Raw genomic sequence first — 223,284 nt, 5'->3', positions numbered from 1 at the left:
GGGATCCCCTCGTCTGATGTCTGGAATGGCGGCTCTTTAGCACGTCGCCGATTCATATGCTGTGTTGTCGGCCCCTAAAATTGGGCCGGGACGGCCGAATTTCAATCCGGGGCGGCCGATTCGGCGGTTCCAGGACGTTTTCGGGCGATTTGGTCGCATTCGGGGTCAATATAGGGCCTCAAGAAGCGAATCTATCCCTCCGGTAGCTGTTGCATTCGCCGCCCGCTTTTGGCATACGACAGCCGTTGCCGGCGCGTCACGCGACCGACACAGGATGCGGGTGTAGCTCAGTGGTAGAGCACGACCTTGCCAAGGTCGGGGTCGAGGGTTCGAGCCCCTTCGCCCGCTCCAATTTTTCCCAGAGCATCCAGCCAAACCAGACCGGGCCGCGGTTTTCCGCGCCGGTGGCGGCTGTATGGGGTTTGCGATGACAATTCTGGTTACGGGCAGCGCCGGCCATCTCGGTGAGGCCACCCTGCGGACGCTCCGCGGCCGCGGCTCGCCTGCGCGCGGCATCGATCTCAAGCCTTCGCCCTTCACCGATGCCGTCGGCTCGATCGTCGACCCAGGCTTCGTGCGGGAGCAGATGGACGGCGTCACCGCCTTGATCCACTCAGCGACGCTGCACAAGCCGCATGTGGCGACGCACTCCAAGCAGGACTTCGTCGACACCAACGTCACCGGCACGCTCAATCTGCTCGAGGCGGCGGTGGCCGCCGGCGTGAAGAGCTTCGTCTTCACCAGCACGACCAGCGCGTTCGGCTCGCAGCTTCGCCCCGAAGCCGGGCAGGCCGCGGTGTGGGTCACCGAAGATCTGACGTCGGTGCCGAAGAACATCTATGGCACCACGAAGCTGATGGCGGAGAGTCTGTGCGAGCTGTTCTTCCGCGAGCGCGGCCTTCCGGTCGTTGTGTTGCGGACGTCGCGCTTCTTTCCGGAGGACGATGACGATCCGGCGATGCGGTCGGACTATGCACTGGACAATGCGCAGGCCAACGAGCTGCTCTATCGCCGGCTGGACATCGCGGACGCGGTGAGCGCGCATCTGCTGGCGGTCGAGCGCGCGCCCAAGATCGGCTTTGGGCGCTACATCGTCTCGGCGACGAGCCCGTTCGAGCAACGCCACCTCGCCTCGCTTGCGTTTGATGCGGCCGGTGTCGTGCGCGAGCTCCATCCCGACTGCGAGGCGCTTTATGTGGCGCGCGGCTGGCGCCTGTTTCCGCAGATCGACCGCGTCTATGTCAACGAGCGTGCGCGGCGCGAGCTCGGTTGGCGGCCGGAATTCGACTTTGCCCATGTGCTGCGCAGCCTTCGCGACGGCCGCGATTTCCGCAGCGCGCTGGCGCGCGAGGTCGGCGCGAAAGGCTATCACGATACGCTGTTCGACGACGGTCCCTACCCCGTCGCCCCGTAAGCGCCGCATTCGTCATTTTGCCCGATGCATCAAGTGTCTGCGCGGCGTCACCGGGCGCAAGCCGGCCGGCGCCGCTCTACTGTGCATGGGGTTGTTTTCGAAGTTTTGTTTTGATGCCCTTCGCGCTGCGTGAAAATTGGCCGCGCGCGAAGTTGATTCCGCGCTGCAGCGAGAGCCTTGTTGCCGCCGGCGCGCGCCGAAAGCAAATCAGTCTCAATTTTTACTGAGCGCAATCGCAGCGCTCGCGACTCGCTTCTCACCGCCCGCAGATGTGCTAACCTTTTTGCGTCTGCCTCTCGACAGACTCCGAACTTCGCCTACTCAAACCAGCAAAACAAAGAACGTGCAGCCCTGACGGCTGCCTTAGGGGAGTGACGCGATGACATCGATGTTCCATCGATCCGTGTTGGCGCTTGCAGCGGTTGCCCTTCTTGCCGGGACCAGCGTTGTCAATGCGCAGCAACAGGACAAAAACCGGGCACTGAAGAAATACGAATCCGGCACCAAGGAATTCTGGACCCATCCGCCGGATGACTGGTTCCTCGGCGACGAGACCGAGGCGCAGAAGGGCCTCGCGCCGCCCTCGGGTCCGCCGACCGGCGCGTCGGAGGCCGAGCTGGCGACGATGATGAAGAAGATCAAGCTGCCGCCAGGCTTCAAGATCGAGGTCTATGCGCCCGGCGTTCTCGCCGCGCGGCAGATGGCCTGGGGCAGCAAGGGCACGCTGTTCGTCGGCTCGTTCGGCCTCGGCAACGTCTATGCCATCAAGGACAACAACGGTAAGAAGGAGGTCAAGACCATCCTCAAGGGGCTGAACATGCCCACGGGTCTCGCCGTCAAGGATGGTGCGCTCTATGTCATCGCGGTCGACAAGCTGATCCGCTACGACGACATCGAGAACAAGCTCGACAATCCCGGCGAGGGCAAGGTCGTCTATGACGACATGCCGTCCTATGCTGCGCATGGATGGAAGTACATTGCGGTCGACAAGGACGGCTGGTTCTTCCTGCCGTTCGGCCCGCCCTTCAATGTCGGCATCCCCCCGACCAGCGTGTCGCAGATCCGTCGTGTCGATCCCAAGACCGGCAACGCCGAAATCTGGGCGCTCGGCGTCCGCAATTCGGTCGGCGGCGACGTCGACCCGCGGACCGGCAAGTTCTGGTTCACCGAGAATGCCCGCGACTGGATCAGCGATGATCTGCCCAGCGACAAGCTGAACATGATCAACAAGATCGGCGAGCACTTCGGCTATCCCTATTGTCACCAGGGCAACCTGCCCGACGACAAGTTCGCGATGGGCCACAAATGCTCCGAGTTCACGCCGCCCGTGCTGAACCTCGGCGCACACGTCGCTCCGCTCGGCATGAAGTTCTACACCGGCGACCAATTCCCCGCCGAGTACAAGAACAACATCCTGATCGCCGAGCATGGCTCCTGGAACAGGCACAAGTACCAGGGCGCCCGCATCATGCGCGTGATCGTCGGGCCCGACGGCAAGAACGCCAAGCAGGAGGTGTTCGCCTCCGGCTGGCTCGAAGGCGACCAGGGCTATCTCGGCCGTCCCAACGACATCATCCTCGCCAAGGATGGATCGATCCTCGTTGCCGACGACTGGGCCGGCGCGATCTACCGCATCAGCTACAGCAAGAAGTAGCGTAAGACGAAACGGAGGCTGCGACCGCGCGACGGCCGCAGCCTCTTTCATTTCAACGCCCTCGCTGTCGCTTCCGGATTGCGCGCCAGCGCAAGTCCGGAACCCATGACCCCGGCTCGCGGTTATGGACTCGGGTGTCGTGCTGTGCACGCTCCGGAATGACGCGTTCGACAGATCGGAATCCTCACCATGCGCCGACAGTTTTCTTCGTATGCCATCGGCGCACTCTCGCTCGCGGTGCTCGCATTCGTGCCCGCAAATGCCGCCGACAACGCTGCGATCAAGGAGAAGGCGGCCGTCTGCTCCGGCTGTCACGGCGAGAACGGCATTTCGCAGACGGAGAACATTCCCTCGCTGGCCGGCCAGCCCGATCAGTTCATCCAGTGGCAGCTCGTGTTCTTCCGCGCCGGCTCGCGCAAGAACGACCAGATGCAGCCGATCGTGGAAGAGATCACCAACGAGGACATCCGCAATTTCGGCGCCTATTTCTCGCAGATGACGCCGCCGAAGGCAGCGGAAGACAGCGATCCGGATCTGTCGAAGAAGGGTGCGCAGGTTGCCGTCGGCCGCCGCTGCGCCTCATGCCACACCGACAGCTTCGCCGGCACCAAGGCGGTGGCGCGGCTCGCCGGCCAGCGTGAGGAATATCTCGTCAAGGCGCTGCGCGACTACAAGGCCGGCGTCCGCGTCGGCGGCGGCGTCGCCGCGATGGCCGACGTCGCCTATCACATGAGCGACGAGGAGATCACGGCGGTCTCGCACTATCTGGCGTATTTCAAGTAGCGCGCGGCTGTGGCCGCAAACTCCACTGTCGTCCCGGCGAAGGCCGGGACGACATCGAGTGTTTGGTGGACTACCTACCCCGCCCGCTGCTTCTCATACGCCTTCAGATGCGTGTAGGCGATGCGCAGCTTCGGCACCGGCACCTTGGCGGCATCGGCGCGGGCGATGAGGTCGCCGATGACGTGATCGGCTTCGACCGGCAGGCCGGCCTTGATGTCGCGGAACATCGAGGCGGTCATCGGCGAGCCCTCGGCGGTGATGTTGCCCTTCACCCGCTCGAAGAACGGCCCGCCCGGCGGATAGCCGGAGGCGGTTGCAATGGAGCTGGTCTCATCGAGCATGCCGAGCAGGAAGTCCCGGCCACCGGGCGCGGCGAGGATGTTGCCGACGGAGGTGCGCATCAGGCTGGTGCTTGCGGCGAGCGAGGACAGGAACACCCACTTCTCCCACATGTCCTGCATGATGTTCTGGCTGGCGGTGGCGCCATTGATGCCGCTCTTGAAGGCCTCGTCGATCGCCTTGACGCGATCCGAAAGCTTGCCGTCGCGTTCGCCGTAATTGAGCGACTGCATCGGCTGGAGCTGCACCACCTCGCGCTTCTCGTTCAGCGTCGCGGCGATGGCGCAGAGGCCGCCGAGCACGCGGTCCTTGCCGAACTTGGCATCGAGGATGTCGAGATGCTTCATGCCGTTGAGCATCGGGATGATCGCCGTGTTCGGCCCGACCGCGGGTGCGAATGACTTGATGGCGTCGTCGAGGTCGAACGCCTTGCAGCTCAGCAGCACGACGTCGAATTTGTCCTTGAGCGCGTCGGCCTGAACGGTCGGCGGATTTTTCAAGGTCACGTCGCCGTTCGGGCTCTTGATGACGAGACCGGCGCTCGCCAGCTCGCCGGCGCGCTTGGGGCGGACCAGGAAGGTAACGTCGCGGCCGGCCTGCAACAGCCTGCCACCAAAATAGCCGCCGATGGCGCCGGCGCCGACCACGAGGATACGCATGGGGATGTCCTTGTTGTTTCTTACCGTCGTCCTGGCCTGGTGCGCACTTGCGCACGGGAGCCAGGACCCATTACCCCGAATGCCCGTTGCCGGACAAGTTAGAGCACCAGCTCGCCTACCAACAGCCCGCGGTGGCTATGGGTCCTGGCTCCCGTGCGCAAGTGCGCACTAGGCCAGGACGAGACTACTCGCTTTCAGGGAGATGCGGGATCACTTCTCCAGCACCATCTCCTCGACCTCGCGCAGCTGCTCCTTGCCAAAGAACATCTCGTTGCCGACGAAGAAGGTCGGCGAGCCGAACGCGCCGCGGGCGACCGCCTCCTCGGTGTTCTTGATCAGTGCGGCCTTCACCTCCGGCTCCTGCGCGCGGGCGAACAGCTTCTGCGCATCGAGCCCGGACGACGCCAGCGCCTTCGCCGCAATCTCGGGATCGTCCATCTTTTTCGGCTCGCGCCACATGTGGTGGAAGGCGGCCTCGACGTATTTTTCGAACACGCCTTCGCGCTGTGCCGCGATCGCGGTGCGCATCAGGTTCAGCGTGTTGACCGGGAAATTCGGATTGAAGACATAGGGCTGGACCTTGAAGCGCTTGATGAAGCGCTCGGTCTCGACCTGCTGGAATTCACGCTTGTTCTTGATGCCGGCGAGCGTCTCGGCTGGCGACTTGTTGTTGGTCGATTTGAAGATGCCGCCGAGCAGGATCGGCACGTATTCGAACTTGACGCCGATCCGCTGTTCGATCGCCGGGATCGCCAGATGGCTGAGATAGGCGTTCGGGCTGCCGAAATCGAACAGGAATTGCGGGGCTGTGCGGGTCAAATTCATTCTCCCTGATCTGGCTTTCTAAGCTGACCTTTGCTCCATTGTGGCGCAGGCTGCGCCACAGGTCCATTGTTTAATGATGGTCATAATACTTTGACGGTCAGACCAGACGCCGGATCGCCCGCCTGCGCCACACCAGCAGGTAATACCCCATCTGCAAAACGAACATGGCGCAGAACACGATCGGATAGGCGGCCCACACGCCCTCGAGCCCGATGGTGCGGCTGAGGATGATCGCGGCCGGCAGTTCGATCGCGACGATTGCGAAGATCGACAGCAGCATCGGCGTGAAGGCGACGCCGGCGGCACGCATCGCACCTGAGAACACGGTGGCGAGACCGAACGGCACCGAGCTCCACAGGGCGATATCGAGCAATCGCTTCGCCAGATCGAGCACGGCGCCGTCGGTGATGAAGATGCCGAGCACGGCGCGCGGCGCAAGGTAGATCAGCGCGACAAGCCCGCCGGTCAGGACGATGTTGAACGCAAGACCGGTGCGCACGATGGCGTCGAGCCGCGCCCTGTCGCCGCCGCCGATCGCCTGCGCACCGAGGATCGAGACCGCGATCGAAATCGACATCGCCGTGAACTGCGTATAACCCATCACCTGGTTGACGGCGCCATAGGCCGCGGTGGCGTTCGAGCCGAAGCCGTTGACGAGGCCGAGCAGCACCAGCTCGGCGATCGCCATCACCACCATGCCGATCGCGCTCGGCAATCCGATGCCGAGGATCTTTGCGAGCATCTCGCGATCGAGCCTGAGATGGCGCAGCAAGGCGGCGTCCGGCGCCAGCGCATGCTTCTTCCGCTTGAGATAAGCGGCCAGCGCCATCAGCGTCAGTACGTTGGCGATGGCTGCCGCCCATGCCGGGCTGGTGATGCCGGCGGGCGGCAATCCGAACAGGCCGCGGATCAATATCGGCGTCAGGATCAGGCCGATCGCCGTCGAGAACGCAAGCGCCAGCAGCGGCGTGAGCGCGTCGCCGACGCCGCGGATCATCGCGGTCATCAGCAGGAAGACGAAGCCGAGCGGCATCGTGAGCAGCATGATGCGCGCATAGGCGCCGGCCTGGTCGAGGATGTCAGTGGGTGTCGCGAGCGCCGACATCAATTGCCGGCTGAAGATTCCGCCGGCCAGCGCGACCGAGACCGACAGCAGGAGACCGATTGCGAGCGTGGTCCCCACTACGCTCTTGATCTTGCCGTGCTCGCCCGCGCCAAACGCCTGGCCGATCAGCACGGTCGCGCCGGTGCTCAGGCCCATGACGAAGGCGAACAGGAAGAACATCACCGGGAAGAACGCCGACACCGCGGCGAGGGCGTCGACGCCGATCATCTGGCCGAGATAGACATTGCTGACGGTGCCGAACAGCGATTGCAGCGCATTGCTCAGCATCAACGGTGCCAGGAAGCGGAGGAACGTCGTCCAGAGCGGTTTTGGAGCGGACATGGATTGGCCTTTCATCAGGGCGTGCGAAGCCGTTGCCGCGCAATGCGCGGCTCGGCCGTCGATGGGGTTGAAGAAGAGAGCGCGCCCTTAGGCGCGGTCGCTGTAGGCGAGCTTGACGATGTGGTCGCGGATATCGGCGGGCCAGTCGGCGATCAGTCCGGTGAAGCGGCGCCGGTCATCGGCGAACAGCGCGCGCGAGGCCTCCTCGAACTGCGGCAGATTGCCGGCCATGGTCGACATGAAGTGATAGGCCGCATCGCGCGCCTGCCGCTCGCGGTCCTTGTCGCCGCTCGCGCGCCGTGCCTCGTCGACGAGCTTTCGCAAGGCGACCGAGGCGCCGCCCGGCTGCGCGCCGAGCCACTCCCAATGCCGCGGCAGCAGCGTCACCTCGCGCGCGACCACGCCGAGTTTCGGCCGGCCGCGGCCGCGCGGTTCGCTCGGCGATGCGGCCTCCTCGACCGGGGGCGGGAGAAGCTTCGCCAGGCGCGCCAGCACCTCGCGGTCTCCGCCGCGCAGATCGAAATCGATCGACCGGCCCGTGGCGTCCTCGAAGATGATGATGGGCTCGTCCGGCCGTGACGCCACCCGCTTGACGACCAGCGCGACCTCGCCTGCCGGCCCGGACACCAGGCGCCGCTGGCCCTGGAAGGCGGTGAAAATCTTCTGCATTGGAATCATTGCCATATTTCGTGATGTTGGGCCATTTAATACCCGGGTAAATTCCACGCGTCAATATATCCGGGTGAAAATATCCTTACCGCCCGCTCGACATTGTGTTCCCGGGCTGGCACGAACGGCGCGGCCGATCGACTATGCCTAGCCCCGGGGATCCACGATGCTGACCGTTCACCACCTCAACAACTCCCGCTCGCAGCGCGTGCTGTGGCTGCTCGAAGAGTTGGGCGTGCCCTACGAGATCGTGCGGTATCAGCGTCAGCCCGACATGCGTGCGCCGAAGGAGCTGCGCGCGATCCACCCGCTCGGCAAGTCGCCCGTCATCACCGACAACGGCAACACCATCGCCGAGTCAGGCGCGATCATCGAATATCTCATCGCCACCTACGGCAACGGCCGGCTGATTCCGCCGCCGAACACGCCGGAGCGGCTGCGCTTCACCTACTGGCTGCATTATGCCGAAGGCTCGGCGATGCAGCCGCTGCTGCTGAAGCTGCTGTTCACGCTGATGCCGAAGCGCGCGCCGGCGCTGCTGCGTCCCCTGGTGCGCAAGGTCTGCAATCAGGCGCTGACCGCACTGGTCAATCCGCAGCTCAAGCAGCACATGGACTATTGGGAAGGCGAGCTTGCGAAGAGCGAGTGGTTCGCCGGCAACGAGTTCACCGCCGCCGACATCCAGATGAGCTTCCCGCTGGAAGCAGCACAGGCGCGCGGCGGACTGGAGCAGGGCCATCCCAGGGCGATGGCGTTCCTGGAGCGCATCCATGCGCGGCCGGCCTATGCGCGCGCGCTGGAGAAGGGCGGGCCGTATCAGGTCGGGCGGTAGTTACTTCTTCCCGTCATTCCGGGGCACGCGAAGCGTGAGCCCGGAATCTCGAGATCCTCAGGTGCGCAATTGCGCACCATAGTTCGGCTCTTCGAGCCGCCCCGGGATGACGATAGCGATCAGTCCGCGTGCAACACGCGGCCGCGCGTCTCCGGCAGCGCGAACGCGGCGATGAAGAACACCACGTAGGCCACGACCGCAAAAATCGCGATCGCGTTGGCGAGCGATGTCGACGCCGATAGCGCGCCGACGAGGAACGGAAACAGCGCGCCGATGCCGCGGCCGAAATTGTAGCAGAAGCCCTGGCCCGAACCGCGCAGCCGCGTGGGATAGAGTTCGGTCAGGAACGCGCCGATCCCTGAGAAATAGCCCGAAGCGAAGAAGCCGAGCGGGAATCCAAGCACCCACAGGATCTCGTTGGTGAGCGGAAGCTGCGTGTACAGCAGCACCACCGCCATGGCGCCGATCGAGAAGATCAGGAACAAATTGCGCCGCCCGATCCGGTCGGCGAGCCAGGCACCGACGAGATAGCCGATGAAGGAGCCGATGATCAGCGTCGACAGATAGCCGGTCGAGCCGACGATCGACAGGTGGCGTTCCTTGGTGAGGAATTGCGGCACCCAGAACGTGATGGCGTAGTAGCCGCCCTGGCAGCCTGTCGCCATCAGCGACGCCAGCACGGTGGTCTTCAGGATCGGGCCGGAGAAGATTTCCCAGAGCGCCGGACGATCGCCGCTTGCGGCCTGTTTGGCTCGGGCTTCGGCCGCGACCTCGGGCTCGGTGACGGAGCGGCGGATGTAGAACACCAGCAGCGCCGGCAGCGCGCCGATCACGAACATCCAGCGCCATGCGATTTCCGGCGGCAGCAGCGAGAACAGGATCGCCTGCGACAGCACCGCGAGGCCCCAGCCGACCGCCCAGCCCGACTGCACCGAGCCGACCGCGCGGCCGCGATATTGCGGCCGGATCGCCTCGCCCATCAGCACGGCACCGGCGGCCCATTCGCCGCCGAAGCCGAGGCCGAGCACGGCGCGCGCGATCAGGAGCTGGTCGAAATTCTGTACGACGGCACAGACCAGCGAGAAGAACGAGAACCAGATGATGGTGATCTGCAGCGTCCTGACCCGGCCGATATGGTCGGAGAGGTAGCCGCCGAGCCAGCCGCCGATGGCGGAGGCCAGCAGCGTCACGGTGCCCGCAAGACCTGCCGAGGCGGCATCGACCTTCCACAGCGCGATGATGGTGCCGATCACCAGCGGGTAGATCATGAAGTCCATGCCGTCGAGCGCCCAGCCTGCGGCGCAGGCCCAGAACGTCCGCCGCTCCGGCGCGTTCATGTCGCGATAGAAGGCGAGAAGGCTGGTGTCCTCGATCTCGGCGCGTTCGATGCGCTGGTTCGGATCGGCTGTGGTCATGTGCATTTCCTCGGCAATTTCTTCAAAGCCGCGCGGTGGTAGCATGGGCGCCGGCCGGCGCAAGCAGGCCGGCGCTGTCGTGCCATGCACAGACGGGGCTACTGCCCCGCAGCCTCCGCGCCGCGCGTGCGCGGATCGGGCGCGCCGAGGGGACCGTTCGCCGTCACGAGGATCGAATTGGCGGAGGTCTGTCCCATCGGCTCGACGATGACGTGGTCCATGGCCTTCAGCTCGGACAGGACGTCGCCGGAGAAGCCGCGCTCGACGCGCACCTCGTCCGGCATCCATTGATGGTGCAGCCGCGGCGCGGCCACGGCGGCGGCGACGTCCATCCTGTAGTCGAGGACGTTGACGATCACCTGAAGCACGGTGGAGATGATACGGCTGCCGCCGGGCGAACCGGTGACCAGCACCGGCTTGCCGTCCTTCAGCACGATGGTGGGCGACATCGACGAGAGCGGCCGCTTGCCCGGGCCGGGCAGGTTGGGCTCGAAGCCGACGAGGCCGTAGGCGTTGGAGGCACCGACCGCTGCGGTGAAATCGTCGAGCTCGTTGTTGAGCAGCACGCCGGTGCCTTCGGCGACGAGGCCGACGCCGTAGCTGAAGTTCAGCGTATAGGTGTTGCTGACCGCATTGCCGCGGCTGTCGACGACGGAGAAATGCGTCGTGTTGCTGCCCTCGCGCGGCGCGTCGACGGCGGACACGAGCTGCCGCGATGGCGTGGCGCGATCGATGGCGATGCCCGCGCGCAGCTTTGCGGCGTAGTCCTTCGACGTGAGCGTCTCGATCGGCGCCTTGACGAAAGCGGGATCACCGAGATAGCGCGCGCGATCTGCATAGGCGCGCTTCATGGTCTCGACGAGGAGATGCAGCGATGCGGGCGTTCCCTGCTTCAGGTCGGCGAGCTGGAAGCCCTCGAGGATGTTGAGCGTTTCCACCAGCACCACGCCGCCGGAGGACGGCAGCGGCATCGAGACGATGTCGTAGCCGCGATAGGTGCCGCGCACCGGCGTGCGGATCACCGGCTGATAGGTCTTCAGGTCGTCCGTCGTCATGATGCCGCCGGCATCCGACAGCGCCTTGGCGAGCTTGTCCGCGACCGGGCCCTCGTAGAAGCCGCGCGCGCCCTGTGCGGCGACGGCCGACAGCGTCTCGGCAAGGTCGCTCTGCACCAGCCGATCGCCTTCGCCGAGCGAGCTGCCGTCAGGCCTCGAAAAGATCCTCGCCGAGGACGGCCAGCGTGCGAGGCGCCGGTGCCAGCCCGGCAGGCTGTCGGCGATGTCGTCGCTGACGACGAAGCCGTCGCGGGCGAGTGCGATCGCAGGCTCAAGCAGTTGCGCCAGCGTGAACCGGCCCGAGCCGTATTTCTCCAAGGCCAGCGCCAGGCCGGCGACGGTGCCGGGCACGCCGACGCCGAGCGCGGAATCGCGCGACTTCGCGGCATCGGGCTTGCCATCGGGACCGAGGAAGATCTGCGGCGTGGTCGCGGACGGCGCGGTCTCGCGATAGTCGATCGCGATGTCTTCGTTGCGTTCGGCGGAATGGATCACCATGAAGCCGCCGCCGCCGATATTGCCGGCGCGCGGATAGGTCACCGCCATGGCGAACCCGGTTGCGACCGCGGCATCGACCGCATTGCCGCCACGCCGCAGGATGTCGGCGCCGACCTGCGCGGAGATCTTCTCCTGCGCCACCACCATGCCGTGCTCGGCGGCAACGGCGCGCACCGAATCCAGCGGCGGCGGCATGTAGGCCCGCCGCGCATCCTGTGCGGTTGCGGGCGCAAGTTCAAACGCCAGAGTGGCGAGGAACGCAAAAAAAGTCCGCCGGGTCCAGTTTGACGACATTATCAAGATTCCGCCGTGGCCGCGGGCCAGTTCACACGCCTCTCCTTAATGCTATACCGTCTGCGCCAAGAGAGACAAAACTGTTCGTGATGAGGACTTCGGAATGACGACGATCGCCCACGATGCGCGCATCGCCGGGGCGCAGCGGACCTATCCGCCGCGCGCGGCTGTCGTCAGCTGGATCTTCTTCGACTGGGCCGCACAGCCCTATTTCACGTTGATCACGACCTTTGTGTTCGCGCCCTATTTCGCCACCAGCATCGCGCCGAATCCGGCCGCGGGCCAATCGCTGTGGGGCTTTGCCATGGCGGCTGCGGGCCTCGCCATCGCGCTGCTGTCGCCGGTGCTCGGCGCCATCGCGGATGCGTCCGGCCGCAGGAAGCCCTGGATCGCGGGGTTCGGCACCCTGCTGGTGCTGGCCTCCTGCGCGCTGTGGATCGGCAAGCCCGGCGATCCCTCAGTGATCCCGCCGCTGCTCACGGCGGTCGCGCTCGCCAGCGTCGGTGCGGAATTCGCCACCGTGTTCAACAACGCGATGATGCCGACCCTGGTGCCGCCGGAGCGGATCGGCCGGCTCTCCGGCACCGGCTGGGCCACGGGCTACATCGGCGGCATCGTCAGCCTGATCATCGTGCTCGGCTTCCTCGCCGCCAATCCCGAGACCGGACGCACGCTGCTCGGCTTCACGCCGCTGTTCGGGCTTGATCCCGCCACGCATCAGGGCGACCGCGCCGCGGGTCCGCTGACCGGGCTGTGGTTCATCGTCTTCGTGACGCCGATGTTCCTGTTCACGCCCGACTATCCGGCGAAGCGCCCGGTGCGCGAGGCGCTGCGCGAAGGCCTGCTGGAGCTCAAGCAATCGATCAGAAGCCTGCCGCAGCAGAAATCGCTCGCGGCGTTCCTGCTCGCCAACATGATCTACACCGACGGCCTGGTGTCGCTGTTCGCGTTCGGCGGCATCTATGCGGCCGGCACCTTCGGCTGGCACACGATCCAGATCGGCACCTTCGGCATCATGCTCGCGATCGCCGGCACCTTCGGCGCATGGCTCGGCGGCAAGCTGGACGACCGTCTCGGGCCGAAGCGCGTCATCGCCGGCAGCCTGCTGGTCCTGCTGCTCGCCGTGGCGGCGATCCTGCTGGTCGACAAGGACAGCGTGCTGTTCGTCAAGGTGGCGCCGCCGCTGCCGGGCGCTCCGCTATTCTCGAGCGCGGCCGAGCGCGCCTATCTCGTGCTGGGCTGTCTCATCGGTGCCGCCGGTGGACCATTGCAGGCCGCCTCACGCACGCTGCTGATCCGCCTCGCGCCGAAGGATCGTATCGCGCAGTATTTTGGCTTGTTCGCACTGACCGGGAAGGTGACGTCCTTCATCGGCCCGCTGCTGATCGGCGTACTCACGGCGACCACGGCGAGCCAGAAGGCCGGCATGGCCGTGCTGGTGGTGTTCTTCGTCGCCGGGCTGGGGCTGTTGATGCGGGTGAGGGATTAACAATTCTATCGTCGTCCCGGCGAAGGCCGGGACCCATAACCCCGAAGCGTGGTTTGGCGAAGGCTGGTCGTTCCGCGGTACGAAGACCGCGCGCCATCGATACATCACGCGATATGGGTCCCGGCCTTCGCCGGGACGACCCGTGGAGAGTTGGCGCCTAGTGCCGGAAGTGCCGCGTGCCCGTGAACACCATGGCGATGCCGTGCTCGTCGGCGGCCTTGATCACCTCGTCGTCGCGCATGGAGCCGCCGGGCTGCACCACGGCGGTGGCGCCGGCTTCGATGCAGGCGAGCATGCCGTCGGCGAAGGGGAAGAAGGCGTCCGACGCCACGACCGAACCCTTGGTGAGCGGCTCGGCGAGCTTCAGCTCGTTCGCGGCATCCTGCGCCTTCCGTGCCGCGATGCGGGCTGAATCCACGCGGCTCATCTGGCCTGCGCCGATGCCGACGGTGGCAAGATCCTTGGCGTAGATGATGGTGTTGGACTTGACGTGCTTGGCGACCCGGAACGCGAATTTCAAGTCGCGCATTTCGGCGTCGGTCGGCGCACGCTTGGTCATGACCTTGAAGGTCATGTCGTCGACCACGGCGTTGTCGCGGCTCTGCACGAGCAGGCCGCCCGCCACCGTCTTGGCGGTGAGGCCGGGCGCGCGCGGATCGGGCAGGCTGCCGGCGAGCAGCAGACGCAGGTTCTTCTTCCCGCCGATGATGGCGATCGCCTCCTCGCTGGCGTCGGGCGCGATGATCACCTCGGTGAAGATCTTGGTGATCTCGCGCGCGGTATCAGCATCGAGCGCGCGGTTCATCGCGATGATGCCGCCGAACGCCGAGGTGGAATCGCAGGCCAGCGCCTTGCGGTAGGCGTCGACGAGGCTCGTGCCTTCCGCGACGCCGCAGGGGTTGGCATGCTTGACGATCACGCAGGCCGCGGTGCGCTTGGCGTCGAACTCGCCGATGCACTCATAGGCCGCATCGGTGTCGTTGATGTTGTTGTAGGAGAGCTCCTTGCCCTGGAGCTGGCGCGCGGTGGAGACGCCGGGGCGCTTGTCGGGCGTCGCATAGAAGGCTGCGGTCTGGTGCGGGTTCTCGCCGTAGCGCAGCGACTGGATCAGCTTGCCGCCGAAGGCGCGGAAGTCGGGCGCGTCGATCTCGAGCTGCCGGTTGAACCAGTTCGAGATCGCGGCGTCATAGGCCGCGGTGCGCGCATAGGCCTTTGCCGCAAGCCTGCGGCGCAGCTTCAGCGTGGTCGCACCCTTGTTGGCGGCGAGCTCGTCGAGCACGGCCTTGTAGTCGTCGGCCTCGACCACGACGGCGACGTCGTCATGGTTCTTGGCGGCGGCGCGGATCATCGCGGGACCGCCGATGTCGATGTTCTCGATGCAATCCTCGAAGCCCGCGCCTTTGTCGACGGTCGCCTCGAACGGATAGAGATTGACGACAAGCAGGTCGATCGGCGCGATGCCGTGCGCCTTCATTGCCTCCGCGTGCTCCTTGTTGTCGCGGATCGCGAGCAGGCCGCCATGCACCTTCGGATGCAGCGTCTTGACGCGCCCGTCCATCATCTCGGGGAAGCCGGTGAGGTCGGAGACGTCCTTCACCTTGAGGCCGGCCGCGGCGATCGCTTTCGCGGTGCCGCCGGTCGAGACCAGCTCGACGTCGTGCGCGGCAAGCGCTTTCGCGAACTCGATGAGGCCGGTCTTGTCGGAAACGGAGAGAAGGGCGCGGGTGACGCGGCGGGGATGGTCAGTCATGAGCAAGATCCTCTGTTCAGGGAGTGTCTATGCCCAGGCGCGCGGCGGATATGGCCCGCGCTTCCCGATGGTGCTCCATCCAAGGTCGCCAGTCGCGCGAACGAGCGCTCGATAGCAGCTTTTGGCGCTCGTCTCAACGGGTAGATAGGTCCGGATCGCGCCTGTTTAGAGCGGAAGTTCCGGCTCCCGGCGGGCGTTGCGGCGCGCATTGGTGACCGCCGGCGAGGCCGTGGAGCGGACAAAACTCCAGCGGATCGAGGGCGCCTGCCGCGCGTCCTGCCGGATCACGATCTGCGCGGTGCGGCGCGGGCCGTCATTGCCGGCGAGGAACACGCTGTCCTCGAGGTCCACCTTGTCGTCGAGGGCCTCGAAGGTCCAGACATCGCGGTTCGGCAGCACCAGCATGACGCCGCGGGCGTCCGACAGCCGGCTCGCCTTCACCGCCGGATGCAGATGGAAGCGCAGCGCGAAATCGGCATCCGCGCCCTTGAAGCGTCCGCCCTGCGGCGGCGACAGCGTATCCTCGCCGTCGATGCGCGCGCCGTCATTGGCGATCATCAGCACACGGCGGTGGATCGCGCCGAACTTGGAGAGATAGCCGTCATGCGACGTCGTCAGCAGCGTGCCGTTCTGCACGACCTCGCGATAGCTCTCGACCTCCACCGGCCCGCTGGTGACGGGCGCACCGTGCAGCAGCCGCTTCATCGCCGACATCTCGACGAACTGGCACGAGGACGTCTCGTGATAGGTCAGCGTCGAATGCGCAACGGTGCCGCGCGCGAACGGCCGCCAATTGTCGCGGCCCGTGGTCGGCATGCCGCAATTGGTGACGATGCGGCTGATGCCGGAGGACAGTTCGAACGACAGGCAGCCGGCATGGGCGTCGTGGCTGACGCCGGCTGGCGGCGGCGGGCCGGTGTCGATGATCAGCGTGGTCTGGCCGGCATCGAGGCGCTGGAAGCCGGTATGCGGCATGTTCGCCATCGGCGCGCCGTGAGTGTCGTCGTAGGCGAGCAGCGTGGCGAGCAGGTCGGAGGGCGTCGCGCTCATGCCGTTGAACAGCGCGAAATTGCCGTCGCCATGGCGGAAGAAGCGCAGCATCGGCATCATGCGGTCGATGGCATTGAGCAGCGCAGGCGGCGGCGCGATGTTGCGCGCGGCAAAGGTCTGCCGCAGCGGCAGCAAGTCGATCAGCAATTCGATCAGCGCGCCCGGATTGCGCGAGATGTGGCCGCCGTCGGGCAGGATCTGCCGCTGCAATTCGTCCGACAGTTTCTTCGACGCGCTGCGGATGTGGCGCGCCTGGTTGGCGAGGCACAGCGCGGAATAGCACAGCGCGATCAGCACCTGCAGCTTCGGCACGCCGTCCGGAATGTCGACCATGGTGTAGCGCAGAAAGCGTATCTCGCGGGCGAGCGCGCGCAAGTAACGGCGGTAGAACTTGTTGTCGGTGTCGTTGAGCACCAGCGGCGCCTGCGACAGCAGCGAGATCACGCGTCGCGCCAGCACGTCGGCGCGGCGCGCGACGGGGCGGCGCTTGTTGGCGGGGTTGGCAATCCAGTCCTCGACCAGCGCGCGGGCATTGGCCCGCGTCAGCGCGGTGTCGGCGGCGCGCAGATGGCGCAGCCAGCCGAAGCCGAGCAGCGCGACCTCCCAATCCTCCGACGGCGGCTCGAGATCGAAGATCGAGCGGCCGTGGCAATTGACGATCTTGCCGGCGAAGACGAAGCGGCCGGCATAGATCTCGGCGGCGCGCGTCGCATCCGCGGTGCGTAAGTCATGCGGCGCGATGATCAGCCGGTCGGTGCGTCCGGGCCAGACCCGCGAGAGCGCAACCGAGCCGCCGCTCGCGCGCGCGAGCACGTTCCGCGCGAAGCGGTTCATGACCAGCGTCGAGATACGTCTGCGTTGAGCGACCGACACGCCTTGCCTTGAAGGGGAGGATTCCGACGAATCCTTATTAATCCCAAAATCGGTCGCCTGACACCACCTTGAACGGGACGAATCAGTGTCGGAGTTGCAAAAACCGGTGCAAAATCAGGATTTAACGAGCCGGCTTGCGTAGAATCCGTCGAGCCCGCCGAGCTTGGGATCGGCGTTCGGCAGATGGCTGGGCAGGGTGCGCAGGTCGCCGTCGGCGGTGATTATTTCGGCGAGCCCGGCGACCTCTGACGCTTCGATCGGGACGCGGCGAAGCGCGGGCTCGGAGGCCAGCAGCGCGGCCACGGCCTGCTCGCCCTCCTCGGGTTCCAGCGAACAGGTGCAGTAGACCAGCGTGCCGCCCGGCTTGAGCAGCGAGACGGATTTCTTCAACAGCCGTTGCTGTAGCGCGGTCAGCGCGGCGATGTCGGATTCCTGGCGGAGCCAGGCGACATCAGGGTGACGGCGGATCGTGCCGGTCGAGGTGCAGGGCGCATCGATCAGGATACCGTCGAAGCCCTCAGGCGGGCCGGCCCACTCCACGGCGTCAGCAACGACGGTCTCGGCCTGGAGCGACAGCCGCGTCAGGTTCTCGCGCAGCCGCGCCACCCGGGCGGGGGAGCGGTCGATCGCGGTGACCTGCGCGCCGGCCTGCGCCAGCTGGGCGGTCTTGCCGCCGGGCGCGGCGCAGAGATCGGCGATGGACTTGCCCTTGATGTCGCCGAACAGCCGGGCCGGCAGTGCGGCGGCGGCGTCCTGCACCCACCATTGTCCTTCGGCGAAGCCGGGCAGCATGGTCACCGAGCCGTGCAGCAGCATCCGCACCGTCCCGGTCGGCAGCGTCTCGCCGTGCAGGCGGCTCGCCCATTGCGCCGGGTCTGACTTCACCGTGAGATCGAGCGACGGCTCATGGCCGAGGGCCAGCGCCATGTCGCGCGCGGTCGCCTCGCCGTAATGCGTGCTCCAGCGCGCCAGCATCCATGGCGGCAGGTCCAGCGATTGATTGGCGACTTCCTCAACCAGCGCCTTGCCCTCGCGCGCGCAGCGGCGCAGCACGGCATTGACGAGGCCGGCATAGCGCGCGGCGCGCCGGTCGGATTGCACGAGGCGGACGGAGAGGTCGACCGCGGCGTGATCGGGCACGTCCATCCAGAGAATTTGGGCGGCGCCGATCAAGAGCGCGCTCTGCGCGCGCGGCGCCTCGGAGGGAATGCCCTTGTCGAGCAGGCGGGACATCACATGGCCGAGCGTGCCGAGCCGGCGCAGCACGGTGGCGACCAGGCGGCGCATCAGCGCGCGGTCGCGGTCGGCCAGGGTCTTCAGTCCGGGATGGGCGCCGCCGCCGTCAAGCTGATCGTCGAGCGTGCGGTGCTTGTGCAGCACGCCATCGACGATATCGGCGGCAATCCGCCGCGCCGCAAGACCAGGCACTTCGGACGGAGGGGCAAAACGTTGAGAGGGCATGCGGAAACAAGGTTCTGAGCGAGCGGCAGTTCCGCCGATATGGGCGCATGCCTAGAGGAGTCGATGTGTGGCACGCGAATATGCCAAATGTAAGAATGGCCTCTCGCGTTTACAGCCCACTATCGCCATCTCAGCAATGCGATATTTGACCTCGCACGCACCGTGATCCTGCGCTAGGAACCGCTTGATGAGTAACCAGCCCTCCGTTCCCGATCGCAAGCAGCTCACGCCGGCCGCCCAGCGTGCGCTGGCCGAGGCCGAGGCGCGCCGGCAGGCTGCTGCTGCGCATGCGGAAGCCGCGCCCAAGGAATTGCAGGGACCAAAGGGGCCCGAGCCCACCCGCTACGGCGATTGGGAACGTAAAGGTATCGCCTCGGACTTCTGAGGTGCCGGTCCACTCGCTCTTGCCGGTTCTGCCGACTCAGCCCTAGCGTGCGCGGATGCCGCGCTTCGATCCCAGCCATCCCTACCAGTCCTCCTACCGCGGCTCGCCGTTTGGCCGCCGCTTCTCCGGATTGCTGCCGTGGATGTTCGTGGTCGGCATCGCGGTCGCGATCGTGCTCACGTTCCGGCACGGGACAAACTGGCCCATTCCGCATGCAGACGACGGACAATCGCGCGATGCCGAGATTGTGCTTCAGCGCGCCGGTCATCCCGATAGCCGCGAGGCGGTGGACGTCATCCGCACCATCGACGGCGACACCTTTCTCGCGCGCGTTCGTCCGCGCGACGGCCGCGACCTCGTCGTCCGCGTTCGCCTGCGCGGCATCGATGCGCCCGAAATGAAAGCGTCCTGTCAGGACGAGCTCGACAAGGCCGAGGCCGCCAGCGATGCGCTGCGCAATCTGCTTGGCCAGGGAGGCGTGACGATCTTCAATCTCGGCCAGGACAAATACGGGCGCGTGCTCGCCGACGTCGCGACCAAGCGCACCCCCAACGTCTCGGCCGCGCTGCTCGCGGGCGGTTACGTGCGCAGCTACAATGGCGGCCATCGCGACGGCTGGTGCGCGCGCGGCTGGCGCGTCTGGCAATAAAAAAGCCGCGTCGATCGGCGCGGCTCTTTCAACTCTTTGGGATTTGCGGCGATCAGCGCGTCACGACCACCGTCGTGCCGACGGAGACGCGGCCATAGAGATCGGTGATGTCGTCGTTGAGCATGCGGATGCAGCCATAGGAGACGAAGCCACCGACCGAGCCCGGGACGTTGGTGCCGTGGATGGCGTATTCGCCGCCGGAGAGCGTCATCGCCGCGACGCCCATCGGGTTGCGCGGCGAGCCGCCGGGAATGACGTCGGGAAGCTGCGGCTTGTCGCGCTTCACCTCGGCGGGCGGCGACCAGGCCGGGTTGCGGTACTTGCCGTCGATGCGGGTGGTGCCGGCCCATTGCTTGCCGGACTTGCCGACGCCGACCGGATAGCGCACGGCATGGCCGCTATCGAGGATCAGATAGAGTTTGCGCTCGCTGGTTTTGACCACGATGGTGCCCGGCGAATAGTCGGCGAGGCGGGTTCCCACCATCTCCGGCCGCGCCTCGGCGGCGGTCGACATCAAGGCCCCTGCCCCGATGGTGGCGGCCAGCGCCACAGCAATCCTCATCGACATCAATGCTTCCCTTCCGTTGCCCCGAACGGGTCGTCCAAATCTACGCAAACCCGGAAATTGCCCGTTGGCCCACACAGTATTAACCGCGCCCGTTAACCGGATGGTTTCCACGCGCGGCCGCCAGGGGCCAGCCAGCAGGGGGAACAAAGGAAATGTTCGAAATAAAGTAAATGACTTGAAAACAACACTCGGCGGGAAAGATACCGGCGCGCCGTCACGCGCGCTGACAAGCGCGTGAGGATGTGAACCGCGGTTGTTTCTAGGGAGAGTGCCGAAGCGAAAAACAGTCTCGTGTCCCGGACGCGGCGCGGCGTGCAATGACGCGACGCAGAGCCGAGACCCAGCTCCTTCTTTGCGCGGATCGGTGGGCCCCGGCTCAGCAGCGCACCGCCAAGCGGCGCTGCGCTGCGTCCGGGGCACGAGAGTTTTCCTACGCCGACTTCTTGTTCTGCCGGTTCTTGACGAGGTCGTCGACCACGGCGGGATCGGCAAGCGTCGAGGTGTCGCCAAGGCTGCCCGGTTCGTCCTCGGCGATCTTGCGCAGGATGCGGCGCATGATCTTGCCGGAGCGGGTCTTGGGCAGGCCCGGCGCGAACTGGATCTGGTCGGGCGAGGCGATCGGGCCGATCTCCTTGCGCACCCAGGTCACGAGCTCCTTGCGCAGCTCGTCGGTCGGCTGCACGCCGGCCATCAGGGTGACATAGGCGTAGATGCCCTGGCCCTTGATGTCGTGCGGGAAGCCGACGACGGCGGCCTCCGAGACCTTCTCATGCGCGACCAGCGCGCTCTCGACTTCCGCGGTGCCCATGCGGTGGCCGGAGACGTTGATGACGTCGTCGACGCGGCCGGTGATCCAGTAATAACCGTCGGCGTCGCGCCGGCAGCCGTCGCCGGTGAAGTACTTGCCCTTGTAGGTCGAGAAGTAGGTCTGCTCGAAGCGGGCGTGGTCGCCATAGACCGTGCGCATCTGGCCCGGCCACGAGCGCGTCAGGCAGAGGTTGCCCGTGGTCTCGCCTTCCAGCACCTTGCCGTCGGCGTCGACGATCTCCGGCGCGACGCCGAAGAACGGCTGCGTCGCCGAGCCCGGCTTCAGCTTGGTCGCGCCCGGCAGCGGCGTGATCAGGATGCCGCCGGTCTCGGTCTGCCACCAGGTGTCGACGATCGGGCAGCGGTCGTCGCCGACGACGCGGTGATACCATTCCCAGGCTTCGGGATTGATGGGTTCGCCGACCGAGCCGAGCAGGCGCAGCGAGGCGCGCGAGGTCTTCTTCACGGGATCGTCGCCCGACTGCATCAGCGCGCGGATCGCGGTCGGCGCGGTGTAGAAGATGTTGACCTTGTGCTTGTCGATGACGTTCCAGAACCTGGAATTATCCGGGTAATTCGGCACACCTTCGAACATCAGCGTGGTCGCGCCGTTGGCGAGCGGCCCGTAGAGGATGTAGCTGTGGCCGGTGACCCAGCCGACGTCGGCGGTGCACCAGTAGATGTCGCCGTCGTGATAGTCGAAGACGTATTGATGCGTCATCGAGGCGAACACGAGATAGCCGCCCGAGGTGTGCAGCACGCCCTTGGGCTGGCCGGTCGAGCCCGAGGTGTAGAGGATGAACAGCGGATCCTCGGCATGCATGTGCTCGACCGGGCATTCGGTCGTCACCATCTTGGCGGCGTCGTGATACCAGAGATCGCGCGACGGATTCATCTCGACCTGACCGCCGGTGCGCTTGACCACGACGACCCAGTCGACGCCGTCGGCCTTGGCGAGCGCGGCGTCGACATTGGCCTTCAGCGGAACCTTCTTGCCGCCGCGCAGGCCTTCATCCGCGGTGATGATCACCTTGGACTGGCAGTCGTTGATGCGCTGGGCAAGGCTGTCGGGCGAGAAGCCGGCGAACACCACGGAGTGGATCGCGCCGATCCGCGCGCAGGCCAGCATCGCATAGGCGGCCTCGGGGATCATCGGAAGGTAGATCGTGACTCGGTCACCCTTCTTGACGTTACGGGTGCGCAGGATGTTGGCCATCCGGCAGACCTCGTCGTGCAGCTCCTGGTAGGTGATGTGCCTGGACTGCGAGGGATCGTCGCCTTCCCAGATGATCGCGGTCTGGTTGGCGCGCTTGGCGAGGTGCCGGTCGATGCAGTTGTAGGCGACGTTGAGGATACCGTCCTCGAACCATTTGATCGAGATGTTGCCGGGCGCGAAGGAAACATTCTCGATCTTGGTCGGCGCGTGCATCCAGTCGACGCGCTTGGCCTGTTCGGCCCAGAACGCGTTCGGGTCCGAGATCGAGCGAGCGTACATGTCCTTGTATTTGGCCTGATCGACCCAGGCGCGCTTGGCCCATTCCGCGGGGACGTCGTAGATCTTCTCGGACATGCTTCCCTCCAGATACGGCAAGCCGAGCACAGGTAACTGGCGCGCCGATTTCATCGTTGAACCGATTATGCGTCGGGCTAACCGGGCCCGACAAGGAGCACAAGCTGAACCTTCGGCGGGCTGCCGGCCATGCGGAAGATCAAGCCGTGGCGGCCGGCTGTCGCAAATCTGAAACAGGCCGGGAGGCGGCTTTCGGCTCTTTACCCAGTTCGCGGGAATAGGCCCGTGCAGGGCGCCCATGCGTCGCAGGAGGTATTTAGAAACCGCTTCTCACTGATTCGGGACTCGCAATGCGGTTCGGAACACCCTAAGTGGCTAACCCGGGTCCAACGAGACCCGCAGGGAACAAACAACAGAACAGCGGCATTGAACGGTAACAGACAGGGCCAAGGCGTAACACTATGATGGATCAGCAGAATCTCGGGACGATGCGGCCCGCTTCGGCCGATCCTGCTGCCATTGCGCTGGCTAAAGCCCTCGGACAATGGCCGAAACCGGCCGGTTCCACCCGTTCCAGCCCGAAAAAGGTGTTCGACTCGGCCTCCCCAGCGGCGGTCGAGGCACTCGCCAAGGAGCTGGGCCTGCGGCTCGGCGACCAGAACGAGCTGACAATCCGCCGTATCCGGCGCGGCAAGGGCTATTCCTTCGTCCGCCCCAACGGCGCCCATATCCGCGACGCCCGCACCATCCGCCGCCTGCACGCCATGGCGGTGCCGCCGGCCTATCGCGAGGTGCGCTACTCCGCCGATCCGAGCTCGCATCTCCAGGCGGTGGGGCGCGATGCCGCGGGCCGGCTGCAATATCGCTATCACGCCGACTGGGAGAAGGTCCGCGAGCACCGCAAGGCGCATCGCCTGGAAAAGCTCGTCGGTGCGCTGCCGAAAATCCGGCGCAAGGTCTCGGCGTTCCTGTCGGGTGACGAGCCGACCCGCGAGTTCGCGCTTTCGGCCGTGATCGAGCTGATCGCGCGCACCGCGATCCGTCCCGGCAATGAATCCTACGCCCGTCTCAACGGCACCCGCGGCGCCACCACGCTGCTGAAGGCCAATGTCACGCTGGAAGAGGACAGCTTCGTGCTGACCTTCAAGGCCAAGGGCGGCAAGGCGGTGCGCAAGGAGTGCGACGCGGCCAAGCTGGTGCGCGCCATCGGCATTCTGCAGGGCGTTCCCGGTAAGCGCATGTTCCAGTATCGCGATGCCTACGGCATCGTGCGTGCGGTCAGCACCACGCAGGTGAATGCGTTCCTGCGCGAGATCGCCGGTATCAAGATCTCGCTGAAGGATTTCCGTACGCTGATGGCGTCCGCCGTCGTGGTGGAATCGCTGTCGCGGATCACGCCGGCGACCAGCCAGCGCGGTCGCAAGAAGCAGGTGCTGGAGGCGATCCGCGCCGCCGCCGACAAGCTCTCGAACACGCCGGCGATCTGCCGCAAGAGCTACGTACACGACACCATCGTCACGGCCTTCGAGGACGGCATCCTCGAGCGTTTTGCGGCGACGATGAAGGGCCAGCGTTCCCAGGCGCGGCGTGAGCAGTTGCTGGCGCAGGTGGTGGCGACCGCGGCGGTCTAGCGGCGCGCTGCCGTAGCAGCTCCGATCTCGTAGGGTGGGCAAAGGCGCGAAGCGCCGTGCCCGCGGTCAATCTCCAGGGCTTCATTGTGAGTGGTGGGCACGCTTCGCTTTGCCCACCCTACGAGAGCTACGACTTGGTCGTGACACCCCTGTCCGGGCCGGGATCCTTGCCGCTGGCCGCGATCGTGAGCCGCTCCAGGTAATGCGCCCACCCCGTCGCATGCGCGGCCGCCTGCGCTTCGCTCGGCAGCCCGCTATGGGTCATGCGCAGCAGCGTGCCACCGTCGCGTTCGATCAGGTCGATCTCGATCAGGCTCGAGCCGGGCGGCACTTCCTGGCCGCCCTCCCAGCCGAACGTGTAGGCGAGGCGATGCACCGGCACGACTTCGCGGAACGCGCCGCGGGCGACGCCGTCGCGCGGACCGATCCCTTTCAGCAGATAGAGACCGCCGGGATGCGGCTCGGTGGTCGCGTCGGATCCCATCCAGCTCAGGATCTTTTCGGGGTCGGTGAGATAGGCGAAGACGGTGGCACGCGGGGCCGCGATCTGGGTCTCGCGTCGTATGACGAACGGTTCGGTCATCGGCGATCATCCCTGGTCCTGCCTTGAGCAGACCATGGCACATGGCGGCGGCGCGGCGCTCCGTCAAGGATTGCCCGTGACAAACACCGCCCTGCTTGGCCATCATCGGGCCATGCAGCTTGCTCCGACCCTCGCCTGGCTCGTCGATGCCGCCCAAGATTGTTCCGGGGCCGACCGCTTGCTCGCGGAACTCGGCGCGCATCTGGTCGGCGATGGCGTGCCGCTGGCGGCGGGCGCTCTGACGCTGGACGTGCCGCATCCGCTGATCGCGAAGCGAACCTGGCTGTGGCGCGCCGAAAGCGGCGAGGTGATCGAAGCGCTCGGCTTCGCGCCGGGCGGCCTTGCGCCTGATCCGCCCAACGACGCCGGCCGCCGCTGGCTGCGCGACATCGCGGGCGGCGAAGTGCACGAAGATGCCGTCGGACGATCCGATGGGCCGCTGCTCGGCTGGATCGGACCGCGTCCGTTCACGGCGGATGAGATCGAACGATTACGCCAGGCCGCGCGCTTCGCCGCGACGCCGCTTGCCGTGCTTGCCGGGCGCGCCACGTTGCGGGCGACGCTCGATGCTTACCTTGGCAAGCGCAGCGCGGAGCGGGTGCTGGCGGCGCCGCTGCGGCGCGATCTCGGCGAGACCATTCAGGCCGCGCTGCTCTATGCGGATCTGCGCAATTTCACGATCCTCTCTGAGGCCACGCCGCCGGCCCAGGTCATCGCGGCGCTCGATGCCTGGTTCGACCGCATCGCCGGCGCGGTTCACGCCTTCGGCGGCGAGGTGTTGAAATTCATCGGCGATGGCGTGCTCGCGATCTTTCCGGTGCTCGAGGCCTCACCGCGCCGCGCCTGTGACGCCGCGCTGCGTGCCGCCGGCGCAGCCGAAGCGGGGATGGCCTATCTCAACGCCGAGCGCCGCGCGCAAGGCTTACCACCACTCGCGTTCGGCGCGGCGCTTCACCTCGGCGAGATGCTCTGGGGTAATATCGGCGCCGCCAACCGGCTCGACTTCACCGCGATCGGTCCCGCGGTCAATCTCGCCAGCCGGCTTGAAGGATTGTGCAAGCAGCTCGGCCGGACCGTGCTGGTGTCGGGCGCACTCGCAGCCGAGACGGATATGCCGCTGATCGCGCTTGGATCGCATTCGCTGCGCGGCATTGCAATGCCATGCGAGGTGTTTGCGTTGGCGAAGGCGGAAGCGCCGACATCGTAGCCCGCATGAGCGGACGATATGCGGGACCGGACCATCCCGGATGTCGCTGCGCTCATCCGGGCTACGACAGCGGTGATTTACATCCCGCCCATCTTGCAGACGAGCTTCCACTCCTCGGCCGTCACCGGCTGCACCGACAGGCGCGAATATTTCACCAGGGCCATGTCTTTCAGCTTCGTCTCGGCCTTGACCGCGGCCATCGTCACCGGCGTCTTCAAGGGCTTGTCGGCCTTGATGTCGACGCAGACGAACTTTTCCGTTTTGTCGGTCGGATCAAGGTAGGCTTCCTTGATGATCTCGACGATGCCGACGATCTCCTTGCCCTCGTTGGAATGATAGAAGAACGCCTTATCGCCCTTCTTCATGTTCACGAGGTTCTGGCGGGCGGTGTAATTGCGCACGCCGGTCCAGGCTTCGCCCTTGGCGCCCTTCGCGACCTGCTGGTCCCACGACCACACCGACGGTTCGGATTTCACCAGCCAGTAGTTCATCGCAATCTGTCCCGTTCATGGATACGCCGCCGCGATGTTTAGGGCACGCGGATGCCCGCGACAAGCGCGGGCATCCGATATCCATCGCAGCGCTCACTCCTTCAAATGGCGATCGAAGAATTTTGCGATATCGGTGAAGGCTTCCTTCGTCTCCGGCGCGCTGATGTTGAACTGGTACTGCGCGTGAGACTGGCCCTCATAGACATTGAGGTCCGCGGTGACGCCGGCGCGCCGCAATTTGCGATGGGGGCGAACCGTGTTGCTGAGGAACAGGTCGCGCGTGCCTGAGGTCAGGATCGTCGGCGGGAAGCCCTTGAAGTCGCCATAGATCGGCGAGATGTAGGGGTTCTTCAGGTCGGTGCCGTTGGCATAGAGCTTCGCGGCGCGGCCGAGCCAGCCGTCCCAGGTCACCAGCACGTTGTCGACCCACTCATTGCTGGCATAGGTGTCGCCGACCTTGTCGATATCGGACCACGGTGTGCCCGGCGCGATCGCGGCCGGCTTCGGCAGCTTCTCGTCCTTGGCCCGCAGCACCATCGCCAGCGTCATCGCCCCGCCTGTCGACGTGCCGAAGATCGCCATCCGTCGTGCGTCGTGCGTTCTGGTGACCTCCTTCCAGACCGCCATCGCGTCGTCCATCGCCGCGGGATAGGGGAAGTCCGGCGGCATGCGGTAGTCGACCGAGATCACCTTGAAGCCGCCGAAGCCGGCCATCATGATCGCTTCCGGCAGCGCGGCTTCGCCCGGCCCGAACACGTAGCCGCCGCCATGGACGTGGACCAGGAGGCGCCGACGGTTCTCCGGCAGAATCCTGTTCGGCGTCACGATGAAGCAATGCACGCCGGCAATCCTGGTCTCCTCGACCTTGACGCCGAGCTTCTCCTTCATGGTCGGAACGTTCGCGATCGACAGCTTTGCGCGGCGCTCGATCAGTTCTTTCCATTCGCTCGCGGATTTTGGATCCGCATTGAAATGCGGCGGAAACGGCGCGCCGATCATGGCCTGCATGTCGGAGCTGACGTCGTTGGAGGGATTGACGATCGACTTGACGGGTGCGACCCGCTTGCCGTTTTCGGCGTTGGCGGCCGCCTCGTTCTTGGCGAGCTCGTCATAGGAAACCGCGGCCTGAGAGTACGCGGCGGTCGGCAGTGCAATGGCAGTGAGTGCGGCGATGGCGATCGAAACGATCGCATGATGCGGTTTGCGCATGCGTTCTTCCCCTGGATCCGTTTCGTTGTTGTTGGACCGGGATCCTGCGGTGTGGCGCTAGGCTAGACCAGCGTGCAGAGGCCGTGAAGCGCTACCTGCGAGGCGAGGGTGCGCCTCACTCCTCGGCCTTGAACGGCCGCGTCAGCAGCCCCTCGATCGCCGCGTCGATCGTCAATCTGTTGTCGAGGATGGCGGCGACGGCCTGTGAGACGGGCATGTCGACATTTGCGGCGGCCGCGAGCTCGACCAGCACCGGCGCGGTGAAGGCGCCTTCCGCGAGCTTGCCGGCCGGCGCCGCCTCGCCGCGCCCGAGCGCAATGCCAAGCGCGAAATTGCGCGATTGTGCGGTCGAGCAGCTCAGCAGGAGGTCGCCGAGGCCGGAGAGACCCGAAAGCGTTTCCGCCCGCGCACCGCAGGCACGGCCGAGCCGCGCCAGCTCGCTGAAGCCGCGCGTGGTCAGCGCGGCATGGGCGGATGCCCCGAGCTTGCGGCCGACCACGATGCCGGCCGCGATCGCCAGCACGTTCTTGGCCGCGCCGCCGATCTCGACGCCGCGGATGTCGGTGGAGTGATAGGGGCGGAATGTCGGTGAGCCCAGCGCCAGCACCAGGCTGCTTGCCAGCGCGTCATCCCGCGCTGCCAGCGTCACCGCCGTCGGCAGGCCGCGTGCGACGTCGTCGGCGAAGCTCGGGCCCGACAGGATCGCCGGCTGCGCATGCGGCGCGGCTTCCGCGATCACGTCGGTCATGAATTTATGGGTGCCGTGCTCGATGCCCTTGGCGCAGGCGACGACCGGGACAGGCTTTGCGAGATGCGAGGCCAGCATGTTGACCGTGCCGCGCAGGTGCTGCGCAGGCGTTGCGATCAGCAGCATCTCCGCGCGCGATGCTTCCGCGAGATCGCTCGTCACCACGATCTCCGGAGCGATCCGTATGCCGGGCAGGCGGGGATTGTCGCGGGTCGATGCGATCCGTGCGGCGTGCTCGGCATTGCGGGCCCAGAGCGTGACGCTCCGCCCTGCCCGCGCCGCCACCAGCGCGAGCGCCGTGCCCCAGGCGCCTGCTCCGATCACCGCAACGGATTGGAACGCGGTCATCTAATATCCTGCCCGCGTCTTGCCGTAGCCCGCGGGTGCCGTGGCATTGGCGTCGAGCAGCCAGCGCGCGCGCGGCTGCGCTTCCATCGTATCGGTCAAGCCGAGCGCGAGACGCTCGGCGCCGGCCCACGCGATCATCGCGCCGTTGTCGGTGCAGAGTGCTGGCGGCGGCATGATCAACTGCGTGCCGGCCTGCCGCGCGACGTCATGCAGCGCGCCGCGGATCGCCTGATTGGCGGCGACGCCGCCCGCGGCCACGAGCGCGCGGGCTGCGCCAAACCGTTCGCGGAAAAGCCTGAGGCCGACGCCGAGCCGGTCGGCTGTCGAATCCAGCACCGCGGCCTGGAAGCTCGCGCAGAGATCGCTGATGTCCTGCGGCGTGATCTCGGGCAGTCGGCTCGCTTCGGTGCGCACCGCCGTCTTCAATCCCGACAGCGAGAAATTGGCGTCGGGGCGTCCCTGCATCGGCCGCGGGAACGCAAAGCGCGTGGCATCGCCGCTCGCGGCGGCGCGCTCGACCTGCGGGCCGCCGGGATAAGGCAGGCCTAGCATCTTCGCGACCTTGTCGAAGGCTTCGCCGATGGCATCGTCGACGGTGGTGCCGAGCCGCATATATTGGCCGACGCCGGTGACCGCGACGATCTGGGTGTGGCCGCCCGAGGCGAGGAAGAGGCAGTAGGGGAAATCGATCCCGTCGGTGAGGCGCGGCGTCAGCGCATGCGCCTCCAGATGGTTCACAGCGACCAGCGGGGTGTCATGCACCATCGCGATCGCCTTCGCGGTGGTGAGCCCGACGATCACGCCGCCGATCAGCCCCGGCCCCGCGGCCGCCGCGACGCCGTCGAGCTGGGCATAGTCGATGCCGGCGTCGTGCATGGCGCGGTCGATGATCCCGTCGAGCACGTCGACATGGGCGCGGGCGGCGATCTCCGGCACCACGCCGCCGAAGCGGGCATGCTCCTCGACCTGCGACCGCACGATGTTGGACAGGATCTTGCCGCGGCCGCCAGGCGCGCGTTCGATCACCGCCGCGGCGGTCTCGTCGCAGGTGGTTTCGATGCCCAATACCAGCATTGGCGAATCGTTATCCAATTTGCGCCCTTGCACTGATCCGCAAAGCGGAGTTCTGGTAAATCCGGTAGCATTCCGGGGTCGGCTTGCGCAATCGTCACGAAGCAAGCCTCCCGCGAATGCGTCACCGTCACGCGGTTCGGGAACACGAGCGATGTCCATTCTTGTCACACGGCCGCATCCCGACAACGAGGCGACGGCGGGAAATCTGCGCGCGCGGGGACATGTGGTGCTACTCGCGCCGGTACTCAAGTTCGAGCCGGTCGCTTTTCACGACGACAGTGAAGCGGGCTATGGCGCCGTCATCGTTACGTCGGCCAATGCGATCCGCGCCATCGCGCCGCAATTGCGGGAGCTCGGCCTTCTGGAGCTGCCGCTGTTCGCGGTCGGCGAGCACACCGCTTCTGCCGCGCGCGACGCCGGCTTTGGCGAGGTCATCGTTGCCGGCGGCGATGCGGCTTCCTTGCGCGAGAAAATCATTCGAAGCGCGCGCGACAAGGTGCTGAAGAAGAAAAGCACGCTGCTCTATCTTGCCGGCGCGGATCTGTCGCGCGATCTCGGCGGTGAGCTCGGTGCGGAAGGATTCGACGTGGTCACGCAGACCACCTATCGCATGGCGCCGGTCAAGCATCTGCCGCGCGAGGTCTGCGAGGGCTTTGCGGCCCACGGGGTCGAGGCGGTGCTGCACTACTCCCGCCGCAGTGCACGGGCGTTTCTGGATGCCGCGCGGGTTGAAGGCGTCGAAATCTCGGCGCTGGCGATCCCGCAATGCTGCCTGTCCGAGACGGTCGCGGGCGTGCTGCGCGATGCCGGTGCCTCGCAGGTTCTGGTGGCCGCGACGCCGGACGAAAATGCCTTATTTGACACCTTGGAGCGTGCTTTGCGGACCCGTTTGGCGTAAGAGGTCGGGCCGAATCCGGCGCGATTTAGGTCCACCCGGGATCTGTGTAAGGTATGGAAGTGTGAGGAACCGTCACGATGGCCGACGACAAGCCTGAAGACGCAGGATTGGCTCCCGACACCGGTCGTGCCAAGCGCACCCCGCCCACCATCGATCTGGAGGCAACCGAAGTCTCGACCCAGCCGCAGGACGTTGCGGGTGAGCCCGAGGCTCAGCCGGCGGCCAAGCAGGCCGCGCATGACGAGGTCAAGGCCGAGGAGCCCACGTCGGAGGCGGAGTCAGAGGCCAAGCCGGAGCCTCAACCCGAGCCAACGCCCGAGTCGGCCGAAGAGCAGCCGTCGATTGCGCCCGCCGCCGCCTCGCGGCCGGTTTCCCCCTGGATCATCGCACCGTTCTCCGGTGCCGCGGCCGCAGCGGTCGTGATCGGCGTCGGCTGGATGCTGGGCTGGCCCGCCGTGCAGGCGCCGCCGGCCGCGCCGCAAGTGACCAGCGCGACGGTCGATGCGCTGAGCGGTCGCATCGCTGCGGTCGAGGCCAAGGCCGGTAAGCCCGTCGCCGATCCCGCCATGGTGACGCGGATCGACGCGCTGGAAAAATCGGCGAGCGCCCTGCGCAGCGACATCGCCAATCTGCGCGCGCAGTCCGACAAGACCGCGGGTGCGCTGAATGACGCAAAGTCCGCGGCGCCCGCCACGTCGCCTGATCTTGCCGCACTCGCCGACCGCGTCGCGCAGCTCGAGCGCGCCAGCAAGACCGAACGCGCCGAGCTCGCGCAGCAGGGCGAGAAGATCGCCGAGACAAAGAAGTTGGACGACAAGCCGCTGCGCTTCGTGGTCGCAGCCACCTTGCTCGACGTCGCCGTGCGCCATGGCGATCCCTATCAGTCTCAGCTGTCCGCGGCGCGGTCGCTCGCCGCCAAGCCCGAGATGCTGAAGCCGCTCGATGTGTTCGCATCGTCGGGCATCCCGACGCCGGTCGCGCTGAGCCGCGAGCTGCTCACCATCGTGCCGAAATTGTCGCCGCCTCCGGAGGCTTCGGCCGCGAATGCCGGCCTCGTGGAGCGTCTGCAGGCGGGCGCATCGAAGCTCGTCCGCATCGAACGCACCGACGGGGTCGGCAACGATCGCGGCGCCATCGTCGCGCGGGTGACGTCCGCAGCGTTGCGCAACGATTTCGTCGAGGCGCGGCGCGAGCTGAAGACGCTGCCCGAGGCCGATCGCGTGCCGGCGCAGGGCTGGCTCGAGAAGGCCGACGCCCGCGACGCCGCGCTCGCCGCGTCCCGCAAATTCGCCGACGATGCCATGGCGGATCTCGCCAAGTCTACGCAGTAAGATTCGCGCAACAATCCGCGCGTAATTAGGGATCGCCATGCTTCGCATCGTCCTTTTCCTTGTCTTGATTGCGCTCGCAGGCGCGGGCTCGGCCTGGGTTGCCGACCAGCCCGGCGAGGTCGTGCTGACCTGGGGCGGCTGGCGGGCTTCGCCGACCATTCCGGTGTTCGTGCTTCTTCTCGGCGTGTTTGCCGTGGCGATCGTCTTGCTCTGGAGCATCCTGACTACGATCTGGCGCACGCCCGGCCGCATGCGCCAGCGTCGTCACGAGAAGCGCCACGCGCGCGGCCGCCAGGCCATCACCCACGGCCTGCTCGCGATCGGTCACGGCGACACCGCGCTCGCCCGCCGCCACGCCGAAGCGGCGCGGCGGCACGCGCCGAACGATCCGCTTGCGCTGCTGCTGCATGCGCAATCGGCCCAGCTCGAAGGCAATCGCGACGAGGCCCAGCGCGTCTTCCGCGCCATGGCCGAGCGCGAGGACACGCGCCTGCTCGGCCTGCGCGGCCTGTTCATCGAGGCGCAGCGTGCCGACGATGCCGTCGGCGCCGTGATGATCGCGGAGGAAGCGATCAAGCTGTCGCCGTCCTCGACCTGGGCCTCGCATGCGGTGCTCGGCTTCCGCTGCGCGCGCGGTGACTGGAGCGGCGCGCTCGCGATCCTCGAGTCGAACCTGTCCACCGGCCTGATCGACAAGCCGACCTATCGCCGCCAGCGCGGCGTGCTGCTCACGGCGCGCGCGCTGGAATTGGAGAGCATGGACCGCGACGTCGCGCGCGAGAGCGTGATGGAGGCGATCAAGCTGGCGCCGACCCTGGTGCCGGCCGCCGTGCTCGCCGCGAAATTCGAGAGCGAGGCGCATCAGGTGCGCCGTGCCATGAAGCTGGTCGAGGCCGCCTGGCTCGCCAATCCGCATCCCGATCTCGCGGACGCCTATGCGCATGTGAAGCTCGGCGATTCCGCGCGGCAGCGCCTGCAGCGGGTGGAGACGCTCGCGGCCAAGACGTCGGCGGACAAGCCCGGTCATGTCGAGGGCCAGCTCGCGATTGCGCGCGCGGCGATCGACGCTTCGGAGTTCGCCCGCGCGCGCGCGGTGCTGGCGCCCTATATCAACGATCCGACCCAGCGCGTGGCGATGCTGATGGCCGAGATCGAGCGCGCCGAGCATGGCGATAGCGGCCGTGCCCGCGCCTGGACCTTGCGCGCCGTGCGCGCCCGCCACGATCCGGCCTGGACCGCGGACGGCTATGTCAGCGACCGCTGGCGCCCGGTCTCGCCGGTCACCGGCCGCCTCGACGCATTCCAATGGCAGACGCCGGTCGCGAGCCTTCCCTCCGACAAGGGCCCCACGATCGAATCCTCGGCCTTCGAGGAGGCCATGCTGGCTGCCCCGCCGCCGAAGCGGGTGACGGCGGCTCCGAGCGAGAGCCCGGTGGAACCGGCTGCGACGGCTCCGGCCCCCGCGCCCGCCGCTCAGGACAATTCTCCTCGTGCTGAGGCCGCCAAGGAAGTCGTCCCGGAAGCGCCTAAGGACGTCGCCAAGGAGACAGTCAAGGACGAGCCGGTCCTGGCGCCCGCCGAGCCGGCCAAACCGGGCCCCGAGCCCGCCGAATCAACGCCGGTCGCGGCCACCCCGGTATTCCGGACCCGCGCCGACCTCGGCAAGCCCGCCCCTGCCCCGATCCCCGCCGTCATCCCGATCGTCCGCGCGCCCGACGATCCCGGGATCGATGACGAGGGGCCGAGCGATGAATTTACGGAACAAATCGGCACGCCAAAGGCGCAGGCCGGCGGCTGGCGCGGATTCTGGTCCCGCTGGGGGGCGTGAGGCCGATTTCGAACCCTGCTTGTTCTTGCCAATTCGGGCCATGCCCGATATCAGGAGCGCGCGTATCGGGGCCGGCATTGCTTTGGTCCCGGCAAGGTTGCCGCAATAGCTCAGTCGGTAGAGCACGTCATTCGTAATGACGGGGTCGGGGGTTCGAATCCCTCTTGCGGCACCAGCCTTCGCTGCCTTTGCCAGCTTCGGCCCGGCAAGCCCGACACTCTCTCACTGCCGATCCTGCTCGACCACAGCCTCGGTGAGGTCTGTCACATAATCCTGCGCCCCGACTCCCGTAGTGTCCGCATCACGCAAACACGGGGAGATTTCACATGCGCAAGATCGTTCTGGTCGCCGCCATGGTCCTGGCTTCTGCATCCGCCCATGCAGGCGACCGCAGCCTGTCGCTGTCCGGGATGGCCGGGCAGTCCGCCGCTCCGCAAGCCGCGCCGATCGCCACGCCCGCCTCGCAGGTGAGCGAAGTCGCACCCGTGGCCGAGGCGCCGAAATATGCCGACCGTCCGCCGGCGGTGTCGTTACCTCCCGTGCCCGCTGCGGCGGCCGCTCCTGCTGCAACCGCGACCACGGCCACGACCACGACGGCATCGGCGCCGGCGCCGGTCGCGACCACCAGGCCTGCGAAGACGGCAAGGGCGGAGAAGCCGAAGCGCAAGCGCGAATGGACCGAGCGCCGCATCATCAGCGAGCTGCATCGCCACGGCATCTACTGGTGAGCGGTCGCGTCGTCCGCTCTTGCCGTCGTGCCCGGGCTTGACCCGGGCATTCACGTCTTCGCCCTTGATCCAAAAACGTGAATGGCCGGGACAAGCCCGGCCATCACGCAAGAGTTTTGGATCTGGTCGCGCTTACTGCGAAACCGTCTGCACCACGCTCGAGATCGGACGCGTGGTCGTGCTCGCTGTCGGTACCTTCATTTCCTTCAGCAGCGCTTCGTCATATTCCGGCAGCGACTCGAACGTCGTCTTGGCCTTGATCTGCACGACCTTGTAGCCGCCCGCCTTCAGCCGTGCGAGCAGCGACGGCAGCGCTTCGCCCGTGTTCTTCTGGAAGTCGTGCATCAGGATGATGCCCTTGCCGAGCTTGTCGAGCTTGGTCATCACCGTGTTGACGATCTTCTCCGGGGTGGCGCCCTTCCTGAAGTCGAAGGAGTCGAGATCGGTCGACCACATCGCGACGTTGCGGGTGCCGAGATAGGTCACCATCGCCGGATTGTGCTGGAGCTGCGGGAAGCGGAAGAACGGCGCAGGATTGGTGCCGAGCGCGAACTTCACGGCGCTGAAGCCCTTCTCGATCTCGTCCTTGGCCTGCTGCTCCGTCATCTTCTTGCTGTTGAGATTGAGGTGCGACCAGGTGTGGGTGCCGACCGTGTGGCCCTGGGCCAGCACCTGGCGCAGGATCTCCGGATGATAGGTCGCGTGCTTGCCGACCGAGAAGAACAGGCCCTTGGTGCATTCCTCTGCGAGCGCCTTCAGCACCGCCGGCGTGTTCACCGGCCACGGACTGTCGTCGAAGGTCAGCACGACTTCCTTGTCGGTGAGGAAATCGAACTGCTTGAACGTTTCGAAGCCGAAGCCGGGGCCGCCGGTGGTGTCGATCTCGACCACGCGGGAGACGCCCAGCGCATTCGGATTGGCGCAGGCCTGCTTCGGTTGAACCGGCGCGACCGGAGCGGGCGCAGGCGCGGCTGCCTGGGCCATCGTCGCCGGCTTGGCCGCGATCGTTGCGGTCGTCGTGACGTCATCCTTGGCCGCAAGCTTCGCCGGTGCCGGCAACGGGTCGGCGGCACGGGCGGCAACTGTCTTGGGGGCACCATGGTCGGCGCTGTAGGAATAATAAAACCAACCGCCGGCGGCGATCACGACCGCCGCAACTACACTGGCCAGCATCAGGCCCAACGCATTACGCATCGCTACTCTTTCCAATTACGCAACCAAACCTGCGGAATCTCCCGCGCGACGAGCCATTAATGCGAAGGAACAGTTAACGTGACACCAACACGACGGCGGTTGCGGAGGAATTTCAGCAGGGTGCGCCAAAGTGACCAACCTCACAGAAGGTGGGGCGCCCGTGACCGTCATCACAGTGGAAACTGTTTTGCTGGAGCATCGTAGTTCCCATTAACAACGGGCCCGCCAAGGCGGTGCCAATGGGAGCTTCAAATGACCACCTCGTTCACGACCAAGTCCCTGAGTAGCAAGATCCGCGACACCAGCCTGGCGCTGGGCTTCGCCGCGATCGTCTCGATCATCTCGACCACCTCGAGCTTCGCCTTCTCGGCCGAGGCGCAGCAGCAGTGCACCGGCGATGCCTTCCGCCTCTGCTCGGCGGACATCCCCAACATCCCGAAGATCACCGCGTGCATGATGAAGCATCGTTCGGATCTGAGCGCCGGCTGCCGCGCGGTGATGGACAAGGACCTCGCCAAGGGCGCCTCACGCAAGGTCGCTGACGCGCAAGACAAGCAGTAAGAGACAAGCAGTAACAGAACGCGCAACGCTGCAAGCGTTGCGATCTGACGAGCTCCCCCTCGCGATGCGCCCCGGCGTCAGGTCGGGGCCACGCGGCGGTGCCATGTAGCCGGCAATAAAGCCGTTGCGGCCAAGGGATCGTCGCACTAGCTTCGCCCGCACTTTCTTCCGGGTAAGAGGCATTATGCGATGACCAGATTTCTTTTCATTATTTCGCTGCTCCTGTGCGCATCCGCTGCGTCGGCGCAACAGCAGCCCGGACACGACGCGTGTGCGCGCGATGTCAGCCGCTTCTGCCGCGCCGTGATGAACAATGGCGATGGCGCCGTGCTGGCGTGCCTGAAGCAGAACCGCACCCGTCTCAGCAAGGGCTGCGACAAGGTGCTGACCGATCACGGGCAGTAGCCTGTCGTCCCGGCGTAGGCCGGGACCCATAACCACAGGCGGAAGTTTGACGAAGACTGGAAGTTGATGCCGCCCCGGCCTGCGCCGGGACGGCGGAGGAGAAACCCTACGTGCTGCTTCCCGCCGCGGTCGCGACCACCGGCAGCACCTCCTCGCTGGCGCGGTCCGGCGTCTCCTCCTTCCAGCGCACCGAGCCGAACGGACGCTCCAGCATGCGGCGGACGCGCACCGGCTCGGGGCCGATGTGGAAGTCGATCGCCTGCTGATGCAGCGCGCGTTCGGACAGCGTCGAACGGTTGCGCTGGCGCAAGTAGTCGAGCCAGGTCGGGCAGTGATAGCGCTCGGTCCATAATTCGGGGTCGGCGATATCGCGCGCGATCGACCAGCCATAGGCGCCATTGCGCTGCCGCGAGAGCTGCACGTCCTGCATCACATTGTGGAAGGCGCGCGCGTTCTCCTGGGAGACGCGATACTCGATCTCGACCACCAGCGGCCCGCTGCGGCCGGTGAGCGACAACCTGACTTCAGGGTCGGCAAGCACCTCGGCATCCTCGTTGCGGGCGCCGACGCGCGGCATGGTGAGCCAGACTCCGAGCAGCGGCGAGATCAGCATCAGGCCGGCCGCCGTCAGCAGAGCGACCTCCACCCCGGCATAGTCGGTGAGATGGCCCCAGCCCCAGGCGCCGATGGCGATGCCGCCGGAAATCGAGGCCTGGAACGCCGCGAGCGAGCGGCCGGCGACCCAGCGCGGCGCCGAGAGCTGCACGCCGATGTTGAACAGCGCGACCGCCGCCATCCACACCGCGCCGGCGAGCACCAGCGCAGCGGCCGTCAGCACCGGCTCCGTGCTCACGGCAAGCGCCGCCATCGCGAACGCCATCGAGATGGTGCAGGCGCGGATCGCGGCCTCGCCGCTCATGCGCTTGCGGAGTTCGTGGATGTTGAGCGCGCCGACGACTGCGCCCATGCCGAAGGCGCCGAGCATGATGCCGTAGGTCTGTGCGCCGCCATGCAGGAGGTCGCGCGCGACCAGCGGCATCAGCGCCATGATGGCGCCGCCGATCAGGCCCATCACCAGCGTGCGCAACAGCACGATCTTGATCGGCGGCGAATTGGTGATGTAGCGGAAGCCCGAGACCATGGCGCGGTTGAGCTTTTCGCGCGGCAGGCGCGACGGCTCCACCGAGCGGCGCCAGATCAGCAGCACCACCAGCAGCGGCAGATAGAGGATCGCGTTGCAGGCAAACGCCGCCACCGCGCCGAGGGCTGCGACGATGACGCCGCCGACCGCGGGACCGAAGCTGCGCGCGATGTTGTAGCTGATGCCGTTCAGCGCGACGGCCGACGGCAGCGCTTCCGGCGGCACCTGCTCGCTGACCGAGGATTGCCAGGCCGGCCCGAACAGCGCGTTGCCGCTGCCGACGACGAAGCAGAAGGCCAGCAGCGTTTCCGGCGTGATCAGCTTGAGCCCGGCCAGCACCGTCAGCGCGCTCGCGCCGGTCAGCGCGATCGCGAGCGAGACCAGGGTGACGATGCGGCGGTCATACATGTCGGCGATGGCGCCGGCCGGCATCGAGATCAGCATGATCGGCAGCATCAGGGCCGTCTGCACCAGCGCCACCTGGTCGGCGGACGCCGACATCTGCGTCATCGCCCAGGCCGCGCCCACGCCCTGGATCAGGAGGCCGAGATTGGAGAGCAGGCTGGCGAGCCAGATGCGCCGGAATACGGTGAACCGCAACGGGGCGGTGATGCCGTCGCCGGCGAGTGTCTGACGGTTCGGCTGCTCGGTCATATCCCCTTCCAAATGGGCTGGCAGAAGTGGTCTTGGAGTGGTGTTTGGGTGATTCCGGCAAAGTCAGTGATGCCCGCGAAAGTCCTTCGCTGTCCAGTGGTTAGGCCGCTATAAGCGGTGCAAAGAGATGGTTTTGCCGGGGAGGAACAAATGAGGCTGTCGCGACGGACGATCCTGCTGGGGGCGGGCAGCCTGCCTTTCGCGGTTGCGAGCTTGCGGACGGGGGCGCTGGCCCAGACGGCGCCTGCCGCGCAAAACGGGCCGGTCCCTCCGATCCTGTTCGTCCACGGCAATGGCGACTACGATGCGCTCTGGATGACGACGCTGTGGCGGATGGAATCCAACGGCATCGCGCGCGATCGCATGATGGCGATCAACTTCACCGATCCGCTGGCCCGCAGCGACGACAAGGTCGAACAGGCGAACCGCTCCTCGGCCGAGGACCAGCGCCGCGAGCTTGCCGCCGCCATCGCTGAACTGAAGCGCCGGACCGGTGCGGCGCGCGTGGCCCTGGTCGGCAGCTCGCGCGGCGGCAACGCGATCCGCAACGTCATCAGGAGTGGCGGCGCCGGCGATGTCAGCCACGCCATCTTGTGTGGCACGCCCAATCACGGCGTGTTCGCGACCGACGACCAACCCAACAACGAGTTCAACGGCCGCGGCCCGTTCCTGCGCGGCCTGAACGAGGGCGAGAGCGAGGTGACGCCGGGTGTTGCCTTCCTCACGCTGCGCAGCGACGGCATGGACAAATACGCACAGGCCGACGGCCGCTTCATCGGCAAGCCCGGGACGCCGACCGGCGTCACCAATGAAGGGCCCGAGCTGAAGGGTGCCACCAATCTCGTGCTCGGTGCGCTCGATCATCGCGAGGTGGCGTTCCACCCGCGCGCCTTTCGCGAGATCTACAAGTTCATCGCCGGCAGCGAGCCCGCGCGCATCGCGATCGTGCCGGAGCAAGTCGTCCGGCTGAACGGCCTCGTCACGGGTACGCCGGGCGGCGTGCAGACCAATCGTCCGGTGGCGGGCGCAACCGTCGATATCTTCCGCGTCGATCCCGATACCGGCGAGCGCAAGGGAAGTGCGGTGCACAGCGCGAAGACCGGCGCCGACGGCCGCTGGGGGCCGGCGCAGGTCGAATCCGGCTGGTCGCTCGAATTCGTCCTGACCTCCCCGGACGCGCCGACCACGCATATCTATCGCTCGCCCTTCCCGCGCTCGTCCGATGTCGTGCATCTGCGTGCGGCGCGCCCGCTCGGGCCGGCGGACAAGGACGCCGGTGCGGTCGTCATCATGTCACGTCCGCGCGGCTATTTCGGGCTGCCGCGCGACGTGGTGCTGTTCGACGGCAAGGAGCCCGCCGACGTCAAGCCGGGCGTGCCCACGGATGCGGCAGCGACACTGCGCCTTCCCGCGACAGAGATCGGGCGTAACATCGTGGCCCAGTTCGACGAAGAACGGATTGTGGCACGTGCCTGGCCGGCCGCAGAGAACAGGATTGCGATTGCCGAACTGACTTACTAGCTATTTGCGTGCGTCACATCGGGAGAGAGCCATGAATATCGCCAGTGTGCGTCGGCCCATCGTCCCCCCGGCCCCGCCGCGCGCGCCCGACGACATGTCGTTCTTCGGCCGCCTGGCGGTGATCCGCCGGAACATGATCGCGACCTGGGGCCAGCGCGCCTATGAGGAAGAGGTCATCAAGGGACGCTTCTTTCTCCGCAACAGCTTCATCCTGAACCAGCCGGATGCGATCCGGCATGTCCTGCTCACCAATTACGAGAACTACACGCGCACGCCGGCCGGCATCCGCATGCTGCGCCCCGTGCTCGGCGACGGCCTTCTGATCGCGGAGGGGCACTCCTGGACGTTTCAGCGCCGCACGCTCGCCCCGGCGTTCACGCCGCGCGCGACCGCGAACCTCGTTCCGCACATGACGGCGGTGCTCGACGAGACCATCGCCAAGCTCGACACGCGCACGGGCGAGCCGGTCGATCTGCGCGAGATCATGCAGCGCATGACGCTCGAGATCGCCGGGCGCACGATGTTCTCGTTCGGCATGGACCGGCACGGCGCAACCTTGCGCAACTTCGTCATGGAATATGGCGAGCGGCTCGGACGACCATATTTCCTCGACATGCTGCTGCCGGTGTCCTGGCCGACCCCGATGGATCGGGCGCGCGCCCGTTTCCGCGAGCGCTGGACCGAATTCGTTTCGATGCTGATCGCCGAGCGGCGCGCGATGGGCAAGAAGGACGGCGCGCCGCCGCGCGACCTGTTCGACCTCATGGACGCCGCGCGTGACCCTGAGACCGGCAAGGGCTTTTCCGACGAGCAGCTCGTCGACGAGGTCGCGACCATGATCCTCGCCGGCCACGAGACCACGGCGACCGCGCTGTTCTGGGCGCTCTATCTGCTCGCGCTCGACCCGGAGACGCAGGAGGAAGTCGCCTCCGAGACGCGCGGCGAGCATCTCGACAGCATGGCCGACATTGATCGCCAGAAGTTCACCCGCGCGGTGACCGAGGAGACGATGCGGCTGTATCCGCCGGCGTTCCTGGTCGCGCGGGCCGCGCGCGAGAAGGACAACGCCGCCGGAATCGAGATCGGCAAGGGCGACATCATCATGATCGCGCCCTGGCTGCTGCACCGGCACGAGAAGCTGTGGGATCAGCCGAACGCGTTCATTCCAAAGCGCTTCATGTCGAAAGAGGCGCCCGACCGCTTCGCCTATCTGCCGTTCGGCGCGGGCCCGCGCGTCTGCGTCGGCGCGCCGTTCGCGCAGGCCGAATCCGTGCTGGCGCTGGCCCGGCTGATCGGCGCCTTCCGCGTCGAGCTCGCCGACGCGACCGATCCCGTGATCCCGCTCGGCGTCGTCACGACCCAGCCGGACCACTCACCCATGTTCCGCATCACGCGTCGATGACAGGCACTTGCCTGGCCGATGGCGTGATTCAAACGAGATAGAGCCCGTCATGAGCGACATCCAGGCCCAGTTTTCCGTTCTGAAGCAGACCGCCGACGCGAAGGTGGTCGACGAGATCGCGCGCCTCATCGAGGACGGCGAGGATCACGAGCTCAACCGCGTCAATGTCCTTGATTTCTCCAGGCAGCATGGCGTCGACGAAGAGCACGCGATCTCGGCGTTCCTGCATGCGGCGCGGCTGGGGCTGTTCGACCTCGGCTGGAACGTGCTCTGCCCGGGCTGCGGTGGCGTGCTCGGTGCCCACACGACGCTGAAGGCGCTCAAGCCCGACGACTATCACTGCGCGCTGTGCGCCTGCGGCTACAAGGCTTCCGTCGACGACCAGGTCGAGGTCTCCTTCACCGTGAACCCGCGCGTCCGGCGCATCGCGGCGCACGATCCTGATACGCTTCCGGTGTGGGAGTATTTCAAGCAGGTGTTCTGGAGCTCGGGCGTCGACTTCAACAAGGAATCGTTTGCGACGCTCGCCAACGAGGTCACGCTCGACACGATGGAGCTTCCGGCCGGCGAGAAGGCGACGATGTCGCTACAATTGCCGAACGATTTCGTCATCATCTTCGAGCCGGTGACGCACGCCGCCCATTTCATCGACGTCCAGGGCGAGCCGACCAAGGACCGCCAGCAGCTCGCCATCATGTACAACAAGGTGCAGGCCCCGACGGGGACGACGGTGATGCGGCCGGGCCCGTTGCGGCTGTCGATGGAGAACCAGGCCGGCGTGCGCGTGCTGCCGTCGGTGTTCATCGCGGCCGAGGCGCTTCATCACCTCATCGGCAAGCGCAAGCCGTTCCTCACGGCGAAGCGGATGCTGTCGAACCAGACGTTTCGCGACGTGTTCAAGGCGGACAATCTCAGTCTCGACCAGCGGCTCCAGATCACCTCGCTCACCTTCCTGTTCACCGATCTGAAGGGCTCGACCGCGCTCTACGAGCGTGTCGGCGATCTCGCCGCCTTCGATCTCGTGCGCGCGCATTTCCATGCGCTGCTCGAGATCATCTCCTCCGAGAAGGGCGCGGTGGTGAAGACCATCGGCGATGCCGTGATGGCGACCTTCATCCGTCCCGAGCACGCGATCGGCGCAGGCCTGCGCATGCGCGCGGCGATGGACGAGCTCAACAAGCAGCGCGGCACCACCGACCTCATCGTCAAGATCGGCATCCATGAAGGGCCGTGCCTCGCCGTGATGCTCAACGAGCGGCAGGATTATTTCGGCCAGACCGTCAACATCGCCGCCCGCGTGCAGAGCCTGTCGACCGCGCAGGAGATCCACATCACCGGTCCCGTGCTCGACGCGCCCGCGGTCGCCGAGGTGCTGGAGCGGCGCGCGATCAAGCCGATCCAGAAACAGGCGGCGCTACGCGGCATCGCCGACAAGATGGTGGTGTACGAGATTCCGTGAAGGGCTCGCTACGCTCGCAATGACGATGGGAGGCGGAGGAGCACTGCATTCTCCGCCGTCATGGCCGGGACAGGCCCGGCCATGACGGCACCCAGGATTGCCGAAACGTAATGCGCGTGCGGAACTGACGCACGTTGCGCCGGTTGAGTTTCCCTCTCATATAATGCCTGTAGCTGCCGCACCCCCGCGGCAGCATCGATTTCGGTAGGACCTTATGCTCGACGGCCTGCGCCAGTTCATCGCCGACATTGTCGCCCCCCAGGCGCAGGACCGCGCATTCGGCGACAGCGATTATCGGCTCGCGGCGACCGCGTTGCTGGTCCACGTGGTATCGCTGGACGGCCAGCCGAGCGCGGCCGAGCAGCGCAAGCTGCACAGCCTGATCGAGAGCCATTTCGGGCTGGATCGCGGCACCGCCGACCGGCTGATCGCCGATGCAACCCAGGTCGAGGGCGATGCGGTCGATCTGTATCATTTCACCAGCGTCATCATGCGCTCGCTCGACGAAGCCGGCCGCAAGCGCATCGTGCAGATGATGTGGGAGCTGGTCTATGCCGACGGCCAGGTCTCCGAGTTCGAGGACAACGTCGTCTGGCGTGCGTCCGACCTGCTCGGGATTTCCCAGCGCGACCGGATCGAGCTCAAGCACGCCGTTGCGGAGCGTGCCGGCGGCCAGGTCAAGGACGGCGCCGTCGGCGGCTGACCCGCGCGCAAACCTGCCTAGCAGCGGTTGTGCGGATCACATGACGAAACTTTAATGTAGCCGGTCGCGGTCCGGATTCGCCCGTAAAATCCCGGGTTTTCTGCTTTCCCTGATATTCGCTCAAGCGGCCATGCGGCTGGTGCCGCTTGCCTGTCGCGCACGGCCTATGCTCTCGTTCCGCCATTGCGGGGCCAAAAATCTTCAATTCAAGAGACATCGATCGTGACTGAGCGGGTAACGTTGATCACCGGTGCCTCGGCTGGCATAGGCGCGGAGCTGGCGCGCGTGTTTGCCGCCAATGGACACCGTCTCGCGCTGACGGCGCGCCGGGCAGACCGGCTGGAGGCGCTCGCGAACGAGCTCGCCGCCAAGGGCGGCAAGAAGCCGATCGTGATCGCCTGCGATCTCCAGGACGCGAATGCCGGCGAGAAGATCGCCGCGGCACTCGCCGCCGAAGGCGTCGAGCTCGATCATCTCGTCAACAATGCCGGCTTCGGCGTGTTCGGCGATGCCATCGAGCGCGACCGTGTCGAGCAGGTCGGCATCGTCGATGTCAACGTGCGGGCGCTGACCGATCTGTCGCTGCGTTTTGCCGATCATCTCATCAGGAACAAGGGCGGGCTTTTGAATGTCGGATCGGTCGCCGGCTTCCTGCCGGGCCCCGGCATGGCCGTCTATTACGCCTCCAAGGCCTATGTGATCTCGCTCACCGAAGCGCTGCGGGCGGAGCTCGCGCCGCGCGGCGTTCGTGTCACCGTACTTTGCCCCGGGCCGGTGCCCACCGAATTCCAGGCGCGCGCCGGCGTCGGGGCCGGACACGACACCGCCCTTCTCAATGTCTCGGCCGCCGTCGTTGCACAGCAGGCCTATCGCGGCCTGATGGCCAATAAACGGGCAGTCCTGCCTGGACTTGGCATCAAGATTGTGCCGTTCGCGCTGCGGTTCTTCCCGCGCGACTTCATCCTGTCGGCCACCAGCCGGTTCCAGCGGCAGCGGCACTGAAGGCAGCCCCAGGCGTCCGTAGTGGCCCGGAGCTTGCTTCAGTTGTGCAGCATGTGTGCGCAAACTCACACGATGTTAACCTTCGCTTAGCTATGCTGGCGATGTGAACCGATAGCACTCGCAGAGGCCATGTCGTTCCGGACGAACAGGTTTGGTGGCGCAGAGGTGGTGCCCTTCCCAGGAAGGACGCCGGGCGCGGCCGCCTCCGGAACGAAGTTGCCGGTTCTCATCATCCTGCACCAGGAATCCTCGACACCCGGCCGCGTCGGCAATGCGCTGCGTGCGCTCGGCCATCGCCTCGACATCCGCCGTCCCCGCTTCGGCGATCCCCTGCCCGAAACGCTCGACCGGCATGCCGGCGCGGTGTTCTTCGGCGGTCCGATGAGCGCCAACGATCCCGACGATTACATCCGGCGCGAGATCGACTGGATCGAAATTCCGCTCCGCGAACAGCGGCCGTTCCTCGGCATCTGCCTCGGCGCGCAAATGCTCGCGATGCAGTTGGGTGCTCGCGTCACACCGCATGCGCAGGCGCTGACGCAGATCGGCTATTATCCGATCCGCCCCACAGCTGCGGGACGTGCGCTCTGCCCGAACTGGCCGGCGCAGGTCTATCACTGGCATCGCGAGGGCTTCGAGTTGCCTGCCGGCGCCGAGCTGCTGGCGGAAGGCGATGATTTTCCGATCCAGGCCTATCGCTCCGGCAATGCCTTCGGCGTTCAGTTCCACCCTGATGTGACCTACGCGATGATGCATTGCTGGACCACGCGCGGCTATGACGGCCTCAGCGCGCCCGGCGCGCGCGAGCGGCATCATCATTTTGCGGACCGTGCCGTGTATGACGCGGCCGAGCGTGCTTGGCTCGATCATTTCATCGGCGACTGGCTGGCGCGGCGGCCGGTGCTGGCGCAAGCCGCCGAGTGATCGCGACTTCGCGCAAGTCCTTGCCTCACTCCTGGATATGCTAGGCTCGTTCCTAACGAGCGCGCGCAAACGCGTGCCGGCAGCACAGGGAGAGCGTCATGGCCTACGAACACATCCTCTATGAGGTGAGCGACAAGATCGCGACCATCACGCTCAATCGCCCGGATCGCATGAACGCGTGGACGCCGGTCATGGAGCGCGATGTGCGCCATGCGATGGAAGCGTCAAGCGCGGACGATGATGTCCGTGTCATCGTGCTGACGGGCGCGGGCCGCGCCTTCTGCGCCGGCGCCGACATGGACGCGCTGAAGGGACTCGATCCCGATGACGTGAGGCGCGCATCGAACCTGCCGCCGTTCGACATGAACCGCCGGCCCGACTGGCAGACACGCTACGGCTTCTATCCTGCGATCAGGAAGCCCGTCATCGCCATGCTCAACGGCGCGACCGCGGGCATCGGCCTCGTCCATGCGCTCTACTGCGACCTGCGCTTTGCCGCGGACAATACGGTGTTCACCACGGCCTTCGCCCGGCGCGGGCTGATCGCCGAGCACGGCATCAGCTGGATGCTGCCCCGCATCGTCGGCCACGCCAATGCGATGGATCTCCTGCTGTCGGCACGGCGCGTGACCAGCGCGGAAGCCTTGCGGATCGGATTGGTCAACCGGCTCTCCTCGCCCGAGACGCTGCGCGAGGAAACCTATGCCTATGCGCGCGACCTCGCCGATTTCGTCTCGCCGAGCGCGATGGCCGTGATCAAGCGGCAGCTCTACGAAGTCCCGTTCCAGACGCTGGCGGAGGCGACCATCGAGGCCAATCGCGAAATGATGGTGGCGCTGAACGGGAGTGATTTCAGGGAGGGCGTGGCAAGCTTCATGGAGAAGCGGCCGCCGCGGTTTACGGGGAGGTAGGGGGAGATTTTCTTCAATCGGTCCGTCTTCGCCCTTTGGGCTTCGCCGGACACCACGCTTCACCCTTCGGGCTCCGGCGCGGCTGCGCCACGCGTTACCCGAAGGGCGAAGCGTGGTGGAGCCAGGCGGGATCGAACCGCCGACCTCGTCATTGCGAACGACGCGCTCTCCCAGCTGAGCTATGGCCCCTTTGCTGGCCGCTCTGGTGAACGCGGCCGACAACCGGGCGCCATTTAAGTCCCCGGCAGGGTCAAGTCAAGGACGCGTGTAACCCGGTTTTAGCCATCCCGGCACCGACTTCCCTTGTTTGGGCGGGGGGGAACCGATATCTAGCAAAAGGCGTCAATCCCGACCGCGGCCAGCGTTTTCCAGAGCCAGAGTCTTCAAAAGCCAGAGTCCTAGAAAATCATGCGTGCCGTTCTCGACATCGTCATCATCGTGCTCGACCTCTACGTCTGGCTGCTGATCGCCTCCGCGATCCTGTCCTGGCTGATCGCCTTCAATGTGGTGAACACCCGCAACCAGTTCGTGTCGGCCGTGGCCGAGTTCCTGTACCGGATCACCGAGCCGGTGCTGGCACCGATTCGCAATTTCCTGCCGAGCCTCGGCGGCCTCGACATCTCGCCGATCATCCTGATCCTGATCATCATGTTCATCGAGCGGGTGATCCTGTACTACATCTACCCGAACGTGATCTGAGCAGGCTGGAGCGCCTTGGTTGCCAAACCAGCATCTGGGGAACCCTGGCGCTATTCGGCCGCTGGAATCAGCATCGCGCTGCGCGTGACGCCGCGCGGCGGCCGCGACGACATCGACGGGATCGAGCAATTGGCCGATGGCCGCAGCGTGCTCAAGGTGCGGGTGCGGGCGATCGCCGATGGCGGTGAGGCCAACAAGGCCGTTCTGGTCCTGCTGGCGAAATCCCTCGGGGTGCCCAAAGCCAGCGTCAAGCTGCTGTCCGGAGCCACCTCGCGGCTGAAGCAGATCGCCGTTGACGGCGATCCGGCGCGGCTCGGCGCAGCCCTGCGCCAGCTCGTCCAGGCCAGATCGGCAGACGCGAAATCGACAGACTGAGGAACCGACATGACCGCTGAGATCATCGATGGGAAAGTCATCGCCGCCGAGCTCCGTGCGCGCGTGGCCGACGAGGTCGCTCGGGTCAAGCGCGAGCACAATCTAGTGCCGGGCCTGGCGGTGGTGCTGGTCGGCAACGACCCCGCCAGCGAGGTCTATGTCCGCTCCAAGCATACCCAGACCCAGGCCGCCGGTATGGCCTCGTTCGAGCACAAGCTGCCGGCCGACGTCTCGCAGGCCGATCTGCTGGCCGTCGTCGCAAAGCTCAACCGCGATCCGGCCGTGCACGGCATCCTCGTGCAATTGCCGCTGCCCAAGGGGCTGAACACCGAAGCCGTCATCAACGCGATCGATCCGGCCAAGGACGTCGACGGGCTGCATCCGAACAATGCCGGCCGGCTTGCCGGCGGCCTCGAGGCGCTCTCGCCCTGCACGCCGCTCGGCTGCATCATCCTGACCAAGAGCGTGCATGCCTCGCTCGAAGGCATGAATGCGATCGTCATCGGCCGCTCCAACCTGGTCGGCCGCCCGCTGGTGCAATTGCTGCTGAACGAGAACGCCACGGTGACGATCGCGCATTCGCGCTCGCGCGACCTGCCCGGGCTCGTGAAGCAGGCCGATCTGGTCTATGCCGCGGTCGGCAGGCCCGAGATGGTGCGCGGCGACTGGCTGAAGCCGGGCGCGACGGTGATCGACGTCGGCATCAACCGTATCCCGAAGGAGGACGGCAAGACCCGTCTCGTCGGCGATGTCGCCTATCAGGAAGCGCTCGGCGTTGCCGGCGCCATCACGCCGGTGCCCGGCGGCGTCGGCCAGATGACGGTGGCGTGCCTGCTGGTGAATACGCTGCGCGCGGCGTGCGCGATCGCGGGGTTGCCGAAGCCGGCGGTGTAGTTTCTTTTCACCTCTCCCCGCTTGCGGGGAGAGGTCGAATTCGATCGCAGATCGAATTCGGGTGAGGGGGTACAGGTCCGTCGGCGGCGTAGCGTGCGGAGAGAGACCCCTCACCCCAACCCTCTCCCCGTAAGAACGGGGCGAGGGAGCAAACCTTTGTCCGGGCCGAAGGCCTCAGCCCTTCTTCTTCTTCTCGCGCTCGATGCCTTCGAGGATCAGCTTGTGTGCTTCCTCCGGGCCGCCCCAGCGCAGGATCTTCACCCACTTGCCCTTCTCGAGATCCTTGTAGTGCTCGAAGAAGTGCTGGATCTGCTGCAGCGTGATGTCGGGCAGGTCGGAGTACGACTTCACCTTGTCGTAGCGCTGCGTCAGCTTCGACGACGGCACTGCGAGGATCTTCTCGTCGCCGCCGGCCTCGTCTTCCATGAACAGCACGCCGACCGGGCGCACGCTCATGACGGCGCCGGGGATGATGGCGCGGGTGTTGATGATCAACACGTCGCAGGGATCGCCGTCGTCGGACAGCGTGTGAGGGATGAAGCCGTAGTTACCGGGGTAACGCATCGGCGTGTACAGGAAGCGGTCGACGACGAGCGTGCCGGCCTCTTTGTCCATCTCGTATTTGATCGGTTCGCCGCCCACGGGGACTTCGATGATGACGTTGATGTCGTGGGGTACGTTTTTTCCGATCGAGATCGCATCGATACGCATTCAAGGCTCCGTTGTTGCCGAGGTTAAATCGCGCCCGGCAGCGATTTTCGGCGCTGTCTTACGCGGGCTTGGCGCGCCAATCCATCGTGTTTTTGTGAAAAAATGAATCCAGCGATCACCGGTGCAATGGGCAAACGGTATCGACGGATGGGAAGCGCTGCCGGCTAAGCTTTCAGCAGTTCAATTGGCCAAATTCGAGTTGGTCCAATTCAAATCGGTCCAAATTCTAGTTGGTCCAGGCGAAGGCGACTTTGTCGAGCGACTTCGGCCCGAAACGCTCCGAGGAGCGCGCCACCATGCGACCACCGAGAGCCCGGTAGAACTCGGTCGCGGGATCGTTGTCCGAGAGCGCCCACACCACCATGCTCTTCAGACCGCTCTGCATCAGATCGCGGCGGGCGGCCGCGAACAGGCGACGGCCGAAGCCGAGGCCCTGAAACTCGGGACGCAGATAAAGCTCGTAGATCTCGCCGTCGAAATGCAGGCTGCGGGCGCGGTTGCGGCCGTAATTGGCGTAGCCTGCGATCTTGTCGCCGAACACCAGCACGCTGACGCGGCTGCCCTTGCGGATCGCGCTGTCCCACCACTGCGGACCGCGGCGGTTGATCAGTTTCTCCAGCTCGGCGCCGGGAATGATGCCCTGATAGGCCGAACGCCAGGCTTCGTCATGGGTGGTCGCCACCGCAGTTGCATCTGCAGCTTTGGCCGGCCGGACCTCGATCAGGGTTGTGCTCATGGGCGTAATCAAACCAAGTCGCCGGGCCGGCGGCAAGACCTATCGTTAATTATCGGTTAACGTGTGGACTTTCTGCATCAGTATTTTAACCATGTTGTCCCGAAAGAAGACAGGACGCCAATTCGAATGGCACCGGCGTGCCATGCGTCGGTGCAAAACTCGTGTGCGGCAACGAATGAACGGCAATGGCAACGCAGAAAGTCCGCCCTTGGTGATTCGTTCCTACTAGTGTGGCCATCGCTGTCCGTGTTCGCCTCCGGCAATTCATGCGACTCATCAACACCTTTGCACTCCTGTCACTGCTGGCCTTGCTGACAGCGCCGCCTGTGTGCGCACAGGTCACGTTCGGCGCGTCGGGCGACGAGGGCGCACCGTTTCGCCGGCAACAGTGGCGTGTGCCCTCGCCCGATGCCGACATGGCCGCGCAAGCCCTGCTGTTTCGTCCCGCCGGTGCCGGCCCGTTCCGGCTTGCGGTCATCGCGCATGCCTCGACGCAGAACGGCTTGCGTCGTGCGCAAATGCCGCAACCGGAGTACCGCGCGCTCGCTGCGTTTCTCGTTGCGCGCGGTTTTGCCGTGCTGGTGCCGGAACGGCTCGGCCATGGTGCGACCGGTGGCCGCTATGTCGAGGATCAGGGCGGCTGCGACGAAGCAGACTATGCGCGCTCCGGCCGCGCGACCGCGGACGAAATCTCGCGCGCGCTGGAGTTTCTGCGCAAGCAGGACTTCATCCGCAAGGATGCCGCGATCGTGATCGGCCATTCCGCCGGCGGCTGGGGTGCGCTTGCGCTTGTGAATGCCGATCCAAAGGCGATCTCCACCATCATCGCGTTCGCGCCGGGACGAGGTGGCCACGCCAATGACGAACCGAACCGGATCTGCGCGCCCAACACACTTGTTGCGGCGGCTGCGGAGTTCGGCAGGGCGGCGCGCATTCCCGTGACATGGCTCGTTGCCGCCAATGACAGCTATTTCGCGCCCGCATTCTCGCAGAAGCTCGCCGATGCGTTTCGCGGCGCTGGCGGCAAGACAGACTTTCACGTCCTTCCGGCCGTCGGCGTCGAGGGCCATGCGATGATCGAGACGGAGGCCGGCGTCAAAGCCGCGAGCGGCGAGCTCGCCCGCGCACTGAACCCGCCCAAGCCTGTGGCGACCAAGAAGCCATGACGCTGTATTTCCTAATCAAATTCCTCCACGTGCTCGGCGCCATCGTCATCCTCGGCACCGGGACCGGCATCGCCTTCTTCATGCTGATGGCGCATCGCACTTACGATGCGGAGTTCATCGCGCGGACCGCTTCGGTGGTGGTGATCGCGGATGCGATCTTCACGCTGTCGGCGGTAATCCTTCAGCCGCTCAGCGGCGGCCTGCTGATGATGCTGTCCGCGACGCCGATCACGGAGCGCTGGCTGCTCGCGTCGCTCGGGCTTTATGCCGTCGCGGGCCTGTTCTGGATACCTGTCGTGTTCATGCAGATCGAGATGCGCAATCTCGCGCGCAAGGCCGCCGCTCAGCATGCCGCGTTGCCGGAGCGTTACTTCGTGCTGTTCCGCCGCTGGTTCGCGTTCGGCTTCCCCGGCTTCGGTGCGACGATGGCGATCCTGTGGCTGATGGTCGCGAAACCGTTTTGAGAGGCGTGATGAACCAGCGCACCATTCTCGTGCTCGGCGCCTCCGGCCTGATCGGCCGCTTCGTCACCGACGATTTGCGCATGCGGGGATTCCGTGTCGTCGGCGTCGCGCGCAGCCTCTCGCCCGCGCAGAAGATCAGCGCGCTGGATCTCGAATTGCCGATCCTCTCCCACGATGCGGCCGCGCTGGCGCGCCTGCTCGGCGAGCATGCCGTCGATCTCGTCGTGAACTGCCTCGGCGTGCTCCAGGACGGCCCCGGCAGCGACACCGGTGCTGTGCATCGCGATTTCGTCGCCCGCGTGCTTGCGGCGATCGGCGGCAGCGGTCGCGCGATCCGGCTGGTGCACATCTCGATTCCCGGCACCCATGAGGCGGATCGCACCGCCTTTGCCACGACCAAGCGCGAGGCGGAGCGATTGATCGCGGCATCCGGCATTCCCCACGCCATCCTGCGGCCCGGCTTCGTGGTCGCGCCGTCCGCCTATGGCGGCAGCGCGATGCTGCGCGCACTCGCCGCCTTTCCGGTCGATCTGCCGGACAAGGAGATGGCGACGCCGTTCCAGCCCGTCGCGGTTGAGGACATCGCCGCCACCATCGCCTGGCTCGCCGCGCGCGATATCGACGATGCCTCGGTGAGGGCGGTGAGCTGGGACCTGATGCAAGCCGAGCCTGTCACCATGGCCGGCGTCATCAGGCAGTTTCGGGTCGCGTTCGGCACGGCTGGCTGGCGACGCATCGCGATGCCGAGCTTCATGCTCGGTCTCGGCGCGAAGATCGGCGATCTCTCCAACATGCTCGGCTGGATGCCGCCGATGCGCTCCACGGCCATCGCCGAGCTCCGCCGCGGCGTGCGAGGTGATCCCTCGGCGTGGATCTCCGCCACAAGCATAGCTCCGAAGACGCTGACAGATGCGATCGGGTGCCATCCCGCAACCATCCAGGACAAATGGTTCGCGCGGCTGTTCCTCGTCAAGGCGCTGATATTCGCGAGCCTGGTCGCGTTCTGGCTCGTCTCCGGCTTCATCGCGCTGTTCGTATCCTACCGCGCCGCCGCCGGTATTTTGACCGCGCATCACTTCCCGCCGGCGCTGGTCGATCCCATCACCATCGGCACCAGCCTGATGGACATGAGCATCGGCGTGCTGATCGCCTTCCGCCGCACGGCTGCGGTCGGGCTCGTCGCAGGCATTTTGGCGTCGCTCGGCTACATGATCGGCGCGGCGATCCTGACGCCCGACCTCTGGATCGAGCCGCTCGGTGCCTTGGTGAAGACGGGGCCGGCGATCGTGCTGATGCTCGTGGCGCTCTTGATGCTGGATAACCGCTGATGGCTAAGTGGCCCGACGACGACGTGATCCTGTTCGACGGCGTCTGCATCTTCTGCTCGCGCTGGGTCCGCTTCGTTGCCAAGCGCGACACGGCGAGGCGGTTCCGGTTCACGCCGATCCAGTCGGATTATGGGGCGCGCCTGGCGCGCACGTTCGGCATCGATCCCGATGATCCCGACACCAATGCCGTCGTCCATGGCGGCGAAGTCTTCACGAAGTCCGACGCGGCGCTGACGGTGCTGTCGCAACTTCCGGGTTGGAGTTGGGTGCGCGTGCTGTTCGCCGTGCCGAAGCCGCTGCGCGACCCCGTCTACAGCCTCATCGCACGCAATCGTTATCGCATCTTCGGCAAGTATGACGCCTGCTTCGTGCCGGATGCGGATCTGCGGGCGCGGGTGATTGAGTGATTTGACGGTGATGCGGCAAACTCAGTGTCGTCCCGGCGAAGGCCGGGACCCATAACCACAGGGTGAAGTTTGGCGAAGACTGGAAGTGAAGGGTCAATCCGCGGTACGAGCACCGTAGTTCATTGAGAGATCACGCGGTATGGGTCCCGGCCTTCGCCGGGACGACGCGGGGATAGGCTACCGCTTCCCAATCACCGCCAACACTTCCTTCGCCGCGCGCTCGCCGCTGTCCCTTGCCCCATGCGCCGTCGTGAAAAACTCGGGCGACGTAGCCTCTCCCGCGAAGAACAGCCGTCCATCCGCCGGCGCGGCGAGCACGGCACGATCTCCTGCATGCCCCGGCAGCGCGTGCGAATACGAGCCTCTTGCAAACGGATCATGCGCCCAGCGCGACTCGTAGAGCGGCTTCAGCTTGTGCCTGATGTCGTTGCCGAGGAAGCCCGCGATCTCGTCGATGCTGTGCGCGGCGATGGCGCCTTCGCCGGACTCTTCAAGCCGGCGTGCAAAGCTGCCGCCGAAGAAGCCTTCGATGCAGGGCTGGCCGAACGGGCGGATGTGATAGGTGCCCATCTCCGTGCGCATGGTCGCGCCGCGCAAATTGCCTTCTTTCGGGAAGGCTTCCGCACCCTCGAGCGCCAGCGTCACCTTGTCGTCCACGCCGAGCGGCAGGACGGCTGCGGCATCGACCTTGGCGGGAAGCGGCGGCGAGAAGCGGATGGCTTCGTCGGCGATCAGGTTGGTCGGGACGGTGACGATCACCTTGTTCGCGGCGAGCGTACCCTGCGACGTCTCGATGCGGAGGCGCTTGCCGGAATGATCGATCAGCGTGACCTCGCAGTTCAGCGCCACCGGGCAGGGCGCGCCATAGGCCGCGACCAGCGCGCCGTAGCCGCGGCGGACGCGCCAGTTGAGGTTGGTGTCCTCATAGGCGTCCCAGTCCAGCGTGGACATGTCCTTCAGCTCGCAGCCGTTGATGTAAGTCGAGACGGCGTCGATCATCGGATTCCAGCGATTGCCGGGCTCCAGGCTCAGGCTCGCGGGCTCGTCCTTGCCTTTCTGTGCAACCTGCCAGAGACGCTCATAGAACGCGTCCATCGCGCGCATGAAGTCGTCGCGCTCGCTTTGCGGAAACGCATCGCCATAGGCGCGCTCGCGCCAGGGCGGCAGGTCCTTGTTGAGCTCGAAGCCGAGCTGTCTCGCGATTGCGACGAAGGAATTCTTGTCGGCCGAATGCAGCCAGCCGCAGCCGACGTCGAAGGTGACGTCCGGCGAGGCCTGCACGGTCCAGGCGCGGCCGCCGAGCCGGTCCCGCGCCTCCAGCACGATCACGGAGAGGCCTGAGCCCGCCAACGCATGCGCGGCGCCGAGGCCGGCGGCGCCGGCTCCGATGATCGCGATGTCGACGGAGGAGGGGAGGGAGGTCATGGGCGGGCTCTAGCACGTTCGCTGGGTGTGCTGAAGCCGGGCGGATATGCCGACCTCGTGTCCCGGACGCGGTGTAACGCCGCTCCGCAGAGCCGGGACCCAAGGTGATGTGCAGGAGGAGAGAACGTCTGGGCCCCGGCTCAGCAGCGCACCGCTATCGCGCTGCGCTGCGTCCGGGGCACGAAAGAGCGGCCGCTTACGCCACCGCTTCCTTGGCCTTTTCCGCGCGCTTGCGCTCGTTCGGGTCGAGGTGCTTCTTGCGCAGGCGGATCGACTTCGGGGTGATCTCCACCAGCTCGTCGTCCTCGATATAGGCCAGCGCCTTTTCCAGGGTCATGCGGATCGGCGGGGTCAGGCGCACGGCTTCGTCCTTCGACGTCGTGCGGATGTTGGTGAGCTGCTTGCCCTTGAGAACGTTGATCTCGAGATCGTTGTCGCGGGTATGCTCGCCGACGATCATGCCCTTGTAGACCTTCCAGCCGGGCTCGATCATCATCGGGCCGCGGTCTTCCAGCTTGAACATGGCATAGGCCACCGCCTCGCCCTGGTCGTTCGAGATCAGCACGCCGTTGCGACGGCCCTGGATCGGGCCCTTGTAGGGCAAGTAGTTGTGGAACAGGCGGTTCATGATCGCCGTGCCCTTGGTATCGGTCATCAGCTCGCCCTGATAGCCGATCAGGCCGCGGGTCGGCGCGTAGAACACCAGACGCAGGCGGTTGCCGCCGGACGGCTTCATCTCGATCAGCTCGGACTTGCGCTCGCTCATCTTCTGCACGACGACGCCGGAATGCTCCTCGTCGACGTCGACCACGACCTCCTCGATCGGCTCCAGGGTCTGGCCGGTGGCTTCGTCCTTCTGGAACACGACGCGCGGGCGCGACACGGAGAGCTCAAAGCCCTCGCGGCGCATGGTCTCGATCAGGATCGCGAGCTGCAATTCGCCGCGGCCGGACACTTCCATCGCGTCCTTGTCGGCGGACTCGACGACGCGCAGCGCGACATTGCCTTCGGCCTCGCGCAGCAGGCGGTCGCGGATCAGGCGACTGGTGACCTTGTCGCCTTCGGTACCGGCGAGCGGCGAGTTGTTGACGATGAATGTCATCGACACGGTCGGCGGATCGATCGGCTGCGCCTGCAACGGTTCCTCGACCGCGGGATCGCAGAAGGTGTCGGCGACGGTGCCCTTGGTGAGGCCCGCGATGGCGACGATGTCGCCGGCCTCGGCGAATTCGACCGGCTGGCGCTCGAGGCCGCGGAACGCGAGGATCTTGGTGATGCGGCCGCTCTCGATCAGCTTGCCTTCACGCGACAGAACCTTGACGGCCTGGTTCGGCTTCACAGAACCCGACGCGATGCGGCCGGTGATGATGCGGCCGAGATAGGGATTGGCCTCGATGATGGTGCCGAGCAGCCGGAACGGGCCTTCCTGGACCACGGGGGGCGCCACATGCTTGAGCACGAGCTCGAACAGCGGCTTCATGCCGACATCATGGGAGGCGTCGGGCGAGTTTGCCATCCAGCCGTTCTTGCCCGAGCCGTAGAGGATCGGGAAGTCGAGCTGCTCGTCGGTGGCGTCGAGCGCTGCGAACAGGTCGAACACCTCGTTGACGACTTCGGAGATGCGGGCGTCAGGACGATCGACCTTGTTGATGGCGACGATCGGCTTCAGGCCGAGCTTGAGCGCCTTGCTGACCACGAATTTGGTCTGCGGCATCGGGCCTTCAGCGGCGTCGACCAGCACGATCACGCCGTCGACCATCGACAGGATGCGCTCGACCTCGCCGCCGAAATCGGCGTGGCCGGGGGTGTCGACGATGTTGATCTGGGTGTCTTCCCAATGCACCGAGGTGCACTTGGCCAGAATGGTGATGCCGCGCTCACGCTCCAGATCGTTGGAGTCCATGGCGCGCTCGGCGACCTTCTGGTTCTCGCGATAGGTGCCGGATTGCTGCAGCAGCTTGTCGACCAGGGTGGTTTTGCCGTGGTCGACGTGGGCGATGATGGCGATGTTGCGAAGATTCATGAGTGAGCTTCTTTGCGGTCGGACAATGGGTTAAGCGCGATCTCGCCGGTCAGACCGGGACCTCTTCTCGAAACAACGCTGGAAGACTGGAAACGGGGCGCTTTCCGCCCAAAAAGGAAGCCCGGCCATATCAGACCGGGCGCCCTGTGCGTTGCGGCGCAATATATGCAAAAACCGCCAAAAAACAATGTGTTCTTTGGCCCTTGGTTGACTGAATTTTGTCCGGGAATTCCCGGGGCTTAGGGCTGGGTTCCGGGATGGACGGGGGCCTTTCGCCCCCTAATCGCCGCCCAGATCAGGACGACGCCCCCAATACCGACCACCAGTCCCAGGAAGACCAGCGGGGCGATGTCGGAATCGATCTTGCCCCCGTCGATCACCGAGGCCCCGCCGAACAGCAGCGCGCAGAGGCCCGGCAGCAGCATGACGATGCCCCCGAGCACCATGAGCGCGGTGAGGCAGCCGCTGCGGGCCTCGCTGGGCGTCGGGACGGGTGGCAGAATCGGCGGTGGCGTATCGCTCATCGTTGCATTCCCATGTTAGCGGCGGCGCCTGAGCCCATTGAGTGCAATCACGATGCCCAGAATGGCAAGCACCGCTCCGAGGAGAGCAATGCCGAAAAGGAGAGTTACAAACGGCGGGAGGGTGACGTTCGGTTTCTTGAGTTCAGAGCCAAAAATGATCGCCGTGCACAGCCCAGGGAGGAGCAGCAGGATTCCCGTCGTGACGAGGAATATCGTCAGACAGCCTCTGGGCGAATCTATCGCGGGCGGGGCTCGCGGCTGGGAAGGATCAGGCGGAGGGGGCGCACCGGTATCGCTCACCGCGGCACGTCCTCGCCCTGCCTCGCTTCCCGATAGGTCTGCCCGGCCAGCTCCGCGCGGATGCCGTCGATCTTGCCGTTGCGGTAGAACAGATTGTAGGTGTCGAACGGAATGATCGCGCCCTGCTCGGTCACGAAATGGATGCAGCTGCGCTTGACGTTGCCGACGCAGAAATTGAAGCGGTCGAGAAACTGCACGATGGTGACGCGGAAGACGTTTTCGTAAGAGAGCCCTTCCGGCACCTGAAAGCTCGGCAGGCAGCACAAGAGCTCGCAGACCCGCTCGCTCGTGTTCAAAGGCCCCGACGACAGCGAGAACAGGTCGACGAATTTCTCCCGCAGCATCGGATATTTTTCCGGGCTGATGGTGTTGGGCATCACCGCAACGAGCTGCTCCTGCGGGATCAGCGAGGTCAACGGCAGCACCTTCTCGCCATTGCGCAGGCCGTAGCCGATCGAGATGCTTTCGGGGTTGCAGGGCAGTGGGATCATGTCCTTGTCGCCGAACACGCCGGTCTCGACGACGCGGTTGCGGATCTCCGACAGCATGATGCGGTCGGTGGTCTTGTCGAAATTCTCGTTGCGGCCGGCATCCTGCACCGGCTGCAGCGTGACCCCGCGCACGCACTTCCAGGTGAGGGCGTGGCGGACGATGTCGCCGATCTCGGCATCGTTGATGCCGCGCTTGATGGTCGCGACCAGCGTGGTCGACACGCCGTAATGCTCGAGATTTTCCAGCGCCTGCTGGCGGATCTTGCGCAAATCCGCGCCGCGCAGATTGACCAGCGCATCGCGCTGAAGCGAATCGAACTGGAGATAGACCTCGAGCCCGCGCCTGTTCTCGGCGAGCCGCGCCACGAAATCCTTTTCGCGGGCGATGCGCAGGCCGTTGGTGTTGATCATGACGTGACGGATCGGGCGGGCACGCACGGCGTCCAGGATCTCGAAGAAATCCGGATGCAGCGTCGGCTCGCCGCCGGACAGCTGCACCAGGTCGGGCTCGCCTTCGCTGGCGACCAGCGCGTCGAGCATCTTCTCGACCGTCGCGAGCGGCGTGAATTTCGTTCGTGCCGGCGCGGAATCGGCGAAGCAGACCGGGCAGGTGAGGTTGCAGTGCTCGGTGATCTCGATAAGCGCCAGGCAGGAATGCTGCTCATGGTCGGGACACAGGCCGCAATCATAGGGGCAGCCGAATTCGGTGCGGTGCTGGAATTGCAGCGGCCGGTCGCCGGGCTTGATGAAATCCTTGCACAGGCGCCAATAGGCGGCATCCGTCGACACCAGCGTCGACTGGACGCCGTGCTCCCTGCAGCGCTTTTCGTACCAGACCTCGTTGTCGAGGATCTGGATCTTGGTGGGCACCAGCTTCAGGCAGGTTTCGCAGAGAGATTGAGTCTGGCCCCAGAAGATGTAGGGACGCGACTTACGCAACGGCGCGTTCATGCAAGTAACTCGTTTTGCAAGCGTCTCGCTTTGGGCGCCGTCGCCAGCATGACGGCGGCGTAGAGCAGGATGGACAGCGACAGCAGGTGAAACAGCGTGAAGGGGCCGATCAGCGCGCCATAGGGCTTGAGGAATTCCCACAGGAAGCGCTGCGACCCATAATAGAGGAGAACCAGGTAGAAACCATTGGTGATCGCGAACGCATTCCGGTTCAAGGCCGCCAGCACATAGGCGAGCGCGAACAAGGCCATCGCTGCGCTCTCATAGAGCTGCACGGGATGGCGCAGAACGCCGTCGCCGAAATCATGGCCCCACGGCAGCGTCGTCGGCGTGCCATAGGTGAAATCGTCGAGGCCTGCGAAGTAGCAACCGAGCCGCCCGATCGCGATGCCCAGAGCCAGCGGCAGCGCAAAGCGCGCGCCGGTCCGCACCGTGATCCCGGCGGACCATTTGTAGAGCTCGATCGCCACGATGCCGCCGGCCAGCGCACCTTCGACCGAGCGCGCGATGCCGCTCTGGCCCGACAGCCAGAGATTGGCGGATCCGAACAGATAGGCGCCAAGGCCTGCGCCGAACACCAGCGCGGCGACATAGGGCAGCTCGAAGGATTGCGCCGGAAACCGCAGGCCCTGTCGCGACAGCCAGTAGACGGCGCCAGCCGCCGCCAGCCACGCCGCGATGTCGAAGACAGTGTGAAGGAAGGCCCCGCTCATGCGGGGAGAGTATAGCACGGTCGCGTTCAAAACAGCGCGCCGCGCATTTTTGTGCCCTCTCCCCTTGCGGGAGAGGGCAGCTCCGCTCGCAGACACAGGCTCGCTGGGGTGAGGGGTATCTTTCGGCACGCGAGTCTTGAGCGTTGAATTCGCGGAGAGAACCCCTCATCCGGCGCTCCGCGCCACCTTCTCCCACAAGGGGAGAAGGAAGAAAGACGTAGCCTCTACCCCGCCTGCCGCTCCTCGGTCGGGTACACGCCGCGCAGCACTTCCTCGAAGTGCATCTTCACGGCCTCGTTGCACAGGCAGGCGCGCAGGCGCAGGCCGTCCCGGTTGCGGACCAGGATCGATCCGCGTCGCGTATCGAGCACGCCTTCGGTCCTGAACGACTGCAGCACGCGGCTGGCATAGCTGCGCCCGACCCCGAGCAGCGTCGCGAGCTGCTCATGCGTCAGCGGCACGCTGCTCTCGTCGCCGGTCCGCTCCATCGCGGCCAGGATCCATTTCGCCGTGCGCTGCTCGATCGAGTGGATGGCGTTGCAGGCGGTGGACTGGAAGATCTGCGCCAGCAGGCAGTCGGCGTAGCGGGCAAAGATGTTGCGCAGCGACGCCGAGCGCAGCTTGGCTGCTTCGAGCTTGGCGACATGAATACGCGCGAAGGGGCCGCCGAACTTGACGCAGATGCGGGTGTAGGCGGGCAAGAATCCTTCGCTGACGATGCCGCCGACCGCGCCCTCGCGGCCGACCAGGATTGTCTCGACGTCGCGGCCGTCCTCATTGGGCACCAGAAAGGTCGCCAATGACGGTCCGCAGGGGAAATGGACGACCTGGACGTCGTCACCGGGATTGTAGAGCAAATGGCTTGCGGCGGTGTCTTCGACGGTCACGTGGGGCGCGAGCAGGGCATAGTCCGCCGGGCTCAGGCGCCGCAGCAGATTGTTGGCCGGTCGGCTTTCGACCTCGCTCGTCTTGTCGATCCGCGCATCCATCGTGACCCCCTGTCCTCCTCTCCACATTAGCGAGTTCCTCCCACTTCCTGTGTGCACAAGTGGACAGACGGAAGAACTGCGATGTGGTGGGTTTCGTTCCGGGAACCCTCCGATGCGCTGGGCGCAGGCATCGTGTCGCGGCAGTCCTGATCCGAAAACCCCCACACAAGATGCGATCATGGCACCTGTATTTCCCAATGGCTCAGGCCGCCCGGCCGATGTTCTGATCGTCGAGGACGACCCGATCATCGCGATCGATTTCGAGGATCGTCTCACCGGATTCGGGGTGGCGAGCGTGCGGACCGTCGGCTCGGTGACGCAGGCATTGGACGCGATCGCGAAGCGGGCTCCCGACTTTGCGCTGCTCGATGTCGAGCTGATCCGCGAGAAGAGCTTTGCGGTCGCCGAGCGGCTGGTCGCACTCAACATCCCGTTCGTGTTCGTCACCGGCTACGGTGCCGACGCGCGGATTCCGCCCGAGTTTGCCGGCCAGCCGCGTCTGCAGAAGCCGTGCTCGAGCGACGCGCTGGAGGCGGCGCTCCAGGTCTGAGCCGGCGGCTAGCGGTCAGGCCTGCTTCGGATCGAGCGTGGTGGACCACAGCGCGACATCGGCGCGGTCGCGCAAGGTCACCGTCATCCGGCCGGAGGCGCCGTCGATCTTGACGTGACCGAAGAACTGCATGCCGGCGGAGGGCGCAAGGTTCTGGTTGTCCTTGCCCGGCGCCTTGACGAAGCGGACCTCGGGCCCAAACGTGTTGTCGAGCGCGTTCGGTCCGAACGTGCCGGCGTGCAGCGGGCCGGAGACGAACTCCCAGAACGGCTCGAATTCCTGGAATTGCGCCTTGTTCGGATCGTAGTAATGCGCGGCGGCGTAATGCACATCCGCTGTCAGCCACACCGTGTTGCTGACCGGCGCCGTCTTGATGAAGCGGAGGATGTCGGCGATCTCGAACTCGCGGCCGCGCACCGGGCCATCGCCCTGCGCAACGGCCTCCGAGCCGCCCTGCGGCGTGTCCGCGACGACGAGGCTGATCGGCATGTCCGACGCGATCACCTTCCATGTCGCACGCGAATTCAAAAGGCCGCGCTTGAGCCAGGCGATCTGGTCCGGGCCGAGGAAGTAGCTCGCCGGACCGTAGGCGGTTTCGAGATTGGCGCCGTTGGGACCGCGATAGCTGCGCTCGTCGAGCACGAACACGTCGAGATGCGGACCGTACGAGATCTGGCGATAGACGCGGCCGGGCTCATTGATGCTCTCGCGCATCGGGTACATCTCGTGGAAGGCGCGGCCCGCGCGGGCCGCGAGCAGCTCGATGTCGCGCACCTTGTAGGCCGCCGGCAGATCCTTCGACAGCGACCAGTTGTTGGTCACCTCGTGGTCGTCCCACTGCACGAAGATCGGCACTTCGGCATTGAAGGCGCGGAGATTGTCGTCGGTGAGATTGTATTTGTGCGCGGCGCGATATTCGTCGAGCGTCTCGGCGACCTTGGCCTTCTCCGGAATGGTGACGTTCTTCCAGATCTTGCCGTCGGGGAGCTTCACCTCGGATGCAATGGGCCCGTCGGCATAGATCGTGTCGCCCGAGTGCAGGAAGAAATCCGGGCGGTGCTTGCGCATTGCGGAGAAGGTGAACATGCCGCCGTCATCGGGATTGATGCCCCAGCCCTGGCCTGCGACGTCGCCGCCCCAGACGAAGCTGACGTCGCGGCGGTCGGCGGGCGCGGTGCGGAAGCGGCCAACCACAGCCTCGCCCTCGATCGCGCTGTGGGAGAGATCGCGGAAGCGCACGCGATAGAAGATATCCTGTCCGCCGGGCAGGTTCTCGATCAGCATCTTCGCGGTGAAGTCGCTCTCGGGGAGCGCTGCGATCGGCGGCAGCGCGCGGGCGTCCTTGAAGGAGTCCGTTGTCGCCACTTCGACCAGCATCTGCGAGGGGCGGTCGGCGCGCGCCCAGACCACGCCGCCGTCGACGGTGACGTCGCCCGACTGTACGCCATGGGTGACCGCCGGCCGATCGGCCGCGCGCGACAGATAAGGCATCGCGACAGCGCCGAGCGCGCCGGCCCCGGTGGAGAGGAAGCGGCGGCGGGAGAATTTGATGTTCATGGCTGGCTCGCTGGCTGACTTGTGCCGGTCTCGCACCGTCATTCCGGGATGGTGCGCGAGCACCAGGCCCGGAATTTCGAGATTCCGGGTTAGCGCTCTGCGCACCCCGGAATGACGGCGGAAGCTATATTGAGACAATGTGACGCAGCAATAACGCAGGCCGGCTTACGCGTTGCCGGCGGCCCTGAATTGCGCGCCCGTACGCTGCAGGTTCTGCTGCAGGCTGAACAGCACCGCCTTGCGGTCGGCGACGGCGGCGTGGAACTGGTCGAGCGCGATGTTGAAGGCCGCGAGCGAGCCCTCCTCGATCGCGCCGTGATCGAAGCAGCGCAGCGTGTCCCGCAGGATCTCGTCGGCCTCGGCCTGCATCTGGTCGAGCTCTTCGGTCGTCTCGCTCTTGCGCGCGGCGGCGATCATGTCCAGCAGCCGCTCGCGCAGATGGCTGTTGTTGTCGCGCTCGTCCTTCTTCAGATAGCCGGCGAACCAGGCGCCGAGCGAGCCCATGGCGGACAGCGCCATCAGGCCCCACCAGATGTAATCGCTGTATTTGTCGAGGAAGGTCTTCTCCTCGCCGTCGACGAAGGCGGCGGCGCCAGGATGCACCGGGATCACCGCGTCCTTGTCGGTGTCGGGCGTTTCGATCTTCGCCGCGAGTGGGAATTCGGTCACCAATTGCTGGCGCACGGCGAACAGCTGGCGCGTGAACGCCGCGATGGTGGTTTCGGACACGCCTTTTCGCGCCACGATGTGGTGCGAGAAGCTGATGGTCTTGACCTCGTCCTCGGGGCGGGCGGGCGAGCCACCATAGGTGCCGGCGGGAATCTCGGAGGCTTCATAGACCGGATGGTTCTGCGCGATCGCATCCGCGGAATCGATGGCGAGGAAGGTCGGCGCACCGAAATCCTTGATGGAAGCGGCGATCGCGTCCGCCGTGATCTTGCTGTTGACGGGACCGGCGGCGAGATAGACGTCGGCCTTCTGGGATTTGATCGCCTCGGCAGCCTCGTTGGCCGGAAACTGGATGATGTCGACCTTGGCCGGATCGACGCCGTATTGCTGCAAAATCACCTTGAGCAGATTGACGTTGGCCTGGGTGCGGCCGACCACGCCGACGCGATGGCCGGCGAGCTGCGCGATCTTGGTGATCTTGGGGCCCTTCTTCTTGCCCTTGCCCTGGACCGACCACAGCACCACGACGTTCTTGCGCAGGGTGGCGACCGCCTGTGCGTTCTTCGGCACGTCGACGTCGCCGCGCACGATGGCGAGATCGACCTTGCCCTCGGCGAGCGCCTCGGCGCTTGCTGTGGCGCCGTCGGTCTGGATCGGGCGCAGCCGCACCTGACTCTTGTTCTGGGAGAAGGCCTGCGTCAGCGCCTGCACGACCTTGACGTCGTCGCTGTTGGCGGGGCCGACCGCGATCTTCAGCGTCACGGGGCGCATCGCGAAATAATAGCCGCCGGCGAGCGCGCCGATGATGGCAAGCACCAGCGCCAGAGACACGAGCGCCGTCTTCCGCGCCGCGGATCGCGGCGAAGGCGGAGAGGGCGCTTCGGCCAGGTCCAGACCCCCGGTCATCGATCTCCCAAACAGGCGTTTCAGGCTCAGCTTCATCTCGGCCGGCAATTTAGGCCCACAATTGTAGCAAATTTCCTGTCCGCCGGGGTTACATCTCCGTCATGGTTAGCGGATCGGCGAGAAACCCCGTGAACCGGGACCGTAAGCACTGTGTTAGGGTAAAAGTTCCCCTGAAGCACGGAGACGATCATGGCAGAACGGCTGGCGGCGGACGCACGCAAGCAGGCCCTGGGTGGTATCCCGGGCTGGACCGAAGTCGGGGGGCGCGACGCGATCGCAAAGACCCTTGTCTTCAAGGATTTCAACGAGGCCTTCGGATTCATGACCCGCGCGGCGCTGGTCGCCGAGAAAATGGACCATCACCCCGAATGGCGTAACGTCTACAAGACCGTGGAGGTGGTGCTGTCGACCCATGATGCTGGCGGCGTCACGGCGCTCGACATCGAGCTCGCCAAGGCGATGAACGCCATTGCTAGGTCTACGGCCTAGCTGACACCAGGCTGACATCTTGCAGCGATGGGCCGCATCCCCATCTTGTGATCAGCAGGGCATGCGGCGATCCGCCGCCCCTTGGATGAACGGAGAGTTGGAGCATGGCTGCCGAGCACAGCGTCGGCTTCGAGCCGGCCGATCGGCTCGCGGAAGATCGTGAGAGCGTGCGCCGCCGCTTCTGGCGCAAGCTGAAGCGCGTCGCCGCACAGCTGCCGTTCGCCGAGGATCTTCTCGCGGCTTACTACTGCGCGTTCGACCTGCAGACGCCGCGCCATGTCCAGGCATCGCTGCTGGGCGCCATCGCCTATTTCATCCTGCCGCTCGACTTCGTCCCCGACGTGATGCCGATCCTCGGCTTCACCGATGACGCCGCCGTGCTCGCCACCGCCATCCGCATGGTCGCCACTCACATCACGCCCGAACACCGCGAAGCCGCCCGCGCCGCGCTGAAGCGGGGTGTGGGAGACGCGGAGGTGGATGCGGAAGCGGCTTAGCCGCTGTCGCCCCGCCCTCCACTGTCATTCCCCGCGAAGGCGGGGAATCCAGTACGCCGCGGCCTATCGATCAATCGCAACCATCTCAGAATACTCGATCGCCCGGTCCTGGTGCGCAATTGCGCACTGGCCGGGCGATGACAGCTCGCGTGTGGACGGTGCTTGCGCTGCTTCGCTGCTCGCGACAACCTCTACCTCTTCTCCGCGCGCGCCTTGTCCGCGTCCCAGGCCTGGAACTGCTTGAACAGCGTCTCCCTGTCCGCGTCGGAGACCTGCCCAGCGTTCGGGCTCTGCTTCAGGAACGCCTCGAAGCGCTGCCGCGTCACCGGTTCGACGCCGTGCTTGTCGAGCCATTGCTGCGCCACCGGCAACCTGTTCCAGCCGGATAGCGGCGCCGCGAGCGAGACCTCCTTCCATTTGGGATGGAACGGCGGGTTCTGCAGTGCCGGAAATTTCGTGAAGAACGCGTCCACGAACAGCGCGAGCTTGCGATAACGTTCGGTGTTGGGCGCCCAATTATAGGCCGCGAGCACCGCGGGCACCGCGATCGTGTCCACGCTCTCGCCCTCCTTGATCAGGTTCGGATAGTCCTTGGCCGTCAGCGTCGCCGGCAGATAGTCGCTCTGCAGCGGCTTGGCGTAGTCCACCTTGGCGAGATGGAAGCGGCCGTCATTGCCGAAGGTCGAGACCGATTTGTACGGCTTGCCGCCGACCACGATGACCGCGTCGATCTCGCCGGCCTTCAGCTTCTCCATCGCGATGCGCTGCTCGACATAGACGAACTTCGCCTTGATCCCGAGCCGCTCGAACACGGTGAGCGCGGTGACGAAGGTGCCGCCGTTCGGCAGGTCCACGCTGACGGTCTTGCCTTCGAGATCCCTGAGTGTCGCCACCGATTTCGGCGCGATCACCTGCATCTCCTCGTTGTACAGCTTCGTCACATAGGTGAACTGCCGCTTGATGTCCTTAGCAAAGCCCTTGCGCTCGAGATAGTCGAGCGTGTCGGCGCGCACCACGCCGAGATCGACGCCCTGCAGGAACAGGATGTCGGCGACGCTCTGCACCGAGCCGCGGCCGACGATCGGCAGCACGCGGATTTTGTTGCCGTCGTCGAGCACCGAGGCAAGGTCGGCGCCGAACTGCACATAGGTGCCGCCGATCGTGCCCGTGATCAGCGTGACGGTGTTGGCGTTCAGCGACTGCTTGGTCGAGCTCGACCCGAACTGGAAGATGGCCTTCAGGCTGTCCGAGACCTTGGCCGGATCGTATTCGGTCTGCTCGGCGCGAGCGGCGACGGCACAGATCGTCATGATGGCGGCAAGCGCCACTTTCAAAGCGTTACGCATGATGTCCTCTGACGTGGTCTAGTTCGAGAGCCGGGCGAGGCGCTGGCGCGCCTCCGCCGATCCAAGCGTGGCCGCGCGCTGGTACCAGTCGCGGGCGGCTGCCGCGTCGGCCGTCACGCTTCGCGCATCGCTGGTGCCGAGCACGGCCGGATCATAGGTCTGCGCCAGCAGCAGCGCGGCCGTTGCGTCTTTTGCATTGGCGGCGCGTTCGAGCAGCAGGCGCGCGGCGGCGATGTCGCCGACGCCGATCAGGCTTCTGGCGCGCGTCATCAGCCCTGCCAGCGTGTCGGCGTCGAGCGTCCTGGCCGGCTCGGGCGGTGCCGGCTGCGCCGCCACGGGCACGGGCGCCGGCGTCGGCGCTTGGACCTGCACTGGAGGTTGGCTTTGGGTTTGGGCTTGCAGCGCGGTCTGGTAGGCGGTCGCAATCGCCTCGCGGCTTGGTGTCGAAGGCGCCGGAAGCTCCTGCTTGTCGGCGCTCGCCAGCATCGCGTTGGTCACGCGGGCCGGATCCTTCAGCGGGGTCTGACGTGCAGCGGGCGCATTCACGACCGCCGCCGCCTGCTCGGAAGCTGCATCTGGAGAATTGCCGCCGATGTTGGCGGCGAGGCTGCGCAGATCGGATTGAAACAGCACGGCCGCAATCGCCGCGGCGGATATCGCAAGCCCGGCAGCGGCAACGCGATACGCGATCCAGGTTCTGGAACGCAGTGCCATCGGCGCATATTCCCGCGGGTCGGGCGCTCCGAGCGGGTCGGAGAGGAACAGCGGAATTGGATCGTCCTGCGGAAGATCGGCGCGCCTGGCGCGCGCACGGATGTAGTCCGCGGTGGACGAGTGTGATGCAGATCGATCGGAGTCGAGCGCGCGCGACTCCTTCGACGGACGGTAGGCCGTCGTCTCCATGGTGTGATGCTCCCCATTACTGACGCAACGCAGGGGCAGTCCCGGCTTCAGTCTTCTTGTTTTTGTCCAGAAGCGCCCCGCAAACTGGAACCGGTAAATCGCCGTCCGATTCAGCCCAAAAAACGACGGCCGTTTGCGCGAATCTGGAGATATTTGGGTTTGATTACGGCGAGGCGGCGGAATGCACCGCAATTTTGGCCGCAATGGTTGAGGGGATTTTACCATGCGCGCGAGGGCCGCTGTCGCGCGAGAAGCGTGAGTTGCCCGTGCCGCCCGCGGCGTCTCGGCTAAATCACTGATGTCTCTGGAATACTGGATCGCCCGGTCCTAGTGCGCAATTGCGCACTGGCCGGGCGACGACAGCGAGCGTGTGGCGATGGCGTGCCTCGCATCCTCACGGATGCAGGATCACCTTGCCCATGGCCTGGCGTCCCGCCAGCACCTTCAGCGCATCCGCGGTCTGTGCCAGCGGGAAGGTGCGGTCGACATGCGATGAAATCTTTCCTTCCGCCGTCCACTTCACGAGCTTCTCGAGATTGGCGCGGTTCTTGGCCGGGTTGAGCCTGGTCCAGGCGCCCCAGAACACGCCGCGGATGTCGCAGCCCTTCAAGAGCGCGAGGTTCAGCGGCATCTTCGGGATGTCGCCGGCGGCAAAGCCGATCACCAGGAAGCGGCCTTCCCAGGCGATCGAGCGCAGCGCCTGCTCGGCATAGGCACCGCCCACCGGATCGAAGATGATGTCGACGCCCTTGCCGTCCGTCAGCTTGCGCAGGCCTTCCTTCAGATCTTCCTTGCCGTAGTTCAGCGTCAGCTCGGCGCCATGCTTCTTCGCGAATTCGAGCTTCTCGTCGGAGGAGGCGCAGGCGATCACCTTCAGGCCCATCAGCTTGCCGAGCTCGCAGGCGGCAAGGCCGGTGCCGCCGGCGGCGCCCAGCACCGCGAGCGTCTCGCCCGGCTTCGGGCTGGCGCGATCCTCCAGCGCATGCAGCGCGGTGCCGTAGATGATGATGATGCCGGCCGCGCGGTCATAGTCGAGATTGTCGGGGATCTTGACGATCGAGGCCGCCGGCAGCGCGATCTTCTCGCGCGCGCCGTTGTGGCCGCAGGAGGCGACGACGCGGTCGCCGACCTTGAGGTCGGTCACGCCGGGGCCGATGCTCTCGATCACGCCGGCGACTTCCGCAGCGGGCGAGAACGGGAACGGCGGCTTGATCTGGTACTTGCCCTGGATCATCAGGATGTCGAAGAAGTTCAGCGCCGCCGCCTTGATCGCGATCACGGCCTCGCCGGGACCCGCCACAGGATCCGGCACGTCTGCCAGGACGAGATCGTCGGGCTGGCAATATTGCGAGCAGAGGATGGCTTTCATGGCGGCACCTTGGGGCGTTTCGAGTGGAATTATAGTTGGGTCGGTTTTGCCGGATTTAGCCACGGGCGACAATCCGGATTCTTTGCCCGGAATGATGCGCAGGCCTATTCTCGCGTCATCGCGAGCGCAGCGAAGCGATCCAGAGTCCGTCCTGCGGAAATAGTCTGGATTGCTTCGTCGCTTCGCTCCTCGCAATGACGAAACCCGCGGGAAGAAAGGGATTCAAACGATGTTTGAAACGGGTCTGCTCAGGGACAAGCGCATCCTCGTCACCGGCGGCGGCTCGGGTCTCGGCGCTGCGATGGGGCGCCGCTTCCTCGCGCTCGGCGCCGAGCTCGTGATCTGCGGCCGCAAGCACGAGCGGCTCGAGGCAACTGCGAACGAGATGCGCGAACAGACCGGCGGCAAGGTTACCACCATCGCCTGCGATATCCGCGACGGCGCCGCCGTGGACGGCATGATGGACACGATCTGGCGCGAGGCGGCGCTCGACATTCTCGTCAACAATGCTGCCGCGACCTTCATCGCGCAGAGCGAGCATCTCTCCTTCCGCGCGGCCGACGCGATCCTCGCGCCGACATTGCACGGCGCGATGTACTGCACGCTCGCCGCCGGCAAGCGCTGGATCGAGGGTGGGCATGGCGGCGTCGTGCTCTCGATCCTCTCGACCTCCACCATCACCGGCCGCGCCTTCACCGTGCCATCGGCGATGGCGAAATCGGCGGTGCTGGCGATGACCAAAAGTCTTGCCGTGGAATGGGGCCCGAAGGGCATCCGCACCGTCGCGATCCCGCCGGGTCCGTTCCCGACATCGGGCGCATCGGACCAGCTCCGCCCCGAAGGCCGCGACGAGGGGTGGACCGCGCGCAATCCGCTCGGCCGTACCGGCGAGCACGGCGAGCTCGCCGACCTCGCCAGCTTCCTGGTCTCCGATCGTGCGGGTTACATCAACGGCGAGATGGTGGTGATCGACGGTGGCGCGCATTTGCGCAGTTCCGGCGCCGAGGACCTGCTCGGCTGGACCGACGCGCAATGGGCCGCCCAGCGCGCCGCGCGATCCAAAGGCTGACCCGCTAACTGCCTTCCCAAATTGGACTTTCCCGGCTATCCCTGCACCGGGGACAAAGCGCGGCCGGGCCATCTTCCAGTCACAATATTGAGGGAACCACTCCACCATGTGGCGGGTGCTATCTTTGGCTTTGATGATGGGCGTGGCGGCGTGGGGAATCACTGATTCCGCGCGGGCTCAGACGGCGCAACCAGCGCCCAAGGCTGCAGCACCCAAAGCCGCTGCACCGGCAGCCAACACGGCGGCCAAGACCGCTGCAAAGCCCGAGAGCAAGCCGGCGGGCCCGGCCGTCGCGGTTGCGGGTGGCGCGGAGCCCACGCTGATCGGCCAGTTCGGCACCTGGGGCGCCTATTCGGCGACGCCCAACGGCAAGAAGGTCTGCTTCGCGCTGGCCAAACCCTCGTCCTCGAAGACCAACCCGCCGAATCGGCCGCGCGATCCCGCCTATGCGTTCGTTTCGACCCGGCCGGCGGAAAAGGTGAACAACGAAGTCTCGGTCATGATCGGCTACGCGCTGAAGCCGGGCTCGGAATCATCGGTCGAGGTCGGCGGCGCCGCTTTTGCGATGTACACGCAGGGCGACGGCCTCTGGATCAAGAACGCGGCCGAGGAGGAGCGGATGGTCGAGGCCATGCGCAAATCCGCCGATCTCGTGGTCAAGGGCGTCTCGGCCAAGGGTACGGAGACCACCGACACGTTTTCGCTGAAGGGCCTCGCCCAGGCGCTCGACAAGATCGCCCAGGATTGTAGGCGGTAACGCCTAGGCGTTAAGGCTGAGGGCGATAAGGTCGCAATCGGCGGTTCCGGTTGCTATATAGGGGCGGTTCCAGATTTTTCGCCGTCATGGCCGGGCTTGTCCCGGCCATCCACGCGTTGCCGCGACCGAGGAAAGACGTGGATGCCGGGTCAAGCCCGGGCATGACGAGTTCAGACAGCAGTGATCTTAGGCCCATAAATGCAACCGACGACCGAGCCGCACAACGCAACACTGGTGGAGAAGACTCCGCTCGAAGTCTATGTACCGCCGGCGAAACCGTCGCTGATCGGCCTGTCGCGCAGCGAGCTGGCCGATCGCCTCGGCGAGATCGGCGTTGCGCCCGCGCAGCGCAAGATGCGCGTGCAGCAGCTGTGGCACTGGCTCTATTTCCGCGGCGCCCAGAGCTTCGACGACATGACCTCGATCTCGAAGGGCATTCGCGCCGAGCTCGCGCAGCACTTCACGGTCGATCGGCCCGAAGTCGTCGCCGAGCAGATCTCCAACGACGGCACCCGCAAATGGCTGCTGCGTCTGCCGAGCGGCGACAATGTCGAGAAGGCGCATGAAGTCGAGTGCGTCTACATCCCCGAGACCGACCGCGGCACGCTCTGCGTCTCTTCGCAGGTCGGCTGCACGCTGAATTGCTCGTTCTGCCACACCGGCACGCAGCGCCTGGTGCGCAACCTCACCGCCGGCGAGATCGTCGGCCAGATCATGGTCGCACGCGACCGCCTGAACGATTGGGCCGATCGCGAGGACGGCACGCGCCGCGTCACCAACATCGTGATGATGGGCATGGGCGAGCCGCTCTACAATTTCGACGCGGTGCGCGATGCACTGCTGATCGTCGGCGATAACGAAGGCATCGGCATCTCCCGCCGCCGCATCACGCTGTCGACCTCGGGCGTGGTGCCGAACATCGTGCGTGCAGGCGAGGAGATCGGCGTCATGCTCGCGATCTCGCTGCATGCGGTGCGCGACGAATTGCGCAACGAGCTGGTGCCGCTCAACCGCAAATATCCGATCAAGGAGCTGTTGCAGGCCTGCCGCGACTATCCCGGCGCCTCCAACGCGCGCCGCATCACCTTCGAATATGTGATGCTCAAGGGCGTCAACGATTCGCTCGACGATGCCAAGCTGCTGGTGAAGATGCTCAAGGGCATTCACGCCAAGATCAACCTGATCCCGTTCAATCCCTGGCCCGGCACGGCCTATGAATGCTCGGACTGGGACCAGATCGAAAAATTCTCCGAATACATCTTCAATGCCGGCTATTCCTCGCCGGTGCGCACCCCGCGCGGCCGCGACATCCTCGCCGCCTGCGGCCAGCTCAAGTCGGAGACGGAAAAGCTCAGCGCGCGCGAACGCCAGGCGCTGCGCGCCATGGCGATGACGGATTGAGGATGCGTGCCCGCGCTCTCGCACCCCCGTCATTGCGAGCGAAGCGAAGCAATCCAGCGTCTTTCCGCCGCGGCAATCTGGATTGCTTCGTCGCTACGCTCCTCGCAATGACGGTGAGAGTAGCGCCATGTCCCTGATCGGCCGCCTCATCGTCATATTCATCGGCTTCCTGGCCGCCTGTTTCGTCGGCGGCATGATCGTCGTCGGCGCGCTGCTGTTTCCGGAGTTTGCCGATCTCGGCGCAGGTCCCGTCGACCAGGGCGCGATCGACATCCTGCTCGGCTTCGGCTTCATCTTCGTCTCGGGTTTCGCGCTGGTGCCGGCGGCGGTGATCGTCGCCATCACCGAAGCGCTCTACATCCGCAGCGCGCTCGCCTATGCCGTCGGCGGCGGCCTTGTCGGGCTTGCCTGCTATCTCGGCCTCGTTCCCTTCCACTCCGACACGCTGCAGTTCGAGGGCATCGTGCGGCGGCATCTGGAAATCATGACGGGTGCGGGCATCGTCGCCGGCGTCGTCTACTGGCTGGTCGCCGGCCGCAACGCCGGCGCCTGGCGCAACCCGCCGCCCCCGCGCAAGCCGCCTCCGCCGCTGCCGTCGAATTCAACGCAAGATGCGCGGTGATTGCTGACCTTCCCCTGGAAGGGGAGGGTGGGCGCTTTCCCCGGGGTTTCCATCCCGCTCCCACTCCGCTAAACCGCGCGCCATGAACCGTACCGGACTCTTCATCGGCCTGGCGCTGTGGCTCGTGATCGGCGTTCTTTTCGGCCTCTATCCCGAGCTCGATCTCAAGCTGGCGTCGCTGTTCTTCGACCCCGAGACCAAAACCTTTCCGCTCAAATCGGTGGCCTGGGCGGGCTTTGTGCGCGACGCGGCGATGTGGATCGCCTGGGCCTTCGTGCTGCCTTCGCTGGTGGCGCTCGTGGTCAAGCTGTTTCGGCCGGACCGGCCGCTGATGGTGTCGGGGCGCGCGATGGTGTTCCTGCTGACGACGATCATCCTGTCGGCGGGCATCCTCACCAACCTCACGTTCAAGACCTATTGGGGCCGGCCGCGTCCGGTGGTGGTGACGCAGTTTGCCGGCGACCAGCAATTCGTGCCGTGGTGGGATCCGCGCGGCGGCTGTGCGCGCAACTGCTCGTTCTTCTCCGGCGAGGGCGCGACCGCGTTCTGGACGCTGGCCCCGGCCGCGCTGGCGCCGCCGGCGTGGCGGCCGCTCGCCTATGCCGCGGCGGTGATCTTCGGCGCGGTCACCAGCGGGCTGCGCATGGCCTTCGGCGGGCACTTCTTCACCGACGTCTCGATTGCCGGCCTCGTCACCTTCGTCGTGATCTGGCTGGCCTACGCACTGATCTACCGCTGGCCGCGGACGCGGTTCTCGGACGCGGCGGTGGACGCCGCGCTGACCCGGCTGGCCGCGCCCGGCTACCGCCTCCGCCAGCGCCTGTTCGGCCGCAAGACCGGCCCCGAACCCTCGATTTGAGCCATTAAATGCGTGCCGACCCCCGCGAAATTTGATATTCGCGCGGTCAAGCCCGTACCTTCATCAGCCCCTTGAGACCGATTGGAAGCCCCATGACCACGATCCTGAAAAGCCTGCCCAAGGGTGAGAAAGTCGGCATCGCTTTTTCGGGCGGTCTCGACACCTCTGCGGCGCTGCTCTGGATGAAGCAGAAGGGCGCGCGCTGCTACGCCTACACCGCCAATCTCGGCCAGCCCGACGAGGCCGACTACAACGAGATCCCGCGCAAGGCGGAAGCGTTCGGCGCCGAGAAGGCCGTGCTGGTCGATTGCCGCACGCAGCTCGTGCACGAAGGCATCGCCGCGATCCAGTCGGGTGCCTTCCACATCTCGACCGGCGGCATCACCTATTTCAACACCACGCCGCTCGGGCGCGCCGTCACCGGCACCATGCTGGTCGCGGCGATGAAGGAAGACGGCGTCAACATCTGGGGCGACGGCTCGACCTTCAAGGGCAACGACATCGAGCGCTTCTACCGCTACGGCCTGCTCACCAATCCGAGCTTGAAAATCTACAAGCCCTGGCTCGACCAGCAGTTCATCGACGAGCTCGGCGGCCGCGCCGAGATGTCGGCGTTCATGACCGCGCAGGGTTTTGCCTACAAGATGAGCGCCGAGAAGGCGTATTCGACCGACAGCAATCTGCTCGGCGCCACGCACGAGGCCAAGGATCTCGAGAGCCTCGACAGCGGCATCAAGATCGTCAACCCGATCATGGGCGTGCCGTTCTGGCGCGACGACTGCACTGTGAAGGCCGAGAAGGTCGTGGTGCGTTTCGAGGAAGGCCAGCCGGTCGCGCTGAACGGACAGGCCTTCACCGATCCCGTCGCGCTGTTCCTCGAAGCCAATGCCATCGGCGGCCGTCATGGCCTCGGCATGAGCGACCAGATCGAGAACCGCATCATCGAGGCCAAGAGCCGCGGCATCTACGAGGCGCCCGGCATGGCGTTGCTGCACATCGCCTATGAGCGCCTCGTCACCGGCATCCACAACGAGGACACCATCGAGCAGTACCGCATCAGCGGCATGCGCCTGGGACGTCTGCTCTATCAGGGCCGCTGGTTCGACTCGCAGGCCCTGATGCTGCGCGAGACCGCGCAGCGCTGGGTCGCGCGCGCCGTCACCGGCGAGGTCACGCTGGAGCTGCGCCGCGGCAACGACTATTCGATCCTCAACACCGAGAGCCCCAACCTCACCTATGCGCCCGAGCGGCTCAGCATGGAGAAGGTCGAGGACGCCGCCTTCACGCCGGCCGACCGCATCGGCCAGCTCACCATGCGCAACCTCGACATCGCGGACACGCGCACCAAGCTCGGTCTCTACTCAAAGACCGGCCTGCTGTCGGGCAGCGAGGGCTCGCAGATCTTCAAGCTCGAGAGCGATAAGGGCTGAGATCGTAGGGTGGGTTAGCCCTGCAGATGCGCGAAGCGCATCTGCTCGGCGTAACCCACCACGCTTCCGCATTTGCCGAACGAAGTTGGTGGGTTACGCCTTCGGCTAACCCACCCTACGCGTTCCATCCGTGTCCCGGACGCGATGCAGCGCGCAGCGGTGCGTCGCAGAGCCGGGACCCATGACCCAAATCCAACTGCATCCATAGTGTGTGGGCCCCGGCTCTGCAGCGCATCACTGCGTGCTGCGCTGCGTCCGGGGCATGAGAGCCCAAAACAAAAAAATGGCCGGGATCGCTCCCGGCCATTTGCATTGATGCGTGTCGCCTCAGCGCGGCGGCGGTGCCGCGTTGGCCTGGCCGCCGTTGAGCAGCGGCGTGATGCGGCGGACGGTGACGCGCCGGTTGATCAGGCTCGGCCCCTGCGTCTGCTCCTTCAGGTACTGCTCGCCGTAACCCTGCGACGTCAGGTTCTCCGCCGGCACGTTGAACTGCTGGGTCAGCAGCTCGGCGGCGGCCTGCGCGCGGCGGTCCGACAGCGACAGATTGTCGACGTCGTTGCCGACCGCGTCGGTGTGGCCCTCGATCAGGAACACCTCCTGCGGATTGGCCTGGAGCGCCTGGTTGATGCCGTCGGCGATCACCTGCAGCCGAGCCGCCTGGTCCGGCGGGATGGTCCACGATCCCGTTTCGAAGTTGATCGTGTTGACGTCGATGCTCGGCATCTGCATGCGGACGTTCGGGCTGTAGCGGATCTCGTCGAGCGAGTAGCGCCGATCGATCCGCTGCACCGGCGGTGCCCGCATGGTCTGGTAGATCACGTCCGGCGACGCTTCCTGGGCGTCGACGATGTAGCGATCGTAGGGGATGTTGACCACCGGCGGCGGCACGTCGACATAGAAGCCGCCGACCGCCCGCGGATCGCGATAGCTGTTGTCGATGATCACGATCTCGCGTCCGCGCGGGTCCCTGCGGATTCGCCGCAGCAGCGAACCGTCCGCGGCGACCACGGTGATGACCTCGCTGCCGTCGGGACGCACCACGACCGTCCGCGTTTCGCCGCCGACGGTATCGGTGCGGATGTCGCGGGCGCCGTAGCGGAAGCGATAGAGGTCGTTGCCGCGAACATACGCCTGCCCGCCCGGATCGCGGATGATGATGCGGTCCGGCTCGGTGTAGACGGTGCGGCCGCCTTCGACGACTTCGCGGCGCTGGCTGTGCATGTCGGCGATGGTCGCGCCGATCACTGCACCGGCCACCACGCCCGCACCGATCGCGAGCGGCGTCAGGTCACGCTGCTGCGGACGGGGGGGCGGCGGCAGCGGTGCTGCAACCGTCGGCGCGGCGCGGAAGGCCGGCGCAACCGTCGGCGGCCTGTATTGCGCCCTGTCGGGCGGAGGCGCTGCAGCCGGCGTGCCCGGCACGACTGTCGGCGCCGCAGCACCGGCGGGAGGTGCGGGCGGCCGTGCAGGGAGGTTGCCGGCCTGGGGCGGCGCAGCCGGAGTTCCGGCTGCGGGCGCGCCGGCAGGCGGCGTTCCACCTTGCTGGCCAGGAGCTGGCGTCGCCGCCGGAGCCGGAGGCGCGCCGGGAGCCGGCGCTGCCGATCCCGGACGTCCGGGCAGCGGCGTCGCGGCGCCACCGGGAGCCGGCGTTGCCGTCGGAGCGGGCGCTGCCCCTGCCGGCGGCGGAGGCGAACCGGGACGCACGCCGGGCGGCGGCGGTGGCACGCCGGGGCGGCCAGCCGGCGCCGCGCCCGGAGCGGGCGTCGCGGTCGGCGCAGGTGTTGCGGCCGGAGCCGGCGTTGTGGCCGGGGCAGGCGCGGCAGGTCGCACCGCCGGTGCTGCGGGCGGAGGGGCCGGGGGCGTCGCCGTGGGCGCAGGCGCCGGGCGCGCCGCTGCAGGGGGCGGCGGAGGCGGAGGCGTGTGCTGTGGAGCCGCGGCGGGAGGCGGCGTGGGAGCCGGACGTGCTGCAGGGGGCGGCGGAGGCGGCGGGGTCGGGGCATGCTGCTGCGGAGCCGCGGCCGGAGGCGGCGACGGCTGCTTCGGGGCGGCAGGCGGCGGGGGAGGCGGCGGCGGAGCCGGGCGGGCCGCAGGCGGAGGCGGTGGGGGCGGCGGCGCGGCAGGGCGCGCAGGCGCGGCAGCCGGCGGAGGCGCGGCGGGCGGGTGAGGCGGTGCCGCAGCGGGCGGCGGTGCGGCCGGGCGTGCCGGGGCTGCAGGCGGCGCGGCGCCTGGCGGGCCCTTCGGCGGCTGCTTCGGTTTTCCGTCAGGGCCAGTCTCTTGCTGTGGCTGGGCCTGCGCGACGACGAGCGGCGAGGCGCCCTGCGCATGCGATGCGGTGTTGGCCAATTGCATCGCGGTGAGAGCCGACGTCGCAAGCAGCACGAAACGAAGGTTGGTCATGATGGTGAACTTCCCCGGAAGGTTCTTTGACGAAGTGTTGGGATGAACAGCTACGCGTTAGGCCGCATTGTGGCGGGCGAAGCGGTCGTGGCCCGATTTATTTCTGCACGCAAATCACCTCACTATGGTGACGTTCATTGCGCATTCAGGCGTACGTTGCAATCGCCTCACATGTGATGCTTCGCCTCATATGCGATCCGCGGCGGCATTGCGTCCGTCGCGGGATTGGGAGTGAGCGGTCCGTTCGGCCCGCGCGATGGAATCTCTTCGGGCAAGCGGCCCGGCAATTCGTCGGGCCGCGGTGATTCGCCGGGCTCGCGCACCGGCGGCGTGATCTCGGGCTGCGGATTGCCGGGCGGAATGCCCGGCGGCGGCTCGGTCGGAGTGCCCGGTGTCGACGGTGGAATCTCGGGCGGCTCGATCGGCGTCACATCGAGACCTTGCGGTTCTCGCCGATATCGGGACGCGTGTTCGTCACCGCCGCGGCAGCCATCTTCACATAGGAGATCACCGTGCCCGGCGAGTCCCAGAACTCGGCGTCGTCAGGCGTGATCTTGAGCACGCGGATATTGGGATCCTCCGCGGAGTCCCACCATGCCTTCGCCGGCGTCGTGAACAGCTGCTTGATCTTCGCGCGGTCGTTGGAGACGGCGGCAGTGCCGGTCAGCGAAACATATTTCTGGCTGCCGGCATCGGCGAACGACAGGTTGATGGAGGGATTGCGCGCGATCTCCTCGTCCTTGTGACGGCGCGCGTCGGTGAGGAAGAAGATCGTGTTCGCGTCGCGATCGAGATAGGCGCTCATCGGCCGCGCGCGCAGCTTGTCGCCGTCGCGCGTCACCAGCATCGCGAATCCGATCTTCTTCATCAGATCCCAAACGCGGTCGACGTCGCGGGCATTGTCGTTGGCCATATCGTACTCCTTGCTGCAAGGATCGATAACGGCCCGCGGGATGCGATGTTCCAGCCGGAACCCGTCTATTCCGGCGCGTGACAGACGGCCTCGATGTTGTGGCCGTCAGGGTCGAGCACGAACGCGCCGTAATAGTTCGCGTGATAATGCGCCCGGATACCCGGAGGCCCGTTGTCGCGCCCGCCGGCGGCCATCGCCGCCTTGTAGAAGGCATCAACTGTGGCGCGGTCCTTGGCCGTGATCGCGATGTGCACCGGCTTGTTCATGGCGCCTTCGGCGCCGAACCAGAGATCAGGCTTGCCGCCTGCGCCGAAGCCGGCCGCCGCGGCGTGGCCGGTCTGCTCCGCCGTCACTTCCATGATCAGGCTGTAATCGAGCGGCGCCAGCGCCTTCGCATAAAACGCTTTCGCACGCTCGTAATCGGAGACCGAGAAACCCAGATGGTCGATCATCGCAAACCTCCGTTGCCTGATTCCGTCAGCGCGACAGGAACGTATTGCTCCGCGTCTTGCGCGCGACCGTGAAGCCGCGCGCGACCATGTCGGCAATACAATCCTGCTGCCATTCGTTTTGTGACAGATGCTCGATCACGACCGCGCGCGGCCACAGCGATTGCGGCGCGTCGCGGAAGAAGCCGATCAGCACGCGGTCCTCGAAACCTTCGACGTCGATCTTGAGCGAATCGACTCGGGTAACGCCGGCCTCGTCGAGAATGCGGGTCAGGCGCAGCGACGGCACCTTGATGGCTTCCGCGCTGGCCGTGCCGGTGACGACATGCGTGGCGCCGAGATTGCCGCCGCCGCTCTCGATCATCAGCTCGCCGTCACTGTCGCCCGCCGCGGCCTGAACCAGGCGCACCTGTGTTGCTTTCGATGCGGCATGGTTGAAGGCGAGCCGCCCGAAGGTGAGGGGATGCGGCTCGATCGCGACCACCTTGCCGGTTGCGCCGACCTGCTGCGCCATCACCAGCGCAAAGGTGCCGACATTGGCGCCGACGTCAACGAACACACCGCCCGCTGGCGTGTGCTGGCGCAGGAAATCGAGCTCGTCGAGATTGTAGTCAGGATTGAACAGCGCGCCGCGCTCGGTGGCGCTGCCCTGGTGATAGAAGCGGAACGAGGCGCCCTGATATTGCACGTCGATCGGCCCGCCGCGCAGCAGATTGACCAGCCGCGACATCCACGGCCGGAACGCGCCGCGCTTCAGCCCCGACTGCTGCGCGAGGCGAATGATCGCGGCCTGCGCCGCATTCGGCGCAAACGCGCCGAACGGCGCGGATGGAGGGGCATTGTCGGGCGTCAAGCAGCAGGTCCTCGTTGCAGGCGGCGCATGCATAGCCGGTTTTGGCGGGGACTCCAACGCTCGATGCGAGCCACAATCTCGGTGTCGTCCCGGCGCAGGCCGGGACCCATAACCACGAATGTGAGTGGTGTGCGAAGGCTCCCACTCCGATCTTCGCCAAACTGCTTCCTGGGGGTATGGGTCCCGGCCTGCGCCGGGACGACGAGCGAATCTTGGCTCGCTTGCGAGCGCTACGAAGCCTCAAGCCGCTTTCTTCGGCGCCTTGCGCTGCCGCAGGAATCGCCCGAGCAGCTTGCGCTTGCCCTTGCGCGGGATCAGGTCGATGTCGCTGACGAGCTTGGCGCCGCCCTTGCGGCGCTCCAGCACGATCTTGCGGCTGTGGAAGGCTTCCAGCTCGACGCGATGCGCGACGCTGACGATGGTCGCTTTGGGCAACTCGTCGGTGACCATCTGCATCATCTTGTCCTGGCTCTTCTCGTCGAGCGCCGAGGTCGCTTCGTCCAGCACGACGATGTCGGGGTTGTGCAGCAGCAGCCGCGCGAAGGCGAGGCGCTGCTTCTCGCCGCCGGATAGCGTCTGGTCCCACGGCCCCTCTTCCTCGATCTTCTCCTTGAGATGGTCGAGACCGACCTTGTGCAGGGCTTCGCCGATCTCCTCCTCGGTCCAGTTTTCGGCGGCGCCGGGATAGGCGACCGCGCGGCGCAGCGATCCCGAGGGTACGTAAGGCCGCTGCGGCAGCATGAACAGCCGCCGGTCGGCGTGGAAATTGACGCTGCCGCCGCCCCATGGCCAGAGCCCCGCGATGGCGCGCACCAGCGTGCTCTTGCCGGTGCCGGATTCGCCGGCGACCAGCAGCCGCTCGCCGGGCTCGATCACCACCTCGGTCTCTCCGACCACGGCCGTGCCGTCATCCAGCGTGACCGAGAGGTCGTGCAATTCCAGCATGGCGTCGTTGCTGGTCTCGCCGCGCTTGATGCGGCCGAGGCCGTCGCCCTGCTCGGCGCGCTCGAGGCCGTCGAGCGACATCATCAGCGAGGCGATGCGGCGCGCACAGGCGTTCCAGTCGGCGAGCCGCGGATAATTGTCCACCAGCCAGCCGAACGCGCTCTGCACGATGGTGAAGGCCGACGCCGCCTGCATTACCTGTCCCAGCGTCATGCTGCCGTCGAGGAATTTCGGCGCGCAGAGCAGGAGAGGCACGATGGGGGCAACGAGGCTCGATCCCTGCGAAACCAGCGTGGTGCGCATGTGCTGTCCGGCGAGCCGCGCCCATTGCCGCAGCACGCTCGTGAAGTTGCGGTCGATGCCGCCGCGCTCCTCCTCCTCGCCGCCGAGCAAGGCGATGCTCTCGCCGTTCTCGCGCACGCGCGTCAGCGTGTAGCGGAAGTCGGCCTCGGCCTGGTTCTTGTCCTCGGAGACCTGCACGAAGCGCCGGCCGATCACCACGATCGAGCCGGAGGCGATGGCGGCATAGAGCATCGCGGCGATCACGAGGAAGCCGGGAATGGTGACAGTGGAGCCGCCAAGCGTGACGGTGAGCGCGCCGCCGATGGTCCAGAGCACGACGATGAAGGTCACAGCCGAGAGCAGCGCCGAGGTGACGCCGGCGAGGAAATCCACCGGCGAGTCGGTCGCGATGCGCAAATCCTCCGCGATCCGGTATTCCGGATTCTTGTGGTCGCCGCCGACGAGGTTGAGCTGGTAGTAGCGGCCGTTGGTGAGCCAGCGGGTCAGCACGCTGCTGGTGAGCCAGCCCCGCCAGCGCCGCTGGATGCTCATGCGCGCGAACACCTGCGCGACGCCGAGCACGATGCTGCCGATCGCGAGCGGGAAGAAGACCGCAGTGAGATGGAAGACGGTGCCCGCATCGCGCTTCTCGATGGCGTCGAAGATCGCGCGATTCCAGACATTGATGCCGTACTGAAAGGCGACGGTGAGGACGATCAGCACGCCGAGCCCGAGCGAGAACGGCCAGGCCAGGCGGTCGCCGTTGCGGCTCCAGAAGCCGCGCGCGCTGATCCAGAAGCGCGTCAGCAGGTAATCCTTGCGCGCCTGCTCGGCCTCTTCGGGCGACAGCTCGGGATCGGGCTCGAGCACCTCCGGCGGCGGCGGCGCGACCTCGTCGCCGTTCTCGCCCTTGATTTCGACAATTGGCGTCTTGCCCTGTTCGCGTTGTCTGGCCGGCTTTTGCATGGCCGGGTAACGCCAGGGAACTCAGCCGGTTCCAGCCGGTTCCATGTTACTGCTATTCGGCGGCGCCGTCGCGCACCCGCCGCAGCCGCGCGGCGCGGTGCAGCACCTGCGACAATTCCTCGATCGAATAGGGCTTCTGCACGAGCTCGAAGCCGAGGTTGCCCTCCTGCGACAGCGCCTGGCTGTAGCCGGTGGTCAGCACGACCGGCACGCCGATGCTGCGATCGCGGATCGCCCGCGCAAGGTCGAGCCCGGTCATTCCCGGCATCACCACGTCGGAGAACACGACGTCGAAGCGATCCGCGTCCACGACGAGCTCGGCGAGCGCATCGGCGGCATTGTCGACCAGCGTGATGCTGTAGCCGAGCTCGGTGAGCCCGTCGGCGGCGAAATTGGCGAGCTCGATATTGTCCTCGACCAGCAGCACCGACATGCCGCTACCGGCCGCGGGCGCGGTGTCAGGTGCCTGCCGCCGCGGCAGCAGCTCCGCCGGCACGCGCGGCAGAAACAGCGAGAAGGAGCTGCCCTGTCCGACCTCGCTCGCCACCGTCACCTCGCCGCCGGATTGCCGGGCAAAGCCGAACACCTGCGACAGGCCGAGACCGGTGCCGTGTCCGACCTGCTTGGTGGTGAAGAACGGCTCGAAGACGCGCCCGAGCCGCGCGGCAGGAATGCCGACGCCGGTGTCGGCGACGGTCACGGCGACGAAGCCGAGGTCCCCCGCGATATGGCTGCCCGGAACGCTCGCCGCCGCCTCGACGGTGAAGCTGATCCGGCCCTTGCCCTGCATGGCGTCGCGCGCGTTGGTCGCCATGTTGATCAGCGCCGTCTCGAACTGGCTGGCATCGGCATTGACGAGGCACGGATCCGCCGGCAGCCGCATCTTGATCTCGATCGCGGGGCCCAGCAGCGTGGCGAGCATGTCGTGCAGCGACTGGATCCGCTCGCCGACGTCGAACACTTCCGGCTTCAGCGTCTGGCGCCGTGCGAAGGCCAATAGCTGCGAGGTCAGCCGGGCCGCGCGCGCGACCGCATCCGCGATCGCCGTGATGTAGCGCTGCCGCCGCTCCTCGGTCAGCTGCGGCCGGTTCAGCAGATCGACCGAGGCACGGATCACGGTCAGCAGATTGTTGAAGTCGTGCGCGACGCCGCCGGTGAGCTGCCCGAGCGCCTCCAGCCGCTGGCTGTGCTTGAGCGCCTCCTCGGCCTCCCGCCGCTTGGCGGCTTCGGCCTGGAGATTCTGGGTGCGCCGGAACGCGAAGGCGAGCAGCAGGAACAGCAGCGCGGTGGCGGGGATGCCGAACACCAGATGCTGGCCGATGGTCGCGTACCAGCGTGCCCGGATCGCCGACGTCTCCAGCCCGGCGCTGACATAGATCGGGTATTCGGCGACGCGCCTGTAGCCGATGCGGCGCTCGATCCCGTCCGACGGCCAGGCGATCGTCATGAGCCCCTGCGCGGGGTGCGCGGCGATCTCGCGGCCGACCGGCCCGCTTGGATCGAGCCGGAGGTCGCGGTCGAGCCGGGGGAAATGCGCCAGCATCACGCCGTCGGTGCGCCCCATCGCGAAAAAGCTGCCGGGATCGGAGCCGATCCGGGCATAGAAGCTCTCGAAATATTCCGGCAGCACCGAGGCCTGGATCACGCCGATGAAGCGGCCGTCGTCGGAGTCGCGGCGTCGGCTCACGCCGAAGAAGCGCGCGCCCTGGTAGGGCGGGCGCGGCGTCAGCGGCGTGCCGATGAAGGATCCGATGCTCTGGTCGACATGGACGTAGAAATAGTCGCGGTCGGCAAAGCCCAGTTCCGGCGGCGGCGAGGCGAGGCTGTTGACCAGCGCCTTTCCGTCGGCGTCGAAGATCCAGGCGGATTTGAGCTGCGGCAGCGAATCGGCCAGCCGCTTCAGCCGGGGGTGCAGCGCCGGCTCGCGCGCGCGGATGACCTCGTCGGGAAGTCCGCGCACGACCTCGTTGAGCTCGGACAGGCTGCGGTCGATGGTTTCGAACACCTTGAGCGCGTGCTCATGCGCGACGTCGAGCGTGCGCTGGATCTCGCGGTCGGCGATGTCGCGGGTGGAGTTGTAGGAGATCGTGGAGGCGATCACGAACAGCGCAATCGGCAGCGCCAGGGATGCAGCCATCATCCACTGCAAGAGTCTCAGCGAATTGCGTTGCGCGCCGTGCACGTTCGCTCCGGTCCAGACCGGAGAGCTTAACTGAACTTCCCGCCGGGAAGGAAGCGGCTTATGGCTGTAATCTTTGGTTGTATTGCGGCAAATCGCCCGCCACGCGCGTTGCGGCAAATTCTACTCAAAATGCCGCCGGCCGTGGCATACCCCGGCCGCGATGGCCGGGGGCCGTAGCATGAACGATGCTAGATCTGGCGCTCGACCATCTTGAGCTTGAGCTCGGCGATGGCCTCCGCGGGGTTCAGGCCCTTCGGGCAGGCCTTGGCGCAGTTCATGATGGTGTGGCAGCGATAGAGGCGGAACGGGTCCTCGAGATTGTCGAGGCGCTCGCCGGTCGCCTCGTCCCGCGAATCGGAGACCCAGCGGTTGGCCTGCAGCAGCGCGGCGGGGCCGAGATAGCGCTCGCTGTTCCACCAATAGCTCGGGCAGGAGGTCGAGCAGCAGGCGCACAGGATGCACTCGTAGAGGCCGTCGAGCTTCTCGCGGTCCTCGTGGCTCTGGCGCCATTCCTTCTGCGGTGTCGGCGAGGTCGTCTTCAGCCACGGCTCGACGGAGGCGTACTGCGCGTAGAAATTGGTCAGGTCGGGGACGAGGTCCTTCACGACCGGCTGGTGCGGCAGCGGATTGATCTTCACCGCGCCGTCCTTCACGTCATGCATCGAGCGGGTGCAGGCGAGCGTGTTCTGGCCGTCGATGTTCATGGCGCAGGAGCCGCAGACGCCTTCGCGGCAGGAGCGGCGGAAGGTCAGCGACGGGTCGATGTGGTTCTTGATCCAGATCAGGCCGTCCAGCACCATCGGACCGCAATCATGGGTGTCGACGTAATAAGTGTCGACGCTCGGATTCTTGCCGTCGTCCGGATTCCAGCGATAGACCTTGAACTCGCGCAGCTCGGTCGCGCCCGCGGGCTTCGGCCAGGTCTTGCCGCCGGTGATCTTGGAGTTCTTCGGAAGTGCGAATTCAACCATTTCGATAAGGCCTTCGCTGTTCGATCAGTACACGCGCGCCTTGGGCGGGATGTACTGCACGTCGTTGGTCATGGTGTAGTCGTGAACCGGGCGATACTCGATCTTGACCTTGCCCTTGTCGTCCAGCCAGGCCAGCGTGTGCTTCATCCAGTTCTTGTCGTCGCGCGCGGAGAAGTCCTCGCGGGCATGCGCGCCGCGGCTCTCGGTGCGGTTGGCGGCGGAGTCCATCGTCACCACCGCCTGCGAGATCAGATTGTCGAATTCCAGCGTCTCGATCAGGTCGGAATTCCAAACCAGCGAACGATCGGACACCGCGATGTCGGTGATGCCGCTGTGGACCTTCTCGATCAGGTGCTGGCCTTCGCTCAGGACTTCGCCGGTGCGGAACACCGCGCAATTGGTCTGCATCACGTTCTGCATGCCCTCGCGCAGCTTCGCGGTCGGGGTGCCGCCGGAGGCGTAGCGGTAATGGTCGAGACGGCCGAGCGCGAGGTCCGACGAGTTCGCCGGCAGCTCGGGCTGCTTGGCATTGGGCGTGAGCTTCTCGGCGAGGCGGAGCGCCGCGGCGCGGCCGAACACGACGAGGTCGATCAGCGAGTTGGAGCCGAGGCGGTTGGCGCCGTGCACGGAGACGCAGGCCGCTTCGCCGATCGCCATCAGGCCCGGGATGATCGCGTTGTCGTCGCCGTCCTTCTTGGTCAGCACTTCGCCGTGATAGTTCGTGGGGATGCCGCCCATGTTGTAGTGCACGGTCGGCACGATCGGGATCGGCTCGCGCGTCACGTCGACATTGGCGAAGATTTTTGCGGATTCCGAGATGCCCGGCAGCCGCTCGGCGAGCACCGCGGGATCGAGATGGTCGAGATGCAGGAAGATGTGGTCCTTCTTCTTGCCGACGCCGCGTCCCTCGCGGATCTCGATGGTCATCGCGCGCGAGACGACGTCGCGTGAGGCGAGGTCCTTCGCGGAAGGCGCATAGCGCTCCATGAAGCGCTCGCCTTCGGAGTTGACGAGATAGCCGCCTTCGCCGCGGGCGCCTTCGGTGACGAGACAGCCCGAGCCGTAGATGCCGGTCGGATGGAACTGCACGAACTCCATGTCCTGCATCGGCAGGCCGGCGCGCAGCACCATGCCGCCGCCGTCGCCGGTGCAGGTGTGCGCCGAGGTGCAGGAAGCGTAGGCGCGGCCGTAGCCGCCGGTGGCGAGGATCACGGTCTGGGCGCGGAAGCGGTGCAGCGTGCCGTCGTCGAGCTTGAGCGCGATGACGCCGCGGCAGGTGCCCTGGTCGTCCATGATCAGGTCGATGGCGAAGAACTCGATGAAGAACTCGGCCGCGTGGCGCAGCGACTGGCCGTACATCGTGTGCAGCATGGCGTGGCCGGTGCGGTCGGCGGCGGCGCAGGTGCGCTGCGCCTGCGACTTGCCGAACTCGGTGGTCATACCGCCGAACGGACGCTGGTAGATCTTGCCGTCCTCGGTGCGCGAGAACGGCACGCCCCAATGCTCGAGCTCGTAGACCGCGTCGGGCGCGTTGCGCACCATGTATTCGATCGCGTCCTGGTCGCCGAGCCAGTCCGACCCCTTCACGGTGTCGTACATGTGCCAGCGCCAGTCGTCCTTGTGCATGTTGCCGAGCGAGGCCGAGATGCCGCCCTGCGCCGCGACCGTGTGCGAGCGGGTCGGAAACACCTTGGTGATGCAGGCCGTCTTCAGGCCGGCTTCGCTGCAGCCGACCACGGCGCGCAGACCGGCGCCGCCGGCGCCGACCACGACGACGTCGTAGGTGTGGTCTTCGATCGGATAGGCTTTTCCGTTGGTGGCGGGAGCGCCGTTGCCCTTGCCATTGGTCTCAGCGGCCATGGGTTACACTCCGGAGGAAAGTTTCAGGATCGCGTAGATCGAGGCCAGTGCCACGGCGACCGAGAAGAAGTTGTTGAGCATGACCGAGACGAGCTTCAGCTTCTCGTTATGAATGTAGTCCTCGATCACCACCTGCATGCCGATCTTCATGTGCCAGGCGCTGGCGACGATGAAGAGCAGCATGATGACGGCGATCGGCAGCGAACCGAGCGTCTGCGCCACGAAGGCCTGGTTGCGGCCGAACAGCATCACGATGATCACCAGCACCGGGATCATCAGCAGCGTCATCGCGACGGCGGTGACGCGCTGGCGCCAGAAGTCGGACGTGCCGGAATGGGCGGCGCCGAGATTGCGGACGCGGCCGAGCGGGGTGCGCATGCTGCGCTTGGGCGTATCGGTCGCGCTCATCGTCCGCCTCCGGTCGCATAGGCGATGATCCAGATCAGAACCGTCAGCACGATGCCGCCGATCAGCGCGCCCCAGGTCAGCGCTTCGCGCTCATTGGCCTTGAAGCCGAAGCCGAGATCCCAGACGAAATGCCGGATGCCGCTCAGCATATGATGCATCAGCGCCCAGGTGTAGCCGAACAGAATCAGGCGGCCGATGATGCTGCCGGTGAAGGCCTGGACATGGGCATAGGCGGCGGGGCCGGACGCCGCCGCGATCAGCCACCAGGCCAGCAGCAGGGTTCCGACGTAAAGGGCGATACCGGTGGCGCGGTGAACGATGGACAGCGCCATCGTCAAGGTCCAGCGATAGACTTGCAGGTGTGGTGAAAGCGGTCGTTCGATCCGTGCGGTCATGGGCTTTTGATGTTTTATTGCGGCCCAGCAGAGGGCGCGCGGGGATCGCGAAAGGTCGGCTCTATTTACGGAGTCGGTTTGGCCTGCGCAATCACCAAATCGCCATAAATCGAACCGTCGTTCAGCCCTAGGCCCTTGATGAAACAAGGCCAATCAGGGCCTTGGTATACCAGAGGGGCGGTATGCCGACCAAAGAAAGAATATATATTCATACTTTGCGGCGACGGGTGAGGCGCATTGAAATTGCTATTGGAACGGCTCTAACCAGCCTTCGGCCGTCCGGCGTTCGAACCAGTCAGTTCATGCCGCGAGCGGCCGATCGATCGGCCAAAGCGACGTCGCCAATTTCCGTCGGGCGCACTGATTTTTCGCAGCGTGGACGGATATGCGCGGCCTGCATCCCACCCAAGACAGCGAACGCAGCGGTCGACCGCACAAATCAGATCGCCTAGAGCTTGGCGCGTAGCCAACTCCGAACGCGCGCTTCGGAGACGCTGCGACCAGTCGCCGGGGCAGGTCAGGGGTGATTGCAGGTCTTGATATCAAGGAGATCGTCGAGCTCGCGCTGTTGCTGATCGCAACGGGCGCGCTCTCGGGATTTTTGGCCGGCGTGTTCGGCATCGGCGGCGGCGCGATTCTCGTGCCGGTGTTCTACGAATGCTTCCGTATCGCCGGCGTGCCGCTGGAGGTGCGCATGCCGCTCTGCATCGGCACCTCGCTCGCGGTGATCATCCCGACATCGATTCGGTCGTTCCAGGCGCATTACAAGCGCGGTGCCGTGGACATGACGATCCTGCGCGTGTGGTGGCTGCCGATCGTGATCGGCGTCGTCTGCGGCAGCGTGATCGCGCGCTATGCGCCGGAAAAGCTGTTCAAGATCGTGTTCGTCTGCGTCGCCTATTCGGCCGCAGCGCGCCTGATCCTCGCGCGTGAAGGCTGGAAGTTCGGCGACGACCTGCCGAAGGGGGCCCTGATGCGGTTCTACGGCTTCTGCGTCGGCATCCTCTCGACGCTGATGGGCATCGGCGGCGGCCTGTTCTCGAATCTGCTGATGACGTTCTACGGCCGTCCGATCCACCAGGCGGTGGCGACCTCGTCGGCGCTCGCCGTGCTGATCTCGATTCCCGGCGCGCTCGGCTACATCTACGCCGGCTGGCCGGCGGCGGCGACCTATCCCGCCGTCGCAGCGCTGCAGGTGCCGTTCGCGCTTGGTTACGTCTCGCTGATCGGCGCCGTGCTGGTGATGCCGATGAGCCTCGTCACCGCGCCGCTCGGCGTGCGAGCCGCGCATGCGATGTCGAAGCGCACGCTGGAGGTGGCGTTCGGGTGTTATCTGTTTATCGTCGGCAGCCGCTTTGTGATGAGCTTGGTGGCTGGGCAGTGAAGGCTGGCATCGTAGGGTGGGTTAGCGCAGCGTAACCCACCACTTCTGTCGCCGCGGAAATTAAAGAGGTGGGTTACGCCTTCGGCTAACCCACCCTACGGATCCGCCCCCTCACTTCTTCGCGTAAATATCCTTGTACGTATCGCGCAGCACGTTCTTCTGCACCTTGCCCATCGTATTGCGCGGCAGCTCGTCGACCACGAACACCCGCTTGGGCATCTTGAATTTTGCCAACCGTCCGTCGAGGGCCTTCAGCACGGCGGCTTCGGTGACGTCTGCGCCCTTGTTGCAGACCAGCACGGCCGTGACGCCCTCGCCGAAATCGGCATGCGGCACGCCGATGACCGCCGACTCGACCACGCCCGGCATGGCGTCGATCTCGCTCTCGATCTCCTTCGGATAGACGTTGAAGCCGCCGGAGATGACGAGATCCTTGCCGCGGCCGAGGATGTGGACGTAGCCCTTGTCGTCGATCTTGCCGAGGTCGCCGGTGATGAAGAAGCCGTCTGGCCGGAATTCGGACTTGGTCTTCTCCGGCATCCGCCAGTAGCCCTTGAACACGTTCGGGCCCTTGACCTCGATCATGCCGATCTCGTCGCGCGGCAGCTCCTTGCCGGTTTCGGGCTCGGTCACGCGCACCGAGACGCCGGGAAGCGGGAAGCCGACCGCGCCGGGCACGCGCTCGCCGTCATAGGGGTTGGACGTATTCATGTTGGTTTCGGTCATGCCGTAGCGCTCGAGCACGGCATGCCCGGTGCGCGCCGACCATTCGCGATGGGTTTCGGCCAGCAGCGGCGCCGAGCCAGAGATGAAGAGACGCATGTGCTTCGTGGTGTCGCGCGACAGCGCGGAGTTCTGCAGCAGGCGCGTATAGAAGGTCGGCACGCCCATCAGCACGGTCGCGCGCGCCATCAGCTTGATGATGAGGTCCGGATCGAGCTTGGGCAGGAAGATCATCGACGCCCGCGAGAACAGCGTCACGTTGGTCGCCACGAACAGGCCGTGGGTATGGTAGATCGGCAGCGCGTGGATCAGCACGTCCTTGTCGGTAAAGCGCCAGTAATCGACCAGCGACAGTGAGTTCGACGCGAGATTGTCGTGGGTCAGCATCGCGCCCTTGGAGCGGCCGGTGGTGCCCGACGTGTAGAGGATCGCGGCGAGATCGTCATTGGCCCGCGAGACGGTGGCGAACTCGCTGCTCGCCTTGCCGGCGGCATCCGTCAGCGAGCCCTTGCCGTCAGGCCCGAGCGTCTCGACCTTGGCCTTCACCTTGGCGGCGATCGGACCGAGGCCATCGGCCTTGGAGGGATCGCAGACCACCAGCGACGGCTCGGCATCGCCGATGAAATAGTCGAGTTCGTTGAGCGTATAGGCGGTGTTGAGCGGCAGATAGACCGCGCCGGCGCGCACCGTGCCGAGATACAGCACGATATTGGCGACCGATTTTTCCACCTGCACCGCGACGCGGTCGCCAGGCTTCACGCCGCGCGCCACCAGCACGTTCGCCATCTGGCCTGCCCGCGCGATCAGATCGCCATAGCTGATATGGGCGCCGTCCTGCGTCTCGATCGCGAGGCGCTTGGGGTCGTCGAGGCCGTCGAACAGGCGGGAAAACAGGTTGGCGTTGGCTGCTTGGTTCATGCAAGATTTCCTCGACCGCAAGACTGACAAGGCCGGTCAAAACCGAGGGCTGGATTAGCAAAAACCGCCCCAATGAAGCAACGGAGACAGTTTGCATGACCAAAGGTGGGAAACGCGTGGCCTGGGTGACGGGCGGAGGCAGCGGGATCGGGGAGGCCGGCGCGGAGGCACTGGCTGCCGACGGCTGGATCGTCGTGGTCTCGGGCCGCCGCAAGGATGCCCTGGATACCGTGGTTGCGAAGATCGCCAAGGCCGGCGGAGCGGCCGAGGCCATCGCGCTCGACGTGGTTGACGCGGGAGAGGCCCGGAAGGCGGCCGATCAGATCGTCGCCAAGCACGGCCGCATCGACCTGCTCGTCAACAATGCCGGCATCAATGTTCCCAAGCGCAGCTGGAAGGACATGGAACTGGAAGGCTGGGACAAGCTCGTCCAAGTCAATCTCAACGGCGTGCTCTATTGCATGCAGGCGGTGCTGCCGACGATGCGCAAGCAGCAGGACGGCTCGATCATCAACGTCTCGTCCTGGGCCGGCCGTCACGTCTCGAAGATGCCGGGCCCGGCCTATACCACCACCAAGCACGCGGTGCTGGCGCTGACCCATTCCTTCAACATGGACGAATGCGTCAACGGCCTGCGCGCCTGCTGCCTGATGCCGGGCGAGGTGGCGACGCCGATCCTGAAGCTGCGCCCGGTGGTGCCGAGCGAGGCCGAGCAGGCGAAGATGCTGCAACCCGAAGACCTCGGCCGCACCATCGCCTTCATCGCCTCGATGCCGCCGCGCGTCTGCATCAACGAGCTGCTGATCAGCCCGACGCATAATCGCGGCTTCATCCAGACGCCGAACAACAGGGATTGAGGCGGGTACACTGCCGCAACGGGCATCACTGCCGTAGGGTGGGCAAAGCGCAGCGTGCCCACCACTCGTCAATGCGGAGAGAGATAGTGGGCACGGCGCTGCGCGCCTCCGCCCACCCTACGGCACCGTCCGCTTGGCACGCCCCCCACGAACATCCCCTCGCATAGTTTCACGCATCACAAAGAATTTTTTCCCGAAACCGCATCGCAAACCCTCCCGTAGTTCGGCCAACGACGGCGCTGCTTCACGTCAAACTGCTGCAAGCGCCGTTGTTGCCCCAACTCAAGCACCGGCACGTGCCGGTCTCAATTCAATCGGGAGACTCTCCATGTCGAAGCGCATTGCCTATCTCGCTGCCGCCGCCTTCAGCGCCCTCGCCATCACCGCGACCGTCGTCGCGCCTGTGCGTGCCGAGGAGAAGACCGTGATGGTCGGCGGCGCCGCGATGTTCCCGTCCAAGAACATCGTCCAGAACGCCGTCAACTCGAAGGATCACACCACGCTGGTGGCAGCGGTGAAGGCGGCCGGCCTCGTGCCGACGCTGGAAGGCAAGGGCCCGTTCACGGTGTTCGCGCCGACCAACGCCGCCTTCGGCAAGCTGCCGGCCGGCACCGTCGACACCCTCGTCAAGCCCGAGAACAAGGCGACGCTGACCAAGATCCTCACCTACCATGTCGTGCCCGGCAAGCTCGAGGCCTCCGACCTCACCGACGGCAAGAAGCTGAAGACCGCCGAGGGAGAGGAGCTCACCGTCAAGAAGATGGACGGCAAGACCTGGATCGTCGACGCCAAGGGCGGCACCTCGATGGTGACGATCTCCAACGTCAACCAGTCGAACGGCGTGATCCACGTGGTCGACACCGTGCTGATGCCGGCGACGTAACACCGCGCCATCAGGTTTCATCCCCGAACCGGGTGCGACGAAAACGGCGAGCCGGGGGCACCCGGCTCGCTTTATTGTGACCATGATAGCCTGCGGGCATCGATTCGATGCCGTGCGAAGGCGTAACGAAAGCCGATGCGTCGGCGTATAATCGGTGTCACGCGACGTTCAGGACGGAACCATCATGTCGAGCCTTACAGTCACCGACGAGCAGGTCAGCGCCACCCCGGCCAAAGTGATCCAGCCGGCCTGGGTCCGCGTCATGCACTGGATCAATGCGCTGGCCATGATCCTGATGATCCTGTCGGGCTGGCAGATCTACAACGCCTCGCCGCTGTTCGGCTTCAGCTTCCCGCGCGAGTACACGCTGGGCGGCTGGCTCGGCGGCGGCCTGCTCTGGCACTTTGCCGCGATGTGGCTGCTGATGGTCAACGGCCTCGCCTATCTCATTACCGGCTTTGCCACCGGGCGCTTCCGCAAGAAACTGCTGCCGATCACCCCGTCGGGCGTGCTCCACGACGTCAGGGCGGCCCTGACCTTCAAGCTCGGCCATGACGACCTCACCGTCTACAATTACGTGCAGCGCCTGCTCTATGCCGGCATCATCGCGGTTGGCGTGCTGATCGTGCTCTCCGGCCTCGGCATGTGGAAGCCGGTGCAGTTCTATTATCTCGTGATGCTGTTCGGCGATTATCCGACCGCGCGCTACGTGCACTTCTTCTGCATGGCCGCGATCTGCGCCTTCCTCGTCATTCACGTCCTGCTCGCGCTGCTGGTGCCGAAGAGCCTGCGCGCGATGATCATCGGACGCTAAGGAGCAAGTCATGGCCAAGCGTTCATTCCTGATCCCCGGCGTCGACAAGCGGCTGCTGATCAAGGACGCCATCAAGACGATGCCGGATTTTACCCGCCGCCGCTTCATCGCCGGCGGCGCCAGCCTGGGCGCGCTGACGCTGCTGACCGGCTGCGACGTCGTGGACTCGTCCTCGGCCGATACGCTGCTGGCGCAGGTCTCGAAGTTCAACGACGCGGTGCAGGCCTTCATCTTCAATCCCGATGCGCTGGCGCCGACCTTCCCGGAGAGCGCGATTACAAAACCGTTCCCGTTCAATGCCTATTACGATCTCGACGACGCGCCCGATATCGCGGCTGCGGACTGGAAGCTCGAGGTGCGCGGCCTCGTCGACAACAAGAAGTCCTGGACGCTGGACGAGCTCTACAAGCTGCCGCAGGTCAACCAGATCACCCGGCACATCTGCGTCGAGGGCTGGAGCGCGATCGGCAGCTGGACCGGCACGCCCTTGCGCGATTTCCTCAAGCTGATCGGCGCCGACACCCGCGCGAAATACGTCTGGTTCCAGTGCGCCGACAAGGACGGCTACAACTCGCCACTCGACATGCGCAGCGCGCTGCATCCGCAGACCCAGATGACGTTCAAATACGCCAACGAAATTCTCCCGCGCGCCTACGGCTTCCCGATGAAGATCCGCGTGCCGACCAAGCTCGGCTTCAAGAACCCGAAATACGTGGTCTCGATGGAAGTCACCAACGAGTACAAGGGCGGCTACTGGGAAGACCAGGGCTACAATTCGTTCAGCGGGAGCTAGCTCCGCTGCCGTAGGGTGGATTAGCCGCAGGCGTAATCTACTATGCTTCCGCGTCTGCCGAACGGAGTTGGAGGGTTACGCCTGCGGCTAACCCACGCTACGGTAGTGCGCCACTAGACATGGTCGCTGCAGCGGCCCTATTTTACGGCCGCGTGACACTCAATTCAGCGACCGGAATGAATATCAAGAAGTGGCTTGCAGGTTCGCTGATTTGCGTTTTGGCGGCGTCCGCGCTGTTCGACGGGCTCTTCTTTTGGCGCGGCATATACGACAAGCCCGCGACCACGGCTCTTGCAGATACTCTGTCGGTGATCCTGCTCGCCATGTGGATCGTGGCTGACCAAAGGGATCACCCGCAAGTCCAGCGTTCTTTCGACTACGGCTTTCTCCTGACGATATTCTGGCCGCCGTATCTTCCTTACTATCTCTGGCGAACGCGACGCGTTGCCGGACTATGGATGTGCGCCGGTTTCCTCTGCCTGCTCTCGCTCGGCTTCCTCGTTCAACTCGCGATATGGCTGGTCATGCATATGCGCTAGCTTCCATCGTGGGCGCGGCGCTGCGCGCCTTTGCCCACCCTACGGCACCGTTTGCTTGGCTGGCCCCACCTTCCGCTGGCACAGCGCCGCCACCGCCCCCAGCGCCAGCAACGCCGCCGACACATTGAGCGCGTAGCTCAGGCTCCCCAGCGCATCGGTGATCGCGCCGACCACGATCGGACCGAGCGTCTGGCCGACGCCGAACGAGATCGTCATGGCCGCGATCGCGGTCGGCCACACCTCGGGCGGATAGTTGAAGCGCACGAAGGCGGTGGTCGAGCCGACCACGGCGAAGAAGGCGACGCCGAACACGACGGCCGAGACCGCGAGCCAGGCCGGCGAATGCCCGAGCATCGGCAGGGCAGCTCCTAACGCGTTGGTGCCGAGGATGATCGCGGTGGCGAGCCCGCCGCGGTCGAGCGCCAGCACGCCGCGCCAGACCCAGGGCGTCACGAAGGCGCTAAGGCCGATCAGGCTCCAGAACGCCGCCTGCGCCGCAGCTCCGCCGCCGCCGTCGCGCACATAAGCGATCATGAAGGTCATGTAGGCGATGTAGCCGGCACCGAACAGGAAGTAGCCTGCGAGGTAGATCAGCACGGGCAGGATCGCGAAGGCGGCGTGGCTGTCTTCCGAGAAGCGCGCCCGGCTCTCGATGCGGATCAGGAACAGCGGGATCGTCATCGCGGCCGACAGCAGCGTCAGCGCCCACCACACCATCCACCACGAGCCCGGCCCGAAATATTGCAGCGTGAACGGCGCGATCAGCCCGGAGGCGAGGATGCCGATGCCGGGCCCGGCATAGAACAGGCTGAGCAGGAAATTGGCCCGTTCGGGGCGCGACTGCGCTATCCCTGCGGCCAGTGCGCCGCCGGCGACGAAGCCGGCCGCCGCCCCGAGGCCCAGCACGAGGCGCGCGAGGCTCAGCGCGACGAAATTCCCGGTCAGCGCGCAGGTGGCGAGCGCGGCGACACAGGCCAGGGTTCCCCCGCGGATGGCCGCCGCCCAGCCGACCCGCTGGATCAGCCGGGACGCCACCAGCGCGCCCGCGAGATAGCCGACGGCGTTGATCGTGTTCATGAAACCGGCCGCCGAGTAGGACCAGCCGAGGTCCTCCCGCATGTCGGGCAGCACCAGGGCATAGGCAAAGCGGCCGATGCCGAGCCCGACCGTCGCCGCCAGCGACAGGGTCAGGATCAGCCGCGCGGGGTGCGCGTCGGGCGGGGGGCGATCAGGCGCGTGCAAGGGGTTCTCCGGCCTGACCAGTGTGGCAGGCCCCGCCCGCCTTGCACAGCCGCAGCGCGGCAATGGTGTCTTGCCAAGCGCGCAACGCCGCTCTAGCACTCCGGCCGAAATTCATGAGCGCCGTCATGCCCGGCCTTGTGCCGGGTATCCACGTTCTCTGTGCCGCTCAGGCAAGACGTGGATGGCCGGGGCATAGGCGAGCGGAAGCGACGCCGTCCTTTCGGCCGGCTATGCCGGCCATGACGAAACGGAGGAAGAACGACCATGGCGACCCACAAATTGCTGCTGCTCCCCGGCGACGGTATCGGCCCCGAGGTGATGGGCGAGGTGAAGCGGCTGATCGACTGGCTCAATTCGGCCGGGATCGCCAAGTTCGAGACCGACACCGGCCTCGTCGGCGGCTCCGCCTATGACGCCCACAAGGTGTCGATCTCCGAGGGCGACATGGCCAAGGCGCTGGCCGCCGACGCCATCATCTTCGGCGCGGTCGGCGGCCCGAAGTGGGATGCCGTTCCTTATGAGGTTCGCCCCGAGGCCGGCCTGCTGCGCCTGCGCAAGGATCTGGCGCTGTTCGCCAACCTGCGTCCCGCGGTGTGCTACCCGGCGCTGGCGGATGCCTCGAGCCTGAAGCGCGATGCGATCGAGGGCCTCGACATCGTCATCGTGCGCGAGCTCACCGGCGGCGTCTATTTCGGCGAGCCCAAGACCATCACCGATCTCGGCAACGGCCAGAAGCGCGCCATCGATACCCAGGTCTACGACACCTATGAGATCGAGCGCATCGGCCGCGTCGCCTTCGAGCTTGCCCGGAAGCGCAAGAACAAGGTGACGTCGATGGAGAAGCGCAACGTCATGAAGTCGGGCGTGCTCTGGAACGAGGTCATGACGGCGGTCCACAAGCGTGAATATCCCGACGTCACGCTCGAGCATCAGCTTGCCGACTCCGGCGGCATGATGCTGGTGAAGTGGCCGAAGCAGTTCGACGTCATCGTCACCGACAATCTGTTCGGCGACATGCTCTCCGACATCGCGGCGATGCTGACCGGTTCGCTCGGCATGCTGCCCTCGGCCTCGCTCGGCGAAGTCGACGTCAAGAGCAAGAAGCGCAAGGCGCTGTACGAGCCCGTGCACGGGTCGGCCCCTGATATCGCCGGCAAGGGCCTCGCCAACCCGATCGCGATGATCTCGTCGTTCGGCATGGCGCTGCGCTATTCCTTCGACATGGGCGATCTCGCCGACAAGGTCGACGCCGCGATCGCCGCGGTGCTCGCCAGCGGCCTGCGCACCGCCGACATCAAGTCGGAAGGCACCACGGCCGCCTCGACCACGCAGATGGGCGAAGCGATCCTGAAGGAATTGCAGAAGCTGCACGCCTAGCCACAGGCATCGCACTCGTAGGGTGGGCAAAGCGCAAGCGTGCCCACCATTCGGTTGTGATTAGAGAGAGATGGTGGGCATGGCGCGTTGCGCCTTTGCCCACCCTACGGCACCTGCTCTCGGAGTTAGCTCATGGATGCCTCGCCCCGCCCCAAGATCGCGGAAACATTCATCCATGAGACGGTGCGCCGGCGCGAGGCGCAGATCGGGCGGCGCTGCGAAATCCTCGCCAACACCCGCATCGAATATGCCTCGCTCGGCGACTACTCCTATCTCGGCGAGAATTGCGAGGTCGCCGACGCCGTGATCGGCAAGTTCACCGCCATCGCCAATTCGGTCCGGATCGGCGCGCCCAATCACCCGATGGGCCGCGCCTCGCAGCATCGCTTCACCTACGTCCCTGAATATTACGAGGCGGGTGCGAGCCGCGACCGCGACTTCTTTGCGGACCGCCGCGGCGATCGCGTCATCGTCGGCAATGACGTCTGGATCGGCCACGCCGCGATCCTGCTGCCGGGCGTGAATGTCGGCGACGGCGCGGTGATTGCCGCCGGTGCCGTCGTCAGCCGCGATGTCGCGCCCTATACGATCGTCGGCGGCGTTCCCGCGCGTCCCATCCGCAAGCGCTTCGATGACGCCGTCGCGGCCAGCCTGCGCCGCATCGCCTGGTGGGATTGGCCGGACGAACTCATCTTCGAGCGCCTCGCCGATTTCCGCTCCGAGGCGATCGAGGAGTTTTGCCGGCGCCATGATCCGGCAGCGAATGCGTGAGGCGCACGCATCTCAGCCAGGCAACTGGAATCGTAGGGTGGGCAAAGCGAAGCGTGCCCACGCACCTTTTGTAATCGAGAGAGATCGTGGGCACGGCGCTAACGCGCCTTTGCCCACCCTACGGCACCTCCCGAAACGAAAAAGGCCGGGCGTGAGCCCGGCCTTTTGATTCGGTCGTCGCGCCCGCTCAGTACAGCGGGAAATTCTGCGGATAGCCGCCGATGTCGGCCGGCGTCGAGAGCGGCTGGCGATCAATCGGGCGGTTGAGGTTCTCGCGGGCGAAGGACGGATAGCCCACGGCCGGCGGGAAGGCGTAGTCGGTGAACTTGCGGTCGCCCGGATTGACCTCGGTGCCGCCGTCGAGCCAGGAGCGCTTGCTCACATAGATGCGGGTGCGGCCCTGCTGATACACCGCGTTGGGACCGCTCGGACCGTAGTAAACCCGGCCGCGCTCGTCGTAGCGCTTGGTCTTGGTGTCGGCCGCAGCCGGCGTCGCGAAGGCCATCGCAACCACGGCGCCCGCTGCAAGCCAGGTCGCCAGTTTGTTCGCGGCAGAAAAATTCGAGCTCATCACGTCCCCTTCAGGCGGCGCGCCGCCAGTCGATTTCGCCCCATACTAGCGCGGCCGGGGTGGCCGCAACTAGGTCTATTGGGTCACACCAGCCCGGAATAATCGGGCGCATCGGCAAAAGTTGCATGCAAACCAGCCACTTGAGCTTGATGCCGCTCAAAGCGCTCCGCGCAATTGCGCGTTGGCGGCGCCGAGCAGCCAGTCCGGCGAACCCTGGGCGTCGCAGCCGCGGCGCCTCAGCTCGGCACGGGCGAACAATTCCGCCAGCTTCGGCTCGTTGCCGGAGGTCAGCAGCGTCAGCCGGTTCAGCGTGCAGGCGACCGCCGCGCGCTGGGCCGGCAGCGTATCGCCCTGGCAGGAGAAGCCGGAGATCTGCAGCGCCGGCTCCTCGCTGCGCTTGAGGTAGGCGAGGCAGCTGCCCTTGGCCGTGCCGGCCGGCCGGAACAGGGCGACGGGACCGAATTTGGTGTCGATCAGGCCGGCCTGCTCCAGCGGCGTGGCCGGGCCGAGTCCCATCTGGACGGCGAGGTCGGCGGCCGCGGGGCGGGTGACGTCGAATTCGCCGCCCTCGCGGTAGATCTCGAGCTGTGCCACGGGCCTGTCGGTCTCGCCGGTCCAGCGCATGACGTCCTTCCGGCCGCCTTCCGGATGCCTGAAGATGCTGTAAGAGACTGTTTTATCGGATGAATCCAGCCGACTGAGGGCGAAGGCCGGATGCGAGCGGTCGGCCACGCCCCAGCCCGGCTTTGCAGCCGGCTCGTCGTCGCGCAGCTCGGGGAGCTGGCCGAGGCCCGCCAGGGCCAGGATGGCAAACAGGACCAGCGCCCCCACATAGGCAAACAGACGCGCCACCGTGCCGACCACCTCGTCGGCGAAGGCTGCGAGCGTCAGATGGATCTGGGTAGGGCTAACGGCCGTCCTGGCCTCAGGCGACTGCATCCACGGCCTTCAGGCATGGGTCCAACGTTGTCTTGAGGCCGGTTCTCGCATAGAAGCGCTGCTCTTCCTGTTTAAGCGTCAGCTTCAGGAATGGGCTTTTTCATCGGAGAGTGAACGATGGGTTACAAAGTCGCAGTCGTCGGCGCGACCGGCAATGTCGGACGGGAAATGCTCAACATCCTGGATGAGCGCAAATTCCCCGCGGACGAGGTCGTGGCCCTGGCGTCGCGCCGCAGCGTCGGCGTCGAGGTCTCCTATGGCGATCGTACCCTGAAGTGCAAGGCGCTCGAGCATTACGACTTCTCCGACGTCGACATCTGCCTGATGTCGGCCGGCGGCTCGGTGTCGAAGGAATGGTCGCCGCAGATCGGCGCCGCCGGCGCGGTCGTGATCGACAATTCCTCGGCCTGGCGCATGGACCCGGACGTGCCGCTGATCGTGCCCGAGGTGAACGCGGCCGCGACAGAAGGCTTCAAGAAGAAGAACATCATCGCCAACCCGAACTGCTCGACCGCGCAGCTCGTGGTCGCGCTCAAGCCGCTGCACGACAAGGCGACCATCAAGCGCGTCGTCGTTGCGACCTATCAGTCGGTGTCGGGCGCCGGCAAGGATGCGATGGACGAATTGTTCTCGCAGACCAAGGCCGTCTACACCAACAGCGAGATCGTCAATAAGAAGTTTCCCGCGCGCATCGCCTTCAACGTCATTCCCCAGATCGACGTCTTCATGGAGGACGGCTACACCAAGGAAGAGTGGAAGATGATGGCGGAGACCAAGAAGATTCTTGATCCCAAGATCAAGCTCTCCGCGACCTGCGTGCGCGTGCCGGTGTTCGTCGGCCACTCCGAAGCCGTCAACATCGAGTTCGAGAATCCGATCAGCGCCGACGAAGCGCGCAATATCCTGCGCACGGCGCCGGGCTGCCTCGTCATCGACAAGCATGAGCCCGGCGGCTACGCCACGCCGTATGAGGCGGCCGGCGAGGACGCGACCTACATCAGCCGCATCCGCGAGGACGCGACGGTGGAGAACGGTCTCGAGCTGTGGTGCGTGTCCGACAACCTTCGCAAGGGCGCAGCCCTCAACGCGATCCAGATCGCGGAAGTCCTGATCAACCGCAAGCTGATCACCGCGAAGAAGAAGGCGGCGTAAGCTCCGTCACCGGTCTCGCAGGGTGGGCAAAGCGAAGCGTGCCCACGACCTGCATCTCATCGAGAGAGATGGTGGGCACGGCGCTTCGCGCCTTTGCCCACCCTACGAATTCAAGCCAGGCGGCGAGAGGCTTACACCACGCTCCGCGCGCTCTTGAATTCCTTGCTCGCCTTGTCCAGCACGAAAAGCGTTCCTTCCGCGACGCCGAAATAGGCGCCGTGCAGCTGCATCTGGCCGCTCTCGACAGCCTTGCGCACGAACGGGAAGGTCATCAGGTTTTCCAGGCTGCGGAACACCGCGGCCTTCTCGATGCGCTCGACGAATTGCGCCATGCTCTCATGGTCGCGCTGCTCGACCACTTCGCCCGGCTTGATGAACATCTGCATCCATTTGCCGATGAAGTCGCCGGGTGTGAGCGGCTCGATCTTGTCGACGAAGGCGCGGATGCCGCCGCATTGCGCGTGGCCGAGGATGACGATGTGCTTCACCTTCAGCACCGTCACCGAATATTCCAGCGCCGCCGAGACGCCATGCGCGTTGCCGTCGGGCTGGTACACCGGCACGAGGTTGGCGATGTTGCGGACGACGAACAATTCGCCCGGACCGACGTCGAAGATCGCCTCGGGCGAGACGCGGCTGTCGCAGCAGCCGATCACCATCACTTCGGGCGACTGGCCCTTGACCGACAGCTCGCGATAGCGGCTCTGCTCCGCCGGCAGCCGGTTGGTGGCGAAGGCGTTGTAGCCTTCCAACAGGGACTTCGGGAATGTGATCATGGCCTATGCCTAACCATAGAGCTGAGCGGCGAACAAGCCTTTCGAATAGGCACGCCGAGTGCTATCGGCTCGGGTCAGAACACAGACGAGGAAACCGGAAGGACCATTCGCATGACCCGCCCGCGCCGCAGCCATCTGTTCATGCCCGGCTCCAATCCCCGCGCGCTGGAAAAAGCCAGGAATCTCGCTGCCGACGGCCTGATCCTCGATCTCGAAGACTCCGTCGCCCCCGAAGCCAAGGCGGCGGCGCGCGACGGGATCGCCGCCGCGATCGCGGCCAAGGGGTTCGGCAAGCGCGAGATCCTGATCCGCACCAACGGCCTCGACACGCCCTGGTGGGCCGACGACGTCGCGATGGCCGCCAAGGCCTCGCCGGACGGCATCCTGGTTCCAAAAGTTTCAAGCATCGAAGATCTCGACGCGATCGGCAGCCGTCTCGCCGAGCTTGGCGCCGCGCCGACGGTGAAGGTCTGGGCCATGATCGAGACCGCGCGCGCCGTGTTGCACGCGGAGGAGCTGGCCGCCGCCGGCCGCGATCCGAAGACACGTCTCTCCGGCTTCGTTTTCGGCCCGAACGACATCTCGCGCGAGACGCGCATCCGGATGATGCCCGGCCGCGCCGCGATGATCCCGATGATCACCCACTGCATCCTGGCGACGCGCGCCCACGGCCTCGAGATCCTCGACGGTCCCTACAGCGACATCGCCAACCCCGACGGCTTCGCCACCGAATGCGCGCAGGGCCGCGACCTCGGCTTCGACGGCAAGACGCTGATCCATCCCTCGCAGATCGAGGCCTGCAACGCGATCTTCACCCCGCCCGAAGAGGAGGTCGCGCGCGCACGAAAGATCATCGCGGCATTCGAGCTGCCGGAGAACGCCTCGCGAGGTGCGATCCGCCTGGATGGTGCGATGGTGGAGCGCCTGCACGCCGACATGGCGCGGCGTACGATTGATATCGCAGATGCGATTGCGGCGATGGGGAAGGGCTGAGCCGCAGGAGGCCTTCATGGCGAGCGGTCCGACCGTCGCGGCCATGCTTGCGCCGCTCACGTTCTTTGAGGAACGATGCACGGATAAGGAAACGCTTCGGAGGTTGATCGCGCTTGCGCATGACAGGTCGCGGCGCAAAGAGGCGCACGCCCTTTTCTCCGAGATCAGGCGAAAGACATTGGCGGCGGGGAAGCGCAACGACCAGCTTGCTCTGGCTCAGTACGCATTCGAAGAGATTTGTGCCAAGACGCTCTACAACATCTCGGGTGAACCGGCACCGTTCGATGCCGACTCCCCATTTTGGGTCTTGCCGCTTGCGCTGGAGCTGGGGCGAATGCTCGGCGTCACAGATATCAGCCAGATAAGCCCGTTGCTGACAGTAAGGTAAGACTGAGATCGCCCTGGTGACTTCAGTGCAGACGTCGCGCAGTCTCAGCGCTGCGCGTGGTCGGCGCGGTCGAGCGCTTCCAGCGTCGCGGCGTTTCCACAATAGCCGTGATAGTTCTCCGCGGCGGTGCCGTCGGCGAGATCGCGGTCGCACTGGCCCTTGTTGTTGCAGAGCGAGCAGACCCGCTCCATGTCGCGCAGCAGCAGCGGCTGTGCGCGGCCGAGCGCTTCGGTGCTGATGCCGAGCTGCTCCAGCATCTTCGGCAACTCATTGGCGGCGTGCTTGCCGTGACGGACCAGCTCCTGGAGATCATCGGGCGCGATCCTGAGATCGCTCGCGATCCGGTCGAAATCGGCGCGATCGAGCTGCCGCATCTCGTTCATCTCGCGGCGATGCTTGAGCCAGCTGGCAAAGGACTCAATGAGGTCCTGGACGATGGGATAAGGCCTGCTTGCGGTGCTCATGCGAGGCTCCATTGGGGTCGTGGAATTGGAGCCAGACTAGGCACAATGGTGCAGGAGCGCGTTGCGCTGGATCAAATTGGGAAGGGGTTGAGGAAGCTGCTCGTGTCCCGGACGCGGTTCGGCGGCATCGCAACAACCGCCGTCGTCGTCCCGGCGAAGGCCGGGACCCATACCGCGAGGTCTATCGATTGCGGATGGTATTGATCCCAACGCCAAGTCTTCGCCAAACTGCTTGCTGTGGTTCTGGGTCCCGGCCTTCGCCGGGACGACAGCGGAGAATGACGGCTAGCGAAACCGCTCCGTCGCCCACGCATACAGGCTGCCGGGAATCGGCTTCTCGCGGCCGCGGCCCTTGGGCGAGATGTGCAGGCCGATGATTTCAGGGTTCGTGACGAGGCCGAGATAGCTCGAGGGATCGAAGAACAGTTTTGGCTCGGCATGCACGGCGTAGAACGATTGCTTCGGCAATGCGTTCTCCAGTTCACCGGTGCGGCGCGCGAGCGCGGTGAGGGCCGCGGGTCCATAGATCGCGACGCGAATGTCAGAGAGCCGGTTCGAGCCGCCGCGCAGGCGGCGCATCATGAAGGTGATGCGATGGCGGACCGAGAGCCAGTTCGGCGTCAGCTCCTCCTGCTCCATCAGCTCTTCGAAGGCGGCAACGATGCCATGCTCGGGCGGCAGATAGATCACGGAATTGCCGAGCTGGTGCGGCCGCTCCCAGGCGAAATAGGGTTTTGCCGGATCGATCTCGATGGGCTTGAGCAGCAGCACGTCGGCATCGAGCCAGAGGCCGAGGCCCTTCGCCATCAGCTTCATGCGGAAGAAGTCGCTGAACTGCAGCGTGGTCCAGTCGCGCCAGCTGCCGTCCGGCTGCGGCGGCCGCAACCGCTCTGAGAACGCATGCGGCAGGATCGCTTCGGCCTCGGCATTGTCGACGCCCGCCGGCAGGCCGGGAATGGTGTCGAAGCTGTAGACCGTGACCTTGTGGCCGGCCGCGAGCTGCGAGCGCAGACAGGTCTGGCGCAATGCGTCCATCGGGCCATGCCAGAAGGTGACGATCTCGGGCAGCATCAGGCAAAGTTCTACGGATAATCAGGGCAAAGAAAAAGCCCCGGCGCTTTCGACGCCGGGGCTTCAACGAAAATCTGCGATCAGGCCCAGGCGCGTTCGTGCTTGAGCTTGTCCTCATAGGTATCGATCGAGGCCTTCTTCTCCATCGTGAGGCCGATGTCGTCGAGGCCGTTGATCAGGCAGTGCTTGCGGAACGGGTCGATCTCGAACTTGACCTTGCCGCCGTCGGGGCCGCGGATCTCCTGGTTCGGCAGGTCGATCGTCAGCGTCGCGTTGGCGCCGCGCTCGGCGTCGTCGAACAGCTTGTCGAGGTCTTCCTGGCTGACGCGGATCGGCAGAATGCCGTTCTTGAAGCAGTTGTTGTAGAAGATGTCGCCGAACGAGGTCGAGATCACGCAGCGGATGCCGAAGTCGAGCAGCGCCCAGGGCGCGTGCTCGCGACTTGAGCCGCAGCCGAAATTGTCACCGGCGACCAGCACCTTCGTGTTGCGATAGGCCGGCTGGTTGAGGACGAAATCCGGGTTCTCGCTGCCGTCGTCCTTGTAGCGCTGCTCGGAGAACAGCCCCTTGCCAAGCCCGGTGCGCTTGATGGTCTTGAGGTACTGCTTCGGAATGATCATGTCGGTGTCGACATTGATGATCTTCAGCGGCGCCGCGACGCCTTCCAGCGTGGTGAACTTGTCCATCTTGGGCTTCCCGGTTTGTCGTCAGGGGAGGGCTGTTTAGCCCGGTTAGCAGGTAAATCCTAGGCCGGATTCAGCAATCTTGGTCTGTCAGTCCTGATCTGTCAGTCCTGGGGAGCCATGCTGTCGGGGACAAAGCCGGTCGGCAGGCCGTCGATGCTCTTCATGTTCTTCAGGCCCCAGTATTTTCGCAGGTTGCTGACGCCCTGCGCCGTCCAGTAGCGGACGAGGCTGCCGCGCTCTTGCTTGTAGTCGAACAGGGGCACGCCCATACCGCACGATGTCTGCACGAGGTCGACCGAGAGACGAATGATCTGGCGGGCCCCGGCGACGTCCTCGAACCCTGGGGCGAGATCGGCGTAGTCAGGCGTGCCGCGCATGAGAGAACGCCCCTGGCCGTAGAGCCGCAGGATCATCGGGGGGCCTTCGAAGGCGCAGAACATGACGGTCAACCGCTTGTCGTCCGAGGCCATCAGGTGCGCGCGGGTCTCGCTGCCGCTGCCAGTGCAATCGAGATAGGCGACGTCGGTGTCGCCGAGCACCCGGAACGAGGACAGGCCCTTGGGGGACACGTTGATGCGTCCCTTCGGCGGGGCGCTCGCGACGAAGAAGATCTTCTGCCGCTCGATGAAAGCCCTGTGCTCGGGTTCGATCCGCGCGAATTGCTTGCCCATGTCCGTAGGTCCTTTGCGGAGCGACGCTAGCATGTCGCGGGTACCAGTTTAATATCCTAAAATATGCTGGTATAAAAAACACCATGAAGGAACAGGATCCGACCGCTCCGGCCCTCTCTCTCAGCGCGTTCCTGCGGGCGCTCCGGGAACGCCAGTCTCCGGCAGAATTCGGCCTTGCCGCCGGACCACGACGGCGCACGCCCGGCCTGCGGCGCGAGGAGGTCGCGCAGCTCAGCGGATTGAGCGTCACCTGGTACACCTGGATCGAGCAGGGTCGCGATGTGTCCGTCTCGGCTTCGGCACTTGCGCGCCTCGCCCGCGGATTGCGCCTGTCACCGGCCGAGCGCGGCTATCTGTTCGAAGTCGCGGGCAAGCGCGATCCCGAGCGGCCGGGCCACAGAGATGATCCACCCGAGGAGATACTGGCCTGCGTCGACGCGATCGACGGTCCCGCCTACATCCTCGATCGCACATGGCGCGCACGTCGCTGGAATGCGAAAGCGTCGGCGCTGTTTGCAGGATGGCTCGATGCAGACGGCGAAAAAAATCTGCTGCGCTACATCTTCCTCAGGCCTGAAGCCAAAACCCTGATCCTTGACTGGACCTCCCGTGCGCGTCGCGTCGTGGCAGAGTTCCGCGCCGCGGTGACCGCCTATTCCGACGATCCCGAGATCCGCCGTCTCGTGGAGGAGCTGAGACTGGGAAGCACCGATTTCGAACGATGCTGGGACACCCAGGGCGTTCTCGCCCGCGAAGGCGGCGAGCGTGCGTTCGACCATCCGACGATGGGGCTGCTGCATTATCAGCAGGTGTCGCTGTCTCTCGCGGGCTGGCCCGACTATCGGCTGACGATGCTGCTCTCTGCACACCGCCTTGATCAATCCGCGTCCTATTCTGCCTGAGCCTCGATCGCGGCCATGTCGTCGTCCGAGAGGCCGAAATGGTGGCCGATCTCGTGGATCAGGACGTGGCGGACGATATGGCCGAGGCTTTCGTCGTGCTCGGCCCAGTAATCGAGGATCGGCCGGCGGTAGAGCCAGACCATATTGGGCAGCCGCGCCACGTCGCCAAGACTCTGCTGGGGCAGGCCGACGCCCTGGAACAGGCCGAGCAGGTCGAACTCGCTCTCGCATTCCATCTCGTCCAGCACCTCCTCGGTCGGGAAGTCGTCGACACGGAGAATCACGCCCTCGCAGAGGCCGCGAAATTCCGCCGGCAGGCGCTCGAACACCTCATGGGCCATCGCTTCCATCTCGGCCAGCGAGGGCGCTTTCAATTCCGTCCACATGGCTTTTGTCTTAGCGCGGGTTCCGCGGCGATGCATCCCGCTTTATAAGACCTCGCCAAGAAGGAGCGTTGACGCCGCGCGCGAAAACGAGGAGCGTACGGCGCATCAAGGGGATGGCTCAGGCCAGTGGTGATGTGATGCGGGCGGGAACAGCAGTACCGGTTCTACTGTGCATGGGGTTGTTTTCGACTTTTTTTGTCGGCACCGAGGCCAATGCCCAGAAAGCGGGGCCCGAGATCCGGCTGGCCCAGGCGGTCTTGCCCGACGATGTCCCCCCGCCGCGCAGGCGGCCTCCGGCGCGCTTGCGCGTCACGCCCTACTACACCCCTGATGACGTCCATCCGCGCTACAATCCCGGCCCCGACGCTGTGCGCGAATGCAATGTCGCCTATGTCCAGGAACACCGGCCCAGCGGCACCGTGATCACGCCGCATATGAGCTGCTACTGGCGCCGGGGCTGACGCCCGAGGCCTCGAGGGTCGTCATGGCGAGATGGATTGCACTGGCCGTCGTTGCCGTCGCGCTTGCCGCGGGCCTGCCTCGCGCTTCCGCTGCGCACAGGGCGACGATACCCGAGGCATCGGCGGGCATCGCGGTTTTTGATGCGCGGCGACATCCGCGGGCCCACGTCGTCGTGCAGCCTGCGGTGCGCCGTGATCCCCGCTATTACGCGCGGCCTGTCTATTACCGTCCCTATCCCTACGGCGTGCCCGCACCCTTCGTGTTCGGCTACGGGCCGTTCTGGTGACGCTCTAGCCGCCCGGGGCAAATCCCTTGACCAGCAGCACCGTCGCCTGCGCGCCCGCCTTGCGATCGCGCGAGATGTCTTCGTATTCGGGCGAGTTCGAGAAGGCGAGAAACGAGGCCTCGTCCGGAAACGACATCATGACAAGCTTGTCGTGCGGCCATGCGCCCTCGAGCACGCGCGGATTCTCGTCGGCCGCGAGCAGCCGCCCGTTGTGTTTTTTGAACACGTCGAAGAAGCGCGCCTGATAGCGGTCATAGGCCGCACGGTCAGTCATCTTCAATTGCGCAATCGCGTAGACGGTCATCGCAAAATTCCCTGTGGCACCACGTCGCGGCGGAAACGCATTCATTCATGAGGCATTCACGTCGCTGTCCGTAACTTAATCTCGGGAGCGACTGCAAATGAACAGAGGCGGCGCGCGACGCTGCGCCACAATGCCGCTGTCCAAATTCAGGGAGAAGTCCATGCTGAGGAGTTTGGGTCTCAGAGCGAGCCCGATGCGCTTGCTCGGGATTGCGGCGGCCGCGACGCTGATGCTGTCGGCCGGGAGCGCGCAGCGCGCTGAAGCGCTCACCTTGATCAATCCGGCAACGTCACCCGCGACGAAGGCAGCAACCGACGATCTCGTCACGCAGGTCCGGCACGGCGGCGGCGGGCATGGTGGTGGTGGCGGACATTTTCACGGCGGCGGTGGCTTCCGCGGTGGCGGAGGACATTTCGGCGGATTCCGCGGCGGCGGCTTTCATGGCGGCGGCTTCCGCGCCGCGCCGGCATTTCACGGCGGCGGCATTCGTTACGGCGGGTTTCGTCATTACGGCGGCTATCACCGCCACTGGGGCTATCGCCCCCATTTCGGCTATCGCCACTTCCACCGGCGCTATTACGGCGGCTACTATCCCTACTACCACTATCCGCGCCGCTGCCGGATCATCTGGACCTATTACGGCCCGCGCCGCATCTGCCGCTGGCACCATTGGCACCGCTGGCACAATCCGTACCGCTACTATTGGTGATGTGAGCTGCATCGTCATGCCCGGGCTTGTCCCGGGCATCCACGATCTTTCTATGCGCGCCTAAGAACGTGGATGGCCGGGACAGGCCCGGCCATGACGGAGTCTTTGACCTACAGCCAATCCTTCAGCTTCCACGACGAAGCCTTCCACCGCGTCAGGTTCTCAAGCTTCCACTGCTTGAACATCGCCGGCGGCCAGCGGCTGAGCTTGGAGGTCTCTTCGGGCTCAGGCTTTGCGACGATGCGCAGCGGTGTCGCGCGCCGGCGATGCTGGCGCGTCGCCTCGCTGATCAGATCGACATATTCAGGCTTGTTGGCCATGAGGCATCCTCGCGAACCGTCGCGAGGACGCAGTGTCGTTGCCGGCGATTAACGGCGGTTTGCCGCGATCGCTACAATTGCAGGGAGCGGCTTAGCGCCAGTCCCGGACGTCGACGAAGTGGCCCGCGATCGCCGCGGCTGCCGCCATTGCCGGCGACACCAGATGCGTGCGGCCCTTGAAGCCCTGGCGGCCCTCGAAATTGCGGTTCGAGGTCGAGGCGCAGCGCTCTTCCGGTTTCAGCTTGTCCGGGTTCATGGCAAGGCACATCGAGCAGCCGGGCTCGCGCCATTCGAAGCCGGCCTTGATGAAGATCTTGTCCAGACCCTCAGCTTCCGCCTGCTCCTTCACGATGCCGGAGCCCGGCACCACCATGGCGTTGACGCTCGCCGATACAGTCTTGCCTTCCGCGATCTTCGCCGCCGCGCGCAGATCTTCGATGCGGCCGTTGGTGCAGGAGCCGATGAAGACGCGGTCGAGCTTGATGTCGGTGATCCTCGTCCCTGCGGTCAGGCCCATGTACTTCAGGGCGCGATGCTTGGAGAGACGCTTGGCCTCGTCTGCGATCTTGTCGGGATCGGGCACGATGCCGGTCACGGAGATGACGTCCTCAGGGCTGGTGCCCCAGGTCACGATTGGCGGCAGCTTGGCCGCATCGAGGCGCAGCTCGTGGTCGAAATGCGCGCCTTCGTCGGAGCGCAGCTTCTCCCAGTAGCGCATCGCCGCGTCCCAGGCCGCGCCCTTCGGCGACTTCGGACGGTCGCGCAGGAAGTCGTAGGCCTTCTGGTCGGGCGCGACGAGGCCGGCGCGGGCGCCGCCTTCGATCGACATGTTGCAGACCGTCATGCGGCCTTCCATGCTGAGCGCGCGGATCGCATCGCCGGCGTATTCCAGCACGTAGCCGGTGCCGCCCGCGGTGCCGATCTCGCCGATGATGGCCAGGATGATGTCCTTGCCGGTCACGCCGTCCGGCAATTTGCCGTCGACGGTGACGCGCATGTTCTTGGCCTTCTTCTGGATCAGCGTCTGCGTCGCCAGAACGTGCTCGACCTCGGAGGTGCCGATGCCGTGCGCGAGCGCGCCGAACGCGCCATGCGTCGAGGTGTGGCTGTCACCGCAGACGATGGTGGTGCCGGGCAGCGTAAAACCCTGCTCGGGGCCGATGACGTGGACGATGCCCTGGCGCTTGTCGAACTCGTTGTAATATTCGATGCCGAATTCCTTGGCGTTCTCGGCCAGCGCCTTGATCTGCTCGATGCTCTCGGGGTCGGGATTCGGCTTGGTGCGGTCGGTGGTCGGCACGTTGTGGTCGACGACGGCGAGCGTCTTCTCGGGCGCGTGGACCTTGCGGCCGGTCGCGCGCAGACCTTCGAACGCCTGTGGCGAGGTCACCTCGTGCACCAGGTGACGGTCGATATAGAGCAGGCAGGTGCCGTCCTCGGCTTCGTGCACCAGATGGTCGTTCCAGATCTTGTCGTACAATGTGGTCGGCTTGGACATGAGCGTCAGCTCCGGAGAATGTGTGAAGGCGATGAGCGCGGCTTGCGCGCGGGGCAACAAAATCGTCAGCGCAGCTTTTAGGCTGCGCGCGTAAGCTCTGACGTTGCCGAGGTCGCGAAGCGTCCGAAGAACCGGCCAGGCAGCCGCGAGCGATCGTCGATGACGATGCGCTGAACGGGGGCGAAGCTGGTCAGATCTGGAAACATTCCAAGAATATATAGCAGGCCGAATTGGAATCGCGAGTGGTTTCAATCCGCGGTCCGGGCATGACCCTCATCCTGAGGAGCGCGCTCTTGCGCGCGTCTCGAAGGATGAAGGCCCGGTCCGTGGCCTCGCCCTTCGAGACGCGCGTTCCGCGCTCCTCAGGGTGAGGGACTGGCACCGCATGCACGGCGCGGAGCCAAACAAAAAAGCGCGGAGCCGAGCCCCGCGCTTTCGAAAGACTTAGCCTGGTGGCGAAGCTTACTCGCCGACGGCCGCCTGGCGGTCCTGCTTCTCGACGATGCGGGCCGACTTGCCGCGAAGGTTGCGGAGGTAATAGAGCTTGGCGCGACGCACCTTGCCGCGGCGCACCACCTTGATCGAGTCGATCATCGGGGAGAGCAGCGGGAACACGCGCTCGACGCCCTCGCCATAGGAGATCTTGCGGACGGTGAAGCTCTCGTTGAGGCCACCGCCGGAACGGCCGATGCAGACGCCTTCATAGGCCTGCACGCGGGTGCGGTCGCCTTCGACGACCTTCACGTTCACGATCACGGTGTCGCCGGGGGCGAATTCCGGGATTTCCTTGGTGGCGGAGAGCTTGTCGAACTGCTCTTTTTCAAGCTGTTGGATCAGGTTCATGGGGTAATCTCCATCGGCGCGCCCAGCCGCAGATCGGGGGCTGCGCGAAATTCGTCTATCCAGCTATTGCGGATTTGGCCGCTCCTATAAGGCAAGCCGGAGCGTTTGTCACCCGTCTGTCTTGTTTTTTGGCGTTTTTTGGCGACGGGCCCGATTCGGGGGCTTAGGCGGGATTTGGGCCCATAAATCAGGCCGCCGGGCCGCCGTCAGGGCCTCCGATTGTGCCCGCCGCCAGCTCGCAACCTTGGCGTGGTCGCCCGAGGTCAGGATTTCCGGGATCGGGGCCCCCTCGAACAGCTGCGGGCGGGTGTATTGGGGGTATTCGAGCAGGCCGTCCGAAAAGCTCTCCTCGGTTCCCGAGGCTTCCTTGCCCATCACCCCCGGCAGCAGCCGGACGCAGGCATCGATCAGGGCCAGGGCGGCGATCTCGCCCCCGGACAGCACGTAATCGCCGATCGAAACCTCCTCCAGGCCGCGTCCGTCGATCACCCGCTGGTCGATCCCTTCGAACCGCCCGCAGACGATCAGCGGGCCGGGGCCCTGCGCGAGTTCGCTGACACGGGCCTGGGTCAATGGCCGACCCCTGGGGCTCATGAGCAGGCGGGGGCGCTCCGGGGTGATCCCGGCGGCATCGATGGCGGCGGCCAGAACGTCCGCCCGCAGCACCATGCCCGGACCGCCGCCGGCGGGGGTGTCGTCAACGCTGCGGTGGCGGTCGGTGGCGGAGGCCCGGATGTCGCGGGCCTCGATCTCCCACAGCCCGGAAGCCAGCGCCCGGCCGGCCAAGCTCACGCCGAGCGGCCCCGGAAACATCTCCGGGAATAGCGTCAGCACCGTCGCGCGCCAGGGTGAGGGGTTGGTCATGGCCGCTGGTTAGGGCATTGCGGCCAAGAGGTCGAGGCCCGGATTCTTCAGGCGCGCTGGTCGTCGGCGAGATGCGGTCCCAGCAGCAGCGCGAGCGGGCAGATGGCCAGTGCCGTCACGGCCGTTGCTGCGGTCGCCAGGGTCGGACCAAGCGCATCGCCGAGCAGGCCGTAAAGCACCGGCGCGATTGCGCCCGATCCGATCGTGCCGGTGTAGAACAGCGCGAAGGCACGCTCGGTGCGATCAGACGACGTGAGTTCTGGGACTGTCCCGTAGAGCACCGAGGACGTGCCGTTCAGCATCACGCCGAGCAACGGCAGCACGATGATGGCCGGCGTCAGCGGCAGCACCAGCACCGCTGCGATCAGCACCGCGGTGCCGCCTTCGGTCAGCAGCACGGTGCGGATCGTGCCAACCCGCGCGCCGAGCCAGCCGCAGGTGAATTTGCCGGCGGCGCCGCCGATGAACAGCATCGCGAGCGCAACGCCGCTCGTCGGCAGTGAGGCGCCCTTGTCGCGCAGCAGGAAGGGCAGGAAGGTGAGGAAGCCCATCCGCACCGCACTGTCGAGAATCCCGATCGCGAGGAGCCAGGAGAAACCGCCGCGGCCGGCATGCGTGCCGTGGGCCGTGATCGCGGATTTCTGCGCAAAGCCCTTGCCGACAGGCGGCATCAGCAGCGCGAGGCAAAGCGCGACGAGCAGGCCCATCAGTGCGATCAGCAGCAGCGCGTGCCGCCAGGACATGATCACCAGCAGCGTCGCCGTCAGCGCCGGGAGTGCGGCCTTGCCGAGGTCGCCGCTGAAATTGTAGATGCCGAGCGGCCCGCGTGCCGCGTTGCCATAGGCGCGCGACACTGCGGCCGAGGCGAGCGGATGCTGCGTGCTCGATCCGGCGCCGGATATGAGAAGCGCAAAGCCGAGGCCGACGACGCTGCCGGACAGTCCGGCCAGGACATAGCCGAGCGCTGCGAGCATCGTGCCAAGCGCGAGCAGAATCTTTCCATCGATCCGCTCGGCGAGACGCCCGACCGGGATTTGCAGCCCGGCCATGGTGCCGGAATAGAGCCCGCGCATCACCGCCAGCAGCCCATAGCTCAGCGCGAACTCGGCCTGCCACACCGGCAGCAGCACGTAGATCAGGTCGGTATAGCCATCGTGCAGGGCGTGGTTGAGGCCCGTTGCCGCGAGGGTGCGGCGCGGCTTGCTCAACGTCTCGTCGTCAGACGCGGCGGTTTGCGATTGCGATAGAAAATTTGTAGGAAGAGTTGCCAAGGTCTCGGCCCGAAGCAGTCGAAAGGTCATGCATTGAAAGTGCTTAGGCACGCATTATGGAGCCTTCAAGAAACTGTCACAAACCAGTAATAATCGGATCATGTGCTAGAAATTCTATCGTATGGCTCATGTTCGTTCCTCGCCGCAGCCTGCCACCCCTGAACGCGATCCGTGCCTTCGAGGCCGCCGCCCGGCTCGGCAGCTTCAAGGAAGCGGCGGTCGAACTCGGCGTGACGCATGGCGCGGTCAGCCAGCAAATTCGTCTGCTCGAAAGCTGGCTCGGGCCGCCTGCGCTATTCCGGCGATCGGTGCGGCGGGTGGTGCTGACGCCGGCGGGCGCTGCGCTGCTCGCGGAGTTTGCACCGGCGCTCGATCGCGTCTCCGCCGCCGTGCAACAGCATCGCAGGCGGCGCGGCGAAGCGCCGGCCGCGGTACTGCGTGTCAATGCGCTCGCGACCTTCAGTCTGCGCTGGCTGCTGCCGCGCATGACGAGGTTTCGCACCGAACATCCCGATATCGAGGTGCGGCTGTCGACGTCGAACGATCAGGTCGATGCGTTGCCCGAACTGTTCGACGTGGTGATCCGCGGCGGTCCGGACACCTTTCACGGATTTGCGTCGCGCTTCCTGCTGTCGGAGCAGCGGCTGCCGGTGTGCAGTCCCGCTCTGCTCGCAGAACAGCCGCTGACGGAAGTCGCAGACCTCAGCCGGCACACGCTGCTGCACGTCACCTCGATGCCGCGGCTGTGGCGTGACTGGCTGACCGATGCAGGCGAGTCCGCGCTGGAGGGCGCGGGGGCGCTGACCTTCGATCATTTCTATCTGACGCTTCAGGCTGCGCTCGACGGTCTCGGCGTCGCGATGGGGCCGACGGCGCTGATCGCCGACGATCTCGCGGCCGGGCGCCTGGTGACGCCGTTCCCGGACATCAGCCTGCCGGCCCGCAGTTATTTTGCGTATTTTCCCGAAGGACGCGACGACGTCCCGCATCGCGCGGTGTTTTGTGACTGGCTCGAGCAGCAGGGACGGCAGATGGCGTGAGCGCGATTAACGCGCTTCGTCCTCGTCCCGATCGCCCTCGATCTCCTGCGGCAGCGCGATCACCACGCGTTCGCCTTTGAGGTCGACCTCGGGCACCACCGCATTCGAGAACGGCAGCAGCATCGTCGCGCCCTTGAGAGGTGCGATCTCGATGATGTCGCCGGCGCCGAAATTGTGGATCGCGAGCACGCGGCCGAGCGGCTCGCCATCCGTGGTGACGGCGGCGAGCCCGATCAGGTCGGTGTGGTAGTATTCGTCCTCGTCCGTCGCGGGCAGTCTTTCGCGCGGAACGTAGAGCTCGATGCCGTTGAGGCGCTCGGCGTCATCGCGGGTCGCGACGCCCTTGAACGTCGCGACCAGATGATCCTTGGCCTCGCGCGCCGTCGCGACCTCGAACTGGCGCTTGCCGTCCTTGGACAGCAGCGGACCGTAGCGGCGCACGGCAAACGGGTCCTCCGTGAAGGTCCACAGCTTGACCGCGCCGCGCACACCATGCGCGGCGCCGATCCGCGCGACGCAGACCAGCGCCGACATGTCTTAGCCTTAGCCCTTCGCGGCGGCTTCGGCCTGCGCCTTGCGCTCCTTGCGCGGCACGGCCTTCTCGGGGTTGTTGCGCGCTTCGCGCTTCTTGACGCCGGCGGCATCGAGGAAACGCATCACGCGGTCCGACGGCTGCGCGCCCTTGGCGAGCCAGGACTTCACCTTCTCCATGTCGAGCTTGAGACGGGTCTCGTTGTCCTTCGGCAGCAGCGGGTTGAAATAGCCGAGACGCTCGATGAAGCGGCCATCGCGGGGGAAACGCGAGTCGGCGACGACGACGTGATAGACGGGACGCTTCTTGGTGCCTGCGCGGGCGAGGCGGATAACGACGGACATCTAGTTCTCCTTCAAAGTACGTTTTGTTCGGTTGATTGGTATTCCGCGTCACACAAGACCGGTTGCGATCCCGTGCGACGAATTCCTCATTTCTTCTTGCCGGGGAAACCGCCGAGGCCCGGCAATGTCGGCTTGCCGCTCAGCCCGGTCAGTCCGGGGACGTTCGGCAGGCCGCCGCGAAGACCGGCGGGCAGATCCTTCGGCAGATTCGGCAAGCCTTGTCCGCCGCCGCTCTGCATCTTCTCCTGCAGCGCCTTCATCTCTTCCGGCGAGGGCATCTTCATGCCGCCGCCAAAGCCCATCGCCTGCGCGATGCCGGCGAGCGGGCCGCGCTTGCCCGAGCCCATGGCCTTCATCACGTCGGCCATGTTCCGGTGCATCTTGAGCAGCTTGTTGACGTGCTCGACGCTCTGGCCGCTGCCGGCGGCGATGCGCTTCTTGCGGCTGGCTTTCAGCACATCCGGATGACGGCGCTCGTCGCGCGTCATGGAATCGATGATCGCGACCTGACGCTTCAGGATCTTGTCGTCGATGCCGGCCGCCGCGATCTGGTTCTTCATCTTGGAGATGCCGGGCATCATGCCCATCAGGCCGCTGATGCCGCCCATGTTGGACATCTGCAGCAGCTGCTCGCGCATGTCGTTGAGGTCGAACTGACCCTTGCGCATGCGCTCGGCGGTGCGCGCGGCCTTCTCGGCGTCGATATTGGCAGCGGCGCGCTCGACCAGCGAGACCACGTCGCCCATGCCGAGGATGCGGCCGGCGATACGATCAGGATGGAAATCTTCCAGCGCGTCGGTCTTTTCACCGGTGCCGATCAGCTTGATCGGCTTGCCGGTGACGGCGCGCATCGACAGCGCGGCGCCGCCGCGGCCGTCGCCGTCCACACGAGTGAGCACGATGCCGGTGAGGCCCACGCGCTGATCGAACGCGCGCGCGAGATTCACCGCGTCCTGGCCGGTGAGGCTGTCCGCAACCAGCAGCACTTCATGCGGATTGGCGGCGGCTTTGATCGCCGCGGCTTCGGCCATCATCTCTTCGTCGAGCGTGGTGCGGCCGGCGGTGTCGAGCAGCACGATGTCGTAGCCGCCGAGCTTGCCTGCTTCCAGCGCACGCTTGGCGATCTGCGGCGGCTGCTGGCCGGCCACGATCGGAAGCGTCGGAATGTCGAGGTCGCGGCCGAGCACGGCCAGCTGCTCCATCGCTGCCGGACGATAGACGTCGAGCGAGGCCATCAGCACCTTGCGCTTGTCGCGCTGGACCATGCGGCGGGCGAGCTTTGCGGTGGTGGTGGTCTTACCGGAGCCCTGCAGGCCGACCATCATGATCGGCACCGGCGGCACGGAATTGACGTCGATGGTCTGGCCTTCGGCGCCGAGCGTGTTGATCAGCTCGTCATGGACGATCTTGACCACCATCTGGCCGGGTGTGACCGACTTGACGACGGTGGCGCCGATCGCCTGCTCGCGGACGCGCTCGGTGAAGCTGCGGACCACTTCGAGTGCGACGTCGGCCTCCAGCAGCGCGCGGCGCACCTCGCGCATCGCGGCGTCGACGTCCTTTTCGGTCAGCGCACCGCGCCCCGTCAGACGATCGAGAATGCCACCAAGCCGTTCCGACAGATTGTCGAACAATGCCGTTGTCCTTTTTAACCTCTCCCCGCCTGCGGGGAGAGGTCGGATCGCCCTTGCGATCCGGGTGAGGGGGTACGGGACCATCTACGCGCACCACGCGCGGAGAGAGCCCCTCACCCCGACCCTCTCCCCGCAAGAGCGGGGCGAGGGAGCAGAAAATCCAAACACCTTTGCGCCCGAGGGCGCATCGCGCTGTCGGGCGTTGACCTCCGGCCTCCAGGGCCGGTCGGCGGGTCGAAAAGAAAGCCTTTCCGAGAAAGTGGCGGGGTTAAACGCCGCTCCCGCCCAAAAGTCAAGGAAAGTTAGGGCGCGGGCCGACCCCTGCCAGGGCAACGCGTTGAAAATGCGACTTTTTCTGCGGCGGGTTCCTTTTCGGGCGGCCCAGCCCATATAGACGGTGATGTCTTACCGCCCCCGCTATCCCTAGAAGCCCTGCCCGTGCAGATCACCCGCCGCCGCGTTTTCGGACTGCTTGCCGGAGCCGGGGCTGTGGTCGGTGTCCCCTCCCTCTGGATGTCCAGCATGAAGACCTACGACGGACCCGCCTCCGACCATTTCAACGGCCTGCATTTCTTCGATCCGGATGGGGCGCCGCCGAAATCGCTTCGTCAGGTGCTGCGCTGGCAGCTCGGCGGCAAGCGGCAGCGGGCGGCCTGGCCGGACTGGGTTCCGAACCCGCATGCCGACACCCCGCCGCAACGGGTCGATGGCGGCAAGGTGCGGCTCTCCTTCGTCGGGCACGCCAGCTGGCTGATCCAGGCCGGCGGGCTCAACATCCTCGTCGACCCCGTCTGGTCGTCGCGGGTGTCGCCGGTCAGCTTCGCCGGGCCGAAGCGGCACAACGATCCCGGCATCGCCTTCGAGAAGCTGCCGAAGATCGACGTCGTGCTGGTCTCGCACGGCCACTACGATCACCTCGACATGGCGACGCTGTCGCGACTCGCGAAAAATTTTGCTCCGCGCGTGGTCACCCCGCTCGGCAACGACGTGACGATGCGTGGCGCCGATCCCACCATCAAGGCCGAAGCCTTCGACTGGCACGACCGTGTCGAACTCGGCGGCGGCATCGCCGTAAACCTGGTGCCGACCCGGCACTGGACCGCCCGCGGCATGTTCGATCGCAACAAGGCGCTGTGGGCGAGCTTTGTCTTGGAGACGCCGGCCGGGAAAATCTACGTCGTCTGCGATTCCGGTTACGGCGATGGCCGGCATTTCCGCCGCGTCGCGGAGAAGCACGGGGCCCTGCGCCTCGCGATTCTGCCGATCGGTGCCTACGAGCCGCGCTGGTTCATGCGCGACCAGCACATGAATCCGGAAGACGCAGTGAAGGCTTTGGCGGATTGCGGCGCCGAGGCTGCGCTCGGGCACCACCACGGCACGTTCCAGCTGACGGACGAAGCCATCGACGCGCCGGCGAAAGCGCTGGTCGAAGCGCTCGATGCCGCGAAGATCCCGCAGGAGCGGTTCGTGGCGATGCAGCCGGGGCAGGTGGTGGAGATTTAAGCCAGCGTCATTCTCTGTTGTCGTCCCGGCGAAGGCCGGGACCCATAACCCCAGGGAGTAGTTTGGCGAAGACTAGTAGTTTTTCAGTCTTCCCGAGGTACGCCGACCTGCGCTTATCGAGAGATCACGCGGTATGGGTCCCGGCCTACGCCGGGACGACACCGTTGTTGTTGCGAACAGCGTGCCCTTTGCAGCGCTATTATTCCTTCGCCTTGATCGCCCAGCTCACATTCACCGTCACCGACAGCGTTTCCTCGCCCGGCGCGACCGCTGCGGGCGCGGCCATCGGGGCCGTTGCCATCCGCGCCTTGAACAGCGGCACGGGAGCGCCGCCCTCCGACACGCTGAGCGGCGCGCCCAGCGTCACGCCGGTGGCCTTCGCATAGATCTCCGCCTTGCGGCGCGCATCGACCACCGCCTGCTCGCGCGCATCGTCGAGCAGCTTCGAGGCCTGCGTGACCTCGAACGAGATGTTGCCGATGTCGTTGGCGCCGGCACTGACCAGCGTGTCGATGATGCCGGCCACCTTGCTCACGTCGCGGAGCTTGACGGTGATGCGGTTGGAGGCGCGGAAGCCGACCACGGGCGAGGCGCCGGTGGATTTGTTCTGGCCGTATTGCGGCTGCAGCGACAGGCGCGAGGTCTGGTAATCCTTCTCGGCGATGCCGGCGCCCTTCAGCGCAAGCAGCACCTTGCCCATCGCGGCGTTGTTGGCGTCGGACGCTTCCTTCGCCGTCTTGGCGTCATTGGCGACACCGGCGTCGATCTGCGCAAGGTCGGGCGCGACCGACACGGAGGCTTCGCCGCTCACGGAGATCGCGGAGGGGAAGTCGTCGGCGCGTGCAGGCTGCGCCAGCAGAGCGGTCGCGAAAACGACGGCGAGTACGGCAGGCTTTTTCATCAGTCTCACTTCAGCGGTACGAAAACATTGATCACGAGCTTGTCCTCCGCCGTCTTCAGGGGATCGGTGAGGTACTCCTCGATGAAGGTGTCCTTGGCTTCCAGTCGCTTGTCGTCGAGGTGATTGGTGATCGCCTCATAGGTGTTGTCCATGTTGTCGTAGGAGCCGCGATGGACGAATTTCAGCGCCTTGCCCTCCGGCGATTTGCCGATGCTCATGTCCTTGGGCAGGTTCTTCGGATCCTGGTCGACCGGGATCTCGGCAAGGAAGGTGAAGCCGGTGTCGTCGGTCGAGGTGTAGACGATCATCGAGTTGCCGGCGTGCTTGATGCCCTGCTTGTCCAGCAGGGTGTTCAGCGCCTTGAAGGCGTCGACCAGCGTGTCGAAGGCCGAGTCCCAATTGGCGGTGCCCTTGACCATCACGACCTTCCTTGGCTCGAGCGTGGTCTCGAGGCCAAAGGGATCGGCCGTCTGCACCGGCGCGGGGGTGGCGGCCGCGGCGGGCGGCGGGGCCTGCGGGCTGGGCGAGGCGCTGGCGGCGGGTGAGGGCGAGGCTGCAGGTGCGGGCGAGGCGCTGGCCGCCGGCGACGGTGTCGCGACAGGGGCGGGCGATGCACTCGCGGCCGGGGCGGGCGAGGCCGATGGCGCAGGCGAAGGGCTTGCCGAGGCGGCCGGCGCCGGGCTCGGCGACTGCGCCAGGGCGCCCGACAGCCCAAGCGGCGTCAGGCCAAACGACATGGCCGCTGCCGGGATCAGCGCGGCCAGAGCGAGACGACGAAAACTGGTCATTCTATTCTCCCCGAGGCCCTGCTTCGTCAGGGCCTTAATTCATCAAGACCTTACCCACCAAGGCCTTAACCCGGCCGCGCGTCCCGGTTCGCGCGAACCGCGCCGTTCTAACACGCGAGCGCCGAATTCGTCCCATGACAGATGCGTCATGGCAGGTCCCGGCTGCCGGCGGCAAATCACTGGCCAAGCGGCCAAGGATCGCCATATAAGACGGGCGAAATTCAGGAATTTTCATGAGCGCACTGGCCAACCACGCATTTGCCAAGATGAACGGCATCGGCAACGAGATCGTCGTTGTCGACATGCGCGATTCTGCGGGCAAGGTCACGCCGGACGATGCCCGCGCCGTGGCGTCCGCGCAGGGCGGCGTGGCCTATGACCAGCTCATGGTGCTGCAGAAGCCGCGGCTCGGCGGCACCGAGGCCTTCATCAGCATCTACAACAATGACGGCTCCGAAGCCGGCGCCTGCGGCAACGGCATGCGCTGCGTGGTCCGCCGCATCTTCGAGAAGACCGGGCAGGCCACGGCGACGTTCGAGACGGCCGCCGGGCTGCTCAATGCCTGGCAGGGGCCGGCGCCGGATCTCTACACGGTGGACATGGGCGCGCCGAAGTTCGGCTGGCAGGACATTCCGCTGGCCGAAGAGTTTCGCGACACCCGCTACATCGAATTGCAGATCGGGCCGATCGACAATCCGATCCTGCATTCGCCCGCTGTCGTGAGCATGGGCAATCCGCACGCGGTGTTCTGGGTCGACGACGTCAACGCCTACGATCTCGGGCGTTTCGGTCCGCTGCTCGAAAACCACCCGATCTTCCCCGAGCGCGCCAACATCACGCTGGCCCATATCGTCGACCGCGAGCACATCACGATCCGCACCTGGGAGCGCGGCGCTGGCCTGACCCGGGCCTGCGGTTCGGCTGCCTGCGCGACGGCCGTCGCGGCAGCGCGCCTGAAGCGCGCCGAGCGCAAGGTCGAGATCACGCTGCCCGGCGGCAAGCTCGGCATCGAATGGCGCGAGCGCGACGACCACGTGCTGATGACGGGCACGGCGACCTTCGAATATGAGGGCAATTTCGATCCGGCGCTGTTCGCGCCGGTCGGGTAATGCCTGTCGACATCGTCACCTTCGGCTGCCGCCTCAATGCCTTCGAGGCCGAGGTGATCCGCAGTAAGGCGGAAGACGCAGGCCTTTCCGACACCATCGTCATCAACAGCTGCGCCGTCACCAACGAGGCGGTGGCGCAGGCGCGCCAGTCGATCCGCAAATTGAAGCGCGAGCGCCCCTCGGCGCGCATCGTCGTCACCGGCTGCGCGGCGCAGACGCAAAGCGCGATGTTCGCCGATATGGCCGAGGTCGATCGCGTCGTCGGCAATGACGACAAGATGCGCGGCGAAGCGTGGCGCGAGACGCGCGATGCGTTCGACATCGGCACCAGCGAAAAGATCGCCGTCAGCGACATCATGGCCGTCAAGGAGATGGCGCCGCATCTGATCGACGGCTTTGCGAGCGGCCTGCCGCGGGTGTTCGTGCAGGTGCAGAACGGCTGCGACCATCGCTGCACCTTCTGCATCATTCCCTACGGCCGCGGCAATTCCCGGTCGGTGCCGATGGGCGCGGTGGTCGATCAGGTGCGGGCGCTCACCGAGCGCGGCCATGCCGAGATCGTGCTGACCGGCGTCGATCTCACCAGCTATGGCACGGACCTGCCCGGCGCACCGAAGCTCGGCATGCTGACGAAGCAGATCCTGCGCCATGTGCCGGAGCTCAAGCGCCTGCGCATCTCCTCGATCGATTCGATCGAGGCGGACAGCGACCTGCTCGATGCCATCGCCGACGATGCGCGGCTGATGCCGCATCTGCACCTGTCGCTGCAGTCGGGCGACGACATGATCCTCAAGCGCATGAAGCGGCGGCATTTGCGTAGCGATGCGATCGCATTCTGCGACCAGGTCCGCCGCCTGCGTCCCGATGTTGCGTTCGGCGCCGACATCATCGCGGGTTTTCCGACCGAGACTGAGGAGATGTTTGCGCGCTCGCTCGATCTCGTCGAGGAATGCGGCCTGACCTTCCTGCACGTCTTCCCCTATTCTCCACGCCCCGGCACGCCCGCCGCGCGGATGCCGCAGGTTGCGGGCAACGTCATCAAGGAGCGCGCGAAGCGGCTGCGAGCGACGGGTGAAGCCGCGCTGCGCCGCCGGCTGCAAGCGGAGATCGGTGCAAGGCGCGATGTGCTGATCGAGAGCGAAGGGCAGGGGCGGACGGAGCACTATCTGCCGGTGGCGATTGCGGGCGAGCGGGTGGGGAGTGTCGTGCCGCTGATGATTGCCGGCAGCGATGGCGAGCGGCTGATCACGTAATCGGTTGCGGTGAGTTGCGACGCGCTGCATCTCCAACGTCGTCCCGGCGAAGGCCGGGACCCATAACCACAGGGAGCTGTTTGCCGACGGCTATCAGTTGCTCTGCTTTGTTGGGACAAGCACCGCGCATCGCCGATGGATCACGCGGTATGGGTCCCGGCCTTCGCCGGGACGACACCGAGGGTGTGGATGGTCCGTGCGAAGAAGCGCTCCCCTACGACGCCCGCACCTGCCAGAACCGCAGCGTGCGTCGCGCGTTCTCCGGCGTCATCCTCGCAAAGTGCCCCTGCGCCCTCGCTACGTCCGCGGGCTTCATCGCGCCGGTGGCAAAACGGCATTCGAGTACGGCGACGGTCGTGTCCCAGCTGAGCTGCGCAGCCTTGCATGGCACCAGGAGGCCATCCTCGCGCAGGCTCTGCATCAGCGGACGAATCACTTCGACGGTCGATCCGGAGAGCGCGGCGAGAGCCGCGGCGGTCTCTTCATAGCGCCGCTGTCTGGCGAAGCCGAGCAGCATGGCCTCGTTGAGCTGGCCGGTGGCCTTGAGGCCTGCGATGGCGCGCTTGGCGCCTTCGAAGTCGCGGACGGCGGACATCTCGCGCTCGACGCCGACGGTGACGGCGGCGATCGCGGTCTGGATCTCCTCGAACAGATGCGGCGGCGCGCGCGACAGCAGACGCGTGCGCACCGCGTCGGTTGCCGAGCGCAACAACCGGCGGCGCAGTTCCGACGGCAGGTCGACACGGACGCCGACGCTGACGGCGAGCTCGGGATCGCTTTCGGCCTGCCCGACGATGAGGGAAAATCCATTGCCCGACACGCGTGCGCCGGGATTGGCAGCGAGGCGCCGGCTGACACTGGGATAGCGGCGCGCCAGCAGCGCGTCGGTGACGATCTCCTTCAGCCACCAGCGGCCGGCGACCGCGAGCAGATGCGGCTCGCCTTTGCTGGAGGCGATCTTCACCAGTTCGCCGTCGTCGAGGCGCGCGGATTCCTGCAGCACGGGACCGGCGATGCGGATCTCGTCATTGTTGGCGAGGCGGCGGATCACCGAGGGCGGCGCCTGCGCGATCGGCGCGAGCTGCGCGCTGATCTCGGCCAGTGCCACGCGCGCGCCCATGTCGGCGATCGCGCGCAGCTCGATGGTGCCGATCAGGCGATCGAGCACGTCGTCGAACAGCGCGATCTGCTCGTCGTCAAAACTGCCGGCGGATGAGAGGAACAGGTCGGTGACGCGCCGGGCCGTTTCGAGGCCCTTCTCCGCCGAGCCGAGTCGAATGGCGGATTCGACCTCGTCGATAATCGATAACTCGGCCTTGGACATGACGCGCGGCTCGTCCTGAGCGATTGACGGAAGCTTGTTCTAAGCAACCGCTATCATTAGAGGCGAGCACTGAACGTTTCGTAAACCATCGCACGGTAGCCAGGCACGGCGCTCCCTGCCCGACCACTGCTCCTCATCCTGAGGAGCCCGCAAAGCGGGCGTCTCGAAGGATGGACGCGGGCGAGATGCAACAGCGGGGGCCTTCATGGTTCGAGACGGCGCTGTCGCGCCCCCTCACCATGAGGGTCGATTATTCCCCGTTCCAGCCGCAGGCCCGCAGCTTCTCGTGCATATGCGGCGGCGCCGGCGCCACGACGCGGACCGGCTCCTTGTTCCGGGAGATCGGCACCACGATCTCTCGGGAATGCAAATGCAGCTTCGGCTCGCCGAAGCGCGGGCCGTTGCCGTAAATGTTATCGCCGAAGATCGGCCAGCCGGTCGCCGAGGAATGCACGCGCAATTGATGGGTCCGCCCGGTCACGGGTTCCATGGCGAGCCAGGTGAAACCGTCGCCCCGGCCCATCACCTTCCAGTTGGTGACCGCCTTCTGGCCCTCCGGATCCGGTTTCTGCCACCAGCCGCGCTCGGCATTGAGCCGTCCGAGCGGCATGTCGATGGTGCCCTCGTCCTCGGCAGGCCCGCCTTCGACCACGGTCCAGTAGGTTTTGCCGATCTTGCCGTGCTTGAACAGCAGGCCGAGCGAGGCGGTCGCCTTGCGATGGCGGCCGAGCACGAGGCAACCTGAGGTGTCCTTGTCCAGCCGGTGGGCCAGCACCGGCGGCCGCGGCAGGCCGAAGCGGAGCGCGTCGAAGGAATCCTCCAGATTGGCGCCGCCCTTGGGGCCGCGATGCACCGGCAGGCCGGCCGGCTTGTCGATGATCAGCATCAGCCCGTCGCGATGGAGCACGCGGGCCATGATCTCGTCGGCGGTCAATTGGGGAACATCGAGCAATTGCAAGACTTTCGTTTAAGGGCGGGAACGGCTAACACACCCCCGCCATGAACGATACCACGTCAGATCCCCCCAAGCTGAGCTGGTGGCGCCGCCTGTCCAACGGGTTGAAGCGGACCTCGTCCTCGCTCGGGACCGCGGTCGCCGACCTCGTCACCAAGCGCAAGCTCGACCGCGCCATGCTCGATGACATCGAGGACGTGCTGCTGCGCGCCGACCTCGGCACCTCGGTCGCGGTGCGGATCGCGGACGCCGTCGGCACCGGGCGCTACGACAAGGCGATCTCGGCCGACGAGGTCAAGGACGTCGTCGCCACCGAAGTCGAGAAGGTGCTGGCGCCGGTGGCAAAGCCGCTCGTGATCGATGCAGGCAAGAAGCCGTTCGTGATCCTCGTGGTCGGCGTCAACGGTTCCGGCAAGACCACCACCATCGGCAAGCTCTCGCAGAAATTCGCCGGCGAAGGCCGCAAGGTGATGCTGGCTGCCGGCGACACGTTTCGTGCCGCGGCCATCGAGCAGCTCAAGGTCTGGGGCGAGCGGACGAAGACGCCGGTCATCGCGGGCGCGCAAGGTTCCGATTCGGCCAGTCTCGCCTTCAATGCGCTCACCGCCGCGAAGGAGCAGGGCATCGACGTTCTCCTGGTCGACACCGCCGGCCGCCTGCAGAACAAGGCCGAGCTGATGAACGAGCTCGAGAAGGTCGTGCGCGTGATCCGCAAGGTGGATGACACTGCGCCGCATGCCGTGCTGCTGGTGCTGGATGCTACTGTCGGCCAGAACGCGCTGTCGCAGGTCGAGGCCTTCCATCGCACCGCCGGGGTCACCGGTCTCGTGATGACCAAGCTCGACGGCACGGCGCGCGGCGGCATCCTGGTGGCGCTCGCGGAGAAGTTCAAACTGCCGGTGCACTTCATCGGCGTCGGCGAAGGCGTCGACGATCTCGCGCCGTTCACCGCGCGCGATTTTGCCCGCGCCATCGCCGGAATCGAATAGCGTCATCCTTCGAGACGCCGCTTGCGCGGCTCCTCAGGATGAGGTCGTGCCACAAATGAGGTCCTCATCCTGAGGAGACCGCGAAGCGGTCGTCTCGAAGGATGAGAGAGACGGAAGAGAGAATGGACAAGACCCAGCCGCATCCGCTGTTCAAGCTTGCGACCGAGCTCGGACCGCTGCTCGTGTTCTTCTTCGTCAATGCGAAGTTCAATCTGTTCGCTGCGACCGGCGCCTTCATGGTCGCAATCGTCGCGGCGATGGCCGCCTCCTATGTGGTGACGCGCCACATTCCGATCATGGCGATCGTCACGGGCGTGATCGTGCTGGTGTTCGGCACGCTGACGCTGGTGCTGCACGACGAGACCTTCATCAAGGTCAAGCCGACCATCATCTACGGCCTGTTCGCCGCGATCCTCGGCGGCGGCCTGCTGTTCGGCCGCTCCTTCATCGCCGTGATGTTCGACCAGATGTTCAACCTGACGCCGCAGGGCTGGCGCATCCTGACCCTGCGCTGGGCGCTGTTCTTCGCCGGCATGGCGGTGCTGAACGAGATCGTCTGGCGCACCCAGAGCACGGACTTCTGGGTGAACTTCAAGGTGTTCGGCGTCACCCCGATCACCATGATCTTCGCCATCGCCCAGATGCCGCTGACCAAGCGCTACGGCATCGAGCCCGCGTCGCTGGAGGCGAGCGAGGCCGAGGCGGGGGATGTCAGGAAGGGGTGAGGTAGGTCTCGTGTCCCGGACGTGCGAAGCGCGAGCCGGGACCCAGGCTCTCTCCAGAAGCGCTGTCGTGGTGACGTGGGCCCCGGCTCTGCAGCCCATCACACCGGACGATGCTTCGCATCGCCGGGAGTGCTGCGCAGCGTCCGGGGCACGAGAGAGCCGAGCTAGCTCCCCGCCTTCAACGCCTTCTCGATCTGCGGCAACAACACCGTCCGGTAATTGTCCGGCGTGATCGGCCCGACCAGCTTGTAGACGATGGTGCCCTCGCGTCCGACGACGAACGTCTCCGGCACGCCGTAGACGCCCCATTCGATCGAGGCGCGGCCGTTGGCGTCGACGCCGACGCGGCCGAACGGGTTGCCGTAGCGCCCGAGGAAGCGCCGCGCGTTGTCGGCGGCGTCCTTGTAGTTGATGCCGACGAGCTCGAAGCGCTTGTCCTTCGCCAGCTCCGTCAGGAGCGGCGCTTCGTCATGACAAGGCACGCACCAGGACGCCCAGACATTGACGAGACTGACCTTGCCCTTGAAGGCGGCGGGATCGAGCCCGGGCACCTGCGTGCCGTTGTCCTGCAGGCCCTCGAGCGGCGGCAGCATGGTTTGCGGCGCCGGCCGGCCGATCAGCGCGGAGGGAATCCGCGAGGGATCGCCGCTGCCGAGCCGGAACCAGAACAGCACGGCGAGGCCGATGAAAGCGATCAGCGGCAGCACCATCAGCAAGGTGCGGCGCTGCGCCGGCGCGGAGGTCGATTGATCGCTCATGAGGCGTCCACCGCGCTGCGGCCCGAGCGGCGGGTGACGCCGCTGCGATCGAGCTCGCGCAGGCGCTCCGTCTGGTTGCGATAGTCGAGCGCGATCCAGCCGATCAGGATCGCGACCACCAGCGCCACGGCGGCATAGGACGTCACGATGAAGGACGCGTAGGGACCGAGCGACATCATCACGTGGCCCCGACTTCTTTCGACGCGCCGTCTTCGCGCGCGCCGCTCGAAAACGCGACGCGGCTCGCCTGCATCATCTGCAGCGAGCGGACGCGCCGGCGCAAAATCTCGTTGCGCATCGCGGCGAGGTGCAGCGTCACGAACAGCAGCGTGAATGCGATCGCCATCAGCAGCAGCGGAACCAGAAAGGATTTGTCGAGCGTCGAGCCGCCCATGCGCATCACCGAGGCGGGCTGGTGCAGCGTGTTCCACCAGTCGACGGAGAATTTGATGATCGGCAGATTGATCGCGCCGACCAGCGTCAGCACCGCGGCAGCGCGGGCCGCACGCGAGGGATCGTCGACCGCGCGCCACAACGCCATCAGGCCGAGATACATCAGGAACAGGATCAGCACGGACGTGAGCCGCGCATCCCATTCCCAATAGGTTCCCCACATCGGACGGCCCCACAGCGAGCCCGTCAGCAGCGCGAGGAAGGTGAAGCTGGCGCCGATGGGAGCGGCCGCCTTCGCCGCGACATCGGCGAGCGGATGCCGCCACACCAGCGTGCCGAGCGAGGCGATGCTCATCACGCCCCACACGAACATCGACAGCCAGGCATTGGGTACGTGGATGAACATGATCTTGACGGTCGCGCCCTGCTGGTAGTCGTCGGGCGCCAGCGCCGCTTGATAGAGGCCGATGGCAAGCAGGATCACGGTCGCACCCGCAAGCCACGGCAGCAGGCGCGCCGTCAGCGCGAGGAACCGTGTGGGATTGGCGAGGTCGATCAGCGTCATGGTATCCTGATAATCACCGGTTGATGCTCACGCAATCAGCATAAAAGCGCGCCACGAAAGTTGATCGGGGTCAAGGCAGCCGCGCCCATCTCAGTCGAGACCATGCCGCAGGCTCGCCGCCGCCGCGAAGGGGCCGACCACGAGGCTGACCAGCGACAGCGCGCACAGGATCGAAAACGGCGCGCCGAACGTCATGGGGCCGACGATCACGGCCTGCGAGGCCGCGACCCCGAAGATCAGCACCGGAATCGACAGCGGCAGCACCAGCACGGCCATCAAAAGCCCGCCCCGATGCAGCGTCACCGCCAGCGCCGCGCCGATCATGCCGGTGAAGGTCAGGGCCGGGGTGCCGGCCAGCAGCGTCAGCGCCACCGCGCCGGTCGCGACCATGTCGAGATTGAGCAACAGGCCGAGCACGGGGGTTGCGACAATCAGCGGCAGGCCGGCCGCCAGCCAGTGCGCCAGCGCCTTGGCCGCGCAGGCGAGTTCCAGGGGCGTCCGGCTCATCGTGATCAGGTCGAGCGAGCCGTCCTCATGGTCGGCCATGAACAGCCGGTCGAGCGTCAGCAGGCTCGCCAGCAGCGCCCCGAGCCACAGGATCGCCGGCCCCAGCCGCGACAGCAGCGCCAGATCCGGCCCGACCGCGAACGGCATCAGGACCACCACGGTCAGGAAGAACAGCACGCCGATCAGCGCCCCGCCGCCGACGCGGAGTGCGATCCTTATGTCCCGGCGGATGAGAGCGGCGAGGGCGGTCATGGGGTGGCTCCGGCGGCGAGGCGGCCATGGGAGCCCGGCTCCTGCCCCGCGATCAGTGCGCTCCCTCCCCCCTTGCGGGGGAGGGCGGGGGAGAGGGGTAGCCCCGGGAGAGATGTTCGTTTGGGGCGGGCTTCCCAAGCGCTTGAACCGATAGGCCGCGCCGCGCGGCACCCCCCTCCCTGACCCTCCCACGCAAGGGGGGAGGGAACGGAGAGAGCGGAGCCTGGCCTCAAGCGCCGCCGAAGGGGCGTCGGTTGCACCGCCGAACGCTGCACGCACGAGAAAAGCTGAGGGTCGGAATGCCTCATGCCGTCCCCCCGATCCGCAGCTCCCGCGAATCAATCCCCAGCGGGGCGTGGGTGGCCGCGATGATCATGCCGCCTCGCGAGAGATGCTCCCGCATCAGGCCGCCGAACATCTCCTGTCCCGCCACATCCAGCGCGTTGGTGGGCTCGTCCAGCAGCCAGACCGGCCGGCGGACCGTCAGCAGCCTGGCCAGCGAGAGGCGGCGGCGCTGGCCGGCCGACAGGAAGCCGGCGGGCAGATGGGTGGCATGGTCGAGGCCGACGGTAGCAAGGCTCTCGGCGGCCTCGAAGCGCTCGCCGCCCAGAAAATCAGCCCAGAATGCCAGATTTTCCGCCACGCTCAGCGCCGGCTTCAGGGCGTCGCGATGGCCGAGATAGTGGCACTGCTCGGGCAGCGTCATCTCGGCGTCGCCGCCGTCCAGTACGATTGTGCCGCCGGCCGGAATGAGCAGGCCCGCGATCAGCCGCAGCAGCGAGGTCTTGCCCGCGCCGTTGCGCCCCACGACCGATACGGCCTCGCCGGAGGCCGCCGCGAAATCGAGCCCGGAAAACACCTCGCGCCCGCCGCGCACGCAGGCGACCCCGCGTCCGGACAGCTGCATCTTGGCTCGGTCCAATCCGCTCAAAGCCAGGCCTCAGGAAATCTTGGGGTAGCGCATGGGAATTTTTGGCTCGGCAATTGCTGCGGCACGATTGTGGCTGTGGCGGCGCGGTTAGAAAGCTTCTATAAGCCCGGAACTACTTGATGCAGCAACTCAACCTGCCCCTGCAAGCGACCCAGCCTGCTATGCTGACGGTGTTAAAATACCCTGCCGGGTATAACTAACAATTGGGATTTCCTACATGACCTCGCTCGACAGCTTCAAATGCAAAAAGACCCTCAAGGTCGGCGCCAAGACCTATGTCTATTACAGCCTGCCCACGGCCGAGAAGAATGGTCTGAAGGGAATTTCGAAACTCCCCTATTCGATGAAGGTCCTGCTCGAGAACCTCCTGCGCAACGAGGACGGCCGCTCGGTCAAGAACGAAGACATCGTCGCGGTGTCGAAGTGGCTGCGCAAGAAGTCGCTGGAGCATGAGATCGCCTTCCGCCCGGCGCGCGTGCTGATGCAGGATTTTACGGGCGTTCCCGCGGTGGTCGATCTCGCCGCCATGCGCAACGCCATGCAGAAGCTCGGCGGCGATGCCGAGAAGATCAACCCGCTGGTGCCGGTCGACCTCGTCATCGACCACTCCGTGATCGTGAACTTCTTCGGCGACAACAAGGCTTTCGCCAAGAACGTCACTGAAGAGTACAAGCAGAACCAGGAGCGCTACGAGTTCCTGAAGTGGGGCCAGAAGGCGTTCTCGAACTTCTCCGTCGTGCCGCCCGGCACAGGCATCTGCCACCAGGTCAATCTCGAATATCTCTCCCAGACGGTCTGGACCAAGAAGGAGAAGATGACGGTCGGCAAGAAGACCGGCACCTTCGAGGTCGCCTATCCCGACTCGCTCGTCGGCACCGACTCCCACACCACCATGGTCAACGGTCTCGCCGTGCTCGGCTGGGGCGTCGGCGGCATCGAGGCGGAAGCCTGCATGCTCGGCCAGCCGCTGTCGATGCTGCTGCCCAACGTCGTCGGCTTCAAGCTGAAGGGCGCGATGAAGGAAGGCGTCACCGCCACCGACCTCGTGCTCACGGTCACGCAGATGCTGCGCAAGCTCGGCGTCGTCGGCAAGTTCGTCGAGTTCTTCGGCCCGGGCCTCGACAATCTCTCGGTCGCCGACAAGGCCACCATCGCCAACATGGCGCCGGAATACGGCGCGACCTGCGGCTTCTTCCCCGTTGACGCGGCCGCGATCGACTACCTCAAGACCTCGGGCCGCGCTCCGGCGCGCGTCGCGCTGGTGCAGGCCTATGCGAAGGCACAGGGTCTTTTCCGCACCGCCAAGTCGGCCGATCCGGTGTTCACGGAGACGCTGACGCTCGACCTCGCCGACGTCGTGCCGTCGATGGCCGGTCCGAAGCGTCCCGAAGGCCGCATCGCGCTGCCGTCGGTCGCCGAAGGTTTCTCGCTGGCGCTCGGCACCGAGTACAAGAAGGCCGAGGAGCCCAACAAGCGCTTCGCCGTCGAAGGCAAGAACTACGAGATCGGCCATGGCGACGTCGTCATCGCCGCCATCACCTCCTGCACCAACACCTCGAACCCGAGCGTGCTGATCGGCGCCGGCCTGCTTGCGCGCAACGCCGCCGCCAAGGGCCTCAAGGCCAAGCCGTGGGTGAAGACCTCGCTGGCTCCGGGCAGCCAGGTCGTCGCGGGCTATCTCGCGGACTCCGGCCTGCAGGCCGATCTCGACAAGGTCGGCTTCAACCTGGTCGGCTTCGGCTGCACCACCTGCATCGGCAATTCCGGTCCGCTGCCGGAGGAGATCTCGAAGTCGATCAACGACAACGGCATCGTCGCCGCCGCCGTGCTCTCCGGTAACCGCAACTTCGAAGGCCGCGTCTCGCCGGACGTGCAGGCGAACTATCTGGCCTCGCCGCCGCTGGTCGTCGCGCACGCGCTCGCCGGCAGCGTGACCAAGAACCTCGCCGTCGAGCCGCTCGGCGAAGGCAAGGACGGCAAGCCGGTGTACCTCAAGGACATCTGGCCGACGACGAAGGAGATCAACGCCTTCATGAAGAAGTTCGTGACCGCGTCGATCTTCAAGAAGAAGTATGCCGACGTGTTCAAGGGCGACAACAACTGGCGCAAGATCAAGACCGTCGAGAGCGAGACCTATCGCTGGAACATGTCGTCGACCTACGTGCAGAACCCGCCTTACTTCGACGGCATGAAGAAGGAGCCGGAGCCGGTCACCGACATCGTCGAGGCGCGCATCCTCGCCATGTTCGGCGACAAGATCACCACCGACCACATCTCGCCGGCCGGTTCGATCAAGCTCACCTCGCCCGCCGGAAGGTATCTCAGCGAGCACCAGGTGCGCCCCGCCGACTTCAACCAGTACGGCACGCGCCGCGGCAACCACGAAGTCATGATGCGCGGCACCTTCGCCAACATCCGCATCAAGAACTTCATGCTCAAGGGCGCTGACGGCAACATTCCGGAAGGCGGCCTCACCAAGCACTGGCCCGACGGCGAGCAGATGTCGATCTACGACGCCGCGATGAAGTACCAGCAGGAGCAGGTGCCGCTGGTCGTGTTCGCCGGCGCCGAATACGGCAACGGTTCCTCGCGCGACTGGGCTGCGAAGGGCACGCGTCTGCTCGGCGTTCGCGCCGTGATCTGCCAGAGCTTCGAGCGCATCCATCGCTCGAACCTGGTCGGCATGGGCGTGCTGCCGCTGACCTTCGAAGAGGGCACCTCGTGGTCGTCGCTCGGCCTCAAGGGCGACGAGAAGGTCACGCTGCGTGGCCTGGTCGGCGACCTCAAGCCGCGCCAGAAGCTGACCGCCGAAATCGTCTCCGGCGACGGTTCGTTGCAGCGCGTTTCGCTGCTCTGCCGCATCGATACGCTGGACGAGCTCGACTACTACCGGAACGGCGGCATTCTGCACTACGTGCTGCGCAAGCTCGCGGCCTAAGCGCGAATTTGTGAACGGTGGCTCACTGCGACGTGAGTAGAAGGTTAAACGAAGGCGGCCTATCACAAGGCCGCCTTCGCGCGTTTGCGGCATGATTCAGATGGGCCCGTCCGGCGGAAAATCGCACTGGACGGTTGAGCGTGCCGCGCCCCGTAAGACTACGGTGATGATCAGGCGATAAGATTCCCCCTTCCACGAGCTTTGGTGTGCGGCGTTCGACATGACGACAATGACGGCTTCTCATCTGATTTCACGTTGGTCCGGCGCTCTCTGGTCGGGAGCACTCGGCATCTGCGCAATCGTCGCCGTCATCCGTCCCGCCCACGCCGATCCCCGCGCCGTTGTCGAATTGTTTACCTCGCAGGGCTGCTCGTCCTGCCCGCCCGCCGACAAGATCATCGGCGATCTCTCCAGCGATCCCTCGATCATCGCGCTGAGCATGCCGATCGATTATTGGGACTATCTCGGCTGGAAGGACACGCTGGCGGATTCGCGTTTCTCCGCACGGCAGCGGGCCTATTCGCGCATGCGCGGTGACCGCGAGGTCTACACGCCGCAGGTCGTGGTGAACGGCTCGACGCATGTCATCGGCAGCGATCGCGCCGGCATCGAAAGCGCGATCGGCAAGACCGACAAGGGCACCGGCGTGATGAGCGTGCCGGTGACGATGTCGCTCTCGGGCAAGCAGATCAACGTGTCGGTGGCCGCGAGCAAGGAGCCGGTGGGGGCCTCGCATGGCGAGGTCTGGATCTGCTCCATCGCCAAGTCGGTGCCGATCGCGATCAGCCGCGGCGAAAATCGCGGGCAGCAGATCACCTATCACAATGTGGTACGCAACCTGCTCAAGGTCGGCGACTGGACCGGGCGTCCCGAAAGCTGGACGGTGCCCCTGGAGAACCTCACGCGCGACGGCGTCGACGGCGCGGTGGTCTACATCCAGGACGGCAGCCGCGACAAGCCGGGCCCGATGTTAGGTGCGGCGTACACCTCGCTGCACTGATTCGATTTTCTCTCTCAAGCGTCGTACTCACTTTCACTCCTCATGGTGAGGAGGCGCGTCAGCGCCGTCTCGAACCATGCAGGCCCGTGTGCGCTGACGCAGCTCGGCCTCGATCCTTTGAGACGCCGCTTCGCGGCTCCTCGGGATGAGGGGTGAGAATCTTCGCGCGGATGTTCGGAGAGAGGGGCGTCGCGCCGGAAACACTCCGACACAAACAAAAAAGGACCAACTCGCGTTGGCCCTCCTTGTCGCGCGTACAGACCCGATCCTGTTCGACCCCGGGGGGCTGGGGGCTGAGGAATCCGGAACCGAAAGGACCGGGTCAACGCACACAGGTCTTTTCGCAATGCAGGGCGGCAGGCGCTTGGCGGAAAAGCGGCGAGACTAAGATTCTTGAGCACGATCCCGTGACGCTTCGTCGCGAGGAAGTTCCACCCCTGCGTGTAGGGTGATTCGCATCCGATTCCATGGGTTGAGTGGGCGAGTTCCATCGAGGGGCCTTGCGGCGGGGAACGGTTGGCGCAATCATGCAAGTGTCATGATCCGCCGTTCCGGGGACGGTCTTCGCGGACGCGGGTCGTGCTGTGCGATGAGGAGCGCTTCCCATGAGTCTGACGTCGGAGGATGCTGATCCGAGCGGGCAGCGCGCGGCGGCGCATCCCGCCGCTGCGAGCGCGCAGGCGAACCGGGTGACGTTCAACCGGCTCGAGCTGCACCGCATTCTCAATCTCTACGGCCGCATGGTGGCCGACGGCGAGTGGCGCGACTATGCCATCGACTTCCTGAGGGACCGGGCAGTGTTTTCGGTCTATCGCCGCGCCTCGGAAGTTCCGATCTATCGCATCGAGAAGGACCCGCGCCTCGCGCGCAAGCAGGGCATGTACAGCGTGATCTCGGCGACCGGCCTGATCCTGCGCCGCGGCCACGAGCTCGAGCGCGTGCTGCTGGCGATCGACCGCAAGCTGGCGGTGGTCTAACCGCACGACTGGTGCCGTAGGATGGGTAGAGCGCAGCGAAACCCATCGCCTTCGGACGCTCAGACAAGGCTTGATGGGTTTCGCTGCGCTCTGGCCATCCTACAGGATCCCCTCGCGGGGCCTACTTCGCCGGCACCGTCTTCGCGCCCTCGCCGAGGTCGCGCTGCATCATCACCGTGTCCAGCCAGCGGCCGAATTTCAGCCCGACATTGGGATGCGTGCCGATCATCTTGAAGCCGCCCCTGGTGTGGACGCCGATCGAGCCGGCATTGGCGGAATCGCCGATCACGGCGATCATCTGGCGGAAGCCGCGCGCCTCGCATTCGGTGACCAGCCGGTCCAGCAGCAAGGAGCCGATGCCGCGACGATGGAACGACGGGTCGAGATAGATCGAGTTCTCGACCGTGAAGCGATAGGCGGGCCGCGGCCGGTAGGCGCCGGCATAGGCATAGCCGGCCACGCGCCCGTCGAGGATCGCGACGAAATAGGGATAGCCGCCGTCCACCAGCGCGCGGTAGCGGCGCGTCATTTCGGCGAGGTCGGGTGGATCCAGCTCGAACGTCGCGGTGCCCTCGCGGACGGCCTGCTGGTAGATGGCGGTGATGGCGGGAAGGTCGGCCTCGGTCGTGGGCCTGATGTCAGGTGTGGTCATGGGGGAAGATTAGGGCGTTCCCGCGCTCGCCGGAAGAGGCAACGGTGCTTCCCCATCGTCATTGCGAGCGCAGCGAAGCAATCCAGAAATGCGTCCGCGGAGGGACTATCGAATTGCCCGCGTAGCCCGGATGAAGCGCAGCGAAATCCGGGGGCAGGTGCATCCGCGGGCTCGATTGTCCCGGATTACGCTTCGCGGGCTACGGGAGCACGTCCCCACCGCCCCAAACAAAAACCCCGGCCTCTCGGCCGGGGTTCGTGTCCGTTCTCTCGTCGATCGCTTAATCGCGCTGGCCGAGGAGCTGCAGGAGCAGCGTGAACAGGTTGATGAAGTTCAGGTACAGCGACAGCGCGCCGGTGATGGCTGCACGCTCTGCGATTTCACCGCCGGCCGAAGCGTAGCCGTAGATGTAATCGTTCTTCAGGCGCTGCGTATCCCAGGCGGTGAGGCCCGCGAACACCAGCACGCCGACCACCGACACGATGAACTGCAGCATCGAGCTCGCCAGGAACAGGTTGACCAGGCTCGCGATGATGATGCCGATCAGGCCCATGAACAGGAACGAGCCCATGCCGGTCAGGTCACGCTTGGTGGTGTAGCCGTAGAGGCTCAACGCACCGAACGTCGCCGCGGTGATGAAGAACACCCGCACGATCGAGGTGTGGGTGAACACCAGGAAGATCGACGACAGCGAGATACCCATTAGCGCCGCGAACACCCAGAACAGGATTTGGGCGGTCGAGGGAGCGAGACGGTTGATACCCGCCGAGATCACGAACACCATCGCGAGCGGCGCGAGCATGAACAGCCACTTCAGGGGGCTGACGAACATCGCGTAGCCGAACGGCGTCAGGAAGATCTTGCCGACGCGAACGGCGTCCGCGGTCGGGACGTCAGTCACGGCAGCCATGTAGACACCGAGCGCGGCAAGGCCGGTGATGGCCAGGCCGATGCTCATGTAATTGTAGATGCGCAGCATATAGGCGCGCAGGCCGGCATCGACCGTCGCGGCGTCGACACGCCCGGCGGCCCTGCCGAAAGGAGAAGCGTAGTTACGGTCTAGGTCCGACATGGTCGAAATCCCGTTGGTTGGTCCGGTCCGGCATGAGGGTCGCCACGCCGCCGGTACGTCAAATTCTATCTCGGATACCGATGCCTGCCGACTAAATTTTGGCTAACAATCGGGGCTCCGAACCCATTCGATATGTGGGAAACTAACACATTCGCTGCAACCGTCCACGCGCGGCTGAATGTCGCCCTCGCCCACAATCCAGACGAGCGGTCGTGGTTAATCGCAGGAATCGTGCGATTTCGCTCCTGCGCCGCCCGCCGCTACCTTTTGTCACAAATTGCGCAACACGGTAGCGGGCTTTTTGTTCAATGCCAGCAGCGTTCCCGCGAGCCCGAGCCCGACGGTGACGACCAGGGCGGCCGCCACAACGCCCGCCGCGCTGCCCGCCTGCCAGACGAAGCTGAGCGTCATCAGCCGCGTCACGATCATCCAGGCGGCGACGCTGCCGGCGATCACGCCGAACACCGCGGTGGCAAGCCCGATCAGGAGGTATTCGAGCGCATAGGCGCCGAGCAGCCGCAGCCGCGTCGCGCCCAGAGTCTTGAGGATCACCGCATCGTAGACCCGGTGACGGTGGCCGGCGGCCAGCGCCCCGCCCAGCACCAGGATCGCCGATATCAGGGTCACCGCGCTGGCGCCGCGGATCGCCAGCGCCAGGTTTGTCACGACCGAGCCGACCGTCTCCATCACCTCGCGCACCCGCACGCTGGTCACCATGGGGTAGGCGTCGGCCACCTGCTTGATGATCTTGCCGTCGCCCGCGGCATCGCCGCCGGCCTCGGTCAGCGTCGCGATGTGGGTGTGGGGGGCGCCCTTGAAGGCATTGGGCGAGAACACCAGGACGAAATTGATGCCCATCCCCTGCCAGTCGATGTTGCGCAGATTGCTGATCTTCGCCGGGATGTCGCGGCCGAGCACGTTGACCACGACCTCGTCGCCGAGCTTGAGGCCGAGCCCGTCGGCGATCTTCTTCTCCATCGAGACCAGCGGCGGACCGGAATAGTCCGCGCTCCACCACTCGCCCTCGACCACCTTGGACCCCTTCGGCATCTCGGCCGTGTAGGTCAGGCCGCGGTCGCTCTGCAGCACCCATTCGGAATCCGTAGTGGGCTTGAGCTCCTCGGCGCGGACCCCGCGTGCGGCGACGATGCGGCCGCGCAGCATCGGCACGTCCTCGACCTTGGCGCCGGGCGCGATCTTTTGCAGATAGCCGTCGAACTGCTCGGCCTGGGTGCTTGGGATGTCGATGAAGAAGAACGAGGGGGCGCGGTCGGGCAGGGCGGCGAGGAACTGCCGCCGCAGATTGCCGTCGATCTGGGTGATGGTGACGAGCACGGCGAGCCCGAGACCCAGCGACAGCACCACCGACGGCGTCAGCGCGCCCGGCCGGTGGATGTTGGCGATCGCCAGCCGCAGCATCGGCAGCCGGGTCCGCGGCAGCCGGCGTGCGATCGTCATCAGTAGGGCGGCGATGCCGCGGAGCAGGGCGAACACGACGACGGAGGAGGCCACGAACACCGCGGCGATGCGCTTGTCGAAGGAGAGCCCGATCACGACCGCGATGAGCAGCGCGATCACGACCGCCATGAACACGAGATAGCTCGCGCGCGGCCGGTGCCATTCGGAGCTGATGGTGTCGCGGAACAGCGCGGCCACCGGCACGTCGTGCACGCGGGCGAGCGGCCACAGGCCGAAGGCGAGCGCGGTGAGCAGGCCGTAGACGAAGGACAGCGCGAGCTCGTCGGCATGCACCGCGGGCACCACCGGCAGCGGCAGCAGCTTGCCGAACAGCCCGACGATGGCGAACGGCATGGCGGCGCCGAGCGCAAGGCCGATCACCGAGCCGATCGCCGCGAGCAGGACGACCTGCGCCAGATAGATCCCGAACACGTCGCGCCCCGTTGCGCCGACGGCCTTGAACGCCGCGATCACTTCGAGCTTGCGGTCGATGTGGCTCTTGACGGCATTGGCAACGCCGACGCCGCCGACCAGCAGCGCGGCGAGGCCGACCAGCGTCAGGAACTGCGTGAAGCGATTGATGTTGCGCTCGAGCTGCGGCGAGGCATTGGAGCGGCTGCGGATCTCCCAGCCGGCCTGCGGCGCGGCATTGCGCGCGTCCGCGATGAAGGTCTCGGTGGCGCGCTCGCTGTTGGCGGTATCGGGCAGCTTCACCCGGTACACCCAGCGCACCAGGCTGCCGGGCTGGATCAGCCCGGTGGCCTTCAGGCCGGCCTCGCTGATCAGGAAGCGGGGGCCGAAGCCGATGCCGCCGGCGAGCTTGTCGGGCTCGGCTTCGACAGTGGCGCGGATCTGGAAGGTTGCGCTGCCGATGGTGACGCGGTCGCCGGTCTTGAGCGAGAGCCGTGCGAGCAGCGTCGGATCGGCGGCGGCGCCGAATGCGCCGTCGCGCATCGCGAGCAGATCGGACATCGGCATGGGCGGCGCAAGCGTCAGCTGGCCCAGCATCGGATAGGTGTCGTCGACGGCCTTCATCTCGACCAGCGCGAGCTGGCCGTCGGCCGAACGCGCCATGCCGCGCAGCGTGGCGGCGGTCGAGACCGTGCCGCGCGAGCGCAGGAACGCGACCTCGTCAGGCTTGGCCTCGCGCTGGAACAGCACGAACGAGACGTCGCCGCCGAGCAGCGTGCCGCCCTCGCGGGCGAGGCCGTCGGACAGGCTCGCCGAGACCGAGCCGACGCCGGCGATCGCCATCACGCCGAGCGCGATGCAGGCGATGAAGACATAGAAGCCGCGCAAGCCCCCGCGCAATTCGCGCAAGGCATAGCGCAGCGACAGCGCGACGGCGCTCGGCCTCGCGAAGGGTTCGCTAGCGGCGCTCATGCCGGCGCGGTCTGCGTGTCGATGCGCCCGGAGCGCAGGCGGATGACGCGATCGCAGCGATGCGCGAGCGAGGAATCGTGCGTCACCAGCACCAGCGTCATGCCGCGTTCGGCATGCTTGGTGAAGAGCAGGTCGACGATCTGCTTTCCGGTGGCCTCGTCGAGATTGCCGGTCGGCTCGTCGGCGACGAGGATCGCGGGATCGGGCGCCAGCGCGCGCGCGAGCGCGACGCGCTGCTGCTCGCCGCCGGAGAGCTGCGTCGGATAATGATGCAGGCGATCACCGAGGCCGACGGAGTGCAGCTCCTGCGCCGCGCGCTTTGCGGCGTCGGGATTGCCGGCGAGCTCGAGCGGCACGGCGACGTTCTCCAGCGCCGTCATGGTCGGGATCAGATGGAAGGACTGGAAGACGATGCCGACCTGGCGGCCGCGGAAGCGCGCGAGCGCATCCTCGTCGAGGGCATTGAAAGGCGTGCCCGATACCACCACCTCTCCGCTATCAGGACGCTCCAGCCCCGCCATCACCATCAGCAGCGTGGATTTGCCCGAGCCTGACGGGCCGATCAGGCCGATCGTCTCGCCCGAGGCGACGCGCAGGCTGATATCCTTGAGGATGTGAACGCGTGCCGCACCCGTGCCCAATGAGAGATTGACGTTGGAGATGGCAATGGTGTCCGCGGCAGCGGCGAGGGAAGAGGGTTCGATGCGAGTGTCCATGGTCCGGTCATATGGCAAGTCCGATGGCGCGGTCGAGAGGCGTTACGGAATGTTCATGCACATAGCCGTGTTGATGCTCGCTTTGATGACGCTTGCGAACCCGGCTTGGGCGGAAGCGACAAAACCGCTGAAGCTTGTCGTCCTCGGCGATTCCTTGAGCGCCGGCCTTGGCCTCCCGGCCCAGGATGCGTTCCCCACAAAGCTCCAAAAAGCCTTGCAAGCCAAAGGCATAGCGGTCGACATGACCAACGCCGGGGTGTCCGGCGACACCTCCTCCGGCGGCCGCGACCGGCTCGACTGGTCGGTGCCCGACGGAACCGGTGGCGTCATCGTCGAGCTCGGCGCCAACGACGCGCTGCGCGGCATCGATCCCGCCCTGACGCGCACCGCGCTCACCGACATCGTCCAGCGTCTCAAGGCGCGCAAGATTCCGGTGATGCTGTGCGGCATGGTGGCGCCGCCGAATTACGGCGCCGATTACGCGGCGCGCTTCAATTCGATTTATCCGGATCTGGCGAAGACATTTGACGTGCCGCTCTATCCGTTCTTCCTCGAGGGCGTTGCCGCCGACGCCAAGCTCAACCAGGCCGACGGCATCCATCCGACCGCGGCGGGCGTCGACATCATCGTCGGCAACATCATGCCCACGGTGGAGGCATTCCTTGGCACGATAACCGAGCAGCGGCGTTGAAAAGCAGGCAGTGCTAACCCTAATTCCCAGGGTTTTCCCGGGGTAAGGCGCGCGATGCTTCGCAGAGTCACACAACTGCGATAGGAATCAGGGTACCGGTGATTCGTCGCCGGCTCTAATTTGGATATGGTTCTCGCTCGAGGGCCGTGCCCAAGCATCGGGAGTGCGAAACGATGCCGCGTTTGTTCACTGGTCTGGAAATTCCGGCCGAGATCGGCCAGTCGCTTTCCAACTTGCGGGGCGGCCTTCCCGGCGCCCGGTGGATCGATCCCGAAAATTATCACGTCACCCTGCGCTTCATCGGCGATATCGACGGCGTCTCCGCCAACGAGATCGCATCGATGCTGTTTCGCGTCGACCGCAAGCCGTTCGAGGTGAAGGTGCAGGGGCTGACCAGCTTCGGCGGCCGCAAGCCGCGGGCAGTCGTTGCGACGATTGCGCCGAGCAAGCCGCTGATGGAGTTGCAGGCCGAGCTCGAACGCATGATGCAGCGGATCGGTCTCGATCCCGAGGGACGAAAGTTCATCCCGCACGTCACGCTGGCCCGTCTGCACGACGCCTCCGACCGCGACGTCGCCGACTATCTCTCGATCCGCGGCTACTTCCCGAGCAAGGCGTTCATGGCCGAGCGTTTTGTCTTGTTCTCGTCGCGCGCATCGACGGGTGGCGGCCCGTATGTCGTCGAGGACGCCTACGAGCTGTGTGAGTGACGTAACGCGCGTGCCCCGGACGCGGCGCAGCGCGAAGCGGTGCGCTGCTGAGCCGGGGCGCAACGCTCCACGCTCAATGTACGAAACAGTGGGTCCCGGCTCTGCGCAGCGGCGTTACACGCTGTAGCGCGTCCGGGACACGGAACGCATACCCCGCCCACCAATTCACGGCTTGCAATTTCCGCCCATCTCTGGCGGTAAAGGGCCATGCTCTCCACCCCAGATTCCTCATTCCGCGAGGCATACCAGGCCGAAATCGCATCCGGTGCGATCGAGCCGGATGCTGCGCAGGCCGAGGTCGCCGAGGCCTATGCGGCGCTCGACCAGCGGCTCGCGACCTACAAGCCCGCGCGCAAGCAGGGCCTGCTCAGCCGCCTGTTCAGCAGCAGCGACAAGGACGATGCGCCGCACGGGCTCTACATCCATGGCGAGGTCGGCCGCGGCAAGACCATGCTGATGGATCTGTTCTTCCAGCACGCGAGCGTCGAGCACAAGCGCCGCGCGCATTTCCACGAATTCATGGCGGAAGCACATGAGCGCATCTACGATTATCGCCAGGCCATCGCGCGCGGCGAGATCGCGGACAGCGACGTCATCGCGCTGACCGCGACGGCGATCTTCGAGGAAAGCTGGCTGCTCTGCTTCGACGAATTCCACGTCACCGACATCGCCGACGCGATGATCCTGGGACGCCTGTTCGCAAAGCTGTTCGAGCTCGGCACCGTCGTGGTCGCGACCTCCAACGTCGCGCCCGACGATCTCTACAAGGGCGGCCTCAACCGTTCGCTGTTCCTGCCCTTCATCAAGCAGATCACCGATCACATGGACGTCGCGCGGCTCGATGCGCGCACCGACTTCCGGCTGGAAAAGCTGCAGGGCGTGCCGATGTGGCTGACGCCGGCCGACGGCGATGCCGATGCCGCGCTCAACCGCGCCTGGGTGAAGATGACCGGCAATGCCAAGTGCAAGTCGCGCGACATCACGATCAAGGGCCGCATCCTGCACGTGCCGTGCTCGGCCCATGGCGTGGCGCGGTTCGCCTTCGCCGATCTCTGCGAGAAGCCGCTCGGTGCATCCGACTACCTCAGGCTCGCGCACGACTATCACACCATCCTGGTCGACCATATTCCAGTGATGGACTTCTCCCAGCGCAACGCGGCCAAGCGCTTCATCACGCTGATCGATACGCTCTATGACAATGCCGTGAAGCTGATGGCCTCCGCCGACGCCAACCCGATCTCGCTCTACCTCGCCACCGAGGGCAACGAGGCCATGGAGTTCAAGCGGACCGCCTCGCGCCTGATCGAGATGAGCTCGGAATCCTATCTGGCGCTGGCGCACGGCCGCAAGGATTCCACCGCCAGCGGCTCCACCAAGGGCCTGGTGGAGACTTAAGTCCTATTTGCCAGCGCTGTCATTCCGCACCCGTCCGCTGTCGCGGGCGAGGGCGAAATCCGGTGCGTGACTTTCGGGTTAACGGCGCGCAAGCGGGCAGAAATGACAGGGATGCGCTTGTATACGCCCGACAAATGGGCATCCCCCGACTTGAACGGGGGAGGCGAAAGGGATAACCACCCATCAGTTTTTCCCTCCTTGGATGTCTAAAGGACAGGTTCACATGGCGCGCGACAAGATTGCTTTGATTGGCTCCGGTCAGATCGGCGGAACGCTGGCTCACCTCATCGGCCTGAAAGAACTGGGCGACGTCGTGATGTTCGACATCGCCGAGGGCGTTCCCCAGGGCAAGGCGCTCGACATCGCGCAGTCCTCGCCGGTTGACGGCTTCGACGCCCACTACACCGGCGCGAACTCCTACGAGGCGCTCGACAACGCCAAGGTCTGCATCGTCACCGCCGGCGTTCCGCGCAAGCCCGGCATGAGCCGCGACGACCTTCTCTCCATCAACCTCAAGGTCATGGAGCAGGTCGGTGCGGGCATCAAGAAGTACGCCCCCGACGCCTTCGTCATCTGCATCACCAACCCGCTCGACGCGATGGTCTGGGCGCTGCAGAAGGCCTCGGGCCTACCGCACAAGAAGGTCGTCGGCATGGCCGGCGTGCTCGACTCCGCGCGCTTCCGCTACTTCCTGGCCGACGAGTTCAACGTCTCGGTCGAAGACGTCACCGCCTTCGTGCTCGGCGGCCATGGCGACACCATGGTGCCGCTGGTGAAGTACTCCACCGTCGCCGGCATCCCGCTGCCCGACCTCGTGAAGATGGGCTGGACCTCGCAGGCGCGCCTCGACGAGATCGTCGACCGCACCCGCAACGGCGGCGCCGAGATCGTCAACCTGCTCAAGACCGGCTCGGCCTTCTACGCCCCCGCCGCTTCCGCGATCGCGATGGCCGAGAGCTATCTGCGTGACAAGAAGCGCGTGCTGCCGTCGGCGGCGTACCTCAACGGCGAATACGGCGTGAAGGACATGTATGTCGGCGTGCCGGTCGTGATCGGCTCCAAGGGCGTCGAGCGCGTCGTCGAGATCGAGCTCGCCGGCAAGGACCGCGAGGCCTTCGACAAGTCGGTCGGCGCGGTGCAGGGCCTGGTAGACGCCTGCAAGAAGATCGCCCCCGATCTTCTCGGCCGCTAAGGCGCAAGCAACACCCCGCCGAAGATCGAAAACCGGTCTTCGGCGGTTTCACTTCCGGAGCCCTTCTGACCGGGGCGGGCCTCCGGTTCGGTAGTCCAGATTTCCGATGTCAAAGAATCCGGGTTGCAGTTCCTGTGGTATATGGTATGCCAGCCACAAGACTGAGGTGGGCCCAAGAGGTCACCGCCCGCGGGTTCAGGGAGCGACCATATGAATATCCATGAATATCAGGCCAAAGCGCTGCTGGGTGAGTTCGGCGTGCCGATCTCCAAGGGCGTCCCGGTTCTCAAGGCCGCCGACGCGGAAGCCGCTGCCAAGGCGCTGCCCGGTCCGGTCTATGTGGTGAAGAGCCAGATCCATGCCGGCGGCCGCGGCAAGGGCAAGTTCAAGGAAGCCTCGGCCGGCGACAAGGGCGGCGTCCGCATCGCCAAGTCGGCCGCAGAGGTCTCCGAGTTCGCCAAGCAGATGCTCGGCGCAACCCTCGTGACGATCCAGACCGGCCCCGCCGGCAAGCAGGTCAACCGCCTCTACATCGAGGACGGCTCCGACATCGACAAGGAATTCTATCTCTCGCTCCTGGTCGACCGCGAGACCTCGCGCGTCTCGTTCGTCGTCTCGACCGAAGGCGGCGTCAACATCGAGGACGTCGCGCACAACAATCCCGAGAAGATCGTCACCTTCTCCGTCGATCCCGCGACCGGCATCATGGGCCATCACGGCCGCACCGTCGCCAACGCGCTGAAGCTCTCCGGCGACCTCGCCAAGCAGGCCGAGAAGCTCACCGCGCAGCTGTTCACGGCCTTCGTCGCCAAGGACATGGCCATGCTGGAGATCAACCCGCTGGTCGTGACCAAGCAGGGCCAGCTCCGCGTGCTCGACGCCAAGGTGTCGTTCGACGACAACGCGCTGTTCCGTCATCCCGAGGTGCTCGCGCTGCGCGACGAGACCGAGGAAGACGCCAAGGAAATCGAGGCGTCGAAGTACGACCTCAACTACGTCACCCTCGACGGCAACATCGGCTGCATGGTCAACGGCGCCGGTCTTGCCATGGCGACGATGGACATCATCAAGCTCTACGGCATGGCGCCGGCGAACTTCCTCGACGTCGGCGGCAGCGCCAGCAAGGAGAAGGTCGCGGCCGCGTTCAAGATCATCACCGCCGATCCCAACGTGAAGGGCATCCTGGTCAACATCTTCGGCGGCATCATGAAGTGCGACGTGATCGCCGAGGGCGTCACGGCTGCGGTTCGCGAAGTCGGCCTCAGCGTGCCGCTGGTGGTCCGCCTCGAAGGCACCAATGTCGAGCTCGGCAAGAAGATCATCCGTGAATCCGGACTGAACGTGGTGCCCGCCGACAATCTCGACGACGCCGCGCAGAAGATCGTGAAGGCCGTCAAGGGAGGCTAAGGCCATGACCCAGGACCATCTCGCCGCATCATCTCCGCTCACCGAACATGCGCGCCTCGCCGCGTTCGCCGGCGAATGGGATGGTGAGGAGGTGGTCTTCCCGTCGCGCTGGACGGCGGGCGGTTCGGCAACCTCGCACGTCGTCGCGCGCATGGACCTCAACGGATTTTACCTGATCCAGGATGCGGTCCAGATGCGCGACGGCAAGCAGAGCTTCGCCACCCACGGCCTCTTCACCTACGACCGCGACGACCGGACCTACAAATTGTTCTGGTACGACTCGCTCGGTTACACGCCGCCCTCGCCCGCCTCCGGCGGGTGGGTCGGCAAGACCCTGACTCTGGTGCGCGGCTCGCTCCGCGGCAATGCGCGCCACGTCTACGAGATCATCGACGACCAATCCTACTCGTTGAAGATCCAGTTCTCGCCGGACGCGGAAGGCTGGGCTGACGTCCTCACCGGCGTCTACCGCCGCATCCACTGACCCTCTCACTCTGTTAGTTTCGCGAAAGCAGACCTCATGTCCATCCTGATCGACAAGAACACCAAGGTCATCTGCCAGGGCTTCACCGGCAAGAACGGCACCTTCCACTCCGAGGCCGCGATCGCCTACGGCACCAAGATGGTCGGCGGCACCTCGCCGGGCAAAGGCGGCTCGACGCATCTCGGCCTGCCGGTGTTCGACACCGTGCGCGATGCGCGTGAGAAGACCGGCGCCGACGCCTCGGTGATCTACGTGCCGCCGCCGGGCGCAGCCGACGCGATCTGCGAAGCCATCGACGCCGAGATCCCGCTGATCGTCTGCATCACCGAGGGCATTCCCGTCATCGACATGGTCCGCGTGAAGCGCTCTCTGGCCGGCTCCAAGTCGCGCCTGATCGGGCCGAACTGCCCGGGCGTCATGACCGCCGGCGAGTGCAAGATCGGCATCATGCCCGCCAACATCTTCAAGACCGGCTCCGTCGGAATCGTCTCCCGCTCGGGCACGCTGACCTATGAAGCCGTGTTCCAGACCTCCCAGGAAGGCCTCGGCCAGACCACCGCGGTCGGCATCGGCGGCGACCCGGTCAAGGGCACCGAGTTCATCGACGTCCTCGAAATGCTCCTGGCCGACCCCAAGACCGAGTCGATCATCATGATCGGCGAGATCGGCGGTTCCGCCGAGGAGGACGCCGCCCAGTTCCTCAAGGACGAGGCCAAGCGCGGCCGCAAGAAGCCGATGGTCGGCTTCATCGCCGGCGTCACCGCACCTCCCGGCCGCCGCATGGGCCATGCCGGCGCGATCATTTCGGGCGGCAAGGGCGACGCGGGTTCCAAGACCGAGGCGATGAAATCGGCAGGGATTACAGTGTCCCCGTCGCCCGCCCGCCTCGGGCACACGCTTGCCGAAAAATTGAAGGGCTAATTCACTTCTTCGTGCTTTTCCGGGCGAAGTTTCGCAGCAAATAGGGTAAAGGGTGCCTGTCGCGTCGAGCCTCTGCCGGGGAGCTCGACGCCAGCGCCGTTTGTTATGCGCGAACCGAAATCGCCAGGAACTCAAGTATGTCTCGCCAGGACGCGAACGCAGCCTTTGCCCTGTCATCCTTTTTGCAGGGCACCAACGCCACCTACATCGACGAAATCTACGCCCGCTACGAGAAGGACCCGTCCTCGGTCGACGCCGAGTGGCAGGAGTTCTTCAAGAGCCTCAACGACCAGCCCGCCGACGTCCGGAAGAACGCCGAGGGCCCGTCCTGGGAACGCGACAACTGGCCGCTCACCCCGAAGGATGACCTGACCTCCGCCCTCGACGGCAACTGGGCCGAAGTCGAGAAGGCGGTCGGCGCCAAGATCGCCGCCAAGGCGCAGGCCAAGGGCGCCGACATCTCCTCCGCCGACGTGCTCCAGGCGACGCGCGACTCCGTCCGCGCCCTGATGCTGATCCGCTCCTACCGCATGCGCGGTCACTTCCACGCCAAGCTCGATCCGCTCGGCATCGAAGCCCAGCGCAACCGCGAAGAGCTCGACCCGCGCACCTACGGCTTCACCGAAGCCGATTACGACCGCAAGATCTTCCTCGATCACGTGCTCGGCCTCGAATATGGCAGCTTGCGCGAGATCACCGCGATCTGCGAGCGCACCTACTGCCAGACGCTCGGCGTCGAGTTCATGCATATCAGCAACGCCGCGCAGAAGGCCTGGATCCAGGAGCGCATCGAGGGTCCGGACAAGGAGATCTCGTTCACCCGCGAAGGCCGTCGCGCCATCCTGATGAAGCTGGTCGAGACCGAAGGCTTCGAGAAGTTCTGCGACACCAAGTTCACTGGCACCAAGCGCTTCGGCCTCGACGGCGGTGAATCGCTGATCCCCGCGCTCGAGCAGATCATCAAGCGCGGCGGCAATCTCGGCGTGAAGGAGATCGTGCTGGGCATGCCGCATCGCGGCCGCCTCAACGTGCTCACGCAAGTGATGGGCAAGGCGCACCGCGCCCTGTTCCACGAGTTCAAGGGCGGCTCGGCCAATCCCGACGCGGTCGAAGGCTCCGGCGACGTCAAGTATCACCTCGGCGCCTCTTCGGACCGTGAGTTCGACGGCAACCGTATCCATCTGTCGCTGACCGCCAATCCCTCGCATCTCGAGATCGTCGATCCCGTCGTGCTCGGCAAGGTGCGTGCGAAGCAGGACCAGCACGGCGATCCGCCGGACATGCGTATCTCGGTGCTGCCGCTCTTGATGCACGGCGACGCCGCGTTCGCCGGCCAGGGCGTGGTCGCCGAATGCTTCGGCCTGTCCGACCTGAAGGGCTACCGCACCGGCGGCTCCGTGCACTTCATCGTCAACAACCAGATCGGCTTCACCACCTATCCGCGCTATTCTCGTTCTTCGCCTTACCCGTCCGACGTCGCGAAGATGATCGACGCGCCGATCTTCCACGTCAACGGCGACGATCCGGAAGCGGTGGTGTTCGCGGCCAAGGTCGCGATCGAGTTCCGGCAGAAATTCCACAAGCCCGTCGTCATCGACATGTGGTGCTATCGCCGCTACGGCCACAACGAGGGCGACGAGCCGGCGTTCACCCAGCCGGTGATGTACAAGCGGATCGCGGCCCATCCCTCGACCCTCACGCTCTACGCCAAGCGCCTGATCGCCGAAGGCGTGGTCACCGAGGGCGAGGTCGACAAGCTTAAGGCCGACTGGCGCGCCCGGCTCGATGCCGAGTTCGAGGCCGGCACCTCCTACAAGCCGAACAAGGCCGACTGGCTCGACGGCAAGTGGTCCGGCTTCAAGATCGCCGACCAGGAAGAGGACGCGCGCCGGGGCGTCACCGGCGTTGATCTCCCTGTTCTCAAGGACATCGGCCGCAAGATCACCAAGGTGCCGGACGGCTTCCGCGTCCACCGCACCATCCAGCGCTTTCTCGACAATCGCGCCAAGGCAATCGACACCGGCGTCGGCATCGACTGGGCGACCGGCGAGGCGCTGGCGTTCTGCACGCTGCTCAACGAGAACCATCATGTCCGTCTGTCGGGACAGGATTCGGAGCGCGGCACCTTCTCGCAGCGTCACTCCGTCCTGATCGACCAGGAAGACGAGAGCCGCTACACGCCGTTCAATCACCTCGGCCACGAGCAGGGCCATTACGAGGTCATCAACTCGCTGCTGTCGGAAGAAGCGGTGCTCGGCTTCGAATACGGCTATTCGCTCGCCGAGCCGAACACGCTGACCCTGTGGGAAGCCCAGTTCGGCGACTTCGCCAACGGTGCGCAGGTCGTGTTCGACCAGTTCATCTCTTCGGGCGAACGCAAATGGCTGCGCATGTCCGGCCTCGTCTGCCTGCTGCCGCACGGCTATGAGGGCCAGGGACCGGAGCACTCCTCGGCGCGTCTGGAGCGTTATCTCCAGATGTCCGCCGAAGACAACATGCAGGTGGTCTACCCGACCACGCCGGCGAACTACTTCCATGCGCTGCGCCGCCAGCTGCATCGCGAGATCCGCAAGCCGCTGATCATGATGACGCCGAAGTCGCTGCTGCGCCACAAGCGGGCGGTCTCGCGTCTCGAGGAGCTCGCGAAGGGAACGACCTTCCACCGCATCCTGTACGATGACGCCCAGATGCTGCCGAACGAGGCGATCAAGCTCGTCCCCGACGAGAAGGTCCGCCGCATCGTGCTGTGCTCCGGCAAGGTCTATTACGACCTCTACGAGGAGCGCGAGAAGCGCGGCATCGACGACATCTACCTGATGCGCGTCGAGCAGCTCTATCCGGTGCCGCTGAAGGCGCTGGTGGCCGAGCTGTCGCGCTTCAAGAAGGCCGAAGTGGTGTGGTGCCAGGAAGAGCCCCGCAACATGGGTGCCTGGCACTTCATCGAGCCCTATCTGGAGTGGGTGCTGAACCAGGTGAACGGCGTGAGCCGGCGTCCGCGTTATGTCGGCCGCGCCGCTTCCGCCGCGACCGCGACTGGTCTGATGTCCAAGCATCAGGCGCAGCTGAAGGCCTTCCTGGACGAAGCACTGAGCTGAACTTTCTGAACTGCGTCATGCCCCGCCGGAAGGCGGGGCATCCAGTACTTCGCGGCGTTCGTGCTGATCACTGACGTCTCGTCGTACTGGATCGCCCGCTTTGGCGGGCGATGGCATTTGAAATTCATGACCGCACCGGCGATCTCCTTAAGGAAAAGACCATGACTGAAATTCGTGTGCCGACGCTCGGCGAATCCGTCACCGAGGCCACCATCGGCCGCTGGTTCAAGAAGGCTGGCGACCCGGTCGCCGTCGACGAGCCCTTGGTGGAGCTCGAGACCGACAAGGTCACCATCGAAGTCCCCGCGCCGTCGGCGGGCACGCTGAGCGAGATCATCGCCGCCGATGGCGCTACCGTTGCGGTCGGTGCGCTGCTCGGTCAGATCACCGATGGCGTCGGCGCTGCCAAGCCTGCTGCTGCGCCTGCCAAGCCCGCTGCTGCTGCGCCGGCTGCTGCCGCTGCGGCTCCGGCTGCTGCGCCGAAGGCGCCGCCGGCCGATGCGCCGCTTGCCCCGTCCGTCCGCAAGCTCTCCGCCGAAAGCGGTGTCGACGCCTCGACCGTTCCGGGCTCCGGCAAGGATGGCCGCGTCACCAAGGGCGACATGCTCGCCGCGATCGAGCGCGCCGCTTCCGCGCCGACCCCGGTGAACCAGCCCGCCGCCGCCGTGCAGGTCCGCGCGCCGTCGCCGGCCGATGACGCCGCCCGCGAAGAGCGCGTCAAGATGACCCGCCTGCGCCAGACCATCGCGCGCCGCCTCAAGGACGTGCAGAACACCGCGGCCATGCTCACGACCTTCAACGAGGTCGACATGACCAACGTCATGGCCCTGCGCGCGCACTACAAGGATGCATTTGAGAAGAAGCACGGTGCCAAGCTCGGCTTCATGGGCTTCTTCACCAAGGCCGTCGTGCAGGCGCTGAAGGACATCCCGGCCGTCAACGCCGAGATCGACGGCAGCGACCTGATCTACAAGAACTATTATCACATCGGCGTCGCCGTCGGCACCGACAAGGGCCTCGTCGTGCCCGTGGTGCGCGACTGCGACCACAAGTCGATCTCCGACATCGAGAAGGGCATCGCCGATTTCGGCCGCCGCGCCCGTGACGGCCAGCTCAAGATCGACGAGATGCAGGGCGGCACCTTCACCATCACCAACGGCGGCATCTACGGCTCGCTGATGTCGACCCCGATCCTGAACGCGCCGCAGTCCGGCATCCTCGGCATGCACAAGATCCAGGAGCGGCCGATGGTGATCGGCGGCAAGATCGAGGTCCGCCCGATGATGTACCTGGCGCTGTCCTACGATCACCGCGTCATTGATGGCAAGGAAGCCGTCACCTTCCTGGTTCGCGTCAAGGAGAGCCTGGAAGATCCGGCGCGCCTGGTGCTCGATCTCTGAGGGAGGCGACGATGGGGGAGCCGTCGCTTGCGCATGCGCTCATCTCCATGGTGCCGTTCCTGCTGACCACCCTTATCTTGTTCTTCTTCGCGATTCCGATCAGTCGAAGAAAAGGTAAGGGGGTCGGCTTTGCCGCCTGGTGCCTGATTCCGTTTCTCACGCCCTTCATTCTGTTCCATCTGGTGAGCCTCACGGACAAGTCCGTGCTGGATCGATTGGCAGCTCTTGAGGGCAAGACGTCGTAGTGCGCTCGAACTCGTGGGGATTGATGTGACCGATAAAGTCGTTGTCATCACCGGCGGCAGCCGTGGCATTGGCCGCGCGACCGCGATTGCGGCGGCTGCGCGCGGCTATCGCGTCGTGGTCGGCTATGCCAGCAACAAGAAGGCCGCCGACGAGGTTGTCGCCCAGATCGAGGCCGGCAACGGCAAGGCGATCGCGGTGAAATGCGATGTCGCCGAGGAAGGCGACATCCTCGATCTGTTCAAGCAGGCCGACAAGTTCGGCACGTTGGCCGCGCTCGTCAACAATGGCGGTATCGTCGGCACCAGCGGCGTGCGGGTCGACGAGATGTCGGCCGAGCGCATCCAGCGCGTGCTGGCGGTCAACGTCACCGGCTCCATCCTCTGTGCGCGCGAGGCCGTGAAGCGGATGTCCACCAAGCACGGCGGCAAGGGTGGCGTCATCGTCAACCTGTCCTCGGTCGCGGCGCGTCTCGGCGCGCCCAACACCTATGTCGACTATGCCGCGTCCAAGGGCGCGATCGATTCCTTCACCACCGGCCTCGGCTATGAGGTCGCGGGCGAAGGCATTCGTGTCGCAGGCATCCGGCCGGGCCTGATCGATACGGAAATTCACGCCGCCGGCGGCGAGCCCGACCGCGCCCATCGTCTGGCCCATATGGTGCCGATGAAGCGCGTCGGCACCGCCGATGAAATCGCCAATGCCATCGTCTGGCTGATGTCGGACGAGGCTTCCTACATCACCGCAGCAACTCTCGATGTGTCCGGCGGACGCTGACGCGCCGCGCGGACGCTGACACATCCCCATCACGCTAAACCTACGGGACTTTCTCTCATGGCTACCTACGATCTCGTCGTCATCGGCACCGGACCGGGCGGTTATGTCTGCGCAGTGCGCGCTAGCCAGCTCGGCATGAAAGTCGCCGTGGTCGAAAAGAACGCAACGCTCGGCGGCACCTGCCTCAACGTCGGCTGCATGCCGTCCAAGGCACTGCTGCACGCCTCCGAGATGTTCGAGGAAGCCGGGCATTCCTTCGCCAAGATGGGCGTGTCGGTGTCATCGCCGAAGCTCGATCTTCCCGCGATGATGAACTTCAAGCAGCAGGGCATCGACGGCAACGTCAAGGGCGTCGAATTCCTGATGAAGAAGAACAAGGTCGACGTGCTCAAGGGCACCGGCAAGATCCTGGGGACCGGCAAGGTCGAAGTCTCCGCCGACGGTAAGTCGCAGATCGTTGAGACCAAGAACATCGTGATCGCCACCGGCTCCGACATCGCGCGCCTCAAGGGCATCGAGATCGACGAGAAGCGCATCGTGTCCTCGACCGGCGCGCTGTCGCTGGACAAGGTCCCGGGCAAGCTGCTCATCGTGGGCGCCGGCGTGATCGGCCTCGAGCTCGGCTCGGTGTGGAAGCGCCTCGGTGCTGAAGTCGTCGTCGTCGAATTCCTCGACCGCATCCTGCCCGGCATGGACGGCGAAATTGCAAAGCAATTCCAGCGCATCCTCGAGAAGCAGGGCTTTGCGTTCAAGCTCGGCGCCAAGGTCACCGGCGTCGACACCTCCGGCAAGACGCTGAAGGCGACCGTCGAGCCCGCCGCCGGCGGCGCCGCCGAGACGCTGGAAGCCGACGTCGTTCTCGTCTGCATCGGCCGCGTGCCCTACACCGAAAGCCTCGGCCTCAAGGAAGCCGGCGTGGCGCTGGACAATCGCGGCCGCGTCCAGATCGATCCGCATTTCGCCACTAGCCTGAAGGGCGTCTATGCGATCGGCGACGTCGTCGCCGGCCCCATGCTCGCGCACAAGGCCGAGGACGAGGGCGTTGCGGTTGCCGAGATCATCGCCGGCCAGGCCGGCCACGTGAACTACGACGTGATCCCGGGCGTCGTGTATACCACGCCGGAAGTGTCCTCCGTCGGCAAGACCGAGGAAGAACTGAAGCAGGCGGGTGTCGCCTATACCGTCGGGAAGTTTCCCTTTACCGCCAACGGCCGCTCCAAGGTCAACCAGACCACCGATGGTTTCGTGAAGATTCTCGCAGATGCGAAGACCGATCGCGTGCTCGGGGTGCACATAATCGGCATTGAGGCCGGCGAAATGATCCATGAAGCCTGCGTCCTCATGGAATTTGGGGGCAGTGCGGAAGATCTGGCGCGGACCTGCCACGCCCATCCGACCCGCTCGGAGGCCGTCAAGGAGGCCGCGCTTGCAGTCGGCAAGCGGGCCATCCATATGTAGGCTCGCGCCCAACGACGAATCGGGCGGGAAACACATGCTGCGCCGCCTATTGCAACCGGTCTGGGTCCTGCTTGCGATCATCTTCCTGATCGAAGCATGGCTATGGGACCATCTCGAGCCGATCGTCGCGCGGGTTGTCGCAGCCATCCCGCTCGCGCGCTTCAAGCAATGGCTGTCGGACCGCGTCGACGCGCTGTCGCCGTCGATGACGCTCATCATCTTCGCGGTGCCGATCATCCCGCTGTTTCCGCTCAAGCTGATCGGCCTGTGGCTGCTCGCTCACGAATACTGGTTCAGCGGCGTGTCCACGTTCCTGTTTGCGAAGATGCTCGGCGTCGGCGTCACCGCCTTCGTGTTCGACGTCACGCGCGACAAGCTCCTGGAGATGCACTGGTTCGAGCGGACCTACGAGCTCGTGCTGAAGGTGCGCGCCAAGGCGCACGAGATGGTCGACCCGATCAAGCGCCGCATCCGCGAGCTGATCGCCGGCAACGGCGAAGGCTGGTCGTCACGCACGCTGCGCCTGATCCAGCGTTTCAGGAAGAGCGTGCACGAGGCGCGCTAGCTCAGCCAAGTCCTCCGCTGTCGTCCCGGCCTAGTGCGCAATTGCGCACGGGGGGCCGGGACGACGGCGGAGTGTGGTGCGTCAGCCCCTCAATGCAAATGCAGCAGATGCGGCCACCACAGGCCGAGCGCCGTCATGAGCAGGCCGGCGAGGGTCAGGACGCCGCCGACATAGGCGAGCGCGATCATGCCGGTGATGATGGTGGCCGAGGCCAGCACGATGCCGATCTGGAAGGCGGCGGAGGCCAGCTCGAAATGATGGTACTTCGCGGTCGCCTCGTCGCGCTCGTGCTCGGCATGCTTGGCCTTCTCGGCGAGCTGCTCGGTGCCTTCGCCGGTCTCGGGCTCGGAGCGGTAGCGCGCCGCGGTCTTGGTCCAGTCGTCGACCTGCTTCTGCACGAGCGCCTTCTGGGCGTCGTCGGTCGCACTGGCCAGCGTCAGCTTGCCCTGCTCGGAGGCGGTCAGCACCACGGTGCGACGGATGCTCTTGGCCTGGAAGAATGCCCAGAGATTGGCGGCCTCGACGTTCTTGCTGATCGATTCGGTCTGGGCGCCCTTGCCAAGCGTTTCCGAGATCGCCAGGAACAGCGCCAGCACGGCGATCAGGAGCGCGATCTTCTTGTTCGATCCGGACGCGTGCTCGGCGTGCTCGGCATGCTCCATGCTTTCGTGTGCGCTCATAAATCCCTCCTGGCCATTTACCAACGATTGACCGAACCGCGCGACGGGCGCAAGTGCCAAGCGCCATGACGGTTGCAATTAATGGTCTGGCGTTCAGGGCTGCTCTAGTCCTGTCCCATGAGCACCGCGGAATTCATCGCAGCCTGCTTCTGGCCGTTCATTGTCCTCGCGGCCCTTGCGCTATGGAAGGCCCGCAACAGCGCGGCTTTCTCGTTCATCGGCAAGATCGTCTTCGTGGTCTGCGCGGCCTATCTCGGCCTGTTGCTGTTTTATGACAAGAGCTCGATCATCGCCGTCAATGACGTTCATGTCGGCCTCGTCGTTCTCGGCCTCGCGATGATCGGCTCGCAGCTGCGACAGCCGCTTTACGGCTCATGGCGCGACAAGGCGAAGCCGTTGGCCTTCATGATCCTGATCGTGCTGCTCGGCGCCGGCCTTGCCTTGTATGCCGGACGAATGCTGGTGCTCGATCACCTGACGTCGCGGATCGTGATCGAAGGCCGTGTCGATCGTGCGTGGAGGTCGACCGGCAGCAGGCGGGCGGACTATCTCGTCCGCATCGCAGGCCAAACGGTGAAGGTCACGGCGCCGCTCTACGAACGGCTGGAGAGATTCAAACCGGTGGTCAGCGTCGAGGTTGGTCGCGGCTCGAACTACGTCTACGGGATCGAATATCTTGGCAACTGAGCCGCAGCCTCACCGCCGCGGATGCGCGCTTGCATAGACTTCCAGCAGGCGCTCGGAATCGATGCCGGTGTAGATCTGCGTGGTCGAGAGCGAGGAATGGCCGAGCAGTTCCTGGATCGCGCGCAGATCGCCGCCGCGCGAGAGCAGATGCGTGGCGAAGGAGTGGCGGAGCGCGTGCGGCGTGGCGCTGTCGGGCAGCCCGAGCGCGCCGCGCAGCCGCTCCATCGCGAGCTGGATGATGCGCGGCGAGAGCGGGCCGCCGCGCGCGCCGACGAAGATCGGTCCCTCCGCCGGCAGCGGGTAGGGGCACATCGCGACGTATTCCTGCACCAGCTCCAGCACGTTCTGCAGCACCGGCACCATGCGGGTCTTGTTGCCTTTGCCCGTCACGACCAGCACGTCGCCCTCGCCGGGCTTCGGCACTTCGCGGCGCTTCAACCCCAACGCTTCGGAGATGCGCAGGCCCGAGCCGTACAGCAGCGCCATCACCGCGGCATCGCGCGCGAGGATCCAGGTCTCGCGTTCCTCGCCGGCGCGCTCGTCGGCATCGGCAAGACGCTTTGCGGAGGCCATTGGCAGCGGCTTCGGCAGGCTTTTTGCGACCTTCGGTGCGCGGATTGCGGAGAGCGCGCCCACCTTGCCCTTGCCCTCGCGCTCGAGGAAGCGGCCGAAGGAGCGCAGGCCCGCCAACGCGCGCATCAGTGAACGGCCGGCGATGTCGTCGGCGCGGCGCATCGCCATGAAGGCGCGCACATCGGTCGCTTCCAGCGCGGCGAAGCGGTCGAGCGTCACGCGCTCGCCCCAATGGGCACAGAGGAAATCCAGGCACTGCCGCAAATCGCGGCCATAGGCCTCCAGCGTCTTCGGCGACAGCCGCCGTTCGGCGCCGAGATGCGACAGCCAGCGCGCCATCTCCTGCGCGATCGAGGGATCGGCGCTGGCGAGCTCGATCTGGGGGGCGGCCGCTTTGCTCATGCGCTCTGGACGTAATGATTCCGCACAGTATATCGCATCACATCCGTTTACCGTTCGCTAAGGCCGCGCCGCGGCGCTAGCCTGAAGGCCCCAAGGTTCCGATTCTCTCCTCATGGATCATACCTCGCGCAGCAACGCCGCCCCCGCCAACGCGACCCGCATGGTCGACGTGCTGGTGCCGGTCGCGCTCGACCAGACCTATTCCTACAAGATCCCGCGCGGCATGGAGCTGAAGGCGGGCGATCTGGTCGGCGTCCCGCTCGGGCCGCGCGAGGTGCTTGGCGTGGTCTGGGGCGAAAACGCCAATCCCGATCCGCGGCTGCACAACCGCCTGAAGGAGGTCAGCGAGAAGCTCGACCTCGCGCCGCTCAAGCCCGAGCTGCGCTCGGTGGTCGACTGGGTCGCCAATTACACGCTGAGCCCGCGCGGCATGGTGCTGCGCATGTGCCTGCGGATGGGCGAAAATCTCGGCCCGGAGCGGGTGCGCCCCGGCGTGCGGCTGACAGGCGATCCCCCCAAGCGGCTGACGCCCGCGCGGGCGCGCGTGATCGAGGTGCTGTCGGACCGGCTGCTGCACGGCAAGTCCGAGGCGGCGAAGGAGGCGGGCGTCTCCGCCGGCGTGATCGACGGCCTCGTTGATGAAGGCACGCTGACGGTCGAGCCGATGCCGCCACCGGCGCCGCCGCCAGCTCCTGATCCGGAATTCGGCCGTCCGGATTTCTCGCCGCTGCAGCGTGCCGGCGTCGATGCCATGCGCGCGCTCGCGGCCAACGGCACCTTCCACGTCGCGCTGCTCGACGGCGTCACCGGCTCGGGCAAGACCGAGGTCTATTTCGAGGCCGTCGCGGAAGTCATGCGCCGCGGCAAGCAGGCGCTGATCCTGATGCCGGAGATCGCGCTCACCGGCCAGTTCCTCGACCGCTTTGCGCTGCGCTTCGGCGTGCGCCCGATCGAGTGGCACTCCGAGCTCACGCCGCGCACCCGCGCGCGCAACTGGGCTGCGATCGCCGACGGAAGCGCGCCGGTCGTGGTCGGCGCGCGCTCGGCGCTGTTTCTGCCTTACGCCAATCTCGGCCTCATCGTGGTCGATGAAGAGCACGACCAGGCCTACAAGCAGGACGAGGGCGTGCATTACCACGCCCGCGACATGGCGGTGGTGCGCGGGCACATCGCAAAAATCCCGGTCGTGCTGGCCTCCGCCACGCCGTCGGTGGAATCCGAGGTCAATGCGCGCAAGAACCGCTATCAGCGCGTCGCGCTGCCCTCGCGCTTCGGCGGCCAGCACATGCCGCATATCGAGGCCATCGACATGCGCCGCGAGCCGCCTGCGCGCGGCCGCTATATCTCGCCGCGGCTTGCCGGCGAGATCAAGAAGGCGATCGAGAAGCGCGAGCAGGCGCTGCTGTTCCTCAATCGCCGCGGCTATGCGCCGCTGACGCTGTGCCGCGGCTGCGGCCATCGCTTCGCCTGCACCATCTGCGATGCCTGGCTGGTCGATCACCGCTTCCGCCAGCGCCTCGTCTGTCATCACTGCGGCTTCTCGATGCCGCGCCCGCATCTCTGCCCGCATTGCTCGGCCGAGGAATCGCTGGTCGCGGTCGGGCCCGGCGTCGAGCGCCTGCAGGAAGAGGCGGCCGCGCTGTTCCCGGACGCGCGCACCATGGTGCTGTCGAGCGATCTCATCACCTCGATCGAGACGATGCGCTCGGAACTTGCCGAGATCGCCGAAGGGCGCGTCGACATCATCATCGGCACCCAGCTCGTCGCCAAGGGCCACAATTTCCCGCGGCTCAATCTCGTCGGCGTGGTCGATGCGGATCTCGGCCTCAGTAACGGCGATCCGCGCGCGGCGGAGCGCACCTGGCAATTGCTCAACCAGGTGATCGGCCGCGCCGGCCGCGAGCAGGGCCGCGGCGTCGGCTATCTCCAGACGCATCAGCCCGATCATCCCGTCATGAAGGCGCTGATCGCCTGCGACCGCGAGGCCTTCTACGACAGCGAGATCGACCTGCGCGAGCGCACGCTCTATCCGCCGTTCGGCCGCCTCGCGAGCTTGATCATTTCGGCAGGCGACCGCCCGAACGCGGAAGGCTTTGGCCGCAGGCTGGTGGCGCTCGCGCCGCGCGATGAGCGCGTCGTGGTGCTCGGCCCGGCCGAAGCACCGCTCGCGGTGATCAAGGGCCGCTACCGGTTCCGCATCCTGGTGAAATCGGCGCGCGGTTTCGATCTCTCGGACTATTTGCGCAACTGGCTCGCGGTGTGTCCGAAGACGACGGGCAATCTGAAGCTCGAGGTCGACGTCGATCCGCAGAGCTTCTTGTAAACCTCGAGCTCTCGTAGGGTGGGCAAAGCGAAGCGTGCCCACGAATTCTTTCCATCGCGAGAAATCGTGGGCACGGCGCTCCGCGCCTTTGCCCACCCTACGGCACCTCTTGTAGGGTTCCCCGCTCTCTCCCCGTCATTGCGAGCGCAGCGAAGCAATCCAGAGTGTTTCCGCGGAGGCAGTCTGGATTGCTTCGTCGCTGCGCTCCTCGCAATGACGATGTTGATGACGTGGTGCGGAAACCCTCGGTCTCGTGCCCCGGACGCAGCGCGTCCGGGACACGAGATGCGACCACACAAACAAAAAGCCCGCCGTCCCCCAAGACGGCGGGCTTGTTTCACCCGGGCTGATCCCGCCGCTCACAATGTCCGCGGACGATGACGGGAACTGCGCTGGTCGGTAGAGGCGCTTTAGCGCCCCTTAGGAGACGACTTCCGCGGTGACGCGGCCGACGCCGGCACCAGTGAGGCCGATGGCGCGGGCTGCGCCCGTGGAGAGGTCGAGCACGCGGCCGCGGATGAACGGGCCACGGTCATTGATGGTGACGATGACGCTCTGGCCGCCATGGGTGACGCGGAGCTTGGTGCCGAACGGCAGCGAACGGTGCGCCGCGGTCATGGCGTTCTGGTTGAAGCGCTGGCCCGAGGCGGTCCGGCTGCCGGACTCGTTGCCGTAATAGGAGGCCATGCCGGAGAAGCTGCGGCCGGTGCCCTGCGACGGCGTCATCGCGGCGTTGGCATTGCGCCAATCGGAAGTCGCGTTGGTATCGGCCTGGGCGTGGTGGCGGTGATGATGATGACGGTGATGCCGGGATTTGGCGGAAGCCTCGGTGGCAGTTCCACCGACGATGAGAGTTGCAGCAACGAAAGCGATCGCCGTGCGCGGCCGGGTCACAGAGCCCAGCGTCTTCAAAGACAGCATTTAGTGGTCCCTAAGCTAGTATTGCCACATATGTGGCTAGTGGAGCCCCCGTAAGTTTGTGAGCGGTTTGGCGTTTCGATTCCCAATGCGGCGTGAATTGGGCAGTAAATCCGTTACGTGTCGCTATGTAATATCTTGTGACTGGCACCGATATTGCAGCCGATGTTCCGTAATCTTTCTCTTTAAGGATTCTTTAACCAATCGATTACTCATGAATACTGTAGAGCGAAGTCATCACACTTGGCGTTTAGAATTGGGTAAGTATTCGGGAAGAGCTGGCAGCCCGGTCCGAGTCACGGCTCAGCGATCCGTGTTCATGGCCGCTATGCGCTGAGGGCAGGAACGAAACGGCGCGATGCCGCCGTAAGGCTCACGGCAATTCCGTGACGTGGCAGGCCGTCGTCCAGATCATCAAAGAAGTGTCGTGGACTGCGACGAACTGGCGACAGAACCTCATGCCTTTAATTTGGCGTCATGTTGCACGTGCGCGCCTGCTATGTTAGCAAAGCCGCGATTTTAACGGACCCGGCACTTCCCGTGTCGGCCGGAAATCAAAGTCCCGCTTGAATTCCAAGGGCTTGGATCGCTAGGCGCCGCTTTGTGGCGACGGTTTTTCCCTTGCGAATTTGACAGCTAAAAGAGCGCGTCTGTGGCTGCAGAAGATACGTCCGTTTCAGGTGTGTCCGGCCGTTATGCAACGGCCTTGTTTGAACTGGCCCGCGACCAGAAAGTGGTCGACGAGGTCAAAGCCGATCTCGACAAGTTCGAGGGTCTGCTGAACGAAAGCGCTGATCTCAAGCGCCTCGTCCGCAGTCCGGTGTTTGCGGCCGATGCCCAGTCCAAGGCCCTCTCGGCCGTGCTGGCCAAGGCCGGCATCGCCGGGATCTCCGCCAATTTCCTCAAAGTGCTGACCGCCAACCGCCGCCTGTTCGCGGTGGCCGACGTCATCCGCGCCTATCGCGTCCTTGTCGCCAAGTTCAAGGGCGAGACGACGGCCGATGTCACGGTGGCGGAAGCGCTCTCTGACAAGAATCTCGACGCCCTCAAGGTTGCCCTGAAGTCGGTGACCGGCAAGGACGTCGCGCTGAACGTGAAAGTCGATCCCTCGATCATCGGTGGCCTCGTCGTCAAGCTTGGCAGCCGCATGGTGGATGGTTCGCTTCGCACCAAACTCAATTCGATCAAGCACGCGATGAAAGAGGCAGGCTGATGGACATCCGCGCCGCGGAAATTTCCGCGATCCTCAAGGACCAGATCAAGAATTTCGGCCAGGAAGCTGAAGTCTCCGAAGTCGGACAGGTGTTGTCCGTCGGCGACGGCATCGCCCGCGTCTACGGTCTGGACAACGTCCAGGCCGGTGAAATGGTCGAGTTCGAGAACGGCACCCGCGGCATGGCGCTGAACCTCGAAACCGACAACGTCGGTGTCGTTATTTTCGGTGCCGACCGCGAGATCAAGGAAGGCCAGACCGTCAAGCGCACCCGCGCCATCGTGGACGCGCCGGTCGGCAAGGGCCTGCTCGGCCGCGTCGTCGACGCGCTCGGCAACCCGATCGACGGCAAGGGCCCGATCCAGGCCGACAAGCGTATGCGCGTCGACGTCAAGGCGCCCGGCATCATTCCGCGCAAGTCGGTGAACGAGCCGATGGCGACCGGCCTCAAGGCGATCGACGCCCTGATCCCGATCGGCCGCGGCCAGCGCGAGCTGATCATCGGCGACCGTCAGACCGGCAAGACCGCGATCGCGCTCGACACCATCCTGAACCAGAAGCCGCTGAACGCGCAGCCGGACGAGAACATCAAGCTGTACTGCGTCTACGTCGCGGTCGGCCAGAAGCGTTCGACCGTCGCGCAGTTCGTGAAGGTGCTGGAAGAGCAGGGCGCGCTCGAATATTCGATCGTCGTCGCCGCCACCGCGTCCGATCCGGCGCCGATGCAGTACATCGCGCCCTTCACCGGCTGCACCATGGGCGAGTACTTCCGCGACAACGGCATGCACGCGGTCATCATCTATGACGACCTTTCGAAGCAGGCCGTCGCCTACCGCCAGATGTCGCTGCTGCTGCGCCGCCCGCCGGGCCGCGAAGCTTACCCGGGCGACGTCTTCTATCTCCACTCCCGCCTGCTCGAGCGCGCGGCGAAGCTGAACAAGGACCAGGGCTCGGGCTCGCTGACGGCGCTGCCGGTCATCGAAACCCAGGCCAACGACGTGTCGGCCTACATCCCGACCAACGTCATCTCGATCACCGACGGCCAGATCTTCCTGGAAACCGACCTGTTCTTCCAGGGCATCCGTCCCGCGGTGAACGTCGGTCTGTCGGTGTCGCGCGTCGGTTCGTCGGCGCAGACCAAGGCCACCAAGAAGGTCGCCGGCAAGATCAAGGGTGAGCTCGCGCAGTACCGCGAAATGGCGGCGTTCGCGCAGTTCGGCTCCGACCTCGACGCCTCGACCCAGCGCCTGCTCAACCGCGGCTCGCGTCTGACCGAACTCCTGAAGCAGCCGCAGTTCTCGCCGCTGAAGATGGAAGAGCAGGTCTGCGTGATCTGGGCCGGCACCAACGGCTATCTCGATCCGCTGCCGCTCAACAAGGTGCGCGCGTTCGAGGACGGTCTGCTGTCGCTGCTGCGCGGCAAGCACGTCGACATCCTCAACTCGATCCGCGACAGCCGCGACCTCTCCGACGACACCGCTGGCAAGCTGAAGTCGGTGGTCGAAGGCTTCGCGAAGAGCTTCGCGTAAAAAAAGAACGTCATGGCCGGGCTTGTCCCGGCCATCCACGCGTTACCGCGTGGAAGACGAAGACGTGGATGCCCGGGACGAGCCCGGGCATGACGACTGGGACAGGCTAGCGGTCCGACATCGCGTCGAACCGCCGGGGTGAACGAAGAATGGCGTCACTTAAAGACATGCGCGTCCGCATCGCCTCCACCAAGGCGACGCAAAAGATCACCAAGGCCATGCAGATGGTCGCGGCCTCGAAGCTGCGCCGCGCGCAGACCGCCGCGGAAGCTGCACGTCCCTATGCCGACAAGATGAGCGCGGTGATCTCCAACATCGCCAGCGCCGCTGCGGGCTCGCCCGGCGCGCCGGCGCTGCTGGCCGGCACCGGCCGCGATCAGGTTCACCTGCTGCTGGTCTGCACCGGCGAGCGCGGCCTGTCCGGCGCCTTCAACTCCTCGATCGTCCGTCTCGCCCGCGAGCGCGCTCTGGCGCTGATGGCGCAGGGCAAGGACGTGAAGTTCTTCTGCGTCGGCCGCAAGGGTTACGAGCAGCTCCGCCGCCAGTTCGACAAGCAGATCGTCGAGCACCTGGACCTGCGCAGTGTCCGCCAGCTCGGTTTCGTCAACGCCGAGGACATCGCCAAGAAGGTTCTGGCGCGGTTCGAAAACGGCGAGTTCGACGTCTGCACGCTGTTCTACTCCCGCTTCCGCTCGGTGATCGCGCAGATCCCCACCGCCCAGCAGATCATTCCGCTGGTGGTCGAGGAAGGCGCTGCCGCCAACACCACCTCTTACGAGTACGAGCCGGAAGAGGACGAGATTCTCACCCGTCTTCTGCCGCGCAACCTCGCGGTCCAGATCTTCCGCGCGCTGCTCGAGAACAACGCCTCGTTCTACGGCGCGCAGATGAGCGCGATGGACAACGCGACGCGCAACGCCGGTGAGATGATCCGCAAGCAGACGCTGGTCTACAACCGCACGCGTCAGGCGCAGATCACCAAGGAACTGATCGAAATCATCTCGGGCGCCGAAGCCGTCTAGCACAGACGCATCGGTACCCATCAACGCAACATCCCGGTCGGTTGACCGTGGTCTAGAAGTTCGGATCGAAGGAGACATTCAATGGCAGCCCAGCTCGGTCGCGTCACCCAGGTCATCGGCGCCGTCGTCGACGTGCAGTTCGAAGGCCACCTGCCGGCCATTCTCAACGCCCTCGAGACCAAGAACGGCGGCAACCGCCTGGTGCTCGAAGTCGCCCAGCATCTCGGTGAATCGACCGTCCGCACCATCTCGATGGACACCACCGAAGGTCTGGTCCGCGGCCAGGAAGTGACCGACACCGGCGCTCCGATCCGCGTTCCCGTCGGTGAAGGCACGCTCGGCCGCATCATCAACGTCATCGGCGAGCCGATCGATGAAGCAGGTCCCGTCAAGACCGAAGGCCTCCGCGCGATCCACCAGGAAGCGCCGACCTACACCGACCAGTCGACCGAAGCTGAAATTCTCGTCACCGGCATCAAGGTCGTCGACCTCCTGGCGCCCTACGCCAAGGGCGGCAAGATCGGCCTGTTCGGCGGCGCCGGCGTCGGCAAGACCGTGCTGATTCAGGAGCTGATCAACAACGTCGCGAAGGCGCACGGCGGTTACTCCGTGTTCGCCGGCGTCGGCGAGCGTACCCGCGAGGGCAACGACCTCTATCACGAGTTCATCGAGTCCAAGGTCAACGCCGATCCGCACAATCCGGATCCGAGCGTGAAGTCGAAGTGCGCGCTTGTGTTCGGCCAGATGAACGAGCCCCCGGGCGCCCGCGCCCGCGTCGCGCTCACCGGTCTGACCATCGCGGAAGACTTCCGCGACAAGGGCCAGGACGTGCTGTTCTTCGTCGACAACATCTTCCGCTTCACCCAGGCCGGCTCGGAAGTGTCGGCGCTGCTCGGCCGTATTCCTTCGGCGGTGGGTTATCAGCCGACGCTCGCGACCGACATGGGCGCGCTGCAGGAGCGCATCACCACCACGCAGAAGGGCTCGATCACTTCGGTGCAGGCCATCTACGTTCCGGCCGACGACTTGACCGACCCGGCGCCGGCGACCTCGTTCGCCCACTTGGACGCGACCACCACGCTGTCGCGCTCGATCGCTGAAAAGGGCATCTACCCGGCGGTGGATCCGCTCGACTCGACCTCGCGCATGCTCTCCCCGCTGGTCGTCGGCGAGGAGCACTACGCGGTTGCCCGTCAGGTCCAGCAGGTGCTGCAGCGCTACAAGGCGCTCCAGGACATCATCGCCATTCTCGGCATGGACGAGCTTTCGGAAGAGGACAAGCTGACCGTGGCTCGCGCCCGCAAGGTCGAGCGCTTCATGTCGCAGCCGTTCCACGTAGCCGAAATCTTCACGGGCTCGCCGGGCAAGTTCGTCGACCTCGCCGACACCATCAAGGGCTTCAAGGGCCTGGTGGAAGGCAAGTACGACCACCTGCCGGAAGCCGCCTTCTACATGGTCGGCACCATCGAAGAAGCCGTCGAGAAGGGCAAGAAGCTGGCGGCCGAGGCTGCCTAAGTCGCGAATGGCGAATAGGGAGTAGCGAATAGACGCGCTGCTCCCGTCGCCACTCGCTATTCGCTACTCACCATTCGCAGGTTCTCCATGGCCACCTTCCACTTCGATCTCGTCTCGCCGGAAAAGCTCGCCTTCTCGGGTGAGGTCGACCAGGTCGACATCCCCGGCGTCGAGGGTGATTTCGGCGTGCTGGCAGGACATGCCCCGGTCGTGGCCGCAATCCGGCCCGGCATTCTCACCATCACCACCGGCGGCCGTCACGAGAAGGTCATCGTGCTCGGCGGCCTCGCCGAAGTGTCCGAGAGCGGCCTGACCGTGCTTGCCGACGTCGCGACCTCGCTCGACGAGCTCGATCGCGCCCAGTTCGCCGAGACCATCGCCGAGATGGAAGAGGGCCTGAAGGAGCACGAGGGCGGCGAGCTCGATCACGCCATCGAGCGGCTAGACCACTACAAGAGCATCCAGCAGCAGCTCAACTCGACGGCTATGCACTAAGCCCCGGCGCAGCCGCTCCGGGGCTCAAGCTCGAATTCCTGAACAGGTTCAGCGCTCGTCACAGACCCGTGGCGGGCGCTGAAACTTTGTTGCACCGCGCCGGAGATAGCGGCATTCTGCGCCCGCGAATTTGTTCCGGGGCGGGTCACAGATGAAACGCAAGATCGCGGCGATTTTCGCAGCCGATATTGCCGGGTATTCGAGGCTGGTCGCGGAAGACGAAGAGGAGACGCTGCGGCGTCTGGCGTCCTACCGCGAAGTCATCGACGATTTCATCGCCAAGGCGAACGGCCGCATCTTCAACACGGCGGGCGATGCCGTGCTCGCGGAATTTCCAAGCGCGGTCGATGCCGTGCGCTGCGCGATCGACATCCAGGAGAGCCTGCGAACCCGCAACATGGCCTATCCGCCGAGCCGGCAGATGTCGTTCCGCATCGGCATCACCATCGGCGATGTGGTCGAGCGCAACGGCGATCTCCTGGGCGACGGCGTCAACATCGCAGCAAGGCTGGAGGGCCTTGCCGAGGTCGGCGGCATCTGCGTCTCCCGCGCCGTGCACGAGCAGGTCGCCAACAAGCTGTCGGTGCAGTTCGCCGATATCGGCGCGCAGGAGGTGAAGAACATCCCGACGCCGGTGCACGCCTACATGGTGGCGATGCGGCGCGAGGACGGCACCTATTCCAAGCCGCAGGTGAAGAAGGCCGCCTCGAAGGTGGCTGCGGCGCCGGTATGGATGTGGCCGCTGGTGGTTGCGGTCGTCTCGGTCGTCGCCATCGTCGTCTCGGGCTTCCTCTACAACACCAAGCTCAAGCAGACCGTCACCGCAGCAGTCGCGCCGGCACCGAGCGCGTCGCCGAGCCCAACATCGACGGCCGCCGCCATGGCGCCGAGCCCGATGCCGACCCAGATGGCAAAGGCGCCGATGGCCCCGATGGCTCCGTCGAATGCCGGCGCTGCGATGGCGCCGATGCCCACCCCGTCACCGTCCGCCGCGCCGATGACAGGCAAGCTCGCCGCCGACAGCGTTCCCTTCATCAACGAGCGCGTCCGCAACTATCTGGCCGGCGACTATTCCGCGGCCGGCGACTACAAGGCCTTCGCGCTCAATGTCGGCGGCTTCACCGGCTCGGTGTTGAACCAGCCGAGCGAGGAAGCCGCGCGCAACGGCGCGATCGAGCAGTGCCAGAAGCGCGCCGATGCCGCGCAATCGCCGCGGCGCTGCGAGCTCTATGCGGTCGGCAACAACGTCGTCTACACCCACGGCAAGCCGCCGATGCCGCCCGCGCCCTATTTCCGGCACGACACCATGACGGAGCGGGCGTTCGCGTCGAAGGACTTTCCGATCGTGCGCGATCCGCAAAAGGTCCGGCTCGAGAACATGTTCGTGCCGGCGGCGAAATCACGCTCGGTCGCGCTCGGACCGGGCGGACAATATTTCATGGTGCTGGGCGCGTCGTCTGCCGAGGAGGCGGCCCGGCGCTCGCTGGAGTCGTGCGGCGCGATCGCCGGCGTCGCCTGCATGGTCGTCGCGGTCGACGACAATTTCGTCGTGCCGGTCCCGACCTTGCTCAGGATCACCGGCTTCTTCCATGCGGCGAGCAATGCATCGATCATCGCCGACCAGCGCGACGAGGTCGTGCGCAAGCTCGGCGAGGCCATGGGCTGGAACGCCGTCGCCGTCGGCACCGCCGGGCGCCCCGGCCTCGGCCTGAAAGCCGCCGACGAGCAGGCCGCGGTCAACACGGCACTCGCCGACTGCGCCAAACGCGACAGCGACTGCCACGTCATCGCCATCGGCCCGTTCACGGTCGGCCCGATCAATTAGCGTTTGCTTTGATTGAGCCCCACTAACGCTCCAACAAAGGTGCGTTCCCTCCCCCGCAAGGGGAACGAGAGAGCGGCGCTTCCCTCACATGCTCACACGCGAATGCCCGGCTGAAATTCCCCAATGATTTCGGCCGGACCTCTACTGTGCATGGGGTTGTTTTCTTAGTTTCAGTTTGCGAACGCCGCGAACTGCTTCGCCACGCCCTGATAAACCTCGCGCCGGAACGGCACGACGATGTCGGCGACGCGGTCGAGGCGCTCCCAGCGCCAGGCGTCGAACTCCGCGGGCTGGCCGTTGCGCGGCGTCAGCGGATCGATCTCCTCGTCCTTGCCGGTGAAGCGCAGCGCGAACCACTTCTGGCGCTGGCCGCGAAACCTTGCGAGGCGATGCGTCTGCGGTCCGTCGTAGGGCGGAAACTCGTAGGTGAACCAATCGGTCTCGCCGAGATAGTCGGCGCTGACGACGCTGGTCTCTTCCCAGAGCTCGCGCATCGCGGCATCGCGCAGGTTCTCGCCCTCGTCGACGCCGCCCTGCGGCATCTGCCAGTCGAGGCCCGGCAGGATGATCTCGGGCCCGTCACCCTTGAACCGGTGCCCGATCAGCACGCGGCCTTCGGCGTTGAACAGGGCAATGCCCACGTTGGGGCGGTAGGGCTTTTCAGTGGTCACGCGCGGATCTCTCGTTGTCACTCCGGCGATGGCTTAGCACCGAACCCGGGGTGACAATTTGATTTAGTCGTCCGCAAGCGACGAAAATTCCTTCACGACGCGCTCATAGACCGGGCGCTTGAACGGGATGATCAGTTCGGTCAGGTTCTTCATCGGCTCCCAGCGCCAGCTGACGAATTCGGCCTTGTGGCCGCCGCCGCCGGGCTTCTCGACGTTGATCTCGCTGTCCTTGCCGGTGAAGCGGACCGCGAACCATTTCTGGCGCTGGCCGCGGTAGCGGCCCTTCCAGGCGCGGCCGGCGACGGTGCGCGGGATGTCGTAGATCAGCCAGTCCGGGACCTCGCCGAGCCGCTCGACCGAGCGCACGCTGGTCTCCTCATAGAGCTCGCGCTTGGCCGCTTCCCAGGTGTCCTCGCCGGGATCGACGCCGCCTTGCGGCATCTGCCAGACATGGGTGTCGTCGACATGCTCGATGCCGCCGGCACGGCGGCCGATGAACACCAGGCCCTTCGTATTGATCAGCATCACACCGACGCAGGTCCGGTAGGGCAGATCCTCGTAACGCGCCATTCCGCCAGACCTCTTGCGTGCACTTGGTGGGGCATTTTAGGCCCCGCAGGACCCGCGCCGTACCAATCCGTTGATTTAGCTGGATTTTGATTTCAGCATCGCGGTTGTCAATGGCACCAAAAGGATACCTCGGTCGCCCAATGTCTTGGTCCAGGCGCTGACGCGGTCGATCGAGACCGGCAGGGCCGAGGCGGTGCCGACGGCGACGCCGCGCTCGCGGGCCGCCGATTCCAGCTTGGTCAGGGCGCGGTCGATCTCGGCCGGGGTCGGCACCACGTCGATGGCGATGTCGCCCTTGCCGAACGGCACCGACGCATTCGCAGCCGCCTGCGGTGCGATGCTGCGCGGCGAGGAGCCGTCGTCGAAGAAGCCGAGACCGCGCTTGGCCGCCTCGCGGATGATCGGCTGCATCGCCGGCTCGGTCGCGACAAAGCGGGCGCCCATGAAATTGGTCAGGCCGGCATAGCCCTGCATCCGGCTGAGGTGCCAGTACAGGCGGTCCATGTTCTGGTCGGGGCTGAGCGAGGTCAGCAGCGTCTGCGGGCCCGGGTCGTTGTCCGGGAAGTCGTAGGGCTCCATCGGAATCTGCAGGAAGATCTCGTGGCGCTGGGCGCGGGCCCGTTCGGCGAGCTTGCCGGGATCGGCGCCATAGGGCGTGAAGGCCAGTGTCACCGCGGCCGGGAGCTTCATGATCGCGTCGGTGGTCTTGGCGGCGCCGACGCCGAGCCCGCCGATCACGATGGCGACCACCGGCATCTTGGCGGCCTTGGCGCGGTCGGCATCCGCCGCATAGACGTTGAACGGCTTCAGGTCGCCGGAGATTGCGGGGATCATGCCGTAGCGCGACTTCTCCAGCAGCTTCGGGTCGATCCCGGCCATGACGGGCGGCGGTGCGGATGCCGCATCGCCCTTGTCGGCGGCATCGCCGGCGCCGATCACCACGTCGTGGCGCGCGCCGGTGGAGCCGTCGATCATGGTGACGGTCTTCTGCTCGCCCGGCTGCTTGGGCGCCTCCTTGGCCTCGTGCTTGCCCTCCGGCTTGCTCTCGGCGCCATGGCCGGAGGCGGCCGGCTTCTCGTCCGCGGCCTTGCTGGGCTCGCGGATCGCGATCCGCGTCATCGGCTCGCCGCCGAGCGGGTCCTTGTTGAAGATGGCAAAGCCGGCAAAGGTGACCAGGAACAGGCCGAGCAGGACGGCCAGCAGCTGCATGGCCGTGAACGGCAGCCGCAGCCGCCGTTTCCGGCGCGGCTTGTCCTGTCCGAGCGGGGCGCTCAGATCATCGGCCGTTTCAGTCATGCGCGATCCCGAATCACTGATCCCGACGATACCACGCCGAGGTCAAGCGGCGGCAGGCCGGGATAGGCCGGGGATGGCAGGAGTTCCAAGCAAAAAGGGCGGCTCGAGGAGCCGCCCTTTTCGGAAGATCGCGCGTGGCGCCGACTTTAGTTCGCCGACCTTAGTTCGCTGCCTTGGGCTTGTCGGTCGCGGCCTTGTCGGTGCCCGGGGTGGGCGCGGCGGAGGCGCTGTTCTTGATGCCGTGGAGCAGATCGTCGGCGAGCTTGAGCGCCTTGTCGTCCTTGGCGTCCGGCGGGACGTAGGACTGCGAGCCGGTCTTCTCGTCGCCGTCGTTCTTGAGATGGCCGCGCAGCGAAGCTTCGCCCTTGGTGTCGGTGCGCGACTTCAGCTCGTCCGGCACGTCCTGCAGCACTTCGATGTCGGGCACGATGCCCTTGGCCTGGATCGACTTGCCCGACGGCGTGTAGTAGCGCGCGGTGGTCAGGCGCAGCGCGCCGTTGCCGCTGCCCAGCGGGATGATGGTCTGCACCGAGCCCTTGCCGAACGAGCGCGTGCCGACGATGGTCGCGCGCTTGTGGTCCTGCAGCGCGCCGGCGACGATTTCCGACGCCGAGGCCGAACCGCCGTTGACCAGCACGATGACCGGCTTGCCCTTGGTGAGGTCGCCCGCATGCGCGGTGCGGCGCTGGGTCTCCTCGGCATTGCGGCCGCGGGTCGAGACGATCTCGCCCTTCTCCAGGAACGAGTCGGAGACGGTGACCGCTTCCTCGAGCAGGCCGCCCGGGTTGTTGCGCAGGTCGATGATGTAGCCCTTGAGCTTGTCGCCGATCTGATTCGAGAGGTTGGCGACCTCGCGCTTCAGGCCTTCGGTGGTCTGCTCGTTGAAGGTGGTGATGCGGATATAGGCGATGTCGTCGGCTTCGACGCGCGCGCGCACCGAGCGGACGCGGATGTTGTCGCGCACCAGCGTGACGTCGAGCGGATTGTCCTGGCCCTTGCGGATGATCTTGAGCTTGATCTTGGTGTTGACCGGGCCGCGCATCTTCTCGACCGCCTGGTTCAGGGTCAGGCCCTGCACTGCCTCGTCGTCGAGATTGGTGATGATGTCGTTGGCCATGATGCCGGCGCGCGAAGCGGGCGTGTCGTCGATCGGCGAGACCACCTTGATCAGGCCGTCCTCCATCGTGACCTCGATGCCGAGGCCGCCGAACTCACCGCGGGTCTGCACCTGCATGTCGCGGAAGCTCTTGGCGTCCATGTAGCTCGAATGCGGATCGAGGCCGGTGAGCATGCCGCTGATGGCGGATTCGATCAGCTTGGTGTCGTCGGGCTTCTCGACATAGTCGGAGCGCACGCGCTCGAAGACGTCGCCGAACAGATTGAGCTGGCGATAGGTGTCCGCGGTGGCGGCGCGCGCGCTGGAGCCCATGAAGACCGCGCGCGGCTGGGTCAGGAACAGCGTCAGCGCAGCACCGGTGGCCGCGCTGAGGAGGATAACTGAAGTCTTGCGCATCATCCGCGAACCTTCTCGCCTTCATTTGCGGCCCACCATGGGCCTGGATCGATTGGAGTGCCGTCTTTGCGGAACTCGACATACAGCACAGGTTGACTCGCGTTCGTGGCGAGAATGGAGGCGACTTGAGAGGTCGACCCCATGGTCGCGACTGGCTCCCCCGTGAGCACAAACTGACCGATGTTGACCGAAATGCGCTCCATCCCGGCGATCAGGACATGATACCCGCCACCGGCATTGAGGATCAAGAGTTGTCCATAGCTGCGGAACGGACCTGAATAGACCACCCAGCCGTCACACGGCGTCGTGACCTGGGAGCCGGGCTTGGTGGCCAGCGAAATGCCCTTCTGGACCCCGCCGACCCCGTCGGAACCGCCAAAGTCCCTGATCTTGTTACCGTTAACCGGAAGAGGCAGGAGCCCCTTGGCCGAGGCGAAGGCAATCGCCGGGGTGGTCCGGGAGCGGTCCTTGAAAACAGCGGGGCCGGACTTGGCGCTGGCGGCTGCATTTGCCGCTGCCAGCTTGGCTTCCTTGGCCTCGGCCTGCCGTGCCGCCTCGGCCGCCTTCTCGGCCGCCTTGGCCGCGCTTTGCAGGTCCTGCTCCATCTTGGTGATCAGGCCCTGGAGGTCGCCGACCTGCCGCGAGAGCGCGATGGCGCGCGAGCTCTCGGCGTCGAGGTCCTTTTCGCGCGCGGACTGCTGGCGCTGCCGCTCGTCGATCAGGGCGGTGAGTCGGGTCTGGTCGCTCCGGACCTTGTCGCGGTCCGCGGCAAGCTGGTCGCGTTCGCTGGCGATGTTCTTGCGCAACGCCACGAGCTCGCCGAGTTCGCCCGCGATCTTCTCGGCGCGGCCGCGCAGCTCCGGCACCACGGCACCGAGCAGCATCGCCGTGCGCAGCGATTGCAGGGCATCCTCGGGGCGTACGAGAAGGGCAGGCGGCGTGCGCCGGCCGGCACGCTGCAAGGCCGCCAGCACCTCGACGATGTCGGCGCGGCGCGAATCGAGCGACGAGCGCATCTGCTGCTCGCGGCCGTTCAGCGCCTTCAGCCGCGCTTCGGCCTCGTCGATCTTGGTCTCGACGGCGCGCACATTGGCGGCGGTGTCGATCAGCTGTTGATTGAGCTGGGTGCGGTCCTGGCCGAGCGTGGTGATTTCCGCCTTCAGCTTGGCCTGGGCTTCCTCCGCGCTCTTCTGCCTGGCGCGCGCCGCTTCCAGCTCCTGCTCGCGCTGCTTGATCGCATCGGGCGAGACGGCCGCGGTCTGGGGCGCCGGCGCTGGGGTTTGAGCTTGCGCGAGGCTTGCGTAAGCTTGCGCGACGCTTGCGCCTGCGAGGCTCGCAACCAGCAGTTTGAGGACGGGCGCTCGCATCGCGTGAGGCAAAGGTGCTCGTGTGGCGCGCATCATGCGCGATGATAGGGATGGCCGGCCAGAATCGTGGCGGCCCGGTAAAGCTGTTCCAGAAGCATGACGCGGACCATTTGATGCGGCCAGGTCGCAGAGCCGAACGCGATCGCGAGCTTGGCCTTACGGCGCAATTCGGGCGAAAGTCCGTCCGCCCCTCCGATCATGAAGATAGTATGTCCGGCCCCCTCGTCGCGCCAGCGCCCGAGATGCCGTGCGAATACGGTGGACTCCAGGTTCTGCCCGCGCTCGTCCATCGCCACCAGGATCGATTTGTCGGGAATATGCGCCGAGATCGCCGCGGCCTCCTCGGTCATCCTCGTCGCGGTGTCGCGCGCCCGGCTTTCGGGAATCTCGTGGATGCTGAGCTCGCGGAATCCGAGCTTGCGGCCGGCCTCGTCGAACCGCTCGAAATAGCGGTCGGCAAGCTCCCGTTCGGGGCCCTGCTTCAGCCGGCCCACCGCAATGACAGCAACGCGCATGATGTTTCAGGGTCGTGTTTTCGAGGCCGCGCGCAGGTTGCGCGCGCACGACGCTAGCATGCGCGTCAGCCGATTCGAAATCGGCTTCGTCAGCCTCTAGATCGCCTTCGCCGCCCCTGGGCCCTGCGTGTACAATCTCTCGAGATTGTAGAACTCACGGACCTCGGGTCTGAACACGTGCACGATCACGTCGCCGGAATCGATCAGCACCCAGTCGCAATTGGGCAAGCCCTCGACGTGGATGTTCCTGATGCCGGTTTCCTTGAGGCTCTTCGTCACGTTCTCCGCGATCGCGCCGACGTGCCGGTTCACACGGCCGGTGGTGACGATCATGTAGTCGGAGTATGCCGATTTGCCGCGAAGGTCGATGGTGACCGTCTCTTCCGCCTTCATATCCTCGAGGCGGGAGAGGATCAGGCTCAGCGTCTTGTCGGCGTCGGGTTGCGCCTGCAAGGCCGCAGCTTTGGTCGATGTTTTACGCGTAGGCTTAGCAACCTTGGGTAAAACAGACTTGGACAATACAGATGTGGCCAGGGACCATTCCTTTCACTGTATCGCGAGAGCCGAATCCGGCCCTCACGGGTTACACTACATCATGTGGGGTTAAGGGTTTCAATATGCCAGAGAGCCCCAGATCCGCACACGCTGTCTCACGCCGACCCTTTCCAGCTCCCGTCCGGGTTCCGCAGGCCCGTCGAGGAAAGGTTCAGCTTTAATCCGGTCAGGAACACCCAGGCCGGCGCCCGCCTGTCCGCAAGCAGCGCTGCCTTGTTCTCGGGCAGACGGTAACGAGATAGCGCTTGGGCGGCGGGTGAGGCGAGGGCGCGAAAACTCTGCGGCGGCCGATCGATCACTGCCATCGGCACCTGGGCAGCGATTCGCCGCCAGTCCTGCCAACGATGGAATTGAGCGAGGTTATCGGCGCCCATGATCCAGACAAAGCGCAGGCCCGGGAAGCGGCGGCGCAAGGTGTTGATCGTGTCGATAGTATAGCGGGTGCGAATGACGGATTCGAGACAGCTCACCTCGATGCGCGGATCGTCGGCAACCTCGCGCGCCGCCTGCATGCGTTCGCCGAGCTCGTGAAGATTGCCGTTCTCCTTGAGCGGATTGCCCGGCGTCACCAGCCACCAGACGCGATCGAGTTGCAATCGCGTCAAGGCGAACCGGCTGATCGCGCGATGCGCCTGATGCGGCGGATTGAACGAGCCGCCGAGCAGGCCGATGCGCATGCCCTCCGTGTGGGGCGGGACCGCTTGCGCCGGGAAACGCGGCACGACGAAATTGTTGCTCAATGCCCCGCCTTGCAACGTTACTTACGGCCGCGTCTGTCCGGTGCCGTGAACGCGATACTTGAAGCTCGTCAGTTGCTCGGCGCCGACAGGGCCGCGGGCGTGGAAGCGGCCGGTGGCGATGCCGATCTCGGCGCCGAACCCGAACTCGCCGCCATCGGCGAACTGCGTCGAGGCGTTGTGCAGCACGATCGCGGAATCGACCTCGCTCAGGAATCTTTTCGCAGCGGTCTCATCCGTGCTCACGATCGCATCGGTGTGGTGCGAGCCGTGGTTCTGGATGTGCGCGATCGCGCCGTCGACGCCGTCCACCACCTTCGCCGCGATGATCGCGTCGAGATATTCGGTGTCCCAATCCTCTGCGCTGGCAGGTTTTACACGCGCATCTGTCCCTTGCACGGTCTCGTCGCCGCGCACTTCGCACCCCGCCTCCAGCAGCATCTCGACCAGCGGCTTGAGGTTATTCGCGGCAGCCGCGCGATCGACCAGCAGCGTCTCGGCCGCGCCGCAGACGCCGGTGCGGCGCATTTTCGCGTTGAGCACGATCGACTTCGCCATGGCGAGATCGGCGCTGGCATCGACATAGACGTGGTTGACGCCTTCGAGATGCGCGAACACGGGCACGCGCGCTTCCTGCTCGACGCGTGCGACGAGGCTTTTTCCCCCGCGCGGCACGATCACGTCGATGGCGCCGTTCAGGCCCGACAGCATCAGGCCGACGGCCGCGCGGTCGCGCGTCGGCACCAGCGTGATCGCGGCTTCAGGCAGCCCGGCTTCGCGCAGGCCCTGCACCAGGCAGTCATGGATGGCGCGGCACGACCGGAAACTGTCGGAGCCGCCGCGCAGGATCACGGCATTGCCGGACTTCAGGCACAGCACGCCGGCATCCGCTGCAACGTTCGGCCGGCTCTCGAAGATCACGCCGACGACGCCGAGCGGCACGCGCACGCGCTCGATGGTCATGCCGTTCGGCCGCTGCCAGCTCTCGGTGACGATGCCGACGGGATCGGCGATGCCGCGCACGATGCCGATGCCCTCGGCCATGCCCTCGACCCGCGCCGGCGTCAGCGTCAGGCGGTCGATGAAGGACGAGGTCGCATTGCCGCTAGCGCGCGCTTCCGCCACGTCCTCGGCGTTGGCCGCGAGAATCGCCGCAGTGTTGGCACGGATCGCACGCGCCATGGCCTCCAGCGCCCGGTTCTTCTGCTCCGGCGGCGCCAGCGCCAGCACGCGCGCGGCGGCGCGGGCACGGGTTCCGAGATCGGACATCAGCGCCTGGAGATCGGCATTGCCGTCAACGGCTTTGAGGGGGGCGGCCATGGGGTCAACCTTCTGCTAAGGCGGTGTCCTAGCACGGAAATCCCGCTTTTGCGAAGGGCGGGGAGGGTATGGCAGGGCTTCGGCGGGTGAGGTGGGGCTCGGCCACTGACCCAGCCCCCGGCGTCATGGCCGGGCTTGTCCCGGCCATCCACGACCTTCGCGCGGCACCAAGAACGTGGATGCCCGGGACAAGCCAGGGCGTGACGGAAAAAGCCCTACCCGCCCACCACCAGATCGTCGCGATGGATCATCTCGGCCCGGCCGCTGATGCCGAGGATGGCCATCACATCAGGGGAGGAGCGGCCCTTGATGCGTTCGGCGTCCTCGGCGTCGTAGGCGATCAGGCCGCGGCCGATCTCGCTGGTGTCGGGACCGCGCACGACCACGGCATCGCCGCGGGCGAACTGGCCCTCGACCTTGATGACGCCGGCCGGCAGCAGGCTGGCGCCGGCGCGCAGCGCCGTCACGGCGCCGGCGTCGATGGTCAGCGTGCCCTTCGGCTCCAGCGTGCCCGCAATCCAGCGCTTGCGCGAGGTGATGGGATTGGCCGGCGTCAGGAACCAGGTGCAGCGGCCGCCATCGGCGATCGCCTGCAAGGGGTGCTCGATCTTGCCGGAGGCGATCAGCATGTGGGTGCCGCCCGTTGTCGCGATCTTGGCAGCCTCGACCTTGGTGCGCATGCCGCCGCGCGACAGCTCGGACTCGGCATCGCCGGCCACCGCCTCGATCTCCGAGGAGATGCTGTCGACGACGGGAATGAGCTTTGCGTTCGGGTTGTTCTTCGGCGGGGCGTCGTAGAGCCCGTCGATGTCGGACAGCAGCACCAGCAAGTCGGCGCTCGCCATGGTGGCGACGCGCGCGGCGAGGCGGTCGTTGTCGCCGTAGCGAATCTCGGTGGTCGCGACCGTGTCGTTCTCGTTGATCACGGGGATCGCGCGCCACTCCAGAAGCTTGCCGATGGTGGAGCGGGCGTTGAGATAGCGGCGGCGCTCCTCGGTGTCCTGGAGCGTGACCAGGATCTGGCCGGCGTCGATGCCGTGCGCTCCCAGCACCTCCGACCAGATCCGCGCCAGCGCGATCTGGCCGACGGCGGCCGCGGCCTGGCTCTCCTCGAGCTTCAGCGGGCCGCGCGGCAATTTGAGCCGGCTGCGGCCGAGCGCGATCGAGCCGGAGGACACGACGAGCACGTCGCGTCCCTCCTTGTGCAGCTTGGCCATGTCGTCGGCGAGCGCGGCGAGCCAGGACGCCCGCACCTCGCCCCTGTCGGAATCGACCAGCAGCGCGGAGCCAACCTTGACGACGATGCGGCGGAATTGACTGAGTTCGGGGCTGGCCATGGCGCGCTTGGACGATCTGCTCTGCGTTGGAAACGGCGGAGCGAGAGCGCGGCGCCGATAAGGCCTGCTTTTGCAGCAGGACGATGGCCGGCGCAAGGCGGCCGGGATGGCAACAGGAAGGTAAACGGCGAAGGTCGGCCTTGTCCGGGACGCTGCTCTGGTCCTAACTGCGGCCAAGCAAAATGGGGCTGGAGGGAAAGCGCATGGATCGCCGCACATTCATGGCCGGATGCCTGGGACTGCCGCTGCTGACGCAGGCGGGCGGGGCGCAGGCCGGGCTGACGAAGATCATCTTCCCGTTCGCGGCGGGAGCCGGCGGCGACACGCTGTGCCGGCTGATCGCGCAGGAGATGGCCCCGGTGCTGCAACGGACCCTCGTGGTCGAGAACCGCACCGGCGGCGACGGCCTGATCGGCATCAAGGCGGTGAAGGGCGCGAGCCCCGACGGCAGCATGGTGCTGGTGACGACAGGGCCCACCATGTATCTGCTGCCGATGGTGGAGGCGAGCCCGAGCTTCGACACGGCGAAGGATTTCATGCCGGTGTCGCTGCTGGCGCGGTTCGAGTTCGCCCTCGTGCTCGGGCCGGGGACCGATGCTGCCGATTTCAAATCCTTCGTGGCGTGGCTGAAGGCGCATCCGGACAAGACCTCGTTCGGCGTGCCCAGCAACGGCACCATTCCGCATTTCATGGGCTCCAAGCTCGAAAAGGATCTCGGCATCCCCCTGACGCGCGTGCCCTATCGCGGCAGCGCGCCGATCCTCAACGACCTCGTCGGCGGCCATATCTCGTTCGGCATCACGACGCTGGCCGATGCATTGCCGCAGCACCGCGCCAAGGGCGTGAAGATCATCGCGGTCTCGAGCGCGGAACGCTCGCCCTTCGCGCCCGAGGTGCCGACGCTGAAGGAGAGCGGCATCGATCTCGTCGCCGACGCCTGGTACGGCATGTGGCTCCCCGCCGGTAGCCCGCCGGAGTTCGCGAGCAAGCTCGGTGCGGCGGCGAGCGCCGCGCTCGCCAAGCCCGAGGTGAGAGAGAAGCTCACCGCGATCGGCCTGATCCCGGTCGGCAGCGACGCGGAAGGGCTGTCAAAGGAGCTCGCCGCGAACACCGCGTTCTGGCAGCCGATCGTGAAGGCGACGGGATACAAGATCGAGAATTAATCTCTGCTCGAACTCCACGCTCCGCCGTCATGGCCGGGCTTGACCCGGCCATCCACGTATTGTCGCGATTGACGCAAGTCGTGGATGCCCGGGTCAAGCCCGGGCATGACGAGCTGAGAGAGCTTCGGGGCCACACACACTCTCTCCTCATCCTGAGGAGCTTGCGAAGCAAGCGTCTCGAAGGATGAAGGCCGAGGTGCGAGAGTTGGGCCTGCATGGTTCTCGCGGCGATGCGAAGCATCGTCTGCTCGACGGCGCTTCGCGCCTCCTCACCATGAGGGTCGACAATTACATCTTCGCGCGCTGCGCGATGCCGTCCTTGATCGCAGCGAGTTCTTTCTCGTCCCAGATACCGATCAAGACCCCGCCCTTCACCTGCAGCTGATTGTCCGCATAGGCCGCGATCTTCTCGCGCGGCGTGGTGATGTGGTCGTTGGGATGCAGCGCCCAGTCGAACAGCTCGGCCTGCAACCGCGCGATGATGCCAGCGCATTCAGGATCGTCGCCGCGATCCAGATACTCGTCCGGATCGGTTTCGAGATCGTACAGCATCGGACGGAAGCCGGAGGCGTGGATGTATTTCCAGCGGCCGTCGAACACCATGAACAGGCGGCAGCGCTCGATCGGCTGGTTCAGCTTCAGCCGCACGTCCTGCATGGCATAGTCGTATTCGGAGAACGCGACCTTGCGCCAGTCCGCGGGTGTCGGTCCGCGCAGCAGAGGCAGCAGCGAGCGTCCTTCGAGGATGTGGCCCGGCACCTTGCCGCCGAAATAATCGACGAAGGTCGGCGCGAGGTCGATGCCTTCGACCAGCGCGTCGCTGCGCGTGCCGCGCGTCGCATCCGCTTCCCTGGAGGGATCGATGATGATCAGCGGAATCTTGGCCGACTGCTCGTGGAACAGGTCCTTCTCGCCCATCCAGTGATCGCCGAGATAATCGCCGTGATCGGAGGTGAACACGATCATGGTGGTTTCCAAGAGGCCGCGCGCCTCCAGGAACTGCATCAGCACGCCCATCTGGTCGTCGATCTGGGTGATCAGGCCCATATAGGTCGGGATCACCTTCTCGCGGGCATCGTCGCGCGCCATGTTGCGGGAGTAGCGCATGTCCATGTAGGCGCCGAACACCGGATGCGGATTCTGCCGCTCGCGCTCGGAGCGGATCACCGGGATCATGTCATCGGTCGAATACATGCTGGCATAGGGCTCCGGCGCGATATAAGGCCAGTGCGGCTTGATGTAGGACAGATGGAGGCACCACGGCTTGCCATCCGTCTCGGCCTCGCTGATGAAGTCCATCGCGCGCCGCGTCATGTAGGGCGTCTCGGAATGCTCCTCCGGCACGCGCGCGGCCTTGTCGGCATGCACCAGCAGCCAGCCGTTCTGCAAGGAGCCGTCGTCCGCCGCGCCTGAATTGGCCCAGTGCTCCCAGGGATTGGTGGCTTCAAAACCTTGGCTGCGCAGATATTCATCGTATTTCGGACGTGGCCGTCCGGTCGGGTGGAGGCCGTCGTCGCGCTCGTAAGGTTCAAAACCGCATTCGGAGACGTGCACGCCGATGACAGATTCCGGCGGGATGCCGAGCGCCTTCATGCCTTCGAGATCGGGGGCCATGTGGGTCTTGCCGACCAGCACGTTGCGCACGCCGATCTTGTTGAGATGATCGCCGAGCGTGGGCTCGCCGACGCGCAGCGGCCAGCCGTTCCAGTGCGAGCCGTGCGAGCGCATGTAGCGCCCGGTATAGAACGACATCCGCGACGGACCGCAGATCGGGGATTGGACGTAGGCCTTGGTGAACAGCACGCCGCGCTTCGCCATGGCGTCGATGTTCGGGGTCTTCAGCGTGGGATGACCGGTGCAGCCGAGGTAATCATAGCGAAGCTGGTCGCACATGATCCAGAGAACGTTCTTCGCGCGCGCCATGGGTTATCCCTGCCGTTTCTTGATTTTTGATGCTGCGCTATTCGAGCGCCGGTGACAACCTGCCAGTGATGCGCGCGCGTGCGGCCACACATTCAGTGTCGTCCCGGCCTAGTGCGCAATTGCGCACGGGGGCCGGGACCCATAACCACGAATGCTCGTGGTGCGAAGGCTCCCACTCCGAGCCTTCGCCAAACAACTTCCTGGGGGTATGGGTCCCGGCTTTCGCCGGGACGACAATCACGCCGACCACGGCTCCGCTTCGGCCGCGCTCTTCGCCTTGGCGGAGACCGGGCTTTCGCCGATCACGTCGGCGAGCGCGCGCAAGGCTTCCTTCACGCCCTGGCCGGTGACGCCGGAGAGCAGCAGCGGGGTCTTCTTGGCGGCGCGCTTCAGGCGGTCCTTCTGCTTCTTCAGCTCGTCCGGCTCGACCGCGTCGATCTTGTTCAGCGCGACGATTTCGATCTTGTCGGTGAGCTGCCCGCCATAGGCGTCGAGCTCCTTGCGCACCGTCTTGTAGGCCTTGCCGGCATGCTCGCAGGTCGCATCGATCAGATGCAGCAGCACGCGGCAGCGCTCGACATGGCCGAGGAAGCGATCGCCCAGGCCAGTGCCTTCATGCGCGCCTTCGATCAGGCCGGGAATGTCGGCGAGCACGAATTCGCGGCCGTCGGCATTCACGACACCGAGTTGCGGATGCAGCGTGGTGAAGGGATAGTCGGCGATCTTCGGCTTTGCCGCGCTGACCTTGGACAGGAAGGTCGACTTGCCGGCATTGGGCATGCCGACGAGGCCGGCATCGGCGATCAGTTTCAGCCGCAGCCAGATCCAGCGCTCCTCGCCGGGCTGGCCGGGATTGGCGTTGCGCGGCGCGCGGTTGGTCGAGGATTTGAAATGCGCGTTGCCGAAGCCGCCATTGCCGCCTTCGGCCAGCACGAACTTCTCGCCGACCTTGGTGAAGTCGTGGATCAGCGTCTCGCGGTCCTCGTCGAAGATCTGCGTGCCCATGGGCACCTTCAGCACGATGTTCTTGCCGTTGGCGCCGTGGCGGTCCGAGCCCATGCCGTTCTCGCCCTTCTGGGCCTTGAAGTGCTGCTGGTAGCGGTAGTCGATCAGGGTGTTGAGGCCATCCGCGACTTCGAGGATGACATTGCCGCCGCGGCCGCCATTGCCGCCGGAGGGACCGCCGAATTCGATGAACTTCTCGCGGCGGAACGCCACGCAGCCGTTCCCGCCGTCACCGGAGCGGATATAGACCTTTGCTTCGTCGAGGAATTTCATGGGGCATAGGTAGGCCAGCCGGGCACGCCCGGCAACCCGGATTGACCCGCAAATCGGCCGAAATTCCGCGAATTTGACCCCCTTGCTTAACCTGTCGGCGTGACGGCGCCGCGCCGGGGTATGATATACGGAACCGAAACCGGGGCAGGGGTTGTGGATGCGGCGGCGGCAGTTCATCGGGGGCGCGATCTCGGTCGCGGCGCTGTCGCGGGCTCGCGCGCAGCAGGCCATGCCGGTCATCGGTTTCCTGCACGCCGGCTCTGCCGAGGAGAACGTCAAGCGGCTCGCGGCATTTCGCAAGGGGCTTGCCTCGGGCGGCCTTACCGAGGGACAGAACGTCGCGATCGAATATCGCTGGGCGTCGGGCCGGAACGAGGAACTGCCGGCCCTTGCAGCTGATCTGGTCCGGCGCAACGTCGCGCTGATCGCGACGCCCGGAAGCACGGCGGCCGCGGTCGCCGCGCGAAAGGCAACGACGACGATCCCGATCGTGTTCTCGTCCGGCACCGATCCGGTCGCGCTTGGCCTCGTCGACAGCCTCAATCGTCCCGGCGGCAACGCCACCGGCATCACCTCGCTCAATGCGGAGCTTTCGGCCAAGCGGCTCGGCATCTTTCGCGAGCTCGCGCCCGGCTTGTCGCGCTACTTCACGCTGGTGAAGCCGGGTTCGGCACTTGCCGCGCCCTTCGTCGCCGATCTGCAGCGGGCCGCAGGCCCGCTCGGCCTTCGCGTCGAGGTGCTCGAGGCCGATACGGCGGATGAAATCGATACCGCCTTCGCGCAGCTTCCGCCCGAGCCCGGCGCGGGCCTCGTGTTTGGCCCGGAAGGCTTCTTCTACGTCCATCGCGCTCGCATCGCGGAGCTGGCGCTGCGCCGCCGGCTTCCGACCATCTTCGACGTCCGCGACTATGTCGAGGCCGGAGGGCTTGCGAGCTATGGCTCGGATTATTTCAACGTGATTGAGCTCGCCGGGCAATATACCGCACGCGTGCTCAAGGGCGCGCGTCCGGCCGAACTGCCGGTGCAGCAGGCGACCAAGTTCGAGCTCGTGCTCAACCGCAAGACCGCGGCGGCCCTCGGCGTTACGATCTCGCCGACCTTGCTGGCGACCGCCGACGACGTGATCGAATAGCCGGTACCGGGCCGCGTATCCTGCAGGCCTTTCAGGCCGCCGGCGCATCGCCCGCCGGCAGCAGGATGCAGTGGAGTGGATACCGACGGGCGACGGCAAGACTCTGGATCCGGTCGCGAAAGGCGGCAGCCTCCGCTCGCGGAAAGACGCCGCAGGAGCCGCGCTTGCGCGCATGGGTCGCAAACACGATCGCGATCGCGCGCTCCCGGTCCATCCCGAAGACGTGTTCCAGAACGAAGGTCACGAAGTCCGACGGCGTGTAGGGGTCGTTCAGCAGCACGATCTCCAGATGGGACGCCTTGCCGTGATCGGCTTCGATATCAGGCGCTGCGCCCTTGGCGATGCCGTGGCTCAGATAGACCAGGGCGTCGTAGCGGGTCGCTCCCTGCGCGGACAGGAAGCGGCCGGCCGGGTCGGCGAACAGCTCGACGAGCATGTCGGCGCCCGTCACAACCGTCCGTTCCGACAGCTGGGCCTCGTTGAAGGCACTCTGAAGCAGATGACCGAGGCCCGTCGTCGGCTCGCTCGCGCCAGTGGCCTCGATATCCCGCCGCAAGCGCGCCAGGTCGATGCCGCAGGCCTGCATCACCGGCGCTGCGTCCTCGTCCTCGATCAGGGCGATCAGCAAATCCTGCGGGCCGGGATGCGTGCGTCCCTTCGTCCGGGCGGCCGACGTCGCACGCTGGAGCGAACGCTTGAATGTCTCGGAGCAGGGCGGAAGCAGTGTCATTGCGGGCCATCATGATGCGGAGCGTGCACCGGCTTTGTCGGCACTTTCTCCGCCGCGGTTCATGCGGTTCCGCGTGCGCCGCCCGTGCTCCGCGAGACGGCGTCGCTAGGCCGGCCGCCTCCGGATCAGGAATTTCTGCATCCCCTCCAGCACCAGCTCCTTGCGCTGGTTGAAGATCGTGCTCCGCAGCGTCACCGCGCCGGTCGTGCGCCCCGGCACCAGCTCGGTGACCTCGAGCGCGGGATAGATCGTATCGTCGGCGTAGACGGGCTTGAGGAACCGGCTGGACTGCTCGAGGAAGCCGACCAGGGATTCCTCGACCATGAACGGAAACAGGCCGGCGCCGGGCGCGGTGTGGATCAGGGTCTGGAAGCCGTGGGCCAGCAGATGCGGCATGCCGCGGCTGCGGCAATATTCCACGTCGTAATGCACGGGGTGGGTGTCGCCGCTCGCGGTCTGGAATGCCGCGAACACCGCGGTGGTCTGGGTCCGGCTCGGCAGCACGAAGCGCTCGCCGACGACGAAATCCTCAAACCAGCGTTGCGTGGGGATCATGCGGTGCTGGGTCGGATCGAAGTCGGTCATGTCAAAGCTCTTTTCCCGGTGCGGCCTCTATCGCTACCGCGACGCGAGGAGTGCGACAATCCGTTCAATTCGACTTGCGTGGGCTTGTCGCGGTCGCTCACGTCATTAAAACGACCGCAGGCGACTCTACTTGCCGTATTCCGCCGCTCTCTCCCCGTCATTGCGAGGAGCGAAGCGACGAAGCAATCCAGACTGCCGCAGCGGAGACAGTCTGGATTGCTTCGCTTCGCTCGCAATGACGACCCCTGACAGTCCGATTGATGCCCTTGTTCAAGAATCTCTCCGCCTATGACGACCGCTCCGCGCGCCTGGCCGGCATCGCGCTCATGGTGCTGTCGATCTTCATGTTCTCGTTCGGCGACGCCATGGGCAAGTTCCTGGTCGGGACCTACTCGGTGGGGCAGCTGCTGTTCCTGCGCGCCGTTGCGGCGCTGCTCCTGCTGTCGCCGTTGATCTGGACGCAGCGTCACCAGTTCCTGCATCTGGAGCGGCCGGGCCTGCAACTGGTTCGCGTCGTGCTCTCGACGCTGGAGGTCGCGGCCTTCTTCCTCGCGACCGTCTATCTGCCGCTCGCCGACGTCATCACCTATTACCTTGCCGGTCCCATCTTCGTCACCGCGATGTCGGCGATCTTTCTGGGCGAGAAGGTCGGCTGGCGGCGCTGGACGGCGATCCTGATCGGCTTCTGCGGCGTCTTGATCGCGCTGCGGCCGTCGGCGCAGACCGTCAGCCTGCCGGCGCTGATCGCGCTCGGCGGCAGCCTGTCCTTTGCGACGCTGATGCTGATCACGCGCAGCCTGCGCAAGACGCCCGACATCGTGATGGCATCCTCGCAATTCGTCGGCACGTTCTCGCTGGGCGCGGTGCTGTCGGTCTTCAACTGGGTGCCGCCGACACCGGGCAGCCTGGTGTTCTTCGCCCTGGCGGGGCTGATTTCGGTGACCGCGCTGCTCTGCGTCAACCGCTCGCTCAAGCTGGCGCCGGCCAGCGTCGTGGTGCCGTATCAGTATTCGATGATCGTCTGGGCCGTGATCTTCGGCTTCGTCGTGTTCGGCGATGTCCCGTCGATCGCGACCATCGTCGGCGCCGCGATCATCATCGGCGCCGGTTTCTATATTTACTTGCGCGAGCGCGATCTCGGCCGCGCAAGTGAAGAGGTCAATCCGCCGGCTTAGGTGCAACAATATTTGTCGTCCCGGCGAAGGCCGGGACCCATAACCACCAATGTTCGTGCTGCGAAGATTCCCACTCCGAGTCTTCGCCAAATTGCCCCCTGGGGGTATGGGTCCCGGCCTTCGCCGGGACGACAGAGGAGAATGCAGCGGCGCTTAGCGTCCTAACTCACCTCATCCTTCGCGCACTGCTCCAGCTCTTCAGCGAGGCCCAGACGCCGCGCGAGAGGCGGAAGCAGTCGACTGGCGTCGAGGAGCCCAGCGCCAGGAAGCGGTGCAGCTGGACGCCGCTCCACTGGAAGCCGCACTTCTCCAGCACGTTGCGCGAGGCCGGGTTGGTGACGCGCGCGCCGGCATAGAGATGCTCGTCCTCGAACTCCTCGAAGAAGAAGTCGATCGCGCCGCGCGCGGCTTCCGTGGCAAAGCCCCGGCCCCAATGCTCGACGCCGAGCCAGTAGCCGAGCTCGGCATTCCCGGGCGTGGAGCAGTCGATCCCGACCATGCCGACCGGGCCGCTGTCGTGCTCGATCAGGAACACGGTCTCGCTGCCGAGCTCGGAGGTGGCGCGAATGAAGTCGACGGCGTCGTCCTGCGAATAGGGATGGGGGAGGCGGCGCGTGTTCTCGGCGACGCGGCGGTCGTTGGCGAGCTGAGAGATGGTCCTGACGTCGGCGAGGGTCGGCCGCCGCAACGTCAGCCGCTCGGTGGCGACGACGCTCGGTCTCGCCTCCCGCAAGGTCGCGCTCGAGAAATCCTGCAACATGTCCGGCTCCTGAAAGTCACTAAGTCAAAGTGAGCAAGTCAAAGAAAAGGGGAGGCCGGTTTCCCGCCTCCCCTTGGAGCCTTCGATCTCTTGAGATCTTTAGGACTCCGCCGGTTTGGTAGGACCCGGCGGACTCCAATTTGATCCACCGTCTATTCAGCCGCCTCTGCGATCGGGAGTACCGATACGAATGTGCGGCCGTTGGCTTTGGCCTGGAACGCAACACGACCTTCGATCTTGGCGAACAAAGTGTGGTCCGTGCCCATGCCGACATTAAGGCCGGGGTGCCAGGTGGTGCCGCGCTGACGCGCAATGATGTTGCCGGGAGTGACGACTTCCCCGCCGAACGCCTTGATACCGAGGCGCTTACCCTTGGAATCGCGACCGTTGCGCGATGAACCGCCTGCTTTTTTGTGAGCCATGGCTCGTCTCCGAAATCCTGCGTATTTCTAGATCAATTCCTTGACGGAATCATTTCACGATTTCTCACGCATCAATTCGTGAATTGGGCGTGATCAAATCTCGTTATTCGGCGGCTTCCTTCACCACCTTCTCCTTCTTCGGACGCGGGCCCTTGGTGGGCTTGGCGCCGTCGGCCAGGATCTCGGAGATGCGGAGGACCGTGATCTCGTCGCGATAGCCGCGCTTGCGGCGCGAATTCTTGCGGCGGCGCTTCTTGAACGCGATGACCTTGGGGCCACGCTTGTGGTCGAGCACTTCGACCGCAACGGAGGCGCCGGCCACCGTGGGAACGCCGAGCACCGGCGTGTCACCGCCGAGCACCAGAACTTCATTCAACTGCACGATCGAGCCGACTTCGCCTTCGATCTTGCCAACTTCGAGAACATCATCCGGCACGACGCGGTATTGCTTGCCGCCGGTTTTGATGACTGCGAACATCGTTTTTTTCTCCGTGTTCAATCCCGGCCTCGGGACGAATATCGTCCGGGTCGGCTTTTTGTCAGTCGCTATGGGTTAATGCGTTTTGTGCGGGTGGGAGTTATCCCTTTGAAAACCCACGCAAAAACAAGCGGCGCGAGAAACGCCCCGCGCCGGCTGTGGGACTTATAGCCGCCGGGCGCGCCGAGTCAAGGAAAACCGCCGAAAACGGCCCGGATTTGAAGGATTTGGCCAGCCAGGCGGCCCTCCGCCAAATCTCGGCCGGCGCTGCAACCAACGGGTTCCCCCGCCGTTAGTCCGCCGGAACAGGTATGCGGGCAAGGGCTCCCAATGGCAACAGACGAACTGGTCAAGACGACGGGCATCGCCCATCACGGCGCCGGGCGGCTGCCGTCGGTGGACGTGGACAGCTTCAACATCGAGATGAAGGACGAGGACGGTTTTCTCGGCGATCGCGCCAGCAAGGGCGCCTTCCGCGAGATCCTCGATCGCTGGCGCAAGCCGCTGCGCAAGACCGGCGAGGACCCGTTCGGCAAGGAGCCGTCGGAGAACATCAGCAAGAAGACGCTGGATGCGATCCTCGTCGGCGACGACACCGAGGCCTCCGCGGTGGTGCACAGCGCCATCGAGGACTTTGCGCAGGAGCTTGCCTACGTCACGCGCCGCTTCCTGAAGACAAAGGCCTGGGCCAAGACCGAGCGCATCGTGGTCGGCGGTGGCTTTCGCGATTCAAGGCTCGGCGAGCTCGCGATCGCGCGCACCGAGATCATTCTAAAGGCCGAGGATTTCAGGATCGACATGCAGCCGATCCGCCATCACCCCGACGAAGCCGGCCTGATCGGCGCGCTGCATCTGGCGCCGTCGTGGATTTTCGAAGCCTATGACAGCATCCTCGCCGTCGACATCGGCGGCACCAACATCCGCTGCGGCCTGGTCGAGACCAACTGGAAAAAGGCAAAGGACCTGTCGAAGGCCAAGGTCGTGACATCCGATCTGTGGCGTCACGCCGACGACGAGCCGACGCGCGAAGGCGCGGTGAAGCGGCTCACCAAGATGTTGAAGGGGCTGATCACCGAGGCCGGCAACGACGGCTTCAAGCTCGCGCCCTTCATCGGCATCGCCTGTCCCGGCGTGATCAACGAGGACGGGTCGATCGAGAAAGGCGCGCAGAACCTGCCGGGCAATTGGGAGAGCAGCAAGTTCAACCTGCCGGCGAGCCTGATCGAGGGCATCCCCGTCATCGGCGAGCACGACACCGCGATCCTGATGCACAATGACGGCGTGGTTCAGGGCCTCTCCGAGGTGCCGTTCATGCAGGACGTCGATCGCTGGGGCGTGCTGACCATCGGCACCGGGCTCGGCAATGCCCGCTTCACCAACCGCCGCAAGGACCGGGACACTACGGAGAACGGCAAGAAAAAGAGCAAGGAAAACAACAAGGACGGCGGCAAATCCGACTAGAAAGCGTTTTCGAGCGAAGTGGAGACCGGTTCGCGTCAAGAAAACGCGTCAAAACAACAATCCAGAGCCCCCGTTCCGGCTTCGCCGGAACGGAAACGGCTCTGGAGTAACCTTGACTGGTTAGGTTAAGGACCGGATTGCGTTGCGGCGCATCAGGCGCACGCTAGGGTCGAATCGTCGTCTCACCTGGCCGGCGAAGCCGCCCTTCCCAGCCAGTATTTCAATGAGCGGCACCGGGACCGCCAGTGTTTACCGCGTCTGGCGGTCCCACCCGTTTTTCCAGCGCCTCTGACGTCTGACATCTCACCACAAACCCGGACCTCATCCCCGCGCAATGGCGAAGCCATTGTCGCTGAGGGCCCGCCGGAGGCGGGCGTCTCGAAGGATGGCCGCGGGCTCTGCTCAGCTCCAGCCGATGCGCCCAAAAAACGCGGCGATCTCGCTCGCCGCGTGATCCGGATTCTCGCGATGCGGGAAGTGTCCAACCCCCGGAAACATTGCGAGATCGAGATCGGCAAAGGTCTCTCCCAGCCGATCGGTCCACGCATAGGGAAACAGCGGATCGTGCTCGGCCCAGCGCACGCAGGTCGGCACATTGATCGGCGCAAGCTTTGGTGCTTCGCCCTTCATCATCGCGAGCCGCCCTTCATGCGAGGCCCGGTAATGCGCAAAGCCGCCGGCGAGATTGCCCGGCTTGAAGAAATTGTCGGCGAAGGCATCGAGGACGTCGTCGAAGGCGTCTTTCCGATGCGCCCACCCCTTGAGGAAGTGGCCGATATAGAGCCTGCAGCTCTCGCGGCTCGCACCGACCAGCGCGGGCGCCATCTCCATCTGGTGAAAGGACTGGTACCAGATGTGATTGAGCCGATCGGGCGCCGCCATCCGCGGCCCGATGCCGGGATAGACGAAATCGAAGAAGAACAGCCCGGCGAGCCGCCCCGCCGCCTGCCGCGCCAGCGGCTGCATCACGGCGCCGCCGACGTCATGGCCGACCACGCCGAATCGGTCGACACGAAGTGCCTCCATCAGGGCCAGCATGTCCGCGGCATGGCCATCCGGACCAAAGGGGCCATCCGGCTTGTCGCTGTCGCCAAAGCCGCGCAGATCGGGCGCGATCAGGGTGAAACGGTCGGCAAGCCTCGCCATCACCGGCTCCCAGGTCAGCCAGAATTCCGGCCATCCATGCAGCAAAAGCAGCGGTTTGCCCGATCCGGCGCGAACCAGGTGGAATTTGGCGCCATTGGCCGTGACCGTCAGGTGCTCCATGGCAGTTCCTTCCCAAGCGCTTTCAAGCGAAGCGGACGCCCATTCGCGCCAGGAAAACGCGTCAAAACAGGAATCCTCGGAGCCCCATTCCCACGGGAACGGCACCCCAGGCTGGCGCGGGGCTGAAAGAGGCAGCGGATTTTCCCCTTTCGCGCCTTGTCTGGCCCGCCATCCTCGCCTATTAACGCCCCCAACCACAGGGGCCCTGCCTCTATATGGCGCCTTCAGGAGAGGTGGCAGAGTGGTTGAATGCACCGCACTCGAAATGCGGCATAGGTGCAAGCCTATCGGGGGTTCGAATCCCTCCCTCTCCGCCATCTGAACAATGTGTCAGTTATCCATTTTGCCCATGGCTCATCCGTAGCCTTCAACCTACAGTATGGTAGGCGGCCCATATGCGCTCGATTTGCGTGCATCATGTCGGGCCGTGAAAATTTCGGGGCGGACCAAGGAAATTGAGCAGCTTTTACGAACGGCCGATTTTGAATTCGCCGTACCGGGCGCCGGAACTGCACCATCCTCTCGACGACAACGGCCAGCCCCTTGAAGGGGAGCCGAGACGCGGTCGTCGGCCGTCGCGATTCATCGTGCCGGTTCCGGCATCCAGAAAGAAGGCGGCGAGCGATCAGGCGTTGCTTGATCTGGAGACCTATACCGAAAACGCGCTGATCAACCAAATCCGCGGCTATCTGGATAGCTGGCGCCAGCTGCGCAATCCGGCCGACTGGGGCGTGACTGGCGTGACACAGCGGTTGCTCGAACACTGGCGCCATCACAAATTCAATGGCCCCACGCCGTTCTTCTGTCAGATCGAAGCAGTCGAAACGATCATCTGGCTGACGGAGGTCGCGCCGAAACGTGCAGCGACGAAGGGCCTGCTCGATCAGCTTGCCAAGGCCAACGCCGAAGCCAACCCTGAACTCTTCCGTCTGGCCATGAAGATGGCTACGGGCAGCGGCAAGACGACCGTGATGGCCATGCTCATCGCCTGGCAAGCGGTGAACGCGGCGCGCAAGGACTCGAAGGATTTTTCCCGCGCCTTCCTGATCATCACCCCAGGCATCACCATTCGCGACCGCCTGCGCGTTCTGCTGCCGAGCGAGCCCGATAACTACTACGAGACACGCGAAATCGTGCCGCCGGAAATGCTGCCGGAAGTCCGCCGCGCAGAGATCGTGATCACCAACTACCATGCGTTTCAGCATCGTGAGACCTTGGCCTTGCCAAAGGTCGCGCGCAGCTTCCTCCAGGGCAACGCGCCTGAACCGCTTAGGACCACACAGACCGATGCGGAAATGCTCGCGGAAGCCTGCGGCAAGCTGCTTAACTTTGACCGCGTGAATGTGATCAATGACGAGGCGCATCATTGTTACAGGCATAAGGTCGGCGGTGACGTTGAAGGTGCTCTAACGGGGGAGGACAAGAAGGAGGCTGCCGACAACGAGGAGGCCGCCAGACTCTGGATCAATGGCATCGAAGCGTTGGGCCGTAAGCTGTCGAAGGGCGTGCGGGCCGTCTATGACCTGTCGGCCACTCCTTTCTTCTTGCGTGGCTCGGGCTATCCCGAAGGGTATCTGTTCCCCTGGGTCGTGTCTGATTTCAGCCTGATGGACGCGATCGAGAGCGGCATCGTCAAACTCCCCCGCGTACCGGTCACTGATAACCTCGTGCAGACCGATTCGGTCGTCTATCGCCATCTGTGGAAGCACATCGGTAAGGATCTGCCGAAGACCGCGGCGGGCGCCAATAAGTTGAGTCCTTTCGATCTGCCGAATATGCTCAAAACGGCACTGAGCGCACTCTACAGCCACTACGAGGGCGAGTTCGAGAGCTGGGAGCGCGAAGGGATCGAGGTGCCGCCCGTCTTCATCGTGGTGTGCCAGAACACCGCGATCTCCAAACTGGTGTTCGAATGGATCGCCGGCTTCGAGCGTGGCGATGCGGAGGAGGGCGAACGGGCAGCCTTTCATGCCGGGCACCTGGAGTTGTTCCGAAACTATGACGACCAGGGGGGGGCGCCTTGCCCGCCCGCGGACGCTGCTGATTGACTCGCGCCAGATCGAATCCGGCAATGCGTTGGACAAGGGATTCCGCGAGGTTGCCGGACCAGAGATCGAGCTGTTCAAGCAAGAGCGCAACAAACGCGACGGCGCGGGCGCACACGGCCAAGCCAGTGAAGGCGAGTTACTGCGCGAAGTCATGAACACCGTTGGTCGTGTTGGCCGGCTCGGCGAGCAGATCCGCTGCGTCGTGTCGGTGTCGATGCTGACCGAAGGCTGGGACACCAATACGGTCACTCACATCCTGGGCGTTCGCGCGTTCGGCACCCAGCTGTTGTGCGAACAGGTTGTTGGGCGCGGCCTGCGCCGCCAGTCCTATGACCTCAATCCAGAGACTGGGCTGTTCGACGTCGAATATGCCGACATCATGGGCATCCCATTCGACTTTGCCTCTTCTCCGCAGAAGACGAAGCCGACCGCGCCCAAGCCGGTCACCCGTGTCCACGCCATCAAGGAGAGGGCCGAGCTCGAGATCCGCTTTCCGCGCGTTAGCGGCTACCGCCGCGACCTGCCGTCTGAGAAGCTGGAAGCCGCCTTCACTGCTGACAGCCGGCTCGAGATCACCCCCCTGGACATCGGCCCAACCTCCGTCGTGATGGAAGGCATCGTCGGTGCGGGCGTGACCATCACGCCGCAGGTGCTGGAGCGGCTGCGCCCCTCGGAAATTAGCTTCAATCTTGCCAAGCATCTGCTCTACACGCATTTCCGCGACGACGAGGGCTTTCCCAAGCAGCATTTGTTTCCGCAGATTCAACGCATCGCGCGGAAATGGATCGACGATGGCTATCTGGTCACCAAAGGCGTGCCGATCGGCGCGATCCTGTATCAGGACCAGCTCACCCGTGCGGCGGAAAAGATCGATATCGCTCTCACGCGCGGCAGCGAGGGACGGCTGTTGGCGGTGCTCGATCCCTACAATCCCAAGGGCTCGACGCGTTTCGTCAACTTCATCACCTCGAAGCCGGCATGGAAGACGGGCGCGCAGCCGCCCAAGTGCCACGTCAGCCATGTTGTCCTCGACTCAAGCTGGGAGGAGCAACTCGCGTTGACCCTCGAAAACCATCCGTGCGTGCTCGCTTACGCCAAGAACCAGGCAATGGGATTCGACATCCCCTATCTCGATGCCGGTGTAATGCGGCGCTACGTTCCCGATTTCCTGGTCCGGCTCGATATCGGAGACGACGAGCCGCTGAACCTGATTCTCGAAGTCAAAGGCATCCGGGACGAAAGCGACAAAGCCAAGGCGCAAACGACCCGCGAGCTGTGGGCGCCGGGTGTCAATGCGCTTGGTGGCTTTGGACGCTGGCAGTTTGAAGAATTTCGCGACTGGGCGGCGATGGAGGAAGACTTCGCCGCATTGGTCGATCGGCTGCTGAAGAAGGAATACGCATGACGAGCGACCAATCGTTCGATGCCGAGCAGCGCAGGCTTCAGGGTGCCTGGTTCACCGAAAACCTTGCCCCGAATCACGGTTACGCGGGCGCGGCGTACCGCGTTTCCCCGGCCTGCCGGGAATTGAATCTGGCCCCTGCGATACGAAAGATCGCAGAACGTCTGTTCGCGGCTGAACCCGTGATCCAATGGCACCAGCATGCCAATCATGGGCTCTCGTCCCAGGTATGTTGCCTCAACTTTCTGCTGCCATTTGCCGGGAAGCCGGAATTGCTGCGCCGGTGGGTCGAACATGTGACGGCCGACGGGGTGTCCGAGATGCTGCCGATCGAGTCGGATCGTGCGGGCCAGCCCTGGAATGTCACCTTCGAATGGATCGGCGACACCGATCATCTCAACGAGGGCAAGGAGGGCGCGTCCCGAAAGCGAGGCGCCAACGCCACCGCCGCTGATGCAGCAGTGCGGTATCGGGATGCTCAAGGCCGCAGCAATCTGTTGCTTATCGAGTGGAAATACACTGAACACTACGGCCAGCCCCTCGGGCCAACAGGTAACGCGACGCGCCGGCAACGCTATGAACACATCTTCCGTCATCCAAACGGACCGATCCACGCCGATGCCAATGTCACCCTGGACGACTTCTTCTATGAGCCGTTCTACCAGATGCTCCGCCAGCAGATGCTGGCATGGCATACTGAAGTGAGTGATCCGCAGATCGACCGTGCACGCGTTCTCCATCTCTCACCTTCAGGCAATCGGCCGCTGCATCGGGTGACCTCGCCCGGCCTGCGCCGGTTCGGCGACGATGCCTTCCACGTCTTCAGGTCGTTGCTGGCAAATCCGCAGGATTTCATCTCCATGTCGATCGAGGACGCCTTCGCGCCCCTGGCCGCATGGCCGGAAGCAGATTGGTACCCGTGGCTGCGTAAGCGCTATTCGTCACTATGGGCCGAAACCGAGGTTCTTGCCTGATGGCTCGTTCGCCAAAATCGCCAAAGCCGCCCAAATCTTCAAAGCAGATCGACGCGCTGAAGCACGACGCGGCGAGCCGGCGCAATATTCCGACGGCGGAGATGGAGAGTTTCTTCCGGCGTGACGAAGATGCTTCGCCGATGCCGCCTAAGCATTATCCGCGCGCCCGGCCGCTGCCGGAGGGGTACACGCGCGCGGCCGAGGATCCTCGCGCACCCGAGCTGATCTGGAACGGCGCGAAAATCACCGTCACTGAAGACCAGATGAAAGAACTGGCCGTGACGGGCACGCTGACGTTGTCGGATGCGCAACTGGTCTGGCGCGGCAAGGACAAGCAGGACTGGTCCGACCTCGTCGTCAACGTGCCGCCGCTCTACATTCAGGAGAAGATTCACCCCAAGGCGATTATCGACGATCTGAAGCGGCGCACCGCCGAGAAGCGCGAGGCAGAGAGCGCCGCGCCGGACCTGTTCGCCGATTTCAACGGCATCGAGCCGGACCAGCGCGCCGAATTTTACCAGCACGACCAGCACTGGTCGAACCGCATGATCCTAGGTGATTCCTTGCAGGTAATGGCGAGCCTTGCCGAGCGCGAGAGTCTGCGTGGCAAGGTGCAGTGCATCTATTTCGATCCGCCCTATGGCATCAAGTTCAACTCGAACTGGCAGGTCTCGACGCAGTCGCGAGACGTCAAGGATGGCAAGCAGGTCGACATCTCGCGAGAGCCCGAGCAAGTGAAGGCGTTCCGCGATACCTGGAAGGACGGCATCCATTCTTACCTTACCTATCTCCGCGACCGTCTGACAGTGATGCGAGATCTGCTGACAGAGAGTGGTTCGATCTTCGTGCAGATCAGCGACGAGAATGTCCATCGTGTTAGGGCAGTATTTGATGAAGTCTTTGGATCGGAAGGCTTCTGCGCTGAAATTGCGTTCTCAAAAGCGACAGGACTAACTAGCGAACTTGTCCCAAGCGTCTTCGATTATATACTTTGGTATTCTCGTGATCGTAAGCGCGTTAAATTTAGGCCGCTCTTCCGGGAGCGCGATTTTGAAGCTGATCGACGAGGTGAATTCAGGAATACGGACCCAATCTTAGGGAATGATCCGAAGGTCAGCGCCTTTAGAACGAATTCTGCTGTTTCTCCCGGTATCAGAGCGAACACTACCGGTAGATTTAGCTACTTGAGTCTCAATTTTGATTCCGGGCCCGCAAGAAATTGGAAGACGGTTCTGCCTGGAATGAGGCGCTTGGCCATGGCAGGTCGACTCGAATTCGAGGCGTCACCGTCCCGCATGTACAAGCAATATTGGAAAGACTTCTCGCATCTTCCCTTCACTAATATCTGGAGCGACGTTAGATCAGAGCAGGATCGTATCTATGTAGTCCAAACGGTAGAGCGGGTCATCCAACGTTGTATGTTGATGACTACGGACCCAGGTGATTTGATACTTGATCCCACGTGCGGTTCCGGCACAAGCGCGTATGTGGCCGAGCAGTGGGGCCGACGCTGGATTACTGTCGACACCAGCCGGGTAGCGCTAGCTTTGGCTCGTACGCGTCTGATGTCCGCGCGTTATCCGTGGTATTTACTCGCTGATAGTCGCGAGGGGCGGGCTAAGGAGGCTGAACTCACACAGCGGTTGCCTCTTGATACGCCGAGCAACGGCGATATCCGCCAAGGCTTCGTCTATGAACGCGTTCCCCATATTATGCTCAGCTCAATCGCCAACAATCCGTCGATTGATGATATCTGGGAGAAATGGCAGGCGGTCCTTGAGCCGTTGCGCGCGGCACTGAATCAGGCGACCAAGAGAAATTGGGAAGAATGGCAAATCCCGCGCGAACTGCCGGCCGGGGCGCCCACGGCTGCTGCCGAGCCACACGCCAAATGGTGGAAGGCGCGCATCGCCCGCCAACGCGAGATCGACGATAGCATCGCCGCGCGCGCCGATGTCGAATACCTATACGACAGGCCTTACACTGATAATGCCCGAGTCCGCGTCGCAGGGCCATTTACGGTAGAGAGCCTTTCGCCGCATCGCGTGCTGCCCGCCAGCGAGGAGGAATTGATTGACCTGATCGACGCCGCCGAGGGCAAACGCTCAGCCGCCGATGCGGACCTTGCCGGGCAGGATTTTACGGCGATCGTGATCGACTATCTCAAATCCGAGGGCGTCAAGCAGCAGGCTAAGGGCGACCGCATCACCTTCGAGAGCTTGACGCCGTGGCCGGGAAATTTTATCGGCGCCAGCGGCACTTTCATCGAGGGAGAGAACGGCCCCGAGCGCCGCGCCGCGATCCTGATTGGGCCCGAATATGGGACCGTCGGCCGGCAGGACATCGTCGCCGCGGCGCGCGAGGCCGTCGATGCACGGTTCGACGTCCTGATCGCCTGTGCCTTCAATTTTGACGCCCATTCCTCCGAGCTGGGGAGTCTGGGCAGCCTCAAAATCCTGAAGGCGCGCATCAATCCCGACATGCACATGTCGGATGAGCTCAAGAACACTGGGCGCGGCAATATGTTCGTTGTGTTCGGCGAGCCGGACGTGGAAGTCCTCGATGTCGGCGGCCCCGAGATCCGGGTGAAGGTGAACGGCGTCGATGTGTTCGATCCCAATACTGGCGACATCCGCTCCAACGACACCAAGGGCATCGCCGCGTGGTTCATCGACACCAACTATAACGAGGAAAGCTTCTTCGTCCGTCACGCATATTTCCTCGGCGCGAACGATCCCTACAAGAGCCTGAAGGCCGCACTCCAGGCCGAGATCGACGAGGACGCCTGGGCAACGCTTTACTCCGACACCTCGCGTCCGTTCCCGCGGCCTGCGGGCCGCCGCATCGCGGTAAAGGTCATCAATCACTTCGGCGACGAGGTGATGAAGGTCTTTGGAGTGTGAGCGCGTGAATTTCCTGATCGCGGACACTTTCACTGCCTCGTTCAATCGCCTCTCCGGCGTAGACCAGAAGGCGGTTAAGGCGAGCGTCTTCGACCTGCAAATGGACCGCACCGGCAACGGCCTCCAGTTGCATCGCATCGATAAAAGCAAAGACCCGAATTTCTGGTCCGCACGGGTCAATCGCGATATCCGTCTGATCGTCCATAAGACAAGCGAAAGCCTGCTGGTCGCCTATGTTGATCACCACGACGCCGCCTATGCCTGGGCGGAACGGCGGCGGATCGAGGCGCATCCCCGGACCGGTGCGATCCAGATCGTTGAAGTCCGTGAGCAGGTGGCGGAGGTTGCGCCGCCGGCAACGTTTGATTTTGTGTTTCCCAAGCCCGCCAAGAAAGAGACGGTCAAGCCCGCGTTGTTCTCGTCGCTGGATGACAATGCGCTCCTCTCGGTGGGTGTGCCCGCCGATTGGTTAGCCGACGTCCGTGCAGCCGACGAAGATGGTTTCTTCACGCTGGCGGCCCATCTTCCTGCTGAGGCTTCCGAAGCCCTTCTCGAATTCGCAGCGACCGGCAGGCTGGCCCTTCCGGCGCCGCCGACTGCTGATCCTTTCAAGCATCCCGACGCACTGCGCCGCATTCGTCTGATTGCCGATCAGGAGGAGCTCGAACAGGCGTTGGCCTTTCCGTGGGAGAAGTGGGGCGTCTTCCTTCACCCATCGCAACGTTCGCTGGTTGAACGCTCTTTCTCAGGGCCGGCCCGCGTGGCGGGATCGGCTGGCACCGGCAAGACCATTGTTGCGATCCATCGAGCGGTGCGGCTCGCTCGCGAGAACTCAGCCGCAAAGATACTTTTGGCGAGCTTTTCGCAGCCTTTGGCTGATGCATTGGCGAAGAAACTCCTCGTTCTTGCTCCGGAAACGGGTGGTGTCGTGCCCCGAATCGCGACGGCCTCGTTCCGAGGGATCGCTGAACAGATGTATCAGCTCGAGTACGGTGTGCGCCCTCGAATTGCATCCGATGTCGTCTTGCGCGAACGGCTGCGCACGGCTGCTGACGCGAACGCGCTCAAGGGCTTTTCCGAGCGCTTCCTGCTGTCCGAGTGGGCCAACGTCGTTGACGCTTGGGGGCTTTCATCGCTTGACGCCTATTCGACCGTCGAGCGGATGGGCCGCAAGAGCAGGCTCGGCCCCAATCAACGCGCGCGCTTGTGGCCCGTCTTCGCGGCAGTCCGTGAAACGCTGGCGACCGAGCGCTTTACGACCTGGGCGAGCGTCTTCACCGACCTCGCGAAAGCACTCGAAGGCCGCGCGTCCAAGCCATTCGATCATATCGTTATCGACGAGGCCCAGGACCTGGCCCCTGCGGAGCTACGGTTCTTCGCGGCGCTGGCGCCTGCAGGACCGAACGGCCTGTTTCTGTCCGGTGACATCGGTCAGCGCATTTTCCAGCATCCGTTTTCGTGGGCGAGCCTCGGCGTCGATGTGCGGGGCCGATCGCACACCCTCAAGGTTTGCTACCGCACCTCGCAACAGATTCGGCGCGCTGCCGACCGGCTTTTGCCAACCGTCCTGCGCGATAGCGACGGTCTGGACGATGAACGCCGCGGCATCATCTCCGTGTTCGATGGGCCCCCGCCGGAGGTCAAATCCTTTGCTAACATTGCCGAAGAAGCCGAAGCGATCCGAAATGCGGTTGAAGGTTGGCTCAGCGACGGAATCGCCGCTCACGAGATAGGCGTGTTTGTTCGGACACCAGAACTTGTCGTACGTCCACGGACTGCCATTGAAGGTTTGCCCGGTGCTGCCGAGATCGTGACGGCTCAAATGAGTCTGGCCAAGGGTTTGGAGTTCCGCGCTGTAGCGGTGATGGCGTGTGACGAGGGCGTCCTGCCGCTCGACGAGCGCATTGCCGACGCCGCGGACGAAGCCGAGTTGGACGATATTTATGAAACCGAAAGGCGACTTCTCTACGTCGCCTGCACCCGGGCGCGCGAGCACTTGATGCTTACGGGAGTCGCGCCGGTTTCAGAATATCTGGCCGATTTAAACGCGGCTGGTAACAACGCTCGGACGGTCTGAGCCTACTACTGCACCCCAATCCCCGCACTCTCAATCACCCGCTTATACCGTGCCGTCTCCTCAACGATGAACGGGCCCATCTCGGCCTGCCCCTTGTCGGCGATCGACACCTGGCCGTTGGTGGTGAGGTCGGCGACGATGCCGGGGTCGGCGAGCACGGCGGCCAGCGCCTCGGAGAGCTTGCCCACGATTTTCGGGTCGGTCCCGGCCGGGACCGAGACCCAGGTCGAGCCGACACTGACGGCGTCGGGGTAGCCGGCCTCGAGCACACTGGGCGTATCGGGCAGCGCGGCCATCCGCGCCGCGCCGGTGGTGCCGAGCACCTTGACCTTGCCGGTGTCGATCAGCGGCCTCAGCACGGTGAGGTAGTCGAAGGAGACGTCCAGGATGCCCGACATCATGTCGGTCATCTGGCTCGAGCCCGACTTGTAGGGCACGTGGGTCAGCTTGATGTGGGCTGCCGCCTGGAACATCTCGCCGGCGAGGTGCTGGGCGGTGCCGGGGCCGGGGGAGCCGAAATTGACCTTGCCCGGGTTGGCCTTCGCGTAGGCGACGAACTCGGCCAGCGTGTTGTAGGGCGCAGCCGCCGTCGCGACGAGGATCTGGTTCGACGAGCTCACGCCGCGGATGTGGACGTAGCTCTTGAGCGGATCGTAGTTGAGCTTCGACAGTCCCAGGCTCGGCTGGATCGTCATCGGCCCGCCGGAGGCGTAGAGCACGGTGTAGCCGTCGGGCTGGGCCCGGGCCACGAACTCCGTCCCGATGGTCCCGCCGGCGCCGGGCCGGTTCTCCACCACCACGGGCTGCCCAAGCCGCGTCCGCAGCTGCTCTGCGATCTTGCGCGAGACGAGGTCGGTGACGCCGCCGGCCCCGAACGGCACCACCCAGGTGATCGCGCGGTTCGGCCAAGAAGCCGCAGCCGCGTCCGCGGCCGTCTGCGCCCGCGCGGCGCCCGACTGGAGCGCCAGAATCGTCGCGACGACGAGACACAGCAACGCCGTTGGGAGCGCTCTCGTCGCCGTCCCTCCGCGGTGCCCCTGTCGCGCGGTCTCATGATCACCGCGCTGCTGCGCCGGCACGAAGACGCCGAGCTCCATGGATGTAGTCCTCCCTCGTTGCAGTCTGGCCGTTATGGCCACGTTGAGCGAAGGCTACAGTCTTGAGACTCCTCCAACCATTGGCGCAGTCCGAGCATCACTTTTGCAGAATATGAAAAGATCGAAGGGGCGCCTTCGGGCCATGGAGCTGCTTGCCGGCACCGACTGCGAGGGCAGCTTCGCGGCGACCGGCCGCCGCGCGAGCGCCGGACAGGCGAGTCAAACCCGCGATTCCCTTTCGTTTTGCCCCTGAAACGCTGCGAGAGGCGTCACCAATTCCGGCCCGCGCCTAAGTCATTGATCTTGCAGTGGTGGGCTACTGTGCATGGGGTTGTTTTCGACCTTTTTGTTTGATCGACTACGGAAGCCGCGCGCTGGTCTGTTTGACGCCGACTGCGGCCGAAGAAGGCTATAGGGCCCCGCGCGAGGATCTCTCCGATGACCGCCAAGATCGATCTCCTGACGCTGCAGCTGTTCGTGGCGATCGTCGAGGAGCAGAGCATCGCGAAGGCGGCGGAGAAGAAGAACATCGCGGCGTCCGCGGTCAGCCGGCGCATCTCCGACATCGAGGAGCGCTTCCAGGTCGAGCTGCTGCATCGCCATTCCAAGGGGATCGAGCCGACGCCGGCCGGCTTTGCCCTGCTCGAGCATGCCCGCATCATCCTCGGCAATCTCAGCAGGCTCGAGAGCGAGCTGACGGGTTACCGGCAGGGCAAGCGCGGGTTGATCCGGGTCTGCGCCAACAAGTCCGCGATCCTCGAAGCCCTTGCCGACGAGCTCAGCCTGTTCCTGGAACGGCATCCGCTGGTCCACATCGACATCGAGGAGGATTTGAGCCCCGCGATCGTGCGCGCGGTGATGGAGAACCGGGCCGACATCGGCATCTTCGGCGGCAACATCGACGGGCAGGATCTGGAGCTGTTGTCCTATCGCAGCGACAGCCTGGTCGCGCTGGTCACGCGCGATCACCCGCTGGCGGGCCGGAGCAGCGTCCGCTTCCGCGAGCTGGTCGATTTCGATTTCGTCAGCCTCGAGAAGGGCAGCTCGATCGAAACCTTGTGTGTCAGGGCGGGCGCCGCGCTCGGGCAGCATCTCAAGGTCCGCATCCGCGTCAGCAGTTTCGATGCGCTGTTTCGGGTGATCGATGCCAGGATGGGCGTGGGCGTCGTGCCGCTCGAGATCGTTTGCGGCCGCTACGGCGTCGACAGCCTCGTTACGGTCCCGCTCGATGAGTCCTGGGCGCGGCGCGAGCTGGTCATGGGCGTGCGCGATTACAAATCGCTGCCGCCGGTGACGAAGCTGCTGGTGGACCATTTGCGCAACCCCGATGAGGCGGCTCTCACCACGAGCAGCGTCTCCGACCGGCTGACGTTGGTTCGCAACAGGGGCTGACATCGCTGGTCGCGACGGCCAGCCATCGCCTGCCGCGATGGCCCCCTGCCAAACCGTCACTGCACATTCGCGCGACGCGCTTCTATCCTGCTTCCCAACATCGCGGCCGGTCGGCATGATCGGCGGCAACACGGCACAAGAGATGCCGAATACGGGAGGACGGATCGTGGACACGCACGGTCGCACGCTGCTGGCCAAAATCTGGGACCAGCATGTCATCGCTGCGGTCAGCGATGACACCGATCTGCTTCATGTGGATCGCCATCTGCTGCACGACCTCGGCGGCTCCCGCGGCCTGATCGACCTCAAAAGCCGCAACATTCCGGTCCACAATCCCGAGCTGACCTTTGCCACGCCCGATCATGCGATTTCGACCGCGTCGGCGCGGGCCGGCACGATCAAGACCGGATGGGAGCTGCTGGCGGCATTGCGGACCGAGACGTCCGCCAGCGGCATCCGGCTGTTCGATCTCGACCAGCCCGGCCAGGGCATCGTCCATGTCATCGGCCCGGAGCTCGGCCTCAGCCTGCCCGGCTGCCTGATCGTCTGTGGCGACAGCCACACCTGCACCCATGGCGGGCTCGGCGCGCTCGCCTTCGGCATTGGCTCCAGCGAGCTCACCCATGTGCTGGCGACGCAGACCATCATCCAGCGCCGGCCGAAAACCATGCGCGTCACGTTCGACGGCAAGCTGCCGTTCGGCGTCACGGCGAAGGATCTCATCCTCGCTTTGATCGGCCATGTCGGCGCCGCCGGCGGCACCGGCTATGCGGTCGAATATGCCGGCAGTGCGATCAGGGACATGCCGATCGAAGGGCGTCTGACCATCTGCAACCTGTCGGTCGAGCTCGGCGCCAAGATGGGGCTGATCGCACCTGACCAGACGACGTTCGACTACATCCGCGGCCGTCCCTATGCGCCGCAAGGCGAGATGTGGGAGCGCGCCGTCGCGGCGTGGCGGACGCTGCGGAGCGACAGCGACGCAATGTTCGATCGCGAGGTCACGATCGACGTCGCAACCATCATCCCGCAGATCACCTGGGGCACCAGTCCCGAGCATGTGCTCGGTGTCGATGGACGCATTCCGGATCCCGCTGATATCGCCGATCCCGCGCGCCGCGGCGCGATCGAGATCGCGCTCGACTATATGGGCCTCAAGCCGGGCGCGCCGATCGCGGGCACGAAGGTGGATTGGGTCTTCATCGGCTCCTGCACCAACAGCCGTCTCAGCGATCTCAGAGCCGCGGCCGAGGTCGCGCGCGGCCGCAAGGTCGCGCCGGGCGTGCGCGCCTGGGTCGTGCCTGGGTCGGAGACCGTCAAGCGCGATGCGGTGGCCGAAGGGCTCGACAAGATCTTCACCGAGGCGGGCTTCGAGTGGCGCGAGCCCGGATGCTCGATGTGCCTTGCCGCGAACGGCGAGACCGTGCCGCCCGGCCAGCGCTCGGTGTCGACGTCCAATCGCAATTTCATCGGCCGGCAAGGGCCACGTGCCCGTACCCATCTGGCGAGCCCGGCGATGGCCGTGGCCGCGGCGATCTCGGGCGCCATCGCCGACGTCCGAACCATGGAGCGCTAGATGGCGCAAGCCTTCACCAAGCTGACTGCGATTGCCGCGCCAATCATGCGCACCAACGTCGATACCGACGTCATCATCAGCATCAACCGCATGATCGGAAACTCCGTCCGCGGCCATCTCGGCAAATGGGCGTTCGGATCGCTGCGCTATCTGCCCGATGGCTCTGATAATCCCGAGTTCATCCTCAACCGCGAACCGTATCGCGCGGCGGAAATCCTGGTCACGGGGCCGAATTTCGGCTGCGGCTCCTCGCGCGAGGCGGCGGTGTGGTCGCTGCAGGAGATGGGCATCCGCGCCATCATCGGCTCCGGCTTCGGCGATATCTTCTTCGCGAACTGCTTCCAGAACGGCATCCTGCCGGTGGTGCTCGATAAAGCCGTCATCGACAGCCTCGCCTCGGAGATCGAAGCGAGCCAGGGCGCGGGACGTCTCAGCGTCGATCTGGTGGAGCAGACGGTCACCTCGCCGTCGGGCACACGGCATGTGTTCGAGATCGATCCGCGCCGGCGCGCCGGCCTGCTCGAAGGCCTGGATGAGATTTCGCTGACCTTGCGGCGCGACCAGGAGATCCGCGCCTTCCAGGCATCCGACCGCGACGCGCGGCCGTGGATTCACTTTGCAGGATAATCGTCAGGACACATCAGGCATGAACACGCTCTCGAACATGATCAAGGTCGCCGTGGTCGGCGGCGAAGGCATCGGCCCTGAGGTGACCGACCAGTCCCATCGCATCCTCAAATGGTTTTCGGCCCGGCGCGGCGTTCCCGTGGCGCTGCGCGAAGCGCAATACGGCCTCATCCCTTATCTCGCGACAGGAAAGGTGCTGCCTGAAGACACCGTCGAGGCGATGGAGGAGGCCGACGCGATCCTCTGGGGCGCGACCGGTGGCCCGGAGACGACGGAGGTGCCCGCCGCGGCGCGCAAGGCGGGAAGCCTCCTGTCGCTGCGCAGCAAGTACGACCTCTATGCCAATCTCCGGCCCATCGTCGCAAGTCCGGCGCTCGCGGACTCGGCGCCGCTCAAGGCGTCGGTGCTGAAGGACGTCGACTTCATCATCATCCGCGAGCTCACCAGCGGCATCTATTTCGGCGAGCCGCGCGGCATCGAAACGCTGCCGGACGGCCAGCGCCGCGGCTTCAACACCCAGCAATACACCACCAGCCAGATCCGCCGGGTGGCACGAACCGCGTTCGAGCTGGCGCGGACGCGCAAGGGCCGGGTCTGCTCCGTCGACAAGGCCAATGTGCTGGAAACCAGCGTGCTCTGGCGCGAGGAGGTCATTGCGCTGCATCAGGCGGAGTTCTCCGATGTCGAGCTGACACATCTCTATGTCGACAACGCCGCAATGCAGATCGTGCGGGCTCCCTCGCAATTCGACGTCATGGTGACCTGCAATATCTTCGGCGACATTCTCTCCGATTGCGCGGCAATGGCGTCGGGCTCGCTCGGCATGCTGCCGTCGGTCTCGCTTGGACCTCCGGATCGGCTCGGGCGCCGCAAGGCACTCTATGAGCCGGTCCATGGCAGCGCGCCTGACATTGCCGGCAAGGGCATCGCCAATCCGCTCGGCTCGATCCTCAGCGTCGCAATGATGTTGCGCATCACCCTCAATCGGCCTGATGATGCGGTGTTGCTGGAGAAGGCCGTGGATGCGGCCCTCGCTGGCGGCGCAAGAACGGCCGATATCGCCGAACCCGGCGCAAGAAAACTGTCGACCCAGGAAATGGGCGATGCGGTGCTGAACGCGCTCGATAAAGTGGCGGGCAAAGAGAGGGAGCACGCGTGATGAGGACTGGGATCACCAGACGGTCTGCGCTGACGATTGTCGCCGGCGCCGGTGCCACCATGGCGGCGGGACGAGCCTGGGCGGATAATCCGCCGGGCCGCGTGATCTATCCGGTGGCCATTCCGGTCTACCAGTCGCAGTTCGTCGCCGACCGTATCGGGTTCTTCAAGGACGCCGGCCTCGACTGCAAGCTGATCCAGGGCGGCAGCGGCGTGAAGACCCGCGAGATCATTGCCTCGTCGCAAGGCGATATCGGCATCGGCGACATCACCCACCCGATGCAGCTCAGCAACCACGGCCGTGCCGCGCGCGTCCTGATGCCGGTCGATACCCGCAGCAACGCGGCGATCTTCATCATCCGCAAGGATCTGTTCGACCAGGGCATCACCACGCTGGAAGCGCTGGCGAAGTGGAAGCGGCCTGATGGACGCAAGCCGATCGTTTCGGTGTCCTCGCTCGGCGGCACCAACCACGTCTGGGCCTCCTACTACATGGAAACCATGGGGCTCGACGACAAGGTGACCTGGATCGGCACCGGCAATGTCGACACCATGATGGGCACGCTGAAGACGAAGCAGGTCGACGTTCTCATCAACTCGCCGTCGATCCTGAAAGATTCGGTCGAGCAGGGCTGGGGCGCGCTGCTGTTTGACGGAACGGACGAGGCGGTCTGGGCGAAGTATATCGGCGGCAAGGTTCCCGTGACGTCGCATTTCTGCCTGCAGTCGAGCATCGACAAGGATCCGAAGAAGATGCAGGCGTTCGTCACGGCGCTGTGGCGCGCGACCCAGTGGATCAAGGGACACTCGCCGGAAGAGATCTATGACGCGATCGAACCCTATGTCGGGAGCACGTCGCGCGACGCGAATATTTTCGACTGCGGTGTCATGAAGAAGGTCACCGACTACGATTGCGTCATCGATGCGGCCAGCTTCGAACGCGGCCAGAAGGTCTGGTTTCGCGAGATGACCGGCATCAAGCCGCTTGCGATGGCCGAAATCGTCAACACCACCTTCATCGAAGCCGCACGCAAGGCCTATCCGGCTTGAGCGTGCAGGCCCTCCACGCGCCTGAGGTCGATGCGCCGCCCGACGCGCGGCGCATCGACGTGCGTGGATTGTGCAAGACGTTCCAGCTGGCGGGCACCGCGATCGAGGCGGTTCGCGATGTCTCCTTCAACGTCCGGCGTGGCGAGTTCGTCGCTCTTCTCGGGCCATCAGGCTCGGGCAAGAGCACTGTCCTCAACATGATCGCGACGCTGCTCAAGCCGACCAGCGGCCAGATCCTGATTGACGGTGTGCCCGTCATTCACGGACGGGCGACGCCGAATGTGGGCTACGTGTTCCAGCGCGACACGCTGTTCCCCTGGCGCACCGTTGCCGACAACATCGGCTACGGCCTCGAGCTCGCCGGCGTGCCGGTGGCGGAGCGGAAGGATCGCGTCAATGCCTGCCTGAAGCAGGCCGGGCTCGAGGGTTTCGGCAACGCCTATCCTTCGGCCTTGTCGGGCGGCATGCGCCAGCGCGCCGCCCTGATGCGAACGCTGGTCGTCGAGCCGCAGGTCCTGCTGATGGACGAGCCGTTCGGCGCACTCGACACCCACACCAAGATCGACATGCACGACGTGCTGCTGCGCATCTGGGAGCGCGAGCAGCAGACCGTGCTGTTCGTGACCCACGATCTCGGCGAGGCCCTGACGCTGGCGGACCGCATCATCCTGTTCTCCGCGCGGCCCGGCCGGATCAAGGAGAGCTTCGAGGTCGATTTTGCCCGCCCGCGCAACGCCGTGAAGATCCGGGAGACGCCGCGTTATGCCGAGCTGTTCCAGCTGATCTGGCACTCGCTCGGCGAGGAGTTCATCAAGGGCCGCAAGCCATGAGACGTGCGCGCCACGCCGGCAGGACCTTCGCCTGGCAGATGTTGATCTGCATCTGCTTCCTGGCGATCTGGCAATGGGGCTACGCCCTGCACGACCGTCTTCCCTGGCTCGTGCCCGATCTGCTCGATCCCTACTTCATCTCCAGGCCTTCGGACATTTTCGAGCATTTCCTGATCCTGAGCTGCCTCAAGTCCAAGCTCGGCGTGTTCAACGGCTGGTTCAACGGCGAGTTCGCCCGCTGTATGGCGCGATCCGAGAACAATCTCTGGATCGCGACAGCGGTCACGCTGAAGAACACGTTCTTCGGCTTCGTGACCGGTGTCAGCAGCGGCTTCGCCGCCGGCCTCGTGCTCGGCCGTTCCGACAAGCTGAGCGCGATTTTCCAGCCCTTCATCACCGCGGTGAATTCGATTCCCCGCATCGCGCTGGCGCCGATCATCGTGCTGGCCTTCGGCATCGGCGACACCTCGAAGGTGGTGACGTCGTGGATCGTGGTCGTCTTCCTGGTGTTCTTCAACACGTTCGAAGGTGCGCGTTCGATCGACGAGGGCTTCATCAACGCGGCGCGGCTGCTCGGCGCCAGCGAATGGCAGATCACCCGCACGGTGGTGATCCCCTCGACCATGGCCTGGGTGTTCGCCTCGCTGACGCCCGCGATCTCCTTTGCCCTGATCGGCGTGATCGTCGGCGAGTTCATCGGCGCGGAGCGCGGCATCGGGCGCCTGATCATCGAATCCGAGGCGCGCGCCGAAGCCTCGGGCATGATGGTCGCCGTCGTCGTGCTCATGCTGGTCGGCGTGGCGCTGTCCGCGCTGATCTGGCGGTTGCAGGCCTACCTGCTGCGCTGGCAGCAGCACAATCTCGCGGAGTAGTCCCGGTTACGGCCCCGCCAGCACCGTCCGTGCGGTCGCCACGAACGCCTGCGCGGCCGGCGACAGTGTCCGGCCCTGACGCTGCAGCAGCGACACCGGCCGCGTGATGGCAGGTCGCACCAGCGGTCTGGCGATCAGCGTCGGGAATTGATCCGCCGGCAGCATCGTCGCGGGCAGGATGGCGAAGCCGAGGCCTTGGGCGGTCATCGCGAGCGCGGTGTTGATCAGCGTCACCTCATAGGTCGGATCGAGGCGCTTGCCCTGGGCGCCCAGGGCCTGGTCGATCTGCATGCGGATCCGCGTCTCGCGCCGCATCGCGATCGTCGGCGACTGCGCCAGCTCGTCCCATGTCAGCGCGCGCCGCGCGGCGAAGTCCGCGGTGCGGCGACCGATCGCGCTGAGGCGGCCGCGGGTCAGCGTCTCGATCGTCATGTCGGCGAATTCGCCCTCCACGCTGCCGATCGCGAACTCGGCATCGGTCGCACCGAGGCGCGGAACGAGATCGTCGGCGGCGACATCCCGCATGTCGATCTCGATGTCGGGATGAGCCGCACGGAATTTCGCCAGCACCGACGGCATCAGCGCCGATGCGGCGCCGGCCGATGCCAGAAATACCACGCGTCCCGCGCGGGCCTGCGCGAGGTCGCGCATGCGGCGCGACAAGCCCAGCGCATCGCTCAGCATGCGTTCGGCGGCGTGGAACGCCTCGTCGGCGGCCAGCGTCGGCTGCACCGAACGCGTGGAGCGGTCGAACAGTTTTACGCCGAGCTGGCTCTCGAGCTGCTGGATCAGCAGGCTCGCGGCCGACTGCGTGATCCCGAGCTCGCGCGCGGCCCGCGTGATGCTGCGTGTCCGGTACACGCCGGTGAAGGCCCGCAATTGGCGCAAGGTGACATTCATAGCCAATACTCATGAATTGATGAGTTCTTTCTGGCTTATCTTATAAGCGAGCCTGCAATAAAATGCATGCTGCGGGTCAACGAATCCGCAGTGACAGAGGAAACGAGCATGAGGACGCAGGTGCTGGTCGTGGGTGCCGGGCCCGTAGGATTGACCGCGGCCATGGACCTTGCCTCGCGCGGGATCGACGTCGTCGTCGCGGAGATCCGCCATGCTGGCGATCCGCCCAGCGTCAAATGCAATCACGTCTCGGCGCGCTCGATGGAGATCTTTCGCCGGCTCGGCGTCGCCGCCAAGCTGCGCGACGCCGGGCTGCCCGCCGATTTTCCGAACGACTGCTCCTACCGGACCACGGCGACCGGCATCGAGCTCTGCCGCATCGACATTCCCTCGCGGGCACGCCGCTATAGCGCGACCGGCGGTCCCGACACCTGGTGGCCGACGCCCGAGCCGCCGCATCGGATCAACCAGATCTATCTCGAGCCGATCCTGTTCAGCCATGCCGCGGCGCAGCCGCGCATCAAGATCCTGGCGCGGACGGAGATCATCGAGATCGAGCAGCACGACGACCATGTCGTCGCGCTGGCGCGCGATCTCGACAGCGGCAGCGCGCTCCGCATCGAGGCGTCGTTCGTGATCGGGTGCGACGGCAGCCGTTCTCTCGTTCGCAAATGGATCGGCGCCAACCTCTCCGGCACACCGGTGATCCAGCGCGTGCAATCGACCTTCATCGAGGCCCCGCGGCTCCGGGAGTTGATGGGCGCGCACAAGCCGGCCTGGATGGTGCTCTCGCTCAATCCGCGGCGCTCGGGCACGACGGTCGCGATCGACGGCCGCGATCGCTGGCTGATCCACAACCATCTGAGGCCCGACGAGCCCGAGTTCGACTCGGTCGATCGCGATTGGTCCATCCGCGCCATTCTCGGCGTCGACGAGCGCTTCGAATACAAGGTCCTCAGCAAGGAGGACTGGGTGGGGCGCCGCCTCGTGGCCGATCGCTTCCGCGACCGCAGGGTCTTCATCTGCGGCGACGCCGCGCATCTGTGGATGCCCTATGCGGGCTACGGCATGAATGCGGGGATTGCCGACGCCGTCGACCTCTCCTGGCAATTGGCGGCGCATCTGAATGGCTGGGCGCCGGCCTCGATCCTCGATGCTTATGAGGCGGAGCGCCAGCCCATCACCGAGCAGGTGTCGCGCTTTGCGATGGAGCACGCGATGAAGCTGATGGCGCAGCGCGGCGGCGTGCCTGCGGAGATCGAGGACGCTACGCCGCGCGGACAGGCGGCACGTGCGACGCTGGCCAAAGCGGCCTACGAGCTCAACGTGCAGCAATATTGCTGCGCGGGATTGAACTTCGGCTATTATTACGATGCGTCGCCGATCATCGCCTATGACGGCGAGACCCCGCCGCCTTACGCGATGGGCAGCTTCACGCCGTCCACCGTGCCCGGCGCCCGCGCGCCGCATCTGTTCCTGCGCGACGGACGATCGCTCTATGATGCCTTCGGCGCCGGCTACACATTGTTGCGGTTCGACCCGGCGATCGACGTGACGCGGCTGCGATCGGCGGCGCAGGAGCGCGGCGTGCCGCTCGCGCTGGTCGACATCGCGCCGGACGAGGCCAATGGCGCCTATGCCGAAAAGCTGGTGCTGGCGCGGCCCGATCAGCACATCGCCTGGCGCGGGCAGGTCGTGCCCGACAATCCACTGAGCCTGCTGGCGCGCATCACCGGCGCGGCGGCGTAAGGCGATTTCGAGCAAGCGGCCCACGGCGCAGGCCACCGGCCGGACTTCAAGAACAAGAACGCACCGGGGAGGAAGAACGTGTTTCACGTTGCAAGGCGTCACATCCTGGCCGTGCTGACGGCCGCAGGCTTCGCGGCGCTGCCGCTGCAGGCGAGTCGTGCTGCCTATCCCGAGCAGTTGATCAAGGTCATCGTGACCTTCCCGCCCGGCGGCAGCGCCGACACTGTCATCCGCGCGCTCGAGCCGCTCGTCACCGCCGAGCTCAAGCAGAGCCTCGTGATCGAGAACCGCGCCGGCGCCGGCGGCAACATCGGCATGGCCGCGGTCGCGCAGGCCAAGCCCGACGGCTACACGCTCGGTGTTGCGCCCGCGGGCGCGCTGACGGTGAACCCGCACCTCAATTCATCGATGCCGTTCGAGCTGAAGGACCTCGCTCCGATCACGCTGCTCGCGGAAATTCCCTTCGTGCTGGTCGCGTCAGCGAATATCCCCGCGCATAGTACCGCGGAGACGGTCGCGCTCGCCAAGGCCAAGCCGGGTGCGCTGTCGATCGGACATGGCGGCAACTCAACGGCCATGCATCTGACCGCCGCGCTGTTCACGCAGAAAACGGGGATCGCGATGGAGCTGGTCCCCTATCGCGGGACTGCACCGGCCACGGTCGATGTTCTCGCGGGGCACGTCCCTTTCGCGGTGTTGGATATTCCGGCGTCGCGGCAATTGATCCTCGACGGCAAGCTCAACGCGATCGGCGTGTCTTCGGCGCGCCGCCTTCCGTCCCTGCCCGACGTGCCGACGCTCGCCGAGAGCGGCATCGCGGGGTTCGAATCCGTTGGCTGGTTCGGCCTCGTCGCGCCGGCCGGCACGCCTCCGGACATCGTCGGCAGATTGAACGATGCTTTCACGAAAGCCCTGAAGGACCCGTCGGTGGTCGAGAAGATCCGGACCCTCGGCGCAGAGCCGGCGCCGATGTCGCCGGAGCAGTTCGGCCGCTTCATTCAGAGCGAGAGCGCGAAATGGAGCAAGCTCATCAGCGAGGCCGGCATCAAGGCGAACTAAGCGAGGCCGATCATGTGCTGCCCGCCTTCAACGCCCGCCGCAGCACGTCCCACATCCGCGGTTCGCTCATATGCGCCACGTTGAACCGCATGAAATCCGAAGCCGTCTGCGCCACGCTGAACACGTTGCCCGGCGCCAGCACCACGTCCTCTTCGAGCGCGGCGCGCGCGACCGCTGTGGCGTCCTTCCCGCCTGCGAGGCGACACCAGAGGAAGAAGCCGCCGCGCGGCATCAGCCAGGGCTCGACGCCTAACGCTTGCAGCCTGCGTGCGACGTCGCGGCGTGTCCGCGTCAGCCTTTGCCGGAGCTCGTCCATGTGCTTGCGGTAGCCGCCGCCGGCCAGGATATTGGCGATGATGTCGGTCGCGGCCGGGCTCGGGCCGCCAAAGCTGGTTGCGACCTGGAGGTCGACGAGATGCTCGATCCAGTCGGCGCGAGCGGCGATGTAGCCGCAGCGCACCGAGGCCGACAGCGTCTTGGAGAAGCTGCCGATGCGGATCACCCGATTCAGGCCATCGAGCGCGGCAAGCCGCGGCGAGCGCTCCGGTTCGAAGTCGCCGAAGATGTCGTCTTCGATGATGGTGAGGTCGTGCGCGGCGGCCGCGGTCAGGAGCCGGTGCGCGGTCTGCAGTGTGAGCGTTGTGCCGGTCGGGTTGTGCAGCGCTGAATTGGTGATGTAGAGCCGCGGCCGCTCGCTGCCGAGGATCTCTTCGAAGCGCGCGACGTCCGGGCCGGACGCGGTATAGGGCACGCTGACGATTTTGGCCTGATGCGCCCGCAGCAGCGCGCGGAAATTGAAGTAGCAGGGGTCGTCGACCAGCACCGTGTCGCCGGGACGAAGCAGGAAGCGGCAGAGGAGGTCGGTGGCTTGCGTGCCCGAACCCGTCAGCATCAGCTGGTCGACCGATGCCTCGACCGCATCCTCCGCAAGGCGCGCCAGCAGCAGCCGGCGCAGCGCGAGGGCGCCGGACGTCGAGCCGTAATTGGTCAGGACGCTCGCATCGTTGCGGGCGAGCGCGCGCGCCGCGCGGCGCAGGGCGTCCTCCGGCATCCAGTCCGGCGGCAGCCAGCCGCAGCCGGGCTTGAGCACGCTCTCGTCGGCATCGAGCGATTGCCTGGAGACCCAGAACGGATCGACCGCGCGGTCGCGGCGCGGTTCGGCCTCGGTGAGCGCAAGCGGCGGCGTGACCGTCGGGGAGACGTAGAAGCCCGAGCCGCGACGCGCGCGGATCAGACCTTCGGCCGCGAGGCGATCATAGGCTTCCACCACCGTGGAGGGCGAAACGCCCATCGTCGCGGCGAGGCTGCGAATGGACGGCAACCGGTCGCCTGCACCGAGCGCGCGGCCGGCGATCTTGACGCGGATCGCGCCCATGACGTCGATGGTGCGCGTTCCGCCGCGACCTTTGACTTCGCCGTCCAAGTGTATGACCTTCCATACCCATACAGATTTGCCGGATTGTACTGGATTGTGACTGGTCCCGCCAGCGCGGAAAGCCGAGTGTCGCGTCTCAACGAGAATGGGACGGACATGCATTCTGCGGGCAGCGGCTGGGGCAACGGGCTCCTGGGCGTCATCATCTTCAGCGGCTCGCTGCCGGCGACGCGCGTCGCGGTCGGCGGCTTCTCTGCGCTGTTCCTGACCTCGGCGCGCGCGGTCATCGCCGCGCTGATCGGCGCCGCGGTGCTCTTCCTGATCCGTCAGGCGCGGCCGCAGCGGGGCGATCTCGCCTCGCTCGCCATCGTCTCTGTCGGTGTCGTGGTCGGCTTCCCGCTGCTGACCGCGCTCGCGCTCCAGCACATCACCTCCGCGCATTCGATCGTCTTCATCGGCCTGTTGCCGCTGTCGACGGCCGTCTTCGCCGTGCTGCGCGGCGGCGAGCGGCCGCGGCCGCTGTTCTGGCTGTTCGCTGTGCTCGGCAGCGCCACGGTGGCTGGCTTCGCGCTCTCCGGTGACGGCTCGGCCTCGCTCTCCGGCGATCTCCTGATGGTCGCGGCGATCGTGCTGTGCGGGCTCGGCTATGCCGAGGGCGCTGCGTTGTCGCGCCGCCTCGGCGGCTGGCAGGTGATCTCCTGGGCGCTGCTGCTCGCGCTGCCGCTGATGGTGCCGCTCGCGCTGCTGACCTGGCCCTCGTCGTGGAACGGCGTAGGCGCGCCCGCCTGGATCGGGCTCGCCTATGTCTCGGTCTTCAGCATGTTCGTCGGCTTCATCTTCTGGTACCGCGGGCTCGCCATCGGCGGCATCGCCCGCGTCGGCCAGTTGCAGCAGCTGCAGCCGTTCTTCGGCCTCGCGCTCGCCGGCTTCCTGCTGCACGAGCCGGTCGCCCGGAGCATGATCGCCGCGACCGCGCTCGTGGTCGTCTGCGTCTTCTTCGCGCGCAGGTATGCGTGAGGCTTGCGCCTCACGCCTGGTCCAGCACCGTCCGCGTCAGCGCGCTTCTTGCGAACTTCTTCAGCGGCATCGGCTTGCCGAACAGGAAGCCCTGCACGAGATCGAAGCCGAGCTCGTTGGCGGCGACGAGATCGGCGCGGCTCTCGACGCCTTCGGCGATGGCACCGACGCCGTAGCCTTGTGCGAGCTCGACGATGTGGCGGCACACCGTGCGCTTCAGCCGGTCGTCGCCGCTGCCGGTGACGAAGTGCCGGTCGGCCTTGAGCTTGATGAAGGGGATCTTGCCGAGATCCATCAGCTCCGGCCAGTTGGCGCCGAGATTGTCGATCGACAGGCCGATATTGTGCAGACGCACCTCGCGCGCGACCTCGGCGAGGTGATCGAGATCGCGGATCGCCTCCTCGCTGTCGATCTCGATCGTCAGCCCGCCGAAGGCCGGATGCGTCGGCACGCGGCGGCAGAGATCGTGCACGGCGTGCGGCTCCTTCAGATAGGACGCCGGCAGGTTGATCGAGAGATCGACCGGGCTCTGGTGCTCGAGCAGATAGTGCCAGTCCTGCACGGCGCGCTCGATCACGAACTCCGAGAGGTCGCGCAAGTGCGGATCGTGCGCTTCGGGAATGAAATAGGCCGGCGGCACCACGCCCCAGGTCGGATGCCGCATCCGCACCAAGGCTTCGGCGCCGCTGCGGATCAACGTCCGCGCGTCGATCTTGGGCTGGTACCAGAGCTCGAGCCAGCCGGCATGCAGGGCTTCGCCGACATGGACGGCGGGGCTCGGCGCCGGCTCTTCCGGCAGCAGCATCGTGACGCGCTCGCGCAGCGTCTCCGCGGCGAAGGGCGTCGTCAGCGGCGGCAGCATCGCAAGGCCATATTCCTCGCCGACCTGCTGCACGGCCCTGACGATGATCGACTCGCGCGCGCCGACGGCCAGAACCTTGCCGTCGAAGGCCTCGCGCACCAGCGTCTCCAGAAACTTCCCGGGCTCGATGCCGTCGGCGGAGATGCCGAGCAGGATCAGGTCCGGCAAATCGCTCGTCAGCACCGTTTGAAGCTCGTCCGCGCTGGCGCATTCGCTGGTGACGAAGCCAAGATCTTCCAGCACTTCAGCCAGGAAAGCGCGCAGGTGGCGCTTGCCGTCAGCGACGCACGCGCGCGGCGTCACCTTTCGCCGTCCGAAGGTTTTGGGCCTTCGCGCGGCGAGTTCAACAATTTCGTCGTTCATCGCAAACCACTCCCGTTCCGCGACAGGTGTTAGCGACGGGAGCAGTTTCAAATAAGGAAGGCTTCAGCCGATTGTTGAATTATCTGGGTAACGTTAAAGCGCGCACCACGTCTAAAATTGTTCGGATCTCTTTGCGGAAGTTTTCACGTCTGTGGCGGGTGACGGTTGCGTGACACCGCCAGCGCCGAAGATTCGCGAGCATCACGGCCGACGCAAGCGCGCGGCCGGTGTCCTGCATCAGGACGCAGACGTTCGCGTTTCGCCCAATTGAATAATGGACGCCTCAATTGCTCGTGGCCTTGTCGTGTTGAGCCATGCCGACCGCCTTGTAGTCGTAGGTCGGATAGAATTCGGTGCGGTAGGGTCCCCACGCGGTGTCCTCGATGATGCGATTGACTTCGCGCAGCCGCGAGGCCGGCAGGCGCAGCGTGATCACCTGACCGATGCCCATCATGACGTACCAGCTCACGACCTCGACGCCGGGCGGCGGGAAGGATTTGTAGTAGCCCTGCTTCTCGAGCTGCGCATTCAGTTCGTTCAGCGGCCGCGATTGGTCGTGCTTGAGGAAGACGGTGAGCAGCACGGCATTGTCGGCGGTCGGAGCCGCGCTCCCCTGCGGCGGCGAGGTCTGCGCCATCGTCGTCGACGTGAGCGCCAGCGCGCCCGCCAGCAGTGCCGCCATCGTCATTGTCCGTCGGGTCGATCTCATCGCGGTTTCCTTCCCATGCGCGTGCGATGGGCCGGAGGATAGACGCGGCGCCTGCGGGCGCAGAACTCATATTCGCGCGATGCGCGCATGTTCCGCTGCCGCTCGTGATGGTTCTGCGACAATGCGCGCGGCCGCGACGGCGAAAGTGTGAAACGCATCACATGTGCATTGCCGCAACTGGGCTATTGCTCCGCCATAGCCGGGTGGTGGGCTGTCGAGGATTACAGCTATGTCGATGCGGCGAGTGATGTATTGGTGGTTCAGATTCGTGGTGTCAGGGCGATTCATGGATCGCTTCCTGTGCCTGCCGCGCTAGCCGCGCTGCTCAAGGCGGCCGCTCGCGGCCGAACCCCGATCTAGGTCTGTCCGATCAATTTGCGAAACGCTGCCGCGCCGTCCTGCACGGCGTCACGGCCCTTCCACGCGAGGTAGGAGAGCTTGCCGCCGAGCGTGTCGTGGCTGCGCAGCCGGCGCGAGCCGAGGATGTGGCCGACATTGGACGGGAAGCGGCTCACCTCGGCGGAGACCAGTGCCGCGATCGCGTCCATCAATTGCTGCAGGCGGATGCCCCACTCGGTGGCCTCGATGCCGTCGATGCGGACCTTGAGCGCATATTCGGTGTCGTAGATCTCGCTGAGCAGGTCGCGGGCGACCAGCACGCGATTGTTCCGGAGCGCGATCCTAAGTGCGAGGCGCTTGTCGTCGAGCCGGTCGAGCACCATGGGAACGACGCAGGCATAGGGCGTGGCGGCGACGTCGGCGGCGGCCTTGCTCGCGGCGGCCTTGGTGGCGAGGCGCACCAATTCCCAGGACGTCTTCAGCCGCCGCGCCACCAGCGCCAGCGCGAAGGGCAGCGCCTCGGGATGGGCCTTCTTGAAGGCGTCGAGTTGTGCGGTGATCTGGGCGACCTTGCCGTCGTCGAATTTCGCGATCTTCTCGGGCAGCTTTTCGTTGAACTTCGGCAGCGCATCGCCGGCGCGCAGCACGTGCTGCATCTTCATCACGTCGTCGAAGGCGGTGCGCGAAGCCGTATATTGCGCGAGCTTGCCGCGGGCGAACTCGGTGCTCTCCGCCGAGCTAAGGGTGTTCTCGAGGACCTTGATGACCTTGGTCTGGAAGACGGACGCGATCTTCTGCACTTCCTTCGGGTTGTTGGCGGTCACCTGGTCGTTGATCGCCTTGACGTAGTCGCGCGCCATGGTCGGCAGCAGGTCGCGGCAGATCCACTCCCAGATCGGCGTGAGCGTGTTGCGCGAGATCCGCCCTGCATTGGCATGCTCTGGCGCGCCGTCGATCAGCAGCAGCTCGAGCGGTGCGAAGAAATAGCGGGACGGGCTGGTGGCGCGCGCCTGGGTCGATCCGTCCTTGCGAAACTCGGCGCGCAGGCGCGACTGGATCTCGGTCGAGCCGGGCATGTCGATGCCGCACAGCTCGAGCCGCTCGAGTTCGCTGAGCAGGCAGCTGCGCGACAGCGGCGTCAGCCTCTGCAAGAATTCCGACAGCCGGTCGATCTCGTTCATGGCACGCAATCTTCCGCAACGATTCCAGCTGGCCTACCGGCCCAATGCGTGGAGGCATTTGCGCGCTCTCAATCGTGTCCTAGAGAAGCAAGTCGCCGTTAATTAATCCGTAAAATCCGGGGGTGGCGGACGCCGGGCGGAAGGGCGGATTAAGGAAATCGGGCCCGTCTGCCCGGAATCGGGGCGAAATCCTCAACCCTTGCATGGTCACCGCAAGCTTCGCGCAAGCATAAATTGTGCCGATGTCGATGTTTTAGCGCAAAACCGCCAAAATCACCGTAGTCTTACGGAGCAAAAAGTTAACCACAGACCCGCCCCGGTTCCGCTAAACAGGTCACATGGGGTCACAGAATGATACGGCCGCCGATTCGCGGCCGTCGGAATGGTACGAAACCGGCACTGCTCCAACCGAAGAGCTTGATTTCGTCCGTCTGAACGCCGCCCGGGCCAAAGCGGCCGACGAAATGGCGGCCGCCATCGCCCGCGAGCTCAACGGTCCCCTCACCGCGCTCCTGCTCTACATGGGCGAGATCAAGCATCACAGCGATCAGCTCGCCCCTGTCGCGGGCGACCGCGTCTACCTGCAGCGCGTGGTGGAGAATGCGCTGGCGCAGACCGAGCGCGTTTGCGGCCTGGTCAAGCAGCTCGCCGGTCCCCACAAGGGCGGCTCGGCGCTTCCGCCCCGGATCGAAGACGCCGAAGCGAGCGTCGCGCGCGTGCAGCAAGTCCAGCGCGTGCCGAGCGCCGAACTCCTCGGCCTGTCGGGCCAGAAGCGGCTCACCAAGCGCGAACGCGAGGTGCTGCGTCTGATCAGCGAGGGTTATTCGAACAAGCAGGGTGCGCTGCGGATGCAGATCAGCCCGCGCACCTTCGAGAGCCATCGCGCCGAGGCGATGCGCAAGCTCGGTGCCCGCAACACCGCGGATCTCGTCCGCGCGGCGCTGCTGCATTCGATCGATTGAGGCGTCGTCTTGTGCCGCCGATGGCGGCGTGGACCGGAAGAATCCCGCTCAGAAATAATCTTCAGCGAAGGGGCGCAGGCGCGGGGAGGGCCGCAGCGGCTTGAGCTCTTCCTTCGGGGCGTTCGGGATGATCGTGATGGTCCAGCGGGGAGGGGTGCTCGATTCCTGCTCCAGCACCGAGCGCACGAAGCCAGTCACCGTGGACTCGCCGGATTTCACGGTCGCCATGCGGCCGTTGAACTGGGCGATGCGGAAGCGACGGACTTCTTTCTGGTCCGCAGTCTCGTAGGTGAACATGGAAACCCTCCTGGTTTCCCGCGACTATCGCCACCTATCATTAGCCATCTCTAAAAATCACAAACCGTAGAAGTACGGCGGGTTTAGCGCGGTCCGCTAGCCCTTCGGCTCCTGCGCGCGGGCGGCGTCGTAGGCGGCGTCCATCTGCTCGAGGAGATCGCGGAATTCGGCGTCGCCGAGCGACGCTGCGGACTTCTCCAGCCGCAGCGCCAGGCCTGCGAGCCTGACATAGCCGAACGTCCCGGCCGCGCTTTTCAGCGAATGGGCCTCGCGCGCGATCCTGGCGTGCTGCAGCGCCAGCGGCAGCGAGCGGAACAGTTGCAGGCGGGCGCTGGTCTCGCTCCAGAACACGGCGCGCACCTCGCCGGCGCCGTCCTCGCCGATCTCGCGCACCAGTGCCGCGTAGGCGCCCGGCTCGCGCGCCGGCTCGAAATCGAAGGCTCCCTGCGCGGGCGTGACGGTCGCTTCAAACATGGGTCTGCCTGTCCTGGTCACGGGTCGTTGGTCGCGCGGCGCTCACGGCGCGGCTCGGCCCATCTCTACGGCATTCGAATTTCCGTTCCGGTAGCAGGACGATGCGGGTTTGCAGGCCTGGATTAGCCGCAGGTTTACCAAGCGACCGGTCAGCGCTGGCTGACCAGCCGGTCGTACTGCGCCTTCACGGTCCCATAGCATTCGCACGCCGTCTGGCGCAGGCCATCCAGGTTCAGGATCTGGATGTGGCCACGGCTGTAGTGGATGAAATTGGCGTGTTGCAAGGTATTGGCGACCAGCGACACGCTGTTGCGCCGCGCGCCGATCATCTGCGCCATCGCCTCCTGGGTCAGCAGCAGCCGGTAGTCGCCCGACAGGTCATGGGTGTGCAGCAGGCAGCGCGACAGCCGCGATTCCACGGGATGCGCGGCGTTGCAGCCTGCGGTCTGCTGGACCTGCGCGTAGACCGCGAGCCCATGGCGCGTGAGCTGTGTCCGCAGGGTGGGGCTCTGGTCGGCCGCGATACGCAGCCGGTCGAGGTCCATCATGGACGCGACGCCGGGAACCAGCACGATCGCCGTATTCAGCGCGAACGCGTCGCCCATGGTCGAGAGCGTCCCGAGCAGGCTGTCGCGGCCGATCATGGCGACCTGCACATGCTCGCCCTTGGCGAGCTTCACCACCAGCGAGATGACGCCGCGGTGGGGAAAGTAAGCGCGCTTGAGCGTCTCGCCCGTTTCGACCAGCACGGCCTCATGCGGCAGTTCGACCGTACGCAGGTAGGGCCGGAGTAGCTCATAGTCATCCGCCGCCAGCGCGGACAGGAAACCGTTGGATGGGCGCACCATCGTTTCCAAAATTACCTCCCGTCTCCTGACTCAGGACGTCGCGGCACGCGACATCGATTCCGGCACGGGCAAATTCCATCATGTTCACGCCGGGATATATTGGCAATTGGGACAGGTCCGGCTGCGGCGGTCGTTCCCCGGGCTGTGTTCACCGCGGCATGCAGGCGGTTGCACCCGGCAGCCGTCGCTACGGGGGTCCAAGCAGGCGCGAATGCGAGGCCTTCACCGCCGAATAGCAGTCGCACGAGGTTGCCTTCAGCGCGGGCAGATCGATGATTTCGATCTGCCCGCGGCTGTAGCGAATGATGCCCGCCCGCTGCAGCGCATGCGCAACGAGCGAGATGGCGTTCCGCCGCACGCCGATCATCTGTGCCAGCGTTTCCTGCGTCAGCGGCAGGTTGGCGTTGTCGGACAGGTCGCGGGCTCGCAGCAGCCAGCGCGCCAGTCGCGCCTCGACCGGGTGCATCGTATTGCAGAGCAACGATTGCTGCGCATGCGCAAGCAGGACCTGCTCATGACGCATGATCAGGCCTCGAAACGAAAGACTTGTGGCGGCTATCGTCCGGAACGCTGCGATTTCCAGCGTAGATGCAGTGCCGGGGAAGAGCACGATCGCGTCCGCCGGTGCAATGCCGTCGGCAAGCGCCGCGCCGCCGCCGACCACGCTGTCGCGCCCCAGCATCGCGACCTCGATCGTCTGTCCGTCGGACAAGCTCACAGTGATCGAAACGGAACCGCCATGCGGGAAGTAGACATGTCTCAGCGCGGAACCGGCCTCGCCCAAGACAGATTGCCTGACCATTTCGACCGTCGCCAGATGCGGGCGCAGCAGATCGAAATCCGCAGCATCGAGCATTTGCAGCAACTGATTGGACGGGCGGCCGCTCGTGGTCATGCAGGATGATTCCCATGCGTTCGAGCCAGGATCGGCGCCGCGCCCCTCCATCATTCAGTCGCGCAGCCACAAAAGACTATTGTAGAGGTTGTGGTGCTGTCCATATACCCGTTGCAGGGCAGACAGGCCGAGGCATTTGCGGCGGAAATAAGAATCGCGTGCTGATTCGCGCGCGACCGGCGCCAACCACGTGTCGGTCGGGAAGAACCGGCAAGGGGGCCTTGATGAGCCGGAAGCTTTCGGTGGGCGGCAGGCATTGCTTTTCCAATGCCATCGGGCGGCGCTCGATCCGCGCCGCCTCCCTTGCCCGCCACCTTTCATCCACCATCCGCGACTGCTTCGCGCCTTTCCGCGACGCCGCCACATATTTCGCAGTCGTCGCCATTTTTCCGGCTACGCCACCGGCGTCCGCAATCGTCAATATTTCGATCCAGATCAGAGGAGAACGGCGTGTCCCACGGTTCATTTTTTGAATCGCCGAAACGGGAAACTCAAACGGGGACAGAAGGTCTGCGCCACATTCTTGTTGTCGACGACGACCCGATGGTGTGCATGGCCATCGAGATCTATCTCCAGCGCAACGATTTTCGTGTGACGATCGCCGATGGCGGCGAAAGGGGACTGCGCGCTCTCGAACACGAGCAGTTCGATCTGATGATCATCGACATCTTCATGCCGCACATGCGCGGCTTCGAATCGATCAGGATCTTCCACGAGCACGCGCCCACCATTCCGCTGATCGCGATGTCCGGCTACGCATTCGCGGATCTGAACTCACCCGCGCCCGACTTCCTCCGGATGGCGCTGGAGCTCGGCGCGGCACGCTGTCTGCGCAAGCCGTTCACGCCGGATGCGCTGCTCGCCGCCATCAACGCCTGCCTCGCGGAGCACCGTCCCGACAATGTCGCCGCGGCCGCGCGCCTCGGTTAGCGCGGCACCGGCTGCATCGGCGGCGGGGTAAGCGTTCGTTTACCACGACTGCAGGCCTGGCCGATCGTGGCAGGGCACGACGCGATGATCGCGCGAGCGCTGCCGACCGCGGCCGGTCTCGCCCAAGCCGCGCCTATCGTCCTTCACGGGCAGAACTTTTTCGCGCGTGCCGGGCCGCCCTTAGCGGGATGTTTACCGAACGTTTCCGTTTGTCACGGCGCGGCTCCGGTCTCGCCGAAAAGCGCTGGCGTACGCGGGCAAAGCGCAAACTTCTCTTCAATATCCGTATTAGCACGGAGGATGAAATTAACGGGACCGTGAAAGGGGTTGTCTAACGATCCAGAGAGGAGACTTCCGCCGAATTCCAGGCGCGGCCCAGGCGTCGAAGTCCAGCTCAGTAAGGCGTATCCGATGGATGATCTGTTGCGGGAGTTTTTGACGGAGACCAGCGAGAGCCTGGACACCGTCGACAATCAGCTGGTGAAGTTCGAGCAGGAGCCGAACAACGCCAAGATTCTGGATAACATCTTCCGCCTCGTCCACACCATCAAGGGTACCTGCGGCTTCCTCGGCCTGCCCAGGCTCGAAGCGCTGGCGCATGCCGGCGAGACGCTGATGGGCAAATTCCGCGACGGCATGCCGGTGACCGGCCAGGCCGTGACGGTGATCCTGTCCTCGATCGACCGCATCAAGGAGATCCTCGCAGGCCTCGAGGCCACCGAAGCCGAGCCCGAGGGCAACGACCGCGACCTCATCGACAAGCTCGAAGCGATGGTCGAGCAGGGCATGGCCGCGATGGCGGCCGGCGCCGCTGCTACCGTTGCTGCTGCTCCCGTTGCCGAAGCGCCGCCGCTGGTGCCGGAAGCGCCCGCTGCCGCGCCCGCCAAGGAGATGACCTCGGGCTCGCTGGTCGACCAGACCCTGGAGCGCCCCTTGCGTCCCGGCGAAGTCTCGCTCGACGAGCTCGAGCGCGCCTTCCGCGAGACCGCGATCGAAGCCCCGGCGCCTGCGCCTGTTGCCAAGGCCGAGCCCGCGCCGGCCCCGGCTGCTGAAGCTCCGGCTCCGGCCGCGAAGGAAGCCAAGGCGCCCAAGGAAAAGGCCGCGCCGAAGAAGTCGATGGCCGACGAGACCGCCGGCGAGGGCGACCGCATCGCCAACCAGTCGATCCGCGTCAACGTGGATACGCTGGAGCACCTGATGACCATGGTCTCCGAGCTGGTGCTGACCCGCAACCAGCTGCTGGAGATCAGCAGGCGCAACGAGGACACCGAGTTCAAGGTGCCGCTGCAGCGCCTCTCCAACGTCACCGCCGAGCTGCAGGAAGGCGTCATGAAGACGCGCATGCAGCCGATCGGCAATGCCTGGCAG

The 223,284-nt window shown here is 65.5% G+C and carries 209 protein-coding genes, 4 tRNA genes, 1 pseudogene and 1 riboswitch; of the genes and pseudogenes, 108 read left to right on the top strand and 106 right to left on the bottom strand.

Going from position 1 to position 223,284, the window contains the following annotated elements; genetic code table 11:
- The first annotated feature begins 276 nt into the window (after window positions 1–276).
- The 4 genes from A7X65_RS12935 to A7X65_RS12920 all read left to right on the top strand — a co-directional run bounded on the left by A7X65_RS12935 (window position 277) and on the right by A7X65_RS12920 (window position 3,851).
- Window positions 277–351 (top strand) — tRNA-Gly (locus tag A7X65_RS12935).
- A gap of 76 nt (window positions 352–427) precedes the next feature.
- Window positions 428–1,414, top strand: a complete 987-nt coding sequence (locus A7X65_RS12930) for an NAD-dependent epimerase/dehydratase family protein (protein ID WP_063685283.1) — start codon at window positions 428–430, stop codon at window positions 1,412–1,414.
- Window positions 1,415–1,793: 379 nt separating this feature from the next.
- A complete protein-coding gene (locus A7X65_RS12925) occupies window positions 1,794–3,068 on the top strand; it encodes a PQQ-dependent sugar dehydrogenase (protein ID WP_063685281.1) in 1,275 nt (424 codons plus the stop codon).
- A 189-nt stretch (window positions 3,069–3,257) separates the two neighbouring features.
- On the top strand, window positions 3,258–3,851 hold the full coding sequence (locus tag A7X65_RS12920; protein ID WP_063685279.1) for a c-type cytochrome: 594 nt from the start codon (window positions 3,258–3,260) through the stop codon (window positions 3,849–3,851).
- A gap of 74 nt (window positions 3,852–3,925) precedes the next feature.
- On the opposite strand, the gene panE is transcribed toward A7X65_RS12920, so the two are convergent.
- The 4 genes from panE to A7X65_RS12900 all read right to left on the bottom strand — a co-directional run bounded on the left by panE (window position 3,926) and on the right by A7X65_RS12900 (window position 7,805).
- On the bottom strand, window positions 3,926–4,849 hold the full coding sequence (gene panE, locus A7X65_RS12915) for a 2-dehydropantoate 2-reductase (protein ID WP_063685277.1): 924 nt from the start codon (window positions 4,847–4,849) through the stop codon (window positions 3,926–3,928).
- Between the two features lie 210 nt (window positions 4,850–5,059).
- Entirely contained in the window at window positions 5,060–5,668 is a 609-nt protein-coding gene (locus tag A7X65_RS12910; RefSeq protein WP_186467213.1) for a 2-hydroxychromene-2-carboxylate isomerase, read from the bottom strand.
- Between the two features lie 103 nt (window positions 5,669–5,771).
- Entirely contained in the window at window positions 5,772–7,121 is a 1,350-nt protein-coding gene (locus A7X65_RS12905; protein ID WP_208608609.1) for an MATE family efflux transporter, read from the bottom strand.
- An 87-nt stretch (window positions 7,122–7,208) separates the two neighbouring features.
- Window positions 7,209–7,805 (bottom strand): DUF2239 family protein, encoded by a 597-nt coding sequence (locus A7X65_RS12900; protein ID WP_156527780.1) that lies wholly within the window; start codon window positions 7,803–7,805, stop codon window positions 7,209–7,211.
- 151 nt (window positions 7,806–7,956) lie between these two features.
- Between A7X65_RS12900 and A7X65_RS12895 the strand changes: the two genes are divergently transcribed.
- On the top strand, window positions 7,957–8,622 hold the full coding sequence (locus A7X65_RS12895; RefSeq protein ID WP_018645082.1) for a glutathione S-transferase family protein: 666 nt from the start codon (window positions 7,957–7,959) through the stop codon (window positions 8,620–8,622).
- A gap of 119 nt (window positions 8,623–8,741) precedes the next feature.
- Here A7X65_RS12895 and A7X65_RS12890 read toward each other — a convergent pair whose 3' ends face one another.
- Together A7X65_RS12890 and ggt are read right to left on the bottom strand one after the other, a co-directional pair.
- Window positions 8,742–10,037, bottom strand: a complete 1,296-nt coding sequence (locus A7X65_RS12890; RefSeq protein ID WP_063687644.1) for an MFS transporter — start codon at window positions 10,035–10,037, stop codon at window positions 8,742–8,744.
- Window positions 10,038–10,135: 98 nt separating this feature from the next.
- Complete coding sequence (gene ggt / locus A7X65_RS12885; protein ID WP_063685268.1) at window positions 10,136–11,884, bottom strand: gamma-glutamyltransferase; 1,749 nt, start codon at window positions 11,882–11,884, stop codon at window positions 10,136–10,138.
- Between the two features lie 103 nt (window positions 11,885–11,987).
- Between ggt and A7X65_RS12880 the strand changes: the two genes are divergently transcribed.
- Window positions 11,988–13,373, top strand: a complete 1,386-nt coding sequence (locus A7X65_RS12880) for an MFS transporter (protein ID WP_063685266.1) — start codon at window positions 11,988–11,990, stop codon at window positions 13,371–13,373.
- A 157-nt stretch (window positions 13,374–13,530) separates the two neighbouring features.
- Here A7X65_RS12880 and purH read toward each other — a convergent pair whose 3' ends face one another.
- From purH to A7X65_RS12865, 3 genes are all read right to left on the bottom strand, one after another.
- Window positions 13,531–15,123 carry a bifunctional phosphoribosylaminoimidazolecarboxamide formyltransferase/IMP cyclohydrolase gene (gene purH, locus A7X65_RS12875; protein WP_063685264.1) on the bottom strand — a complete coding sequence of 531 codons (1,593 nt, stop codon included), beginning with the start codon at window positions 15,121–15,123 and terminating at the stop codon, window positions 13,531–13,533.
- A 24-nt stretch (window positions 15,124–15,147) separates the two neighbouring features.
- Window positions 15,148–15,229: riboswitch (ZMP/ZTP riboswitch) on the bottom strand.
- 59 nt (window positions 15,230–15,288) lie between these two features.
- A complete protein-coding gene (locus A7X65_RS12870) occupies window positions 15,289–17,007 on the bottom strand; it encodes a heparinase II/III family protein (protein WP_063685262.1) in 1,719 nt (572 codons plus the stop codon).
- 153 nt (window positions 17,008–17,160) lie between these two features.
- Complete coding sequence (locus A7X65_RS12865; protein WP_063685260.1) at window positions 17,161–18,507, bottom strand: RsmB/NOP family class I SAM-dependent RNA methyltransferase; 1,347 nt, start codon at window positions 18,505–18,507, stop codon at window positions 17,161–17,163.
- Between the two features lie 187 nt (window positions 18,508–18,694).
- Here A7X65_RS12865 and A7X65_RS12860 point away from each other — a divergent pair, with 187 nt between their 5' ends.
- The gene (locus tag A7X65_RS12860; protein ID WP_063685258.1) at window positions 18,695–18,892 is read left to right on the top strand and encodes a DUF1674 domain-containing protein; all 198 of its coding nucleotides are present in this window, start codon (window positions 18,695–18,697) and stop codon (window positions 18,890–18,892) included.
- A gap of 55 nt (window positions 18,893–18,947) precedes the next feature.
- Window positions 18,948–19,541: a thermonuclease family protein gene (locus tag A7X65_RS12855; RefSeq protein ID WP_063685255.1), complete on the top strand. Its 594-nt coding sequence runs from the start codon at window positions 18,948–18,950 to the stop codon at window positions 19,539–19,541.
- Between the two features lie 52 nt (window positions 19,542–19,593).
- On the opposite strand, the gene A7X65_RS12850 is transcribed toward A7X65_RS12855, so the two are convergent.
- Both A7X65_RS12850 and acs read right to left on the bottom strand, forming a co-directional pair.
- Window positions 19,594–20,109, bottom strand: a complete 516-nt coding sequence (locus A7X65_RS12850; RefSeq protein ID WP_063685253.1) for a L,D-transpeptidase — start codon at window positions 20,107–20,109, stop codon at window positions 19,594–19,596.
- Between the two features lie 430 nt (window positions 20,110–20,539).
- Window positions 20,540–22,486 (bottom strand): acetate--CoA ligase, encoded by a 1,947-nt coding sequence (acs, locus tag A7X65_RS12845; RefSeq protein WP_063687642.1) that lies wholly within the window; start codon window positions 22,484–22,486, stop codon window positions 20,540–20,542.
- A 401-nt stretch (window positions 22,487–22,887) separates the two neighbouring features.
- Between acs and A7X65_RS12840 the strand changes: the two genes are divergently transcribed.
- Window positions 22,888–24,057, top strand: a complete 1,170-nt coding sequence (locus A7X65_RS12840) for a DNA topoisomerase IB (RefSeq protein WP_063685251.1) — start codon at window positions 22,888–22,890, stop codon at window positions 24,055–24,057.
- Window positions 24,058–24,184: 127 nt separating this feature from the next.
- On the opposite strand, the gene A7X65_RS12835 is transcribed toward A7X65_RS12840, so the two are convergent.
- Window positions 24,185–24,640 (bottom strand): SRPBCC family protein, encoded by a 456-nt coding sequence (locus A7X65_RS12835; RefSeq protein ID WP_063685249.1) that lies wholly within the window; start codon window positions 24,638–24,640, stop codon window positions 24,185–24,187.
- 112 nt (window positions 24,641–24,752) lie between these two features.
- Here A7X65_RS12835 and A7X65_RS12830 point away from each other — a divergent pair, with 112 nt between their 5' ends.
- Entirely contained in the window at window positions 24,753–25,847 is a 1,095-nt protein-coding gene (locus A7X65_RS12830; RefSeq protein WP_063687641.1) for an adenylate/guanylate cyclase domain-containing protein, read from the top strand.
- Window positions 25,848–25,924: 77 nt separating this feature from the next.
- Here A7X65_RS12830 and A7X65_RS12825 read toward each other — a convergent pair whose 3' ends face one another.
- The 4 genes from A7X65_RS12825 to tsaD form a co-directional block, all read right to left on the bottom strand.
- Window positions 25,925–26,338: an EVE domain-containing protein gene (locus tag A7X65_RS12825; protein ID WP_063685247.1), complete on the bottom strand. Its 414-nt coding sequence runs from the start codon at window positions 26,336–26,338 to the stop codon at window positions 25,925–25,927.
- A 93-nt stretch (window positions 26,339–26,431) separates the two neighbouring features.
- Complete coding sequence (locus A7X65_RS12820; protein WP_063685245.1) at window positions 26,432–27,547, bottom strand: alpha/beta hydrolase; 1,116 nt, start codon at window positions 27,545–27,547, stop codon at window positions 26,432–26,434.
- 115 nt (window positions 27,548–27,662) lie between these two features.
- The gene (locus A7X65_RS12815) at window positions 27,663–28,643 is read right to left on the bottom strand and encodes an NAD(P)H-dependent glycerol-3-phosphate dehydrogenase (RefSeq protein ID WP_063685244.1); all 981 of its coding nucleotides are present in this window, start codon (window positions 28,641–28,643) and stop codon (window positions 27,663–27,665) included.
- Entirely contained in the window at window positions 28,644–29,717 is a 1,074-nt protein-coding gene (gene tsaD, locus A7X65_RS12810) for a tRNA (adenosine(37)-N6)-threonylcarbamoyltransferase complex transferase subunit TsaD (protein ID WP_063685242.1), read from the bottom strand.
- A 151-nt stretch (window positions 29,718–29,868) separates the two neighbouring features.
- Between tsaD and A7X65_RS12805 the strand changes: the two genes are divergently transcribed.
- The 5 genes from A7X65_RS12805 to A7X65_RS12785 all read left to right on the top strand — a co-directional run bounded on the left by A7X65_RS12805 (window position 29,869) and on the right by A7X65_RS12785 (window position 34,502).
- Complete coding sequence (locus tag A7X65_RS12805) at window positions 29,869–30,615, top strand: uroporphyrinogen-III synthase (RefSeq protein ID WP_063685240.1); 747 nt, start codon at window positions 29,869–29,871, stop codon at window positions 30,613–30,615.
- Window positions 30,616–30,692: 77 nt separating this feature from the next.
- On the top strand, window positions 30,693–31,946 hold the full coding sequence (locus A7X65_RS12800; RefSeq protein WP_063685238.1) for a COG4223 family protein: 1,254 nt from the start codon (window positions 30,693–30,695) through the stop codon (window positions 31,944–31,946).
- A gap of 37 nt (window positions 31,947–31,983) precedes the next feature.
- The gene (locus A7X65_RS12795; protein ID WP_063685236.1) at window positions 31,984–33,774 is read left to right on the top strand and encodes a heme biosynthesis protein HemY; all 1,791 of its coding nucleotides are present in this window, start codon (window positions 31,984–31,986) and stop codon (window positions 33,772–33,774) included.
- A gap of 99 nt (window positions 33,775–33,873) precedes the next feature.
- Window positions 33,874–33,949: transfer RNA gene (locus A7X65_RS12790), tRNA-Thr, on the top strand.
- A 151-nt stretch (window positions 33,950–34,100) separates the two neighbouring features.
- The gene (locus A7X65_RS12785; RefSeq protein WP_063685234.1) at window positions 34,101–34,502 is read left to right on the top strand and encodes a hypothetical protein; all 402 of its coding nucleotides are present in this window, start codon (window positions 34,101–34,103) and stop codon (window positions 34,500–34,502) included.
- A gap of 132 nt (window positions 34,503–34,634) precedes the next feature.
- On the opposite strand, the gene A7X65_RS12780 is transcribed toward A7X65_RS12785, so the two are convergent.
- Window positions 34,635–35,696 (bottom strand): polysaccharide deacetylase family protein, encoded by a 1,062-nt coding sequence (locus tag A7X65_RS12780; RefSeq protein ID WP_063685232.1) that lies wholly within the window; start codon window positions 35,694–35,696, stop codon window positions 34,635–34,637.
- A gap of 252 nt (window positions 35,697–35,948) precedes the next feature.
- On the opposite strand from A7X65_RS12780, the gene A7X65_RS12775 reads away from it, so the two are divergent.
- Both A7X65_RS12775 and A7X65_RS12770 read left to right on the top strand, forming a co-directional pair.
- Complete coding sequence (locus tag A7X65_RS12775) at window positions 35,949–36,257, top strand: hypothetical protein (RefSeq protein WP_063685230.1); 309 nt, start codon at window positions 35,949–35,951, stop codon at window positions 36,255–36,257.
- A gap of 189 nt (window positions 36,258–36,446) precedes the next feature.
- Window positions 36,447–36,662 (top strand): cysteine rich repeat-containing protein, encoded by a 216-nt coding sequence (locus A7X65_RS12770; protein WP_063685228.1) that lies wholly within the window; start codon window positions 36,447–36,449, stop codon window positions 36,660–36,662.
- A 106-nt stretch (window positions 36,663–36,768) separates the two neighbouring features.
- On the opposite strand, the gene A7X65_RS12765 is transcribed toward A7X65_RS12770, so the two are convergent.
- Complete coding sequence (locus A7X65_RS12765; protein ID WP_063685226.1) at window positions 36,769–38,457, bottom strand: MFS transporter; 1,689 nt, start codon at window positions 38,455–38,457, stop codon at window positions 36,769–36,771.
- Window positions 38,458–38,607: 150 nt separating this feature from the next.
- Here A7X65_RS12765 and A7X65_RS12760 point away from each other — a divergent pair, with 150 nt between their 5' ends.
- From A7X65_RS12760 to A7X65_RS12730, 7 genes are all read left to right on the top strand, one after another.
- Complete coding sequence (locus A7X65_RS12760) at window positions 38,608–39,978, top strand: hypothetical protein (RefSeq protein WP_063685224.1); 1,371 nt, start codon at window positions 38,608–38,610, stop codon at window positions 39,976–39,978.
- Window positions 39,979–40,009: 31 nt separating this feature from the next.
- A complete protein-coding gene (locus A7X65_RS12755; RefSeq protein WP_063685222.1) occupies window positions 40,010–41,380 on the top strand; it encodes a cytochrome P450 in 1,371 nt (456 codons plus the stop codon).
- Window positions 41,381–41,429: 49 nt separating this feature from the next.
- Window positions 41,430–42,839 carry an adenylate/guanylate cyclase domain-containing protein gene (locus A7X65_RS12750; RefSeq protein WP_063685220.1) on the top strand — a complete coding sequence of 470 codons (1,410 nt, stop codon included), beginning with the start codon at window positions 41,430–41,432 and terminating at the stop codon, window positions 42,837–42,839.
- Window positions 42,840–43,053: 214 nt separating this feature from the next.
- Window positions 43,054–43,542, top strand: coding sequence for a tellurite resistance TerB family protein (locus A7X65_RS12745; RefSeq protein ID WP_063685218.1), 489 nt, complete (start codon window positions 43,054–43,056; stop codon window positions 43,540–43,542).
- A gap of 222 nt (window positions 43,543–43,764) precedes the next feature.
- Window positions 43,765–44,544: an SDR family NAD(P)-dependent oxidoreductase gene (locus A7X65_RS12740; RefSeq protein ID WP_063685215.1), complete on the top strand. Its 780-nt coding sequence runs from the start codon at window positions 43,765–43,767 to the stop codon at window positions 44,542–44,544.
- Between the two features lie 129 nt (window positions 44,545–44,673).
- Window positions 44,674–45,468 (top strand): glutamine amidotransferase, encoded by a 795-nt coding sequence (locus tag A7X65_RS12735; RefSeq protein ID WP_063685213.1) that lies wholly within the window; start codon window positions 44,674–44,676, stop codon window positions 45,466–45,468.
- 98 nt (window positions 45,469–45,566) lie between these two features.
- Window positions 45,567–46,379: an enoyl-CoA hydratase gene (locus A7X65_RS12730; protein ID WP_063685211.1), complete on the top strand. Its 813-nt coding sequence runs from the start codon at window positions 45,567–45,569 to the stop codon at window positions 46,377–46,379.
- A 113-nt stretch (window positions 46,380–46,492) separates the two neighbouring features.
- Here the strand turns inward: A7X65_RS12730 and A7X65_RS12725 are convergent.
- A tRNA-Ala gene (locus A7X65_RS12725) sits at window positions 46,493–46,568 on the bottom strand.
- Between the two features lie 219 nt (window positions 46,569–46,787).
- On the opposite strand from A7X65_RS12725, the gene A7X65_RS12720 reads away from it, so the two are divergent.
- From A7X65_RS12720 to folD, 3 genes are read left to right on the top strand one after another with little or no spacing between them, the layout of a single operon-like run.
- Complete coding sequence (locus tag A7X65_RS12720) at window positions 46,788–47,078, top strand: YggT family protein (RefSeq protein ID WP_018318966.1); 291 nt, start codon at window positions 46,788–46,790, stop codon at window positions 47,076–47,078.
- Window positions 47,079–47,093: 15 nt separating this feature from the next.
- The gene (locus A7X65_RS12715; protein ID WP_063685210.1) at window positions 47,094–47,453 is read left to right on the top strand and encodes a DUF167 domain-containing protein; all 360 of its coding nucleotides are present in this window, start codon (window positions 47,094–47,096) and stop codon (window positions 47,451–47,453) included.
- Window positions 47,454–47,462: 9 nt separating this feature from the next.
- A complete protein-coding gene (gene folD, locus A7X65_RS12710) occupies window positions 47,463–48,347 on the top strand; it encodes a bifunctional methylenetetrahydrofolate dehydrogenase/methenyltetrahydrofolate cyclohydrolase FolD (RefSeq protein WP_063685208.1) in 885 nt (294 codons plus the stop codon).
- Between the two features lie 174 nt (window positions 48,348–48,521).
- On the opposite strand, the gene ppa is transcribed toward folD, so the two are convergent.
- Complete coding sequence (gene ppa / locus A7X65_RS12705; RefSeq protein WP_063685206.1) at window positions 48,522–49,058, bottom strand: inorganic diphosphatase; 537 nt, start codon at window positions 49,056–49,058, stop codon at window positions 48,522–48,524.
- Window positions 49,059–49,284: 226 nt separating this feature from the next.
- Window positions 49,285–49,794 (bottom strand): GNAT family N-acetyltransferase, encoded by a 510-nt coding sequence (locus tag A7X65_RS12700; protein ID WP_063685204.1) that lies wholly within the window; start codon window positions 49,792–49,794, stop codon window positions 49,285–49,287.
- 266 nt (window positions 49,795–50,060) lie between these two features.
- Here A7X65_RS12700 and A7X65_RS12695 point away from each other — a divergent pair, with 266 nt between their 5' ends.
- From A7X65_RS12695 to A7X65_RS12680, 4 genes are read left to right on the top strand one after another with little or no spacing between them, the layout of a single operon-like run.
- Window positions 50,061–50,960 carry a dienelactone hydrolase family protein gene (locus A7X65_RS12695; RefSeq protein WP_063685202.1) on the top strand — a complete coding sequence of 300 codons (900 nt, stop codon included), beginning with the start codon at window positions 50,061–50,063 and terminating at the stop codon, window positions 50,958–50,960.
- Window positions 50,957–51,424: a DUF2269 family protein gene (locus A7X65_RS12690; protein ID WP_063685200.1), complete on the top strand. Its 468-nt coding sequence runs from the start codon at window positions 50,957–50,959 to the stop codon at window positions 51,422–51,424. Before A7X65_RS12695 ends, A7X65_RS12690 begins: the two co-directional genes overlap by 4 nt.
- Before the next feature lie 8 nt (window positions 51,425–51,432).
- Window positions 51,433–52,752 (top strand): SDR family oxidoreductase, encoded by a 1,320-nt coding sequence (locus A7X65_RS12685; protein WP_063685193.1) that lies wholly within the window; start codon window positions 51,433–51,435, stop codon window positions 52,750–52,752.
- Window positions 52,752–53,159, top strand: a complete 408-nt coding sequence (locus A7X65_RS12680; protein ID WP_063685191.1) for a thiol-disulfide oxidoreductase DCC family protein — start codon at window positions 52,752–52,754, stop codon at window positions 53,157–53,159. Before A7X65_RS12685 ends, A7X65_RS12680 begins: the two co-directional genes overlap by 1 nt.
- A 177-nt stretch (window positions 53,160–53,336) precedes the next feature.
- Here the strand turns inward: A7X65_RS12680 and A7X65_RS12675 are convergent, their stop codons facing one another.
- From A7X65_RS12675 to A7X65_RS12645, 6 genes are all read right to left on the bottom strand, one after another.
- Window positions 53,337–54,584 carry a flavin monoamine oxidase family protein gene (locus A7X65_RS12675; RefSeq protein ID WP_063685189.1) on the bottom strand — a complete coding sequence of 416 codons (1,248 nt, stop codon included), beginning with the start codon at window positions 54,582–54,584 and terminating at the stop codon, window positions 53,337–53,339.
- A gap of 196 nt (window positions 54,585–54,780) precedes the next feature.
- On the bottom strand, window positions 54,781–56,607 hold the full coding sequence (gene typA / locus A7X65_RS12670; RefSeq protein WP_063685187.1) for a translational GTPase TypA: 1,827 nt from the start codon (window positions 56,605–56,607) through the stop codon (window positions 54,781–54,783).
- Window positions 56,608–56,846: 239 nt separating this feature from the next.
- On the bottom strand, window positions 56,847–57,131 hold the full coding sequence (locus tag A7X65_RS12665; protein ID WP_063685185.1) for a hypothetical protein: 285 nt from the start codon (window positions 57,129–57,131) through the stop codon (window positions 56,847–56,849).
- Between the two features lie 296 nt (window positions 57,132–57,427).
- A complete protein-coding gene (locus A7X65_RS12655) occupies window positions 57,428–58,873 on the bottom strand; it encodes a radical SAM protein (RefSeq protein ID WP_063685181.1) in 1,446 nt (481 codons plus the stop codon).
- A complete protein-coding gene (locus A7X65_RS12650; RefSeq protein WP_063685179.1) occupies window positions 58,870–59,586 on the bottom strand; it encodes a prolipoprotein diacylglyceryl transferase in 717 nt (238 codons plus the stop codon). Before A7X65_RS12650 ends, A7X65_RS12655 begins: the two co-directional genes overlap by 4 nt.
- A 224-nt stretch (window positions 59,587–59,810) precedes the next feature.
- The gene (locus A7X65_RS12645; protein WP_063685177.1) at window positions 59,811–60,575 is read right to left on the bottom strand and encodes a Crp/Fnr family transcriptional regulator; all 765 of its coding nucleotides are present in this window, start codon (window positions 60,573–60,575) and stop codon (window positions 59,811–59,813) included.
- A gap of 178 nt (window positions 60,576–60,753) precedes the next feature.
- On the opposite strand from A7X65_RS12645, the gene A7X65_RS12640 reads away from it, so the two are divergent.
- The gene (locus A7X65_RS12640; protein ID WP_063685175.1) at window positions 60,754–61,125 is read left to right on the top strand and encodes a response regulator; all 372 of its coding nucleotides are present in this window, start codon (window positions 60,754–60,756) and stop codon (window positions 61,123–61,125) included.
- Window positions 61,126–61,140: 15 nt separating this feature from the next.
- Here the strand turns inward: A7X65_RS12640 and A7X65_RS12635 are convergent, their stop codons facing one another.
- Both A7X65_RS12635 and A7X65_RS12630 read right to left on the bottom strand, forming a co-directional pair.
- Window positions 61,141–62,682 carry an alkaline phosphatase D family protein gene (locus tag A7X65_RS12635; protein WP_167358240.1) on the bottom strand — a complete coding sequence of 514 codons (1,542 nt, stop codon included), beginning with the start codon at window positions 62,680–62,682 and terminating at the stop codon, window positions 61,141–61,143.
- 165 nt (window positions 62,683–62,847) lie between these two features.
- Window positions 62,848–64,293: a TAXI family TRAP transporter solute-binding subunit gene (locus A7X65_RS12630; RefSeq protein WP_063685171.1), complete on the bottom strand. Its 1,446-nt coding sequence runs from the start codon at window positions 64,291–64,293 to the stop codon at window positions 62,848–62,850.
- A gap of 153 nt (window positions 64,294–64,446) precedes the next feature.
- Between A7X65_RS12630 and A7X65_RS12625 the strand changes: the two genes are divergently transcribed.
- Both A7X65_RS12625 and A7X65_RS12620 read left to right on the top strand, forming a co-directional pair.
- Window positions 64,447–64,746, top strand: coding sequence for a 4a-hydroxytetrahydrobiopterin dehydratase (locus A7X65_RS12625; RefSeq protein WP_063685169.1), 300 nt, complete (start codon window positions 64,447–64,449; stop codon window positions 64,744–64,746).
- A gap of 104 nt (window positions 64,747–64,850) precedes the next feature.
- Window positions 64,851–65,243, top strand: coding sequence for a YkvA family protein (locus A7X65_RS12620; RefSeq protein WP_063685167.1), 393 nt, complete (start codon window positions 64,851–64,853; stop codon window positions 65,241–65,243).
- A 191-nt stretch (window positions 65,244–65,434) separates the two neighbouring features.
- Here the strand turns inward: A7X65_RS12620 and A7X65_RS12615 are convergent, their stop codons facing one another.
- The 3 genes from A7X65_RS12615 to A7X65_RS12605 all read right to left on the bottom strand — a co-directional run bounded on the left by A7X65_RS12615 (window position 65,435) and on the right by A7X65_RS12605 (window position 68,861).
- Window positions 65,435–66,589, bottom strand: a complete 1,155-nt coding sequence (locus A7X65_RS12615) for a TAXI family TRAP transporter solute-binding subunit (protein WP_063685165.1) — start codon at window positions 66,587–66,589, stop codon at window positions 65,435–65,437.
- Between the two features lie 18 nt (window positions 66,590–66,607).
- Window positions 66,608–67,492 carry a hypothetical protein gene (locus A7X65_RS12610; RefSeq protein ID WP_063685163.1) on the bottom strand — a complete coding sequence of 295 codons (885 nt, stop codon included), beginning with the start codon at window positions 67,490–67,492 and terminating at the stop codon, window positions 66,608–66,610.
- 394 nt (window positions 67,493–67,886) lie between these two features.
- Entirely contained in the window at window positions 67,887–68,861 is a 975-nt protein-coding gene (locus A7X65_RS12605; RefSeq protein WP_063685161.1) for an NADPH:quinone oxidoreductase family protein, read from the bottom strand.
- A gap of 229 nt (window positions 68,862–69,090) precedes the next feature.
- Here A7X65_RS12605 and A7X65_RS12600 point away from each other — a divergent pair, with 229 nt between their 5' ends.
- The 6 genes from A7X65_RS12600 (at window position 69,091) to argG (ending at window position 74,999) form a co-directional block, all read left to right on the top strand.
- Window positions 69,091–69,930, top strand: a complete 840-nt coding sequence (locus A7X65_RS12600; RefSeq protein WP_063685159.1) for an SDR family oxidoreductase — start codon at window positions 69,091–69,093, stop codon at window positions 69,928–69,930.
- 106 nt (window positions 69,931–70,036) lie between these two features.
- The gene (locus A7X65_RS12595) at window positions 70,037–70,687 is read left to right on the top strand and encodes an invasion associated locus B family protein (RefSeq protein ID WP_063685157.1); all 651 of its coding nucleotides are present in this window, start codon (window positions 70,037–70,039) and stop codon (window positions 70,685–70,687) included.
- 198 nt (window positions 70,688–70,885) lie between these two features.
- Window positions 70,886–72,088: a dual-specificity RNA methyltransferase RlmN gene (rlmN, locus tag A7X65_RS12590; RefSeq protein WP_063685155.1), complete on the top strand. Its 1,203-nt coding sequence runs from the start codon at window positions 70,886–70,888 to the stop codon at window positions 72,086–72,088.
- A 127-nt stretch (window positions 72,089–72,215) separates the two neighbouring features.
- Window positions 72,216–72,710 carry a hypothetical protein gene (locus tag A7X65_RS12585; RefSeq protein ID WP_063685153.1) on the top strand — a complete coding sequence of 165 codons (495 nt, stop codon included), beginning with the start codon at window positions 72,216–72,218 and terminating at the stop codon, window positions 72,708–72,710.
- A gap of 82 nt (window positions 72,711–72,792) precedes the next feature.
- The gene (locus tag A7X65_RS12580) at window positions 72,793–73,569 is read left to right on the top strand and encodes a phosphatase PAP2 family protein (protein ID WP_063685151.1); all 777 of its coding nucleotides are present in this window, start codon (window positions 72,793–72,795) and stop codon (window positions 73,567–73,569) included.
- Window positions 73,570–73,661: 92 nt separating this feature from the next.
- Complete coding sequence (argG, locus tag A7X65_RS12575) at window positions 73,662–74,999, top strand: argininosuccinate synthase (protein WP_063685149.1); 1,338 nt, start codon at window positions 73,662–73,664, stop codon at window positions 74,997–74,999.
- Between the two features lie 327 nt (window positions 75,000–75,326).
- On the opposite strand, the gene A7X65_RS12570 is transcribed toward argG, so the two are convergent.
- The 11 genes from A7X65_RS12570 to sdhC form a co-directional block, all read right to left on the bottom strand.
- Complete coding sequence (locus A7X65_RS12570; RefSeq protein ID WP_063685147.1) at window positions 75,327–77,396, bottom strand: OmpA family protein; 2,070 nt, start codon at window positions 77,394–77,396, stop codon at window positions 75,327–75,329.
- A gap of 167 nt (window positions 77,397–77,563) precedes the next feature.
- Entirely contained in the window at window positions 77,564–77,827 is a 264-nt protein-coding gene (locus A7X65_RS12565) for a hypothetical protein (protein WP_063685145.1), read from the bottom strand.
- Complete coding sequence (locus tag A7X65_RS12560; RefSeq protein ID WP_063685143.1) at window positions 77,824–78,309, bottom strand: pyridoxamine 5'-phosphate oxidase family protein; 486 nt, start codon at window positions 78,307–78,309, stop codon at window positions 77,824–77,826. The genes A7X65_RS12565 and A7X65_RS12560 overlap by 4 nt, the downstream gene beginning before the upstream one ends.
- 65 nt (window positions 78,310–78,374) lie before the next feature.
- Window positions 78,375–78,761 (bottom strand): VOC family protein, encoded by a 387-nt coding sequence (locus A7X65_RS12555; protein ID WP_063685141.1) that lies wholly within the window; start codon window positions 78,759–78,761, stop codon window positions 78,375–78,377.
- Between the two features lie 25 nt (window positions 78,762–78,786).
- Window positions 78,787–79,611: an FkbM family methyltransferase gene (locus tag A7X65_RS12550; RefSeq protein ID WP_063687639.1), complete on the bottom strand. Its 825-nt coding sequence runs from the start codon at window positions 79,609–79,611 to the stop codon at window positions 78,787–78,789.
- A gap of 240 nt (window positions 79,612–79,851) precedes the next feature.
- Complete coding sequence (locus tag A7X65_RS12545) at window positions 79,852–81,804, bottom strand: ABC transporter ATP-binding protein/permease (protein ID WP_063685139.1); 1,953 nt, start codon at window positions 81,802–81,804, stop codon at window positions 79,852–79,854.
- A gap of 52 nt (window positions 81,805–81,856) precedes the next feature.
- Complete coding sequence (locus A7X65_RS12540) at window positions 81,857–83,986, bottom strand: hybrid sensor histidine kinase/response regulator (protein ID WP_082884924.1); 2,130 nt, start codon at window positions 83,984–83,986, stop codon at window positions 81,857–81,859.
- A 188-nt stretch (window positions 83,987–84,174) separates the two neighbouring features.
- On the bottom strand, window positions 84,175–84,957 hold the full coding sequence (locus A7X65_RS12535) for a succinate dehydrogenase iron-sulfur subunit (protein WP_063685135.1): 783 nt from the start codon (window positions 84,955–84,957) through the stop codon (window positions 84,175–84,177).
- Window positions 84,958–84,981: 24 nt separating this feature from the next.
- Window positions 84,982–86,817 (bottom strand): succinate dehydrogenase flavoprotein subunit, encoded by a 1,836-nt coding sequence (gene sdhA / locus A7X65_RS12530; protein ID WP_063685133.1) that lies wholly within the window; start codon window positions 86,815–86,817, stop codon window positions 84,982–84,984.
- Window positions 86,818–86,820: 3 nt separating this feature from the next.
- On the bottom strand, window positions 86,821–87,225 hold the full coding sequence (gene sdhD, locus A7X65_RS12525) for a succinate dehydrogenase, hydrophobic membrane anchor protein (protein ID WP_063685131.1): 405 nt from the start codon (window positions 87,223–87,225) through the stop codon (window positions 86,821–86,823).
- The gene (sdhC, locus tag A7X65_RS12520; RefSeq protein ID WP_063685129.1) at window positions 87,222–87,620 is read right to left on the bottom strand and encodes a succinate dehydrogenase, cytochrome b556 subunit; all 399 of its coding nucleotides are present in this window, start codon (window positions 87,618–87,620) and stop codon (window positions 87,222–87,224) included. The genes sdhD and sdhC overlap by 4 nt, the downstream gene beginning before the upstream one ends.
- Before the next feature lie 523 nt (window positions 87,621–88,143).
- On the opposite strand from sdhC, the gene A7X65_RS12515 reads away from it, so the two are divergent.
- Window positions 88,144–89,004, top strand: a complete 861-nt coding sequence (locus tag A7X65_RS12515; protein ID WP_063685127.1) for a sulfite exporter TauE/SafE family protein — start codon at window positions 88,144–88,146, stop codon at window positions 89,002–89,004.
- Window positions 89,005–89,115: 111 nt separating this feature from the next.
- Here A7X65_RS12515 and A7X65_RS12510 read toward each other — a convergent pair whose 3' ends face one another.
- Window positions 89,116–90,645 (bottom strand): malonate--CoA ligase, encoded by a 1,530-nt coding sequence (locus A7X65_RS12510; protein ID WP_063685125.1) that lies wholly within the window; start codon window positions 90,643–90,645, stop codon window positions 89,116–89,118.
- A gap of 95 nt (window positions 90,646–90,740) precedes the next feature.
- Between A7X65_RS12510 and A7X65_RS12505 the strand changes: the two genes are divergently transcribed.
- The 5 genes from A7X65_RS12505 (at window position 90,741) to A7X65_RS12485 (ending at window position 94,531) form a co-directional block, all read left to right on the top strand.
- Window positions 90,741–91,502, top strand: a complete 762-nt coding sequence (locus A7X65_RS12505; RefSeq protein WP_063685123.1) for an SDR family oxidoreductase — start codon at window positions 90,741–90,743, stop codon at window positions 91,500–91,502.
- A 328-nt stretch (window positions 91,503–91,830) separates the two neighbouring features.
- A complete protein-coding gene (locus A7X65_RS12500) occupies window positions 91,831–92,385 on the top strand; it encodes a fasciclin domain-containing protein (protein ID WP_063685121.1) in 555 nt (184 codons plus the stop codon).
- A 184-nt stretch (window positions 92,386–92,569) separates the two neighbouring features.
- Entirely contained in the window at window positions 92,570–93,199 is a 630-nt protein-coding gene (locus A7X65_RS12495; protein WP_063685118.1) for a cytochrome b/b6 domain-containing protein, read from the top strand.
- 10 nt (window positions 93,200–93,209) lie between these two features.
- Window positions 93,210–93,992, top strand: a complete 783-nt coding sequence (locus A7X65_RS12490) for a molybdopterin-dependent oxidoreductase (RefSeq protein ID WP_063685116.1) — start codon at window positions 93,210–93,212, stop codon at window positions 93,990–93,992.
- Window positions 93,993–94,168: 176 nt separating this feature from the next.
- A complete protein-coding gene (locus tag A7X65_RS12485) occupies window positions 94,169–94,531 on the top strand; it encodes a hypothetical protein (RefSeq protein ID WP_063685114.1) in 363 nt (120 codons plus the stop codon).
- 39 nt (window positions 94,532–94,570) lie between these two features.
- Here A7X65_RS12485 and A7X65_RS12480 read toward each other — a convergent pair whose 3' ends face one another.
- Window positions 94,571–95,773, bottom strand: a complete 1,203-nt coding sequence (locus A7X65_RS12480) for a YbfB/YjiJ family MFS transporter (protein WP_063685112.1) — start codon at window positions 95,771–95,773, stop codon at window positions 94,571–94,573.
- A 264-nt stretch (window positions 95,774–96,037) separates the two neighbouring features.
- Between A7X65_RS12480 and leuB (A7X65_RS12475) the strand changes: the two genes are divergently transcribed.
- Both leuB (A7X65_RS12475) and A7X65_RS12470 read left to right on the top strand, forming a co-directional pair.
- Window positions 96,038–97,150 carry a 3-isopropylmalate dehydrogenase gene (gene leuB, locus A7X65_RS12475; RefSeq protein WP_063685111.1) on the top strand — a complete coding sequence of 371 codons (1,113 nt, stop codon included), beginning with the start codon at window positions 96,038–96,040 and terminating at the stop codon, window positions 97,148–97,150.
- 132 nt (window positions 97,151–97,282) lie between these two features.
- Entirely contained in the window at window positions 97,283–97,921 is a 639-nt protein-coding gene (locus A7X65_RS12470; protein ID WP_063685109.1) for a DapH/DapD/GlmU-related protein, read from the top strand.
- Between the two features lie 187 nt (window positions 97,922–98,108).
- Here A7X65_RS12470 and A7X65_RS12465 read toward each other — a convergent pair whose 3' ends face one another.
- Complete coding sequence (locus tag A7X65_RS12465; RefSeq protein WP_063685107.1) at window positions 98,109–98,492, bottom strand: hypothetical protein; 384 nt, start codon at window positions 98,490–98,492, stop codon at window positions 98,109–98,111.
- Between the two features lie 156 nt (window positions 98,493–98,648).
- Window positions 98,649–99,431 (bottom strand): hypothetical protein, encoded by a 783-nt coding sequence (locus A7X65_RS12460; RefSeq protein ID WP_063685105.1) that lies wholly within the window; start codon window positions 99,429–99,431, stop codon window positions 98,649–98,651.
- A 117-nt stretch (window positions 99,432–99,548) separates the two neighbouring features.
- On the opposite strand from A7X65_RS12460, the gene A7X65_RS12455 reads away from it, so the two are divergent.
- Entirely contained in the window at window positions 99,549–100,583 is a 1,035-nt protein-coding gene (locus A7X65_RS12455; RefSeq protein ID WP_063685103.1) for an aspartate-semialdehyde dehydrogenase, read from the top strand.
- A 131-nt stretch (window positions 100,584–100,714) separates the two neighbouring features.
- On the opposite strand, the gene A7X65_RS12450 is transcribed toward A7X65_RS12455, so the two are convergent.
- Window positions 100,715–101,359, bottom strand: a complete 645-nt coding sequence (locus tag A7X65_RS12450) for a carbonic anhydrase (protein WP_063685101.1) — start codon at window positions 101,357–101,359, stop codon at window positions 100,715–100,717.
- 111 nt (window positions 101,360–101,470) lie between these two features.
- Between A7X65_RS12450 and A7X65_RS12445 the strand changes: the two genes are divergently transcribed.
- Both A7X65_RS12445 and A7X65_RS12440 read left to right on the top strand, forming a co-directional pair.
- Window positions 101,471–102,352, top strand: coding sequence for an HpcH/HpaI aldolase/citrate lyase family protein (locus A7X65_RS12445; RefSeq protein WP_063685099.1), 882 nt, complete (start codon window positions 101,471–101,473; stop codon window positions 102,350–102,352).
- 16 nt (window positions 102,353–102,368) lie between these two features.
- Window positions 102,369–102,740, top strand: coding sequence for a TroA family protein (locus A7X65_RS12440; protein WP_145657868.1), 372 nt, complete (start codon window positions 102,369–102,371; stop codon window positions 102,738–102,740).
- Between the two features lie 44 nt (window positions 102,741–102,784).
- Here the strand turns inward: A7X65_RS12440 and A7X65_RS12435 are convergent, their stop codons facing one another.
- From A7X65_RS12435 to A7X65_RS12420, 4 genes are all read right to left on the bottom strand, one after another.
- Complete coding sequence (locus A7X65_RS12435) at window positions 102,785–103,204, bottom strand: DUF6455 family protein (RefSeq protein ID WP_063685097.1); 420 nt, start codon at window positions 103,202–103,204, stop codon at window positions 102,785–102,787.
- A gap of 285 nt (window positions 103,205–103,489) precedes the next feature.
- Window positions 103,490–104,275: a glycosyltransferase family 32 protein gene (locus A7X65_RS12430; protein ID WP_063685095.1), complete on the bottom strand. Its 786-nt coding sequence runs from the start codon at window positions 104,273–104,275 to the stop codon at window positions 103,490–103,492.
- An 80-nt stretch (window positions 104,276–104,355) separates the two neighbouring features.
- Window positions 104,356–104,961, bottom strand: coding sequence for a 3-isopropylmalate dehydratase small subunit (gene leuD, locus A7X65_RS12425; protein ID WP_063685094.1), 606 nt, complete (start codon window positions 104,959–104,961; stop codon window positions 104,356–104,358).
- A 101-nt stretch (window positions 104,962–105,062) separates the two neighbouring features.
- Window positions 105,063–105,632, bottom strand: coding sequence for a pyridoxamine 5'-phosphate oxidase family protein (locus tag A7X65_RS12420; protein ID WP_063685093.1), 570 nt, complete (start codon window positions 105,630–105,632; stop codon window positions 105,063–105,065).
- An 83-nt stretch (window positions 105,633–105,715) separates the two neighbouring features.
- Here A7X65_RS12420 and A7X65_RS12415 point away from each other — a divergent pair, with 83 nt between their 5' ends.
- Window positions 105,716–106,534 carry a helix-turn-helix transcriptional regulator gene (locus A7X65_RS12415; protein ID WP_063685092.1) on the top strand — a complete coding sequence of 273 codons (819 nt, stop codon included), beginning with the start codon at window positions 105,716–105,718 and terminating at the stop codon, window positions 106,532–106,534.
- Here A7X65_RS12415 and A7X65_RS12410 read toward each other — a convergent pair.
- Window positions 106,522–106,920, bottom strand: coding sequence for a metallopeptidase family protein (locus A7X65_RS12410; RefSeq protein ID WP_063685091.1), 399 nt, complete (start codon window positions 106,918–106,920; stop codon window positions 106,522–106,524). The genes A7X65_RS12415 and A7X65_RS12410 overlap by 13 nt on opposite strands.
- Before the next feature lie 173 nt (window positions 106,921–107,093).
- On the opposite strand from A7X65_RS12410, the gene A7X65_RS12405 reads away from it, so the two are divergent.
- Both A7X65_RS12405 and A7X65_RS12400 read left to right on the top strand, forming a co-directional pair.
- Window positions 107,094–107,381 carry a hypothetical protein gene (locus A7X65_RS12405; protein ID WP_063685089.1) on the top strand — a complete coding sequence of 96 codons (288 nt, stop codon included), beginning with the start codon at window positions 107,094–107,096 and terminating at the stop codon, window positions 107,379–107,381.
- Between the two features lie 23 nt (window positions 107,382–107,404).
- Window positions 107,405–107,668: a hypothetical protein gene (locus A7X65_RS12400; RefSeq protein ID WP_063685087.1), complete on the top strand. Its 264-nt coding sequence runs from the start codon at window positions 107,405–107,407 to the stop codon at window positions 107,666–107,668.
- A 4-nt stretch (window positions 107,669–107,672) separates the two neighbouring features.
- On the opposite strand, the gene A7X65_RS12395 is transcribed toward A7X65_RS12400, so the two are convergent.
- Window positions 107,673–107,972, bottom strand: a complete 300-nt coding sequence (locus A7X65_RS12395) for a DUF1330 domain-containing protein (protein WP_063685085.1) — start codon at window positions 107,970–107,972, stop codon at window positions 107,673–107,675.
- 160 nt (window positions 107,973–108,132) lie between these two features.
- Between A7X65_RS12395 and A7X65_RS12390 the strand changes: the two genes are divergently transcribed.
- On the top strand, window positions 108,133–108,681 hold the full coding sequence (locus A7X65_RS12390; protein WP_063687635.1) for a hypothetical protein: 549 nt from the start codon (window positions 108,133–108,135) through the stop codon (window positions 108,679–108,681).
- A gap of 110 nt (window positions 108,682–108,791) precedes the next feature.
- Here A7X65_RS12390 and A7X65_RS12385 read toward each other — a convergent pair whose 3' ends face one another.
- The 5 genes from A7X65_RS12385 to A7X65_RS12365 all read right to left on the bottom strand — a co-directional run bounded on the left by A7X65_RS12385 (window position 108,792) and on the right by A7X65_RS12365 (window position 113,507).
- On the bottom strand, window positions 108,792–109,001 hold the full coding sequence (locus A7X65_RS12385; protein ID WP_063685082.1) for a hypothetical protein: 210 nt from the start codon (window positions 108,999–109,001) through the stop codon (window positions 108,792–108,794).
- 91 nt (window positions 109,002–109,092) lie between these two features.
- Entirely contained in the window at window positions 109,093–110,499 is a 1,407-nt protein-coding gene (gene leuC / locus A7X65_RS12380; RefSeq protein ID WP_063687633.1) for a 3-isopropylmalate dehydratase large subunit, read from the bottom strand.
- 462 nt (window positions 110,500–110,961) lie between these two features.
- The gene (gene rplS, locus A7X65_RS12375; RefSeq protein ID WP_063685080.1) at window positions 110,962–111,342 is read right to left on the bottom strand and encodes a 50S ribosomal protein L19; all 381 of its coding nucleotides are present in this window, start codon (window positions 111,340–111,342) and stop codon (window positions 110,962–110,964) included.
- Window positions 111,343–111,450: 108 nt separating this feature from the next.
- Complete coding sequence (gene trmD, locus A7X65_RS12370; protein ID WP_063685078.1) at window positions 111,451–112,206, bottom strand: tRNA (guanosine(37)-N1)-methyltransferase TrmD; 756 nt, start codon at window positions 112,204–112,206, stop codon at window positions 111,451–111,453.
- A gap of 47 nt (window positions 112,207–112,253) precedes the next feature.
- Window positions 112,254–113,507, bottom strand: coding sequence for an MFS transporter (locus A7X65_RS12365; RefSeq protein WP_245323499.1), 1,254 nt, complete (start codon window positions 113,505–113,507; stop codon window positions 112,254–112,256).
- Between the two features lie 98 nt (window positions 113,508–113,605).
- Between A7X65_RS12365 and A7X65_RS12360 the strand changes: the two genes are divergently transcribed.
- Entirely contained in the window at window positions 113,606–114,517 is a 912-nt protein-coding gene (locus A7X65_RS12360) for a LysR substrate-binding domain-containing protein (protein WP_063685074.1), read from the top strand.
- Between the two features lie 6 nt (window positions 114,518–114,523).
- Here the strand turns inward: A7X65_RS12360 and rimM are convergent, their stop codons facing one another.
- From rimM to ffh, 3 genes are all read right to left on the bottom strand, one after another.
- Window positions 114,524–115,051: a ribosome maturation factor RimM gene (rimM, locus tag A7X65_RS12355; protein ID WP_063685072.1), complete on the bottom strand. Its 528-nt coding sequence runs from the start codon at window positions 115,049–115,051 to the stop codon at window positions 114,524–114,526.
- A 9-nt stretch (window positions 115,052–115,060) separates the two neighbouring features.
- Entirely contained in the window at window positions 115,061–115,393 is a 333-nt protein-coding gene (rpsP, locus tag A7X65_RS12350; protein ID WP_063685070.1) for a 30S ribosomal protein S16, read from the bottom strand.
- Window positions 115,394–115,479: 86 nt separating this feature from the next.
- Window positions 115,480–117,027 carry a signal recognition particle protein gene (gene ffh, locus A7X65_RS12345; RefSeq protein ID WP_063685068.1) on the bottom strand — a complete coding sequence of 516 codons (1,548 nt, stop codon included), beginning with the start codon at window positions 117,025–117,027 and terminating at the stop codon, window positions 115,480–115,482.
- Window positions 117,028–117,465: 438 nt separating this feature from the next.
- Here ffh and A7X65_RS12340 point away from each other — a divergent pair, with 438 nt between their 5' ends.
- A complete protein-coding gene (locus A7X65_RS12340) occupies window positions 117,466–118,530 on the top strand; it encodes an MBL fold metallo-hydrolase (protein WP_063685066.1) in 1,065 nt (354 codons plus the stop codon).
- A 199-nt stretch (window positions 118,531–118,729) separates the two neighbouring features.
- Here A7X65_RS12340 and A7X65_RS12335 read toward each other — a convergent pair whose 3' ends face one another.
- Together A7X65_RS12335 and A7X65_RS12330 are read right to left on the bottom strand one after the other, a co-directional pair.
- A complete protein-coding gene (locus tag A7X65_RS12335; RefSeq protein WP_063685064.1) occupies window positions 118,730–119,431 on the bottom strand; it encodes an SIMPL domain-containing protein in 702 nt (233 codons plus the stop codon).
- Between the two features lie 5 nt (window positions 119,432–119,436).
- Window positions 119,437–120,219 carry a GyrI-like domain-containing protein gene (locus tag A7X65_RS12330; RefSeq protein ID WP_063685062.1) on the bottom strand — a complete coding sequence of 261 codons (783 nt, stop codon included), beginning with the start codon at window positions 120,217–120,219 and terminating at the stop codon, window positions 119,437–119,439.
- Between the two features lie 233 nt (window positions 120,220–120,452).
- Between A7X65_RS12330 and dapF the strand changes: the two genes are divergently transcribed.
- Both dapF and mtaB read left to right on the top strand, forming a co-directional pair.
- Window positions 120,453–121,328 (top strand): diaminopimelate epimerase, encoded by an 876-nt coding sequence (gene dapF, locus A7X65_RS12325; protein ID WP_063685060.1) that lies wholly within the window; start codon window positions 120,453–120,455, stop codon window positions 121,326–121,328.
- Entirely contained in the window at window positions 121,328–122,581 is a 1,254-nt protein-coding gene (gene mtaB, locus A7X65_RS12320) for a tRNA (N(6)-L-threonylcarbamoyladenosine(37)-C(2))-methylthiotransferase MtaB (RefSeq protein WP_063685058.1), read from the top strand. Before dapF ends, mtaB begins: the two co-directional genes overlap by 1 nt.
- Window positions 122,582–122,795: 214 nt before the next feature.
- On the opposite strand, the gene A7X65_RS12315 is transcribed toward mtaB, so the two are convergent.
- Together A7X65_RS12315 and A7X65_RS12310 are read right to left on the bottom strand one after the other, a co-directional pair.
- Window positions 122,796–123,905, bottom strand: coding sequence for a DUF2336 domain-containing protein (locus A7X65_RS12315; RefSeq protein WP_063685056.1), 1,110 nt, complete (start codon window positions 123,903–123,905; stop codon window positions 122,796–122,798).
- A gap of 250 nt (window positions 123,906–124,155) precedes the next feature.
- Window positions 124,156–124,857, bottom strand: a complete 702-nt coding sequence (locus A7X65_RS12310) for an RluA family pseudouridine synthase (RefSeq protein WP_063685054.1) — start codon at window positions 124,855–124,857, stop codon at window positions 124,156–124,158.
- A gap of 47 nt (window positions 124,858–124,904) precedes the next feature.
- Between A7X65_RS12310 and ftsY the strand changes: the two genes are divergently transcribed.
- Together ftsY and A7X65_RS12300 are read left to right on the top strand one after the other, a co-directional pair.
- Entirely contained in the window at window positions 124,905–125,849 is a 945-nt protein-coding gene (gene ftsY, locus A7X65_RS12305; RefSeq protein ID WP_063685052.1) for a signal recognition particle-docking protein FtsY, read from the top strand.
- 122 nt (window positions 125,850–125,971) lie between these two features.
- Window positions 125,972–126,574, top strand: coding sequence for a septation protein A (locus tag A7X65_RS12300; protein WP_063685050.1), 603 nt, complete (start codon window positions 125,972–125,974; stop codon window positions 126,572–126,574).
- 164 nt (window positions 126,575–126,738) lie between these two features.
- On the opposite strand, the gene A7X65_RS12295 is transcribed toward A7X65_RS12300, so the two are convergent.
- From A7X65_RS12295 to ccmA, 5 genes are all read right to left on the bottom strand, one after another.
- Entirely contained in the window at window positions 126,739–127,332 is a 594-nt protein-coding gene (locus tag A7X65_RS12295; protein WP_063685048.1) for a DsbE family thiol:disulfide interchange protein, read from the bottom strand.
- Window positions 127,329–127,514, bottom strand: coding sequence for a heme exporter protein CcmD (gene ccmD / locus A7X65_RS12290; protein ID WP_063685046.1), 186 nt, complete (start codon window positions 127,512–127,514; stop codon window positions 127,329–127,331). Before ccmD ends, A7X65_RS12295 begins: the two co-directional genes overlap by 4 nt.
- Window positions 127,511–128,290 carry a heme ABC transporter permease gene (locus A7X65_RS12285; protein ID WP_063685044.1) on the bottom strand — a complete coding sequence of 260 codons (780 nt, stop codon included), beginning with the start codon at window positions 128,288–128,290 and terminating at the stop codon, window positions 127,511–127,513. Before A7X65_RS12285 ends, ccmD begins: the two co-directional genes overlap by 4 nt.
- 90 nt (window positions 128,291–128,380) lie before the next feature.
- Complete coding sequence (ccmB, locus tag A7X65_RS12280) at window positions 128,381–129,049, bottom strand: heme exporter protein CcmB (RefSeq protein ID WP_063685042.1); 669 nt, start codon at window positions 129,047–129,049, stop codon at window positions 128,381–128,383.
- 304 nt (window positions 129,050–129,353) lie between these two features.
- The gene (gene ccmA / locus A7X65_RS12275; RefSeq protein WP_063687631.1) at window positions 129,354–129,956 is read right to left on the bottom strand and encodes a heme ABC exporter ATP-binding protein CcmA; all 603 of its coding nucleotides are present in this window, start codon (window positions 129,954–129,956) and stop codon (window positions 129,354–129,356) included.
- A 241-nt stretch (window positions 129,957–130,197) separates the two neighbouring features.
- On the opposite strand from ccmA, the gene acnA reads away from it, so the two are divergent.
- The 3 genes from acnA to A7X65_RS12260 all read left to right on the top strand — a co-directional run bounded on the left by acnA (window position 130,198) and on the right by A7X65_RS12260 (window position 134,895).
- Complete coding sequence (gene acnA / locus A7X65_RS12270) at window positions 130,198–132,918, top strand: aconitate hydratase AcnA (protein WP_063685040.1); 2,721 nt, start codon at window positions 130,198–130,200, stop codon at window positions 132,916–132,918.
- A 220-nt stretch (window positions 132,919–133,138) separates the two neighbouring features.
- Window positions 133,139–133,918: a DUF1223 domain-containing protein gene (locus A7X65_RS12265; protein WP_063685038.1), complete on the top strand. Its 780-nt coding sequence runs from the start codon at window positions 133,139–133,141 to the stop codon at window positions 133,916–133,918.
- A 605-nt stretch (window positions 133,919–134,523) separates the two neighbouring features.
- A complete protein-coding gene (locus A7X65_RS12260) occupies window positions 134,524–134,895 on the top strand; it encodes a DUF2794 domain-containing protein (protein WP_063685036.1) in 372 nt (123 codons plus the stop codon).
- A gap of 121 nt (window positions 134,896–135,016) precedes the next feature.
- Here the strand turns inward: A7X65_RS12260 and A7X65_RS12255 are convergent, their stop codons facing one another.
- The 4 genes from A7X65_RS12255 to A7X65_RS12240 all read right to left on the bottom strand — a co-directional run bounded on the left by A7X65_RS12255 (window position 135,017) and on the right by A7X65_RS12240 (window position 140,176).
- Window positions 135,017–135,547 (bottom strand): GNAT family N-acetyltransferase, encoded by a 531-nt coding sequence (locus tag A7X65_RS12255; RefSeq protein ID WP_063685034.1) that lies wholly within the window; start codon window positions 135,545–135,547, stop codon window positions 135,017–135,019.
- Window positions 135,548–135,827: 280 nt separating this feature from the next.
- Window positions 135,828–136,619, bottom strand: coding sequence for a Bax inhibitor-1/YccA family protein (locus A7X65_RS12250; protein ID WP_063685032.1), 792 nt, complete (start codon window positions 136,617–136,619; stop codon window positions 135,828–135,830).
- A 270-nt stretch (window positions 136,620–136,889) separates the two neighbouring features.
- Window positions 136,890–139,460: an ABC transporter permease gene (locus tag A7X65_RS12245; RefSeq protein ID WP_063685030.1), complete on the bottom strand. Its 2,571-nt coding sequence runs from the start codon at window positions 139,458–139,460 to the stop codon at window positions 136,890–136,892.
- Window positions 139,457–140,176, bottom strand: coding sequence for an ABC transporter ATP-binding protein (locus A7X65_RS12240; protein ID WP_063685028.1), 720 nt, complete (start codon window positions 140,174–140,176; stop codon window positions 139,457–139,459). The genes A7X65_RS12245 and A7X65_RS12240 overlap by 4 nt, the downstream gene beginning before the upstream one ends.
- 55 nt (window positions 140,177–140,231) lie before the next feature.
- Here A7X65_RS12240 and A7X65_RS12235 point away from each other — a divergent pair, with 55 nt between their 5' ends.
- From A7X65_RS12235 to A7X65_RS12175, 13 genes are all read left to right on the top strand, one after another.
- Window positions 140,232–140,867 (top strand): arylesterase, encoded by a 636-nt coding sequence (locus A7X65_RS12235; protein ID WP_063687628.1) that lies wholly within the window; start codon window positions 140,232–140,234, stop codon window positions 140,865–140,867.
- A gap of 173 nt (window positions 140,868–141,040) precedes the next feature.
- Complete coding sequence (thpR, locus tag A7X65_RS12230) at window positions 141,041–141,577, top strand: RNA 2',3'-cyclic phosphodiesterase (RefSeq protein ID WP_063685026.1); 537 nt, start codon at window positions 141,041–141,043, stop codon at window positions 141,575–141,577.
- 207 nt (window positions 141,578–141,784) lie between these two features.
- Window positions 141,785–142,972 carry a cell division protein ZapE gene (zapE, locus tag A7X65_RS12225; RefSeq protein ID WP_063685025.1) on the top strand — a complete coding sequence of 396 codons (1,188 nt, stop codon included), beginning with the start codon at window positions 141,785–141,787 and terminating at the stop codon, window positions 142,970–142,972.
- Between the two features lie 223 nt (window positions 142,973–143,195).
- The gene (gene mdh / locus A7X65_RS12220) at window positions 143,196–144,164 is read left to right on the top strand and encodes a malate dehydrogenase (RefSeq protein WP_008145224.1); all 969 of its coding nucleotides are present in this window, start codon (window positions 143,196–143,198) and stop codon (window positions 144,162–144,164) included.
- A 210-nt stretch (window positions 144,165–144,374) separates the two neighbouring features.
- Entirely contained in the window at window positions 144,375–145,571 is a 1,197-nt protein-coding gene (gene sucC, locus A7X65_RS12215; protein ID WP_063685023.1) for an ADP-forming succinate--CoA ligase subunit beta, read from the top strand.
- Between the two features lie 4 nt (window positions 145,572–145,575).
- Complete coding sequence (locus A7X65_RS12210) at window positions 145,576–146,055, top strand: DUF1579 family protein (protein ID WP_063685021.1); 480 nt, start codon at window positions 145,576–145,578, stop codon at window positions 146,053–146,055.
- Window positions 146,056–146,091: 36 nt separating this feature from the next.
- A complete protein-coding gene (sucD, locus tag A7X65_RS12205; RefSeq protein ID WP_035702902.1) occupies window positions 146,092–146,976 on the top strand; it encodes a succinate--CoA ligase subunit alpha in 885 nt (294 codons plus the stop codon).
- 137 nt (window positions 146,977–147,113) lie between these two features.
- A complete protein-coding gene (locus tag A7X65_RS12200) occupies window positions 147,114–150,071 on the top strand; it encodes a 2-oxoglutarate dehydrogenase E1 component (protein WP_063685019.1) in 2,958 nt (985 codons plus the stop codon).
- 161 nt (window positions 150,072–150,232) lie between these two features.
- Window positions 150,233–151,471 carry a 2-oxoglutarate dehydrogenase complex dihydrolipoyllysine-residue succinyltransferase gene (gene odhB, locus A7X65_RS12195; protein WP_063687626.1) on the top strand — a complete coding sequence of 413 codons (1,239 nt, stop codon included), beginning with the start codon at window positions 150,233–150,235 and terminating at the stop codon, window positions 151,469–151,471.
- A gap of 11 nt (window positions 151,472–151,482) precedes the next feature.
- Entirely contained in the window at window positions 151,483–151,716 is a 234-nt protein-coding gene (locus A7X65_RS12190) for a hypothetical protein (protein ID WP_063685017.1), read from the top strand.
- 25 nt (window positions 151,717–151,741) lie between these two features.
- Window positions 151,742–152,491 carry an SDR family oxidoreductase gene (locus tag A7X65_RS12185; RefSeq protein ID WP_063685015.1) on the top strand — a complete coding sequence of 250 codons (750 nt, stop codon included), beginning with the start codon at window positions 151,742–151,744 and terminating at the stop codon, window positions 152,489–152,491.
- 57 nt (window positions 152,492–152,548) lie between these two features.
- On the top strand, window positions 152,549–153,949 hold the full coding sequence (gene lpdA / locus A7X65_RS12180; protein WP_063685013.1) for a dihydrolipoyl dehydrogenase: 1,401 nt from the start codon (window positions 152,549–152,551) through the stop codon (window positions 153,947–153,949).
- Window positions 153,950–153,983: 34 nt separating this feature from the next.
- Window positions 153,984–154,514 carry a hypothetical protein gene (locus A7X65_RS12175; RefSeq protein ID WP_063685011.1) on the top strand — a complete coding sequence of 177 codons (531 nt, stop codon included), beginning with the start codon at window positions 153,984–153,986 and terminating at the stop codon, window positions 154,512–154,514.
- Window positions 154,515–154,603: 89 nt separating this feature from the next.
- On the opposite strand, the gene A7X65_RS12170 is transcribed toward A7X65_RS12175, so the two are convergent.
- Window positions 154,604–155,194 carry a DUF4337 domain-containing protein gene (locus A7X65_RS12170; RefSeq protein ID WP_063685009.1) on the bottom strand — a complete coding sequence of 197 codons (591 nt, stop codon included), beginning with the start codon at window positions 155,192–155,194 and terminating at the stop codon, window positions 154,604–154,606.
- Between the two features lie 117 nt (window positions 155,195–155,311).
- Here A7X65_RS12170 and A7X65_RS12165 point away from each other — a divergent pair, with 117 nt between their 5' ends.
- Window positions 155,312–155,881, top strand: coding sequence for a hypothetical protein (locus A7X65_RS12165; RefSeq protein ID WP_063685007.1), 570 nt, complete (start codon window positions 155,312–155,314; stop codon window positions 155,879–155,881).
- Between the two features lie 9 nt (window positions 155,882–155,890).
- On the opposite strand, the gene A7X65_RS12160 is transcribed toward A7X65_RS12165, so the two are convergent.
- Window positions 155,891–156,856, bottom strand: coding sequence for a tyrosine recombinase XerC (locus tag A7X65_RS12160; protein WP_063685005.1), 966 nt, complete (start codon window positions 156,854–156,856; stop codon window positions 155,891–155,893).
- Window positions 156,857–156,968: 112 nt separating this feature from the next.
- Here A7X65_RS12160 and A7X65_RS12155 point away from each other — a divergent pair, with 112 nt between their 5' ends.
- Window positions 156,969–159,179 (top strand): primosomal protein N', encoded by a 2,211-nt coding sequence (locus tag A7X65_RS12155; RefSeq protein ID WP_063685003.1) that lies wholly within the window; start codon window positions 156,969–156,971, stop codon window positions 159,177–159,179.
- A gap of 420 nt (window positions 159,180–159,599) precedes the next feature.
- Here the strand turns inward: A7X65_RS12155 and A7X65_RS12150 are convergent, their stop codons facing one another.
- The gene (locus tag A7X65_RS12150; protein WP_063685001.1) at window positions 159,600–160,100 is read right to left on the bottom strand and encodes a septal ring lytic transglycosylase RlpA family protein; all 501 of its coding nucleotides are present in this window, start codon (window positions 160,098–160,100) and stop codon (window positions 159,600–159,602) included.
- Between the two features lie 649 nt (window positions 160,101–160,749).
- Here A7X65_RS12150 and A7X65_RS12145 point away from each other — a divergent pair.
- The 6 genes from A7X65_RS12145 to A7X65_RS12120 all read left to right on the top strand — a co-directional run bounded on the left by A7X65_RS12145 (window position 160,750) and on the right by A7X65_RS12120 (window position 167,696).
- Window positions 160,750–161,310, top strand: a complete 561-nt coding sequence (locus tag A7X65_RS12145) for a F0F1 ATP synthase subunit delta (RefSeq protein WP_063684999.1) — start codon at window positions 160,750–160,752, stop codon at window positions 161,308–161,310.
- Window positions 161,310–162,839 (top strand): F0F1 ATP synthase subunit alpha, encoded by a 1,530-nt coding sequence (gene atpA, locus A7X65_RS12140; protein WP_063684997.1) that lies wholly within the window; start codon window positions 161,310–161,312, stop codon window positions 162,837–162,839. Before A7X65_RS12145 ends, atpA begins: the two co-directional genes overlap by 1 nt.
- Window positions 162,840–162,988: 149 nt before the next feature.
- On the top strand, window positions 162,989–163,861 hold the full coding sequence (locus A7X65_RS12135; RefSeq protein ID WP_063684995.1) for a F0F1 ATP synthase subunit gamma: 873 nt from the start codon (window positions 162,989–162,991) through the stop codon (window positions 163,859–163,861).
- An 81-nt stretch (window positions 163,862–163,942) separates the two neighbouring features.
- On the top strand, window positions 163,943–165,376 hold the full coding sequence (gene atpD, locus A7X65_RS12130; RefSeq protein WP_063684993.1) for a F0F1 ATP synthase subunit beta: 1,434 nt from the start codon (window positions 163,943–163,945) through the stop codon (window positions 165,374–165,376).
- Between the two features lie 87 nt (window positions 165,377–165,463).
- Window positions 165,464–165,871: a F0F1 ATP synthase subunit epsilon gene (locus A7X65_RS12125; RefSeq protein ID WP_063684991.1), complete on the top strand. Its 408-nt coding sequence runs from the start codon at window positions 165,464–165,466 to the stop codon at window positions 165,869–165,871.
- A gap of 151 nt (window positions 165,872–166,022) precedes the next feature.
- Window positions 166,023–167,696 carry an adenylate/guanylate cyclase domain-containing protein gene (locus tag A7X65_RS12120; RefSeq protein ID WP_063684989.1) on the top strand — a complete coding sequence of 558 codons (1,674 nt, stop codon included), beginning with the start codon at window positions 166,023–166,025 and terminating at the stop codon, window positions 167,694–167,696.
- Window positions 167,697–167,866: 170 nt separating this feature from the next.
- Here A7X65_RS12120 and A7X65_RS12115 read toward each other — a convergent pair whose 3' ends face one another.
- The 10 genes from A7X65_RS12115 to proB all read right to left on the bottom strand — a co-directional run bounded on the left by A7X65_RS12115 (window position 167,867) and on the right by proB (window position 177,577).
- Window positions 167,867–168,367 carry an RNA pyrophosphohydrolase gene (locus A7X65_RS12115; protein ID WP_063684987.1) on the bottom strand — a complete coding sequence of 167 codons (501 nt, stop codon included), beginning with the start codon at window positions 168,365–168,367 and terminating at the stop codon, window positions 167,867–167,869.
- A gap of 63 nt (window positions 168,368–168,430) precedes the next feature.
- On the bottom strand, window positions 168,431–168,937 hold the full coding sequence (locus A7X65_RS12110) for an RNA pyrophosphohydrolase (RefSeq protein WP_063684985.1): 507 nt from the start codon (window positions 168,935–168,937) through the stop codon (window positions 168,431–168,433).
- 75 nt (window positions 168,938–169,012) lie between these two features.
- Window positions 169,013–170,233, bottom strand: a complete 1,221-nt coding sequence (locus A7X65_RS12105) for a divergent polysaccharide deacetylase family protein (RefSeq protein WP_063684983.1) — start codon at window positions 170,231–170,233, stop codon at window positions 169,013–169,015.
- 160 nt (window positions 170,234–170,393) lie between these two features.
- Window positions 170,394–171,749, bottom strand: coding sequence for a S41 family peptidase (locus A7X65_RS12100; RefSeq protein WP_063684981.1), 1,356 nt, complete (start codon window positions 171,747–171,749; stop codon window positions 170,394–170,396).
- Window positions 171,746–173,113 (bottom strand): murein hydrolase activator EnvC family protein, encoded by a 1,368-nt coding sequence (locus A7X65_RS12095; protein WP_063684979.1) that lies wholly within the window; start codon window positions 173,111–173,113, stop codon window positions 171,746–171,748. Before A7X65_RS12095 ends, A7X65_RS12100 begins: the two co-directional genes overlap by 4 nt.
- Before the next feature lie 32 nt (window positions 173,114–173,145).
- Complete coding sequence (gene rlmH / locus A7X65_RS12090) at window positions 173,146–173,628, bottom strand: 23S rRNA (pseudouridine(1915)-N(3))-methyltransferase RlmH (RefSeq protein ID WP_063684977.1); 483 nt, start codon at window positions 173,626–173,628, stop codon at window positions 173,146–173,148.
- A gap of 96 nt (window positions 173,629–173,724) precedes the next feature.
- Window positions 173,725–174,081: a ribosome silencing factor gene (gene rsfS, locus A7X65_RS12085; protein ID WP_063684975.1), complete on the bottom strand. Its 357-nt coding sequence runs from the start codon at window positions 174,079–174,081 to the stop codon at window positions 173,725–173,727.
- A gap of 197 nt (window positions 174,082–174,278) precedes the next feature.
- A complete protein-coding gene (locus A7X65_RS12080; protein WP_063684973.1) occupies window positions 174,279–174,923 on the bottom strand; it encodes a nicotinate-nucleotide adenylyltransferase in 645 nt (214 codons plus the stop codon).
- A gap of 21 nt (window positions 174,924–174,944) precedes the next feature.
- A complete protein-coding gene (locus A7X65_RS12075) occupies window positions 174,945–176,240 on the bottom strand; it encodes a glutamate-5-semialdehyde dehydrogenase (protein ID WP_063684971.1) in 1,296 nt (431 codons plus the stop codon).
- A 215-nt stretch (window positions 176,241–176,455) separates the two neighbouring features.
- Window positions 176,456–177,577 (bottom strand): glutamate 5-kinase, encoded by a 1,122-nt coding sequence (gene proB, locus A7X65_RS12070; RefSeq protein ID WP_063684969.1) that lies wholly within the window; start codon window positions 177,575–177,577, stop codon window positions 176,456–176,458.
- A gap of 203 nt (window positions 177,578–177,780) precedes the next feature.
- Between proB and A7X65_RS12065 the strand changes: the two genes are divergently transcribed.
- Complete coding sequence (locus A7X65_RS12065; protein ID WP_063684967.1) at window positions 177,781–178,740, top strand: Bug family tripartite tricarboxylate transporter substrate binding protein; 960 nt, start codon at window positions 177,781–177,783, stop codon at window positions 178,738–178,740.
- A 288-nt stretch (window positions 178,741–179,028) separates the two neighbouring features.
- Here the strand turns inward: A7X65_RS12065 and A7X65_RS12060 are convergent, their stop codons facing one another.
- Entirely contained in the window at window positions 179,029–180,663 is a 1,635-nt protein-coding gene (locus A7X65_RS12060) for an alkaline phosphatase family protein (protein WP_063684965.1), read from the bottom strand.
- A 237-nt stretch (window positions 180,664–180,900) separates the two neighbouring features.
- Window positions 180,901–181,941, bottom strand: coding sequence for a GTPase ObgE (obgE, locus tag A7X65_RS12055; protein ID WP_063684964.1), 1,041 nt, complete (start codon window positions 181,939–181,941; stop codon window positions 180,901–180,903).
- Between the two features lie 157 nt (window positions 181,942–182,098).
- Here obgE and A7X65_RS12050 point away from each other — a divergent pair, with 157 nt between their 5' ends.
- Window positions 182,099–183,073, top strand: coding sequence for an ABC transporter substrate-binding protein (locus A7X65_RS12050; RefSeq protein WP_063684963.1), 975 nt, complete (start codon window positions 182,099–182,101; stop codon window positions 183,071–183,073).
- A 31-nt stretch (window positions 183,074–183,104) separates the two neighbouring features.
- On the opposite strand, the gene A7X65_RS12045 is transcribed toward A7X65_RS12050, so the two are convergent.
- Together A7X65_RS12045 and A7X65_RS12040 are read right to left on the bottom strand one after the other, a co-directional pair.
- A complete protein-coding gene (locus tag A7X65_RS12045; protein WP_063684962.1) occupies window positions 183,105–183,803 on the bottom strand; it encodes an ATP-dependent Clp protease adaptor ClpS in 699 nt (232 codons plus the stop codon).
- Between the two features lie 105 nt (window positions 183,804–183,908).
- A complete protein-coding gene (locus tag A7X65_RS12040) occupies window positions 183,909–184,388 on the bottom strand; it encodes a MaoC family dehydratase (protein WP_063684961.1) in 480 nt (159 codons plus the stop codon).
- A 260-nt stretch (window positions 184,389–184,648) separates the two neighbouring features.
- On the opposite strand from A7X65_RS12040, the gene A7X65_RS12035 reads away from it, so the two are divergent.
- Entirely contained in the window at window positions 184,649–185,563 is a 915-nt protein-coding gene (locus A7X65_RS12035) for a DMT family transporter (RefSeq protein WP_063684960.1), read from the top strand.
- 166 nt (window positions 185,564–185,729) lie between these two features.
- Here the strand turns inward: A7X65_RS12035 and A7X65_RS12030 are convergent, their stop codons facing one another.
- From A7X65_RS12030 to rplU, 3 genes are all read right to left on the bottom strand, one after another.
- Complete coding sequence (locus A7X65_RS12030) at window positions 185,730–186,323, bottom strand: GNAT family N-acetyltransferase (protein ID WP_063684959.1); 594 nt, start codon at window positions 186,321–186,323, stop codon at window positions 185,730–185,732.
- A gap of 152 nt (window positions 186,324–186,475) precedes the next feature.
- Entirely contained in the window at window positions 186,476–186,745 is a 270-nt protein-coding gene (gene rpmA, locus A7X65_RS12025; protein WP_024338898.1) for a 50S ribosomal protein L27, read from the bottom strand.
- Between the two features lie 103 nt (window positions 186,746–186,848).
- Window positions 186,849–187,223: a 50S ribosomal protein L21 gene (rplU, locus tag A7X65_RS12020; protein WP_063684958.1), complete on the bottom strand. Its 375-nt coding sequence runs from the start codon at window positions 187,221–187,223 to the stop codon at window positions 186,849–186,851.
- Window positions 187,224–187,553: 330 nt separating this feature from the next.
- On the opposite strand from rplU, the gene A7X65_RS12015 reads away from it, so the two are divergent.
- A complete protein-coding gene (locus A7X65_RS12015) occupies window positions 187,554–188,684 on the top strand; it encodes an ROK family protein (RefSeq protein WP_063684957.1) in 1,131 nt (376 codons plus the stop codon).
- Between the two features lie 402 nt (window positions 188,685–189,086).
- Here A7X65_RS12015 and A7X65_RS12010 read toward each other — a convergent pair whose 3' ends face one another.
- Window positions 189,087–189,950 (bottom strand): alpha/beta fold hydrolase, encoded by an 864-nt coding sequence (locus A7X65_RS12010; protein WP_063684956.1) that lies wholly within the window; start codon window positions 189,948–189,950, stop codon window positions 189,087–189,089.
- A gap of 227 nt (window positions 189,951–190,177) precedes the next feature.
- On the opposite strand from A7X65_RS12010, the gene A7X65_RS12005 reads away from it, so the two are divergent.
- The 5 genes and pseudogenes from A7X65_RS12005 to A7X65_RS11985 all read left to right on the top strand — a co-directional run bounded on the left by A7X65_RS12005 (window position 190,178) and on the right by A7X65_RS11985 (window position 199,354).
- A tRNA-Ser gene (locus tag A7X65_RS12005) sits at window positions 190,178–190,267 on the top strand.
- A 138-nt stretch (window positions 190,268–190,405) separates the two neighbouring features.
- Window positions 190,406–193,403: pseudogene (locus A7X65_RS43830) on the top strand (BPTD_3080 family restriction endonuclease).
- A complete protein-coding gene (locus A7X65_RS11995; RefSeq protein ID WP_063684955.1) occupies window positions 193,400–194,374 on the top strand; it encodes a PGN_0703 family putative restriction endonuclease in 975 nt (324 codons plus the stop codon). The pseudogene A7X65_RS43830 and the gene A7X65_RS11995 overlap by 4 nt, the downstream one beginning before the upstream one ends.
- The gene (locus A7X65_RS11990) at window positions 194,374–197,277 is read left to right on the top strand and encodes a site-specific DNA-methyltransferase (RefSeq protein WP_063684954.1); all 2,904 of its coding nucleotides are present in this window, start codon (window positions 194,374–194,376) and stop codon (window positions 197,275–197,277) included. Before A7X65_RS11995 ends, A7X65_RS11990 begins: the two co-directional genes overlap by 1 nt.
- A gap of 4 nt (window positions 197,278–197,281) precedes the next feature.
- Complete coding sequence (locus A7X65_RS11985) at window positions 197,282–199,354, top strand: UvrD-helicase domain-containing protein (RefSeq protein WP_063687622.1); 2,073 nt, start codon at window positions 197,282–197,284, stop codon at window positions 199,352–199,354.
- A 5-nt stretch (window positions 199,355–199,359) separates the two neighbouring features.
- Here A7X65_RS11985 and A7X65_RS11980 read toward each other — a convergent pair whose 3' ends face one another.
- Window positions 199,360–200,451 (bottom strand): Bug family tripartite tricarboxylate transporter substrate binding protein, encoded by a 1,092-nt coding sequence (locus A7X65_RS11980; protein WP_245323489.1) that lies wholly within the window; start codon window positions 200,449–200,451, stop codon window positions 199,360–199,362.
- Between the two features lie 438 nt (window positions 200,452–200,889).
- Between A7X65_RS11980 and A7X65_RS11975 the strand changes: the two genes are divergently transcribed.
- From A7X65_RS11975 to A7X65_RS11945, 7 genes are all read left to right on the top strand, one after another.
- Window positions 200,890–201,843 (top strand): LysR family transcriptional regulator, encoded by a 954-nt coding sequence (locus A7X65_RS11975; RefSeq protein WP_063684953.1) that lies wholly within the window; start codon window positions 200,890–200,892, stop codon window positions 201,841–201,843.
- A gap of 142 nt (window positions 201,844–201,985) precedes the next feature.
- Entirely contained in the window at window positions 201,986–203,419 is a 1,434-nt protein-coding gene (gene leuC / locus A7X65_RS11970) for a 3-isopropylmalate dehydratase large subunit (RefSeq protein ID WP_208608608.1), read from the top strand.
- Complete coding sequence (leuD, locus tag A7X65_RS11965) at window positions 203,420–204,046, top strand: 3-isopropylmalate dehydratase small subunit (protein ID WP_063684952.1); 627 nt, start codon at window positions 203,420–203,422, stop codon at window positions 204,044–204,046.
- 19 nt (window positions 204,047–204,065) lie between these two features.
- Window positions 204,066–205,205, top strand: a complete 1,140-nt coding sequence (gene leuB / locus A7X65_RS11960; RefSeq protein ID WP_063684951.1) for a 3-isopropylmalate dehydrogenase — start codon at window positions 204,066–204,068, stop codon at window positions 205,203–205,205.
- The gene (locus A7X65_RS11955) at window positions 205,205–206,254 is read left to right on the top strand and encodes an ABC transporter substrate-binding protein (RefSeq protein ID WP_063684950.1); all 1,050 of its coding nucleotides are present in this window, start codon (window positions 205,205–205,207) and stop codon (window positions 206,252–206,254) included. The genes leuB (A7X65_RS11960) and A7X65_RS11955 overlap by 1 nt, the downstream gene beginning before the upstream one ends.
- Window positions 206,251–207,084, top strand: coding sequence for an ABC transporter ATP-binding protein (locus tag A7X65_RS11950; protein ID WP_063684949.1), 834 nt, complete (start codon window positions 206,251–206,253; stop codon window positions 207,082–207,084). Before A7X65_RS11955 ends, A7X65_RS11950 begins: the two co-directional genes overlap by 4 nt.
- Complete coding sequence (locus A7X65_RS11945) at window positions 207,081–207,956, top strand: ABC transporter permease (RefSeq protein ID WP_063684948.1); 876 nt, start codon at window positions 207,081–207,083, stop codon at window positions 207,954–207,956. Before A7X65_RS11950 ends, A7X65_RS11945 begins: the two co-directional genes overlap by 4 nt.
- Before the next feature lie 6 nt (window positions 207,957–207,962).
- Here the strand turns inward: A7X65_RS11945 and A7X65_RS11940 are convergent, their stop codons facing one another.
- Window positions 207,963–208,856 carry a LysR family transcriptional regulator gene (locus A7X65_RS11940; RefSeq protein ID WP_063684947.1) on the bottom strand — a complete coding sequence of 298 codons (894 nt, stop codon included), beginning with the start codon at window positions 208,854–208,856 and terminating at the stop codon, window positions 207,963–207,965.
- 108 nt (window positions 208,857–208,964) lie between these two features.
- Between A7X65_RS11940 and A7X65_RS11935 the strand changes: the two genes are divergently transcribed.
- Together A7X65_RS11935 and A7X65_RS11930 are read left to right on the top strand one after the other, a co-directional pair.
- On the top strand, window positions 208,965–210,605 hold the full coding sequence (locus tag A7X65_RS11935) for an FAD-dependent oxidoreductase (protein WP_245323487.1): 1,641 nt from the start codon (window positions 208,965–208,967) through the stop codon (window positions 210,603–210,605).
- 78 nt (window positions 210,606–210,683) lie between these two features.
- Window positions 210,684–211,664 carry a Bug family tripartite tricarboxylate transporter substrate binding protein gene (locus A7X65_RS11930; RefSeq protein ID WP_063684945.1) on the top strand — a complete coding sequence of 327 codons (981 nt, stop codon included), beginning with the start codon at window positions 210,684–210,686 and terminating at the stop codon, window positions 211,662–211,664.
- 10 nt (window positions 211,665–211,674) lie between these two features.
- Here A7X65_RS11930 and A7X65_RS11925 read toward each other — a convergent pair whose 3' ends face one another.
- Window positions 211,675–213,039 (bottom strand): aminotransferase-like domain-containing protein, encoded by a 1,365-nt coding sequence (locus tag A7X65_RS11925; RefSeq protein WP_063687618.1) that lies wholly within the window; start codon window positions 213,037–213,039, stop codon window positions 211,675–211,677.
- A gap of 156 nt (window positions 213,040–213,195) precedes the next feature.
- Here A7X65_RS11925 and A7X65_RS11920 point away from each other — a divergent pair, with 156 nt between their 5' ends.
- The gene (locus A7X65_RS11920) at window positions 213,196–214,056 is read left to right on the top strand and encodes a DMT family transporter (protein ID WP_063684944.1); all 861 of its coding nucleotides are present in this window, start codon (window positions 213,196–213,198) and stop codon (window positions 214,054–214,056) included.
- A gap of 10 nt (window positions 214,057–214,066) precedes the next feature.
- Here the strand turns inward: A7X65_RS11920 and A7X65_RS11915 are convergent, their stop codons facing one another.
- From A7X65_RS11915 to A7X65_RS11905, 3 genes are all read right to left on the bottom strand, one after another.
- Window positions 214,067–215,281, bottom strand: coding sequence for an EAL domain-containing response regulator (locus A7X65_RS11915; RefSeq protein ID WP_063684943.1), 1,215 nt, complete (start codon window positions 215,279–215,281; stop codon window positions 214,067–214,069).
- A gap of 283 nt (window positions 215,282–215,564) precedes the next feature.
- A complete protein-coding gene (locus A7X65_RS11910) occupies window positions 215,565–215,990 on the bottom strand; it encodes a hypothetical protein (RefSeq protein ID WP_063684942.1) in 426 nt (141 codons plus the stop codon).
- 356 nt (window positions 215,991–216,346) lie between these two features.
- On the bottom strand, window positions 216,347–217,510 hold the full coding sequence (locus A7X65_RS11905) for a hypothetical protein (RefSeq protein WP_063684941.1): 1,164 nt from the start codon (window positions 217,508–217,510) through the stop codon (window positions 216,347–216,349).
- 338 nt (window positions 217,511–217,848) lie between these two features.
- On the opposite strand from A7X65_RS11905, the gene A7X65_RS11900 reads away from it, so the two are divergent.
- A complete protein-coding gene (locus A7X65_RS11900; protein ID WP_063684940.1) occupies window positions 217,849–218,472 on the top strand; it encodes a helix-turn-helix domain-containing protein in 624 nt (207 codons plus the stop codon).
- Window positions 218,473–218,520: 48 nt separating this feature from the next.
- Here A7X65_RS11900 and A7X65_RS11895 read toward each other — a convergent pair whose 3' ends face one another.
- The 4 genes from A7X65_RS11895 to A7X65_RS11880 form a co-directional block, all read right to left on the bottom strand.
- Window positions 218,521–218,769: a hypothetical protein gene (locus tag A7X65_RS11895; protein WP_063684939.1), complete on the bottom strand. Its 249-nt coding sequence runs from the start codon at window positions 218,767–218,769 to the stop codon at window positions 218,521–218,523.
- A 96-nt stretch (window positions 218,770–218,865) separates the two neighbouring features.
- Window positions 218,866–219,243 carry an Hpt domain-containing protein gene (locus tag A7X65_RS11890; RefSeq protein ID WP_063684938.1) on the bottom strand — a complete coding sequence of 126 codons (378 nt, stop codon included), beginning with the start codon at window positions 219,241–219,243 and terminating at the stop codon, window positions 218,866–218,868.
- A gap of 149 nt (window positions 219,244–219,392) precedes the next feature.
- The gene (locus A7X65_RS11885) at window positions 219,393–220,091 is read right to left on the bottom strand and encodes a Crp/Fnr family transcriptional regulator (RefSeq protein WP_186467248.1); all 699 of its coding nucleotides are present in this window, start codon (window positions 220,089–220,091) and stop codon (window positions 219,393–219,395) included.
- Between the two features lie 187 nt (window positions 220,092–220,278).
- The gene (locus A7X65_RS11880; protein WP_063687616.1) at window positions 220,279–220,986 is read right to left on the bottom strand and encodes a Crp/Fnr family transcriptional regulator; all 708 of its coding nucleotides are present in this window, start codon (window positions 220,984–220,986) and stop codon (window positions 220,279–220,281) included.
- 224 nt (window positions 220,987–221,210) lie between these two features.
- Between A7X65_RS11880 and A7X65_RS41640 the strand changes: the two genes are divergently transcribed.
- From A7X65_RS41640 to A7X65_RS11870, 3 genes are all read left to right on the top strand, one after another.
- Window positions 221,211–221,459 carry a hypothetical protein gene (locus tag A7X65_RS41640; RefSeq protein WP_156527768.1) on the top strand — a complete coding sequence of 83 codons (249 nt, stop codon included), beginning with the start codon at window positions 221,211–221,213 and terminating at the stop codon, window positions 221,457–221,459.
- A gap of 37 nt (window positions 221,460–221,496) precedes the next feature.
- Entirely contained in the window at window positions 221,497–221,916 is a 420-nt protein-coding gene (locus tag A7X65_RS11875) for a response regulator (protein WP_167358267.1), read from the top strand.
- Window positions 221,917–222,327: 411 nt separating this feature from the next.
- Window positions 222,328–223,284, top strand: a 957-nt coding sequence (locus A7X65_RS11870; RefSeq protein WP_208608607.1) for an Hpt domain-containing protein, incomplete at its 3' end; no start/stop codon positions are given.

Source organism: Bradyrhizobium stylosanthis, assembly GCF_001641335.1.
Lineage (GTDB): Bacteria > Pseudomonadota > Alphaproteobacteria > Rhizobiales > Xanthobacteraceae > Bradyrhizobium > Bradyrhizobium stylosanthis.
Note: the sequence above shows the minus strand (reverse complement) of the source record. Positions and strands in the feature narration are given on the sequence as shown.

Excerpts from the sequence above, each read along its gene's own strand:
- A7X65_RS12930 (WP_063685283.1), top strand. The coding sequence starts at position 428 with ATGACAATTCTGGTTACGGGCAGCGCCGGCCATCTCGGTGAGGCCACC.
- A7X65_RS12925 (WP_063685281.1), top strand. The coding sequence starts at position 1,794 with ATGACATCGATGTTCCATCGATCCGTGTTGGCGCTTGCAGCGGTTGCC.
- A7X65_RS12920 (WP_063685279.1), top strand. The coding sequence starts at position 3,258 with ATGCGCCGACAGTTTTCTTCGTATGCCATCGGCGCACTCTCGCTCGCG.
- panE (WP_063685277.1), bottom strand. The coding sequence starts at position 4,849 with ATGCGTATCCTCGTGGTCGGCGCCGGCGCCATCGGCGGCTATTTTGGT.
- A7X65_RS12905 (WP_208608609.1), bottom strand. The coding sequence starts at position 7,121 with ATGTCCGCTCCAAAACCGCTCTGGACGACGTTCCTCCGCTTCCTGGCA.
- A7X65_RS12900 (WP_156527780.1), bottom strand. The coding sequence starts at position 7,805 with ATGGCAATGATTCCAATGCAGAAGATTTTCACCGCCTTCCAGGGCCAG.
- A7X65_RS12895 (WP_018645082.1), top strand. The coding sequence starts at position 7,957 with ATGCTGACCGTTCACCACCTCAACAACTCCCGCTCGCAGCGCGTGCTG.
- A7X65_RS12890 (WP_063687644.1), bottom strand. The coding sequence starts at position 10,037 with ATGACCACAGCCGATCCGAACCAGCGCATCGAACGCGCCGAGATCGAG.
- ggt (WP_063685268.1), bottom strand. The coding sequence starts at position 11,884 with ATGTCGTCAAACTGGACCCGGCGGACTTTTTTTGCGTTCCTCGCCACT.
- A7X65_RS12880 (WP_063685266.1), top strand. The coding sequence starts at position 11,988 with ATGACGACGATCGCCCACGATGCGCGCATCGCCGGGGCGCAGCGGACC.
- purH (WP_063685264.1), bottom strand. The coding sequence starts at position 15,123 with ATGACTGACCATCCCCGCCGCGTCACCCGCGCCCTTCTCTCCGTTTCC.
- A7X65_RS12870 (WP_063685262.1), bottom strand. The coding sequence starts at position 17,007 with ATGAACCGCTTCGCGCGGAACGTGCTCGCGCGCGCGAGCGGCGGCTCG.
- A7X65_RS12865 (WP_063685260.1), bottom strand. The coding sequence starts at position 18,507 with ATGCCCTCTCAACGTTTTGCCCCTCCGTCCGAAGTGCCTGGTCTTGCG.
- A7X65_RS12860 (WP_063685258.1), top strand. The coding sequence starts at position 18,695 with ATGAGTAACCAGCCCTCCGTTCCCGATCGCAAGCAGCTCACGCCGGCC.
- A7X65_RS12855 (WP_063685255.1), top strand. The coding sequence starts at position 18,948 with ATGCCGCGCTTCGATCCCAGCCATCCCTACCAGTCCTCCTACCGCGGC.
- A7X65_RS12850 (WP_063685253.1), bottom strand. The coding sequence starts at position 20,109 with ATGTCGATGAGGATTGCTGTGGCGCTGGCCGCCACCATCGGGGCAGGG.
- acs (WP_063687642.1), bottom strand. The coding sequence starts at position 22,486 with ATGTCCGAGAAGATCTACGACGTCCCCGCGGAATGGGCCAAGCGCGCC.
- A7X65_RS12840 (WP_063685251.1), top strand. The coding sequence starts at position 22,888 with ATGATGGATCAGCAGAATCTCGGGACGATGCGGCCCGCTTCGGCCGAT.
- A7X65_RS12835 (WP_063685249.1), bottom strand. The coding sequence starts at position 24,640 with ATGACCGAACCGTTCGTCATACGACGCGAGACCCAGATCGCGGCCCCG.
- A7X65_RS12830 (WP_063687641.1), top strand. The coding sequence starts at position 24,753 with ATGCAGCTTGCTCCGACCCTCGCCTGGCTCGTCGATGCCGCCCAAGAT.
- A7X65_RS12825 (WP_063685247.1), bottom strand. The coding sequence starts at position 26,338 with ATGAACTACTGGCTGGTGAAATCCGAACCGTCGGTGTGGTCGTGGGAC.
- A7X65_RS12820 (WP_063685245.1), bottom strand. The coding sequence starts at position 27,547 with ATGCGCAAACCGCATCATGCGATCGTTTCGATCGCCATCGCCGCACTC.
- A7X65_RS12815 (WP_063685244.1), bottom strand. The coding sequence starts at position 28,643 with ATGACCGCGTTCCAATCCGTTGCGGTGATCGGAGCAGGCGCCTGGGGC.
- tsaD (WP_063685242.1), bottom strand. The coding sequence starts at position 29,717 with ATGCTGGTATTGGGCATCGAAACCACCTGCGACGAGACCGCCGCGGCG.
- A7X65_RS12805 (WP_063685240.1), top strand. The coding sequence starts at position 29,869 with ATGTCCATTCTTGTCACACGGCCGCATCCCGACAACGAGGCGACGGCG.
- A7X65_RS12800 (WP_063685238.1), top strand. The coding sequence starts at position 30,693 with ATGGCCGACGACAAGCCTGAAGACGCAGGATTGGCTCCCGACACCGGT.
- A7X65_RS12795 (WP_063685236.1), top strand. The coding sequence starts at position 31,984 with ATGCTTCGCATCGTCCTTTTCCTTGTCTTGATTGCGCTCGCAGGCGCG.
- A7X65_RS12785 (WP_063685234.1), top strand. The coding sequence starts at position 34,101 with ATGCGCAAGATCGTTCTGGTCGCCGCCATGGTCCTGGCTTCTGCATCC.
- A7X65_RS12780 (WP_063685232.1), bottom strand. The coding sequence starts at position 35,696 with ATGCGTAATGCGTTGGGCCTGATGCTGGCCAGTGTAGTTGCGGCGGTC.
- A7X65_RS12775 (WP_063685230.1), top strand. The coding sequence starts at position 35,949 with ATGACCACCTCGTTCACGACCAAGTCCCTGAGTAGCAAGATCCGCGAC.
- A7X65_RS12770 (WP_063685228.1), top strand. The coding sequence starts at position 36,447 with ATGACCAGATTTCTTTTCATTATTTCGCTGCTCCTGTGCGCATCCGCT.
- A7X65_RS12765 (WP_063685226.1), bottom strand. The coding sequence starts at position 38,457 with ATGACCGAGCAGCCGAACCGTCAGACACTCGCCGGCGACGGCATCACC.
- A7X65_RS12760 (WP_063685224.1), top strand. The coding sequence starts at position 38,608 with ATGAGGCTGTCGCGACGGACGATCCTGCTGGGGGCGGGCAGCCTGCCT.
- A7X65_RS12755 (WP_063685222.1), top strand. The coding sequence starts at position 40,010 with ATGAATATCGCCAGTGTGCGTCGGCCCATCGTCCCCCCGGCCCCGCCG.
- A7X65_RS12750 (WP_063685220.1), top strand. The coding sequence starts at position 41,430 with ATGAGCGACATCCAGGCCCAGTTTTCCGTTCTGAAGCAGACCGCCGAC.
- A7X65_RS12745 (WP_063685218.1), top strand. The coding sequence starts at position 43,054 with ATGCTCGACGGCCTGCGCCAGTTCATCGCCGACATTGTCGCCCCCCAG.
- A7X65_RS12735 (WP_063685213.1), top strand. The coding sequence starts at position 44,674 with ATGTCGTTCCGGACGAACAGGTTTGGTGGCGCAGAGGTGGTGCCCTTC.
- A7X65_RS12730 (WP_063685211.1), top strand. The coding sequence starts at position 45,567 with ATGGCCTACGAACACATCCTCTATGAGGTGAGCGACAAGATCGCGACC.
- A7X65_RS12720 (WP_018318966.1), top strand. The coding sequence starts at position 46,788 with ATGCGTGCCGTTCTCGACATCGTCATCATCGTGCTCGACCTCTACGTC.
- folD (WP_063685208.1), top strand. The coding sequence starts at position 47,463 with ATGACCGCTGAGATCATCGATGGGAAAGTCATCGCCGCCGAGCTCCGT.
- ppa (WP_063685206.1), bottom strand. The coding sequence starts at position 49,058 with ATGCGTATCGATGCGATCTCGATCGGAAAAAACGTACCCCACGACATC.
- A7X65_RS12700 (WP_063685204.1), bottom strand. The coding sequence starts at position 49,794 with ATGAGCACAACCCTGATCGAGGTCCGGCCGGCCAAAGCTGCAGATGCA.
- A7X65_RS12695 (WP_063685202.1), top strand. The coding sequence starts at position 50,061 with ATGCGACTCATCAACACCTTTGCACTCCTGTCACTGCTGGCCTTGCTG.
- A7X65_RS12690 (WP_063685200.1), top strand. The coding sequence starts at position 50,957 with ATGACGCTGTATTTCCTAATCAAATTCCTCCACGTGCTCGGCGCCATC.
- A7X65_RS12685 (WP_063685193.1), top strand. The coding sequence starts at position 51,433 with ATGAACCAGCGCACCATTCTCGTGCTCGGCGCCTCCGGCCTGATCGGC.
- A7X65_RS12680 (WP_063685191.1), top strand. The coding sequence starts at position 52,752 with ATGGCTAAGTGGCCCGACGACGACGTGATCCTGTTCGACGGCGTCTGC.
- A7X65_RS12675 (WP_063685189.1), bottom strand. The coding sequence starts at position 54,584 with ATGACCTCCCTCCCCTCCTCCGTCGACATCGCGATCATCGGAGCCGGC.
- typA (WP_063685187.1), bottom strand. The coding sequence starts at position 56,607 with ATGAATCTTCGCAACATCGCCATCATCGCCCACGTCGACCACGGCAAA.
- A7X65_RS12665 (WP_063685185.1), bottom strand. The coding sequence starts at position 57,131 with ATGAGCGATACGCCACCGCCGATTCTGCCACCCGTCCCGACGCCCAGC.
- A7X65_RS12655 (WP_063685181.1), bottom strand. The coding sequence starts at position 58,873 with ATGAACGCGCCGTTGCGTAAGTCGCGTCCCTACATCTTCTGGGGCCAG.
- A7X65_RS12650 (WP_063685179.1), bottom strand. The coding sequence starts at position 59,586 with ATGAGCGGGGCCTTCCTTCACACTGTCTTCGACATCGCGGCGTGGCTG.
- A7X65_RS12645 (WP_063685177.1), bottom strand. The coding sequence starts at position 60,575 with ATGGATGCGCGGATCGACAAGACGAGCGAGGTCGAAAGCCGACCGGCC.
- A7X65_RS12640 (WP_063685175.1), top strand. The coding sequence starts at position 60,754 with ATGGCACCTGTATTTCCCAATGGCTCAGGCCGCCCGGCCGATGTTCTG.
- A7X65_RS12635 (WP_167358240.1), bottom strand. The coding sequence starts at position 62,682 with ATGAACATCAAATTCTCCCGCCGCCGCTTCCTCTCCACCGGGGCCGGC.
- A7X65_RS12630 (WP_063685171.1), bottom strand. The coding sequence starts at position 64,293 with ATGAAGCTGAGCCTGAAACGCCTGTTTGGGAGATCGATGACCGGGGGT.
- A7X65_RS12625 (WP_063685169.1), top strand. The coding sequence starts at position 64,447 with ATGGCAGAACGGCTGGCGGCGGACGCACGCAAGCAGGCCCTGGGTGGT.
- A7X65_RS12620 (WP_063685167.1), top strand. The coding sequence starts at position 64,851 with ATGGCTGCCGAGCACAGCGTCGGCTTCGAGCCGGCCGATCGGCTCGCG.
- A7X65_RS12615 (WP_063685165.1), bottom strand. The coding sequence starts at position 66,589 with ATGCGTAACGCTTTGAAAGTGGCGCTTGCCGCCATCATGACGATCTGT.
- A7X65_RS12610 (WP_063685163.1), bottom strand. The coding sequence starts at position 67,492 with ATGGAGACGACGGCCTACCGTCCGTCGAAGGAGTCGCGCGCGCTCGAC.
- A7X65_RS12605 (WP_063685161.1), bottom strand. The coding sequence starts at position 68,861 with ATGAAAGCCATCCTCTGCTCGCAATATTGCCAGCCCGACGATCTCGTC.
- A7X65_RS12600 (WP_063685159.1), top strand. The coding sequence starts at position 69,091 with ATGTTTGAAACGGGTCTGCTCAGGGACAAGCGCATCCTCGTCACCGGC.
- A7X65_RS12595 (WP_063685157.1), top strand. The coding sequence starts at position 70,037 with ATGTGGCGGGTGCTATCTTTGGCTTTGATGATGGGCGTGGCGGCGTGG.
- rlmN (WP_063685155.1), top strand. The coding sequence starts at position 70,886 with ATGCAACCGACGACCGAGCCGCACAACGCAACACTGGTGGAGAAGACT.
- A7X65_RS12585 (WP_063685153.1), top strand. The coding sequence starts at position 72,216 with ATGTCCCTGATCGGCCGCCTCATCGTCATATTCATCGGCTTCCTGGCC.
- A7X65_RS12580 (WP_063685151.1), top strand. The coding sequence starts at position 72,793 with ATGAACCGTACCGGACTCTTCATCGGCCTGGCGCTGTGGCTCGTGATC.
- argG (WP_063685149.1), top strand. The coding sequence starts at position 73,662 with ATGACCACGATCCTGAAAAGCCTGCCCAAGGGTGAGAAAGTCGGCATC.
- A7X65_RS12570 (WP_063685147.1), bottom strand. The coding sequence starts at position 77,396 with ATGACCAACCTTCGTTTCGTGCTGCTTGCGACGTCGGCTCTCACCGCG.
- A7X65_RS12560 (WP_063685143.1), bottom strand. The coding sequence starts at position 78,309 with ATGGCCAACGACAATGCCCGCGACGTCGACCGCGTTTGGGATCTGATG.
- A7X65_RS12555 (WP_063685141.1), bottom strand. The coding sequence starts at position 78,761 with ATGATCGACCATCTGGGTTTCTCGGTCTCCGATTACGAGCGTGCGAAA.
- A7X65_RS12545 (WP_063685139.1), bottom strand. The coding sequence starts at position 81,804 with ATGCAAAAGCCGGCCAGACAACGCGAACAGGGCAAGACGCCAATTGTC.
- A7X65_RS12535 (WP_063685135.1), bottom strand. The coding sequence starts at position 84,957 with ATGGTTGAATTCGCACTTCCGAAGAACTCCAAGATCACCGGCGGCAAG.
- sdhA (WP_063685133.1), bottom strand. The coding sequence starts at position 86,817 with ATGGCCGCTGAGACCAATGGCAAGGGCAACGGCGCTCCCGCCACCAAC.
- sdhD (WP_063685131.1), bottom strand. The coding sequence starts at position 87,225 with ATGAGCGCGACCGATACGCCCAAGCGCAGCATGCGCACCCCGCTCGGC.
- sdhC (WP_063685129.1), bottom strand. The coding sequence starts at position 87,620 with ATGACCGCACGGATCGAACGACCGCTTTCACCACACCTGCAAGTCTAT.
- A7X65_RS12510 (WP_063685125.1), bottom strand. The coding sequence starts at position 90,645 with ATGAACCAAGCAGCCAACGCCAACCTGTTTTCCCGCCTGTTCGACGGC.
- A7X65_RS12505 (WP_063685123.1), top strand. The coding sequence starts at position 90,741 with ATGACCAAAGGTGGGAAACGCGTGGCCTGGGTGACGGGCGGAGGCAGC.
- A7X65_RS12500 (WP_063685121.1), top strand. The coding sequence starts at position 91,831 with ATGTCGAAGCGCATTGCCTATCTCGCTGCCGCCGCCTTCAGCGCCCTC.
- A7X65_RS12495 (WP_063685118.1), top strand. The coding sequence starts at position 92,570 with ATGTCGAGCCTTACAGTCACCGACGAGCAGGTCAGCGCCACCCCGGCC.
- A7X65_RS12490 (WP_063685116.1), top strand. The coding sequence starts at position 93,210 with ATGGCCAAGCGTTCATTCCTGATCCCCGGCGTCGACAAGCGGCTGCTG.
- A7X65_RS12485 (WP_063685114.1), top strand. The coding sequence starts at position 94,169 with ATGAATATCAAGAAGTGGCTTGCAGGTTCGCTGATTTGCGTTTTGGCG.
- leuB (WP_063685111.1), top strand. The coding sequence starts at position 96,038 with ATGGCGACCCACAAATTGCTGCTGCTCCCCGGCGACGGTATCGGCCCC.
- A7X65_RS12470 (WP_063685109.1), top strand. The coding sequence starts at position 97,283 with ATGGATGCCTCGCCCCGCCCCAAGATCGCGGAAACATTCATCCATGAG.
- A7X65_RS12465 (WP_063685107.1), bottom strand. The coding sequence starts at position 98,492 with ATGAGCTCGAATTTTTCTGCCGCGAACAAACTGGCGACCTGGCTTGCA.
- A7X65_RS12460 (WP_063685105.1), bottom strand. The coding sequence starts at position 99,431 with ATGCAGTCGCCTGAGGCCAGGACGGCCGTTAGCCCTACCCAGATCCAT.
- A7X65_RS12455 (WP_063685103.1), top strand. The coding sequence starts at position 99,549 with ATGGGTTACAAAGTCGCAGTCGTCGGCGCGACCGGCAATGTCGGACGG.
- A7X65_RS12450 (WP_063685101.1), bottom strand. The coding sequence starts at position 101,359 with ATGATCACATTCCCGAAGTCCCTGTTGGAAGGCTACAACGCCTTCGCC.
- A7X65_RS12445 (WP_063685099.1), top strand. The coding sequence starts at position 101,471 with ATGACCCGCCCGCGCCGCAGCCATCTGTTCATGCCCGGCTCCAATCCC.
- A7X65_RS12440 (WP_145657868.1), top strand. The coding sequence starts at position 102,369 with ATGGCGAGCGGTCCGACCGTCGCGGCCATGCTTGCGCCGCTCACGTTC.
- A7X65_RS12435 (WP_063685097.1), bottom strand. The coding sequence starts at position 103,204 with ATGAGCACCGCAAGCAGGCCTTATCCCATCGTCCAGGACCTCATTGAG.
- A7X65_RS12430 (WP_063685095.1), bottom strand. The coding sequence starts at position 104,275 with ATGCTGCCCGAGATCGTCACCTTCTGGCATGGCCCGATGGACGCATTG.
- leuD (WP_063685094.1), bottom strand. The coding sequence starts at position 104,961 with ATGGACAAGTTCACCACGCTGGAAGGCGTCGCGGCGCCGCTGAAGATC.
- A7X65_RS12420 (WP_063685093.1), bottom strand. The coding sequence starts at position 105,632 with ATGGGCAAGCAATTCGCGCGGATCGAACCCGAGCACAGGGCTTTCATC.
- A7X65_RS12415 (WP_063685092.1), top strand. The coding sequence starts at position 105,716 with ATGAAGGAACAGGATCCGACCGCTCCGGCCCTCTCTCTCAGCGCGTTC.
- A7X65_RS12410 (WP_063685091.1), bottom strand. The coding sequence starts at position 106,920 with ATGTGGACGGAATTGAAAGCGCCCTCGCTGGCCGAGATGGAAGCGATG.
- A7X65_RS12405 (WP_063685089.1), top strand. The coding sequence starts at position 107,094 with ATGGGGTTGTTTTCGACTTTTTTTGTCGGCACCGAGGCCAATGCCCAG.
- A7X65_RS12400 (WP_063685087.1), top strand. The coding sequence starts at position 107,405 with ATGGCGAGATGGATTGCACTGGCCGTCGTTGCCGTCGCGCTTGCCGCG.
- A7X65_RS12395 (WP_063685085.1), bottom strand. The coding sequence starts at position 107,972 with ATGACCGTCTACGCGATTGCGCAATTGAAGATGACTGACCGTGCGGCC.
- A7X65_RS12390 (WP_063687635.1), top strand. The coding sequence starts at position 108,133 with ATGCTGAGGAGTTTGGGTCTCAGAGCGAGCCCGATGCGCTTGCTCGGG.
- A7X65_RS12385 (WP_063685082.1), bottom strand. The coding sequence starts at position 109,001 with ATGGCCAACAAGCCTGAATATGTCGATCTGATCAGCGAGGCGACGCGC.
- leuC (WP_063687633.1), bottom strand. The coding sequence starts at position 110,499 with ATGTCCAAGCCGACCACATTGTACGACAAGATCTGGAACGACCATCTG.
- rplS (WP_063685080.1), bottom strand. The coding sequence starts at position 111,342 with ATGAACCTGATCCAACAGCTTGAAAAAGAGCAGTTCGACAAGCTCTCC.
- trmD (WP_063685078.1), bottom strand. The coding sequence starts at position 112,206 with ATGACCAACCCCTCACCCTGGCGCGCGACGGTGCTGACGCTATTCCCG.
- A7X65_RS12365 (WP_245323499.1), bottom strand. The coding sequence starts at position 113,507 with ATGACCTTTCGACTGCTTCGGGCCGAGACCTTGGCAACTCTTCCTACA.
- A7X65_RS12360 (WP_063685074.1), top strand. The coding sequence starts at position 113,606 with ATGTTCGTTCCTCGCCGCAGCCTGCCACCCCTGAACGCGATCCGTGCC.
- rimM (WP_063685072.1), bottom strand. The coding sequence starts at position 115,051 with ATGTCGGCGCTGGTCTGCGTCGCGCGGATCGGCGCCGCGCATGGTGTG.
- rpsP (WP_063685070.1), bottom strand. The coding sequence starts at position 115,393 with ATGTCCGTCGTTATCCGCCTCGCCCGCGCAGGCACCAAGAAGCGTCCC.
- A7X65_RS12335 (WP_063685064.1), bottom strand. The coding sequence starts at position 119,431 with ATGAAAAAGCCTGCCGTACTCGCCGTCGTTTTCGCGACCGCTCTGCTG.
- A7X65_RS12330 (WP_063685062.1), bottom strand. The coding sequence starts at position 120,219 with ATGACCAGTTTTCGTCGTCTCGCTCTGGCCGCGCTGATCCCGGCAGCG.
- dapF (WP_063685060.1), top strand. The coding sequence starts at position 120,453 with ATGAGCGCACTGGCCAACCACGCATTTGCCAAGATGAACGGCATCGGC.
- mtaB (WP_063685058.1), top strand. The coding sequence starts at position 121,328 with ATGCCTGTCGACATCGTCACCTTCGGCTGCCGCCTCAATGCCTTCGAG.
- A7X65_RS12315 (WP_063685056.1), bottom strand. The coding sequence starts at position 123,905 with ATGTCCAAGGCCGAGTTATCGATTATCGACGAGGTCGAATCCGCCATT.
- ftsY (WP_063685052.1), top strand. The coding sequence starts at position 124,905 with ATGAACGATACCACGTCAGATCCCCCCAAGCTGAGCTGGTGGCGCCGC.
- A7X65_RS12300 (WP_063685050.1), top strand. The coding sequence starts at position 125,972 with ATGGACAAGACCCAGCCGCATCCGCTGTTCAAGCTTGCGACCGAGCTC.
- A7X65_RS12295 (WP_063685048.1), bottom strand. The coding sequence starts at position 127,332 with ATGAGCGATCAATCGACCTCCGCGCCGGCGCAGCGCCGCACCTTGCTG.
- A7X65_RS12285 (WP_063685044.1), bottom strand. The coding sequence starts at position 128,290 with ATGACGCTGATCGACCTCGCCAATCCCACACGGTTCCTCGCGCTGACG.
- ccmB (WP_063685042.1), bottom strand. The coding sequence starts at position 129,049 with ATGACCGCCCTCGCCGCTCTCATCCGCCGGGACATAAGGATCGCACTC.
- ccmA (WP_063687631.1), bottom strand. The coding sequence starts at position 129,956 with ATGCAGCTGTCCGGACGCGGGGTCGCCTGCGTGCGCGGCGGGCGCGAG.
- acnA (WP_063685040.1), top strand. The coding sequence starts at position 130,198 with ATGACCTCGCTCGACAGCTTCAAATGCAAAAAGACCCTCAAGGTCGGC.
- A7X65_RS12265 (WP_063685038.1), top strand. The coding sequence starts at position 133,139 with ATGACGACAATGACGGCTTCTCATCTGATTTCACGTTGGTCCGGCGCT.
- A7X65_RS12260 (WP_063685036.1), top strand. The coding sequence starts at position 134,524 with ATGAGTCTGACGTCGGAGGATGCTGATCCGAGCGGGCAGCGCGCGGCG.
- A7X65_RS12255 (WP_063685034.1), bottom strand. The coding sequence starts at position 135,547 with ATGACCACACCTGACATCAGGCCCACGACCGAGGCCGACCTTCCCGCC.
- A7X65_RS12250 (WP_063685032.1), bottom strand. The coding sequence starts at position 136,619 with ATGTCGGACCTAGACCGTAACTACGCTTCTCCTTTCGGCAGGGCCGCC.
- A7X65_RS12245 (WP_063685030.1), bottom strand. The coding sequence starts at position 139,460 with ATGAGCGCCGCTAGCGAACCCTTCGCGAGGCCGAGCGCCGTCGCGCTG.
- A7X65_RS12240 (WP_063685028.1), bottom strand. The coding sequence starts at position 140,176 with ATGGACACTCGCATCGAACCCTCTTCCCTCGCCGCTGCCGCGGACACC.
- A7X65_RS12235 (WP_063687628.1), top strand. The coding sequence starts at position 140,232 with ATGCACATAGCCGTGTTGATGCTCGCTTTGATGACGCTTGCGAACCCG.
- thpR (WP_063685026.1), top strand. The coding sequence starts at position 141,041 with ATGCCGCGTTTGTTCACTGGTCTGGAAATTCCGGCCGAGATCGGCCAG.
- zapE (WP_063685025.1), top strand. The coding sequence starts at position 141,785 with ATGCTCTCCACCCCAGATTCCTCATTCCGCGAGGCATACCAGGCCGAA.
- mdh (WP_008145224.1), top strand. The coding sequence starts at position 143,196 with ATGGCGCGCGACAAGATTGCTTTGATTGGCTCCGGTCAGATCGGCGGA.
- sucC (WP_063685023.1), top strand. The coding sequence starts at position 144,375 with ATGAATATCCATGAATATCAGGCCAAAGCGCTGCTGGGTGAGTTCGGC.
- A7X65_RS12210 (WP_063685021.1), top strand. The coding sequence starts at position 145,576 with ATGACCCAGGACCATCTCGCCGCATCATCTCCGCTCACCGAACATGCG.
- sucD (WP_035702902.1), top strand. The coding sequence starts at position 146,092 with ATGTCCATCCTGATCGACAAGAACACCAAGGTCATCTGCCAGGGCTTC.
- A7X65_RS12200 (WP_063685019.1), top strand. The coding sequence starts at position 147,114 with ATGTCTCGCCAGGACGCGAACGCAGCCTTTGCCCTGTCATCCTTTTTG.
- odhB (WP_063687626.1), top strand. The coding sequence starts at position 150,233 with ATGACTGAAATTCGTGTGCCGACGCTCGGCGAATCCGTCACCGAGGCC.
- A7X65_RS12190 (WP_063685017.1), top strand. The coding sequence starts at position 151,483 with ATGGGGGAGCCGTCGCTTGCGCATGCGCTCATCTCCATGGTGCCGTTC.
- lpdA (WP_063685013.1), top strand. The coding sequence starts at position 152,549 with ATGGCTACCTACGATCTCGTCGTCATCGGCACCGGACCGGGCGGTTAT.
- A7X65_RS12175 (WP_063685011.1), top strand. The coding sequence starts at position 153,984 with ATGCTGCGCCGCCTATTGCAACCGGTCTGGGTCCTGCTTGCGATCATC.
- A7X65_RS12170 (WP_063685009.1), bottom strand. The coding sequence starts at position 155,194 with ATGAGCGCACACGAAAGCATGGAGCATGCCGAGCACGCCGAGCACGCG.
- A7X65_RS12165 (WP_063685007.1), top strand. The coding sequence starts at position 155,312 with ATGAGCACCGCGGAATTCATCGCAGCCTGCTTCTGGCCGTTCATTGTC.
- A7X65_RS12160 (WP_063685005.1), bottom strand. The coding sequence starts at position 156,856 with ATGAGCAAAGCGGCCGCCCCCCAGATCGAGCTCGCCAGCGCCGATCCC.
- A7X65_RS12155 (WP_063685003.1), top strand. The coding sequence starts at position 156,969 with ATGGATCATACCTCGCGCAGCAACGCCGCCCCCGCCAACGCGACCCGC.
- A7X65_RS12150 (WP_063685001.1), bottom strand. The coding sequence starts at position 160,100 with ATGCTGTCTTTGAAGACGCTGGGCTCTGTGACCCGGCCGCGCACGGCG.
- atpA (WP_063684997.1), top strand. The coding sequence starts at position 161,310 with ATGGACATCCGCGCCGCGGAAATTTCCGCGATCCTCAAGGACCAGATC.
- A7X65_RS12135 (WP_063684995.1), top strand. The coding sequence starts at position 162,989 with ATGGCGTCACTTAAAGACATGCGCGTCCGCATCGCCTCCACCAAGGCG.
- atpD (WP_063684993.1), top strand. The coding sequence starts at position 163,943 with ATGGCAGCCCAGCTCGGTCGCGTCACCCAGGTCATCGGCGCCGTCGTC.
- A7X65_RS12125 (WP_063684991.1), top strand. The coding sequence starts at position 165,464 with ATGGCCACCTTCCACTTCGATCTCGTCTCGCCGGAAAAGCTCGCCTTC.
- A7X65_RS12120 (WP_063684989.1), top strand. The coding sequence starts at position 166,023 with ATGAAACGCAAGATCGCGGCGATTTTCGCAGCCGATATTGCCGGGTAT.
- A7X65_RS12110 (WP_063684985.1), bottom strand. The coding sequence starts at position 168,937 with ATGGCGCGTTACGAGGATCTGCCCTACCGGACCTGCGTCGGTGTGATG.
- A7X65_RS12105 (WP_063684983.1), bottom strand. The coding sequence starts at position 170,233 with ATGACTGAAACGGCCGATGATCTGAGCGCCCCGCTCGGACAGGACAAG.
- A7X65_RS12100 (WP_063684981.1), bottom strand. The coding sequence starts at position 171,749 with ATGATGCGCAAGACTTCAGTTATCCTCCTCAGCGCGGCCACCGGTGCT.
- A7X65_RS12095 (WP_063684979.1), bottom strand. The coding sequence starts at position 173,113 with ATGCGAGCGCCCGTCCTCAAACTGCTGGTTGCGAGCCTCGCAGGCGCA.
- rlmH (WP_063684977.1), bottom strand. The coding sequence starts at position 173,628 with ATGCGCGTTGCTGTCATTGCGGTGGGCCGGCTGAAGCAGGGCCCCGAA.
- A7X65_RS12075 (WP_063684971.1), bottom strand. The coding sequence starts at position 176,240 with ATGGCCGCCCCCCTCAAAGCCGTTGACGGCAATGCCGATCTCCAGGCG.
- proB (WP_063684969.1), bottom strand. The coding sequence starts at position 177,577 with ATGGCCAGCCCCGAACTCAGTCAATTCCGCCGCATCGTCGTCAAGGTT.
- A7X65_RS12065 (WP_063684967.1), top strand. The coding sequence starts at position 177,781 with ATGGATCGCCGCACATTCATGGCCGGATGCCTGGGACTGCCGCTGCTG.
- A7X65_RS12060 (WP_063684965.1), bottom strand. The coding sequence starts at position 180,663 with ATGGCGCGCGCGAAGAACGTTCTCTGGATCATGTGCGACCAGCTTCGC.
- obgE (WP_063684964.1), bottom strand. The coding sequence starts at position 181,941 with ATGAAATTCCTCGACGAAGCAAAGGTCTATATCCGCTCCGGTGACGGC.
- A7X65_RS12050 (WP_063684963.1), top strand. The coding sequence starts at position 182,099 with ATGCGGCGGCGGCAGTTCATCGGGGGCGCGATCTCGGTCGCGGCGCTG.
- A7X65_RS12045 (WP_063684962.1), bottom strand. The coding sequence starts at position 183,803 with ATGACACTGCTTCCGCCCTGCTCCGAGACATTCAAGCGTTCGCTCCAG.
- A7X65_RS12040 (WP_063684961.1), bottom strand. The coding sequence starts at position 184,388 with ATGACCGACTTCGATCCGACCCAGCACCGCATGATCCCCACGCAACGC.
- A7X65_RS12035 (WP_063684960.1), top strand. The coding sequence starts at position 184,649 with ATGCCCTTGTTCAAGAATCTCTCCGCCTATGACGACCGCTCCGCGCGC.
- A7X65_RS12030 (WP_063684959.1), bottom strand. The coding sequence starts at position 186,323 with ATGTTGCAGGATTTCTCGAGCGCGACCTTGCGGGAGGCGAGACCGAGC.
- rpmA (WP_024338898.1), bottom strand. The coding sequence starts at position 186,745 with ATGGCTCACAAAAAAGCAGGCGGTTCATCGCGCAACGGTCGCGATTCC.
- rplU (WP_063684958.1), bottom strand. The coding sequence starts at position 187,223 with ATGTTCGCAGTCATCAAAACCGGCGGCAAGCAATACCGCGTCGTGCCG.
- A7X65_RS12015 (WP_063684957.1), top strand. The coding sequence starts at position 187,554 with ATGGCAACAGACGAACTGGTCAAGACGACGGGCATCGCCCATCACGGC.
- A7X65_RS12010 (WP_063684956.1), bottom strand. The coding sequence starts at position 189,950 with ATGGAGCACCTGACGGTCACGGCCAATGGCGCCAAATTCCACCTGGTT.
- A7X65_RS11995 (WP_063684955.1), top strand. The coding sequence starts at position 193,400 with ATGACGAGCGACCAATCGTTCGATGCCGAGCAGCGCAGGCTTCAGGGT.
- A7X65_RS11990 (WP_063684954.1), top strand. The coding sequence starts at position 194,374 with ATGGCTCGTTCGCCAAAATCGCCAAAGCCGCCCAAATCTTCAAAGCAG.
- A7X65_RS11980 (WP_245323489.1), bottom strand. The coding sequence starts at position 200,451 with ATGGAGCTCGGCGTCTTCGTGCCGGCGCAGCAGCGCGGTGATCATGAG.
- A7X65_RS11975 (WP_063684953.1), top strand. The coding sequence starts at position 200,890 with ATGACCGCCAAGATCGATCTCCTGACGCTGCAGCTGTTCGTGGCGATC.
- leuC (WP_208608608.1), top strand. The coding sequence starts at position 201,986 with ATGCCGAATACGGGAGGACGGATCGTGGACACGCACGGTCGCACGCTG.
- leuD (WP_063684952.1), top strand. The coding sequence starts at position 203,420 with ATGGCGCAAGCCTTCACCAAGCTGACTGCGATTGCCGCGCCAATCATG.
- leuB (WP_063684951.1), top strand. The coding sequence starts at position 204,066 with ATGAACACGCTCTCGAACATGATCAAGGTCGCCGTGGTCGGCGGCGAA.
- A7X65_RS11955 (WP_063684950.1), top strand. The coding sequence starts at position 205,205 with ATGAGGACTGGGATCACCAGACGGTCTGCGCTGACGATTGTCGCCGGC.
- A7X65_RS11945 (WP_063684948.1), top strand. The coding sequence starts at position 207,081 with ATGAGACGTGCGCGCCACGCCGGCAGGACCTTCGCCTGGCAGATGTTG.
- A7X65_RS11940 (WP_063684947.1), bottom strand. The coding sequence starts at position 208,856 with ATGAATGTCACCTTGCGCCAATTGCGGGCCTTCACCGGCGTGTACCGG.
- A7X65_RS11935 (WP_245323487.1), top strand. The coding sequence starts at position 208,965 with ATGAGGACGCAGGTGCTGGTCGTGGGTGCCGGGCCCGTAGGATTGACC.
- A7X65_RS11925 (WP_063687618.1), bottom strand. The coding sequence starts at position 213,039 with ATGGGCGCGATCCGCGTCAAGATCGCCGGCCGCGCGCTCGGTGCAGGC.
- A7X65_RS11920 (WP_063684944.1), top strand. The coding sequence starts at position 213,196 with ATGCATTCTGCGGGCAGCGGCTGGGGCAACGGGCTCCTGGGCGTCATC.
- A7X65_RS11915 (WP_063684943.1), bottom strand. The coding sequence starts at position 215,281 with ATGAACGACGAAATTGTTGAACTCGCCGCGCGAAGGCCCAAAACCTTC.
- A7X65_RS11910 (WP_063684942.1), bottom strand. The coding sequence starts at position 215,990 with ATGAGATCGACCCGACGGACAATGACGATGGCGGCACTGCTGGCGGGC.
- A7X65_RS11905 (WP_063684941.1), bottom strand. The coding sequence starts at position 217,510 with ATGAACGAGATCGACCGGCTGTCGGAATTCTTGCAGAGGCTGACGCCG.
- A7X65_RS11900 (WP_063684940.1), top strand. The coding sequence starts at position 217,849 with ATGGGGTCACAGAATGATACGGCCGCCGATTCGCGGCCGTCGGAATGG.
- A7X65_RS11895 (WP_063684939.1), bottom strand. The coding sequence starts at position 218,769 with ATGTTCACCTACGAGACTGCGGACCAGAAAGAAGTCCGTCGCTTCCGC.
- A7X65_RS11890 (WP_063684938.1), bottom strand. The coding sequence starts at position 219,243 with ATGTTTGAAGCGACCGTCACGCCCGCGCAGGGAGCCTTCGATTTCGAG.
- A7X65_RS11885 (WP_186467248.1), bottom strand. The coding sequence starts at position 220,091 with ATGGTGCGCCCATCCAACGGTTTCCTGTCCGCGCTGGCGGCGGATGAC.
- A7X65_RS11880 (WP_063687616.1), bottom strand. The coding sequence starts at position 220,986 with ATGACCACGAGCGGCCGCCCGTCCAATCAGTTGCTGCAAATGCTCGAT.
- A7X65_RS41640 (WP_156527768.1), top strand. The coding sequence starts at position 221,211 with ATGAGCCGGAAGCTTTCGGTGGGCGGCAGGCATTGCTTTTCCAATGCC.